Here is a 221,364-nt window from a genome sequence, read left to right as displayed (position 1 = left end):
TGAAGTAGAGCTACGTGAGATAGTCCCAGCATAACTGTAACTTTATGGATATTAATGTTGCTTAGGAAACCTTTTCGGTCCAAGGGACTTTAGCGCTTTAATGTTAAATAGTTTATTTTCGTACAAAACAGCCTCAAATGCAGGTTCTATGAAGGAGCGCTTATGGATTTGGTCGCAACATGCCGTTTGTTTTGCGAGAGTGGGGTAGTATCTCGAATGTTATCATACAAGGTTTAATAGTTTTTTTGTAAATTTTAGTACGAAGAAGAAGGCCATGATCGATATCTATAGTAAAATAAAAATAGTATCGTGTGATTTTCGATGATTCGGAGGAAGGCGAAATGGCTGATATACGGCATGACTTCTTGGCTACAGAGGTTCCAATAGGTACGAAATTGCATATTCCCGAAAGCGTCCCCTCGAGTGTCTATCGTTCACGTTTATTCGAGAGGTTGAACGAGGGGCGCAAGGGCAAACTTACGCTCATCTGCGCCCCGGCGGGATTCGGGAAGACGACATTGGTGAGCGATTGGATTCGCAGTTCGCGCGTGCAAGCAGCATGGATTTCATTGGATGAAGGGGACAATCAACCGATCCGCTTCTGGCGATACATGGCTGCTGCCTTCAAATCGGTCGATCGGGGGATTGCCGATAATGTGCTTCAAGCGTCTGCTCAACTCGCTTCCATGGATTTCGAACAGGCGATTCGCCTGTTTCTCAGCGATTTGCAACGGTTGGCGAAACCGATTACGGTTGTTCTCGATGATTTTCATGTCATCCGGGATCAGGGGATTGTCCAAGGACTGGCGTATTTGCTGGCTCATTTGCCGGACTCGGTCCATTTTTGCATCATGAGCCGTACAAATCCCGGGTTCGACTTGTCCCGGCTGGAAATCGACGGGAAGGCCACCTGTTTCACTTTGGAGGAGCTTCGGTTCAGTGAACGGGAAGGAACATTGTTTTACCGGAATTGTATGCGGTTGGAATGGGACGATGCGACGACTGCAGCGCTGGTGCGCAAAACGGAAGGTTGGATTGCCGGGCTGAAGCTGTCCGCACTTTCGTTTCGTGACAAGGAGGATGCCGTTGGGGAGGCGCTGCGTGAATTTTCCGGAGATTTGCGGCAGGTGGAACGTTACTTGCTGCAGGAGGTATTCCGGCATTTGAGCGAGCCGATGCGGCAATTTTTGATGAAATGCTCGATATTGTCCCGGTGGAACGCTCCGCTCTGCCAGGCGGTAACCGGTTGGGACAGCCGGCCTTACATCGAAGCGTTGGAGGATGGGCAACTATTCATCGTGCCGTTGGATGCGAAAGGAGATTGGTACCGATTTCACCATCTGTTCGCCGAATTTTTGCGCAAACAGCTGGAGAAGCATGATCCCGCATCCGTTCCCGAACTTTATTTGAGAGCGGGAGACTGCTGCAGAGAGCGGCAGCTGGACGAAGAAGCGATTGAATATTATTTGCTCGGACGGCATTACGACCAAGCGGTCGAGCTGCTTGAGGAGACGGCGGCAAACGTGGTGAACCGGGGGTGGTCCGTCCTGCGTGGGTGGCTCTCCTCGATCCCCAACGCAATCTTGCTGAAGCATCCGATGTTGTACTTCTCTTATGCGCTCTCGCTCAGCAACAGCGGGCAAGGGCATCTGGCGGAACGCAAGTTGCAGGAAGCGCAACGCTGGTACGAGGAAGCGTCCCCGGAATGGAGCGAGGCGGAGCGCAGCCGGTATTTGGGCTGGATACATTATGTAAGAGGCAACACGATGGTTTTTCTCCATCACGATCTGAACCGGGCCAGAGAGCATTTTCGGCTCTCAGAGTTTTACGCTCCACATGGAATCGCTCTGATCTACGGAAAGGAAGATGCGCCTCTGCAAGCGATCGACGTAAGATCATACGCCATCGAGAACGGACATGCGTCCCCGGAAGTGGCCACTCCCTATACGATGCAGATGGCCGACATTTTTCGAAAGGCGAACCCGTCTTTTTTAGGCAGACTTTATTCCCATCACGGCGAATTGAGGTATTTATGGAACGATTTGCAGCAATCGGAGCACTATGCGGGAAAGGCGCTGAAATGGATCGAGCAGCTTCCGGCGCGTTCGGAATTCGAACGGATTCCAAATTGTATTCTGCGGGCGCGGCTTAAGGCGGCCGAGGGGAAGAGCGAGGCGGCCAAAGATATACTGCACGCCGGCATCGATTGGATGAAGCGGATGAATATACGGCGGGGTATTCTGCTGCTGGAAACGGAACGAGCTCGGCTTGCCCTGATGGAAGGCGATGCGGCTATGGCGGCGGCTTGGATTGAACGTTACCAATTGTCCGCCTCGGATATGATATCCGTCTTTCAGCTTTATGAATACGAATTTCTCGCCAGGGCTCTGATTGCCCATGATCGGCTCGATGAAGCGGGAAGACTGCTGGAGCGGCTGCAGGGGCTGGCGGAAAGCGAGTTGCGCCCGATTGACGAGGCGGAGGTGCTGGCGATGCATTCGCTTCTGCTGAAGCGCCAAGGGTTTCAGGAACCGGCGCTGCTGAAGCTGGATCAGGCGCTTTCCAAGGCGGAGGCCAATGCGATAGTGCGGATATTTATAGACGAAGGTCCCGATATGTCCGGACTTCTCATCGAACTGATTGCAACGCGGCAGCAAGGGAAGCTTCGTGGACGATGGCTGTCTTCTTTGGAATTTGCGCGGAAAATATTGTCCGGTTTCGGCATCGATGAAACGTTCGCGGGAACGGAGACGCCGTTAGCCGCTCTCCTTACGCCAAGAGAGTTGGACGTCCTTCATTGCATGCGCGAAGATTTAAGCGCGAGACAAATCGCCGAACGGCTGCAAATCGGCTATGAAACCGTCAAGACGCATCGCTCGCGCATATACGGCAAGCTGGGAGTCGCCAGCCGGATGAAAGCGATCGAGTGAGCCAAGGAGCTCGGTTTACCTGAATAAGCGAAGTTTAGGGCTAGTCCAGACATCCCCCGATTGGGGGATTTTTTTCGTTATGTTCTGCTTTAAAATCGTATTGTTGCCATCTATTTCGATTGGGACAAGAAGAATAGGATCGCCGCTGTCCGCTCGTACCAATTGGCGGGTAAAGATCGTTGCTATTTTTTCAAGACTGGAGAGGGGAAAATGGATAGAAAAACAATGCGAAGAGCGCTTCATGCTGCCTTGTTGGCGGTCATGCTGACCGCCGTCCTGCAACCGTTTGTTTTCCAACCGGCATATGCGATTGCAGCACAGAATGGAGACGGCAGCCGGGCAGTGATGACAATCGCGGCGGGACAAAACCATTCGCTGGCGTTGAAGCCGGACGGCACGGTCGTCGCTTGGGGACAGAACGATTCCGGCCAGGCGAACGTTCCGGCGGGACTGAGCGGAGTGGTGTCGATCGCCGCGGGAATCAACCATTCGCTCGCGTTGAAATCGGACGGCACCGTCGTGGTTTGGGGAAACAATGAATTGGGTCAAACGAACGTTCCGGCGGATTTGAATGGGGTCGTATCGATCGCTGCGGGAAATAGCCATTCGCTGGCATTGAAGTCGGACGGCACGGTCGTCGCCTGGGGCAGTAACGGCTACTCGCAAACGGATGTGCCTTCCGATTTGAATGGAGTGGTATCGATCGCCGCAGGATGGGGCCATTCGCTGGCGTTAAAATCGGACGGCACCGTTGTGGCTTGGGGGAACAATGATTTCCGGCAATCGAGCGTTCCGCCCGGTTTGAATGGAGTCGTGGCCGTTGACGCGGGAATATACCATTCGCTCGCATTGAAATCGGACGGCACCGTCGTCTCTTGGGGAGCCGCGGCGACCGCGCCTTCCGGTCTGAATGGGGTGGTATCCGTCGCCACAGGATGGACCCACTCGCTCGCGTTGAAATCGGACGGGACCGTTATCGGATGGGGGAATAACGGTGCGGGTCAATCGAACGCGCCTGCGGCTCTGAACGGGGTCATATCGATTGCCGCAGGATCAGGCCATTCTTTGGCTTTGAAATCGGACGGGACTGTCGTCGCCTGGGGGGGCAACAGCGAAGGCCAGACGAATGTGCCTGCGGATTTGACCGCACCGGTCAAAGGGATCGCGGTTGCCGCGGGAGAGCATCATTCCTTGGCATTGAAATCCGACGGCACGGTCGTTGCTTGGGGATTGAACAGCCTCGGTCAGACGGACGTACCCGCGGGGTTGAACGGGGTCGTTTCGATCGCTGCGGGAGCGCATTTCTCGCTCGCGCTCGAAGCGGGCGGCACGATCGTGGCTTGGGGAGACAACCAATTCGGTCAGACCGACGTGCCGGCAGGGTTGAACGGAGTGACGGCGATCGCTGCGGGAAACAATCATTCGCTGGCGCTCAAGTCGGGAGGTACTGTAGTGGCCTGGGGGAAGAATGACCTCGGTCAAACGAACGTACCGGCAGGTCTGAACGGAGTAGTGGCGATCGCTGCGGGAAACGACCATTCGCTTGCCCTTAAAGCGGACGGCACGGTCGTTGCTTGGGGATGGAACAGCCTCGGTCAGACGAATGTACCGGCAGGATTGAACGGAGTGAAGTCGATCGGAGCGGGGGCGGACTATTCTCTGGCGCTGAAAACGGACGGTACCGTCATCGCTTGGGGGGGTAACGCCTATGGCCAAACGAGTGCCCCCCCAGGTCTAAACGGAGTCGCGGCGATCGCCGCGAGAAGTTTCCACTCGTTGGCGCTGAAAGCAGACGGCACACTCGTCGCCTGGGGATATAATGACGCCGGGCAGAATGAAATACCGTCCGATTTGGACCAAGTGGCGGCGATCGCTACGGGCACGTATCACACTCTGGCACTGAAATCGGACGGAAGCGTCGCCGCTTGGGGGAATGTTGCTTTTGGCAAGACGTACGTACCGGAAAGCGATTTGCGCGATATACAGATGCAAGACAACGAAGGAACGGAATTGCCCTTCATTTTTAACCCGAATGGAACAGAATATATCGTAGCTGTCGACGGTTCGGCAACCGAAGTGCGCATACAAGCCGGCTTGGATCGGCCGGAGTATGCGGATGTTTATACGGGCGGCAAAAAACAATTATCCGCCTCGGAGGGAATAGTCATACCGCTCACCGGAGATTCAACCGTCATTCCGGTGCGAGTATCTCCCTATTTACGAGCCGATAAAACCTATACTATTACCGTGATCAGGGCGCCGGAAATTACATTCGACCCCGATGGCGGCGAAGAATGGAAGCAAACCGCTGTGACAAAGGTATCCGTTGAACATCCGGGAAATTTCGCTTTAAACTACGCATGGTCGGCAACCGATCAGATACCGGGGGCACAAGCGGAGTGGAAGACGTTTCACAGCGGCGAAACATTGAGTATGGCGGAAGGCGAGGGCGACTGGTACTTGCATATACGCGCGGTCCATTCGGAAGCGGGAACCGTCGACAAGCGGACTGAGCGGTTCCGGCTGGATTATACGCCTCCTCAAGTAACGGTGCGAATGACGCTTGAAGACGGATCCCCATACGCCGATGGGATGTGGATCAACCAAGCCGTTCATGTGACTGCGGAAGCAAGCGACGCACTGAGCGGATTGGCTTCCTTGCAAGTATCGTCGGATGGCGGTCAAACATGGCAAGAGGATATATCCGGGAGCGGGATCATCATCCGGTCGGACGGCGTCCATCATCTGCAGTTCCGGGCGATCGACCGGGCGGGGAACGAAAAGGTGGAACGACGAACGGTCAAGATCAGCGCGAACGGACTTGCGATGACAACAGTGTTGCAGCAAGCCGACGGGACGCCATACATAAGCGGGGAGTGGACTCGCGAACCGGTAATCGCCAATGTAGAGGCTTATAACTCAGATGGAGCGGCCGTTACATCCGTGACCTATTCATTCGATTTCGGTGTAACATGGAACACGTATACAGAGCCTGTATTCTTTACCGCCGATGGACAATACGATGTATGGTTTCAAGCGGAAGATGAAGCGGATAACCGCTTGACGGAGAAGGTCAGCATTCGATTGGATCAAGCGGCCCCTCATGCGGACTTTTCTCCGGACGGAAATGATACGTTGTCGTCTGCCGCCTCTACGATCGTTACGGTGAATGATGCCGGTGCCGGCGTGGACGAATCTTCCTTGCGCTATATATGGTCAGCAAGCGAAGCAACTCCGGAAGAAGAGGAAGAATGGAAGCTTTTTCGCAGCGGCGATACGTTGACCATGACCAATGCCGAAGGGAGATGGTACTTGCATATTCGCGCCTCCGACCGGGCAGGCAATCGGATCGAAACGCATTCCCGTCCGTTTCGGTTAGACAATCCCGCCAATCATAACGCCCGGTTAAGCAAGCTTCTTATAGACGGAACGCCTGTGCAAGGGTTTGACCCGAACGTCGCCGTTTATACGGTTTATGTCGGAAATACAACATCGAGCGTTACGATATCGCCTATGGCAGAAGTTCAAACGGCTGCGGTAAGCATGCGTATCAACGATGGAGAGTATGCGGCTGTGCCCGGCGGAACAGGCAAGAGCCTGGCGTTGCGCCAGGGGATGAATGTCGCAGAGATCCAAGTGCTGGCTCGAGACGGAGTGACGCAGAACAAATACATCTTGAATATTATTAGAGCGGAGCCCCCAAGTTATGGCGGCGGAAGCGGCGGAGTCTATCATGCCGCTCAACCCGCCAAGTCGGGCGACGCCGGCTTAAGCGGGCTGATACTATCCCATGGTCGACTGGCTCCAGAGTTTTCGCCCAATATACTGCAATATACCGTTCGGGTAGAAAATCAGATCGATCGTCTCACCGTCAAAGCAATGCCGGCGCATTCCAAAGCAACGATCCAATTGAATGGGACAACGACGGATGGGGGCAAAGAAAGCGATCCGATTATGTTGCATGTTGGCGATAATCGGATTGAAATCGCGGTCACTGCGGAGGATGGCACGAAGAAAACTTATGTTGTCACCGTTATCCGAACTGACCCGGAGAAACCGGGTTGTCATCCGGAGAGTCATCGATTGGCCGATCTTGTCGGCCACTGGGCGGATTCAACCATGCGGAAGGCGGCATGCGCCGGCATGGTGAAAGGTTATCCCGACGGTTCGTTCAAACCCGACCAGCCCGTCACACGCGCGGAATTTACCTTGATGCTGATGGATGCGTTGACGCAGCAAGGGCGGATTGCGGAATTAGGAGTAGGGGCACCAAGCAATCCAGGTTCATTCAAGGATCAGGAGAAAATTGGCGCTTGGGCGCAACAAGAGATCGCCCAAGCGGTCGCGAGCGGCATCGTCCAAGGGTACGATGATGGCACGTTTCGGCCGGACGCGCCGATCATCCGTGCGGAAATGGCGTCGATGATCGCCAGAGCGCTTCAGTTCACCGTTGAGACCGACGCATTAACCGGTTTCGCGGATGATCATGTAATTCCAGAGTGGGCGAAAGGTGCGGCGGAAGCATTGAGACAGATCGGCATAGTAGAAGGACGCGGCGGCAACAAATTCGTTCCGGACGGCATGGCCACACGTGCGGAAGCGGTGGTCATGCTATGGCGTATGGTTGATCGGGAATGACATATTGAGGAAATTCGATATGAATGAACGAGCAAGGGATCGTCGAGCAGTTGGAGCAGAAGGAATACAAGGCGGAGAGGCGGGGCCGGCTAGCGGCAACGAATCTAACAACGCGGTGCGTTCTTGGAACGCGGACCGCGTTGTTTTTTTACAGATATTTACTTCTATACCGGATATGCCGAAGATATAAATAGACAACGAATATCGGGGAAAACCCATATGGAGGGCTATTTCATGAGCAATAGAGGTATATTTGAAAATAGATCCCGATCGTTACTTGGATTACAATGAAGAAATTTCGAAGAGATATAAAAGAACAGATGAGGAATTTCAACTCTCTCTTTTAAGAGGGATAAATAACAAATTTGATTTAATGACTAGATTTCATAAGCGAAATCTGGTTGCCGAGAATATAACCGTTTATTGTTATTGGGGCGAATCTTTGCTGGGAAAAACAAATTTTACTCGTGACAAGGATGAATATAAAATGGTCGAGCCTTATCCTGATCTTTCACTGTTAGGGGAGGATAACAAATGGTATTTGAAATATGATGTGAATGGGAAGGAAGAAAGAGTATTTCTCAAGGAACGCCAAGGACGTGATTTCGGGATTCGATGGGATGAAATGGGACCATGACAAGAACAACGCGGTCAACGAATTCAAACTAACTGCGAAATTCAGACTGTTGAGAAACCCGAACGCGCCTTGCTCTATGATTGGGAACGATAGTGCCTTCCTAAGCACTAGCGTTGCATTAAATCTTCTGGCTGGGATGCGGTACCATGGAAATATAACGGATTTCCGAGGTCTTATTTTTTGAATTCCAGTCGAATATTGGAATTAACGGATTTTCGAACCGTTAACATGTCGCGATCGGGTGAGAATCCTTGGTTTTGTGAAGTTTCGACAAAAATAGAGCCCTCAAAATCCGCTAACTCCGCCAAAATTGCGTTATTGGATCAAATAAGGCCTCCAAAATCCGTTAACCTTGTTCATCTTCATCCCTATCGCAATCATCGGCTTGAAACGCAGTAAAACATTCGGTGCAACGCTAGTGCCTTCTTAAGCCCCATTTGTTCGCTAATTCTTCCGGATTTCGCCGTACCCTAAAACCACACCAATCGCGGAAAATAAGGAATTTCGAGTCCCCAATAGGGCATTTTGATAATCAATCTGCTTCACAACGATTTTCACAGACACGCCATATCTCAACAGTCTGATAATTGCATTTACATGGCCGCCAAACCGGAGAGCCGCCCCCCAATGTATCTGGATTTCTGCGTTCGTAGCGGCAAATCTCCGGCAACCAACGGAAAGAATGCGGGCAGCCCCGGCACCTCAACGGGTCCGTAACGGCAGCCAAGCGAGCACGTCTTTTATTTTGGCGTCCCAATAGCCCCAATCGTGATTGCCGGGGCCTTCTTCGTAGGTCAGCGCCAAGCTCGTGCGCCGGCAGGCGTCGCGGAAAGCCGCGTTGTCCTCGTAGAGGAAATCCTCCGTACCGCAGCATTGATACAGCATCGGCTTCGGACCGTCCGCCCGGTCGAGCCGGTCAAGAAGGCACAGCAAATCGTTGTCTGTTCCTGTTACTTTTTCCTCGCCGAATATTAGCTTGAACGGACGCCGGAGCGCGTACTCGTCGCCGTCCGGCGCCGCATCCGCCCGGCGGGCGACATGCAGCACCCCGGACAGGCTGGCTGCCGCCGCGAACGCATCCGGCCGCCGCAGCGCCCATTTGAAGGCGCCGTATCCGCCCATGGACAAGCCTGCGACGAAGTTGTCCTCCCGCGCGGCGGACAAGGGGAAGAACGAGCGGGCGATCTGCGGCAGCTCTTCGCTTAGAAACGTCCAGTACTTCTTGCCGTAAGCCATATCGGTATAGAAGCTGTGATCGACTTGCGGCATCACGACAGCCAAGCCCAGCGGCGCCGCATAGCGTTCGATCGACGTCCGCCGCAGCCAGATCGTATGGTCGTCGCTATACCCGTGCAGCAAATACAATGTCGGATGAAGCTCTCCGAATTGGGTGTTCGTCATGCCGATTTGCGTCGCCGTCCGCTGCGGCAAAATCACGGTCATCGCCGTGCTCAAGCCTAATACTTCCGAGTAAAAACGGCAATCGATCAAAGCCATTCAATCAAGCTCCTTTGCGCATCGAATTTTGGGCCAGGTACGACTTATTGGCATACCCGGACTACATCATTATATCAAGCTACAACTTTTTCAACACCTCGAAAATTCTCAGTTCGTTCACCGTTTTCACGACGTCGGCGGCGCTGCTCATATGAAACTTTTTCAAGATGCTGCTAATTTGTTTTTTCACCGTTTCATATTCCACGATTCGTTCCTCCGCGATTTGCCTTCTCGTCTTGTACTCGCATAATAGCTTAAGCACTTGCAATTCGCTTGGCGTCAGTTCGGAAATAATGCGGATGATGTAAAGCAGACTGTTCTCCGTCTTCTTGATCCGCGCGAATTCTTCGCGAATTTTATGGGCGATCATCGGACGGATCGGGGAACGATCGGCGTATGCGAGCCGGATCGCTTCCGTAATTTCTTCCTTCGGCGCCGATTTCAGCACATAATCGATAATCCCCGTCTGAAACGCGGCGAAAATAATATTGTCGTCCTTATGTACGGTGACGACGATAATTTTCATCTCGGGGAATTGCTCGTTGATTCGTTTGGCGGCTTGAACGCCTGCCAGCTTGTCCTCCATTTCAATGTCCATCAGCACGATATCGGGCTGCAGTTTCTCCGCCACGGCGACAGCCTCCTCGCCCGATTCGGCCGACCCGACGCATGTCATGTCCGCACAATCGGCGATCATCCTCTCCAGCCTGCGGCGATGCGCTTCCATGTCGTCGACGACAACGATGCGTATATTGCGCTCCATATCGAATATTCCACCTCCTAGAATCCTTGCGATCAAACGAGGGGCAAATAAATTTTGAAGGTCGTTCCTTGTCCCGGCTCGCTTTCGGCCGTTATTTTGCCGTCATGTCCTTCCACGATTTTATGACAGAACGAAAGTCCGATTCCCCAGTTCGTTACCGAAGATTTCGTCGTGAAAAACGGCGAAAAAATCAATTCCAACTGTTCCGCCGGTATGCCCGGACCGTTGTCGGCGATCGATATCGTTCCCCACCCGTTTTGCCGTTTCGTTTCGACCGTAATTTGCAGCCTCTGTTTGTCCTCCGCCGCTTCGGCCGCATTCGTGAAGATGTTGTAAACGACTTCTCCCATATGCTTCTCGTCCAGGTAGGCGAGCGCGCTCTCGGCTTCCGAACGGTAGAAGATGCGGATATGTTCGTGCTCCGCTCGCATTCTCGCCATGGCGGGACCGATCGGGGCGCTTAAAGAGAGCGGCTGCAAATTCAATTCGATCGATCCTAATTGGCGGGCGGCGAAATCGATGCTGTCCAGCGCTTGGCCGACCGAATCGTCGATCAGTTTGAGACTGTATGTCGTCTCCCCATCGCCGGAATGCTTGTCCTTAAGATATTCCGTTTCCGCGCGGACGGCCAGCAAATGGTTTTTCAACGCGTGCGTAAAGGCGCGGGTGCCCAGCGACGCGGTATCGATGCTTTTATTGATTTGCATGCTGTGGTTTTTATGATACGCTTCGATCGAATTGTACCGGTATATGATATAAGCCAGCAGCGCGAGCGCCATAAAGACGACGTACGGAAAGATTGACAAAATTAACGGGTACGCTCCGATCGGCGGCTGCAAATAATTATAAAACCCTCGCAAAAAGGTTGCCCGCACTAAATTTTTCGGCGCCCACGGAAACAGCATGCTGTGCACGACGGCCACGAAAACCAAAATATAGATATGGTATAGGGCGTAATTTTTCAAAAAACGAATTTTAGGATAGGTCAAGTAATCATGGATCATTAATGCGAACGTTAGCAGGATATAGATATATTTCATGTATTGAAACACGTTGTTCGCGGCGTTTACGGCGGAATTGGACCAGGCGGCGGCATGCTCCGGCAGACCCCCGATCGCATTTTGCATCCAGACGTTGACGGCCGGATCGTAGAAAACGATTTGCGCCAACGAAATGACGGTAATGACTGGATATATCGCTTTGTTGTTCCACTTCTTCCGGGTGCCCGCAAAGGATACCGCAAAGCACAGCAACGAATAATGAAACAGGATGACCCCGCCGTTCAACAGCCGGATCAGCAGATCCGTATTAAAATTGGTTAGTACGAGATAGTTCCACGTTCCCGGGCTAAAGTTGAAAATAGAATTGATTATGTTGTGATAATAATTGAATTTGCTTAAATATAAAATGAGACAGAAAAAAGAGACGGTCCAGCCGACGATGATGCCGTACATGAAACGGATCGATTGATTGTTCAATCTCCGATAGGTGAATAACAGCGAGAAAATAAGAAATATAAGCGTCAAGTAAATCATCGGATGTCCCTGCCTTTAGAAGGTGGACGAGCGGAGAGGGAGGGGGTATAAAACTTTCACCTTCTTCCCGGCGTGCGCCACCATTATAATAAACACAGGAAAAAGAAAGCGTATACAAATCATACTGAACTTCAGGGGGAATGTAAATGAAAAAAATATGGTCTGCGATGATCGCTGCTGTGCTGTTGATCGGACTCCTGTCGGCCTGCGGCTCCGGCTCCGGCTCGAATTCCGCTTCCGGCGGAAACGGCGAGCCCGGATCGGGCGAACAGACGGCGCAAACCGGCGGCGAAAAAGTAACGTTGAAAATGACGGTGCTGCCGGACGATCTGGAAACGTTCAAATTGGCGTACGAAAGTTTCAAGCAAGAAAACCCGAACATTGAAGTGGAATTCGACACGATCCCGCAAAAGCAATATTACGAAAAACTGCGGCTGCAGCTTTCTTCCGGCGAACCGATCGACTTGTTCGGGGGCAATATGGATGTCTTTCTCGACACGGGAATTGTCGAGCCGTTGGACGATTTGATCAAGAACCATAACGTCGACGTGTCCGGCTTCGGTCCGCTGTACGACGAAATGAAGGTAGGCGGCAAAACGTACAGTTTGCCGTACCGCAAATCGAACTGGATTCTATATTACAATAAAACGTTGTTCGATCAACTGAATGTCCCGTATCCGAAAGACGATATGACATGGGACGAGTTCCGCGAACTGGCCAAACAAGTAACGAAAGGCGAAGGGGCGGATAAAATATACGGCGCGTTCCTGCATCCTTGGGCGCAAACATGGTATATGCAAGCCGTTCAAACCGGCGCCTCCATCATCGATAAAGATCTGACTCCGTTCAAGGATGCGCTCCAATTCCGGATGGATATGGAGAAGGACGGTTCAATCATGCCTTGGAGCGAACAAATAACGACTTCCGCTCATTATAACGCCGCATTCCAGAAAGGCAACGTCGCTATGAACCTGATCGGCGATTGGCATGTGGCCCAGCTACGAACGGCGGAAGAGGAGAAGAAGATCGATTTCGATTGGGATATCGTCCCGGTTCCGCATCCCGAAGGGGTGCCTGCCAACACCAGTATGGCGACGCCCGTGTCGATTATGATCAACAAAGATTCGAAACATAAAGAAGAAGCTTTTAAAGTGCTCGAATATATGACGGGAGCGAAGGGAGCGGCCATCTTCGCAGCCAAAGGATTCCTCACCGGCTATTCCAACGATGAGATCAAGAAAGCGTACGTCGGCGACGGAAGCAAAAAACCGGCGAATATTCATTATTTGGTGGAGCAAAGGGAATATCCCGAATATCCGCTGTTACCCGGCGTGAAAAGCGCCGTTGTCGGAGCGATTTACTTGCAGGAAGGCGAAGTAGCGTTAACCGGCGGACAAACGGCGGAGCAGGCGATCCAAAAAATCGCCGAGCGCGTGCAAAAGGAATGGGCCGACAATTACAACGAATACGCAAACGCCAACCAATAAATCGAACGCCAACAAGATAGGAAACGTATCGAACTTCACTTCCGCGGTGAAGTTCGATACGTCAGAGGAGGGAAACGGCATTGAAGCATACATCCAGTAAAGCGTCCAGCGCATATGTGAGAAGAAACAGGCTCGTCGGTTACGGCTTCCTGCTGCCGAATTTGATCGGTTTTGCCGTCTTTATTTTATTTCCGGTATTAGCGTCCTTTTTCATGAGTTTCACGGATTGGAACGGTTTCGGACAGATGAAATTTACGGGATTCGCCAATTACATCCGCTTGTGGTCGGACGAGACGTTTCGCATTTCGTTTGTGAATAGCTTGATCATGACGTTCGTTACCGTTCCGGTCACGCTGTTCCTCGCCATTCTTGCGGCCGTAGCTCTGAACAAGGGCGTTAAAGGGTTAAAACTGTTCCGTACGGCCATGTTTCTCCCGCATATTACGGCCACGATCGCCGTCGCTGTCATTTGGCAGCTGCTGTTCAATCCGACGATGGGGCCGATCAACAGCTTTCTGCGCGCCGTCGGGATCGAGCAGCCGCCGGGATGGTTCGCTTCCGCCGATTGGGCGCTCGTTTCCGTCATTATCGTCAATATTTGGCATTCGGTCGGGTATTATATGGTTTTGTATTTAGCCGGACTGCAAGGCATTCCAAGCGACTTGTACGAAGCGGCGGAAATTGACGGCGCGGGCAAAGCGTCCCAATTTCGCAACATTACGCTGCCCATGCTGTCGCCGGTCATTTTTTTCACGGTCATTATCGGCATTATCAATTCCTTTAAAGTATTCGATATGGTATTCGTCTTGACGCAGGGCGGCCCGGGCCGCGCGACGCATGTGCTCGTATTCGACATTTACAATACGGCATTCCAACGCTATCAATACGGATACGCTTCGGCAATGGCCTATGTTCTGTTCATTCTGATCTTGATCATCACATGGATCCAATTTCGAGGCCAGAAAAAATGGGTGAATTATTAACGGATAGAAACAGGAGGGTTCGAGATGCAGACGACCGTTAAAGCGGAAATTCCCCGCGCGTACCGCAAATCGTTGAAACGAAGCGTGAAGTTGTCCAAGGCGTTGCTCTATGCCGTGTTGATTGTGGTGTCGTTGTCCATGATACTGCCGTTTCTGTGGATGATCTCCGCATCGTTCAAATCGGAAGGGGAAATCTTCGGCTTCCCGATTCAATGGATTCCGAGCACATTCTATTGGTCCAACTATGAGAAGGTGTGGACGAAGCTTCCTTTCGGCACCTATTACATGAATACGGTGAAAATATCGGTCATTACGACATTGATTCAAATTTTCACCTGTTCCATGGCGGCGTATGCGTTCGGAAAGGTCAAGTTTCCGGAGCGGGACAAATTATTTTTCGTATATGTCGCGACGATGATGATTCCGTACCAAGTCATGATGATCCCGCAATTTATGCTAATGAAAGAAATCGGATTGGTGAATTCGCATTGGGCTTTAATTTTGCTTGGCGCTTTCAGCCCTTTCGGCGTGTTTCTGTTCCGCCAGTTCTATATGACGATTCCGGAAGAACTGTCGGAGGCGGCGCGGATCGACGGTCTGGGCGAATTCGGAATCTATTGGCGCATCATTCTGCCGCTTACCCGTCCGGCGATCGCCAGTCTCGTCATTTTCACTTTCATGCATTCGTGGAACGATTTCCTCGCTCCGCTTATTTATTTGAACTCCGACAAGCTGTTTACATTGCAGCTCGGCATGCAGCATTTCCAGTCCGAGCACAGCACCGAATACGGTCCGTTGATGGCCGCCGCGGTGTCTGCCGTGATCCCGACGATTATTCTGTACTTTCTTGCGCAAGATCAATTCGTGAAGGGCATTACCGCGGGCGCGGTCAAAGGTTGAAGGCCGGCTGGGTCGGCCGAATCAACCTTAATTCAATCACTGCGGGATGAACGTGTGTTGGCATACCGTGCCATCCGCGTATTTTGTTCAACAGGAGGGAGATTGTCGATGAGCGCAGAGCGACCGAATTTAATCTATATTTTTGCCGATCAATGGCGCCGGCAGGCTGTCGGCTACCGCAACGAGGACCCGGTCATTACGCCCCATATGGACGAGTTCGCCCGCAACAATCTGGTATTCGACCATGCGATCAGCTGCACGCCGCTTTGTTCCCCGCATCGGGCGGCGCTGCTGACAGGGCGTTATCCCCAATCGACCGGCGTCTATACGAACTGCAAAATAGGAGCCGACGTCATGCTAAGCCCGGACGAAACCGCGATCGGGGATGTGTTGAAGGAGGCCGGGTACGACACCGGTTATATCGGCAAATGGCATCTTGACTTGCCGGAGATGAACTTGTCCGAGGCGCCTGAATCGGGCGCGCGGGATTGGGATGCCTATACGCCGCCGGGACCGAAGCGGCACGGCTTCGATTTCTGGTATTCCTACGGCGCGGACGACCATCATTTGACGCCGCATTATTGGCGGGACGATCCGCGGATGATCGAGGTCGATCAATGGTCCGCGGAACACGAAACCGACGTTGCGCTCGAATATATGCGAAACCGGAATCAAGACAAGCCGTTTGCGCTCTTCCTTTCCTGGAATCCGCCGCATAGCCCGTTCGAGCTCGTACCGGACAAGTACAAGAAATGGTACGAGGGGCGGGAGCTGCCTTTTTATCCGAATGTGCGGTTCGAAAGGCTGCAAGCTCATACCGGCGAACCCGTAGCGGGAGGGAAAGAGAATCTCGAACGGTACATGCGCGATTACTATGCCGCGATTACAGGCTTGGACGAACAGTTTGGACGAATTCTTGCCGGTTTGCGGGATATGGGATTGGAGGACGACACCATCGTCGTTTTGTCGGCCGATCATGGCGAACTGCTGGGAGCGCATGGCTTGATGGCCAAGCATGCGTGGTACGAGGAATCGATTGGCATCCCGTGCCTGATGCGATGGCCGCACCGCATACCGCAAGGCCGCACCGACATCCTTTTCAACAGCGTGGATATTATGCCGACATTGCTGGGCCTCATGAGCTTGCCGATTCCAGCAAAGGTAGAGGGCCGCGATTATTCGGGCGATTTGCTCGGGCGAACGCGATCGGAAGTTTCCTCCGCCTTTATCTCCGCTTTTCCCGGACGCAAGGAAGCGATCGAGGCATTCGCCCGTTGCGGCCTGGATAACAGGCGATACGGTTGGAGAGGCGTTCGAACGCTGCGCCATACGTATGTCGTTCATCGCGGATATGCCCCGAACGAGCCGTTGCGGCGCTATTTGTACGACAATGTCGAGGATCCGTTCCAAATGAATCCGGTCTGCCTCGATTCATGCGCGGATCATCCGTTGGCGCGGGAATTGGAGGAAGAGTTGAGAGGGTGGCTGAGCAAGACGAACGACCTTTTTGCAATCGATTGATTGGGGGAGATCTATGATATGAATAAGAAGAGGAATGCGTTGATTGCCGGCATGCTTATTATTGCATTATTGATAAACGTCTTTCCGCCCCATACGGCGGAAGCGAAAATAGCGGAGGGACAGACGTTCGCGAAGGTTACGTTCGACAATTATCCTGCGGAGCCTTCCTCTTCCGCACCCGCCGCCGAGATCGGGGGCACTTGGGGAGTGTATAACTATAACGTTACGGGCGATGTCTATGGCCATTATTTGCAAGGGGAGACGGTAGAACCGCGCACCGACCGCAGCTTAAAGATGGTTTCCGGCTTGAGCGGCCAGACGATGTATATCGCCAAAAATAATATGGGACTGAACGGCATCGTCGTGCTGGAAGCAAGCGTCCGGTTCAACGATACGCTCCATGACCGGCAGGCATTCCAATTGAAAAGCTTGAGCGGCAAATTTGCCAATATGGTCGTGTTCGGCGGCAACGGACGGGCGAAGTTGTTAGGGGGAACGATGTTCGATTACGAACCGCATAGTTGGTATTTCATTCGAATCGTTATCGACAACCCCGGCCGGACGGCGGATATTTATGTGAACGAAGAATTGAAAGAGGCGGGCGTTCCCGTCGATGCCGCCTGGGACAAGCTGAATAACGTCAAGTTCCAGCAAACCGGTACGGAAAGCGCCGTAGGCGAAATGTGGATTGACGATATTAGAATATACGAGCAATTGGAGCAAATCGATCCCGTAGAGAATATCGTCTTGCCTTCCGCCGCGAAGGTGGCCGAAGGAGACACGGTTTCATTGCGGCCTAGATCGATTGCCGTTCCTCCGGACAATGCCGGCTTTGCCTGGTCGTCAAGCGATCCGGACATCGCTTCGGTGGACGAGAACGGAATCGTCTACGGCCGCCGGAGCGGGCAAGCGACGATTACAACGGTTTGGGCTCACGGGGAGCAATCGGCGCATACGGAAATAACCGTATTCCGGGACGAGTCGGCGGAATGGGACGATTATCGGCGGCTGCGCCAGAAATGGACGGTCATTCTGCTTAACGGGGTCCCGTATACGGGAAGCGATCCCGAAACGGCCCGTCTGACGAAGGAGAAAATCGAATCTGTCAACCGGGAAGCGGTTCAGTGGTGGGAATCCATGAACGTGTACGAACAACGTAGTACATTGTGGGACGACGCTCGAATTCCCGCCGATTTGAAGACGTCGGATTTTCTTGCCCAATGGTCGAACCGGTTAAGAACGATGGCGACCGCTTATGCCATGCAAGGCGGCGTATTATACCATAACGCCGTCTTGCGGGACGATATGATAGCGGCGCTCGACTGGATGCATGACAACGTGTACCGCGATTCCGGAGAAATATACGGCAACTGGTGGAACTGGGAAATCGGCGCTCCGCTCAGGCTGGCGGACATGTACATTTTGCTGGCCGACGAGCTTGACGCCGAACGAATCGGGAAGTATGCCCGTTCGATCGATCATTATATCGGAGACGTTACCTCCCCGTCATTCCGTCATGTAGGCGCGAACCGCTCCGACATATTGCTGATCGAGTTGCTCCTGGGGCTCGTGGAACGCAACGGCAAGCGCTTATCCGTCGTACGCGAGCAAATGAGTCCGTTATTCGAGTACGTGACAAGCGGCGACGGCTTCTACGAGGACGGTTCCTTCATTCAACATAAGACGATCGCTTACACGGGCAGTTACGGCGAGGTGCTCATTCGCGGCGTCGGCAATTTGCTGTATTTGTTGAACGACTCCCCATGGGAGATTGTCGACCCGAATGCAGACAATGTGTATCGCTGGATATACGAATCATTCGCTCCGATTATTTATAAGGGCGAAGTGATGGACATGGTTCGCGGCCGGGCGATTGCCCGCGATTTTCTGGACGGATATAAAGCCGCATCGGGCATGATGTCCGGCATCGTGCAACTGGCCCGAATCGCGCCCGATCATCATGCGCAACGACTGAAAGGATTGGTCAAGTACTGGATTGCGAGCAATCCCGGCATTCACGATGTCAATCGCATATTCGACAATACGGAGCAGATCGAAACGGTCAAAGGCTGGCTGGCCGATTCCACCGTCGTGCCGCAGGGCGATGAGCCGGGGCATTTCGAGCTGAACGCGATGAATCGAAGCGTGCATAAGGGAGAGGGTTACGCCTTCGGGGTCAGCAAAAGCTCGAAGCGCATCTGGACCTACGAACTGACGAACGGAGAAAACCGCAAGGGCTGGTATACCGGCGACGGTATGACGTATTTGTATAATGGAGACGCGATGCATTACAGCGACGATTATTGGTCGACCGTCGACTACTATCGATTGCCCGGCGTTACCTTGAATACGCGCGAACGCGATTCAAGCCAATATCAGTACGGGGACGGCGAAGGGGCTCCCGCCAACAACTGGGCGGGGGGCGTTACACTGGACAAATATGGAACTTCCGGCATGAACTTGCGGCAGATCGGAACGACGCTGACGGCGAACAAATCGTGGTTTATGTTCGACGATGAAATTGTCGCGCTCGGTTCGGGCATTACAAGCGAGGATCGGGAAAATATCGAAACGATCGTGGAGCAGCGCAAACTTTTCGCCGAGGGAACGAACGTTGTGACGGCTGACGGCGTTCCGCAACCGGTTGCGCCCGGCCGGAGCGACGGCCAAGCGGCAAACTGGGCGCATTTGGCGGGCCATATGCCGAATTCGGACATTGGATATTACTTTCCCGAGCGGCAGACGCTGCATATGTTGCGCGAACGGCGCAGCGGAACATGGTTCGATATTAACCGCAACGAGAACGGGGATGCGGGAGGGCCTCAAGACGTTAGAACGCGTGATTACATGACGATGTGGTTCGATCACGGGGTTCGTCCCCGCAATCAAACATACAGTTATGTCTTGTTGCCCAACAAGACGGCGGAAGAAACGGAGCGGTACGCCGCCAATCCGGATATCGAGATCGTGGCGAATACGGCGGATGTCCATGCCGTGCGCGAACGAAAGCTCGGTTTGACGGGCGTGAATTTCTGGAGCGCTGCCGGCGGTAAAGCCGATTTTGCGGCAAGCAACCGTCAAGCGTCCTTAATGATCGGGGAGCATGACGACGATACCCTCGCGGTCGCGGTTGCCGATCCCACGCTGGAGAATACGGGCGTCATCGAAATCGAATTGGATCGATCCGCCGCGGGCGTTGTAAGCGCCGATCCGGAAATCTTCGTGACGCAATTGTCTCCGACGATTCGATTTCAGGCGAATGTAAACGGCTCGCTCGGACGGTCGTTCAATGCCGTGTTCGATCTCGATCCGGACAAGCCGCGTCCGGAACCGGAGCGGCCGTTGCCGGAGCCGGGGAACGAGCCCGAACCGTTGCCGGATCCGCCGCCGATCGCATATATATACGATCATTTCGACGATCAGACGGAAGGGAATATTCCTGAAGGGTGGAAAGCGTCGATCGCCCCGGATACGACCGCAAGCCTGCAGCAACCGGCCGGGCGGGACGGGTTGTATTTCCGCCTGCTGGACCGGAACGCGAGCGGCGGTTCCGTTTCCGCCGAGCGCAATTTCGAGCCGCAATCCGGCAAGCTCGAAGTGGAATGGAAGTTCGCCGAACCTGAAGGCGCGGCATCCTCCACGTTCGAATTGCTGGACGGAAACAACGTTGCCGTGCAACTGGTCAGCGACGAAGAGGGACTGCAATGGGTCGGCCCGGACGGATGCAAACATCCGATTCGCGCACTGGCCCCCGCAACATGGTACAAGGTGAAATTAAGGCTGGATCCGGCCCGCGGTTCGTTCGATGTATACGTTGACAACGAATTGGCTGCGACAGACGCGCAATTCAGGAACGGGACCAATTCGATCGGCGCGATTCGTTTCGCGACGACCCCCGCGGCGAGCAGGGCCTCCTTATACGTCGACGATGTCATTGTATATGTAACCGGTGCGAAATCCTTTGTCTACGAGACGTTTAACGGATACGAGACCGGAACCAAACCGGCAAGTTGGACGATTGCCGAGCAAACCGACGCGACGGTAGCGATCGCGGACGAACCGTCGGCAGCGAACCGAAGCTTGCTGCTCGACGATAATAACGCCAAATTCAGCGCGAAAGCGAGCAAATCTTTCCCTTCGCAGAACGACCGCATTGTTGCCGAGTGGAAATTCAAGGAGGGGACGAGCGGCAAATGGCCGGTGTTCGAACTGACGAACGGCAAAGATCCGGTCATCACACTCAAGTCGAACGGACAGTACTTGAAATATATCGATCCGGACGGCGGAATCGCCGATTTGATCAAATTTGCCCATAATGTGTGGTATTCCGTCAAACTGGATGCGAATATTGCGGAGAATACGTTCGATCTTTATTTGGACGGTGCGCTGCTGGAGCGTTCTTTGCCTTTTACGCAACCGTCCGCTGCGATCGACGGGATTGCCTTTACTACGAGCTATGGCGCCGTGAATGCGCCGCTATATATTGACGATGTCAAGATTTACGGATTCGAGCGGCAGGTCGAGCGTATAACGGTGGTCCCGTCGAACGCGAACCTGCGCGTGGGAGATACATTAGCGCTGAAGGCGGAGGCTGATCCCGCGGATGCGGTCAACGCGCAGTACGTCTGGGAATCGCTTCAACCCGCAATCGCAAATGTCGACGATCAAGGATTGGTAACCGCTCTTGCGCCCGGAACCGCAAAAATCATTGTACGGACAGAGGATCGGCGCGAACGCGCCGAGAGCGTCATTACGGTTACGGGCAATGAGAAACCGGGGGATGGCGGCGGCAACGGAGAAGGCGGCAGCGGCGGAGGAAGCGGCGGCAATAGCCGGAATGACGATAAACCGGACAACATGTCTGCCAATATCGACCAACAGGCCGGGAAGAGTGAAGAGGACGAAGACGGTAACGCCGATAGCGGAGAGCGCGGAACAGACAATTCCGGAGAAGAGGAGTCGGCAACGAAGGGCGATCAAGATGCGGCAATTCGCGATATCGCCGGCCATTGGGCGGAAGAGACGATTCGCAGAAGCATTGAAGCGGGGTGGATGAACGGCTATCCGGACGGAAGCTTTCGCCCCGATCGGGCGATGACCCGCGCGGAATTTGCCGTTTTGATCGTACGCGTTCTTGGTCTTGCGCCTCGATCCGGACCGGCATTCGCCGACCTGAACGGGCACTGGTCCGCGGAACTCGTAGGAACGGCGGCGGCGCACGGCATCGTTAACGGCGTATCGGATACGTCGTTCGCGCCGGACGAGCCGGTTACGCGGGAACAAATGGCGTTAATGGCGTTCAGAGCGTTTCCGATCGAATCGGCGTCCGGCATGAGGCCGTTCCAAGATAGCGGACAAATTGCGGAATGGGCAGGCGAGGCGGTCGCTTCTTTGACTGCGGCAGACGTGCTGCAAGGTTTTGAAGATGGTACCTTCCGGCCGAAACGGCGTGGTACAAGAGCGGAAGCGGTCGTCCTGACGGAACGGATCTTCAAGGCAGTGCCGGCCGGATCGTAACGGCCTGTGCGACTTCGAATCATAAACTATACGCTGGAAAAGGAGAACAGAACGATGTGGGAGCGGGCGATTGAAGATGCAATGACCAAAATAAAACGGAATATCGAACGTTATCCCGGCCTCTTCCCCCATATTGCGGGGAAAGAAGCCGCGGGGGAGAAACGTTACGAATGGGGAGCGAACGAAGATTGGATTGAAGGCTTTTATACCGGCATGATGTGGCTTGGTTTCGAATATGGGGGAGACGCCTCGCTCCGCGAAGCGGCCGCGTCGCAATTGGACAGTTATCGGGAGCGGTTGGAAAAGCATATTTGTTTGGATCACCATGACATCGGATTTCTATACTCGCTTTCCGCCGTCGCCCAGTGGCGCGTGCTGAAGGACGAAGGGGCGCGGGAATTGGCGCTGCGGGCTGCGGACAAGCTGCTCCAGCGTTGGCGTCCGCGAATCGGCGCGATTCAGGCGTGGGGCGTTAGGGACGATCCGGAGAACGGAGGGCGCATTATTATCGATTGCCTCATGAACTTGCCGCTCTTGTTCTGGGCATACGAGCAGACCGGAGAGCGGCGGTATTACGACGTTGCGTACCGGCATGCTCATATCAGCCGCCGATATCTGGTGCGGGGCGACGATTCGTCGTACCATACCTTCTACTTCGACCCGCAGAACGGCAACGCTCTCCGCGGCGGTACGCATCAAGGCTATCGGGACGGGTCCACCTGGACGCGCGGACAGGCATGGGGCATTTACGGGTTTGCATTATGCTTCCGCTATACGAAGGATGTGCAGTTTCTGGAAACGTCGAAACGAATGGCGCGTTATTTCATCGAGCGTTTGCCGGAAGACGGCGTCGTCTATTGGGATTTCGACGTGCCGATCGAACCGGATACGCCTCGCGACAGTTCCGCCTCGGCCATCGTCGCATGCGGCTTGCTGGAACTGCTCGATCTGCTGGAAGGGGGCGACCCGGATCGCGCTCTGTTCGCGGACGCCGTCCAGCGCAAGATGAAATCGCTTGTCGACCATTACTCGACCGTCCGCCTTCCCGACGCGGAAGGATTGCTGCAGCACGGATCTTATCATGTCCGCGGCGGGCGCGGCCCGGACGATTACATGATCTGGGGCGATTATTACTATCTGGAGGCGCTGGTCCGGTTGTCCAAAGGCATCAAGGGGTACTGGTACGAATAAGCGGCGGTTCGGGACGAAACGTTAGGGAGTTCCGACAGGCCGAACGGCGGCATTGCTGCCCATTGCATCGCTTTGATGTTGCGATTGCGTTTGTTAAAACTTGTATATTACAATAGTTAGGTCGAGTGCGAAGAACGCTCGGCCTATTCGCACTTATTCGTCCGGAAACGCGGAATGCCCGGTGGTCTATCGCGGATACCGATGCCGGATACGAGGGAGGATGAATGATGAAAGAGCAGGTCCCGCCTGGGATAAAATGGAAAAGATTGGAGTTTCTGAATAAAAGGGTGTGCGGCGCGTGGCTGATCTGGGTGGCGTTGGTCATCTTCGCAGGGCTCATGGCAGGAGGAAAGGAGCTAATCATGATGCCTGTCTTTTCATTTGGCTACGTCATCGGCATCGTCGGCATTCTAGGCAATAAAACGGTGAACCGCAAACTGTCCTACGGCAAACCGACCGTTCTGCAGAAACGGATGCTTATTTTTTCCATTGTATTGATGATTGGTTTGATGGTACTGATTGGCGGTCCGCATTTCGCGGACGGGAATTACCGCTTGATCTGGCTCGGCGCCTTTCTTGCCATCGGCATTCATTTTATACCAATGGCTTGGGTTCACGGCCCATCCATGATAGCGCTCGCCGTCCTGCTTTCTGCGAACGCCTTGTTCGGTATGTTGGACGAGAATGCCAGCTTTCAATTGGTCGCGTATATCGATATCGGCCTGAAATTGATTTTCGGCCTTTACCTGCTGCTCGCCGGCAAACCGGCATTTCAAAGAACGAATCATATTCAAGGGTAAGGCGATGATTAAGGTATGTTGGGAACGAAGCCCCTTATTTGACGAACGTTAATTCGTGAATGAGGGATACTTTGTTCCCATTTTCGTGTTTCATTACTGACCGCAAGAGCCTGGGTAGCCGTCATTCTTTTTGAATTCTTCAAGCTGCTCCCGCATTTCTTCGTCCTCAGGCATTTCGGCAACGACTTTCACCTTTTGAGCAGGTTTTTGCCGAAACTCGTCTTGATCGCTCCCCCAGATATAATCATATCCCGGCTTTATGTCGGGGGTATTTTGAAGTTCTGTGTTGTTTCTTTCATCTTTGTGCGTCAATGAAGATAGCTCCTTTCAGCCGTAAATTTGGAATCATCCATATCATTCGCAGCTTTAGGGGGGAGTATGCGGAACAAAGCGCGGTCGAAACAAGGGGGCGAGCGGTGTCCGATTGTGATCCCGCTGCCATTGCTTTCAGTGAACGGCATTATATATTTATATGTTTAAATATTTTGCCGGAGTGGACAGCAAGCAATATGATATAATTCGATTATAGAATTCAATATTTTGAAATGGGAAGGCGGTGCTCTGAAACTCTATGGAGCATATCGTATCGAAACAATGGCTGCTGGCGAGGCTCTATGAACCCGATCTTGTTATTGTGGACTGCCGCTTTGCTCTGGGTAAGCCGGAATCCGGCAGAACTGATTATGAAGAAGCGCATATTCCGCGGGCAATCTATCTAGACCTGGAGAAGGACCTCTCCGCTCCTGTGGCAAGACATGGGGGACGCCACCCCCTTCCGGACATGGAGCAGCTTGCCTTGGCACTCGGCAAAGCCGGCATCCATCGAGGCGTGCGCGTCGTCATCTATGACGACCAAGGCGGCGCGATGGCCAGCCGGTTATGGTGGCTGCTGCAGTACACGGGGCATCGGCAGGCTTATGTCTTGGATGAAGGCTTTACGGCCTGGAAGAATGCTTCCTATCCCGTCACGGACGAACAGCCTGTTGTCATTCCGGTTACGTACGAACTGTCGCTTAAGCCGGCCATGCTGGCCTCGATGGAGGACGTCCGCGCCGCTTCGAAGGATGGGTCGAACATCATTATCGATTCCCGCGAGCCGCGCCGCTATGCCGGTATCGAAGAGCCGCTCGACGCGAAGGCCGGCCATATCCCGGGCGCGGTCAATTACTTCTGGAAGGGCGTTCAGGATTCCTCCGGGCATTGGAAGAATGCCGATGCGCTTCGCGAGCATTTTGCAGAGCTTCCGAAGGATGCCGGAATCATCGTCTATTGCGGGTCCGGCGTTACCGCATGCCCGAATGTGCTCGCCCTGAAGGAAGCCGGCTTTACGAACGTGAAGTTGTACGCGGGCAGTTGGAGCGATTGGATTTCGTACGCGGAGAACCCGATCGCGACGGGAGAGAAGTAAGAGGCGGGTGGCCGCGTCGGACGCGGGCTGGAGGGCTGTGGCAGGTTGCCGGTTGACGACCTGTTGCGGCCCTCTTTTGGTTTCTCGTTCAACAGCTTGCAAACAAGAGGTCGAAGAAAGCAGTTTCAGGAGGCCCGGAGCCAGCCAATGGTCCGGCAGTCGAGACTAGATCGACCACAGTAAACTGAACAGATAAATAAAGGGCTAGTTGAATGAGCAAAACAGATAAGGAGCGAAACTACAATGCCTCAAGCTAGTTGAAGTAATGTAGTCATGGTGATAGCCTAACATTTAGAATATTATTTCTTAACTATGATGGATGTACTTTCGTTTCAATGGGTCAGAGATAGAAAGGAGATGGTGTATTGTGCTGAATGAAAAGTTTGTTATCGAAAATTTGGTGCAGCAAAAGCGTTCGAGCGAGGCTCCCGTCGTGGTGATGATGTGCGGCGTGGCAGGATCGGGTAAAACAACCTTTGCTCAAAAGCTGGAGAAAGAGGGATTCGTCCGGCTCTCGATAGATGAGGATATCTGGGCCACACACGGCCGTTATGGAGTGGATTATCCGGAGCGGAATTATGAGTCCTATAAAGAAGAATCGGAAATAAAGTTGCGTGGCGTGCTGATTAATCTGATTCAGGCTAAACACCCTGTCGTCATCGATTTCAGCTTTTGGCAGCGTCAAAGACGAAACGAATACAAGCAACTGATCGAGCGGCATGGTGGCGTATGGAAACTGATTTACTTAAAGGTTCAACCGGATGAATTGCGTCGGAGGCTTCTCGTCCGGAGTGAACGTTTTGATGCCAATGCGGCGTTTCCAATCACTGAAGATACCCTAACCCGGTTTTTAAGTGGTTTTGAGACCCCTACTGGAGAAGGGGAAATGGTGATCAAAGCATAGATAACCCTCGCACAACCTGTTACTTGGGACACCACCCCGTTGAAGGCCAAACTAACGGGATCGATAGTGCTATTTGAGGTTGGTTAGTAAAATTGCAAACAACTGTCAACAGGTTGCAAACAACAGCGTTCCAGCCCTCCCCGGCCCATCCACCCTTCGGGTATTACCTTGCTTCACTTGGCCTTTTGTTGGCGTTCCGTTCGGCTTGACCCAGCCACAGGTGGATGACTTGCTCCGGCTCAAACCGGATTGTCGCCCCTTCCAAGCTGAAAAGGACAAAACCCACCTTTGGCCGCTAAACCTTGGGGTGGGTTTTTACTTTCTCTTGTAGTTATTCGCGATGTATGTTAAAAGAGCAATGATAAAGGTTGAAAAAGCAATCATGATGAGGATTGCATCTTTTAATTCCACGGCTTCACCTCCTTTCGAAGGGAAACCATGCCCACCCAAGGTTCAATTGTACAAGAATATCTTATCGTATACCCAAGATGCGAGCAAGTGTTCCTGCTCGAAACGGATAAGATAAGTTTAATTGACCTCTTTCATGAGATTTTCTAGATCATTCATCAAATCAGGTATCCAAGCCTCAGAACCTGGAATGGTGTCCGTTCCCCCGTATACTAGCCATTTCAACGTTTTGACAAGCCAACATATCCCGCCTACGCTTACTTGCCAGTTAAGCTGTTCTATAGATAAATCGGAGTGAACCTCATCACGAAACGCTGATAAAATATCCTTCTTTGACACGTTGCTAAAAGAGCGGGCTTCAGCAATTAAACAATATAAATCTCCTAGATGGGGACTTAAATAAGCAAGTGACCAGTCAATCGGCAAAATGCCATTCTTCTGAATTACCAGGTTCTTAGCATGATAATCATGATGGACGAGGGTAAATGGGATTGTCTGATATAATTTCTGAAGTTCATGTGGGAATGTGGTTTGCAGACTTAAAAGAGTTTCGTTTCTTGCAAGATGGCGCGACCTAAGCAGATCGTCCAAAAGTGCAAGGAAGTCTGCAGCGGACGCCGAGTAGGAACGAATGACTTCGCTGCGAAGATTCTTCCCTAGATTAGCCGATGCCGTTTCTCGCAATCTCGCCAATACCCTTGCCGCCTCCAGAAAATGAGCAGGGTTAGGCTGCTGTTCCAAATTATACCTTCCGCAATCCTCCATGATTATAACTGCGCTATTTTCCAGTTGAAAAAAGCCATAAATATGGGGAGATGGTACCTTTAAGGAACTCACGAGCTGTTGGTACATGGTTGCTTCCCCAGCCATCTCTTTTCCGCCCCATTTCATAATACGAGTTTGGCCCGATTTCAAAGTTACCCTGTATACTTCAGAAAGAGACCATTTCCGCAAGAGCGACCATTCAATGACTTCATCAAGCAATGGTATAATTGCATCATAAGCAGATAAACGTTCTGGAATCATAGACATCCTCCTGTGTTGTTTTTATTTATACAGCGGGAATTTTACATGAATATCCAGAAAAGTATAGACTTATAATTTCCTGTTTGATATGATGTTGAATGAGGTCTTGAAGAAATTCAGGACTCTTTTGGAAAAATAAAACAGGCTGCGCCATTACGGGCAGCCTGTTTCTTTATTTATGAACAGAGAGAATGAACTTCTCCAGTGGTCCTGTATCGGTAATGCTCTGATTGCATAGATGATGATCCATACATACGTACTGGCCAATAGCAAAATAATTATCCGGCGAAGCGTTCGCAGACTTGGTCTTGACCGAGAAGAAGGCAAGTTCTTGATGCCGGTTGCAGAACAGGCAGTACCCTTTCTTGTTGATCGGCATAATCCTTCCCTCGATCCCGGCGAATTGTCCTTCGAACGGGTAGACAATGAACAGCCTGCCCGTGGCAATATCGACCCAGCTCAAGTATGTCAAATATCGGAAGTCGATGGTTTGCAGATCCGGAACTTTCAACTTCTTATTTTTAGGGAATAACTTCTGAAGCTGTTTCGGCGTAATCGGCGGATACGGCTCTAAGTATGGTTCTAATTCGCCAAGATATCTCTGGAAATCATTGTCCGTCTCCAAGGCGGATACTTGTTCCAGCATCTGCCGCTGATCCTCTGTCAATTGAGGAAACGCTTCAATAATGTTCGCCGCAGTACGATATCTTACGGATTCAATAACCCTCCGATCCGCGACGGTTTGCAATGTCTTCTGAAGAAATTCCGCTTGCTTTTTAATGACATTGTATTGGTGGTTTCTAATAAATGTTGTACTCATAGCTTTTCAGCCCCTTATTTTTTGTTCAAAAGCAATAAGGTGCAAAGCCCATTATTAGAAACGATATAGTTGTTTGGGCGATGGAATCTATTCTATCGCACCCCACGCAAAGTATCGCCCTAGATTAGGCTTTGCATGAGGACTTCCTAGCTAATGAGCAATTCAGCATTGCCATATCTATACAACCCCCGTTTCGCTAACATACGAAAAGTATAGCAGAAGATCACTGAGTGACGCAATTGACCCCAGTGGGTAGATCATCAGATCCTTAATTTTGGCAATTTCATCATCCGACATTTGCAACATCGCGGCCTCTCCTGCCGTCTCAAGTGTGAAGATTATTTTTCCAGTTGGGGTTGATGTAGATGAAAATCGGGATGGCATTCATTATGATACTCATTGTATTGCTTACGGCATGTTCAACCGAAGTTGCGGAAAAAAGCATGAGCGGGACTAGCGGGATAGACGCAATATCTAAAACAAACAGCGGCACGGAACCGTTGCATCGGGAAGAGTCCGCTTCAAAACAAGATATGGGGGAAGCGTATAGTCTCGTTTTCGACGAGTTCATGCAACATGGAGGCGGGCTTGCGCGCGATATGCAGTATCTAGCCATCGAATTAAGCAAAATAGAGAATATTACCGCAGAAGACAAAGAGAAGGTACAAAACGATTTGAGCAAATATGGTGTGGATGTGCTGGATACGACATTGGATGAATTGGAACAAGAGGGGCGCTTGGGAGAGGCACGTTATATTGAAGGGGTGCTGCTTACTGTGGAGAGCGCGGAAGTTTCGGACAATAAAGTGATCGTTAAGGGTTCTGTCTATAAATCCGCCAAAGGCGCGATCGGTATTGAAGTCGTTGTCGAATATCGGGATGGGAAATGGGAAGTTGCCAAATCCGCAGAAACTTGGATCAGTTAATGTATACTGCAAACTTAGAATGTAGTTATTGACTTATTTTGGAGCGCGGGTTCGAAACATTAAAGACGCTTCTCGTCAAAATGGTTGGCATTGCGCAATAAATTGAACGACCAAGGGGTTGTAATGACGGATATATACGATCAAGGAAGCATACGCAATTTTATTTTTATCGATAATAACGGAATTCAGTTGGAAGCCGCTTGGCCCAAAAAGGGAGAATGAGACATATCATACGAAAATTCAAGGAACAAGCCTCATAGTGCCGATCGTACCGGCGATGAAGGCTTGTTTCTTAATTATGGGAAAAATTTGTTTACTTTACATTACGATTATATTATCATTAACAATATTATCAATGATAATATAACATGGATTGCAAAATAGGTGGGAGCAAATTGAACATTCAAAACGTCATTCTAGGTTTTCTATTGGACGGTCCGATGGCCGGATATGATTTGAAAGGCAAGTTCGACGAGTCGGTTTCTTATTTTTTTGAGGCCACCTTCAGCGGCATTTATCCGGCCCTCAGAAAAATGGAGGGAGAAGGGCTGGTAATCAAGGAAGTGATGTTTCAAGAGGGGAAACCGAATAAAAATGTATACGCCATTACGAACAAAGGCCGCGAAGCGTTCGCGGAATATTTGGCGTCGCCGGTAGCGCAGAGCGTTCAGCGTTCCGATCTGCTCTTGCGCATCTACTTCGGCTCCCATTGCTCGGACGAGCAAATCGTGAAGTGGCTCGCGCAAGAACGAGCGCGGCTTCAAGACGGTCTTGCCCATCTATCGGCGATGCGGGAGGCGTTGCTTGCGAATCCGGCAACGGATCCGTTTCGGATGAAGACGTTGTCGTTCGGCATCGAGCAGCTTCAGTTAAGCTTGCAATGGGTCGATAACGAATTGGCAAATTACTCCGAAGGGGGTCGCCGTCATGAGCGATAAACGGTTATTACACTTAAGCGCGGCGGAAATGGCCAGAGGAATTCGACAGGGGCAATGGACTTCGGAAGCATTGGTGGAAGCTCACATCGGACGAATAACGGAGATCAATCCGCTCCTCAATGCAGTCATTTTTCCGATGTTCGAAGAGGCCCGGCAACTAGCGAAGGAAGCGGACCGCAAGATGAAGAGCGGAGAAGCGCCGGGGCCGTTGCACGGCGTGCCGATCACGGTGAAAGAATCGATCGAGGTTGCCGGAACGCCAAGCACATGGGGACTTGCGAGCCGCCGCGGACAAAGGGCGCAAGAGGACGATCCAAGCGTAGCTTTATTAAAGGATGCGGGCGCCATCGTGCTAGGCAAAACGAATGTCATGCAGCTATTGATGGGAAGCGAGTCCGTCAATCCGTTGTACGGTCGGACTTGCAATCCTTGGCGCCCGGGGGAGCGTTCTTCCGGCGGAAGCAGCGGGGGCGAAGCCGCTGTGATCGCGGCGGGCGGTTCCCCGCTCGGACTTGGCACCGATGTCGGAGGAAGCGTTCGAACTCCGGCCCATTACTGCGGGATTCATGCGCTCAAGCCAACGCCTGGGCGGGTGCCTGCGAAGAAACCGGAGGGAATTGCGCACGTTGTACCGGAGGCTGCGTCAATGTCAAGCATAGGCCCAATGGCGCGGCATGTCGAAGATCTCGCTTTGGCGATGCAGGTTATTTCCACGGCAGAGTCGCTGAGCCGGGCCCCTATTCGGATGAACGCTAACGGAGTGAAGGGCTTGCGCATAGCGTTTTACACGAGCGATGGCATGCTTGCTCCTTCTCCTGCGATCCAACGGGCGGTGCGCGACGCTGCCGGCGTTTTGCAACGATATGGGGCCGAGGTGCGGGAATTCGCGCTGCCGGATCCGGAGATTGCGCTGCATTCTTTTTACGCATTGCTATCGGCGGGAGGAGCGGAAGGAATCGAGAAGACCGTCGGAACGGATGAAATAGCGGAGCAAATCGCCGGCATTCGCCGGTCGTTCGGTATGTCCGCCGGCAAGAAGCGCATAGGTTCCCTGATCCTTCGCTTGCTTGGACAAAATCTGGCGGGAACGCATCTCATTCCATACATGGGGAAAAAGTCGGCGAAGGAACTGCAACGATTGATATCGCAACGGGAAGAGTACCGTCAAAGATTTCTTCGGCAATTGGAACGGCAGCAAATCGATGCGCTCATTGGCCCGCCTTTCCCGGTTCCCGCTATACCGCATGACCTATCGTTGGAAATGAGCTTCGAAGGCGCGTATGCTCTGTTGTATAACTATTTGGGCCTGCCTGCCGGCGTTATCAGCACGACTGCCGTTCGTCCCGAAGAGGAGGCGGGCGCTGCAGGAGTTGTCGGCAAGGATCGAATGGCGCAAGCCGCGGCGAAGGCGAATGTGCGCAGCGCGGGACTGCCGGTAGGCGTACAGGTGGCCGGACGGCCGTGGCGCGAAGATTTGGTACTGACGGTGATGGAATGTTTGGAAAGAGAAAGTTCCGCAGCGCAGGATTATCCGGTTGGAAAGCCGGTTCGTCGGTTGCCGGCTGGATACACCATCGACGAATAGCGGACTAATATGAAAAGCTTTCACGAATATCGAAATATTGCACAAACATATTCAAATATTGCACACCGTGGAAGCGCTCTCCCTACTACAATCGAAATCGAAGGAACTTTATGAAAGGTAGGGGGATACCAAATGACAAGGTTCAAAATGTTATTGATAAGCTTCCTTGCGATCGCATTGGTTGCGGGATGCGGATCAACCGGGGGCAATACGCCGGCAAACGAACAGGCTGCGGGAGGCGAGCCGGCCGCAACTCAGCCGAAAGAGGAAGAGAAACAGGATATGGTTACGATCAAATACTATACTTGGTACAATGGTTCGCAATTTGAGGATATCAAGAAGATTGCCGACAATTTCGAGAAGGACAATCCCGATATTCATGTAGAACCGGTACAACTTGTAGATAACGCAAACAGCACCGACTTCTACAAGAAGTTGGATATTATGAGCGCGGCGGACGATCCGATCGACGTCATTCAATTCTCACATGTCGACTTTATTATCGAGCGGGCGGCCCGAGGCGTTCTGGCCCCGATCGACGAGTATCTGGAGAAGAATAACATCGATCCCGGTAACGACTTTTACGTCAATCCGGTATATCAGGGTAAAGTGTACGGTCTTCAAGATATGGCCAGCCCTTGGGTGGTTATGATTAACAAACAAGCGCTGGATGAAGCGAATCTTCCGATTCCGGAGTGGGGCTGGACATGGGACGATTTCCGCGATTATGCGAAAAAGTTGAATAAGGGCGAAGGAGCGGATAAACAATTCGGAGCTTATTTCCATACTTGGGGAGAGTACGTGAACTTCCCGGCATACTCCGAAAAGCCGCATCCGTATTTGTCCCAAGATCAGCAGCCGATTTTCGACGACGCATCCTACAAGCAATTTTTCGAGCTGCGCCGCGCGATGGAGAAGGAAGACAAATCGGTCAAGTCGTTCTCTGAGATCGTCGGCGCCAAGCTTCATTACGCGTCGGAATTCTTCAGCGGGAAAGCGGCCATGGTGCCTACGGCAACATTCATTGTGGGAATGATCAAGGATAAAGAGAAATATCCTCATGATTTTCAGACCGTGTTTGCGCCGCTTCCCCGTTCGTCCGCCAGCGCGGAAATCGGATCTTCTTATATCGGCGGGAACTATTTATCGGTGGGGGCCACTTCCAAGCACAAAGAAGAAGCTTATAAATTCATTCAATACGTAGCTCAGCAGACCGATGTGATTCGGGATTTCCCGGGCTACAAGAAGGCGGATGCCAACAAAGTCATACAAGCTCTGGTCGGCCCGGACGCCGCATTGATCGACGAGGAATCCTTGAAAGCGACTGTCTTTGACAGCAGAGCGAAGACAGTTTACGACGCGAACTGGACAACCGATTATGCAGGGCAGATGAAGAAGGTGATCGAGGACGGTTTTAGCACTTATATGCTCGACAACCTCACGTTTGAAGCCGCACAGAAACAGATGATGGAAGATGCCAATAAAATCATCAGCCAAGCGAAAAAATAAATAGATCGACCGATTGAGAGATTGGTATAATGAGAAGGCGGCCGCCAAATGGCGGCCTTTTCAGGCTTTCGATTGAATCGGACTTCAGAGCGGAGTGAGGCGAAAGACGCATGTACAAACTGTTTAAACGATCGTTCTATATGCGGAATCAGCTAACCATGTTTATATTTATCCTGCTTCCGCTGTCCATCGTTTCGTTCATGGCCTTTTTCCTGATCAAGGATGTGGTGATCGACAAGGTACAAAGCTCGCGTCAGAATGTAGTCAATGTGATAGCCGGAGATATGGAAAAGAGTGTGGAGGACATTATATACGCCTCCAATTTATTCCGATACAACGCGCTGTATGACGACTTGAAGGCGTTCAAGAATGTGAACCGGATTGCTTCTTCGGAAGATTATAAGAGATACGGGCGCATTTCCGAAATGCTGGACCTGGCCTTCTCCAAGACTTCCGGCTTGAAAGCGCGCGTATTCTATGTGAATAAAGCCCGGTTCCAGATAGGAACGGCCGGTGCCGATTACGCTGCCAATAACAGGATCGAAGCGGTATCATCCGAACGGATCACCGAACGGTGGAAGAAGGAAGCGAATCCGGAGCGGATTTATTGGTTAAACGCGCCTGTACGACAAGGAGAATTCTACGATATTGGCGAATCGAATTATCTTTTCGTGAAAGTGATCAAAGATCATAGCGGCAATGATTATTTAGGGGTGTTGTATGTAGCCGTTTCCTACCGGTACTTCCATCAGTTGTTCGAAGGCATCGGAGCGGGACAGATCGGCTTGTATGAAGCGGACGGGACCCCGATTCTCTTATACCCGCAACAATCGGGGCTTGAATCCGTCCCTGAAGTGATCGAATTGCAGTCAACGGTCGCGAGAACGGGCTGGCAAGTGCTATATAGGTTCTCGCCTCAGGAGATTACGGACGAAATCACGAATATATTTTTTCTGTACGGGCTAATTCTTGGCGTATCGGTCCTTATTTTTATCGCGATTTCCATCGTCTTGGCGAAACGGATTCATCGGCCGTTATTCAAGCTGCAGAGAACGGCGGAGCAATTCGGAGGCGGGAATCGGCTCGTTCGATTTCCTGTAACAGGCACCGACGAATTCGGAGTTCTGGGCAGCGCCTTTAACAAAATGCTGGACCAGATCAACCGGTTGATCTCCGACGTCGAACAAGAGCAGGAGGAGAAGCGGATTATTGAACTGCAGGCTTTATTCTCCCAAATTCGGCCTCATTTCTTGATTAACACGTTGAATTCCATCAAGTGCGAATTGCTGCTTGCCGGAGATTCCGTTCGCGGCCGGCAGGTTGAAGCTTTAATGAGTCTCTTGAGAGCGTACATGCGGGTCAACGATATGAGTACGTTAAGGCAGGAATGCAAGCTGCTCCAGGATTATGTCGATATCATGAAGGTCAGAAGCCGGTTGCGCCTTTATCTCATCGTAGAGCTTCCGAAAAATCTGGAGTCATTCGAAGTTCCCCGCCTTATTCTGCAGCCATTGGTGGAGAACGCGATCGTCCACGGTTTTGCGGATCCCCCCGATTATGCGGAGATTGAGGTACAAATCGGCGAAACGGAGTCAGGGGTGGCCGTACAGGTGAAAGATAACGGGACTGGCATGGAAGAAGCGCAGATCGACGGACTCAGGACAATGCTTAGGGAGGAAGCGCATGTTGAGGAAAATCGCGGAGTCGGGTTGTTAAACACGCTCAGGCGCTTGCGTCTAACTTACGGAGAGAAGGCAGCAATAGACGTGCGGCGAAATGAGGATGCCGGAACCACATTTATTATGTTTCTTCCCAAACCGGAGGAAAGCAGCCGCCAACAAGCGCAGGGCGAATGACTGCAGCCGATGAGCGGTGAGCAGCCAAGGTAACAATATTTCACATATGAGTATAAATCGTTTGCGCCGGTCTTCCCTCAATCCATTATATTACTCTCATAGATACATATAGATTGAGGTGAGAGAGATGGCATTGATTTCCACGAAGACGGATGGGGAGAGAGGCAGGAAGGTTTTTTGGACGAACTCCCGCAGGGAATCGTTGGTCGGATTTTTATTTGTCGTCCCGGAGATTACGGGCATCCTGTTATTCGGCGTTTTCTCGTTATTCTTTTCGCTTTATTTGAGCTTTACGGAATGGAACCTGGTAGGAGGATTCGATGCGATCCATTGGATCGGTCTCGATAACTACAAGGCGATTCTCTCCGATGCGAAATTTCTTAAAGCATTGAAGAACAATTTGCTCTATTCGGTCATTCTCGTTCCGGTCAGCATGGCGCTCGGATTGATTCTGGCTGCAGTCATCCATTCCAAGGTATACCTGAAAGAACTGTTCAAGGTGGTTTTCTTTATCCCGTATATTGCTACCACCGTAGCGATTGCAACCGTGTTCAGCGTATTGTTCCACCCTACGCAAGGCGTAATCAACAACATCTTGATGTCGTTAGGGATGAGCGAGCCTCCGGGGTGGCTGGGCAGCACCAATTACGCTCTTTGGGCGATTATTATTATCGCGGTGTGGCAGGTTCTCGGCTACAATATGATCATTTATCTGGCCGGATTAACGAACATACCCGATGAGCTATACGAAGCGGCGGAAATCGACGGCGCCGGATCTTTACACAAATTTTTCAAGATAACCGTTCCTTTGCTCGGGCCGACCACTTTTTTCTTGAGTATTACCGGCATCGTCTCTTCCTTTAAGGTGTTCGATTTGATCGCATTTCTGACTTCGGGAGGTCCGAATAACGCGACCAACGTATTGGTTTATTACCTTTACGAGGAAGGCTTCCAAAATTTCCGTATGGGCTACGCTTCGGCATTGTCTATGGTGCTGTTTCTGATAATCGCTATGATTACGATAGCCACATCGCGTATGCAGAAGAACGAGTTCTAGGAGGTACAACCGGTGAAAAAATTGCGTTTAGGTAAATGGATCGCTACCGTCATAATCGGCCTTTTCTCCTTGTTGTTCATTTCTCCATTGGTTTGGATGCTCTCCGCAGCCGCCAAGTATGAAGTGGATGTGATGAAATTTCCAATCGAATGGATTCCGGCCCAGTGGAACATGATCGAGAATTTCAAAACCGTATGGCTCGGACATGTGCCGTTCGGCTTGTACTATATGAACTCGCTGAAACTTGCGATCCTAATGACATTGCTGACGCTGCTCTTCTCATCCATGGCCGGCTATTCGTTCGCCAAATTGAATTTTCCGTTCAAAAATGCGTTGTTCGTGCTTGTGCTCTCGTTCTTTCTTATCCCGCAGGAATCGACGTTGGTCCCAAGATATATCCTTGTCAAATGGTTCGGGCTTTACGATACGCACTCCGCACTGGTATTGATGGGAGCGTTTTCGATCCCGCTGACCTTTCTGGCGCGCCAATTTATTAGGGATATTCATACGGAGTATATCGAAGCGGCCAAGATTGACGGCGCCGGCCATTTGCGAATTTATTGGCAGATCGTTCTGCCGATGGCCAAACCGATCTTGGCTACCGTAGGCATTCTGAAGTTTCTCTGGACATGGAACGATTACCAGAACCCGTTGATTTTCCTGATCAGTAAAAGCAAGTATACCGTTACGCTCGGCATACAGTCGTTTGCTTCCCAATACGGTACGAGTTATGCGGTGATTATGATGGCTGCCGTCTCGACGATTTTGCCTATTCTTATCGTTTTCGTGCTTCTTCAGAAACAAGTGATTAAAGGAATAACTGTGGGAGGAGTCAAAGGATAGACAGACCTGCCTGCAGATGCGGAGGGAAGCTGCATGACTTATCGGATGATGCTGGTTGACGACGACGTTCCCATGCTAAGTTATTTGGAGCAGCTGCTGCCATGGGATGAGCTCGGCCTAAGAATAACCGCTTCAGCTTGCTCCAGCGTTCAGGCATTGCGCCTGTTCAAAGAGAAGGACCCGCAATTGGTTATTACGGATATAGGTCTTCCGCAGATGGATGGGGTCGAACTGGCTATGGAGATGAAGAAAATCAATCCGGATGTCCGGATTATTTTCCTCACCTGTCACGAGGATTTCTATTACGCCCGCAAGGCGGTACAGATCAGCGCGGACGATTATTTGATCAAGGATGAACTCGATTCCGACAAATTGAAGGAAAGCGTTCTTAAGGCGGTTTCGCATCTCGACGAAATAACAAGCCGCCTGGAGCAATTATCGAATCGAATCGAAATTCAACGGCACAAAAACTTGCTTAAACAGTCGTTCATGAAGCAGATTTTGTCCGGAGACGACTCGGATTCGGTGAAGCAATTGGGTTTAAGAATAGGAGTCGTGTGGAAAAAAAACGACTTCCTGATGGCGCTCGGCATGTTCGATTACGCTTCATTCGCGGCGCGCTACAGCTTCAAGGATCTTCCGTTGATCCGGTTCGCCCTCTATAATATTGCGGAAAATGTGGCTTTGGGTATGGATGGAATATCGGTGTTTCAAGACGAAGAAGGGACGATTCTGCTGATCTATAATTACGAGAAGAATCTTGCCGTCAATGCGCATGAACGATTCGGCCGATATATGGACCAAGTTCATAGCGCGGTGCAGGAGTATATCAAGGTGCGAATGCGAGTCGTCGTCAGCAATCCGTTTCGGGACGTCCAATCGATCGGTTCCGTCCATTCCCGCCTGAAGCAGTATGATTCCGACCTGTATTACGATTCGGTTTCCTATGCCGTCCTGCAGGAATGGAAGCCGGCCGAGTGGCTGAGAACCCCCCATATGACGACAGGCGTAAGAGCGGCATTCTTGTCTGCCGCACGCGAAGGGAACCCGGAATCGATACTGGAATTGTTCGATCAATCGTTGGCAGAAATGAAGGAAAGCGCGGTCTACCCCTCCAGAGGGCTATCGGAATGCTCGCAAATGATCCGTATGATCGAGTTTGAGCTCGGTTATCAGGTGGAATCGGAGTCCTTTCATTACTATCTCTTGCATTCGGGGAGAATCGAAGAGACGTTGGAACTGATCCGTATGCGGATTCGGCATGTCATGGGTCCGGCGGCAAATTCCGGCATCATGTTCTCGAAAACGCCCAGGCTGAAAATTATTGAGGATTATGTGAGAGAGCACTTGTCGGAGAATATTACAGCCGTCACGATGGCGAATCGCCTGTTTCTGAATCCTAATTACTTCTCCCGCTACTTTAAGAAATTAACCGGCATGAATTTCACGGATTATGTTCATCGGCTGAAGATGGATATAGCGGCGCAGATGATCAAGAACGATGCGGGCAAGATCGAAGTCATATCCATGAAATTAGGCTATTCGGATCGAACTTATTTCTCGAAGGTGTTCAAAAAGTATAACGGCGTAACTCCAAGCGAATATAGGTAAGGCCGAGAAAAGAAAGGGCTCATCCGCATGACGGCGGGTGGGCCTTTCGTTTGTTTGCAATCGCAACTGTGCCGCACACATCCCCGTACAAAAATTGCACATATTAGTAAATTTCGTGCACGCTCCGGAAGAATCGTTTCCCTATTATAGTATTAAAACAAAAGCCGGCATGAAGCCGTTCAGGAGGTGAATTTTTTTGACGGACCGCCCGTTTTTTCATGGCAAAGCGAAGAGAGTTGCACTGGTTTCATTGGTTGCCGCCGTTGCCGCAAGCTTTATTTTCGTCGCTTTCTTCTTAATCAAGCCGGTAAGCGGATCGTTTCAACAGGGGGATGAAGGCGACTTGTTGACCATTGACGGATTTGGGGTGTCCGAACAAGAATTTCTGCTGTTTTTATACGATGAACGAGCATTGACCGCCAATACTTTTTATCAGCAATACGGCGCGGATGCCGACTCCGATTTTTGGGATCGTAAGTTTGACGGGCAAACCCCCTTGGAATACGCCCGCAACAGCGCGCTTGACAAGCTGCTGACAGCCAAAATGGAAGCGATCGTTGCCGTGGAACAGGGACTGATCGGCAAGGACATCCGCTTTTCCTCCATCATGAACGAACGGGAAAGGACGAATGCCGAGCGTGAGCGCATGCTGAAGGACGGCGAGGTGTTTTACGGTTTGTCCTCCTTTGACGAGTATCAATATTACAACTATATCAGAAACCATGTTTGGTCCGAACTTGTCAAGTGGTACTCGAATAAAACGAAGGTGACGGATGAAGAGTTGTATCCCGTTTACGAAGCGAACAAAGATTTGTTTACGTTGGGTGTAGAACTTACCTACATGATGTTGCGCCAAGACGGCTCCACCGAAATATTGACGCAGACGGAGAACGATATCCCCAAAGGAGATACGCAAGCGCTTGACATATGGTATGAACTGAAGGAACTGGAGCCGGGTCAGAAACGGAGTGAAGTCGAATACAAAGGCGAGGTCGTCGATGTATTGTTGATGTCTAAGAAGGAAATGGGTGATAAGCCATTTTCGGAGGCGAAACCGCTTTTGCTCCAAATCTATGCGGAGGATCAGCTTCGATTGTTGGTGAAGGAACGAGTTGAAAGCGCAAACATAAGCATTGACCGGCAAAAATTTAACGCTATCCGATTCTAATTTGAGGGGGGAAATATATGTCTCATTTTCGACAGTTCAAAAAGATTGTATCGCTTGTTCTCATCTTCTCGCTTGTAGGAGCGAACTTGGCGCAAGCTAATGTACAAGCCGATCATTCAGAGGCGGGGTCGCTTACGCCGAATGCTGCCTATGACAAGCCGGAAAGAACCGGGAAGGGGGAAAGCGAACGGATCGTTCTTGACGCGAATGATGTTCCGGCAACTGCGGACACGGTGACGGTTACCGCGGAAGTGTACTACTCCATCTCGCCTGAAAGCGCTGTCTATCATCGTGGATCCGCACAGGATCTGACGGTGACCGTTTCGCCTCATCTGGATGGTTTTGCGGATGTAAAGTGGAACGGCGCGTCGATCGGCAGCGAAAATTACAGCGTGAATACGCCGGGACATACTGTTGCGATTGCAAATCAATTTTTAGACAGTTTGCCGCCGGGAAGCTATACGTTTCAATTGAGCTTTGGGGATGTTGCGCGCGAATTGCAGCTGACGATAAGCGGCGAATCGAATGCGGCGACAGGCCTGGCATGGTCCGGCGCCAAGGCGATATGGGACGAGATGCCAGGTGCGGCCGGCTATGTGGTTGAATTGTTTAAGAGCGGAACGTCACTGGGTTCGGAAGCCTCTTTGACGAACCAATATGATTGGACTGGCCTGATTAGCCAACACGGCCCGGGAGACTACGCATTCAAGGTGAAAGGCGTAACAGCCGATAATCGGCATACCCCGGATTCCGCATTAAGCGATCCCAAAGGCTTCGGCCTGTCGATTACGCAACACCCCCGTTTTCAAATCCTGTCGAATCCGGGAACTGTGACGTTGTCCGCAGCTGCCGATTCGGTTAACGGCGATCCGTCGGAGTACCAATGGTATGTTGTAGACAAGGAGCCGGATGCGGAGCCTGTAAGAATAGAAGGCGCGACCGGCAGCAGCTATACGTTTGCGGCCGGCTTGGCGGATAATGCCAAGAGCTATTACTGCGTCATCACGAATGGAGTATCCGTCGCGTCTGCCAGAGCGCTGCTCTTGGTAGGGGACAGTCAAGCCCCTGACCGATTTATTGCGCCTGCAGCCGTTACATTGGGCGAAGCGAGCGGCAAGGATGCGGTTGTCGGTTTTAGCTCAAATCTGGCAAACTACGATTTTTGGCATGCTTTTATATTGTATAAGGACAATATGGCCGTCGATGCGTTCGTCTTTAACGCGCAGTCGAACCGGCAAAGCCTGATTTCACAGATGAGAGCAGCCGGTTCGGGCGACTACCGGGTATCGATGGTTACGCTCGGCACAATGTATGACGGTAAATCTTACGCGAACAGTCCGGAATCGGATTTGTCAAACGCGATTGCAATCCAATCTCTCGGCAAGCCCGAAGCGACAGGGTGGAAGGGGAGAACGGCGAACTGGAGCTCTGTTGACTATGCCTGGAAGTATGAATTGCAGCTCTGCCTGAACGATGTTCCCGTTCATCAACCCGTACTGATCGATGCGCCGGCGACACAGTATACATTCGCTTTGCCCGATGCGCAGGCATACACATATACGGTAAGGGCGTTAGGCAATCCGGATACGCGATATACGGATTCGGAACCGTCTGACCAAAGCGCAAGTTACAGCGGGAAAGATTTGGCGTTGAGCTTTGATTCAACCGTGTTGAGCAAGGGCTCCGGCGACAGGCTGTTCATTGACGGCGGATTCGATTACGTCATCGATCATGTCGCCTATAGTCTTAACGATGAAGACAAGGATAAGGTTGAAGTGGACCGGGACGGCAACATCCAAGTCAAGCCCTCTTACAATCCGGACGAGTCGGGAGATGACCAGGTAACTGTATACGCGACGGTCTCTTATTATGAGGGAGACGACATCCTCTTCGTGGATCATTTTGAGGACGACAAGAAGTTTACTGTCGGAATTCCCGGCTCCTATATTCATTCCACGGTGAAGCCGCATTATGGGCGAAGCGCCGCTACGGCCGTGTCCGGTACGACGGGACCTGCCAGAGCGGTGGTGAATTCAAGAGCGGACAGCCCGGTTCATGGCACGGTAACGGCTTGGTTTTACGATCCCGGCGATATGGACCAACTGATCAAATTGGCGTTCAGCGTCCAGAATGCCGCCAATAACAACAGCACCAGCAATTATTATGCGCTAGGCGTAGTGCAGGATAAAAGCGATACAAACCGGTACGGTTATTATATCTGGCGCGCCGGCAGCGCATGGAACCCTACGGACGGCTCGACCGGCGATAAAATCGAACGTTCCGCAGGATGGCATAAATTCGAGTGGGTCGTTAACGGCGACGGCATGACCGCCAAAATTGACGGGCAAACCGCATATAGAACGACTGCCGTCAAGGACATCGGCGCTCTTGTTCTGATGACGAACTGGAACGCTAACGCCGGAAATATCGAAAATCGCTGCTTTTTTGACGATGTTTCCGTCGTCTCGGAGTCGGCGGCTCTGAAGACCGCCACGGTCTCCGCGCAGGTCAAGTTAGCCGGCAAACAATATACGGTGACGCCCGATGTTGTTGAATTTGACCTGGCGAACAAGAAAAATATCGCCCTGCGCGTGACGCCGGACCTGGCTGACCTGACCGGAGTGTTGTACAACGGCCGGAAACTTGTCGAAGACGTCGATTACCGCCTCATAGACGCCACGGACCTAATGTTGCTCAAGGACGGCTTCTTAAGCTCGCTTCCCGTGGGCAAGGCAACCGTCGCGCTTGAATTTGAAGGCGGAAAGACGCTGGATATTACGGTCGACATTGCGAATCACGAACCGAGAGCGTATTATGTTTCGAATCAAACCGGAAATGATGCCAATGACGGCTTGACGCCGGAGACTGCCTGGAAATCGTTGGACAAGATCAATCAGACCGGATTCAATCCCGGGGACCGAATCTTCCTGGATGCCGAGTCGATTTGGAACGGGCAACTGAAGCTGCGAGGCTCCGGCACGGAGGGCAAGGCGATCAAGCTTGGCAAATACAACGACGGAGGGCACAAGTACAAGAGACCTGTTATTAACGGCGGCGGCACCATAAGCAAGGACCCGTACTATATTTTTGACACCAATCCGGTAGAAAAACGTTTAGCTTCCGGCGCTGTTGAGCTCGTCAATGAGGAATATTGGGAAATCGACGGGCTTGAAGTGACAAATCTCGGTCCCCAATGGGAGATAGGGCGCAACGGCATTATGATTATGAATAATTACGCCGGGACGCTGGAGGAGCGCACTCCCGAAAACTTTATGGCCAGCAAAAAAAGCCATATATACGTGACCAATTCTTACGTACACGACGTCAATGCCCTTCATCAGAGCTATGGCGGCGCCAAGGTGGCCGGCGGCATTATATTTTACGGCTATATCGACGATATTTTGGCTGAAGGCAATACCGCCATCCGCTGCGACAACGAAGGAATTCGCAATACGGGATTCCATCCGGACGGTTGGACGAAAAGCGGATATCCCGCCATTATGAAGGTTCGTTACTTCAACAACTACATGGCGAACGGCTCGGGCGACGCCATGGTTCTATCCAACGCGCTTGAGGGAGAAGTCCGTTACAACTATATTACGGGGTTTGGGAAAACGTATTTGACCGACGCGAAGCCGAACGGGGAAGGTCCGAACATCACCGACGGGATCGGCAAATATATCAGTGTGGCCAATTACGCCGCTCTCTGGTTCATGGGCGCCAAGGATTCCGTGATGGAATATAACGAAGTGGTGGACAACCCGTACAATTGCGCCGACGGCGAAGCATTTGACATCGACAGTTTCAATGACGGGGCAGTTTATCAATATAACTACAGCCGAAACAATTATGGCGGTTTCATGTTGTTCATGCCCGCTTCGAAGAACAGCGTTGTGCGTTACAACATTAGTATTGACGACGGCAGTCCCCAAGAAGGATCCGCGGCATCCTCGCATTTGTTTTATTATGCGGTTGGCGGCAGTTCAAGCAGCGCGGATTATCCGTTGATACACAACAATATTTTCAAGCTTGGCGCAAATACGACGCGAATATTCGGTACAGGCAGCACAGGCTCGATCTGGACCCATTTTTACAACAATATTGTGTACGGCAAAGACACGATCAGCGTTTTCGACATAGGTTCAAAGAGCGTCATGACGCATGGGAGCTTCGATTACAATATCATTTATCCGGAAACCTTGATCGATCGAAGCAAATTTGCCGCAGGCGTGTATGGATCGCATAATATGTATGCGGATCCGGCCACGATCTTGGCAAATATAGAGCAGTCTCTCGATATTGACGTCATTCCTAAAGACGATATTCCAACCAACGGAACGATTGTTGAGAACGGAGATAAGAATACGGTTCTGTCCAACTCTAGAAATACAGGGACCGGTAAAGCGATCGCCCGTTCCGAGTTTGACGCGTCCAAGCTGGCGGGCTTCAAGCTCAAGTCGGCGGATAGCAATGCCGCGGTAGGCGCCGGATTTCGAGCGGATCAAACGCTTGCAGGCTGGCGGGACGTAAGCCAAATTTTCCCGTTGACACGCGACTTCTTCGGAAACGCCATTCGACCTGACGATGCGCTTGACATCGGCGTGCATCAAATCGGGAACGAAGGCCTGAAAGCGGTCGAGTTTGAAACGGGTCGGGGAGGAAGCTATATTCCGCATCAGGTTGTACCTGTCGGCGGCCATGCAGCCAAACCGTCAACGGACCCAACGAGGGAAGGTTACAAATTCGGCGGCTGGTATACGGACGAAAGCTATGCGACGGCGTGGAACTTTGAAACCGGCACGGTCTTCGATAATACGGTTCTTCATGCCAAGTGGATCGCGCCTACGGATGCGTCTCCTGCCGAGAAGGCGGCAGCGGACATGGAGGCGCTCGAAATAGGCTTTGCCGTTGGCGATACGGCCGATGGGGTAACCGGGAACCTTATCTTGCCGAAGACAGGCGCGGTATATGGATCCACGATTGTTTGGACGACGGATCGACCGTCCGTTATCGACAATAACGGAAATGTGAAGCGCCCTGCCTATACCGAAGGGGATGCTCGCGTGACGATAACCGCTCTCATCATTAACGAAGAAGCGAAAATAACGAAAACATTCGCAGTAACGGTACGCAAGCTCGACAATACGGCCGGCAATGAGTTTACCATAGCTCCGATCATCAACCAGACAGCGGCGCCGTTAACGGAAGGTTACGCGTCCGGTTCGCAGGAGACGAAGACGATTGTCGTCAAGCGAACGGGTACGGGCGATTTGACGAATCTGGCCGTAGCTTTAGGCGGAGCGGATGCAGACAAATTCACGATCACGCAGCCGGCGGCAACGACGCTCAATGCCGCAACGCCTGCCACGACCTTCACTGTGACAGCGAAGAACGGTCTGGCGGCAGGAACGTATACGGCAAAGGTAACGGTATCCGCGGCCGAGATGGAGGACGTAACGTTTACCGTGACGCAAGCGGTGACGAAATCCACTGCGCTTGAGGCTCCGCAGCAACTTGCCGCAGCGGGAGGGGATCGTCGGGTAACGTTGAGTTGGAAGATAGCGGCCGGAGCCGTTACCTACGCCGTATACAAATACGAAGGAACGGCTGCGCCAATGGACCCTAACCAGTGGGATCTCGTAACAAGCAATGTAACGACGAACTCTTATACCGTTCCCGGATTAACGAACGGAACGAGCTATGCGTTCGTTGTAAAGGCCATCTATGCGGAAGGCGCCAGCGATTTCTCGAATACGGCGACAGCGGTCCCAAGAGCGGCCGGAGGGAATAGCGGTTCCGGCAGCGACGGCGATTCGAGCGGGCGGTACGGCGGCGGTCCCGGAATCGTCGCATCGGCCAACGGCTTCGTTTCCATTCCGGTTGGAAGAAGCGGAGAAGTCAGCCTGGGCGGGGAAATCATCATTAAAGTTCCCGCTGGGGCGGCAGGGCAGGAACTGCGCATCGCGATCGAGAAGCTGTCCGATCCTTCGCGCCTCTTGACGGATCGGGAAACGCCGGTCAGTTCAATGTTCCAAGTGTCGAAGAATATCGGAGGCAACCTTAAGAAGCCGGTCACGTTGTCGATCAAGTTCGATGCGGCGAACGTCGGCAAGGATCGGAAAGCCGCCATCTTCTATTACGACGATGAGAAGAACATGTGGATTGAAATAGGCGGCAAAGTTGACGGCGAATGGATCACTGTCGAGGCAGAGCGCTTTGCCAAGTTTGCCGTGATGGCGGCGGAAAAGGAGGAGGACGGAGAAGAAGCGGAGCAGCCGGACCCGATGTTCACCGACATGGCCGGTCATTGGAGCGAGCGTTCCGTCAACCGCGCGGCGTCGCAACAGATCGTAAGCGGCTACCCGGATGGAACGTTCAAGCCGGACAGCCCGGTCACCCGCGCCGAATTTACGGTCATGCTTGCGCGTGCGCTGAAGTTGGATGGCGCAGGATCGGCGCCTGCGCTCACGGATTGGTCCAAGATTGGCGCCTGGGCTGAGCAAGCAGTCGCACTCGCCGTGCAAGCGGGCATTGTGAACGGGTACGAAGACGGAAGCTTCCGGCCGGAAGCGCATATTACCCGGGCGGAAATGGCATCGATGATTGCTAGAGCGCTAGGGGGGCTTCTGGACGAGAATGCGACAACGGGCTTCGCCGATGACGAAGACATTCCAAAGTGGTCGAAAGGCGCGGTGGAAGCAATCCGTCAGTTGGACATCGTCATCGGACGCGGCGGCGGCCGATTCGTTGCGAACGATGCCGCAACGAGGGCGGAAGCGGTCGCGATGCTGCTCAGAATGCTGGAATATCAAACCCATTCATAGATTGTAGAGGGCGGATAAGGGGTTCATCTTGAATGAATCCCTTATCCCGTTTTCCCCCGGTTTGTTGATTATCCTTACGGGGGCCCTTTTTTTCTAAGGAACGGTCAAAATATTGCACGCTTCAGGTCGCGCTTGTTCATTGGATTTATATGAATTTGTTTTTATTATGGTATTATTATCGAAATTTGAATTAAACGATCGGGAGTGACGATATGGGTAACAAAAGCTGCAAATTAACGGAGCGGCGGCCTGCCGGAGTATGGACCGAGGCCTTCCCCGTCGGCAACGGCCGGTTGGGCGGCATGATCTTCGGGGGAATCGGCGGCGAGCGGATACAGCTGAATGAAGATTCCATTTGGTACGGGGGACCGAATCGGGGCGGCAGTCCGGATGGCGCCGGAAAGCTCGCGGAAATCAGGGAGTTGCTTCGGCTGGGCAAACCGCGGGAAGCGGAGAAGCTGGCTCTATTGCATTTGGCCAATGCGCCGCATTATTTCGGGCCATATCAGCCGCTTGGCGATTTATTGCTGAATCTGGAGGGGCAAGCCGCGGCGACGGACTATCGGCGGGAACTGGATCTTCAGACAGGCATCGCTTCCGTTGAATATAGGGCGGGAGATACAACGTACCGCAGGGAAATATTTGCGAGCGCCGTCGCACAGGCGATCGTTGTTCGTATCTCGGCTTCGCGGCCGGGGGCTCTCTCTATGACGGCCAGGCTGAGCCGCAGACCGTTCGAGGGCGAGATCGGGAGAGAAGCGGACAATATCCTGACGATGCAAGGGCAATGCGGGCCGGACGGCGTGCATTACGCGGCCGTGCTGCGGGCGGTTGCCGCCGGAGGCGAAACGGAGGCGGCGGGCAACTATATCGACATTCGCCATGCCGATTCGGTGATGTTGGTCATCGCGGCGCAGACCTCGTTTCGATGCGGCGACCCTTGCGCTGAAGCGATGGTTCAGGCGGAGCGGGCGGCCTCGACCCCATATGCGGAGCTCAAGGCTTCGCATATCCGGGACCACGGCCGCTTGTTCGACAGAGTCGCGCTGGAACTTGAGGCCGGTGACGATGCGGAGGTTGAGCGGTTGCCGACTTCGGAACGGCTGCTAAGATATCGGGAGGGCTTGGCGGATAACGGGCTTGAAGCGCTGTTTTACCAGTACGGACGCTATTTGCTCATCGCCAGTTCGCGTCCCGGAAGCCTGCCGGCCAATCTGCAGGGGATATGGAACGAGAGCTTCACCCCGCCGTGGGAATCGGATTTCCATCTTAATATCAATCTGCAGATGAACTATTGGATCGCGGAGGGAGGGCATCTGCCGGAATGCCACGAACCGCTGTTCGACCTGATCGACCGGCTCGTTGCGACCGGCCGCGAAACGGCCCGCCAATTATACGGGGCCAGAGGCTTCGCTGTTCATTCCGTAACGAATCTGTGGGCGGAAAGCGGCATATTCACCGCCTGGACGCCCGCCGCTTTCTGGCCGACGGGCGGCGCCTGGCTGGTCCTTCACCTCTGGGAACATTACCGGTATAACGGTTCCGAAGCGTTTCTGCGCGATCGGGCGTACCCGGTGCTGAAAGAGGCGGCGCTCTTCTTGCTGGATTTTTTGATCGAAGATGAGAGGGGATGGCTGGCAACCGCGCCTTCGCTTTCGCCCGAGAACCGTTATATTACGGAGGCAGGGGAGGTCGGAGCGCTCTGCATCGGTCCCTCGATGGATTCGCAAATTGCGTTCGCTTTATTTGGCGCCTGCATGGAGGCGGCGGAGCGTCTCAATCTGGACCGGCCGCTTCGGGAGGAGTGGTCGGCCGCCCGAGACCGGCTTCCCCGGCCCGAAATCGGACGGCACGGCCAGATCATGGAATGGTCCGTCGATTACGAGGAAGCCGAGCCCGGTCATCGCCACATCTCGCATTTGTTCGCTCTGTACCCCGGAGAACAAATTGATCCTAGCACGATGCCCGAATTGGGGACCGCCGCCCGACGTACGCTGGAGCGCAGGCTGGAGAATGGAGGGGGCCATACCGGCTGGAGCCAGGCTTGGATTGCGAATTTCTGGGCAAGGCTGGAGGACGGGCAACACGCCCATGCCAGCATTCGCGACTTGCTGCGCAAAGCTGTGCACCCGAATCTATTCGGCGATCATCCGCCGTTTCAGATCGATGCCAACTTCGGAGGCGCGGCCGCGATCCAAGAAATGCTGCTGCAATCGCACAGGGGCGAAATTCGCTTGCTGCCGGCGCTCCCTCCCGCATGGCCCTCAGGCCGGGTGAAAGGTCTTCGGGCTCGCGGAGGATATGTATTCGATATCGAATGGGCGAATGGACGACTGCGGCAAGCCGACGTTCGAACCGAGGCCGGGGGAGCGATAGCGGTCCGCAGCGCGGAGCCGATAGAGGCGTACGGACCGGATGGCAAGGCGGTTTCGGTGGAAACGGTCGAAGACCTTCATCGCTTTTTTATTCCGCCCGGGGCGACGTATCGGATAGAGTTAAATTGAAAGGTACGTCCCGATTCGTCCTAAGCGTCTTTTTAACGGTAAATCACTGGAGTTGTTTTGCGCTCTTGGAGTAAAAATTGAATGTTAGCGGTATTTTGTGGAGATAGTTGCAGGCGGGTTTGACGAATATGCCACCGGCGTTGCATCGAAAAGGCTGCGGACTCAGGTTCGTGTGGATTGTCATGCGTGATTGACCCGCAACTGACCGCGACAAATATGCCGTTGGCGGCTGACGACCCATCGAGCGGTCTAACGAAACGTAAACACGCTAATAGCCTTGTAAATCACCTTGTTGGTCGTGTAACGAAACTGAAACACGCTAATGAGGGGAAAATGGCCGTAAAACCGCCGATTTTCAATGAATAACGATGCGTACTTTCGTTAGGATGGGAACGTCTTCATTTTGAGCCCAGTAAGGATTGCCAGTTTCGTTAGCGCCAAATGCGCAATAAAAGCAAGTTACATCAACGGTAGCAAATTATGAAGTTGACTCAAAATGCAGGTAATTCCCCATCGAAACAGGAAAAGAGGGAAAAAGTCTTCGATTATGCAGGAGTTCCGCATCAAACCATCCCATTTCCATCGAAGAGAGATGCATTTTCACAGGCTTTGCCTTAGCATCCGATCGAAACGGGTAAAAAGATGCACAATTGCAGATCTCTGAATGAAAGATCCTAGCCTGTAGGCCTGTCCTATGAATAGGAGGGCTGTGCAATGAATGAACGCCGGCTTAGCGTACATCTTGCACAGTCCTTATTTCCGCACTAATGTTTTTCCCTCTCCTTTGGTCGACATCCCATTCGTTCAGAAAACCGGGTTCTTTCGCATCAAAGGACCTTTTGTTCCACAACGATTTCCCGCTCCGGATTTCGTCGGTCTTGCCCCCGATTCCGGTACGAATCTTTGCCTGAACAAGAGGGATACCGACAAAAGGAAATTCAAAGGACATGCCGTCATACATAACTCCGCCGCGCTTCCCCGAAGGCAAGTCAGAACCAAATGCTCTCCCTCATTTTCCCGCAAATAAAGTCAAAATTTTGCACATCCCAGCTAAAATTTGACCCCTTTAGGAGACCGTTTTTTCACTATATTAATAGTAAGCAATGTTAACAATGCGAAGGGAGCTTGCTATTGTGTGGAAAAACGCGATTGACGACGCTGTTGCCAAGACGTTACAAAATATAGACCGATTCGGGGATCGCTTCCCCCATGTCAGCCGGAACGGCAAGTACCAGCAAATCGATAATAACGATTGGACCAACGGATTTTGGTCCGGCATGCTGTGGCTTTGCTACGAATATACGCGCGACGAACGCTTTCGGGCGGCCGCTTCGCGGACGGTTGAGAGCTTTCGCGAACGGCTGGACGCCGGCGTCGTGCTCGATCATCACGACATCGGATTCCTGTATTCCCTGTCGGCGAAAGCGAAGTGGATTGTGGAGAAGGACGAGGCAGCGCGGCAGTTGACGCTGCAAGCCGCCGATACGCTGATGAAGCGCTGGCGCGAGCCGGGCCGCTACATTCAAGCGTGGGGGCCGGCGAACGACCCGAAGGAAGGCGGGCGCATCATTATCGATTGCCTGTTGAACTTGCCGCTGCTGTATTGGGCGAGCGAGCAGACCGGCAATCCAACCTATAAGGAAGCTGCGGCGATCCAGGCGGACAAAAGCCGGCGCTACCTCGTAAGAGGAGACGACAGTTCTTACCATACCTTCTTCTTCCATCAGGAAACGGGAGAACCGATCGGCGGTGCGACGCATCAAGGCTATACGAACGGCTCGACCTGGACGCGCGGCCAAGCATGGGGCATATACGGCTTCGCATTATCGTACCGATATACGAAAGATCCGCTCTACCTGGAAACAGCCAAACGTATGGCAAAATATTTTTTCGAGCGTTTGCCGGAAGACCATGTCGCTTATTGGGATTTCAACGTTCCCGTAACGCCCGATACTTATCGCGACAGTTCGGCATCCGCAATTGCGGCCGCGGGATTGCAGGAACTGATCGCGCAATTGGACGAGTGTGATCCCGAGCGGGCTTATTATCAGGAATGGCTCGTCAAGTCAATGACATCGCTGGTGCAGCATTATGCGACGATCGGGGAGGAAGCGGAAGGGCTGCTCAAGCGAGGTTCCTATCATGTTCGCGGCGATCTGTCGCCGGACGATTTCATGATCTGGGGCGATTACTTCTATTTGGAGTCGCTGATGCGGTTGGAACGGGGAATCGGAGGATACTGGTATGAACGCTAGACACGAGGCCGGCCGCGAATTCGGCCTGTTTGCCTTGCTCGACCTGGACGCTCCGGGGCTGGAACGGGCGAAGGAAGCGGTTCGGTCGGAGCGTTACGACGACGCCTATGAGGCGCTGCATCGGCATATGGCGAACAGAACGTCGCCGACATTCTCTATTCGCGACGAGGACAAGGCGGAGATTGCCGCCTATGTGAAACAGCGCTGTACAAGCGAGTTGGACGAAGTGATGCGAACGGCCGACGAAGTCGTGCGGCAAACGTTCGTTTTCCGTTTTCCATGGGATATGGAGCGCACCCATATTCCGGTTTCCTTCGACGGCTCGATCGATTGGGAACATGTTCCCTTTCAGGACGTCGAATGGGCTTATATGCTCAACCGGCACCGCTATTGGATCGCGCTCGGACAAGCGTATGCATTGACGGGCGACGAGCGCTACGCCGAAACGTTCTGCCGCCAGCTCGAGCATTGGATCGACCGCAATCCCGTTCCCGCCGCGCCGACGAACGAGACGAAGACATGGCGCTCGATCGAAGCGGGGCTGCGCTGCTCCAATTGGATCAAGGCGTTCCGGTATGTGAAAGACAGTCCGCACATGACGCCGCGGCTTGCGGCCCGAATGCTGCTGTCGCTGCACGAACATGCGCAATATATCGCTGCCGCCTATTCGGGCTGGAAGCGGATCAGCAATTGGGGCGTGCTGGAGAACAGCGGATTATTCGAGCTCTCCTTGTTCGTCCCGGAGTTCGCGGAAGCGGCGCAGTGGCGGAGGCTGAGCATGGACAGGCTCCGGGAAACGGCGCTCGTCCAAGTGATGGAGGATGGCGTTCATTGGGAGCAATCGCCAACGTATCATCACGAAGTGCTTCTCTGCTATCTGGACGTTCTCCTGGCAGCCCGCAACAACGGGATTGAAGCCGATCCGGCCGTAACGGAGACGGTGCGGCGCATGTGCGAAGCTTCGCTCTATTGGGCCAAGCCCAACCATAGGCAGCCGATGTTGGGAGACAGCGACAATAGCGATGTCAGATCGATCCTGACGGCTGCGGCGATTTTCTTCCGGGATTCGGCGTTCCGTTTCGGAGGAAACGACGAGGTCGATTTCGACAATGCCTGGCAGTTTGGAACGGAAGGCATTCGGATTTACGAAAGTATGCCTGCACGGACGCCTTCGCAAACGTCGTATCCGTTCGAATATTCCGGCAACTACGTAATGCGTTCGGGGTGGAGCGAACAAGACGCATACCTCCACTTCCACTGCGGCCATCTCGGCGGCGGACATGGACATGCCGATATGCTGCATATCGATATTCATGCATACGGCCGGGATTTGCTTACCGATCTGGGCCGGTACAGCTATAGCGACCATACCCCGCTGCGCCGGGAGTTGAAACGGTGCGGCGCGCATAATACGACCGTCGTCGACGGAATCGACTTTACGGAAATCGTCGACACATGGCAATTCGGGCGAATCGCCAAGCCGGCAGGAAGAAGATGGATTTCCACGCCCGGCTTCGATTACGCCGAGGCGAGCCACGACGGTTACCGGCATCTGGACGACCCGGTATATCCGCTCCGAAGAATTCTGTTCGTGAAGCCCCATTATTGGGTGTTGATCGACAGTTTTGCCGCCAAAGGAGAGCATACGTATACGCAATACTTCCATTTTGCGCCCGGCTCGGTTCGTATAGACCCTGAGACGCAAATATGCCAAACCGAACACGCGAGCGGAGCGAATCTATGCGTCATTCCGGTCCCAAGCCAAGAGCTGCAAGCGGATATTGGCGAAGGAGTCGTCTCGTACGAATATAACCGGACGGAACCGAACCGGTATGCAAGCTACTCGCGCACAGGAACAGGCCCTGTTTCGATCATGCAGGTGCTGTATCCGCAGCGTCCCGGCGAGACGGGATTTCCCGAAGTGGAGAAAGTTCCGGTAACCCGATATACCGGCGAGCCGGCGGACGACGCGTACGCGGAAGCGTGCAAGATTCGCATGCCGGGATCGGATGAGGAACATATTGTCGTCGTATGCCATCAAACGCCTTCCAGGCATATCGATTCGGTTGTTGTCGAGGGCGTGCAAATATTCGGCGAAGTCGTCCTTGTAACCGTCTCGGAGGGAAGGAAAAGGGCGACGGTTGTAAAGTAAATGTGCATAAAAAGGAAATGCGGGCAATCCGCCGTCCTGATACAATAAAAGTAAAGTATCATGAAAGAGGCGCGAGTACATGTTCAAGATGACCTATTATCGTAGAATGCAGTTGTCGTTCCTTCTCTTCATTTTTTTGCCTATTATTGCCGTATCGGTCATTTCTTTTGGCCTGATTAAAGAAACGATGGTAGAGAAGCTGCAATTAACTAACGATAACTTTCTCAATGTGATGATCGATGAAATAGGTAAAACGATTGACGATGTTTCGTTTGCCTCGCACTTTATTGTCAACGATACGAGCTTCAGGAAATATTTGAAGAGCTTTGCGGATACGGGCCGCATTCGTTCTTATGACGATTACACGAATTTTACGCAGATTAAGGAAATCTTCTCCCTAATCACATCCAAACCGTTGAACAATAATATTCGCATGTATCTGGTAAACCGGGAGCGGTTTATTATTTCTTCCAGTACGGAAGAGTTGACGCCCGTCACGCAGAATCTGGACATGTTGCTGAGCAAAGTGGATTTGAACCGGCCGGAGACGCTGCAATGGCTGGGCATGGCCACCGATCGTACGACGAAGAAGAGCAGTTATTATATCGCCAGAGTCATCCGTGACAGCAGCGAAGGGAAGTATCTTTCCGTGCTCCTTATCGGCATATCCGAATCTTATTTTGAAGGGTTGCTGAAGCCGGTGGAGTTCGGGAAGGTAGCCTTGTTCGACGCGGAAGGGCAGCGGATTGCCGGCAACGCCGGGCTTTCGCCGCATGAATCGGCGGCCCAAAGCCCGAAACTCCGCTCCGAAGTCACGCTGGACAAAACGAACTGGACGCTCGTATACGAAGCGTCTCAGGAAGCGTTCACGGGCCAAATCTCAAGAACGTTCTATACCGGTATTGCGGGGGTTTCCTTATTTTTTATCATATTTTCCATATCGTCAATGTTCATCGCCAGAAGACTGCACCGGCCTATCCAAAAGCTGCAGCGCGTCGTCCGCCAATTCGGAACGGGCAATCTCGACGCAAGGCTGGAAGTGAAAGGCAAGGACGACATCGCCGAGTTGGGGCAGACATTGAATACGATGCTGGATCAACTCCAAGGATTAATTCACGATATCGAGCAGGAACAGGAACAGAAGAGGGTGATGGAGCTCGAGGCGTTGTTCATGCAAATCCGGCCCCACTTCCTGATCAATACGCTCAATTCGATCAAATGCAGCCTGATCTTGCAGCAGGATCGGCTGCACAGCGGCATCATCGACTCGCTCATGAGCTTGCTGCGGGCGTATCTCAAGGTCAACGAACCGGCCACCTTGCAGGAAGAATGCAAGCTGCTCGGGCATTATGTCGATATTATGAAGATTCGCAACGAAATTCCGCTGGAACTGACGATTGACCTGGAGCCGGGATTGGAACAGACGGTCATCCCCAAATTGGTTCTGCAGCCGCTTATTGAGAACGCCATCGTACACGGGCTGGTGGACAAGCCCGACGCCGGCATTGCGGTGCGCGCCGCAAGCGGGCCCCACGGCATAACCATTGAAATCGAGGATAACGGCTGCGGTATGGAGGAAGAGCTTAGAACGGAACTGAACCGCCGCCTGTCGTCCGATGGTGCGGAGCAGTATTCTTCCTATAAAAGAGTAGGTCTGATTAACGTTATCCAAAGGCTGAGACTGACATTCGGTCCGTCCGCCTCTTTGACGCTTTGCCAAAATGCGCTTGGAGGGACCAGCGCTGTCCTTTATCTTCCTGTGGAAGATCGAAACGTGTTCTTGTCGGGAGGGACGAAACAATGATGCATAAAGTCATGTTAATCGACGACGATGTGCCTATGCTGAAAGTGCTGCGGCAAATGATCGATTGGGAATCGCTCAACCTCCACATCGTCGGCACGACGTATTCGAGCGCCAAGGCGCTGCATATGTTCAAAGAAACGGCGCCGGACATTGTCATTACCGACATCGGCTTGCCGCAGACCAACGGGTTGGAGCTTGCCGCCGAGTTCGCCAAGATACAGCCCCAAATCCGCGTCATCTTTCTTACTTGCCACGAGGATTTCCATTACGCCCAGAGTGCGGTAAGATTGAATGCGGACGATTACCTGCTCAAGGATCAGTTAACGGCGGAGCAGTTGGAGCAAAGCTTGCGCAAATCGATCCGTCTGCTGAAGGCGAAAGCGACGAGAATGGATCACGAGGTATCCAATTATAACAGCGAACTATTCAAACAAGGCCTGTTTCAACGCGTCATCGACGGCGTACACCCCGAGACGACGCTCGGGTATGCGGCTCAACTGGGCATCTCCTGGGGCTATCCTTGGTTTATGCTGGGAATTGTCACTCTCCAGTATTCGTCTTACGAACAATTATATGACCGCAGCGATTTTTCGCTCATTTTATACGCAATCTACAATATTGCCGTCGAGTTATCCGAATCCTACGAGGGCATTACGCCGTTCATGGAACAAGAACATCTCGCCATTTTATATAATTATCGGCTGAATTTGGCGAGTAACGCGAATGAACATTTCCGCAATTATTTGCAGGATTTGCAATGGCGATGCTCCCAATTCATTAGAGTGCAGTTGAGCGTCGCCGCCGTAACGGACAAAATGACGCTGCAGTCGATCGGGCCTGTGTACCATCAGATCATTCAGCGCAAACACGAGTTCTACGAGAGCGACGAACTGGCTGTCCTGGATCTCGGGCGCTATGCGCAGCATCTGTTCCTGCCGTCTCCTCAAGGCTTCCTCGATTCGTATAAATCCGAGCTGGAACGGGCCATGCTGCATAACGACGCGGACGCCATTCGGCGCGTTGCAACCGATATCGGCCAAGCGGCGCAGGAGCAAAGAATCGAGCCGGGCGAACTTGTTAGAGACGTATCGTTCCTGCTGCGCAGCATGGAAATGATGTTCGCCGGCCGGAACTCGGACGAGGAATTCTATGTCTATCTCGCTTCCGCGAGAACATTGCGGGATGTAACGGAACTGGCGGCGAATAAGCTGGCGCAAATCGCGCAAGCAAGGCAAGGCGCAAGCCAGGCGGTGCGGGAACCGAAGCTCCAGGTCATTCAGCAATTTATCGACAGGCATTTATCGGAGAATATTACCTCTATCGATATGGCCCGGTATTTATTTCTGAATCCGAGTTATTTCTCGCGCTATTTCAAGCGAATGACCGGCGTCAATTTCACGGATTACGTCCACCAATACAAGATGAAGATTGCCGCGAAAATGTTGACGACGTCGAGCCAGACCCTCGAATCGCTGGCGATGGGCCTCGGATACTCGGACCGAACCTATTTTTCGAAAGTATTCAAGAAATATACGGGCATGACGCCCAGCGAGTATAAAACGCGGCACGCCGCAAGCAGATACGCCAAATAAGCCGAACGCCGGCCAACGACCTGTCCAGGGAAGCGAATGGACAGGTTGTTTTCTTTTTCCGCAAATAAAAAGTCAAAATCTTTCACATAGCTGGTCAGAATCCATCCTTCGAGCCGGGGGGGCGATTGTTTATGATTAGTGGCAACGAACAAAATGTTGAGGTGATACGACGTGGATGTTGCTAAACAAACGACGCCCGAAAGTTTTCCCAAACCCCGGAAATTCTGGACTCCGCAGCGTAAGGAAGCGCTGGTCGGTTGGCTCTTTCTTGTGCCGGAGATCGTTGGCATGTTGCTGCTCAACGTATTTGCGCTTGGTTTCTCGCTGTACTTGAGCCTCTCCTCCTGGGATCTGTTGTCGGGAGTGAAAGGGATCAAATTTATCGGGCTCGACAACTATATTCGCATGTTTCAGGACCCGACCATCTTGCAAGCGTTGAAAAATAATTTGCTTTACACCGTTCTTACGGTCCCGGTGCCGATCGCCATCGCCCTGGTGCTGGCCGTGCTGATCCAAAGCAAAGTGTATTTGAAGGATTATTTCAAGGTGGCGTTTTTCATCCCTTATATTTCGTCCATTATTGCGGTAGCTGCCGTATGGAGCGCCTTGTTCCATCCTTCCCTCGGTCCGATCAACCAGTTTCTGTTAGACATTGGCATTTCCAATCCGCCGAAATGGCTGGCCGATCCGAAGACGTCGCTGATCGCCATTGCGATTATCAGCTCCTGGGCGGGGCTCGGGTATACGATCATTATTTATTTGGCGGGACTGACGAATATATCGGATGAATTGTACGAGGCAGCGGAGATCGACGGAGCGACCGGATTGCAGAAATTTTTCAAAATTACCGTGCCTTTGCTGCGTCCGACGACGTTTTTCCTGTTTATTACCATGTTGATCGGATCGTTCAAAGTGTTTGACATTATTTCGTTCCTGACCGAAGGCGGCCCGAACAATTCCTCGACCGTGCTTGTTTACCGCATATACGAGGAAGGCTTCCAATTTTACAACATGGGTTACGCGTCCGCGATTTCCTGGCTGTTGTTCGCGATTATCGGACTTGTGACGGCGCTCACCTGGAAGATGAGACAAGAGGATACGCTATAAGCGGTTGAACACGCATTTTATTTGAGGAGGGATCGTCTTGCTGCTTATTCGCAAAAATTTTGCAAAAATCGTTACGACCGTCGTTATGGCAGGGGTATCCGTCATCTTCCTGATTCCGTTAATTTGGATGGTGTCGGCGGCCTTCAAGTTTGAAAAAGACGTGATGCGCTTCCCGATCCAATGGATTCCCGAGAAGATCAACGTGTTATACAACTTCAAAACCGTCTGGATGGGGAAAGTGCCATTCTATCACTTTTACGGCAACTCGCTGAAAGTGGCGGTCATTACGACGATCATTGCCTTGATTATTTCGTCGATGTCGGCTTACGCCTTGACCAAACTGCGGTTCCGGGGAAGAAATCTGGTGTTTCTGGCCCTCATATCGTTTATGATTATACCGGATCAGGCGACGCTGATTCCGCGGTTCCTGTTAATTCGCTGGTTCGGCCTTTACGATACGCATGCCGCGCTGATTCTGATGAGCATGTTCTCCATCTATTTCACCTTTCTGCTGCGCCAATTTATGGCGGGCATCAGCGACGAATTTATCGAAGCGGCGAAGATTGACGGAGCGGGGCACATCCGCACGTTCGCGTCCATCATGCTCCCGCTGTGCAAGCCGGTGCTAGCTACGGTGGCGATCATTAAATTTATTTGGACCTGGAACGATTACCAGAATCCGCTTATTTTTCTGCTTAGCAAGAAGCTGTACACGATTCCGCTCGGAATGACATTGTTCCGCGACGATTATACGAACAATTATGCTATTATGATGATGGCAGCGTTGTCGGCGATCGTTCCGCTGGTGATCGTCTTTATTACGATGCAAAGACAGGTGATTAACGGGATTGCGCTCGGCGGAGTGAAAGGTTAGTTCGGCGGAAAAGGTCAAAATCGTCTGCCTAGGACCTCAAAATTTTGCACTTGACCGCGTGAGCCCGTGTTTATACTGATGTTGAAAGGAATTCGAACCATTTATCATAACGGGGGTTGAAGCAAAATGAATCAAAAAAGCAAACGAAGAATTTCATTATTGCTTAGTCTGTCGCTGGTGCTTATATTGTTGTTGAGCGCTTGCGGCAAATCCGGTTCCGAGCCGGAGGCAAGCGGCGGTTCCTCATCCGATGGCGGAGGGAAACAGGAACAAGTGACTATCAAGTATTACAACTGGGATAACGAGGCGCAGTCGGTCAGCACCGACGCTATGCTGGAAGAGTTCATGCAGGCGAATCCGAATATCAAGGTCGAGCATGTTGTGCTCGTTCCCGGCGATTCCGTAGAAATGTTGAAAAAGCTTGATTTTCTCATTTCTTCCGGCGAAGCGGTCGACGTGGTGCAACTGCCTAGTCTTAACGACGTCCTCCTGCGGGGAAGCCGGGGCGCGCTCGCTCCATTGAACGAGTTCTATGAGAAAAACGGCTTGGTGCCGGAAGACGAATATTACGTCAATCCAAAAATCGACGACAAATATTACGGCATGCAGTACACGAAAAGCGTCAATTACGTCATGCTGAACAAAGACGCGCTGGACGAAGCGGGGCTGCCGGTGCCTACCTACGGCTGGACATGGGACGATTTCCGCGATTACGCCAAGAAGTTGACCAAAGGCGAAGGGGTGGACAAGCGTTACGGCACGTATTTCCACACTTGGGAGTTGTACATGAACGCGCCGGCGCAAACGGTCATGAGGGATCCTTTCCTTTACAGCGACGGGACGACGATTTTGGCGGACCCGACATACAAGTACTTCTTCCAATTGCGCAAAGACATGGAGGAAGTAGACAAAACCGCGAAGCCGTATGCGGACGTGCTTGCCGCCAAGCTGAATTACCGGACGGAGTTTTTCAACGAAGAAGCGGCAATGATTCTCACCGGTAACTTTACGATTCCGGATGCGGGCAATCAGGAGCAATATCCGCACCAGTTCAAAACGGCGTTCGCTCCGGTTCCGTTGCCGCCGCAAGGGGCCGAGCCTAAAGAATACGAGGGCGGCAAATATTTCACCAGCGGTTCCCAAGTGGCGATGGGCGCGACTTCCAAACATAAAGACGCCGCGTTCGAATTGATGAGATTTATGACGACGGCAGATTCGACGGCGAGAGCCGAATTCTCGGGCTGGAAGAAAGCGAACAACGACGCGATTCTCGACCGCTTGATCGCCGGCAAGGAAGAATGGTACGACGTAGAATCCTTGAGATATTCGGTAGCCAGCAATGAGATTCAATTCTTGGACGCTTCCCCTGTCATGACGACGGCTTCGCCGGAGTTGACGAAGGTGATTAACGACGGATTCAGCAAATTTATGCTGAGCAACGAGCCGATCGACGAAGTGCAGAAATGGATGGTCGATGAAGCGACGAAAATTATAAACGAAAAAGGAACCATTAAATAAAAAAGTACTGAATGCATTGAGCTTTGAGGAATCCGGCTGCGGCCGTCTCAAAGCTCTCTTTGCAATAAGGGAGAGGATTATGAAGTGAGCCGGTTAACGTGGCAAGAAGAACAATATCTATTGGATGGGGAGCCGTTCCGCATTGTATCTGGCGCCATTCACTACTTCCGGGTCGTTCCGGAGTATTGGGAGGATCGTTTGCGAAAATTGATGGCATGCGGGTTCAACACGGTGGAAACATACATTGCCTGGAACGTGCATGAGCCGAAAGAAGGCGAATTCCGTTTCGAAGGGATAGCGGATGTGGTCCGATTTATCGAGTTGGCGGGCCGGCTGGGTCTGCACGTGATTGTCAGACCGAGCCCGTTCATCTGCGCGGAGTGGGAGTTCGGGGGATTGCCGGCCTGGCTTTTGCAAGACACCGACATGCAGCTCCGCTGCTTCGACCGGGCTTATCTGGAGAAGGTGGACCGTTACTACGACCGTTTGATTCCGCTCCTTGTTCCGCTGCTTTCGACGAACGGGGGGCCGATAATCGCCGTTCAGGTGGAGAATGAATACGGCAGTTACGGCAACGATACGGCGTATTTGGAATATTTGCGCGACGGGCTGGTACGGAGAGGAATCGATGTGCTGCTCTTTACTTCGGACGGACCTACGGACGAAATGCTGCTGGGCGGCACGATCGAAGATGTGCACGCCACGGTCAATTTCGGTTCGCGCGTGGCCGAATCGTTCGGTAAATTCCGGGAACATCGGCAGACGGAACCGCTTATGGTGATGGAATATTGGAACGGCTGGTTCGACCATTGGATGGAGCCGCATCACGTCCGCGACGCCGACGATGTGGCGAACGTATTGGACGAAATGCTGGAGAGCGGCGCTTCGATCAACATGTATATGTTCCACGGCGGAACGAACTTCGGCTTCTATAGCGGCGCCAATCATATTCGGACGTACGAGCCGACGGTGACCAGCTACGATTACGATGCGCCGCTGACGGAGTGGGGCGATGTTACGCCCAAATACGAAGCGGTCCGGCGCGTTCTGGCCAAGCACGGTTTCGAGCCCGGCTGCCCGCTGCCGGAACCGGTGCCCAAGCTTTCGTACGGAAACGTTACGCTGGCTGAGCGGGCGGATCTGTTCGGGCAACTGGAACGGTTGTCCAAGCCGGAAGAACGGGTTGCGATTCAGCCGATGGAGAAGTTCGGGCAGGCCTATGGGTTTATCCTGTATTCAACCTGGGTCAAGGGGCCGCGCTCCGGACAGAAGCTGTATATCCAGGACGTTCGCGACCGGGCGCAAGTGTTTCTGGACGGGAAGCTGCTCGGGGTCATAGAGCGCTGGAATCCGCAGCCATTGGACATTTCCGTGCCTGCAGAGGGAGCGAAGCTCGATATTCTGGTCGAAAATATGGGCCGGGTCAATTACGGGCCGCTGCTGCGCGATCCGAAAGGCATCACGGAAGGGGTGCGCATCGACAACCAGTTCCAATATCATTGGACGGTTCGGACGCTGCCGTTTGAAGCGGAGGCGTTGGCTTCCATTCGTTATGAGGAGCATGCGGGCGGCGATGGGAACAAGGAGGTACCCGCATTGTACCGCGGCTATTTCGAAGCGGACCGGATCGGCGACACGTTCTTGCGATTCGACGGCTGGAAGAAGGGCGTCGCATGGGTGAACGGCTTTCTTCTCGGCCGGTATTGGGAGGCCGGACCGCAGCGGGCTTTATATGTCCCGGGTCCGCTGCTGCGGAAGGGGCGCAACGAAATCGTGCTGTTCGAGCTGCATGGCTGTTCGAACGGGCCAGTCATTACGCTCACTGACCAACCCGATCTAGGGACGGTCGAAACGATGGACGAAAGCGTCTTGAATTTCGTACAGGATGATCCGGAATCATAGCCGGCACGATTCGCGATAACGGGCGAAGGGCTTGCGCTTCAGGTATCATATGACCTGCGGCATTCAGCCTTTCGTCCGTTCTTAATCCTGTTCATTATTAAGGACAGTAACTATTCGTAGGGACATGGGCAGGCCATGATTTGTGATTTAAATCACATATCTTGCCCTGCCCAAAGGTTACAATGGAAGCAGATAGAGAGTATAAGAAACGCATCCTAGAAGCGGTGAAGGAGTGGGGAGAACATGAAAGAAGTGTTCGTATTAGGCGGAACAGGCTTTTTAGGATATTATACGACGAAAGAATTGCTGAAGCGGGGTTACGCCGTATCGACGGTAGCGTTGCCGCCGATGCCGGCCGAAGATTTGCTTCCCACGGAAGTGAATTGCACGCTCGGAGACATGAATCGCATGAGCGATGAAGAAATTATGCGGATGCTGCAAGGAAAGTACGCTTTCGTCTACGCGGCCGGAGCGGACGAGCGGATCGTGCCTCAAGCGCCTGCGTTGAAATTTTTCTATGAAGCGAACGTGCTGCCGACACAGCGGATGGCGCGGCTTGCCAAGCAAGCGGGCGTGAAAAAGTTCGTGCTGTTCGGTTCGTATTTCGCCCATTTCGCCGAAGTGTGGACCGACCTCGATTTGAAGCGGGATAACGCTTATCCCCGTACGCGGCTGCTCCAAGAAGAAGTCGCCTATATGGAAGGGGAGGGGGCCATGGACGTCATGACGCTTCGTCTGCCATACATTTTCGGCGTTATGCCGGGACGGACGCCGTTATGGACGATGTTCGTCGATCAAGTGCGGGGCAAAGACACGGTGCCCGTGCTTGGAGGCGGTACGGCGATGGTTACGGCCAGACAGGTGGCGGAGGCTGCCGTAGGGGCGATTGAGCACGGAACGCACCGGACCGGCTATGCGATCTGCGATACGAATATGAAGCATAGCGAATTTATGCAAATGATCGCCGATATGCTGGGCCAAACCGAGACGAAAATTACGGTTGTTCCGCTTGAACAAATGAAACCGGTCATGGAACAATACGATGCCTACGATCGGCAGGCGGGCAAGGAGCACGGCATTCACTTGGGATATACGGCAGAGATTCAAAACCGGGACGCTTATCTCAATCCGGACGATACGATGCCGATTCTGCAATACCGGCCGGACGATGTTCGGGCATCGATAAGAGAAACGCTGCAAAGATGCATGGAGGCGGGTAACTAAACAAAGGGAACGGACGGGGCATATAGCCCCGTCCTGTCTCGTTATACGCCGGAAAGCGCGTTTATACGGCTCCAGTTCCATCCTCGTTTTGCTGGCTTCGCAAATATAGCTCGTATTCTATCGTGAATTCGAGCGCTTGCTTAAAGTCCGGCGACAGAAGCGACAGCGCCTCGACGACATCGTCCTTCCTCGTCTCGTTTAAGGCGATAATTCCAGGCTGGCGAGGGATGCGAAACCGGGTATGGTCGTGATGCGTAATCGTCACGATCGTGCCTAACGGTTCCTCGTCCGAACCGTATATCGTACTCCACATCCAACGCTGCTGATTGTTCTCTTCCTCGTTGCCCCATTCCCTTGAAAAGTCAAAGTCTCCCGGCAGCCGGGGCTCGGGACGCAAACCGGCTTCCTTAAACTGCCTATGAATAGGCAGCAGCAGCAGGTTCAAATACGTTCCGTACGCCGCATCGCCCGCCTCGAGATAAGCCTTCTCCAGCTTCTCCCGCTCGTCTAGAAGTACGGATTGCCAATGCTTGCCGATATGATTCTTCATAAATTCGGCGATGGCGTCAATAGGCCCTCCCTTATTATCCTCCAGAAAATCTTTGAGCGTCTTTTCTTGGTTCATACGCAATCTCCTTTCCAGCTTCTTTAATTTTGGAATGACACTTCAATCTTACAACATTCAAGCAAATGATAAGGTTGGCAGTATTTCTCTTTGATATCAAGCGGGTTACAATCATTGAATCATCATGTAGTTCAATCTTTTTTTACCGTGTTTTATCAAAACCGCTCTATGTTGTAAAATATACAACAATATTGTCGGTTTTTCACACGAAGAAGCCATTTTCACTCCATTATGCTGTACAGAATACAACATAGCAACGGCTTGTCCGCAGTTTGACCTCGCTATGCTGTACAAAGTACAACATAGGCAAAACAGGGCAGCTATTTAAGCGGCTAACAGTGGCTTGAAGCAGCTAAAAATGGCTTAAAGCAGCTTAAAGTGTGGCTTGAAGCAGCTAAAAATGGCTTAAAGCGCTTAAAGTGTGGCTTGAAGCAGCTTGAAATGGCTTAAAGCAACTAAAGTGGCTTGAAGCAGCAAGATAGGTAGTCATATGCAGCCATAAACTGGCATAAACACCAGGCAGTCATAGTTTCATAGCGATGTACCTCTCCATATCGAAACAGGCGCGGCGGCGGACGGGCGTCGAAGATACTGCGAAACCAAATCCTCTTACCGTAACTGCTCGAAATATCCCTTGCTCAATTCATAGCTGCGAACATACTTGCCGCGAACGAGCGGGTGCAGCAACCCTTTATCGGCGAGACCCTGCAGCCATTTCCGCGCCGTACGGAAATTAACTTCATAATATTGGCTAACATCCATCGGACGGATCGGCCTCCCCAAGCTCCATGCCAATCGAATGACATCCTTCTCGACCGGTGAAACGGATGCGGCGGATTGGCTGCGGATCAGATAAGGGCCCACCACTAATTGCAGCAGCATGCGGCATACATCGGGACGTTTCTGTACATCGTCAAAAGAAAAATGAATCATCTTCCAGCCCATTCCCGTAAGAAAGGTTTCCCGATTCAAGGAATAGCTGAAGCTCTCCCGATCCATATCTTTCACATGGCTTTGGAACCCGTCGCATTCAATGCCGAAACGGCCGAATGGCGGCAGAAAAGCGAAATCGAGGAATTGCGACTTTCGATTCCAATCGTATATCTCATATTCCGGATGCAGATGATCGAAGTTCCCGAACAACGGCCACCATACGTTTTGAAGCAGCAGCTTTTCCGCGTACAGATGCCCTCTTAGCAAACGTCCTTTTCGCTCCCCGCTCCTAACGGCAAGGTGACCGTCGATCCATTCGCGATGCGCTTGTTCAAAATCCATAACATTCATCTCCTTCATCTTATCAATAAAAAAAGAACGCCCTATGCCGATTGGCTATGAGGACGTTCTTCGTCTGAACTATATTATACTATTGGAAAAGTCTGTATGCTAACTGTTTTTGAGATTTCCGGACAAAGGTAACATAAATCAGCGATTCGCCGCGCTTGATTTCAACCGAAATTTTATCAATAATGGAACTAATCGATGGACAAAGGAGCGAAAGCCGACTATGGAATGGAATTATTACAATACATTCATCACCGTCGCCCCGGATTGTCCGGCAACGAAAGGAACGGTGCCGCCGGACAAAAAATCGGGAAAATCGAAAGCCGGGATCGAGTTTGAGTTGATTTCCTCCCATCCTTACGAGTACACCCAGGAAGATATTCTATACGAGGTGCATGTCCGGCATAAGGGGATACCGCAGGAGGAATTGGAAGAGCGCGGCACGCAAATAAGAGACGAATTTTTCCAGAAGCCGACAGCTTGCATGAGAGCGTCGATGCTGCCGAAGAAATTCGGCTGGGGCCTTCATTTCGATACGGAAGGCAAAGTCGCCCTCGTTCCGATGGAATCGGATCTGTACCGGGAATTCGCCGGCGGCGAGCGGGAAGGCGTCAAGGTGCTTGCCGCAATGCGCAACGCAAGGAAGAAATAACTAGCCGTCCTACGGTTCGCGAATGCGAAACCGTCAGGGCGCTTTTTTAGATCAGCAAAAAATATCAAAACCCGCATCCCGCGATTTGCTATGCTGATATCAAAGGAGGGCAGGGGATGAACGTTCAAGCGATCATACGCCGAAGCATCGATTACATCGAACATCATTTGGAAGAACCGATCGATCCGGAGCAGGTGGCTTCTTACGCCGGATTTTCCATGTACCACTTTCACCGGTTGTTCAGCAAGGAAGTGGGCACGTCCGTCGCCGATTACATTCGGACCCGTCGCCTCTGTCATGCGGCGCAGCTTTTACTTTACTCGGAGGAGCCTATTATTGAGATCGCCCTCCAATACGGGTTCGAAAGCCAGGAGGCGTTCACGCGGGCGTTCAAAAAAATGTACGGATTGCCGCCCGGCCAATACCGTAAAACGATCGCAAGCGTCGGGCATCAACAACATAAACGAGGAGGCAATATAATGGAGCAAACGGCTAATGCAAATGTACAAGGTTGGTTTCTGACCGGAAGTCATCCGCAACATTATGAAATCGGCGTCGATCGCCAAATCGTGCACCAGGGCAGGGCATCAGGCTATCTTAAGTCGATCGCGGCGAATGGCAACGGAGAATTCGGCACGATGATGCAGCAATTTAAAGCGGACCAATATGCCGGCAAGCGGATGAAATTTTCCGGTTTTGTCAAGACGGAAGGGGTTAGCGGCTTTTGCGGACTATGGATGAGAGTCGACAACAAAGCGCAGGATGCGTTGGAGTTCGACAATATGAATAGGCGTCCCATTAAGGGCGACACGAATTGGAACCATTATAGCGTTGTACTTGATGTGCCGGATAACAGCGCCGCCATAAGTTTCGGCGTATTGCTGACAGGACAGGGGCATGTGTGGGTTGACGGGTTTCAGTTCGAGGAAGTCGACCGCAGCGTCCCGACAACGAACCAAGACGACTACGACGATTTGCCCGACGAGCCCGCCAACCTGTCTTTTGAAGCGGAAATCGAATGATCCAAGTACCTGAAGAACCTGGCTTTGATCAACCAAGCCCAGGTTCTTTACGTTTATTCGCTTGTGCAAATCATCCCGGAGCGCTAATCATTGACAAATTTTTTTGTATCTAATACAATTATTTTGTATAAAATATAATCCGCGGAACAATGCATTCTCATATGTTATATTGCAACGCGTCCCGAGAGAGAAATAGGTGGTTTCGAATGATCAAAAACTTAGAGGATATTTACGATGTGCTAAAGCCGTTGATCAAGGCGATCGCACATGCGTTAGGTCCGAATTGCGAAGTGGTATTGCACGATATGAGCAAACTCGAACAATCCATCGTGGCAATTGAAAACGGTCACATTACGGGGAGAAAGGTGGGAGACTCCAGCACGAATCTCGGACTGGAGGTGTACCGTAAACCGCCGGAGGAAGGCAATCTCCTGAATTACATGTCGACGACCAAAGACGGTAAGGTGTTAAGATCTTCTTCGATCTATTTGCGCGACGAAGCCGGGCAAATACTAGGCTCTATCTGCATAAATTATAATATTACCGACTTCATGCTAGTATCCAATGTGATTAACGATTTCATCAAGACGGATAAAAAAGTGGAAGAGACGTTCGCCGGCGACATTAACGAGGTGATCGAGAAGCTGCTGGAAGACGCCGTATCGATGGCAGGCAAGCCCGTTCCGTTTATGCAGAAGGAAGACAAGATGAAAGTGTTGAAATTTTTGGATGAAAAGGGGGTATTCACCGTAAAAAGGTCCATGGACCGCGTCGCTATGTTTCTGGATATGTCCAAATTTACGATTTACAATTACTTGGAGGAAATTCGGTTAGGGAAAGAAAGTAACTTGCTGTAAAGTTTTCGCGCATGAATCATTTTTTCCGTTGAGGGAGGATGCGTTGTATGAATGGACAGGAAATTCGGCATGAGGCGGCAAAAGATTATCTGATGTATATTGACGGCAAGTGGGTTGAGGCTGAAGGCGGGAAATATTTCAGCACGTACAGTCCCGCAAGCGGAGAAACGATCGGAAGAATTCCCGAAGGTTCGAGAAACGACGCGGTTAAGGCGATCCATGCGGCTCGGCGGGCCGCGGAAAGCTTCAGGGACGTATCCGTTTGGGAGCGGTCGGAGCTGTTGAAGCGGGTCGCCGCCGTCATTGAGAAAAGGAAAGATGAGCTTGCGTATATTTTGACATTGGATCAAGGCAAGCCATATTATTCCGAATCTGTTTATGAAATCGCTAACATGGCAAAAACCTATCTGGAAGCCGCCGAACAGATCAAATGGCTGGAAACGCCGGTCATACCGGTTGAGGACAGAAACAAACGCGTATTTAGCATCAGACAGCCGAAAGGCGTATATGCCGTCATCACGCCATGGAATTTTCCGTTTATGATTCCTACCGAATATTTGTCGGCCGGACTGGCCGCAGGCAACACGATCGTTTGGGTGCCCGCGCCGACGACTTCGATCTGCGCCGTGAAGCTGATGGAATGCTTCGAGGAAGCGGGGATGCCGAGGGGCGTCGTCAATTTGGTAACCGGCAGGGGGGACGTTGTCGGGGATGAGATTGTGTCCAATCCTGGAACCGATGCGATCGGTTTTACGGGCAGTTCGGCAACCGGCAAGCAAATCGCGATCCGGGGAGCGGGCAAACCGTTGCTGCTGGAGCTTGGCGGCAACGGCCCGACCATCGTATTGAAGGATGCGGATATCGACTATGCGGCGAAGTCGATCGCGGCCGCTTGTTTCTCCAATGCCGGCCAGGTCTGTTCTTCGACGGAAAGAATTTTAGCGCATCGGGACGTCTACGATTCGTTTGTGGGCAAAATGGTGGAACAGGCGCGGCAAATTAAGCTGGGAGACCCGTTCGAGCGGGCTACAACGATGGGACCGTTAAACAATTATCCGGTTGTGGAGAAAAACGTTCTCCATGCGGAGGACGGACGCAAGCGAGGGGCGAATATCCTTACCGGCGGAGCGGTTGCGCAGGAATTTCCCGGCGGATTGTATTTTCAACCGACCGTCGTCGCCGATGTAACGCCGGAATGCCTATATAACGCGGAGGAGACCTTCGGTCCCGTCGCGCCGATCATGCCGTTCGATTCGCATGAAGAAGCGCTGGATATTGCGGGGCGCAATCAATGGGGGCTAGTGAACGCCGTCTATACGAACAGTCTGAGGGATTCCATGTATTTTGCGGAAAAACTGCGCGCAGGCATTGTCAATATTAATGAAAACAGCAATTATTGGGAGCCCCATATTCCATTCGGCGGAGTGGCCGGGAAATCGAGCGGACTCGGCAGAGTAGGCGGAAAGTATTCGATTATGGAAATGTCCGATTTGAAAACGATATGCATGAATATACGTTAAAACGATTGGCGAAGGGAGCGCGCTTATGCGAATTGCAGACCGTATCATGCTCATAGGCAGCGGAGAGACGGGGACGATGTTGAGTCATGCGCTGGATTGCAATATGTATTTGATCGATTGTCACACCGAGTTTGTTATGATCGACGCCGGTTCGGGGGTGGAGCCGGAACGCATCGTCCGCAACATCGAATCGGCGGGCGTCGATATGAAGAAAGTATCCCATCTGCTGTTGACTCACGCTCACGGAGACCACGCCGCGGGAGCGGCGTTTTTCCGCGATGCGTTCGGGATGCGCGTCGTATGTCCGCAAGAGGCGAAGGCATGGCTTGAGAACGCCGACGAGGACAAGCTCAGCATTGGCCCGGCGAAGCGTGCCGGCATCTATCCCGAACATTTTCGGTTTCCGCCTTGCACGGTCGACGATGCCGTAGGCGATAACGATAAGTTGAACATTGGGGACGCAGTCTTTCAAGTCATTGAAACGCCCGGGCATTCCCGGGGCCATGTTTCTTATTTATGGATTGATGGCGGTACGGTCCGCTTATTTTCCGGCGATTCCGTCTTTTCCGGCGGAAAAATCAGTTTGCAAAATATTTGGGACTGCTCGATCCAGGCATATGCCCAAACCGTCGCGAAACTGCATGCCCTGCGCGTCGATCAATTGTTTCCCGGCCATGGCCCGTTCTTGCTGCGCGAAAGCTGGAAACATATCGAGAAAGCGCATATGGCTTTTGAACGGTTGGCTTTGCCGGCAAATATATAAAAAGAATTTACAAATTTTTTTTGGTATATTGACAAATTTTTTTGTATTAATTAAAATAAATTTGCAATGAAAGCGCATACGAAGGAAGATACATCTTAGAAACGGAGTGAATAACATGTCAAGCATTGAAGCAAGATTGTTGGAGTTGGGTGTCGTACTGCCCGAAGCTCCGAAACCCCGGTTCAAATATGTTCCGGCGAAAACCGTAGGAACGCTCGTCTATACGTCCGGACAAGACTGCCGGATTGACGGAGTACTGAAATATGAAGGCAAAGTAGGGAAAGAGTTAACGATCGAACAAGCTCAAGATGCGGCGAGAATAACCGCCATCAATTGTTTAGCCGTCCTCAAACAACATATCGGCAATCTGGATAAAATCAAACAAGTCGTGAAATTGTTAGGTTTCGTCAATTCGGCAGAAGAATTCGCCGATCAACCGTATGTCATCAACGGCGCCTCCGAGTTTCTGGAAGAAGTATTCGGGGAGAAGGGCAAGCATGCAAGATCCGCGGTATCCAGCAACGAACTTCCGTTCAATACGCCGGTAGAGATCGAAATGATCGTAGAAATTGAAAGCGATTAATTCATTTCGGCGAAGCCAAGGAAGCGATCTTCATTTTGATCGGGGGTGATGTATGAATAATATTCAGAATATTCAGAATATTCGATGGTTATTGTGAAATCAGGAGGGGACATAAAAATGAAAAAGAGAACAACGAAAATGATAGGTTCAATCATGATTGCAATCGTCCTTATCGTCTTGTCGGCTTGCGGATCGAGCGGCTCCGGCAATACAACGCAAGGAAGCGGCGGCTCCGCTCCCGCGTCGAACGAGTCGAATAAACCGAAATTAGGAATTGCCGTTATCGATTTGAAAAATGCGTTTTTCGTACGGATGAAAGAAGGCGGAGATGCGGCCGCTAAAGATTACGGCGTAGAAGCGATCTGGCAAAGCGCCGACGGCTCGTTGGAAAAGCAAATCTCGATTATTGAAAATTTCATTCAACAAAAAGTCGATGTGATCTTAATTGATCCGATGGATGCCAAAGGATTGATTCCGGTCATCGACAAAGCGGGAGAAGCCGGCATTCCGGTTATTACAATGGGAAATAAAGTAGAGGGCAAACAAAATCATAACACATTATATCCCGATTACGAGAATATGGGCATGATTGCCAGAGCGATGGCGACCGCCATGGACGGCAAAGGGCAAATCGCCTTGTTAACCGGGGCGGCGGGCAATTTCGTATCCGATACGCGGGAGAAAGGCTTTAAAGATGTCATTGAGAAAGAATTTCCGGATGTTGAAATTGTAGGCGTGCAGCCGACTAGCTTCGATCCTGCGCAAGCGCAGCGCATTACGGAAACATGGCTGAACAACTATCCGGATTTGAAGGGCATTGCGGTCATCACCGATCCGCTTGCGCTTGGGGCGATGTCAGCTGCCGAAGCGAAAGGGAAGCAGCTGATTTACGGAGGAATTGACGGCGATGTCGAGATGCATCCGTTTTTTGAGAACGGTTCCATGATTATCGACGTGCTTACCGGATCCGCGCGCGTAGGGTACTGGAACGTTGCGGCAGGAGCGCGCATTGCCAAAGGCTCGAAATTCCCAACCGACCTTTTCATGCCGACCCACTTTATTATGACGGACGACATGGCGTTGAATTTGAAGAGCAAAGGGATGGAATTCCGTCACATTACTCCGCAGACGGCGACCGTTATTGCAACCGGATACACCGAAGAATTAGGCCCGAACCAACCCGATGAGAGGATTAGCGGCCAATGACTCCGGCAAAGGCTAGTTTGAACGGGAACAATTCGGTCCATCGAATCGCGCTGCTGTTCAGGAACCGTTCCGGCAGAATTAATATTACGTTAATCGGAACGAGTGTGTTGCTCCTTATATTATTCGGCAGTACGCTGCCCCATTTCATCTCCTTCGGGAATTTCATCAATATGGGGCATCAAATGGCAATCACGGCTTTAATCGCGTTTGCCATGACCGCTGTTATTCTAGCCAGAGGAATCGACCTGTCGGTCGGTTCATCTCTGGCTTTAGCGGGAATTGTCGGCGGAATCGCCCTTCAAAGCGGGCTGCCGTCGTTTCTTAGCCTTCTGATCACAATCGCGGTTGGAATCGGCGTCGGCATATTGAACGGCTTTTTGGTCACAGGCTTGAACATTAGCCCGTTTATCGCCACATTCGGGACGATGGCGATGTGCCGCGGGGCGGCGCTCAGCCTGTCGAACGCTTCCAGCATTCAGATCAACGATCCCGTCATGATTTGGCTCGGCTCGGCTACCGTCGGACCTGTGCCTGTATCGATCTTTCTGATTATTCTGTTCTTGATCGTTTGGTGGCTCGTATTTAACCGTACGATCCTCGGCCGCTATATTTATGCGGTCGGCGGCAATGCCGAAGCGACCCGCGCCTCGGCGGTGAACGGCAAACGGATCCAGTTTCTCACCTATGCGATGGCCGGCGGGTTCAGCGGTTTGGCGGCGATCCTGCTGATCGGGCGGGTACAGTCGGCCCAGCCGTTAGGCGGATTCGGCCTGGAGTTTGACGTCATTACCGCGGTGGTCATCGGCGGGACGCTATTGAGCGGCGGAGTGGGCAGCGTGCTGGGGACGTTTTTCGGAACGATCTTAGTGACAATCATCCGAACAGGCCTGTCCTTTTTCGGAATTGCGCAGGAGATTACCTATATCGTAACCGGCGGAATGATCTTGCTGTCCGTTCTCTTATACCAACCGGATCTGCTGAAGTCGTTCCGAATATCCGGCGGGAGAATCCACAGGCTGCAGCCGATCTCCCATGCGGCGGGGGATGAAGGACAACGCGCGCGCAGGGAGAACCATACGCTGCGCTTGAACAATATCGGCAAGCTATATTCCGGCGTTCGCGCATTGCAGCAAGTCAATTTCGAGGTATCGTCCGGAGAAGTGGTATCGCTTGTCGGCGAGAACGGTGCCGGCAAATCGACGTTGGTGAAAATTTTGTCCGGCGTCATTACACCGGAAGAAGGGACGCTGGAATTGGACGGCGAGCCGATCGAACTGCGTAATCCGAAGGAGGCGAGAGATGCCGGCATCGGCGTTATTCATCAGCATTACAGCCTTGTTCCGGAATTGACGATCTATGAAAATCTGTTCATCGGCCGCGAAGAAACGGTCACCGGCTTCCTGCGCAGAAAGCGCATGAAACGATTAACAAAGAAACTGTTGGACGAGTTTCGCATCGGCCTAAAGCCGGAAACGAAAATCGGACAATTGACGGTAGGGCAATGCCAGCTCATTGAAGTGGTGAAGGCGACACTGGGCAACCCGTGGCTGATTATTATGGATGAACCGACGTCTTCCCTTTCCCGGAGCGAAAGCGAGAAGTTGTATGAATTAATCCGGGAACTGACGGCCAAGAATGTGGCGATTCTTTATATATCCCATAAAATGGAAGAGTTGTATCAACTTTGCAATCGTGCCGTCGTGCTGCGCGACGGGAAGCATGTGGGGAATGCGGAGCTTCCGGAAACGGAAGAAAATGCGCTGATCAATATGATGGTAGGGCGCAACATTGAAAGCATCTTCCCTTATCGCGAAGCGAAGCCGGGAGACATTGCGATTCAGGTTGACGGTTTATCCGACGGCGGTTTGTTAAAAAATGCGTCTTTCCAAGTGCGGCAGGGCGAAGTCGTCGTGCTGGCAGGGTTGATCGGCGCGGGAAGAAGCGAGGTGCTGGAAGCGATATTCGGATTATCGCCCATCAAGCACGGCAAACTTGCCGTATTCGGACAAGAAGTGAAGCGGCCGACTCCGCAAACGATGAGCGGCATGGGGCTTGCCTTCGTACCGGAAGACCGCCATGAAGCCGGCTTTGTGCCGATGCTCTCCGTTCGTCATAATATAAGCTTGTCATGGCTTAGAAGAAACAATAAGTTCGGCTTTATTCCGATGAAAGAAGAAATATCGCTCGTCCATAACATGATGGACAAGTTGAATGTGAGACCGGCCGACCCGGACAAGAACACGATATTCCTTTCCGGCGGCAATCAGCAAAAGGTCGTGTTGGGCAAGTGGCTGGTGACGCAGCCGAAGATTTTACTGCTTGACGATCCGACCAGGGGCGTTGACGTTGGGGCGAAATCGGAAATTCATCAGATCATCGCCGAGCTCAAAGCGCAAGGCGTCGCGATCTTAATGGTATCTTCCGAACTGCCGGAGGCGTTGAACGTCGCCGATCGCATTATCGTGATGCATGAAGGACGAACGGTTGGCGAATTGGCGCATGGAGCTGCCGAGAACGAAGTGATGAACTATGCGCTGGGCATGAATCGTACGGGATAACGCAAAATGAGCGAACACAATAGACAAAAGGAGTGTTTTGAAATGAGAAGATTGAAAATGGCGATTGTCGGAGCGGGAGTTATGGGACAAATGCATGCGCGTACGGTGGCGGAATGCGATTCGGCCGAACTGGTTGCGATTGTCGATTTGAATAAAGCGGCGGGCGAAGCGGTTGCCGGCCAATACGGGGTTCGATATATATCGAGCGTGGAGGAAGCGTTAAAGGACGAATCGATCGAAGCTTATACCGTTGCACTGCCGGACAGGCTGCACGTGGAAGCCGCCTCGAAACTTTTAATGGCGGGCAAAGCCGTATTGCTGGAAAAACCGATGGCCGACACGCTCGAAGGGGCGAGACAAATCGCCGAAGCGGCGGAAAAAGGCGGCGGCCGGTTAATGGTGGCGCATATTATGCGTTTCGACCCTCGTTACGCGACGGCGGCCGAGGCGGTAAGAAGCGGAAAAATCGGCGATTTGGTTCATGCCCACGCCAAACGTTTTTCCTTTCAGGAAGTGGGCATTCGCATGAGAGGCACGAGCTCCGTTTGTTTTTACCTGGGGATTCACGATGTGGATGCCATGCAGTGGGTAACAGGCAAAAAGGTAAAGAGCGTCTTCGCCAGATCCGTCTCCAAAATTATGCCTTCGCACGGCGTCTCCTCCGAGGATGCCATCTTCGCGAATTTCCTGTATGAGGACGGAGCGATCGGCAATATCGGCATCAGTTGGGCGATGCCCGAATACATGCCTTCCGGCATTAACGCTTCGCTGGAAATTGTCGGAACGAAAGGCGTGCTGCAAATCGATACGTCCGATCACGGCTTAACCGTCATTAACCGCGATGCGGTCGTCATTCCGGACGGTCTGCACTGGCCGGAGGTGCATGGCAGAATTACCGGCGATCTCAAGGATGAAGTGCTCCATTTCGTAACTTCCGTCCGCGACGGCAAAGATTTTATCATTTCCGTGCGGGAAGCGATGCAAGCGGTCGCCGTGAACGATGCGATTCTCAAATCGGTGGAAACCGGGAAAATCGTGGATGTGGAGGCACTATAACATAAGGAGGGCGACATCATGATGTATCCGATGTACATCGACGGAGCATGGTACTCCGGCGATGGCAAACATGTGAAAGATGTGATTAGCCCGGCGACGGGCGAGACAATCGGCACGATTCCGACGGGAACGAGAGAAGATGCGGACCGGGCCGTTCGCGCCGCGCACCGCGCGGCCCCTTCCTTGGCCGCCATGACGGTATTTGAGCGGGCGGAATTATGCCAGCGGATCGCGGATGCAATTGCCGCTAACAAAGAGGAATTGGCGAAAGTGCTGAGCATGGAGCACGGCAAGCCGTATCATACCGAGGCGCTTGGCGAAGTGGAAGCTTGCATCACCTCTTTCCGGGAAGCCGCGGAACAAATCAAATGGATGAACTCGGAGATTATTCCGCTCCGCGACCCGAACAAACGGGCGTTTGCCTATCGCCGCCCCAGAGGAGTATACGGCGTCATTACGCCTTGGAATTTCCCCATCGGCTGCGCGAGCGCTTATTATCTCGCTCCCGGCTTGGCGGCCGGGAACACGATCGTATGGATTCCGGCCCCTTCGACGGCGGCTGTGGCAAGCCGGTTCATGCGGTGCCTGGAAGAAGCGGGCGTGCCGAAAGGGTATGTCAACCTTGTCATCGGGGAAGGAGCCGTTGTCGGAGATGCGGTCGTCGTGCATGAATTAACGAGCGCCGTCGCTTTTACCGGAAGCACGCCTACCGGCAATACGATCGCTTCGAGAGCCAAGGCGAAGCCATGCTTGTTGGAGCTTGGCGGAAACGGGCCTTCCATCGTACTGGCGGACGCCGATTTGGAGAAGGCATCGGATGCGTTAATTCGCGGCAGCTTTGCCAATGCGGGGCAGATTTGCACTTCCACGGAACGGGTGCTCGTACATGAGGCGGTCGCCGACAAGCTTGCCGAATTGCTTAAAGCGAAAACGGCCGCCGTGACGCTGGGCGATCCGTTCGATCCCGGCACGACGATGGGACCGGTCCATAATCGAATCGTGGCGGAGAAGGTAGTCGCTCAAGTGGAGGATGCCGTTCGCAAAGGCGCGAAGGTGATCGCCGGCGGGAACATCCAAGCGGACCGGCCTACCGCGCTGTATGTGGAGCCGACCGTAGTGGACCATGTGTCCGTCGACGCTCTTATCAACACCGATGAGACGTTCGGCCCGGTCATTCCGCTCATCCGCTTTCAGGATGAATCCGAACTCCCCAGCTTGATTGCTTCCAGCCCTTACCGTCTCTCTGCCGCCATATTTTCCGACAATGTGGGCAGGGCGATGAGCATGGCGGAGGAATTGAATTTCGGTTTCGTTCATGTCAACGAAGCGGGCAACTACTGGGAGACGCAAATACCGGCGGGCGGCACGTCCGGAAGCCCGAGCGGGTACGGCCGCAGCGGCGGGAAATGGTCCATTGAAGAGATGAGCGAAATACGAACCGTCATCGTTACGCTCTCGGGAGAAGGAAACCGATGAACGCGAAGAAGCATCTCTCATGGAGCCGTATATTGCAATTTGCCCCGGTCATTCTGCTGATTGTATTGTTATGCGTTTTTGCGTTCGTAGACGACCGAATTATTACCGGTCCGAATCTGCTGCAAATATTGGTCCAGGCCGCGCCGATCGCGATTTTGGCTTTAGGCGCCATGATCGTATTGATCTCGGGCGGCATTGACCTGTCGGCGGGTTACGGCGTCGGGTTATGCGCCGTCGTTGTCGGATTGGTGCTGACGAACGGCGGATCCTTGTTCAGCGCGATCATCATCACGTTGATGGTGGGAGTCGTCATCGGATTGTTCAACGGTTTTTTCGTCGGAATGTTGAAGATACAAGCGTTTATTGTCACGCTCGGTTCCATGACGTTAGTGCAGGGCGCCACCTTATTGCTCGCTACCGGCGGCGTCTTGATCGTCACCGATCCCGTGCTGAAGAAAATAGGGGTCGGGGCGACGGCGGGACTGCCGAATATTGCGATTGTGACGGCGGTGTTAATTGTGGCCGCGGCTTTGCTCATTAAACAAACGAGTTTCGGATTAAGAACGTACGGCATCGGCAGCAGCTTGGAGTCTTCCAGATCGTCCGGCGTTCCCATTGTCAGACAGCAATTGTTCGTTTACATCTTCAGCGGCGTCTGTACGGCGATCACCGCGATTCTGCTCGTATCCCGCGCATCCATCGTCTCGCCTAACATCGGGGGCGTCAATTTGATGCTGGATGCCATTACGGCGACCGTTATCGGAGGAACAAGCATATTCGGCGGCCGAGGGTCCATTGCCAGCACGTTGGTAGGGGCGATCATTATTAGCCTTATTACGCACGCCATGTCCGTCTTTGGCATCGGCGCCTCCAGCCTGGATTTTTTCAAAGGAATGATCATCGTCATTGCCTTGGCCATGGACTCGTTGTTAAGAGCAGCGCAGCATAAACTGGGCGCCAGACAAGCTTAATATCGTTGTTGACCGTAAACATGCCCGTCGGGGCATGTTTACGGCAATTTGGAGAGAGGGGAACGGAAATGGACGAGCGGGCGGCATCTTATTTCAATTCCGGCGAACTGCTGCGAATCGCGCAGCGTCTCATACAAATGCCAAGCGAGAATCCTTCCGGTACGGAAGAAAGCGTCGCTCGATGTATCAAGAGCATTCTGGAGGAAAACGGAATTTCCGCCGAATTGTCGTGGGCGGCTGCGGGAAGGCCCAATCTTATGGCTGCCATAGAAGGGGAATTGCCCGGACCTGTATTGGTATACAACGGTCACTTGGACGTCGTTCCCGCCGGTCCGTATTGGATCAAGCCGCCGTTTGACGGGTTGGTGGAAGACGGGAAGCTGTACGGCAGAGGCGCCTCGGACATGAAATCGGGCGTGGCTGCGATGCTGTATGCGGCGATCGTATTGAAACGTTCGGGCGTTTCGTTTCATGGGAAGCTGATCTTATTTTTTAACGTCGATGAAGAACGTTCCAATCTGGGCATGAAACATTTCATGCGGGAGGAATTTACGGCCGATTATGCGGTGATCGGCGAACCGACCGATCTGGACGCATGTATTTGTCATAAAGGGGACGGAAGATACCGGCTTGATACGTACGGCATATCCGGACATACGTCTGTGGTGGAACGTCCGGATAATGCCATTTATAAAATGGCCAAGCTGATTATCGGCTTGGAACGGCTGGGAAATGAAGTGAAGCGGCGCAAGCATGAAATGCTCGGTTCCGCTTCCTTGACGGTGGCGCAGATCCATGGAGGGACCGCGCCGAATATCGTACCGAGCCACGCGCAGATCGAAATCGACCGCCGTGTGCTGCCTGGGGAATCCGAGGAAGAAATATACGGGGAAATCGAACGTACGGCGAGGGAAATTTCCGCCCGGGAAGGATTCGACGTGCGCTTGGAACAGTATTTGTATTTGCCTCCTCATTCGCTTGAGGAGCATCATCCGCTCGCGCAAACCGCGCTTCGAATCGCAACGGAAATTACGAACGAGCGCAAGCGGATCAAACCCTTCCTGGCGACGACGGAAGCACCTTTTTTCTCCGTGGCCAGAGGAATCCCGACGCTCGTTATGGGGCCGGGCAGTTTGCATCGGGCGCATACGGAAGACGAATGGGTCGACATACAGGAATTGACCGATGCTTCCCAAATCTATATCGCGCTGGCGTTGGAACTTTTACAACATTGCGAATCTAATGAAGGAGGGCGTTTATGATTCGAGGATTGCGTTGCACGTCTTGTGAAACAGCCTATCCGTTGGAGCCGCTATACGAGTGCAACCAATGCGGTTCCATCTTGAAAGCGGATTACGATTATGAACGAATCGGCATCAAGTGGGCGGAAAGCGGCGTAGACACGGAAGACTTGCTGCCGCTGCCCGCAGCGGAGAGAGTGTCGATCGGAGAAGGCAACACGCCTTTAGTGAAATCCGATCGCCTGGCCAAGCGGCTTGGCCTGCGGCATCTATACCTTAAATGCGAGTTCGCCAATCCGAGCGGGGCATTCAAGGATCGCCCGGTCTCGATGGGCGTCTCGATGGCCGTGAAGTTCGGCTACGGCCGCATCATCGTCGCATCCAGCGGCAACGGCGCGGCGGCGACATCCGCCTTTGCCGCCAGAGCCGGCTTGGAGGCCGTCGTGCTCGTTCCCGAACCCACGCCGCAAGAGAAAGTAAAGCAATCTTTAGCTTACGGCGCCCGCGTCGTCAAAGTTGAAGGTCCGTACAGCAATTCCTTTGCGGTGGCGAAGGAAATCGGCGAGAAATATAACATGTTTAACGTGACTTCTACCTTTATTAATCCTTATACGGTGGAAGGGGACAAGAACGTCGCCTTCGAATTGCACCGCCAATTGAAGAACGTGCCGGATGTCATTTATGTTCCGATCGGAGCAGGACCGCTCCTTGTCGGCATATTCAACGGCTATGAAGAATTGAAGAGGTTGGGCGTAACCGGAGCGTTGCCGCGAATGGCGGGAATTCAAGCCGAGGGCTGCAGTCCGATCGCCCGCGCCTATTTGGAAGGAAGAGACCAGGTGCAATCCGATCCGTCCCCGCGGACGATTGCCGGAGGAATTTGCGACGGCCTCCACGGATATGCCAAGGACGGGACGTACACGTTGGAAACGATTCTTCGTTCGGGCGGGTTCGCTAACTACGTTGCGGACGAAGAGATACGCGCCGCCCAGAGCTGGCTTGCTCAAGACGAGGGGATGTTCGTGGAGCCTTCTTCCGCCGTCAGCATCGCCGAGCTTGTCCATAGCGTGAAAGCCGGCAGAGTCAAGCCGGATTCCGTCGTCGTTGCCGTTCTGACCGGGCACGGCCTGAAAGACATGACGCAGGTGCAAACGGAAATGAACGCCCCGCTCATTCCGAATCGGGCTCAAGCTTTGGCGGATTTGTTAGGCGTGTAAGATGGGAACGGATGGCAGAGTGGAACATATAGACCAGAGAAATGGAGGAAGGGCAGACATGGATAAAATTCGCATCGGAATATTGGGAGTCGGCCGCTTCGGCAGGCTGCATCTGCACGTATTGCAGCAGCTGCCGAATTGCGAGGTCGTCGCGATCTCCGACTTAAACGAAGATTTATTGCAGCAGGTGTCCGAGAAATACGGCATTCCCCATACCTATCGAAATCCGGAAGAGATGATGAAATCCGACCTCGATGTGATCGACATCGTGTCCGACGAAAGCACGCATGGCACCTTTGCCATTCAAGCGTTGGAACACGGCAAACATGTCTTTATCGAGAAGCCGATCGCTACCACCGTACGGGATGCCGAACGAATTTATCAATTGTCCCGCGAGCGCGGCAAGCAAGTCATGGTAGGCAATATTAGCCGCTTTGCGCAGCCGTACTACATGATGAAAAAATCGATTGAGGCGGGCGCTCTGGGAGAGATCGGGCATATTCGCGCCAAACGGGATTTTAGCCGGGACTGGTTTCAAAGCTTCGGGAAAAGAGTTCATCCCGTCTACGAATCGGGCATTCACGATCTCGATTTGATTTTATGGTTCGCGGACAGCGCTTGCCAAGAGGTTTACGCCGTGGAGCGAAGCTTGAGCGGGAATCGATACCCGGATCTGTTCACGGCAACGTTGACGTTTGCCAACGGCATTGTCGCTACGCTCGAATCGGCATGGCTTGTCCCGCGCAAAGGTCCGCGCAACTTGACGGAAACGCTGGAATTGGACGGCACGATCGACGCCCACATGGAGATCGTGGGTACGAAGGGATCGACGCAATTCGGGACGCTTAACACGGGGCTATCCTTATGGTCCGACGAGGAGATTCAAGTGCCGGACTATGTGCTTTGGCCGACCGAGCATGACGGAATCGGCGGAGCGATTCGGGCCGAATTGCAGCATTTTACGTATCAGGTGCGGAAGGGGGAAGAATCCCGGGTCGCGCCCTTGCTTCATTCGGTGGAAGCTTTGAAAATCGCCGATGCGATCGTTCGTTCCGGCCAAGACAAAACGATCGTTCGTTTGTAATGGGAGGACAAGATGCATACCAATCCGATTCAACTAATTCGTCCGCAAGAAACGATAGATTTGCTTGAACGGCTCATTCGCATTCCCGGCCACGAAGATTGTCCCGGGCAGGAAAAAGCGATCGGGGAATTTTTATATAGGTTATTTCGCGAGGAAGGGATCGATGTCGAGCTTCAGGAAGTGTCGGACGGCCGCTCGAACGTAATCGCGCGCTTGCAGGGGACGGGGGGCGGCAAAAGTTTAATGTTGAACGGCCATATCGACACGATCCCTCCTTACGATATGCCGGACGCCTTGCGGCCGGCCGTTCGGAACGGCAAGCTGTACGGCAGAGGAGCCGTCGATATGCTCGGCGCGATCGCCGCGATGGCCAGCGCGTTGATCGCTGTGCGGCGTTCGCAAATCCGGCTGCGCGGCGATCTTATCTTTACCGGCGTGATCGGGGAGGAAAGCGGCAGCGCCGGCGCATGGCATATGGTGAACCAAGGCGTCGGAGCCGATTATGCCGTCGTCGGCGAACCTACAATGATGGATATCGCCGTGGCTCATAAAGGCGTCGAGTGGTTCGAGATTCAATTCGAAGGCTTGGCTGCGCACGGCAGCAATCCGGATGCGGGAATCAATGCCATTTATCATGCCAACCGGTTCATCCAGAAGGTCAGGGAAACCTATATTCCGGAATTGGCAAGACGCGCGCACCCTTTGCTTGGACATTCTACCGTGAATATCGGTGAAATACACGGCGGCAAACGGCCCACGATCGTGCCGGATTGCTGCGTAGTCAGATTGGAGCGGAGGTATATCCCGGGCGAAAACAGAGAGCAAGTCTTTCAAGAGATGCTGTCGCTGCTGGAAGAGGTCAAACAGGCGGAGGATCATGTAAAGGTGTCGATCCGCCGAATGCCGATCACGAAGGATGTGCCTCACGATGCGTTGGAGAGTAATCCGGACTCCCCGCTCGTTCAAGCGTTATCCGACGCTTGCCGGGAAGAGACGGGACGGAACCATGCCGCGATCGGGGTTCATTTCTGGACGGACGCGGCGATTCTGTCGAATTACGGGCAAATGGAAAGCGTCGTGTGCGGTCCGGGCAATGTCGCGCAAGCTCATTCCAATGACGAATATATCGAGTTGTCGCAATTGGAAGCGGCGACGCGCGTCTATATCAAGACGGCGCTGCAAATTTGCGGAAATTGAGGACTTCGAAGGCCTTTGCACGGCAACGAGCGGTTGCTGGTTACGAACGGACCGTACGTCCCTTATTGCGCTCCGAACCCTCTGATTCGCCGTTTTCGCGGACCGTAGATCCTTTATTCGTTCGATGGAGTGCTTAATTTTGCATGTGTAACGCGAATAGCGTACTGTGTATCCGCGAACGGTCCCAAATCGGGCCAATTGCAGCAAATAGCGTCTCGTGTGTCCGCGAACCTGTGAAATATAATTCGGTATAAGACGTTTTATTGACTAGCGTTGCATTGAGCGATTTTGCTGCCCTTTACACTTAGCGGCAAGATGGTTGCGGACACATTCAACGATTCGTTCACAGATCTACGGACAGCACTCCCTTTTGTCGAAATCCCCTTCGCTCAGCAGACTTAAATGGTGTGTCCAACACGACAAATCTAGTCTCATAAAGGCGTTTAGGACGTGATATTCTCAAGAGGCATAATGGTGTCGAATAACCGATAGTGTCCCCGGACAAGTTCAATTTTTCTGAACTTCTGAACGAGGGGGATTTTCACAGAGGGCCCAAAAAACGCTTGATCTGCGCGAAAGGATGAAAAAGTTTAACGGAACGCTAATAGGGCTGCGCCGGTTCATTGGATTTTATCCAATGAATTCCCCGTTCTGCACCGGAATGAAACCTCTTCATTGGAAATGATCCAATGAAATCTTCGAAAAACGGCTAAAACATGAAAAATGAGGGGAATCCGCTGGACAATTTCCAATAGAAGGCCGCTTGGAACGAAAATCGGCAATTTCCGTTGGACATTTTCCAATGGGAGTTGGAGCAGAGGCACTATAATAGCTGCATGTGAAACCCCTATGCGCATGGGTAAGGTGCATGGAAATTCATTGTTAAGTCCGAAAATTCCCGTTTTTCCCTTCAAAACAGTCGTTTTGAAGGGAAATTCATTTTTACACAGTCTAACTTAATAAAGGAATCTATTATTCCAAATTAAAGGAGACGTGTAAAGGAATGTCCGTGACATTTGGCAAGAAGCTGATTCAATCCGGCTGGATCGTTTGGGAGAAGGGGTTTGGGCTTATATCGCGTTTGCGCAGCTCGCATATGTCGCAATACGGGATTTGCAAAGTGTTTGTAAGAAGGCATCAAGGGAAGAGTCTCGAGTGCGGGGACGGCACTTTTGTCCGCAGAGGAGATTGGATCGGAGAGCTTCATCTGGACAACGAAAAAGTGTTGCAGCTGCTGCGGACGGTCGGCGCGCGGCGCGCGGCGTTAATTACGGCGCGTATGACGAAGGAATCGTTGCGGGAAATTAGCGCCGCGCTCGAGACGATGCCGGAAATGGTGAAGGTGAAAGCCTTGACCGGCGTGACGCTGCTTCACCGCGGCATTACCCATGGGCTAGGTTTTGAAATACGGGCCATGGAGTCGAATTTATTCTATCGATTGTCTACCGTATATCTTCGTTTTTTATTGAAAGTGCTGCATCCGGACGGACAAAGCAGAATCGATGCCAAAGCGGAAAAACTCGTGCCGCTGATGCTCATTCACTCCAGAGCTTCCTTGTTACAGCATTTCTCTTCCAAAGGGACGGTATCCGTCCGTTCTTCCCGCGATCAGCCGCTTGTCGTTTCGGGGTAAACGACGGCGGCTTGTTCCGCAGGCGCTGCCGCATCGCCGCCAGACAATATGCCGTACCTTCTAACAATAGGAGAAAAGTAATGCTAGATATCGTGCCGTTAGAGGGTTACAATATAACTATCGGCAAACGCTTACATACCCGTATTTCATCATCTCGGAAGAAGAGAGCCGAAGATTGAGGCAAATTTTACAATCGGAGGTGATTCGTTAACATTCCTTTAATACTAGCCTGGTAGAATGAGTAAGAAAACTATTAAATCGTGGGGTGTAGTGTGTTGAAAAAGTTGATGAAAGTTAGTGCAACGTTTTTCTTAGCCTTCGGACTTGTTTTCTCGACGTTCTCCGCTTTCGCATTTGCGGAAACAACGGGCGCAGCAACGAAAAAGATTACGATTCTGCATACAAACGACACGCATTCGAGAGTGGAAGAATCGGAGCAAGACGGCATGGGTTTTGCGAAAATCTCTACACTGGTCCAAAAGCATAAAAAGGAAAATCCGAATACGCTGCTGCTGGATGCCGGCGACACGTTGCACGGAACGAACTTCGCAACGCTTGTCAAAGGGGAGAGCGTAGCGCAAGTTTTGAATAAAGTCGGCTACGATTCGATGGCACCGGGCAACCATGACTTCAACTACGGGTACGAAAGACTGCTAGAGTTGGAGAAAATGATCGTTTTCCCTCTCGTCAGCGCGAACGTGAAGTACGAGAACGGCGAGCGATTGTTCAAGCCGTATATTATTAAAGAAGTCGACGGCATCAAGCTCGGCATCTTCGGCTTGACGACGCCGGAAACGACATACAAGACGCATCCTAAGAACGTGGAAGGCTTGACGTTCACGGATCCTGCCGAAGAGGCCAAGGCGATGGTTAGCGAGCTCAAAGGCAAAGTGGATATGATCATCGCGGTCACGCATTTGGGAATCGACGAATCGAGCACGGACACAAGCATTAAAGTTGCGAAGGAAGCGCCGGGCATCGATTTGATCGTGGACGGGCACAGCCATTCGACGCTCGTGGAAGGCTTGGAGGCCGATCATAGCACGTTAATCGTCAGTTCAGGGGAATATACGAAAAATCTCGGCGTCGTAGAGCTTACCTTCGAAGGCAATAAGTTGAAGGATAAGAAAGCGAAGCTGATATCGAAACAGGAAGTAGCGGACGTCGAGCCGGATCCGGCAATCGTTGAGACGATCGCTTCGATCAAGAAAGCGCAAGAGAAAGTTCTTGCCGAAGTGATCGGCAAAACGGCGGTGAAGCTGGACGGCGAGCGGGAGCAAGTCCGGGCCGGAGAAACGAACTTGGGCAACCTCATTACGGATGCGATGATCGACATTACCGGCGCGGAATTGTCCATGACGAACGGCGGCGGTATCCGCGCTTCGATTCCGGAAGGCGACATTACGAAAGGGCATGTAACGACCGTATTGCCGTTCGGCAACTATATTATTACGAAGAAGGTCAAAGGAGCGGATATTAAGGCCGCGTTGGAAGTCGGAACGTCCGCTTATCCCGATGTGAAAGGCGCGTTCCCGCATGTCGGGGGAATGACGTACAAGATTGATGTCGATCAGCCGGAAGGACAGCGCGTCCATTCGGTTACGATCCAAGGCAAACCGCTCGATCCGAATCGCGAATATTTGCTGGCGACGAACGACTTTATGGCTGCCGGCGGCGATGAATATACGATGTTTAAAGATTATCCGATCGCCAACGAATATCCGGCATTGGATGAAGCGCTGATCGGCTATATTCAAAAATTGGGAGATGTGAAAATTAAAGCGGAGGGCAGAATTAAGGCCGAGCCGCAAGTGCAGGAGGCGGCACAACCGGCAACGGAAGAGAAGGCGAAGGAAGAGGTTCATCCTAAGCCTGTCGAAGAATCGAAGTCGCAACCGGCAGAAGAGCCGAAAGCGGAAGCGAAACCGATTGGAAATCAGCCTGTTGCGGAAGAAAAAGCGGAGCGGGCTCCGGAAGTATACATCGTCAAATCCGGGGACAATCTTACGAAAATCGCCAAAATCTATGGCACGACATGGCGCAAGCTGCAAGAGTTGAATCAGCTTCGCAATCCGAATTTGATTTACCCCGGCCAAAAAATTATAATTAGCAAGTAATGTAAAAGAGAGCGGTCCGGCACAATAAATTGTGCTCGGACCGCTTGTCACTTTCATTCGATTCTCCGGGAACGTCCTTGTTATTCCTCCCGCGCCGCGGCCGCCTGCTTCTGCGCCTTGCCCGCAGCGTCCGCTTCGCCGCCGGGTGCGGACATTTTGCTTTCGCCGACGAAGAGGGCGCCTTCGTGGATAATGACCGACGCACTGGTGAAGTTGCCGTGCAAGCGGCCCGTAGGCGTAATCGTCAGCTTGCCTTTTGCGTGAATATTGCCATGAACCAATCCGGCGATAACGATGTCGGCGGCAGAAATATTGGAATGGGCGGAGCCGTTCTCTCCAATCGTCACATCGCGGGCGCATTCGATTTCTCCGGTAAAATTGCCTTCGATGCGCAAATTCGTTTCGCACACGATTTTCCCTTCGATTTGCGTGCCGTAACCGATGAGCGTATCGGTCTGCTGCGCTTGAGGCTTCGAACTTTTAAACACGGAAGCGTCCTCCTTCAATTTCAATAGAATTTATTCTAGTATCCGTCTCAACTCATTCATGTTCCATATGCGTATCGGCCGTTGCCGCAATATCCGCAAGCCTCTCCAGAAACGGCAGCGGATCGATAGGGGTATCCTGCTCCAACACTTCGAAATGAAGATGCGTGCCGGTGCTGCGGCCGGAACTGCCCATTTGCCCGATCCGGTCTCCCTTCGAGACTTTCGCGTTCGCTTCGGTTTCGATCTGGTATAGATGGAAGTACCGGGTGCTTAAGCCGGATGGATGCTTGATGACAATATACCGTCCGCGCGAGTTGCTGAATCCGGTTTCGGTAACCGTACCGTCAGCCGCTGCGTATATCGGGTCTCCGGTGGTTCCGCCGATGTCGATGCCGGAATGGTATGCCGCTTTTTTCTTGAACGGGTCTTTGCGGTAACCGAACAAGGACGTCAGCCGGGTCGATTCGGTCGGCCATTGCGTTGGAATTCCTTTGAGCAGGCTTTCCATATTGAGCACCTTCTGCAGCGTGACGGGAACTTTCTCGTCCAGCGAGGAAAGGGCCGTTTGCAAATTCCGCAAACGTTCGCCCGTTTCCTTGGCGACGCCGACGATTTCGGCGCTGGTCGCTTCGCGGAATTCCCCGCCGACGTTGTCCGTCGCGTCCCAAGGGGAGGCAAGCGGAGATAGACCGGGCAACGGCGATTCTCCGGCCGCCGAAGACGATGCGCCCGATAACGCCGAAACGTTCGGCGACGAAGTCGACGTCCGGACTGTGCCGGACGACTTGGCGTACTCTTTCGGATTCCCGTATTCGTTCACGAACTGCTGCAGTTGGGATTCCATCTGCGCAATCCGGTTCATGCGATGCTCCACCTCGTCGGTCAGCGCCGTCAATTGCAATACTTCGTTTTGCAGCCGGTCGATCTCCTCTTCCTTCTGCGCCAGCGTCGTATCGAACGCCGATTTTTCCGCGGTCAGCGCCGTGAGCGACACTGTGCGCACATACAGCATGGAGGCGAGCAGCGCGAGAGCGGCCGCCAGCAGGAGCGGCACCGCGACAAGCAGCAGCTTATGCAGATGGATTTGTTTGACCGATTGATGCGCGCCCCGCATGACGACGATCGTTATTTTATTTGAAATCCATTGTTTTTTCATGAATGTCGAATCCTTTCTGCGCCAGCGTAAGCAAGTACGCATAAATTGGCGCAATCTAACCAAATTTCACCGTTTATTGTCGATTTTTGCCCACTATAATAACATATCATTTTCCCTATTTTTTTTCTATGATTTGGCAACAAAATTTTCATATTTTCATATGTTCAGCGCGGAGCGTCACACAAAAGTATGCTTCAATCGCTATTACCCATATTTTTCCTTGAACAAATAACGGAAAGCGCATACAATCTTCGCATATCGATTAATCTGTTATTCCATCATAGAAGAGGAGGAGCGCGCGAATGGAAGAAGCTTGGGTGTCATCGGTATGGGAGCGGTTATTGAGCAAGATCGACGGGATGAAAAACGAGTTGCAGCATAAATCGCCGCATACGACCGTTAACGGCGTTTATGACGATATGCGGCTGGATTGGTGGACTTCCGGATTTTGGCCGGGCATATTGTGGATCGTCTACGATATGACGAAAGACGAGTCGTACCGGGAAGCGGCGTGGGGCTGGGACGAACGAATCGAGCAATGCTTTGTCAAGCCGTCGAATTTGCATCATGATGTCGGCTTTCAATTTCTGCCGACCGCAGTAATCAAATATAAACTGACGAACGACGAGGACGGCTGCAGAAGGGGACTTGCCGCCGCCAATTTTCTGGCGGGCCGTTTCAATCCGGCGGGTAAGTTTCTGCGGGCGTGGAATCAGGAGATGCGCGGGTGGTCCATCATCGATTCGATGATGAATTTATCGATCCTTTTCTGGGCGGCCGAGCAGACCGGGGATCCTAGATTCCGGCATATTGCCACGGCTCACGCCGATACCGTTCTGCGCTGTTTCGCGCGCGGGGACGGCACCGTATGCCATATCGCCAGTTTCGATCCGGAAACCGGCGCGTTCATCGAGGCGCTCGGAGGGCAAGGCTACGCTCCCGATTCCGCATGGAGCCGCGGCCAGGCATGGGCGCTATACGGACTGGCCAACGCTTACCGCTATACGGGAGAACAGCGCTATTTGCGCGCCGCGCAGCTCGTCGCCCATTATTTTCTCGCGGCATTGCCGGAAGACGGGGTTCCGCCGTGGGATTTTCGCGTCCCTGCTGCGGAGACGGAGCCGAAGGACACTTCGGCGGCGGCATGCGCCGCTTCGGGAATGCTGGAAATCGCCGCTAGCTTGCCCGAACAGGAGGCTTGCCTGTACCGGAACGGAGCCGTGCGGATGCTGCGTGCCTTGGCGGACGGCTACGCGACATGGGACGAGCCGGAACAGCAAGGCATTCTTCGGGGCGGTACGGGCAATAAACCGGCAGGACAAAATGTGAATGTGTCGCTCATTTATGGAGATTATTTTTTCACGGAAGCGATCGCCAAGCTGAAAGGCTGGGAGAATCGAATCTTCTAATTTGGCGCGACATCGCACTTGACAGCAGTGTCAGAAGGGCTTCTAGAGCGTCATTCGTTCAAGCGCAAGTAGAAGGAGATGCCTTCCTACATTTCAAAGGCGATTCGCGCGGCGATCTTGTTTGGCGCTAACGAAACTGACAATCCTTAATGCGCTCAAAATGAAGACATTCCCATCCTAACGAAAGTACGGATCGTTATTCATTGGAAATCGGCGGTTTTACCGCCTTTTTCCCCTCATTAGCGTGTTGTAGTTTCGTTACACCAGCAACAAGGCAATTGACACTCTATTAGCGTGTATATGTTTCGTTTAGTCCGCCCGACGGGGCGTCAGCCGCTGCGGTATGATGAAAATAGACTCCAATCTCCATTTACAGGTCGAGAAGATCTCCCTTGTCCGTTTTTTATAATACCGCTTTCATAAGCAATATAGTAAAATACAAGCATCGATATTTCATTACGTTGGAATGGAGAAGGATGCTGGATGGGACAATTTCTTCAACAAAATGACGTCATTTTATTTCAAGGCGACAGTATTACGGATGCCGGCCGAAACAGAGACAGCGGAGACGATCTTGGCAGAGGCTACGCCTATATGATTGCCGGCCGGTTGTCGTTCCTGCATGCCGAGAAGCGGTTGCGGTTCGTCAATCGCGGCATTAGCGGCAATCGGGCAAGTGATTTGCAGGAACGTTGGGAAGCGGATTGCCTCGACATCAAACCGACGGTCGTCTCTATTTATGTCGGCATTAACGATACGTGGCGCCGTTATGACCAGAACAACCCTACGTCGGCCGAACAGTTCGAACAAGGCTATCGCGATCTGTTGATGCGGACGAAGGAAAGGTTGGACGCCCGTCTCATTATGGTCGAGCCGTTCGTCGTGCCGTATCCGGAAGACCGCAAGCAGTGGAGGGAAGATTTGGACCCGAAAATCGCCGTCGTCCGCGAGCTTGCCCGGGAATTCGGAGCGCTGCTCGTGCCGCTGGACGGCTTGTTCGCCCAAGCGTGCACCCGGGCGGAGCCAAGCTTTTGGGCGCCGGACGGGGTGCATCCGTCTCCGGCGGGACACGCGCTCATTGCGGATGCATGGATACGGACCGTCGGCGCGTAGATTGACGCGAAGCCGGGCGGGAGCCCTGAGGCCGCGAACGAATATGGCTAATGCCAAAACTTCGACTGAGAGGTCGGAGTTTTTTGCGTTCTCATTAACCATATTAACGATTAAGGAAGCGAATTGACATTGACAGTAGGATGGACTTATGGGCATAAATAAATGATAGAAACAGCAACATTTCGGGAAGGATGGAGACGAAGCTTTGATAGAGAAGGTGCAGACGCCGTTTTATTATTATACTTACGCATGCCACGAGGATGAAGTGGAGCTATGTGCGCTGGAATTGCGTTCGCTGTTTGGAGTGGAGCCGGCCGGGGGCGGCTTGGCAAGCGAAATCCCGATCGATCCGAGCCGTAGTCCGTTTATACGGCAACGGATTTCCGTCCTGTGCGAGGGGGCGTCCGTCCGGGAAATTGCCGAGCAAGCTTCGTCGCTGCAACTGGAGGGTGCAACGTTTAAAGTCGAATATATGAAGGGGGACACTGTCGCGGATTACACTGAACGGCGTGCGATCGAACGCGAAATCGGGGCCCGCATTCGCGGCACGGCGGATATGCGCCGGCCGGAGCGGGTATTTGGCGTCATACATGCGGAAGGTCGATGGTTATTTGGCGAATGCCGCGGCAATGAAGCGATTTGGCTCGCCCATAACCGCAAACCTCGCCAATATTCCACAGCGCTTAGTACGCGCGTGGCCCGGGCCGTGGCCAATATCGCCGTACCGAACCCGCTAGGCGTGAGAGCAATCGATCCGTGCTGCGGAATCGGCACCGTCGTCATCGAAGCTTTATCGATGGGAATCGACATCGTCGGGTTTGATATCAATCCATTGGCCGTGCGGGGAGCCCGGGAGAATCTGGCCCATTTCGGAATGCCGCCAGCGGTGAAGCTCGGCGATATACGCGATCTTGCCGGCGAATACGATGCGGCGATTCTCGATTTGCCGTACAATTTATGCTCCCGATTGACATCGGAAGAACGCTTGTCGATGCTTCACAGCGCTCGCAGACTGGCGCGTAAAGTCGTCGTTATTGCGACAGAACGAATCGACGGCGATTTGGAGCATATCGGTTTTTCCATTGTAGATCGATGTGTCGTCAAAAAAGGGAACTTTTCCCGGGAAATTGTCATCTGTGTGTGAATTCCCGATTTTAGACGATTAAAGTAAACGAATAGTCCTAGCTTGATATAAGAAATTACAAAATATTACAAGACTAAAGTACCGTTTTTTGAAATTTTATTAAATTTTACCTACTGACCGTGTTATGATACTACTTATGATTTCAAAAAAAGATAAGGGAGAAATTGTAAGGTGAGTAAAAACGGTTTTAGGTGGATTGCAAAATGTTTGTTGAGTGCGGTATTGTTGTGCGTTTTTGCAATGCCTGCGGCTGCGGCATCGGAAGAAACGACGGATGTTGCCGAGACGGATTTCGGGCCGGAGCTTCATTGGATTGAGGGAGGCGGAACCGTCGACTTGGGAAGCGACTTGGCCGAATTGAAATTGGGTTCTGAATTCGTTTTTTTGGACGGAGCGGATAGCAGGCAATTTCAAATGTGGGTAAGCGGAAGTTCTTCTTCCCGAGAGATCGGAACGGTATTTCCGGCAGACGAAAACGAAGCGTGGTATGTATTATTCGAGTATGACCATGTCGGCCACATTAAAGATAAGGAAAAAAACAAAATCGACGCCGATGCGATCCTTGACAGCTACAAACAAGGAACGGAAGAGAGGAATAAAGAGGTAGATTCGGAGCGGCAATTGTTCATCGACGGTTGGCATATTCCTCCTTCCTATGACGATAAGACTCATCAACTGTCCTGGGCTTTGCTGGCGCATGATATACATAACGAGAAACTGATCAACTATAATGTTCGTTTACTGACGCGAGAAGGATACATATCGGCGATTCTCGTAACCGATCCGGACCAATTGGATCATGACCGCACAACGATGGAAAAATCGATCTTGCCGAACTTCCAGATGAAAACGGGACAACGTTACGAAGATTTCGACCAGAAAACGGATAAAGTGTCCGAGTATGGGCTCAGCGGGCTGATCCTGGGAGGCGCCGGTCTGGCGGTTGCCAAAAAAGTAGGGCTATTGGGCATTATCGTCCCGTTGTTGAAAAAGGGTTGGATCCTTATAGTCGCTGCCATTGCAGGGGTGTTCGGTTTCATAAAACGCAAAATAACCGGCAGAAGAAAGGAAGACGAGACGGTTAGCGAATACCATACGCAGCCGGAAGCTCCGTCGGAAGACAGTTCGACGACGCTTGACGCCCAGCGCGATCCGGCGCAGGACCAATCGAAAACATTATAATCCGCAGCAAGGGGCTCCCCGGACGTCAATCTACCCGGTGGCTGCCCCTTTGTTTTCTTCGTTACAAGCCCCGATTTTCGTCAAAATGAGCGTGCAAAAGCGCGTATAAACGTTTTAATTTTTTATTCAATTCAGGGGCGTGGATTTGCCGGAGATGGGAAACCATGCCTTGTACAATAATTGTTTTCGGTTCGGTTTTCAGCAATTCTTCCTCAATGACTTGAAGCGAAGATACGATATCCTTGGCAGTTCGGCCGCTTATCCGAAGTTGTTCTACGCGTTCCTTCAATGCGACGATTTCATCCAGCAAATATTCGGTGTTGTCGAAATCAACAATATTCTCGGTATCCAGAAAATGCTGCATTTCGTTTGCCGTAAGGAAAGGCTTCGGTTGTTTCGACAGCAAGCCGGATACGATATCGTCGAGACGATCGACGAGATATACGGCCAATTCGCGGGTATCGAAGCTTTTTTTATAGAAAATTATTAATCCTATATAGCTTGTCACCATCGATTTGAACATATTCGTGCAATCCAGCGCCCAAGGTTCGAACGGTTGTCCGTACACTTCAAGCAACTGCTTGTGCAGCAAAAGAAAAAGCCGCGCTTGTCCGTGCAAGGCGTATTTTTTAATTTCATCGTTATTTTCAAAAAATTGTTCTTTCAGTTGCATCGTAATAAAATCCCGGAATTCCGTCGTTTTCTCGAAATGGGTATGCAAGTGTGCGATTAATCTTTTCCTTGGAGATAAATCGTCTTGCTGTCCCGCGACGACAAGCGCATGATGCATTAAACCGAAGTAATATTTGTAAATGGAGAACAGAAGATCGTCTTTCGATTTGAAGTACAGGTACATGGATCCCTTGGCAATGCCGGCGGCATCGGCGATTTCCTGGATGGACGTAAGATGAAAGCCTTTCTGGGCGAAAAGCTTGATTGCCGTCTCGATGATGCGAATTTTTTTGTCTGTCATCCATAATCACCTCCTTTATGAATCGGATCCGGACATCCAATACGCTCATTCTAGCGAAGAACGCGCTTGAAAGCTGCGTTGACTGAGCGGTCATTATTTATTATAATAAACTGACCGTGCAGTTTTATCAAGCGATTCAGTCACCCCATTGTAAAAAGGAGCAAAGAAATGATCGAAATTAGGCTAACCGATGCCAATCAATGGAAAGCGTTTATTATCCCGTATAAATTCGCTCTCGATAAGTTAACGATAATGATAAATCACATCAATCAAGAAGCGGCCGCATTGTACGATTACAATCCGATCGAGCATATTAAATCGAGGCTGAAATCGCCCGAAAGCATCCTGAATAAATTGGAACGCAAGGGGCTTCCCGTCACGTTTCAATCGGTAACCAACGATTTGTTCGATATTGTCGGCATCCGCATCATCTGTTCTTTCGTCAGCGATATTTACGATTTGTACGAGCTGCTCCGGAAGCGGCAAGATTTGAAAATCGTCGAATGCAAAGATTATATCCGCAACCCGAAACCGAACGGATACCAAAGCTTGCATCTTATCGTTCAAATTCCGGTAACGCTGGCTTCGGAGACGAAGCAAGTATATGCGGAAATTCAGCTGCGGACGATGGGCATGGATTTCTGGGCTAGTCTCGAGCACAAAATATTTTACAAATACAATAGAGATATTCCCGACAGGCTGAAACGGGAGCTGCGCGACGCGGCGGATATGACGGTGAAGCTGGATGAGAAAATGAAGGCGATTAGCGACGAAATCGGCCGAATCGAGTCACCATACGCGCAATTGACGAACCGGGCGCAACTGCAGACATAAAGGAATGACCGGTGGGTCATATATACCGAGAGGAATGGAGTGAAGAAGTGTATGGTTGCAACGGCACCGCAAAAAGGAATTAACACCAAGCTAGTATTAATCGGTCTTATTATCGGTATGTTTTTCAGCGCATTGGAACAAACCATTGTCGGGACGGCGATGCCGACGATTATCGGGGAATTGAACGGTTTCAGCATCTTCGCTTGGGTGACGACCGCTTATATGATCACTTCCACCACGATCGTTCCGATCGTCGGGAAGTTGTCGGATTTATACGGCAGACGGTTTCTATATTTAATAGGGACCATTATATTCATCATCGGTTCGGCTTTATGCGCCACGGCGAATTCGATGGAAATGCTTATTTTGTACCGGGGATTGCAAGGGATCGGCGGCGGGATGATTATGCCGCTCTCGCAAACGATCATCGGGGATATCTTTACGGCCGAACAGCGGGCGAAATGGCAAGGCGTATTCGGCGCTTTGTTCGGACTTAGCTCCGTTGTCGGGCCTTTTATCGGCGGATTTCTGGTCGACACGATCAGTTGGCATTGGATCTTTTTGATTAACGTGCCGTTCGGATTGATATCCGCGATCACGATCTTTATCGGGTTAAAAAGGGAGAATGTGGACAGAAGCAAGAAAGTCAACATCGACTATTTGGGGATCGCCACCTTCGTGCCGGCCCTTGTCTTATTGCTGCTCGGATTGACGTTCGGCGGGGACAAATTTGCGTGGAATTCTCCCGCAAGCTATGCGATCTTCGGCGGAGCGGTTCTGTTGTTCGTCATCTTCGCTCTGGTCGAGCGGAAAGCCGCCGATCCGATACTGGATCTTTCGTTGTTTAAAAACCGCGTATTCGCGGTGACGAACGGACTAGGGTTTCTGCTCGGTCTGGGCATGTTCGGCGCGATCATGTTCGTGCCGCTGTTCATGCAAGGAATACTCGGCGTATCGCCGACGAAGGCCGGCTCCACAATGACGCCGATGATGATCGCGCTCATCGTGGCCAGCGTGCTCGGCGGCCAATTGCTCTTGCGCGTCCGCTTTCGTTTCGTGCTCGTGCTCGGGATGGCCGTTACGACGTTAGGCTTTTATTTAATGAGCACGATGGGCGTAGATACGACGATGATGACGACGTATACGTATATGGTTATTCTGGGATTAGGCATGGGTCTTGTCATGCCGACGCTTATGATTGCGGTCCAGAACGAATTTCCGAAGAATCGTCTCGGTACTGTGACGTCCGCATCGACATTCTTCCGCTCGATCGGCGGAACGATGGGAGTGACGATTCTTAATGTGGTTATGAATCATAATATTGCAGCAAACATGCGGGATGTTGCGGCCAGCGAGCCGGTCGCGACCGACCCGGTATTGGGGCAAATAATGGGCAAGCTGGCCGAGAACACGGATGCGTTGTTCAGCATTATGCTCAATCCGGCCGTACTGCAACTGCCTGAAGAGATTTCGCGCCAGGTCGTCGGCTGGATTCAAGGCGCCTGGACGCAAGCCTTCAGCACCGTATTCACGGTCGGCCTGACTTTTGTGGCATTAGGCGTTATCGTTGCCGCATTTGTCGGCAAAGGCAAAATCAAGCGGGACAAAGACAAGGAGAAAGAGATGGCCGAGATGGCGCAGCCCGCAACGGAATAATATTGAACGCTGTACTTCAAGCCGCTGGGGAGGAATATAATTTCCTTCTCGGCGGCTTTTCGTTGTTGCTATTTTACGTTCACGCCTCTATAATACGTTATATGTAATTGATAATCATTATCACTGAGAAAAAGATCATGAACGTGATCGGTCCATCATATGTTGAATCGAACATTGTTCGAACGTCGACCGTACGCCGGCCGAATGCCGACGACGGGACAACAGGAGGTATGCGTCATGCAATTGGAAGAAGCGATCCGGGGACGAAGAAGCGTAGGCAAAGTCAAGCCGGACGACGTAGATAAAGCGATGATCGAGAAGCTGCTGGAGGCCGCAATATGGGCTCCGAGCCATCATTGTACCGAGCCGTGGCGTTTTATCGTCATGACGGGGGAGGGACGCAAACGGTTGGGACGCGCCTATGCGGAAATCGCGAAGGAGTCGTTGAACGGGGATCGTGACGATCCGGCGAATCGGGAACTGCTGCGCAAGCAGGAAGCGAAGGCGTTCCGCGCGCCTGTCGTGATCGCGGTTGCCGCGACTCCGTCGACGGCACCGAATGTCGAGCGGATCGAGGAGTTGGCCGCGGCCCACGCCGCCGTGCAGAACATGCTGCTGACCGCCCATGCGCTTGGGCTCGGCGCCATCTGGCGTTCGGGAAGCCCGATGTACCATCCGATCATGAAGCGGGCCTTCGAATTGGATGACAAGGACGCTTTGGTCGGGCTCGTCTATGTCGGCTATCCGCAGGACGAGCCGAAAGGGAAGGCGGCGCGCGTTCCGTATGCCGAGAAAACGGTCTGGATCGAGCAGGATAAATAACGGCTATTGGATTTTGTCCAATGGATTACCCGTTTAGACGCCGTTTTCCAGCTTCCATTGGATTCTGTCCAATGGATTTTTCGATATTGCGGGTAAATGAGCGAAAATCGAGGAATCTGTTAGATGATTTCCATTAGAACCCCGTCTCGTGCCACGAATTCGGCCGTTTTTATTGGATGAATTCCAATGGAGAGTACGGCGGAGAGCAGTACGAATGCAAGCCCGAGCTTACTTTTAATCGATTCATTCATTGCATCCTCAATCGAACGGTGCCCGTTTCTCGCACCTATATCATCATCATCGTATCGTCTGTATCGGCCGGAAACCGTATGAAGGTTGCCGGCCGATTTTTTATTAGAAGGTACCATTTTGAAATAAATTAAACATTTGTGAACTTTTTTGAACGTATTGAACCTAAATGAACATTTATGTTATAGTGGGGGTACAGTAAACAATGACATGGGAGGTTTATACACATGAGTCAAATGGAAATCCGCTATGCTACCAATCCGCAAGCGACGAAGCAATATGACACGGAGCAACTGAGAAACGAGTACTTGATCCAAAACTTGTTCGAAACAGGCAAATTGAATATGGTATACAGCCATGTGGACCGCATCATTACCGGCGGTGTCGTACCGGGAGCGGAAGCGATTAAGCTGGAAGCGGACAAAAAGGAAATGGGCTCCGACTATTTCCTCGAGCGCCGCGAAATCGGCATCATCAATATCGGCCCGAAAGGTACGGTCGTCGTAGACGGCGAAGAGTACGGCTTGGAAACGAAGGACTGCATCTATATCGGACTCGGCGCGAAGGAAGTTGTGTTCAAAAGCGAGAATCCGCAGCAGCCGGCACGATTCTATTTCAACTCGACGCCTGCGCACAAGACGTATCCGACCGTGAAAATGCCGATTAGCGAAGCGACGCCGAACCATCTGGGAAGCATTACGAACTCGAACGAACGTACCATCTACAAGTATATCCACACGGGCGGCATTCAAAGCTGCCAGCTCGTCATGGGCATGACGCTGCTGAAGCCGGGCAATATGTGGAATACGATGCCTTGCCATACGCATAATCGCCGTTCCGAAGTTTACTTGTATTTCGATATGCCGGAAGACGGCGTTGTTTTCCACTTTATGGGCGAACCGACGGAAACCCGTCACTTGGTGGTTCGCAACGAGCAAGCGATCATCTCGCCTAGCTGGTCGATTCATAGCGGCGTAGGCACGAGCAATTATACTTTCATTTGGGGCATGGCCGGCGAAAACCAAACGTTCGAAGATATGGACGCCGTTGCAATGCAGGAGTTGAAATAAGTTTATGACGACAGTCAAGCGCCACGAAAAAATTATGTCCCTCTTACTGCAGGAACGATCCGTAACCGTATCCGAATTGAGCGAACGGCTCCAAGTAACGGGGAAAACGATCCGCGAGGATCTGGAGAAACTCGAGGAGAAGGGGTTGCTCGTACGGGTGCGGGGCGGAGCCGTTCTGGCCGACGAGGACGATTTCGGTTTGCTGCCCGTCAAAACGCCGAACGTGAAGAATGTGAAGGAGAAGACCCAGGCGGCAAAACAGGCGCTGACGCATATCGCCGAAGGGGACATTATCGCCCTCGACGGCGGAAGCACGACGCTCGAAATCGCCAAGCTGCTGCCTAATCAGCCGCTTACGGTGATTGCGAACGATATTTTCATTATTTCGGAATTGGCTTATAAAGATCGCATCCGTCTCGTCGTTCCGGGCGGCGTGCGCGAACGGAACTTGCTGATCGGCCAGGACGCGGTCCAGGTCGTCGCGCAATTGAACATTGCCAAAGCGTTTATCTCGGCGACGGCTATTCATCCGGAGTACGGATTGACGACATATACGAGCACGGCGACGGAGATGAAGCAGGCGATGATCCGGCAGGCGACAGATGTGTATTGCGTGGCCGATCATACCAAATTCGGCAAATACGCTTTAATGACGTTCGCGTCGGTCTCGGAAATCGGCACGTTCATTACGGATAGCGGACTGAGCGAAGAGATACGTAAGCAATATGCCGCGCTCGGGATGACGATCGAAACGCAACTAACGTAAAGGAGAGGCGAAACATGGGCTTGTTCGATTTAACGGGTAAAACCGCATTAGTTACCGGCGGAGGCGTCGGATTGGGATACGGGATGGCAAAAGGATTGGCCCAAGCGGGGGCCGATATTTGCCTGGTCACGTTCCGGGATACCGGCGCTGCGGCCAAATCGGAATTGGAAGCGATGGGCCGCAAGGTTCATGTAATCAATGCGAATTTAGGCGATGAGAACGTTTTGCCTGGCGTGATGCGGGAAATGCTTGATGTATTCGGCCAAATCGACATTCTCGTCAACAATGCCGGCATCATCCGCCGCACGCCGTCCGCCGAGCATTCGGCGCAGGACTGGCACGATGTGATTAATCTGAACTTGAACTCTGTCTATTTCCTGTGCCAGTTGGCAGGCAAGGAAATGATCAAGCAAGGGTCGGGCAAAATTATTAACATCGCCTCCATGCTGTCGTTCCAAGGCGGTATTAATGTGCCCGGATATACGGCAAGCAAACACGGGGTTGCCGGCTTGACCAAAATTTTCGCCAACGAATGGGCGAGCAAAGGAATCAACGTAAACGCGATCGCCCCAGGTTACATGGCGACGGATAATACAAAGCAACTTCGCGAAGACGAAGTCCGCCAGAAACAAATTTTGGAGCGGATTCCGGCGGGACGATGGGGCACGCCGGAAGATTTGGCCGGTCCGGTCGTTTTCCTCGCGTCTCAAGCCTCCGATTATATGAACGGGCATGTATTATGTGTCGACGGCGGTTGGATGAACCGGTAATACGGTCGTCGATTATGCGCAGCGCAAATAGCGTCTGCGCTTTTTTGCGTCGATAAGGGGAGGCTGCCCGACGCGGCAGGCGCATATCCGCCGGATAAGGCTGCGCCTGTAAAGGGCGAACGTTTGAAATCGGCTGCCCGCTATGGACGCCTCCGCTAGACGTTTTCCTCATTCCTCCCCCAACCCCCTCATCCATCGCATAGCATATCAACGCATCCTATTTTCTACGGAAATGTCCGAATTGCTGAAAAAAAGACGGTTTATTGTAAATACATCGCTCACCTCTCTTTTCTACAATTAAGATTGATGAATTTGATAAAGAGGTGAACGAATGAACGCTGACTATATTTTGCAGATGAGAGCCATTTCCAAATCGTTCCCTGGCGTCCAAGCGTTGTCCAATGTCGATTTTAATTTGCGCAAAGGGGAAATTCACGCCTTAATGGGCGAGAACGGAGCCGGAAAATCGACATTGATCAAAGTATTGACCGGCGTCTATAAGCGGGAATCGGGCGAAACGACGTTGAACGGCAAGCCAATCGCCCCTAGATCCCCGGAGGAAGCTCAACAGATTGGCATCAGCACTGTGTATCAGGAAGTCAATCTGTGTCCGAATTTGACCGTGGCGGAAAATATATTTATCGGCCGTTATCCGCGAAAGAGAGGATTCATAGATTGGGCAGCGATGAATCGGCGCAGCGAACAATTGCTTGCTCGGCTCGAACTGCATGTGGACGTTACGGAGCCTTTGTCGCATTATTCGGTCGCCGTACAGCAAATGGTGGCAATCGCCAGAGCCGTCGATATTTCGAGCGGCGTTCTTATTCTGGATGAACCTACATCCAGTTTGGATACGAATGAAGTCAGGCAATTGTTTGCCGTTATGCGTAAATTGCGGGACGAAGGGATGGGGATTATATTCGTCACCCATTTTCTAGACCAAGTATATGAGATTACGGATAGGATTACGGTGCTGCGTAACGGAGAGCTTGTGGGCGAGTATGAGACGAGCGAGCTGCCGAGAACCGAACTCGTTTCCCGCATGATCGGCAAAGAGTGGAATCCGGATGATCATATCGGCGACAAGAAGGATGACGGCAACAAGGGTGAAGTATTCCTCCATACAACGGATCTTGGGAAGAAAGGAAGCATGGAATCGGTGAACCTTAGCGTTCATAAAGGAGAAGTGCTGGGATTAGCCGGGCTGCTAGGGTCGGGAAGAACGGAGATTGCCAAGCTTATCTTCGGCATCGATAAAGCCGATAGCGGGGTGCTGACGATCGATAACGATATGATTTCCTCGATGTATCCCCAGAAAGCGGTACAACAAGGGCTTGGATTCACCCCGGAAGACCGGAAAATTGCGGGCATTGTGGGGGAACTGACGATACGGGAAAATATTGTGCTCGCCTTGCAGGCCCGGCAAGGGCTGTTCTCCTTTATTCCGGTTCGAAAACAGAGGGAAATCGCGCAAAAATATATCGATCTATTGCAAATCAAGACGCCCGGCACGGAACAAAAAATCGAAAACTTAAGCGGCGGCAACCAGCAGAAAGTCATTCTGGCCCGTTGGCTGACGACGCAGCCCAGACTGCTCATATTGGACGAACCGACCCGCGGCATCGACGTAGGTTCCAAGCTGGAGATCAGAAAGCTGATTCTGGAGCTCGCGGCTTCCGGCATCTCCATTCTGTTCATTTCGGCCGAATTGGAAGAGATGGTGCAATGCTGCGACCGTGTTATCGTTCTTAGAGATCGGAATCAAATCGGAGAGCTGCAAGGATCGGAAATGACAGAACAGCGGATCATGCAAATGATTGCGGAAGGAGCGGAACAACATGGCGAGACTAGCGGCATCGGCGCGTAAACTTTCACAACATCATATCATATGGCCTATTCTTGCCTTAACGGTATTGCTTATTTTTAACCTGATTGCCATTCCCGGTTTTTTTAAGCTGGAGATTCATGACGGGCATCTGTACGGCAATCTCATCGATATTTTGAAGAACGGTACTCCGCTTATTATTATCGCCCTTGGGATGACGCTTGTTATCGCAGCAGAAGGCATCGATATATCCGTAGGCTCCGTTCTGGCGATTGCAGGTGCAATGGCGATCTTCCTGCTTGGCGGATATCCCGTCTGGGTTGCTGTGCTCGCAGCGGTTGGAACCGGATTGCTGTGCGGCTTGTGGAACGGAATGCTCGTGACGATGCTCGGAATTCAACCGATGGTGGCTACGCTCATATTGCTTACGGTCGGGCGCGGAATTGCGCAACTGATTACGAACGGGCAGATTATCGCCACCACGGAGAAGACGTATACGTTTATAGGAAAAGGGTATTTGCTCGGTTTGCCGTTCCAGGTGTTCATTGCCCTTGGAGTCTTCCTTCTGTTATATGTACTGAAAACGAAGACCGCGTTCGGACTGTTCCTGGAAGCGGCCGGCGGCAGCAAGACGGCGAGCGCTTACGCGGGCATCCAGCCGCGGCTCATTCTGATGATCGCCTACTCGATTGCGGGGGTGTGCGCGGCGATCGCCGGATTGATCGTAAGCGCGAACCTTGGCAGCGCGGATGCGAACAACGCCGGGCTATGGTATGAACTCGATGCCATTCTTGCTGTCGTTATTGGCGGAACCTCCATGCGGGGCGGCCGATTTTATCTGGGAGGCACGGTTGTAGGAGCAATATTTATTCAGTCGCTTACGACGACGATTTATTCGCTGGGAGTTCCGGCGGAAAGCATTCTGCTCGTGAAAGCGATCGTGGTCGTTATTGTGTGCTTGATTCAATCTGAAGTATTTCGCAAGATGCTCATTCCGACTCGAAAGAAGGTGCTCGCCGAATGAAACTGTTGCGTATCAATCATAACAATATCATTGTTTTGGCGACTATATTGCTTCTATTTCTTTTATACGCCGTCGGTTCCATTAGGTACACCGGATTTTTTTCCATGCAAGTATTTTTGAATCTGTTTATCGATAATGCGTATCTCATCATTGTGGCGACCGGGATGGCCTTCGTCATCATATCGGGGGGCATCGATTTATCCGTAGCTTCCGTCGTAGCGCTCATTACGATGGTGTCGGGAATGCTCTTCCACCAAGGGGCCCATCCCTACACGGTCATCGCCGTCTCGCTGGCGATCGGCGTTATGTTCGGGGCATCCCAAGGTTACCTGATCAGCAGGTTCAAGCTTCACCCTTGGATCGTTACGCTCGCAGGCATGTTTCTGGCGCGCGGCATCAGCTATTTAATCAGTACGGAAAGCATCGTCATCACAGATCCGACTTATAACCTCATCTCGCAATACAAAATTCGGTTAGGGGGAGGCAATTTTATTTCGATCAGCGTCGTCATCGCGATATGCGTCGTCGTCTTGGCGCTGTTCGTCGGGAAGTATACCGCGTTCGGAAGGGCGGTGTATGCGCTTGGAGGCAGCGAGAAATCCGCCGTGCTGATGGGGCTCCCGGTCGCGCGCACGACAGTGCTCGTCTATACGTTATGCGGTTTTTGCTCCGCTCTTGGAGGCATCGTGTTTACGTTTTATACGCTTTCCGGCTATTCGCTCCATTTGATGGGCATGGAGATGGACGCAATCGCTGCCTGCGTTATCGGCGGGATCTTACTTACAGGAGGTTTTGGTTATTTCATCGGGCCGATGCTGGGCGTGCTTTGCACCGGAATCATTCAAACGATCATTATGTTCCAGGGAACGCTTAGTTCATGGTGGACGAAGATTGCAATCGGTTTTCTCCTCTTTCTCTTCATGGCATTGCAGCGGATGATCGTCATGAGGAAAGAAAAGGAAAAAACAGCCGTGGCTAAAAGTCAAACGCAAGCTGCTCAACATGCCGGTAATTTGTAAAAACAAAATGGAGGCGATACTAGCATGAAGAAAACGATCTCTTTACTTGTAACAGCAGTGATGCTGCTTGCGCTTTGGACAGGAAGTCCTGTCGAAGCAGCGGCGGCCAATGAACCCGATCTTACCGGTTATAGTGTGGATTCATTTGATACCGGCTCGTTGGATGCCGCTTGGACGATTGTCAATAGAAATGACAACAATTGGAGTCTTTCGCGCAATCCCGGATTTATGACGATTCATACAACGAATACGGATGTATACCAAGAGAACAACTCGCAGGAAAACGTCTTTTTAAGGACCCCTGACACCGAAGATTTTGAAATCGTTGCAAAGGTAACGGCGCCGATTGCCAGAAATCATCAGCAAGCGGGTCTGTTTATATGGCAGGACGCGGACAATTTCGTCAAACTTGCTCATGTATGGGATAACGGCCGATCTATTGAAACCGCATATGAGCTTGGCAGAAAGTATCAAAAACCGGGAAACCCTGCTGCCCATCCAGGGGGCGACACGATCATTCTGAAAGTGAGAAAAACCAAAAATATTTACACGACTTACTATTGGAACGGGGAAGACTGGATCCGGGCGTCCGATCCGGTTACGGCGAATCTTTACAATATTAGAGTGGGGTTTTTCGCCAACAATATCGCATCGCAAGATAGAATCGATGCGCAATTCGATTATTTTGCGATAAAGTCCATCGAGGGCGGCGTCCAATTTGACAAGGACAAGCTTACTTTGCAGGTAGGCGGTCAAGAACAGATCACAAACAAAGGGCAAAGCGGCAATGACGTAATCTGGTCTTCCATTAATACGAATATCGCGACTGTAGATAACACAGGCTTGGTTGAAGCGATCGCACCGGGAAGAACCATCGTGAAGGCTGAATCGAGAGACGGCTCTTACAGCGCGCAAGCCTTGGTTACGGTAGTAGGCGATCAGGTTTCAAACTTCGAAGAAACCTTTGCGGATGGCTCTGACGGTTGGACCGCATATGGCGGCGCGTGGGTGGTCAAGGATGGCGCGTATAACGTAAACAGCGGACAGGGCTTCAAGTCGGTATATGACGGGGAAAGCTTTACCGATTTCATTTACGAGGCGGACGTGAAAATCAATGCAGGAGAGGAAGCCGGCCTTATTTTTAGGGTATCCAACCCTGCCGTTGGGCCGGATGCCTTGGACGGATATTTTCTAGGAATTAACGCAGCGCGGAAAACGGCGGTGATTGGCAAAATGGCCGACGGGGGCTGGACGGAAATCGCGTCGAAGAACCTGCCCGTTCATCGCAACGAGTGGTACCGTTTGAAGGTTGTCGTTTACGAGAATCATATACAGGCATATATCAATGATAATCCGCTTAACGAGAACGGATATCCCAAATTCGATGTGTTGGATGCCGTTCATCTGACGACGGCAAAAATCGGTTTTCGGACATGGAATGCCGATGCGAGTTTCGACAATGTAAAAGTAACTTCCTACGAAGAAACGGTAACCGGACCGACGTATACCAATTCCATTTTGCCGGGCATTGCGGATCCCCACGTTCTTTACTATGAGGGAACCTATTATTTATACGGTACGAACACTGAGGATTGGCCGATGATGCCAAATGGAATTAAAGTGTATGCTTCAACGGATCTTGTGAACTGGACCGACCATGGATGGGCGCTGCGCAGGGAAGACTCCTGGGGCGAAAACCGGTTCTGGGCGCCGGAAGTCATTGAAAAGGACGGAACCTTCTACATGTATTACGCGGTACAGGAAAGGCTTGCCGTAGCGACGAGCCAATCGCCGCTCGGGCCGTTCATCCAGGAAGTGAAGGAACCGCTGCATCGGGATATTCCGGAGATCGATGCGCATATTCTAATGGACGACGATGGGAAAAATTATATCTACTTCGTTCGATTTACGAATGGTAACGAGATGTATGTGGCCGAATTGAACGAAGATATGAAGAGCATTAAAGAGGAAACGGTAACATATGTGTTCGGGCCGACACAACCGTGGGAATTAAGCCCGAAACGTCCGGCCGCTAGAGTCAACGAAGGGCCGTTTGTCATTAAGCATAATGGACTTTATTATATGACCTACTCCGGCAATCATTTTGAAAGCCCTGATTACGGCGTAGGCTATGCAACGGCGCCCACTCCTTACGGCCCATGGGAAAAATACGAGTACAACCCGATCATGAAGGCGAACACACTGGTTCCGGGGGCCGGACATCACTCGTTGATTCAATCTCCTGACGGCTCCGAGTTGTTTATGGTTTATCATACCCATAACAAGGCGGGCACTACCGAACCGCGGAAGCTGGCAATCGATCGCGTACAGTTCGTGCCTCAGGAGAACGGGCCGGATGTGATGGAAGTGAACGGGCCTACCATCACGCCGCAATTGATGCCTTCCAACCAACCGGTCGATGTGCCGGTAACAAGCATTATTGTGAGCGGACAAGACGGCATGGACAAGATCGACGCTGACGGCGGGACATTGCAAATGACAGCTGAAGTTAGACCAAGGAATGCAACGGATCGATCGATGACATGGTCGGTATACGAATCCGATGGATTAACGGTTACCGATAAAGCGGTCATTGACGCCTCAGGACTGTTGAAAGCGGCGAAAAACGGTGTCGTCCAGGTTGTTGCTGCGGCAAACGACGGATCGGGAGTGAGAGGCAGTTTCGATGTGACGATCAGCGGACAAACGGAACCGGGACATGGCGAGATTCTCGTCACAAGCATTGAAGTTAGCGGAGAAAACAACGCTTCGGCAATTAAGGAGAAAGGCGGCACATTGCTTATGAATGCCTTGGTGCTGCCGGCAGATGCAACGAACAAGTCCGTAACATGGTCGGTGTATGAATCCGACGGCGTCACTGTAACCGATAAGGCAAGCATCGACAAATCGGGATGGTTGACGGCCGCGAGAGACGGCGAAGTACGGGTAGTCGCTGCGGCAAACGACGGGTCCGGCGTCACAGGAACGCTCCTTGTATCGATCAGCGGCCAGGATGAGTCAACGGATCCTGTTCCGCATTGGCCGTTCGATAAACGCGTTGCGGCAACGGAAGTCGGCGAGAATGATGTTAAGCTTCGTTGGACAGCTGCGGAGGATGAAACCGGAATTGCGGAGTACAAAATTGAATGGGGCCGCGGCCAATCTACAACGGTAACCGGTTCGGTATATTCGGCTGTCATTTCAGGATTGAACGCCGATACAATGTACCAATTCTCGGTACAAGCGAAGAATACGATGGGCAATTGGAGTACGGATGGGCCGAGTGTCGCCGTCAAAACGCGGGCTGTTCCTTGCGGCAGCTGCGGCGGAAGCGGCGGGGGAACAAGCGGTACGCCGTCTGCGCCGCCAACTGCGGCCAAACCGGAACAAAGCAAGGAAGAACGTCCGGAGCTGCAGATCGTAAGCGAGGAAGCATTCAAGCAAGCACAAGACGGCAACGTTGTCATTACGCTCGAACGGAACAAGACAGCGGCCGTATTGCCGGCAGGAACGGCGGAACTTCTGGGAGATCGTCTCTTGGCCATTCAAGCCGGAAAGGCAAGTCTGACGCTTGATGCGACAATTTTACAGGATTTGCTGCGCGAGCGAACGGATGCGAAAGACGGTCGGATCATCGTGTCTGTCAAACCTGCGGGCGCACCGATGAACGGGACGCTGGCAGGACAAGCATATGAATTTTCGATCATGTTCCGGACGAAAGACGGTCAAGTCGTCGAGCTGAAAGATACGACAAAACCGATTCGAATCGCGCTTCCTTACGATACAAGCATCGTGGATGAACGATTGCTGGGCATCTATTACTACAACGAGAGCAAACGGGCATGGGTATACGCAGGCAGCGGCAGCATTGAAGACGGCCAAGCCGTTTACTCCATCACTGAACTCGGGAAATACGCTGCGCTCTCTTATCACAAAACGTTTGTCGACGTTCCTTCGGAGCATTGGGCCTATCGAGCTTTACAAATAGTAACGGCAAAACATATCGTCAATGGGGTTAGCGAAACGATGTTTATGCCGAAAGGCGAAACAACGCGCGCCGAATTTGTTTCAATGCTTGTTCGGATGCTTGGTTTGCAGAAGAACAGCGAGTTGTTGCCGTTTACGGACGTCCAGGCGGACGCCTGGTATGCGGAAGCGGTAGCGGCAGCCTATGAGACCGGGTTGATTGATGGCGTAACAGCGACTCAATTCGAGCCGGGCAGGACGATTACGCGTGAAGAAATGGCGATATTGATTGTCCGGGCGCATGAATGGAAGCAAGGAACAACGCCTGCAGAAGCTGGGCCGATCACATTCGGCGATAGCAGAGACGTATCCGCCTGGGCGGCGGAAGCGGTGAGCAAAGCGGCGCAATACGGGCTCATGCAAGGCCAATCCGCGGATACGTTCGCGCCGGGAGGGAAAGCAACACGGATCGAAGCCGTGCAGGCGATTTACAATTTGCTGCAAAAGTTGAGGTAGAGATTCAACGGAAAAGTGCAAAAGAAGTCGGTAATTTGTAAATACAGTTTTCATTAATATTTGTATAGTTGATGAAGCGGGAATCAATACTCTAGGGAGGTTATAAACAATGAAAAGACAGAAACCTTATTGGTTGGCTCTCATTGCGATCATGATGATCGCAATGATGGCGGGCTGCGGCAACAGCGGCAATAATGGAGCCGGCAACACGGAAGCGCCGCCAGCAACCGGCACGGCAAACGAAGACAATACACCGGATGCAAGTGCCAAGAAAATCGTCGTAGGGTTTGCGCAAATCGGCCAAGAGAGCGGTTGGCGCGACGCGGAAACGGCCTCGATCAAGGAAACCTTTACGAACGACCCGCAATTTGAATTGAAGTTTTCCGACGCTCAACAAAAGCAGGAAAACCAGATTAAAGCCATTCGTACGTTCATCGCCCAAAAAGTGGACGTGATCGGCCTTGCCCCGGTTGTCGAGTCGGGTTGGGAGACGGTGCTGAAAGAAGCGAAGGACGCCGGCATCCCGGTGTTTCTGTTAGACCGCGGCATAACGAAAGGCAATGAAGATTTATACACTTCCTTCATCGGTTCCGATTTCATTCTCGAAGGGGAGAACGCCGCGAAATGGATGATCGACGAATTCGGGGCCGACGCGACCGTGAATATCGTGCAGTTGGAAGGAACGGTCGGCGCCAGCGCAGCCAATGATCGTAAAAAAGGATTCGAAGACGGGATCAAGGACAAACCTGGTTACAAAATCGTCTACTCTCAAACGGGAGATTTTACCCGCGCTAAGGGCAAAGAAGTGATGGAAGCTTACCTGAAAAAGGATAAAAACATTCAAGTCGTCTACGCGCATAACGACGACATGGCTCTCGGAGCGATCCAAGCGATCGAGGAGGCCGGACTGAAGCCGGGAACGGACATTAAAATTATCGGCGTTGACGGCATTAAGGCTGCCTTCGAAGCGATCAAAGAAGGCAAGATGAACGTTACGGTGGAATGCAATCCATTGCTCGGGCCTCAACTAAAGCAAGCAATCCTTGATTTAAAAGCAGGTAAAGAATTGGAGAAATGGATCAAGTCGGAGGAAGATGTGTACTTCGGTCAAAAAGCGATCGACGCTCTTCCGAACCGGAAATATTAATATTCGCTTAACGGAACACCCCCCGGCTATCAGCTTTAGCCGGGGGATATTTGTTTACTTCAATACGTATTTGGAAGTGCTACCACGAACTGCAAAGGTAATGTATAATAGGCTTGTAGCATGGTTTACCAAGATGTAACATCCGAGACGCGAAAGGAGTTGAAACCGTTATTCTCTAAAATTAAAGCGTTTTAATATTTTAAAAAACTTCAGAGGTGAGAATATGAACATATCAATCGGCGGATATTCTTTTTTCAACACCTTTAAGGAAGGCAAAATGGATGTTTTCGGTTACTTGGAAACGGTGAAATATCGTTACCGCCTGGATACGGTCGATTTGTGGAACGGTTTTTTCGTAGACCGCAGCGGGCCGATTCCGAAACTGGCGGACGAAGACTATATCCGAAAAATAAAAGAGGCGCTTGACGAAAAAGAGATGACGGTCGTCAACTTTGCGATTGACGGCGCCCATCTGTGGGATCCCGATCCGGACATGCGCGCCCGTCTGTACGATAATGCGCTGGAGCATTTGAGAGCGGCCGAGACGCTTGGAGCGCGGACGGTTCGCATCGATACCGGCGGCAGTTACGAGCATGTGGAGACGTTGACGGACGAGCAATTTGAACATATCGTCGCGCGTTACCGCGAATATGCGCGGCGCGCCGCGGACTTCGGTTATAAGATCGGCCCGGAGAACCATATGGGGGCATCGTTGATTCCGGCCGAGATGAAACGGATCGCGGAAGCGGTGGATCACCCTTCCTTCGGCATCTTGCTGCATATCGGACGCTGGCGGGAGGATCCGGAACATGGGGATGCCATCGTGGCGCCGTGGACGGTTCATACGCATTTCGACGCGAAAACGCTCACATCGCCCGATGCGATAGACAAAGTGAGAATGCTGCTTCAACAGGGCTATACGGGTTATTGGGGAATCGAACAAAATTCGCCGGACAATCAATATGCGGAAATCGAGTGGATGGTGGCAGGCGTGAAAAAGGTAGTACATGACGCTGCCCGGCAGCAGACGGAAGAGGGATCGGAATGAGCGGACGGCAAATACGTATCGGATTGATCGGCTCGGGACAAATCGGCAAAATTCATTTGGAACAGTACGGACAAATTGCGGATGCGGAAATCGTGGCCGTCTGCGACGTTCATGAAGAAACGGCACGGAATGCGGCCGAGCAATACCATGTTCCCCATATCTATACCGATTATCGGGAGATGTTGAAGCGCGACGATATCGACGCCGTCGATGTGTGCCTGCATAATCATTTCCATGCGCCGGTAACGGTAGAGGCTTTGCGCGCGGGCAAGCATGTTTATTGCGAGAAGCCGATCGCCGGAACGTATGCGGACGGGGAAGCGATGGTCGCCGCGGCCGCGGAAACGGGAAAGAAGCTGCATATTCAATTAGGCACTTTATACCGCAACGATACGAAGGCGGCTAAAACGTTGATCGACGGCGGCATGCTGGGCCGTATTTACCATGTCCGCTCGAACGGTTTCCGCAGAAGAAACCGTCCGTTCGTGGACGGTTACGGCACCGCCGCTTTTACCCGCAAGGAAGTGGCCGGCGGCGGAGCGCTGCTGGACATGGGCGTCTATCATATCGCGCAACTGCTGTATTTGATAGGTTTGCCCGAGATTGTTAGCATGACAGGCAAGATGTATCAGGAGATGGATATGCCGGAGGAGCGCCGGGCGGAAAGCGGCTTTAACGTGGAAGAGCTTGCGGCCGGTTTCGTAAGAATGGCCGGCAACGTCACACTGGACATTATCGAGGCTTGGTCCGTGCATTTGGGCGGATTCGAAGGGAGCGCCATATTGGGAAGCAAGGGCGGCATTCGCCTGCCGTCGGGCCATCCCCCGGACGGCAAGCATCCGTTTTCCTTCCACAGCACCGTTTGCGATCTCGATCTGGACAGCAGCATCGACTTGGACATGATGGATGTCCGCCGGCATCGCCTGAACGCCGACGAGGACGCGTACGACTCGTCGCAGCGGCATTGGGTGGCGGCGCTCCAAGGGCGCGTTCCGCTCATGCCGACCGCCGAAGCGGCGCTCAAAACGATGCTCGTCAGCGAAGGGCTGTATTTGTCGGATCGCGAAGGGCGCGAAGTGACGGCGGAAGAAGTCAAGGAGCGGTCCCAACCGGCATCGGTTGAAATCTAAACATTTGTACCGCGCGAAAAGGAGAACATTGCCTCATGCCAACATCGGTCAACTCGAAACGGTCCTTTACCGTGATCAAATGTTTTCAATTTTTTATGTACGGCGCGATCGCGATTTTCGGAACCTATTTTCCGCTATATTTGCAGCAGGCGGGAATGAGCAAATTGCAGATCGGCGCTCTGCTCGCAGGGGGGCCGTTCATCTCGATTATCGCCAATCCGTTCTGGGGATTTTGGAGCGATAAGCTGCACAATATCCGGCGTATCTTGATCTTGATGCTGACGGCCAATTTGCTTGTCATGCTCGTCGTCTTTCAGGTGCACGCTTATTCGGTCATCTATGCCGGTATGATCGTCTATTTTTTCTTCCAATCGCCGCTATTTTCGCAAACGAACAGTCTGGTGCTCAACGCGATCGAAGGAACCGGGCATCGTTTCGGAGCGTTCCGGCTATGGGGATCGCTCGGCTGGGCCGTGCTTGCGTTAGCGACAGGGCCTGTCATTGCGGCATTGGGCACCGGCAAGCTTTGGATCATTTACAGCGCGATGATGGTCGTTACAATTGCTCTCGCTTTCGGATTGCCGAGGGGCGGAAGCGGGAAGACGAATAAGTTCTCGCTTCAAGGCTATAGGAAGGTGTTCGTTCATAAACCGTTTCTGCTCTTCGTTATCATCGGAATTCTGATATCGGTCCCCAATTCGATTAACTCGACGTTCGTATCCATCTATATTGCCGATATGGGGGGAGCGGAGGCGCTAATTGGCTGGTCCGCGTTTTTATCGTCGATTTTCGAAATACCGGTATTTTTGCTGTTGGACCGTTTTCTGAAGAGAAATGTGGGCGTCATGGTAGCCTGCCTTGCCGCGGTCAGCTTGCTGTTTGCGCTGCGCTGGTTTTTCATGTCGGTTGCGAGCGATCCGTACCAGATTATTTTCATTCAAATATTGCATTGCATTACGTTCGGTGGATATTACTATATCGGCACCCAATTGACGGCCATCTTCGTCCCCGCGGAATACCGGGCATCAGGCCAAGCTGTCTATGCGTTGACATGGGGCGGACTGTCCGGCATCGTCGCCGGCTTTGCCGGCGGCTGGCTGTTCCAGGAACTCGGGGGACCAAGCGTTTACTTGATCTGTACCGTCATGGCGCTGCTCGGCATTGCCGGCTTCGCGCTTCTTTACATGTTCGTCCGGCGCGAGGATAGCGGTCGAAGGGCGCATGACGCAGCGTTATAAACCGGGTTCGTTATGAATCGCGGCCTTTGAATGGAATGTTTTTTACGCACCGTTTGTCGATATCCCCCTCGTTCAGAGAGCAGCTTTCGTAAAGGCATTCTTCCGCCTGAACGAAGGGGATTTCGCCGATGCGTTCCATCGCCCTGAGCGGGTGGGGATTTCGCCAATGCGTTCAATGGGATTTCGGCAATGCGTTCCCCCCCCCCCCTGAGCGAATGGGATTTCGGCAAAAGGGTTTTCGTAAAGATTACATTTTTCCGGAAAAAGGTACTATTAGCGGTAAATTGCGGAGTTAATTTATTGGTATCGACTGAAGAGAGAGAATTAGCGCCATTTTGCGGAGTTAATTATGGCATGTCCGGCGAAAATGTAGATTTGGCAACAGATTAGAGGTAGTTTTTACTGGTAATGAGATGGTTTGGTCGTCAAGGTACCGAGTAACGCCACATTTTGGAGCTAATCAAGACCGGAAATCGCCTTTTTGGTGCAGTTAAGGAACGAAAATACCCTATTAGCGAATTTACATTCGTTCATAGGGTATAACCGTTCCTTATTTTCCCTTTCAGCGCGAAATCCGGCATAGATAGGGACTTTTGATGTTTTATTAAGGTACAATGGTTCCCGATCGATCCCACTGCGTGAAGCGCATGATTGCCAGGAAAGCCTATCCTTTCGAATGGAAGGGGAACTACCGGACGAGCGCTCTACGCCTCCATGCGGGCGAGATCGGCTTCCTCGCATTTCGCGGAGCAATAACCGCGGTGCTCCTCTTCGCACTCCTCGCAGCAAATATGCTGGCGGTGGCAGTAATCGTCGGCGCAGTTAATGTAGCGGTCGGAAGGCTTGCCGCAATGATAGCATTTCCCAACGACGACATCCTCTTCCGTCCGGTTGATCGGCACCGAGATGCGCTCGTCGAAGACATAGCATTTGCCGTCGAACAGGCGGCCGCGCACTTCCGGATCTTTGCCGTAGGTTACAATACCGCCTTCCAATTGCGCGACGTCTTTGAATCCCTCTTGCAGCATAAAGCCTGTTAACTTCTCGCAGCGGATGCCGCCCGTGCAATAGGTTAAGATCGTTTTATCTTTATGCTCCGCCAAGTTGGCGCGAATCCATGCCGGGAAATCGCGGAACGCCTCGACGTCCGGACGGATCGCATTGCGGAAATGGCCGATATCGTATTCGTAATCGTTTCTGCCGTCGAGCACGATGACGTCGTCCTGCTGCAGCTTCTCGTAGAACTCTTTGGGGGACAGCCGCTTGCCGCTCAGCTTGTTCGGATCGAGCGGTTTGTCGTAGCGGAAGGTGACGAGCTCCTTTTTCAAACGAACGAACATTTTTTTGAATGCATGTCCGCCGGCTTCGTCGATTTTGAAGACGATGTCTTCGAACAGCGGATTGCTGCGCAGCTCGTCCATATACCGGTCGGTTTGTTCCACCGTGCCGGACACCGTGCCGTTAATTCCTTCTTCGGATACGAGAATGCGGCCCTTCAAGCCAAGATTTTTGCAAAATTCCAAATGTTCCGCGGCAAACTGTTCCGCGTTATCAATCTTTACAAATTTATAATATAGCAAAATGCGGTAATTTTTCTCGTTGCTGTTCATCATTCATACCACCCGTAATCAATTCGTTTACTTTATATTATAGGCAACCCGCGATAATTTACGCCTACTTCGCTTGTTTTGCCTGTTCTTTGATAATGTATACGCATTTGTTGTCGCCTTTCGCCAAACATTCCGTACGCTTCACATCCGCCTTTAGCAGCGATTCGAACAGCTTCAGCTCGCAGTTGCACGCCTGGTTGTATTGGTTCGCGATTTGCGAGATCGGACAATTATGTTCCTTGAACACATACTGGCCGTCTTCGCCGGTCTCCCATTCCACCATATAGCCGTTCTCGTTCTGCATGTCGGCAAGCGCCGTAATGCGTTCGGTCAGCGGCTTCCCTTCCATATTCGCCTCGTATTTTTGCTGCAGCCGTTTTTTGCGGCGCTCGAATAACAGATCGATCATATCATCGCCCGCCTCGTCGGCAAGCTCTTCGAGCAAATCGAGCGTTAGATGGTGATACTTTTTGGGGAAAATATCATCCGCCGTTTCCGTCAACGAATAAATATAGGTCGGTCTGCCCATCGCTTGCCGGATCATGCTCGCTTCGATCAACTCGTCGCGTTCGAGCGAACCGAGATGACGGCGGACGGCCATTTCCGTAATGCCTAAATGCTTCGTAATCTCTTTCGTGCTTAGCGGCCCTTTCGTTTTTAAGATAAGAAGTATATTTTTACGCGTGGAAAGTTCCTTTTTGTCCAACGTCATCACCGCCTAACAAATAATGATCGATATCGACATTGTAACTCATTTCCGATGATCAGTAAATTATTTAAACTAAAAAGTATGGAAAATAGACGTTTAAAGGATAAATGCGATCGTTTTATTGCCAAAATGTAGTTGTTTTGACGTTGACAAAAAGGTGTTCATTTATCATAATTACTAAACAAAGAACTATAAAAAGTTTATAAACATACAGAAGGAGCAAGTGAATATCATGAGACTGCTGGGAATTTCGGGGACATTGGCCGGAAGCAAAACGTTGATTGCCGTGGAAAAAGTGCTCGACGCCGTCAAACGGCATGATCCGGACGTGGAAATCCAATTGCTCGATTTGAAAAAATATAACATTCAGTTTTGCGACGGGCGCCGTCCCGACGATTATACAGGGGATACGAAAGACGTGATCGATCTTGTCTCTTCCGCCGACTTCTATATCATCGGTACGCCGATTTATCAGGCGTCCATGACGGGCGCGCTCAAAAATGTATTCGATTTGGTGCCCGTATCCGCGCTCCAAAACAAAGTGATCGGTTTTGTCGCAACAGGCGGAACGTACCAGCATTATCTCGTGATCGAGAATCAGTTGAAGCCTATCGCGGGCTTCTTCAGAGCGTTCGTCGCTCCCAGCTACGTATATTTGCATAACGACCATTTCGGCGAAAATAATGAGATTCAAGATCCTGACGTGCTGGAGCGTATCGAACGGCTGGCTAAGGAAACCGTATTTATGCAAAAAAGATTGAAAATGTAATTCTAGGAATTGCAAATAATGGTCATAATTTTATTAGCAAGTAATAGGTATAAAACGAGACGGTTGGCCTTGCCTAAAAATTTTTTGTATAATTTATTAAGGTGTGGAAGGAAATCCGTTGTTCACATTGAATTACTTATAGAAAACGTAAGAGAGGAGCAGAGACAATGGCCTATGTAATTGCATCACCATGTGTTGGAGAGAAAGCTGCCGATTGCGTCAGCGTATGTCCCGTCGATTGCATCCACGAAGGCGAAGATCAGTACTTCATCGATGCCGATACTTGCATCGATTGCGGTGCATGCGAAGCGGAATGCCCGGTGTCGGCCATCTACTACGAAGATGACTTGCCGGAGAACGAGCAAATCTTCAAACAAAAAGCTATTGATTTTTTCAAAAATAATTAAGAACGGTTCAATGACCCGCCCTTACTTGATGGTAAGGAGCGGGTCATTTGCGTTACTTATGCCTCGACGCGGGGATGCGTCGGATCGCAGTTCGGGTTTTTCGTCCCTGCCACTTGCGCAAGCTTGATTAAGTAATAGCATTCCTCGCGGGCCATATGATCGGCCATAAGCGGCGATAGAGTGCCTAGCAATTCGTCGTTGATCCTGAGCTCCTCCAGCTCGTTCAGAAAGTGGCGGAACAATGTAATCTCAAGCTCGACATCCGTATTGAAACGGCCAAGCGCCGGAAATTGCTTGAGATTGGTCCGCATATATTTGGCCAGTTCTATTGCTTTCAAATAGAAGTTCTCGAATTTTTTCTCAAACTTGTTGCTCCGCTTGATCATGTCCTTCTCAACCATGTCCAGATTGCTCGTAATCGAAGCGGCGTGTCCCGCCGCGTCCGACAGCCATAATAGATGGTGGTGAACCGGATCGAATACGGGAACTTGATTTTGCTCAAGACATTTCAACACCAATACATACTCTTCGAGTTCATTGACCATATGATTCAAAAAAGTAGGCGGCAGGTGAATATCGATTTTGCCGACGAGATGCCGTTCCAACAGTTGCAGCTTGAATCGTCTCAACCGAAGCGCCGCTTGTTTGGCCTGTTTGGTCAATTCTGCCGTTTCGCTCGCGGACAGCGCGCCGCGCGCCCGGTTCAGCAGCGTATCAAACATATGAATGAATTCATTGGCCTGCTCGATGGCCGTCTTTTCTTTAGGAGCCAGTCCGTCGCGGATGAATCGGGAATGGTCGCCCAATACTTGCAGCCAGAAGCGATGCTCGAAAATGGCGGATGACAAAACATGATTGTTCAATGCGATTCCTCCAATATTTTCATTGGTTTCAATTTATGTGACATTCGCCTAAAATGTGCAAACGAAAGCATGAATTAGGAACCACGCAAAAAAATTGCGGAAATTTGCAGACAAGTTTTCGGTGCGAAGCGGCCGAAAATTTTTTATTCTTATAGTAATAGGCATGGATTAATAAATAAGGGGGTTGTTCGGTGATGAAACAGCTTGCAGAACCGACACGGATCGATTTTTCGACAGAAATATTAAACGTATATGAAGACGTACCCCGCAATTGGTTGCAAGAAAGAGACCGTTTCGACAAATTGATTGTCGAGCGGATCCCGCAAGGCGTTATTGGCTCCGTTTGCTATCTGGTTATTTGCAACGGAGAAGGCATGATTATTGATCCAGGGTCCCGATTTCGAAAAATTTGGGCCTATGTCGAGAAGTATGGAGTACCGATTAAATATATTATGATTACGCATGGACATGTAAACCATATGATAGGGATGGACGAATTGAAGGCGGCGACAGGCGCCGAGGTCATTATGCACGAAGGCGACCGCTATACATCGTTCGACCAAGTATACAACGGCGCTTTCTGTTTATCCTACAAGCAAACGTTCCACGGTGTGGACCGGTACGCCAAAGACGGAGACGCGTTCGAGATAGGGGGACAGACGGTCGAATTGGTGCACACGCCGGGACATACGCCGGGAAGCATGTGCATTCGGATGGGCAACCGGCTCTTTACCGGGGACATTCTATTCGATTGCTTCGAACCGTTCGGCGAACCTTGCAAAGATAATCCGCTTCAACTGAAGCAATCTTATAACAAAATTTATAGAATCATGAAGAACGAATTTACGGTGTACCCGGGCCACGGACACCCGGTACGCATCAAGACCGGCGCGGGAGACGGAAAGAGCCGCAAAGAGTTCATACTGGCGAAAAGATAAGCGCAGGGATAAAATATGGGAGAGGAGATGGAAGCGAAGGAGCTGCAGCGAATGGAGAAACTGTATGTAAAGGATGCGATGCTGAACGGTATAAATCGATATTTTCCCGACGAACGGTTGAACCGAATGATGCGTTCGTTCGCGGAGCATAAATTGGCGGAATCGATGTTATTCGGCCAATTGACGGAGCTGCATTACAGAATGTTCGGCGGTTCGTCCGAACAAATCCATCAAGCCGTCGCCGCGATGGAATTATTGATCTTGTCGTTGGATATATTCGACGATCTGCAAGATAAGGATAACGATTGGGTTCCGTGGTCTAAGTCCGATCCGGCCTTGGCGATGAATGTCGCAATCGGACTGCTTCCGCTTTGTTTCAATATGATTCAAGACAGCATGTTCCCTTCGGAAGCGAAATCGCGGGCGATCGCGGTCGCGAACCGGTTATTATGCGGTTCGGTGACCGGCCAATATGCCGACATCGTAGGCGACTTGCAAGACGAAGAGGCCTGTCTTAACATGATCCGCCGCAAATCGGGATCGCTTGCGGCATGCGCTTGCCTGTTGGGGACTGCGCTCGCAACCGAATCGCATCACGAAACGGTCGAATCGCTGGGATATTGTTTCGGCATGATCGGGCAAATTCGCAACGATATCGATGGCATTCGCCGGATCGACCGCAAGAACGATTTGCTTCAACGCAAGCGAACGCTGCCCGTTATCTATATACTGGAAGTCGACGACCCGCGGGCGGAGATGCTGCGCGGTTACTATGCGGGGGAAGCGCCGCAGGAACAGCTTTATCCTTATAAGATGGATATTCTTGACTTGGTCGAAACGTCGGGCTGCGTCCAGTTTGCCGAAGTACATATGAAGCTGTTGCAGCATGAGGCCGCGGAACTAATCGAAGGGCTGCCTGTCGATACGGTATGGAAGCAAGAATTGAGTAAATTTGCTTAATTTACCGACACCGCAAACCCCGCAAAGTGCATTGCGGAAAACCGCAATACGATTTGCGAGGAATTGTTGCGATACATTATGGTATATTAGATGTAAGCGGTATTATTCATATTTTATTGGAGGGGATCGCAATGATTCAAAAGATGATGAGTTACCTGATGAACAATCGGGAGGTAGCGACCTTAGTCGCAGACGGCCGCGCCAGCTTGGTCGGCGTAACGCCGGCCCAACAAAAAGCGATGGTTGACGTGCTGTTCAGCAAGAAGAAAGAAGAGCCGAAACAAGATTATTATTGGTGCTAGGACTATTAAATCCGGAGAACTCGTTCTCCGGATCATTCCATTCATTACCGTATAATTGGAGTTTTTCATGAAAATTCTGAAGCATTCCCGGATGATACTGATACTAGTCGCAGCTTTTGTTCTCGCAAGCTATTTATTTTATACACAAATTCAAATCAGATACCTGGGGGTCATTGTCGAGAAGGAATCGACCGGCGAGTGGGTGGTCACGAAAGTCGATTCTAAAGGAGGCGCCCAGATAAAAGGAATCAAACCGGGAGACCGCGTCATTTCGATCGACCGGAAACCGCCGGAAAATCATTATGCTTTAAAGTGGAATGCATTAGGCAATATTGGACAAATCGTTTTGGAACGCGATGGCGAACAATTTGTTATAAATGTTCCTACGGGGCTGCAATTGCCGGATCCCCTGAAGTATTTGATAGCTCCCGCGTTTATGTTCTTACTGTTGTTTTCCTTGTCGGTATTTCTATTGATCAAAAAACCGGGAGATCCGGTTGCTTCGCTGCTGATCTTCTTTTTCCTCGATATTGCGCTAGGTTATTTAAGCAGTTTTTCATCCAGTCGTAGAGATATTGTCGGCATGATGGTAGTGGGCGGGGGAGTTATATACTGCCCGGTTTTATTTTTGCATTTTTTACATCGTTTCTTTAAACAAAAGAGGCTTAAAATTGTTAATTTGAATGTCATCATCGGTTTATATATTATAGGCTCGATTTTATTTTTCATAGATATTTTTTTCCTGCTTACGGAGATAGGTTTTTATATCCCTTTCGCCTTTATAACCAATTCAATGTTATTGTTCTTCGCCATCGGTATTGTAATAAGTCTCTATATATTAATAGTGGGGTATTTTCGTTACAGTAAAACGAACTACAAACCGCTATTGAAATATTTGTTTTTTGGAAATATCGTTTCTTTTACACCTTTTATTTGTTTTTATGTTTTGCCGCTCGTTTTTTTCGGGAAAGTGCTGATTGAGCCGAGCAATGCGGGCTTATTCCTGTTGCTGCTTCCGTTATTTTACGTTTATCTCATTGCAGCCAATCATTTAATGGATATTGATTTTGTGATCCATCGTTTGCGGTACTTCTGCCTTTTGGCGATTGTTCCTTCGATTTTGATTGCGGGAGGCAACGAGTACTTTATTCATCCTCAAGAGAGTGAACCGATTAGATGGTTCCAATCTCTCTTACTGGTTTATTTCAGCATTATCTTGTTGCTCTATATGAAAGATTGGCTCGATTTTCGATTCCGTAACCGGCTTTTTAAAGGCAAGTATAACTTTCAAGCCAGTTTGGACAGGTTCTCCAATCAAATTACGAAAATTATGAAAGTAAGCGATTTGGAAGAATGGTTGCTGCGGGAAGTATTGGACGTGCTGCCGACTAAGGCGGTCGCATTGTTGGAGATGAACCATACGGATCATGCGGTGACGGTGAAAAGAACGATCGGATCGTTCCCGAAGCGAGAAATTATTCACGAACTGGAGCTGGATAATCGGGAGTACAAGATCGGCGACTTCATACCGGTAACAACAGGCATGTGCTGTATCGTCGGCAATAACCAAAATTCGCAAACGTTAATATGGGTCAGAGGCAAAGAAAACCGCGTCAAATTTAATCATGAAGAACTCATTTGGCTGCAGACCATGTCTAACTATGTAAGTATCGTCTATGAGAATTTACAATTAGTTGAAGGTGTGATTATGGATTTGGAAGTGCGCTCGAACGGGAAGGCACCCTCTTGGATTTTACGTCTATTGTTTCGTTTAACGGAAAATGAAAGACGCCGCTTGGCAGCGGATTTGCACGATTCCGCCTTGCAGGACCAACTGCTTTGGTACCGCAAGCTGGAAATGGTTCTGGACGAATACGAACTGTCGGATGAAGCCAGAGCGAACTTGAATCAAATTAAAGAGGGGCTGCTCGATGTCGTTCACCAAATCCGGGAAACATGCAACGAATTGCGTCCGCCGTTCCTGAAAGAGATGGGCGTCATCGAGGCGATTGAAAATCTGTGCCAATATGCGCAATTGAATTCCAATTACAGCGTCGATTTCAACCATGACGGGTTCGACCTGGTATTGGATGACGAGTACGTATTGACGATTTACCGGATCACCCAGGAATTGTTGCGCAATACGATGAAACATGGCCAAGCGACGAACGTGGAAATCATTTTGCGCAAAAACGAGCAGCACATCGTCTATGTCTATAAAGATAACGGGATTGGAATGGATTTGCAGCATTTGCAATCGTCATTCAAACATATGGGCCTATCCGGAATCCGCGAGCGGGTGTCCGGGCTGGAAGGCGAGACGAAATTTTCGTCCGCCAAAGGCGAAGGCTTTGAAGTCATCATTACATTGCCTTACATCATTGAGTCGAGTTCTTCCTATTATGTCATGGCTGGAGGGGGCATTCATGATTGAAATTTTGCTGGTAGACGACCATCCTTCGGTCGGCGAAGGAACGAAAATGCTAATCGAGAAGGAACAGGATATGAACGTCACAGTGGCGTCTACGGGGCTGGAAGCGCTAGAGATGATCAAGCAGCGGCAGTTTGACATCATGCTGTTCGATTTGAATATGCCCGTCATTAACGGATTGGAGATGACGCGCAGAGTCATGTCGATCAATTCGGATGCGATTATTCTCATCTACTCGGGCTACGATATTAGCGCTCATTTCAATTATTTGATCGAATCCGGCGTTTCCGGATTTCTAAGCAAAACGTCGTCGCGGGAACAGATTGTAGCGGCGCTGCGTTGCGCGTTAAGAGGCGAGGCGGTTATTCCGGTAACCCTGCTCAAGCAATTGAGACGCAGCGAAGTGCGATTTGGAGCAAGCAGCGGGCAAAACCTTCAAGACGTGTCCATTAATGAAAGGGAACAGGAAATTTTACAGGAAGTCGCGAACGGGTTGAGCAACAAGGAAATCGCAAGCGTACTGCTGTCAAGTCAACGTTCCGTCGAATACAACTTGACGCGCATATTCGAGAAACTCAATGTCCGTTCCCGCTCGGAAGCGATCGTCGTCGCCAAACGATTGGGACTCATTCATATTGAAGATTTTACATAAAGTTGTGCCTCGTACGTATGCTCGAGGGGTCAATCAGGAAATATCATCGCTGCGGCGCAACCGACACTCTGAGAGAGAAAAGAGAAAAGGGTGAAGATCATGGTTCTGGCAGTCGAACATTTATATAAACGTTATGGCGACAAGCTGGCGGTCAATAATTTATACCTAAAAGTCGAATCGGGAAAAACATTGGGACTGATCGGCAACAGCGGTGCGGGAAAGACGACAATTATCCGCTCCATTCTCGGGTTGATCGATTACGACAAAGGGTATATCTCATGGAATAACCGGCAAATCGGCAACAATCGGCCGAAAGTCGGTTATTTGCCGGAAGAGAAATGCATGTACCCGAATGCGAAAGTGCAGGATCTGCTCATTTATTTGGGACGGCTGGAAGGCATGTCCAAGTTCGATGCCAAGCAATCGGCGAAACGTTGGCTCGAGCGGCTCCGCATTCCCGAACATTTCGATAAAGAACTGCATCGCTTATCCAGATGCAATCAGGAGAAGGTGAAGATCGCGTCCGCTTTAATTCACAATCCCGATCTGATCGTGTTCGACGAACCTTTCGGCGAGCTTTATTCCGACGATGCCGGATTGCTGGCATCGATCCTGAAAGAATTGGCGTACGAAGGGAAAATGATCGTTTTCTCAAGCAGGCTGCTTCGCCGCGTTGAATCGTTTTGCGAAGAAGTATGCGTTATCCGTCAAGGGGAGAAGGTTGTTTCCGGCAATTTGCAAACATTGAAGCACTCCGTTTTGGACGAAATGGAAACGTGCCGGATCCATGCCGATGAAGCGGGAGCTGTCACATGAGGTCGTTCTGGATCGTAGCTTTATATTCGTGCAAAGAGCTGGTTCGATCGAAAGGTTTTCGCATTACGACCGTATTGTCCCTCGTGTTGATTGCCGCATTAATCGCGGTTCCGGGTTTAGGGGTTGAAGAGACGGAACTGCTTCATGTCAGCGCGAAAGCTTATATTTTATCGTTTATTTTATACATAACGACCGGGCATTATTGCTATTTGATCGGCAAGTCTTTCGTTCGCGACCGGCAGTCGCGGATGACCGATATTTTAATGACGCGGATCCATTCGCCCTATTTAATGTTCGGTAAAGTGGCGGGGATCGGCGCCTGCGGCGTCCTGCAACTTGTACTGATCACGCTCGGCCTGCTGTTTAACTGGAATTTCTCGAATTTAAACGGACTGGACATGCTGTTTCTGTTCTTGTTCGCATTGCTGGGATTTGCTTTTTACGCCGTATTGTATGCGGGAATAAGCTCGATGTTGTTTTTGGGCGGCAATATTAAAACGGCGGTTCTTCCCGTTTTCCTGTTTCTTACCGTCGGTTTTTTGCTTTCCTTATTCGCAGCTTGCGGCACGAATATGAATACGATCAAAATTATTTCTTTTATTCCGTTTATGACGCCGTTTATGATGATTGTCCGTATCATCCAATTCAAATTGACGTTGTTTCAAATGCTCATTCCTCTATGCATATTGGCGGGGGCGATGTCGATCGTCTGCAGCATTTCGTTCAAAATATACCAATTCGGCCATCGAACGGACGGGAGAAGGCCTACGCTCAAGGAAATATTATAGCGCCAGGAAGTAAAACACACTAATTTGAAAAGTGTGTTTTAATTTTACGATTTTGCTCCCATATTAACCGAATCAAACATAATATATATTAAATTGTACATCATATATATTGTAAATAAGCGAGAAATAATATATGATGAAACATAGGATAATAAAACCGTGGAAACATCGTTCATAAAACTTAAGGAGGCAAGCGGCATGAAGTTTTTCCTGGATACGGGAAATATCGATGAGATTAAGAGAATTCATAAGCTGGGATTGGTGGACGGCGTAACGACCAACCCGTCTTTGATCGCGAAGGAAGGACGCGTTTTTAAAGAAGTGATACAAGAAATTACGAGCCTCGTGAAAGGGCCGGTCAGCGCCGAAGTAATTAGCCTGGATGCGGACGGCATGATCGCCGAAGCGCGGGAAATCGCCACTTGGGCCGACAATGTCGTCATCAAGCTGCCGATGACCGAAGCCGGTTTGGAAGCGACGTACCGTCTATCCCAAGAAGGGATCAAAACGAATGTAACGTTGATCTTCAACGTAGCGCAAGGCTTAATGGCCGCCAAAGCGGGTGCGACATTTATAAGCCCGTTCATCGGCCGCCTGGACGATATCGGAACGGACGGCATGGAATTGATCCGCGGCTTGAACGAAGTGATCCGCAATTACGGCTACGACAGCGAAATTATCGTTGCCAGCGTTCGCTCGTTGAAGCATGTGGAGGATGCGGCCATTGCGGGCGCCCACATTGCCACCATCCCGGGATCGCTGCTGCCAAGCTTATGGAAGCATCCGCTGACCGACATCGGAATCGAACGATTCTTGAAAGACTGGGAGACCGTCCCGAAAAGTTAATCCGGCTCTACACGAAGAAGATTGCCCGATCGCGCTTTAAGATCGTCGGCGATCTTTTTTTAGGTTGCGGGGTTGCACGGCAGGGGGCAGGCAGGCGCCTCGTTACCCGGTTTTGGCATCCAATAGCGGTAAAATCCGCATCTAATTTGCTGGTTTTCAGGGATATGCCTTCATTAGCTCCAATTTCTGCCTCTATTTTGATGCGATTTCGATTAACGTTGTGTTTTCTGTGAAATTAACGTTAGAAATTGCATCTAATGTAAAGCACGGGAGCGTTACGGTTCAATTAACGCCAGTTTTTGCCGTTCATGCGACACCATCTTCGAAAAACCGCCATCCACGAATTGCAGCATTGAAGCTTTTGATTCGAAATATAGCAATTGTCACCCGGAATCGGCTGTATAATAGGTAGACAATTCTCGTAATTTACGCCATACTAATATCAATATGAACATAGAATACAATAGACAAGACTGATAGAGTTGGTGCAAAGTCCCAGACTCTAAGTTCGGTTCGAGGCGATTCAATGACATTTCAGTTCCAACCCGGAAATTCGCCGTTTCATCGGCTAGACCCGCTTACCAAGATCATTTGGGTATTATGCGTATCGGTTCTGACTTTGCGGTACACAACCGCATTGCCGCAAGCGATTCTATTGGCGGCGGTGCTGCTTGCCGCGATCGCGCTTGCGGGCTTGCGCGTTCGCGTTCTGATGAGAAGCATTCGCGTCGTGCTATGGCTCAGCATTCCTTATTTTGTGCTGCAATTGTTGTGGATACCCGGCTCGACCGCGCTGCTGCGCCTCGGACCGCTGGAAATTACGGCCGAAGCGCTGGATTATTCGCTCGGCATTACGCTGCGCCTGCTAATTCTATTTGCTTCGTCCTTGATCTACATCGCTACGACCGATCCGCAAGATGTCGTATTGATGCTGGCGCAGAAGCTCAAGCTGCCTTATCGTTTCGCCTTCGGCATATCGATTGCGCTTCGTTTCGTCCCTTTCCTCGAGGAGGAAGCGGCAACGATCAGAGCGGCGCAAGCGATCCGGGGACTGCGGCCTGCCGCCGGTTGGCGGGAACGATGGCAGCGTTGGAAAATATTCGTCGCCGCCGTCTTTACGAATGCCGTACGGCGCATTCAGACGACAGCGAATGCGATGGACATGAAGGGATTCGGAGCCCATGAGAGCCGCACCTATATGCGCTCGATTGCCGTTCGGCGTTCCTCCGTACTATTCGCCGCGGCTACGATTGCGGCGACAATCGCCATACTGGCGGTTTATTAGCAAATTTACGACATTGAAGGAGTTTTTCATTCTTATGGCTGGATTGACAATGAAATTTCAGAAATTTACGACGCTTGAAATTGTGCTAATGGCCGTATTGGCCGTGGCGAATGCGGTTATTACGATGTATCTATCCCTCGCCAACAAGGCGTTGACGGCGCTGGGGGGGCCGATCGCGACGTCGACCATCGTCGGGCTTTACATGATATACGGTCTGCTCGCCGTCTATATTATTCGCAAGCCGGGTACGGCGCTGCTTACTTATTTAATGGGCGGCATCATTCAGAGCTTGCTCGGGAACGCTTACGGAATCGCCGCTTCCATCGTCGCCGCTTTGTCGTACGCGGCTGCATTGGAACTTGTCTTCGCTTTGACGCGCTATAAGCGGTGGGACCGTTTCACGATGGCGATCGCCGGCTGCGCCATGGTACCGTTATGGTTCGTGTTTGCCGCTTACATGTTCGGTTATATCGAATGGGGTGCCAAACTATTAATCGTCACGTTCGTCGTGAGATGCGTCAGCGGCACGCTGTTATGCGGCTTGCTGTGCAAATGGCTGGGAGATATGATGGCGCGGACCGGCTTGTTGCGGTCTTTCGCCGTGTCCAAAGACGGAAAATAGGAACAAGGGCGACAATTGTACGATCGAGGGATAAAATTATCGAATCTAATGTACGCATCCCCTATATATTTAATATAATAGATGTTAAATATAGTAAGTCCAACAAGGAGGCGCTTACGAAGCGACTGTTGTTCGTCCTCTAATCGATGAAGCGTCGCTCACAAACTTTGAGGAGGATTCATATGTCAGCAGCCCTATTTATTAAAAACGCGGCAACGGATCGCAAGCAGATTGCACTCACTTTTGACGACGGCCCGCACCCGGTATTTACCCCGCAGATAATGGATTTGTTCAAAAAGTACGGTGCCAAAGGGACTTTCTTCGTTACCGGACAGCATGTGGAGCAATATCCCGAGATCGCAAGCCGATTGTTGGAAGAGGGGCATGAGGTTGGCAACCATACATACAGCCATCCGCGATTGAAGGAGACGGATCCCGAATCGACGAAAGAAGAGATCGAACGTACCGAAGCGATTATCCTTGACGCGACAGGCTTTAAGACAACATTGTTTCGACCCCCGTTCGGAAGCTATAATGAGAAGACGCTGGAAATTATCGCGGATGCGGGATATCAATGCATACTATGGTCGGAGAAGCAGGATACGAAAGACTTCAGCATGCCCGGGACGGATCGCATCGTCGATCAGGTCATTGGCAACCTGCAAAACGGCGATATCATATTAATGCATGACAGCAGCGAAGATCCGGTATGCAACAGGGAACAGACCGTCGAGGCGTTAACCATACTGCTTCCTTGGTTTGAAGAACATGGTTACGAATGCGTAACCGTATCGAAATTGTTGGACAAATGAAATAACATGTTGTAAATTGAGAAAATAATCGCCAAAGTTACACGGGTGATTATTTTTTGTTGGACACCAGGGGGGAGACGGTGAAATGAAGACAAATAGAAAAAATGTAACCGCCGCGTTATTATTATCGACTTTTTTGGCTTCCATCGAAGGGACGGTCGTCAGTACCGCCATGCCGACCATCGTGGGCGAATTGGGCGGACTGAAATTGATGAGCTGGGTATTCGCCGTTTATTTGTTGACGACTGCCGTGGCTACTCCGATCTTTGGGAAAATGGCGGACTTGTATGGCCGCAAAGTCATTTTCATATCGGGATCGTTGTTGTTTCTGTTAGGAACGACGCTATGCGGATTGTCGCAGACGATGGAGCAGATGATCGTATACCGCGCCATTCAAGGAATTGGCGCCGGGGCCGTGCTTCCGGTTACGTTTACGATTATCGGCGATATCTACACCTTGGAGGAGCGCGGCAAAGTTCAAGGATTGATCAGCTCGGTATGGGGGATATCCAGTTTGGTCGGACCGCTGGTCGGCGGCTTTTTCGTCGATTCCTTGTCCTGGCATTGGATTTTTTATTTCAATATACCGTTCGGCTTAATCTCTGTTTTGATGATTGCGAAATATTTGAAGGAAGAGGCAAACAAACAGAAGAAAGTGATCGACATTCCCGGCGCGATTACCTTTACGGTCGGGATTACGGCTTTATTGTTCGCCTTAATTACGGGAGGGCAGCAATTTCCCTGGGGATCGCCGCTCATACTCGGATTGTTCGCCGTCGCGGCGTTGTTCCTGGCTTTGTTCTTCTATATCGAAGTGAAGGCGAAAGAACCGATGGTTCCGCTCAAGCTATTCGGCATCCGCGATATTGCGGTATCCAATGTCGTCAGCTTTGTCATTAATTTCGTCATGATTGGGCTGACGACATATTTGCCGCTATGGGTGCAAGGAGTCATGGGGTACGGGGCGACGAGCGCGGGTCTTGCGCTTACGCCCATGTCGGTCGCCTGGACGGTCGGAGCGATCATTGTCGGGCGTCTTGTTCTGCGCGCCGGTCCGCGGTTATCGACGATGATCGGCGTTTCGTCGGTATTGGTCAGCGCGCTCGGAATGGCGACGATTACCGCTTCCACCCCGTACTGGATCATCGTGGTATATATGCTGGTATGCGGGCTTGGATTCGGTTTCTCCTTCACCGTGTTTACCATTATCGTGCAGTCTTCGGTCGATTGGAATTTGCGCGGCGCTTCGACCGCCTTAAATACGTTTATGCGAACGCTCGGACAGACGGTCGGCATCGCCATTCTCGGGACTTGGCTGAACGGGCGGATATCGAGGGAAATTGCGGCCGGGCCGCCGGTCGAAGGGGTAAACGAAGATACGCTAAACCAGATGCTCAACCCGGAACTAGCGCATACGCTTGGGCAGGAAGTGCTCGGGCAAATGAAGATCTTTTTGGAGCATGGGCTGCATAGCGTGTTTCTCATCATGGCCGTTTTTGCCGGGATCAGTTTTCTCGTCGCCTTGGTCATGCCGCGGCAAATCGCGGGCAGTGACGAACCGGAACAAGCGAACAACATTGCGTAAAAAACTTGATTTAGGGAAATGTCGGGACAAGTAGGAAAAATTGGATTGATGTCGAAGTAAATCTGAAATAGATCATGGAAAGAGAGTAGGATTTTCGGATGAATCGTTTAAAACCGTTCGCTTCTGTCCGTTCCCTCGTAATTTTCGTCTTGTTTGTTGCCGCCGCCTTGCTGGGAACAAGATTTGCGATCCATTTTTCGTTTGGCGCCTATTTTTTAATTTGCAGCGCGTTCCTGTTCGTCGTACTTCGTTTGTTCGGGTTGATGTGGTCCGGTCTCGCGGCACTGTTCATCAGCGTTTTCGCCTACTACGCATTGGACGGTTCGTTTCTGCTGCTGCTGATCGGGCTTGAAATCATTCTCGTCGGCTCTGTCTACGAGAAGAAGCAGAAATATTTATTCATATGGGACGGTTTATATTGGGTATTGATCGGCGCACCCTTGGCTGCTGTACTATTTTACTTGCAATCTTCCGTCCTTTCTTCCGAAGTATATCTGCAAATCTTAATGCTCACGATGAACGGGTTGTTAAACGGCCTGCTGGGAGACGTTCTGAACACATACCTTCCTTGGAAACGGCTCTTCCCGCACATGGAGGAACGGCGAATCCATCTCAGTCAATTGCTCACTCATCTGTCGATCGTTGCGGTCACCGGACCTTTTTTGCTCAATATGGTGCTCGACAGCTTTCAACTCAATGAAAAAATACAGTCCGATTCCTATCAATTCGCTATGACGCAATCGCTTCATGCCGTCGGCGGATTAAGGTCTATGAACGATTCCGAATGGCAAGGGCTGCGATCGAAATCGCCGGAACAAGTCGACCGGCTGAGCGGCGATTTGGCCGAGCTTTCGGCGAACGGCGTTGTGAAGCTGGCGGTTTTCTATAACGGGGAACTGGCTGCTGCGTCGGACGAACATTGGTTTGCGGAAGAGAATGCGTCCAAACGGTTGGAGGGCAGCTTCACGCAAATCGGCGATCTCCCGGATTGGCCGGAGGAGCAAGCGGGGGAACCGTCGGACGCCCGCAGCGCCCAATTTTACCGCTGGATTCCGGCAAGCGGACAGTACGACTATGAAACGACCCGATGGAACAACGGATTCTACATATTGACGACCGAGTGGCAAGACCGCGAATCCTTCCAAATTGTCGCCGCCATCCCCATATCTTACTTCCAGAGCAGTACGGTTACCGCCTATTTGAACAAATATATCGTTATGTTTCTATTCTGCGTGATCGCCACGATTACTTCCTTGTTCTTCAATTATTTTATGATGAGGCCGATGAATCAATTGGCCCGGATGACGACGGGGCTGCCGCAAAAGCTGAAGGACCCGCAAGTAATAGAATGGCCGCGTACGGCGCTGCATGAGATCGCTTCGCTCGTGACGAATTTCCGCTTGATGGCGCAGCGGCTGCTCGACATGTTCGGGGAAATGAAGCGGATGAACGATCGTTTGCTGGAACAAACGAAAATGCTGGAGACGTCCGAGGAACGATTGCAAAAGCTAGCCTATTACGATACGCTGACCGGATTGCCGAATCGCCATCATTTTACGCTATATATGGAAAGAGCGTTGGAAGAGGCCAAGATGGACGGGCATATGCTTGCGCTGCTGTTTATCGATCTGGATCGGTTTAAGCATATTAACGATACGCTGGGCCATGACATCGGCGACATGTTCCTCGTTGAAGTGGCGAAGCGTTTGACCGTGCTGTTCAACCGCAGCAATAACAGTATTTTCGCCCGCTTGGGCGGAGACGAATTCGTCGTTGTACTTCAGGATACGAACCGGCGGGAGATCGAGAAGCAGGCGGGAAGAATCGTCCGGCATTTGGCGGATCCGTTCCAGGTCAAATCGTACGAGCTGTTCGTCGCCGCCAGCGTCGGAATCAGCGTATATCCGACCGATGCGGACGCGTTTACGGCCATGCTCAAAAATGCGGATACGGCGATGTACATCGCCAAAGACAACGGCGGCAATCACTATCAATTCTACGATCTAGTCAAGCCGGACCGCTATCCGGAGCGAATGCTGCTTGAGAACCGTTTGCGCAAAGCGCTGGAGCGCCATGAGCTGCTCTTGTACTATCAGCCGCTTCTGGATGAAACCGGGACGATCATTGCGGCGGAAGCGCTGATTCGTTGGGAGCATCCGGAGGAAGGGTTCATTCCTCCCGCCAAATTTATTCCGCTCGCCGAAGAAACGGGCTTAATCATTCCGATCGGGGAATGGGTGCTTAGAACGGCTTGTTTGCAGCATCAAATTTGGCATAAAGCCGGGCTGCCGAAAATTCCGATGAGCGTCAACGTTTCGCTCCGGCAGTTTCTGAATCAGGATTTCGTGGAAACGGTCGACCGGATTTTGCAGGAAACGGAGTATGAAGCCAGCGATTTGATTCTTGAGATTACGGAAGGCTATGTGAACGAAAATGCGGAGCAGGCGGTTCAAGTGCTGCGGCGGCTGCGGAAGCGCGGCATCCAAATCGCGATCGACGATTTCGGGACAGGCTATTCGTCGTTAAGCCGGTTGAAAAGGCTGCCGATTCATATTCTCAAAATCGATCAATCTTTCGTCCGCCGCTTGCCGTCCGATCGGACGAATGCCGCCATTGTGCAGGCTGTCATTCAACTTGGGCAAAGTTTAAACGTCAAGGTCGCGGCGGAAGGAATCGAATCCGAGAAGGAACTCGAATTTCTGAAATCGCATGGTTGCGACCGGTACCAGGGCTTTTTGATCAGCGAACCGCTCTCCGCCCACCAATTCGCCTTAACGTATCCGAACTTCGCGGCGGAGAACATTCGCGGGATGTTCGAACAAGGGGGAAACGCAACCGCCTGACTTGGTAGAACGACGGTTTGAAGCGGATAATGATCCACGCTTTTGTGTGTCCATTGGATAATGTCCAACGGATAGTATCAATTTTCCGGTCGAAACGGGAATCCATTGGAAAATCTCCAATGGATTCTTGCTTTTTCGCTGTTTAGCTCGATTTTTGAACATTCTGTTGGATGAAATCCAATGAAAGGTCGTTGGTCGAGCATGAAACGGCGGAACATTGGACAAAATCCAACAGGCTTCATCAGCGGCCCTAACTTATTGGTCAAAGCAAAGGCGTTTCCATTGTTCATCCGATGTGTAGTATTTTAGAATTATAGATACACTTAAAGAAAACAGTGAGGTGATTCAGTATGATGAAAGCGCTGCTGGTCGATCAAGAGACGAAACGGCTGAGTGTGGGAGAATGGGAGACACCCGTTCCCGGGCCGGACGAATTATTGGTAGAAGTGAAAGCGACTGCGCTCAATCGCGCCGATTTGGTGCAGAAGCGGGGAGGCTATCCGCCGCCGCCCGGCGCTTCCCCGATTCTCGGCCTGGAGATTGCCGGAATCGTGGAGCGGACGGGAGACGACATCACCGATTGGCAGCCGGGAGACCGCGTATTCGCTTTGCTGCCCGGCGGAGGTTACGCGGAGAAGGCGGTCGTTCCCGCCGGCATGGCGATGCGCATTCCCGCCGGCTGGACGTTCGAGCAAGCGGCGGCCGTTCCCGAAGTGTTCCTGACGGCATATTTGAACTTGTTTCAATTAGGGAATGTAAAGGCCGGCCAAACGGTATTGATTCATGCCGGAGCCAGCGGCGTCGGAACGGCGGCGATCCAATTGGCGCGCGAAGCGGGAGCGCGTATCTTCGCCACGGCGGGAACGGCGGAGAAGCGAGCGGCTTGCGCCGCTCTGGGAGCGGATGCGACTTTCGATTACCGGTCGGGGCCGTTTGCCGACGCGGTGTTGGAGTGGACCGGCGGCAATGGAGCCGATCTTATTCTCGACTTTGTGGGCGCCGCCTATTGGAAGCAGAATATGAAGGCGCTGGCGCTTGAAGGCGCCCTGGTGCTGATCGGAACGATGGGGGGCGGCAAAGTCGAGGAAGTCGACCTGCTGCAGCTGATGATGCGCCGCCAGCGGGTCATCGGCAGTACGCTTCGGTCGCAGACGGTCGCCCAGAAGACCGAACTGACGCGCAAATTCGCGGAATTTGCCATGCCGAGGCTGCTGGACGGCCGCCTGAAGCCGGTGATCGATTCGGTCTGGGACGCCGCTAACGTCAACGAAGCGCATGAACGGATGGAAAAGAACGAAAATACCGGCAAGATCGTCCTGCGGATGAATCTCTCGTAGCAAGAACCTCCCATAGCATCAACCTCCCAGCAACGAATCGCACGGCGGCCTTGCAACGAATGCCCTTATGTTGCGATCCGCAATCCGACTCACGTCATGTTCTTCTTGCAATTTCTGTCCGTCAGCATCGCTGCGGTCGCAGTTACGCCGGCGGGAGCGTTGAAACTGGCTATAGCGGCGGCGCTTATCGTTTTGTTTTCCTATTGGGTTTTGTTAATATGGCGTGCTTTCATAGGTTCGTCTTATGTAAAAATGTTTCCTTGGCGCGACACCGACCTGCGTTCGGCTGCGGCTGCGGCGCTGTTTATGATATGCCTGCCTTACATGCTGCCTTTGTGCGCGATTGCCGGGGCGTTCGCGTTTTCATGGTGGGGCCTGTTCATCGTTCCGGCGGCCGCTTTGCCGGTGCAGCGGTTTATCGCGAATCAATTTGCCGTATTGGCCGCAGGAAGTCATACATCCTCCGATGTTGGGCATAGTAACGGATAAAGATTGAAACCAAAGAGGAAGGATGAACGTTGTGCAAGATACGGCGATCGTGTTTCGATTTACCGATGCTGGAAGTTGCGCGAAAGCTTTCGATTTGTTGGAAGAGCTTGGATACGAGCCGGCGTTTCTTGGGGAGGAGGGAAGTCGGCTTCATATTCATGTCGACGAAACCGATCTAACATCCGCTATCGAGATCGCTCAAGCGTACGGGGGCAGTTTGGAAGAGCGGGCGCTGATTAGCGAAGCGGAATTAACGAATTTGGCGTACCGCCTGGACATGATTCCGATTCCCGCCCATATCGTCAACGAGGATTGGGCGGCGGAATCGTATTCGAACGCACGGCACGAACCGGGGGAAGGCGACGATCTTGCCTTGCGGGACGAGGAGATGCGGGGTTGGTACGATGAGCCGTACGATCACTTCTCGGGCGAAGTGAAGACGTAGACCGATTTGCACTCTCCTTTATCGATCTAACAACAAACAGCCGCCTGCATGGGATGCCGGCGGCTTCATTCGTTATTTGCCGCTACTCCGTTTCCTCCGCCTGCAACGCCGCGCTGCGGCCTGCGGCATACCCCGTCGAGAAAGCTGCCGTAATATTGTAGCCGCCGGTGTATCCGTGAATGTCCAATATTTCTCCGCAGAAATACAATCCTTTCTTCCATTTGGACTGCATCGTTTTCGGATCGATTTCCTTCAGATGAACGCCGCCGCCGGTAACGAAGGCCTCTTCTATGGATAATGTTCCGTTTGCCTTGACGGGAAACGACTTCATCGTTTGACATAAGCCGCGCCATTCTTGCCGGGGAATATTGTCATAAGTAATATGCGTATGAAGCGGTACGCTTTGGAACAGGATCGGCAGCATCCTTTCGGGCAAATATCCTTTGAGCACATTGATGACGGCTTTCTTCGCCTCCGCTTTCGCCATTTGAAGCGTTTCGTCGTATATCTCTTCCGTCGTTTTGTCCGGAAACAAATCAACGGTCAGTTTGACGTCGGGTTGCCCTTTGGCTAACTGTTTCACGACGAACTGGCTGCATCTGAGCGCAATGGGGCCCGACATCCCGAAGTGCGTAAACAGCATGTCTCCGCGGTGGGTTACAATCGCTCTTCCTTTCTCATTCCATACGGTCAGAGCGACATCCCGAAGCGCCAATCCTTGCAATTCCCGATTTTGAATAAAACGTTCCGCAGAGGTAAGCGGGACTTCGGTAGGGAAAAGCGTCGTAATCGTATGACCCGCCTCTTCGGCCCAAGCATAGCCGTCGCCCGTGGAGCCTGTGGCCGGCACCGACTTGCCCTCGACCGCCACGATGACGCATTTGCTTTTGATCGTTTGCCCGTTCTTTAACCGGACTCCCGCCACTTTTTCTTCATCATATAATACTTGCTGTACGGGGGAATTCAGCATCATTTCGATGCCGTAGCTCCGCACTTGATTGATTAATGCGTCGACAACCGTCTTCGCTTTGTCGGAGACAGGAAAGACGCGCCCGTTGTCTTCTTCCTTCAGCGCGATCCCCAGACTCTCGAAGAACTCGATAATGTCCCGACTTGAAAACTGGCTCAGCGCGCTATAGAGGAATCGCCCGTTGCCGGGGATGTTTTTGATAAGCTCGTCCATTTCTTTATTGTTGGTCACATTGCAGCGTCCGCCGCCGGAAATGCCAAGCTTTCTTCCGAGTTTATCGCCTTTATCGATCAGCAGCACTTTCTTCCCATGCTTGCCTGCCGCGACACCCGCCATTAGTCCTGCCGAACCTCCGCCGATAATAATAATGTCAACCTGTTTCGCATTATGTAAGTTCATTTCATATAACCTCGCTCATTCGTACGTTACTTTCCATTGTACCGCGATCCGATCCATATTAAAAATTTTTGCCTAAAAGGTAAACTGGGTATATTGTAAAAAATTGTCGGTTGTGGAATAATCGATGTAACTAATCATTGCCAATTTGGAGGGAAACCGTGATTATAACCCCATTAAAAGAAACGTTCTTACAGGTTTTAATCACATTAATGCCTGTGTTTCTGTTTTTGCTGTGCGCCGATAAAACCGTGCGAGGGGCGAGGCGGTACACGGTACTCGGATTATTTTGTTCGATATCGCTCATTCTTTCCATGGGATTGTCTTACCGTTATTTAAACATGGCGTTCGACTTTCGGATTCTCCCTATTGTACTTGGAATCATGTATGGGGGCTACCGGATCGGATTATTGACGACATTTTTATACATAGCCTCCTATGTTCTGTTTTTTCCCGAATCGATGCCTTGGGGAATATTTTCGGATGTTGCCTTCTATTTAATACCGCTAGCTTTTCTGTTTATGAAAAAGTTTCAACTTGCGCAGCCGCGAATGAAAATGTACATCGCCTCCAACTTGATTATGTGCGGAATAGCGACTTACACCATGTTGTATTGCTACGATTTATGGACCGGCGCAGCGGTCGTTCAATTCGACGCCCTGCTCTTTATGGCTGTCTATGGAATTTTTTTTATGTTAACATCATACTTGGTCGTCTTTCTCATCGAAAATATATTGGAGAAACTGTCCTTGCAGGAACAATTGCAAGCGATGTCAAGCCAATACGATCAAGAAGCGCAAAAGCTCAAGCAGTTGATCGACGCTACGCCGCTTTGCGTCGTATCCGTAGACCGGGACGGCTACATTACGGCAATTAACGGGATGATGCTGAAAACGATGAAGGACGGCGGCATGTTCAAGGAGGAGGATTTGCTCGGCAAGCCTTGCGAAGTGTTGTCCCATTTGCAAAATACCGATGTGAACTTGTCCCAGATCAGGCGTTGTCTGAACGGGGAAGGGGCGGGCACGGAATTGATCAATATGAACGGTCGCCTGTTTATTTCGTCGGCGTACGGCATTCGCAATCATGAGACGGGCGAAGTGGTAGGAGCCGTCAATATGGCTCATGACATTACGGAGCTGCAAATGCTGCGGACGGAGCTCGGCAATATGGAGCGATTAAGCCTCGTCGGGCGGATGGCGGCCAGCATCACGCACGAGATTCGCAATCCGATGGCGGTCGTGCGCGGGTTCGTACAGCTTATTAAAGAGAAAAGTCCTGCGACCTTGCATGAATATTACCGTATTATTATGGAAGAACTGGACCGCGCCAATTCGATCATTAACGATTTTCTGTCCTTGGCGCAGAACCGGATCGTCGAGAAGGAGAGAGGGCATCTCCACGATATTATTAACGATTTGTCTCCGCTTCTGTGGGCGGATGCGAACTTGCGCGGACAGTCGATCGAACTGAAACTGGATCCTGACATTCCGCAATTGCTGCTCAACTCCAAGGAAATAAAGCAGCTAATTCTCAATTTGGCCCGCAACGGAATGGAGGCGATGGAGAGCAAAGGGGTGCTGACGATCGAGACGCGCCGGGAGAACGAGACGGTTTATCTGCTGGTGCGGGATACAGGCGAAGGCATCGCGAAAGACAAGCTCGATAAAATGTTCGAACCGTTCTATACGACGAAGGCGAAAGGAACCGGTCTCGGGCTCTCGCTATGCTTAAGCATCGTCGAGCGCCATCAAGGCAAAATTGTTGTAGAGTCCGAGGAAGGGAAGGGGACGACATTCATCGTCTCGTTCCATCAACAGGAGGCGGGCCAGAAAACGGAGATTTATGAATTTGAAGGGAGTTCGGCATGAATGAAGTCGTGCAGCTTGGTCCGTTCATATTAAAAGGCAGCCTGCTCACGGCGGTCGTATCGTTTGCGGCTGCTCTGGCCATGATCGGAATACGCTTACATTTTTCGGAAGAACATAAGAAGGGTTGGTTGGATTTATTCGTAACGAATGCGGTCGTTATTGCCATATGCTATAAATTCGGTTTTTTGCTCGAAGATCCCCGCATATTGTGGCAAAATCCGCAGGCATTGCTGCTGACAAGCGGAGGCTCGACCGCGGGATGGCTGTTGTGCGCCGTTTTGGCCGCTTCCTACACGTCTTATTGCATGCGCAAACGAGCGCTTCGCTTCACCGTTCTGCTCGATTTGCTGCCATACGGTTTGTCCGCCGGCAGCGCCGCGTTTTTCGCGCTTAGCGGAGCTTGGAGCTTCTGGTATGCGGGCGCCGCCGCTTGCGTAGCCGCTGTCTTATGGATATGGAGAAGCCCGCCGGGGGAAGGGAAAGCGCTGCTCCTGTTCCTCGTTTGGGGCGGAATCGGCGGGATGGCGTGCACGCTGCTCGTTCCGCAGCCCGGCGCATCGATCCGGTTCGGATTGTCGCCGCTGCAATGGCTGTTCGTGGGAATGGCGCTGGCGGGGGCCGCATGTTCGATGCTGGGCGGAAGAGGGGCTCGAGGATAGCGCTTCCGGTTATGGCGCATAATATAAGCGAATATTCGCTTATTGCGCAAAGGAGGATTCGCACGTGTCAGAAGACTCGAAAGCTCAGCAACGGCAGAAGAAAGCCAATGAAAGCAAGAACAAGAACGAGCAGCCCGGCATCGACCGCCGACTGAACGGACCGAACCGTCCGGCGGAATGACGGGTTGCTGTCCGAGGACCGATATCATACGGTAGGGGCCGCGGTTCGAAGCCGGTTTGCCCCGCATTGAATGAACGCAAGGGGTTTTTCCCTTGCTTTCGCTCGTTATGAATGCAATAATAAGTGTACAATATCATTTATATATGCTTTCGTAAGGAGAGTGGGAATAAGATGTCCATGTTTTTTAATCAATATATGAAAGATATGGTTCAACCGATGCGCGACGAATTGACGAGCATCGGCGTGCAAGAACTGTTGACGCCCGAAGAAGTGGAAGAGAAGCTGCCGAACGCCAAAGGTACGGCGCTTGTCGTCGTCAATTCGGTTTGCGGTTGCGCGGCGGGCCAATGCAGACCGGGAGTCAAGCTTGCGCTTGAGCATGACGCGAAGCCGGATCATTTGTTCACGGTGTTTGCCGGCCAAGATAAGGAAGCGACGGCGAAAGCGCGCGAATATTTCGCTCCGTATCCGCCTTCTTCGCCATCGATCGCTTTGATGAAAGACGGCGAACTGGTGCACTTTATCGAACGCCACAGCATCGAGAACCGTTCGGCGGAAGAGATTGCCGCAGAGCTGACGGCTGCCTTCGACCGGTTTTGCAAGTAACCAGCATATGAAATTTCGGCCCCGTTCACTTCGTAGCTGCGAGCGAGCGGGGTGTTTGTTGTATTGACAAGCGGAAGAGGTGTAATCATGAGCGGTTTACAACAAGAAATTATTGCCCGATTGGGCGTTAAACCGGAGATTCGCCCGGAGGAGGAAGTTCGCCGGCGGGTCGACTTTTTGAAGGATTATGTGCGATCATCGGGCACAACGGGACTTTTGATTGCTATTAGCGGCGGATTGGACAGCGCGGTTGCGGCCGGATTATGCAAGCTGGCGACGGACGAGCTGAGCGCCGAGACCGGCCGCGATTATATGACGCTTGGCGTCTTTCAACCGTATGGAACGCAGTCCGATATTGCCGACAGCTATGCGGTCGCCAAAGCGTTCGACTTGAAACATACGGTGGAAACGAATATCGAAGACGCCGTGAACGAAATCGCGCTGGAGACCGAATATGCGTTCAAATCGATGAACATCCACCGTCACTTAAGCGTTGCCGGCAAAGGGAACGTCAAGGCCCGGGTGCGAATGGTCGTCCAGTACGCGCTTGCCTTCGATTTGAATTTGCTCGTCGTCGGGACGGATCACGCTTCGGAGGCGCTGACCGGTTTCTACACGAAGTGGGGCGACGGAGCCGTCGATATTACGCCGCTCAGTTCGCTCAATAAACGGCAGGTCAAGCAATTGGCCGAGCATTTGGGCGTACCGCGCTCCGTAATCGACAAAGCGCCGACCGCCGGCTTATGGGAAGGGCAAACGGACGAAGGAGAACTTGGCGTTACGTACGAGGACAACAGCGACTACCTGGAAGGCAAAGAAATTAGCCCGGAAGCGCGCGAGAAAATTGAGAAGCATTATTTGAAAACCGAACATAAACGATCCCCAATCCCGGGGATTTGACGGGAAGCGTTGTAATCCCGGCTTCGTTCGACAGCATGGCGGCATCCTACGAGATCGAGGATGGCGCCATTTTGCTTAAGTCGCTTCGGCTGCGGGGGCTATGCTGTATAACATACAACATTTCCTCCCCTTTTCGTGCTTATCATGTGCGCATGTTGTACTTTATACAACATTTTTGGGGTAGATGAGCGGATTTCGCCTATCAACTGCGGATTATGCTGTACAAAATGCAACATAGCAACTTGATCCGCGCTTTCAGCACTTCGTAGGTTGTACTTTATACAACTTATTTAACCAATTATGCGGGAACTACCGAGTAAAGATTCATTTGCAATCCGCCGCTGCCTGACGATCTTTCCGGCATGGAGTTCGTCTTCAAACAGTTCAGGAAACCTTTCAAGAACCAACCGACAGGTACGGACATCAAGATTCGCATGTAATGATGTCGGTTTAACGAATGCCGTGAGAACCGATGCAACTTTTATTAGAAAATAACGTCTACATTGAAGGATTGAATTCCAAAAAAATACAAGGAGTTACAAAATGAAAAATTCAACTAGGCGCAAAATCTCCAGTATATGCGCAGCTGCTTTACTCATGGTGACCGTTTGTTCGCCGGCATCGGCTGCGAAGCCGGATCAAACCTCTTCGATCTCTCTGTATGTGAACGATAAGGAGGTCGAATCGGAACAACGGCCGATGATTGTCGAGCAGAAGGTGCTTGTTCCATTAAGGCTTGTCTCCGAGCGATTCGATCAAACATCCGTCAATTGGGATGCAAGCAAACAAAGGGTTACGATCATCAATCAGAACAGGTCGATCGAATTGACGGTAGGGGATCGTCAAGCCGTTATCGACGGTCACAATACCAAGCTTGATGTGCCTCCTCTTGTCAAAGACGGAACGACTTACGTCCCGATCCGGTTTATTGCGGAATCTCTTCAAGCGGCTGTCACCTGGAAGCCTTCGGCCAAAGCAGTGCTCATTGTAGAACCTTCATTTGCCGATCGGCAAAACGACACGTTTATCGTTCTGATCGACAAAATGATCGAAGAGGGGAAAGAGCCGTATGAAATTCACACAACGATCTATAAAAATTTTACGGCTTTGCAATATATGTTCGATCAACATCCATATCTTATTGAATCGTTCGACCGATACCGAGTATATGACGTCTGGTTTGCCGATGATGATCCGCATCAATTCGCGGTGAGAATGATTAATCGGGCCAAGAGCGGGGACATCCCGGTATACAGCCGGGAATGGATCGGCTTCAGCGAGATGCCCTTATCCGATATTGTTCTATATGTCGAACCGGTAGACGGTAAGATGAAGGTGACCTGGGGAGCGGAAATATCTTCGACTGATTCGGCTGTTCCGTTCGGAGACAGCAAACTGGAGACGGGGCTAAAGCAAGCTACGGACATGGATTGGGGCTACCAAAAACAGACGGGTAAACTCCCGCCGTCCGATCCGGCTTTTACACGTTACTTCCTCGATTACTTTAACGACCTTGTCCCTATGCAATAAATGATTGAAATCTGTCCATTGAAGGGCTCCAACCTTTCGATCGGGCAGATTTTTTTTCAAAAAAAAAGAGACTGTATAAATTAAATAGAATATACAATCTCAATATATTTTGGTAAAATAATGTAATATGTAGTTTGTTTTATTTAGTCTGGTAGATAGATTTTATACCCATCCGTTGTATTTTACATTGCTGTCTTTTGCCGCATTCTTTTCAGCCCAAATTGTTTCAATTGCCGATTTTTCCATACGAGGTAAATCTAAGGAAGCCAGAAATCCTTGGGTATTGTTAGAAGCGTTACCATGCTGCTCGAACTTTTTGAGGTTTCTTACCACTTGATTCAGTTCTGAAGACCATGCCAATGTTTGCATTTTTACACGCCTCGCTTTCCACTTTTTAATAGATTTACAGTTTTATTTTACACTAATTCCAATAAAATGTTAAGGTGATTAATGAATGAAAAAGAATATTTTTACATATTTAATATTAACTATATTAATTGGGAGCGCACTATGGAGCGTATATATTACATTTTCATTCCCGGTCACCGGCATTCATGTGGAATTAGATCGGAATAACCAGTGGATTATTAATAAATTCGATAGTATAAATGTTGCTTTGGAAGCCGATTTGAAGATCGGGGATCGCATCATCGAGATTGACGGAGTCGATGCGAACCGTTATTTTTCTGTTGAAAAATGGGGGTCGGTCGATCAGGCCGAAAAGGTGAAAGTATCGCGTGCGGGAAAAGAACTCGTAATTTTGATTGGAGAGGATCACCTCTCGATGATCTTTAATATCGTTCCATTAGTAATTTCGTTTTTTTCTTTTTGTATGGGGATGTTATTATTTCGTAAGTTGAGAGGTTCGCATACGGCCTGCTATCTGGCGTACACATTTTTTAATATTGGATTTATCTTTATTAGTCTAGGCGCATCGATTCGCGGAGACGCCTTAGGGAAAATAATGATTAGCACCTTTGTCATGCTGTTGCCGGTCGTATTTCTCCAATTTTTAACTATATTTATGAGGGAAAAGGGCTACATTCATCGGTTTGAGAGAATACCCGCCTATTTATATGGCGCTTTGATTTTTCCATTACTGGCGTTGCCCGGTTATTTCAGTACAGGGGCGTTTGCATATTATACCTATATAACCTTTACTGCAATTACGATTTTGTTCACGCTATTTGCATCTATACTTAACTTCGTCTATTTATCAAAAATCTACCTCAAGTACAAAGCACAGCAATCGTACATGTCTGTTGTTATCAAAACGATCTGGGCCGGTTTGTTTATATCGTTCACGCCGATGATTTTATTTATTTTTATTCCGCGTTTGTTGTATGGCGTGGAGTTGATCAATTCGATCTATATTAGCTGGTGCGTGCTGATTATTCCTCTTACGTTCACTTATTTGCTCATTACGAAGAGATTGTTCGATATCGATTTTATTTTGCGCCGTATTTTGATGACGGTAACGATTGCTTTCATTCCTAGCCTGATTATTGTGGCGCTTATCGGAATCTTTTTTGCGGATCAAACAAACATCAGTGATTTGCTGCTTATTTTCATAGGCATTCTTATTTTGATAACTTTTGTTCTTTATTCGTTGGAACGTTTCGGGAAAATGTTGGAGTCCGTCATTTTTCCGCGCAAATATTATTTTAACAAATCGCTCCGAAAAATCTCGCAACACCTGGTGTCTCTCTCCAACGTCCAGGAAATGAAAGGCATAATATTATTGGATTTGATCAACACGTTGGAAGTGTTCGGCGCGGCGATCGTCTTTACGAACGGGGAATGGGTGGAGGAGATTTGCGAAGGAGACATCGATGCGGAGAAAGTGAAAAAAATGGTGATATCGGGTTCGTGCGATCATTCGGATTATACCTGTTTTCCGGTAAACAGGCATGAAGAGTATTCAAGTTATTTGATTTTCACCCGGAAAAAGAACGATACATTGTTCAGCGCCGAGGAGAAGCAATGGCTGCATTTGATTATCTCGTATTTGGCGGTCAGCCTGGAGAACGTATTTCTGATCCGCAAATTAACGATGAAACTGGAACAGTTAGCCGCCCGTTTTCCGAACGAAGAAGTAGCGAATGAATTCGTTTGGTTCCGCAAGCTCATGTTTGAACTGCAAGAGAAGGAACGCTTGCGTATCGCCGCAGACCTGCATAATTCGACGATGCCGGAAATGGCCCGTCTCAAAGGGGAACTGGAAATAATGCAGCAATACGCGGTGTCCGAGGAAGCGGCATGCGATATGCGGAGCGTTATTTTGAAGATAGACGATATCCATAGCCAGTTGTCCCAAAGTTTCTCGCAGTTGCATCCTCAACTGACGGATGGGGCGGGTCTCGTGCAAACATTGCAGCAATATATCGACAAGGAGCGCGCCTCCGCGGCCTTTGAGCTCGCATACAGCGCGGAACAACCGGCGATTATCGACAAATGCTGCTTGGAAACGAAAAAACATATTTTTCGAATGGTTCAAGAAATGATAGGCAATGCCAAAGAGCACTCGCGAGCGTCCAAAGTCGGCATTCAATTGATTGCCATCGACCAATATATCGTGCTTTTGTATGAGGACGACGGTGTCGGGTTCGAGCAGAAACGGATGCTGGAAGAAGAGGCCGGTTCGCCATTCAAGGGAATGAAGCAAATTCGGACTCGGGTGTTGCATTTGAACGGGGATATGAAGCTGGAAACGAGCGCAGGAGCGGGTGTGAAAATTCGCATCACGCTTCCCGGCGCTGCGACATAGCGATAAAGTCGGGGTGAGATGCAGATGCGGCGTTTATTTACGGACACAGATTTCATATACCGGCAACATCAAGCGGGGATCGCCGTTCTCGGGGATTGCTTGCACGTGCTGCGGCACATGAAGCCGGAATCGGTACATTTAATCTTCGCGGACCCGCCGTATAATTTGGGGAAAAATTTCGGCAACGGCAGCGATAATTGGAACGACCGGCACGAATATTTCGATTGGTGCCGATCGTGGATCGAGGAATGCTTCCGGGTTCTTAAGCCGAACGGCACCGTCTACCTGATGAATGCGACGCAAAACATGCCTTATATCGATATTTTTGTAGCGGAGCGCTATCATGTTCTCTCCCGCATCGTCTGGGCGTACGACAGTTCCGGCGTTCAATCGAAGAGGCTGTACGGTTCGCTGTATGAACCGATTATTATGGCGACCAAAACGAAAACCGACGATTATACGTTTAACGGCGAAGACATTATGGTTGAAGCGAAAACGGGGGCGCAGCGCGGGCTCATCGATTACCGGAAAACGCCGCCCCGGCCTTACAATTCGCGGAAAGTGCCGGGGAACGTATGGCATTTCCCGCGCGTCCGGTACAAGATGGAGGAATACGAGAATCATCCGTCGCAGAAGCCCGAAGCGCTGCTCGAACGGATCGTGCTCGCTTCGAGCCATCCCGGGGATGTGGTGCTCGACCCGTTCGCGGGGACGTTCACGACTTGCGCCGTCGCGCTCAAGCACGGCCGCCGGGCGATCGGCATCGAATTGAGCGAAACGTACTTCGGCATCGGGCTGCGGCGCATGGGCATAACCGACACGTACAATGGACGGGCGCTGCAAAAGGACAAGAGCCGCAAAACGAACCATAAATCGAAAAAAGACCATGACGCTGACGCGACCGGCATGGCTTGAATGTGCTGCAAGCTCCTGAGGGTCGGGCGGATTGCGCGGACTGTTCAGCCCTTGTTCGCCGCGCGTACATCCGGTTCGAACGATACAGGCGCCCTGGCCTTGGCTCCCTTGATGGAGCAACTGCAAAAATCGCTAGTTTGCCCGATCGAGCGAGCGCAGTACCTTCACCGTGCGGGCGACGATGTCCCGAATTTGATCCTTCGCGACGCAGAGCGGCAGCCAATAATACAGCGTGTCGCCGAGCGGGCGGAGGATGAGTCCGTGTTCGAGTCCGGCGAGATAAGCCTGATAACCGATGCGCCGCTCCGGCGGGAACGGCGTTCGGGACGCCGCATCGCGGTACAGGTCGAAGGCGGCGATATGGCCGAGCTGGCGCACATTCGCCACATGCGGCTGGACTGCGATGGAGCGAAGCTCCTCCGCCAGCGCGGCGGACGCTTCCCTAGCGCGTTCGAGCACGCGCTCTTCCTCGAACACGCGCAGGCTGGCGAGCGCCACGGACGCGGCAACGGGGTTGCCGGTGAAACTATGTCCGTGGAAGAATGTTTTCTGTGTCGCGTAATCGTCGTAGAACGCCTCGTAGATGCCGTCGCGACACAGCGTCGCCGCCAGCGGCATCACCCCCGCGGTCAATCCTTTGCTCACACAAAGGATGTCCGGGGAGATGCCCGCATGCTCGCAGGCGAACATCGTGCCGGTTCGCCCGAAGCCTGTCGCCACCTCATCCGCGATGAGGTGGACGTCGTACTGCGCGCACAGCTCGCGCAGTCCCGCAAGATAGGCGGCAGGGTACATCACCATGCCGCCAGCCGCTTGAATCATCGGTTCGACGATGATTCCGGCGATTTCTTCCGCGCGCTCCGCCAGCAGCGCGCGCACCGCTTCGAGCGCGTCGGCCGCAAGGGCGGCCTCGCGCTCCGGAGTCCGCTCGCGGCCGAGCGCGCGAGCGTCCGGCGACGGCACGCGATAAGCGCGGAACAGCATCGGCTTGAACAGGGCGTGGTACAACTCCACGCCGCCGACGCTGACCGCACCGATCGTATCGCCGTGATAACTGTTGTCCATGAAGACGAAACGCGTCTTCGTCTTCCGGCCGATCTGCTGCCAATATTGAAACGACATCTTCAGCGCCACTTCCACCGCCGTTGAGCCGTTATCCGAATAGAACACTTTATGTAAGCCTTGCGGCGCAATCTCCACCAGCTTCTCCGCCAGCTCGATGCCCGGACGATGCGTAAGCCCGCTGAACATGACATGATCGGTCTGCTCCAATTGCCGCGCAATCGCTTCTTTAATCCGCGGATGCCCGTGCCCGTGCACATTGCTCCACCAGGAAGAAACGGTATCGTAATACGCTTTGCCGTCCGCATCGTAGAGGAACATGCCCTCCGCCCTTTCGATCAGCACATGATCCTGCGTCTCGTAATCCTTCATTTGCGTGAACGGATGCCATACGTACTGCCGGTCTTTGCGCAGCAGCTCCTCTTTTAATTGTGCGTCCAAATGTCTCACTCTCCTGACCTTGTTCATCTATTGCGAACCCAAAAAGAACCGTTAGGGTAAACCGCCCGTTCTACTGCCTTTCTCTTTCCTTTTGTCAAAATCCCTCTCGTTCAGAAACGGGGGGCTGTCGCTTCACTTCGTATTAGATTAGCTGATTAAGCGAAACATAGCGCACCTGTATCCCTGTCCTGAGCAAGCGGGATTTCCACAGAAGGCGGAAAAAAAGATGCCTGCGTCGTTTTTTTTCATGATTGTAAACCTAAAATTTATTATATAAGGTTAACAATGATGATTTTAAGATAACATATTTCTCAAAACATGACAAACCGGGGAGTATGGCGAATCAGAACAGGAATAGAAGGAATGACCAGGGCATGTGGAGGATGGAAGGCGCAGCCGCAATGTTTTTGCTATAATAATGGCATATTCCTAAGAACGGAAAGGCGAGAGCGCGGAACGGATCTATCACGGAACAAAGGAGAGTATTACTATGATCTACGGTATCGGGCATGATTTGCTGGAAATCGGCAGGATCCAGCGTATATTGAGTCAGCCGGCGGGACAACGGTTTCTGGACAGGGTGCTGACAGAGGCGGAGCGGGCGTTAGCGGCGGAGCGCGGGGCCAGATTGGCGGAATTCGCGGCCGGTCGGTTCGCGGCAAAGGAAGCGGTCGTCAAAGCGTTCGGATGCGGGATCGGCGAAGTCATCGGATTTCGCGATATCGAAATATTGCCGGATTCGCTTGGCAAACCGCAATGCGCCCTGGCGCCGGAGGCGTGGCAACGCCTCAATATTCCGGAGCAAGAGCGCATCGGGTTTACGATTCATATCAGCATTACGCATCAGCCCAACTTGGCGTCGGCCTTTGCGGTTATTGAGAAGCGGTAGCGCCCTTCGTTGCGAGCCAATCCGCCAAGCCGGCGATTTCGTCTTCCTTCAGCATTTTGCCGAAGCCGGGCATTTTCGCGCTGCCGTCTTTAATTTGCTTCTCGATTTCATCTCGCGTCATTTTCGCACCGACAGCCGTCAGGTCGCTGTCGGGACCCATTTTCCCTTTGAGATCGGTTCCGTGGCAGCTGATGCAATTGCTTTTGAACACCGCTACCGTTGCTTCCGGGCCGTCCAAGGCCGCGCCTTGGCTTTCGCCTCCTCCACCGCTTCCGCCGCTGCTGCCGCATGCCGCTACAAGGCTAACGGCGCCGAATAAAGCGGCGATCAACAAAGCTTTTTTCATGCTACTTCACTCCAATCGCATTTTCCTTCAGTATATGGCAAATATTTCAAAGGTACAAGGGAAGTCACATATTCGTCAAGAAGCGCCCATAAGGCCGGAAAATTCATGTATAATGGGGATATTGCGCGATTATGCGATGCATCTTAGCATGGAAAAGAAAGGATTCGTTCACGATATGGACACACTTGAACATAAACGTTATTTCAGTACAAATTTGCTTCTTTGGTACAACAGGCATAAACGGGATTTGCCGTGGCGCCGCAGTAAAAATCCCTACTACATTTGGGTATCTGAAATTATGCTGCAGCAGACAAGAGTCGAGACGGTGAAGCCGTATTTCGAGCGATTCGTCGGCAAGTTTCCGACCGTGGACGCTTTGGCGGACGCGCCGGAAGAGGAAGTGCTGAAGAGTTGGGAAGGACTCGGCTACTATTCGCGCGCCCGCAACTTGCAATCGGCTGCGCGGGAAGTGAAAGAGCAGTATGGGGGACAAGTGCCCGATACGAAACCGGAGATTTCCGCGCTGAAAGGGATCGGCCCCTATACGGCCGGGGCGATACTCAGCATCGCTTACAATAAACCTGAGCCCGCGGTGGACGGCAATGTGATGCGCGTATTGTCGCGCTATTTTCTAATCGAAGAAGATATTATGAAGAACAGCACGCGCGCGCAGATGGAACGGCTCGTCGTAGAATTGATCCCCGAAGGGGAAGCTTCGAACTTTAACCAGGCGTTGATGGAGCTCGGAGCGCTCGTATGTACGCCGAAATCGCCGCAATGCTTGACTTGTCCTGTCATGGAACATTGCGCCGCCCGTTTCGCCGGGCTGGAGGACGCGCTGCCCGTCAAGACGAAGGCAAAGCCGCCGAAGCCGGAAAATCGGCTGGCCGCCTTGATGGAAGGAAGCGGGGCGAATGCGGGCAAAGTGCTCGTCCGTCAGCGTCCGGCCACGGGGCTGCTTGCGCGGATGTGGGAATTGCCGCATATATTGGCGACATCCGAAGGGGGCGCCGATGATGGACAAGACGCGGCGAACCAACTTCAACTGCGCGGCGCATTGGCGCAGGACGGTTGGGACGCCCGGCCGGAAGAATTGTTCATGACGGCGGAGCATACGTTCAGCCATATTCATTGGAATATGAGCGTGTACCGCTGCGCTTTCCTCGGCGAGGCCGTCCCGGAAATCGCCGCCGGCGCGGCTGCGGAAGCGGCCGGAAGTGCGGCCGGAAGCGCGGGCGGTCAAGCGCCATCGCCGCCCCACTATCGCTGGATCGATCGAGCCGACATGGAGCAGCTTGCGTTTCCGAACGTTTTTTTGCGCATATTGAACCGGTATTTCGGCTAACTGAACGGATCGTTTTGAACTCGAACCGCTCGGCGATGTCGCTTAGGGGATGATCCTTATATTGCACGAATTCCTTCGCTTTCTCGATGCGGGATTGAAGCGGAACGGGCATTATTACTTTTTCGGCTCGATGTGAACATGCTGCGACGGCGCCGACAGTACGTACCGCGTGGCGGTCAGCAGAGCGGAATCGTTGAAGGGGCCTTATTTGAACCGCGAGGGCGGAGATCTGCTCTATAACGAGGGAAATGTCATTTTGACCGGATATTTCCCGCCTGAACCGGAGGGCGCACCGTTCGTCGGCCCGGGACACAATGCCGTCATAACGGACGACCGCGGGTCGGATTGGATCGTATATCATGCGATCGACGTCAACGCTCCCAAAGTGGGAAGCGGCGCTGCGCGCAGCCGCTCATGATCGATCCGATCGCATGGGAGGACGGCTGGCCTGCCGTGGCCGATGCCAAGCCGAGCGCCGGGGAAAGGAAAGGGCCGGTATTTCATCGGAAATGAGCTCGATCGCGGCATGTTAACGGTTCGAAAGAGACTGTCGCCGAACTGTCCTTCGCCGTTCACAACTGTAACGGAACTGGAAGATCTTAATGTGGCAAAAAACAATCTTTTTGGATTCTAACGGAACCCAGCGCTCTTATTCGTTGTTTTTGGAGGGGGAATTGAACGAATGACGGAAAATAAGGTCTGTCACATCCGTTAGATTTTAAAAAGTGCCGATTTTGATCAAATAGAGTCTCCTGGTTCCGTTAGCCGTGCCAACGAAAAGGCTGCATCCGGTAGAGTCACTCTACTCGCGATGCAGCCTTGTTTTCGCCGAAACGTCTTATTTTTTTGCCGCTTCGTAACGTTTGCCCACTTCGTCCCAGTTGACTACGTTCCAGAACGCAGCAATGTAGTCAGGGCGTTTGTTTTGATATTTCAAGTAATATGCATGCTCCCAAACGTCAAGCCCGAGAATCGGCGTGTCGCCTTCCATGATCGGATTGTCTTGGTTCGGCAAGGAATATACTTTCAATTTGCCGGAAGGGTCAACGGCAAGCCATGCCCAACCGCTGCCGAAACGGGTTGCAGCCGCTTTGGCGAAATCTTCTTTAAACTTATCGAAGCCGCCAAGCTCGTTGTTGATCGCATCGGCCAATGCGCCTGTCGGAGCGCCGCCGGCGTTCGGGCCGATCGTCGTCCAGAACAAGGAGTGGTTCGCATGGCCGCCGCCGTTGTTGCGAACGGCAGTGCGGATGCTCTCCGGCACGCTGTTCAGATCTGCAATCAGATCTTCAACGCTCTTGCTTTGCAATTCCGGAGCGGACTCCAGCGCCGCGTTCAAGTTGGTTACATAAGTGTTGTGGTGACGATCGTGGTGAATCATCATCGTCGTTTCGTCAATGTGCGGTTCGAGCGCGTTGTTTGCATAAGGTAACGGTGGTAATTGATGTGCCATAATTGAATACCTCCCAAAATATGTAGTCTTCACTATTTTATTAAACCTTATTTTTCATAATAAATCAATATAAATGTTTAAAAAGTCGAACCCTTTTCATCACTCGACTAGGATTGCCGTGTTATCGCCGATTTATACAATGAAAACCGCGCTCGCCGCTTCCCGGACAGGCGTTGCAAATACAATATAGCGATGTCGGAACTTCGCCTTCGTGTCATCCATGTATAAGGAAGAGAATGGCCAAGTCGAAGGGCGATGTTCTTCAAGATACATGTAAGCGCTTAAAATAAAGCGTTTTCAAGAGAAAAAGCGAGGAAATTAATGTTTTTTTAAGATTAAAGGAGGATTTCATCGTTTTTTGTCGTATTTTATAAAGATCGCTGAAAAAAAGCATACGACAGTCAGGACAGTCAGTTCAGTTTTTGAAAATCACATAAGATAAACATAAGGGGAGTAGAACATGCGTATTCGTTCCTTTCAATTATCGGATTACATTCAAGTGACGGAGCTGTTGCAAGAATCGTTGTCGGAGGAGTGCTACGAGCAGACGATGGAGGCATTTGCCAGACAATTATCGCTCGATAGCGATCTCGTGTTGGTGCATGAACGGGATGGCGCTCTCGTTGGCGTTATTATCGGAACGATTGAGAACAGCCAGGGTTGTTATTACCGATTGGCGGTTCATCCGAAGTATCGCGGCCAAGGCAGCGGCAAGGCGTTAATTTCCGCATTGCAGCAAAGATTCTTGCAACGCAAAGTAACGCGCATTTGCATTGCGGGCGACGAACATAACGAACCGGTATTGCCGTTATATGCCGCGATGGGATACGGGGCGGCGCATGTTTTACGATCTTTTCAAAAATTAAGAATCGTGGCTGGATAATATTTCTGCACTTATAGGATTGGCAAGGAGACGAAGCATATCTTTTCATCTATTGCAAACGATGGGGAGATATGTTTTTCTATTGATATGAAAACAAACAACCGATACCAACCGTTAACGATTAAAAGCTTTAAGCATGACGGCCGTTTGCACCGGATGTGGCTGGAAAACTGGCTCGTCCCGGAAGAAGAGCTCGGACCGGACCATACGGAACAGTCGATGACCGTCGCCATCAATTCCCAAACGCCGATCGTCGAAGCGGACGGCAAGCGCTGGTTCAGCAAAGTGCCTGCGGTAACCTTTTTTATTCCGCAAATGTGGTTTAATGTCGTCGTGCTCGTTGAAGATACGGGAATCCGATATTATTGCAATATCGCTTCCCCGCCCTATAAAAGCGATGCCGATCATGTCATTACATATATCGATTACGATCTGGATGTCGTGCTTCATCCGGATGGACAAGTTCAACTGCTGGATTGGAACGAATATGAAAAGAACCGGGCCAATTACCGGTATCCCGAACTTGTGGTGCGGAAATTGATGAATGGGCTCGAACAATTGAAACTGCGAATGGAGGGCGGCTTGGCGCCGTTTCAGGATGAGGCCGTGCTGCGTTATTATTCGGCTTGGAGGGAATCGCAATGAAAGAAATTACGTTATATACGGACGGCGCTTGCTCCGGAAATCCCGGCCCCGGGGGATGGGGCGCTATTCTCATGTACGGCGGTCACCGCAAAGAGCTGTCCGGCGGGGAGCGGGATACGACGAACAATCGGATGGAAATTAAAGCCGTCATCGAAGCGTTGAAGCTGTTGAAGGAGCCGTGCAAGGTCAAAGTTTACAGCGACTCGGCCTATGTCGTGAACTGCTTCAAGCAGGGATGGATCCGGGGCTGGCTGCGCAACGGTTGGAAGAACAGCAAAAACCAGCCTGTCGAAAATCAGGATCTATGGAAGGAGCTATGGGCTTTAATGGGAACCCATGAGGTGGAATATATTAAAGTGAAGGGCCATAGCGACAATGAATTGAACAATCGCTGCGACTTGCTGGCGCGGGAAGCGATCAAGCGGTTGTCGTGAGATCCGGCAGCCGGTTTCCCGGTGCGAGTCGGATTAGGGGATTAGGGCGGTAATAGGTACGATTGTACCTTATTAGCGACCCAATAGGAGTCTAAGTTTGGGGGAAGTTGGGGTGAATTTAAGCTTTTGAGAACGAATATACCTTATTAACGAATGAAAATTCTTAAATATGCTTCGCGAATCGAAAGCATATCTTTCCACCCATTGCAAATGGAGGGGAGATATGCTTTCCTATTATTATGTAAAAAAACGAAGCGCAACAAGGTGGCGCGAACGGAAAAGGGGTGGGTGGAATGACGAAGCCGGAGAAGATGGAAGCGGGAACGGAGAGCGGGTACTGGGGACAATTGAAGGAAGAAATCAAGCGAGCCGCGCCGCAGCTTGGCATCGATCAAATCGGATTCGCCTCGGCCGCCCCGTTTGAGACGTTGAGACAAAGGCTGCTCGCACACCGGGCCAAAGGGCATGAATCCGGATTCGAGGAGAAGGATATCGAGAAAAGAGTGCGTCCCGAACTAAGCTTGAGCGAACCGCAATCGATGATCGCCATCGCGATCGCCTACCCGTCGAAGATGGCGAATCCGCCGAAGTCGGAGCCCGGAGCGTATCGCGGCATATTGGCCCGGTCCGCATGGGGGGAAGATTATCACCATGTATTGCGCAATCGGCTGGCCCGATTGGAGACGTTTATACGCGATCGGGTCGAAGGCGCACGGATGGAGAGCATGGTCGATACCGGGGCGCTGGTCGATCGGGCGGTTGCCGAGCGGGCCGGCATCGGCTGGAGCGGCAAGAACTGTTCGATTATATCGCCGGAATGGGGCTCGTGGATTTATATCGGCGAGATGATCACGAATATTCCTTTTCCGCCGGACGAGCCGGTCACCGACGATTGCGGGGACTGTACCGCATGCATCGACGCCTGTCCGACAGGCGCGCTTGTCGGCCCGGGCCAATTGAACGCGCAGCGATGCATCTCGTTCTTGACGCAAACGAAGCATACGCTGAGCGACGAATTTATGCGCAAAATCGGCAACCGGCTATACGGCTGCGACACTTGCCAGATCGTGTGCCCGAAGAATCGCGGTAAGAACTGGACGCATCAGCCGGAACTGCAGCCTGATCCGGAATTGGCCAAACCGCTTCTTATCCCGCTGCTCTCCATGAGCAACAAGGAATTCAAGGAACGATTCGGCAGCAGCGCCGCCGCGTGGCGGGGGAAGAAGCCGATCCAGCGCAATGCGGTGATCGCCCTGGGCAATTTCAAAGACCGCAGCGCCGTTCCGCATTTGCGGACGGTGATTATGGAAGACCCGCGGCCGGAATTGCGGGCAACCGCCGCATGGGCGCTCGGGAAAATTGGAGGAGATGAGTCGATGCGGGCATTGACGGATAGCTTGGGACAGGAAAAGAACGAAGAAGTGCTCGAGGCGGTGCAAGAAGCACGAGCGAAACTGGGGGCCGCCGGGAAAACGTTATTTTACGGCGAGATGGATTCCCCCATCGGCACGCTTACGTTATGCGCGACCGACAAAGGGTTATGCCATATCGAATTCGGCGCCATGTCCGAACGGAAGCAAGAGCTCGAACGCTGGGCGCAGCGTTGGTGGGGCGAGGCGGAATTTATAATGAATCAGGGGAAATTGAGCGGCGTTATCGAGCAATTGGAACAATATTTTGCGGGAAGCCGGCATTCGTTCGATTTGCCGTTCGAGACGCTCGACTTGCAAGGGACGGAATTTCAACGCAAAGTTTGGCGGGCGTTGACGGAAATTCCGTACGGCGAGGTATGTTCGTATAAAAACATCGCCGAGCTGATCGGCAATCCGAAGGCGGTGCGCGCCGTCGGCGGAGCCAACAACAAAAATCCGATTCCCATTATTATTCCATGCCATCGCGTCATCGGCGCGGGAGGCCAAATGGTCGGATACGGCGGAGGTTTGGATAAGAAAGAAACATTGCTGGCGCTCGAACGGCTGTGATGTTTGTCATAGGCGAACGGACGTGCTATGATAGTTTTTATCGAATGGAACAATTATCAAGTGAACAAAGGGTGACGCATAATGAATTATATTATTCCGATTATCACGCTGGTTGTCGGTTTAGTGCTCGGGTTTATTATTGGCGTATTCTATTTGCGCAGGCAGTTGACCAAAATGCAAAGCGATCCGGACATGCTTGCCAAAATGGCGAAGCAAATGGGTTACAACTTGAACAACAAGCAAATGCAGCGCGCTCAGCAAATGATGAAGAACAAAAAATTCAAATAACGCGAATTGTTAGGAGGGGAGCCAGTGGCAGGAGTTAAAGATTACAAAAACTTGCACGCAGCGGAAAATCATGAACAAATCGAATATCACGTGAGGGAAATTTTGCGGTTGATCGGCGAGAACCCGGATCGTGAAGGTTTGTTGGAAACCCCGGAACGCGTAGCCAGAATGTACGAGGAGATTTACGCAGGATACAGCGTCGATCCGCGCGAAGTGCTCGGCGTCACGTTCGACGAACAGCATGAAGAACTCGTTATCGTCAAGGACATCGTATATTACAGCCAGTGCGAGCATCATACGGCGCCGTTCTTCGGCAAAGTGCATATCGGATATATTCCGAGCGGGAAAATAGCCGGTTTGAGCAAATTGGCGCGATTGGTCGAAGCGGTTACGCGCCGCCTCCAGGTGCAGGAACGGATTACATCGCAAATTGCGGATACGATGGAGGAAGTGCTTCAGCCGCACGGCGTTATGGTTGTGGTGGAAGGAGAGCATTTATGCATGTGCGCCCGCGGCGTGAAGAAACCGGGCAGCAAAACGGTTACGTCCGGAATTCGCGGCCGTTTCCGCGAAGACTCCGCGCTCCGCGCCGAATTTTTATCGTTGATCAAGCAATGAAACAGTTAGGGACGGTGCGGCGCGCCGTCCCTTTTGCCTTAGATTCCTTACTTATCAATACGGAATCCACTTCAGTTTCTTGGCTTTGCTGAACCGGTCGGCAACGTACGGCCAGTAGACGACGTTCCACCAGTCTTGAATATAGGCGGCCCGGTTGTTCTGATGCTTCAAGTAATAAGAGTGCTCCCATACATCGAGCGGAAGCAGCGGGATGACGTCCCATTGCGTCCGGTTCTGATGTTTTTCGGCTTGCAAAATTTCCAAGCGCCAACTGCGCGGGCTCCAGACGAGGATCGCCCATCCTCCGCCCTCGGTCTTATCGGCCGCTTCGGTAAATTGCGCCTTGAACTGTTCGTAGCTGCCGAAATCCTGCTTGATTTGCGCAGCCAAAGGCCCGGATGGCGTGCCGCCGCCTTTCGGGCTCATCACATTCCAGAAGATCGTATGTAAATAATGCCCCGCCCCATGGAAAGCCAGCTCGCCTTCCCAATGTTTAATCAGATCGAAGTTGCCGCTCCTTCTCGCTTCCAGCAGCGCCCGTTCGGCTTTGTTCAGTCCGTCGACATAGCTTTTGTGATGCTTGTCGTGGTGGATGCGCATCGTCGCTTCATCGATATACGGCTCCAAGGCGTTATACGGATACGGCAAAGGCGGCAATTGATGTCCGCCGATCGGTACCGGCTTGCCGTTCATATCCAAGGCGTCCGTCCAGCTGAGCAAATCGCCGCGTTCCACCTCATTGACCGGCGCCCCGTCCCCCGTTGCCTCATTTCCGCCCGGTTCGTCTTGGGATGAAGAAGGGTTGTTGTCGGCTCTGCTCTCCTCCGGCGCCCGTTCGTTCCAAGGCATGCCGTCTTCCTGCCGCTCGCCGCGCAGATCGCCTTCCCTGGCGTCGAGATGAGTGAGCGTCTGCAGCACGTTCAAGAAGTATTCCGATTCCCGGATAATATGTTCCAATACCGTCGGAGCGAGAGGGACTTGTTTGACCGCCTGGCTGGTGCGCTCGATATGTCGCAGGTGGGCGATAAATCGATTCGATTGCTCGCAGGAAACGCGCAGCAGATCGTTGATTTGCGCTTTAAACTGCGGGCCGATCTGTGCGGGCGCCTGTAGGGCGGCGTCAAGATAGGCTTGCGCAGCTTGTTCGGTTTTGTCGAACACGTTTTCCCACTCGCGCATCAGGTTCACAAACGGTTGTTCCAGATTAGGGATAATGGCGGTAATGACGGATGTATGCTCTTTTTCCTGCGTCTTCCAAAACCGGATCTCTTCCAGCAAGCGCACGGGCATCAATGCGCCATATACTTGCAGCATAGGCACGAACCTCCTCTACGTAACGTTTCTACTTACTACTATATTCAAGGAGGTCCATGTCCTATGTCCTAATCCATGTCGTTTCTTATGCGCGCACGCGAATGAGATCGCGGAGCCGCTTATTCGAAGTGCGTTAATGGATGCTGCTCAAGAAGCTGGCCGTTCTGCTCAAATATTGCCGGGCGTTTTGCTGGAAAATCATTTCATGCAGCGCATCCTCGGCAATCCATACGCCGGAGGAAGGATTCGTTTGATTGGCGGCGATTTGCTCGGCGATCGTGTACGGCGCCTTATCGTCTCTCGTGCTGTGAATGAACAAAATCGGCATCGGGTAGTCGGTATGTTTCACTTGCTCGTAAGGAATTTGCTGCAGTCCGGTTCCGCTGAGCAACGGGAAAAACAAGCGCAGCATCGTTATCGAAAGGTCGCGGGGCAAATCGATATATTGCTCAATGTTATGATAGATCGTATCCGGTTCGGGCAAGAACATGCTGTCCAATATCATCGCGTCGATCTCGTCCGTTTGCAGGGCGGCTTGCAGCGCAGTGCCGGCGCCCATGGAGAAGCCCCATACGAGAACTTGCTCGGCTCCTCGCTGCTTCGCGTAATGAACGGCGCCGAGCAATTGCCGGCTTTCCGTCTTGCCGCCGGTGGCCGCCGTTTTATGCGTAGCGGAAGCGAAGCCGTAATCGAACAGGATGACGTTGTAATTCAAGCGATGGGCGAATTGGGCCAGATCGTAGACTTTGACCCACGGTTCCTCGCGGTTCGTGCCGTATCCGTGGCTGAATACAATGGTTCGTTTCGATTGATCCGCAGGAATATACCATCCGTTCAAATCGGTGCTATGATCGATAGCGGGAAAAACGATATTTTCATACTGCAGGCCTTTTTCCTGATAAGGATTCGAGACGATCGCAGCGGTGTGCGGATTGGAGAGCAGCAGAACGATAAATCCGTGCAGCGCCATAAAACAGAAGATGATGAAAAACAACATCGATAGAAGCAGAGCGACAAGCAAATGTTTCAAAGGCTTTCTGCGTTTGGCGACAACAGGCAAATTGCCGAGGAGATTGCCTTGCAGCGGTACGTTTGTCAATGTCGATGTGCTCATAACCGTTTCCCCCGATTCTATGATGATGGTTCGCTAAACTGCGTTCATTTGAAAGCGCTGCAGATGATAGTAGTACTATAGTATGATGCTCCAACGTCCCGGTCAACGGAAATTGTCGAATTGTAAGGTGTTTGTAATCTACTTGTAATATAGAAAAATTGGTGCAATATTTCGCTGCGGCAAGCCGGTTATTTGGTCTTCGCACTTTACGCGGGATTCGAAATTAGGTTATACTGTACGTAACGAGGTTTCATTCTATGAAACTATTTGCATAGAGTGAATTTGGAATTTTACCCGATCTTATAGATGGGAAACGGAGGTATCGCCGATGGAGGATCGTAAGCTAACGGTTCGTGCGGTCGAACGGGCTTTGGATATATTAATGTGCTTTACGTCGGGCAAAGATTTGAGCCTAACGGAAATCTCCGGCAAGATCGGATTGCATAAAAGTACGGCGCATCGCCTGCTGACGACGCTGGAGGAGAAAGGATTCGTCATTCGCGACGGGGCGACGGACAAATACCGGCTCGGTTTTCGCATTTGGGAACTGTCGGCGGGCTTGTCGCAAGCCGGCGATCCCGCGGTGCTGCTGCTGCCTGAGATGGAGCGGCTGCGCGATCTGCTGGGCGAAACGGTCAGTTTATATTTGCGGGACGGCAAAGAACGGATCCGCATTCAAGCCGTACAGAGCAATCAGGCGATACGCCGCGTTGCGCCGGTAGGGGTAAGGCTGCCTTTGAACGTCGGCGCGTCGAGCAAAGTGTTGGTCGCTTTCGCGGAGCCGGAGGAGCGGCAGGAACTTATCGACGAATTCCCATGGACATCGGCCGCGGAGAGGGACCACTATACGGAGCAATTGTCCGGCATCCGGTCGGCAGGCTATGCCACAAGCATCGAGGAGCGCGAAACGGGGGCCGCCGCCGTCTCGACGCCGATCTTCGACCGTTCGGGCCGATTGTACGGCGCGTTATCCGTATCCGGACCGGTAAACAGGCTGTCTCTCGAGACATTGCGGCAGCATGCCCCGATCGTGATCGAAGCGGCGGACCGGATGGGCAAAATGTTGAGCCGGAACGCTTAAAAAATAATAAAAAAGGGTTAAAAACGTTCAACGGAACGAAATAGCTGTCAAACGATAAGAAAAGCCGATGCGCTCGATTTGTTCGAGCTGCACCGGCTTTTTGTTGTAGGCGCTGTTACATCCATTTATCGCCCCATGCTTGAATTTTCTCGATAATCGGCTCCAAGGCTTGCCCTTTCTCGGTTAATTCGTATTCGATCCGAACGGGAGTCTCGGGGTAGACGTTCCGTTGAAGAATTCCGCCTGCTTCCAGCTCTTTAATGCGGTCCGTCAACATTTTATCGCTCATTTCCGGGATTTGATGTTTAATGTCTTTGAAACGCTTCGGTCCGTCAAGCAGCACACGCACGATTAAACCTGTCCATTTCTTGCCGAGCACATCCATGGCAGATTCGTATTTCGGGCACATTTTTGAGTAATCCATTTCCAATCACACCTTTCGGGACTTTTCGAAGCAACGATTTTACATCTTGTTTTTTATTTTATCATAGTAGAGTAAAAAAAGTAAGTGAATATCAACTTATTATAAGTTACTTTAATTATATTAGTATACTTGGCTGTTCTAAATTTCCATTCTCAAAATATTCATATTAATAGTTACTTGACATAAGTGAGTTGATTAAGTATATTATAAAAAGTAAGTAACATATTAAATTAAAGTAAAATAGATGAAAGGATGGTCAAGATGGCGGATATAGGTTTGTTGATTGTTCGGGTAGTAATCGGTCTGTTGTTTATCGGTCATGGGACGCAAAAATTGTTCGGATGGTTTGGCGGATACGGCGTGAAAGGGACGGCGGGCTGGTTCGAATCGATCGGCATCAAGCCGGGCGTACCGATGGTGGTGTTCGTCGGGCTTGCGGAATTAGTGGGAGGCTTGCTGTTTGGAGCGGGGTTATGGCTTCCGGTCGGTTCGGCGTTGATCGTCATCGTCATGCTGGGGGCGATTTTCAAGTCGAACGGCGCGAAAGGCTTGTGGATCACGCAAGGCGGTTTCGAATACGATCTCGTCCTGCTCGTTGTCGCTGTCGGCATTGCGCTGACCGGCGCAGGAGCGTACTCGATCGATGCTCTGTTGAAATAAGGGGAGAGGGTCGTCCGCGGAAACGGGCGGCCTTTTTTCTTGGAGTATGGGATCGCTCGCCCTCTTCTACAGCAGTTGCAAAAATCCGGCCATGCAAGTTTGTTTTTCTCGTTTTGCGACTAACGTTGCATCGGGAAATTGGTATCCGGACCGCAGGGCCGTTATTTCGCGTCAAAACCGCATATTCGCTGTTTAGGCGGACACTGGTTCCGTTATTCCTTCGTTGAAGGGCTTATTTTTACGCTTTTACCGCGAATAAAGGATCGTATGTCCGCAAACTGTCCCAAATCGGGCCTTTTGTCACAATTAGCGTCTCCTGTGTCCGAGATCCTGTTTTGGAGCCGTGAAAACGCGCCGGATAAGCGGATAGCTTCATCGTTTGCGGAGGGCGGACAAAACAAAACCCGGGAGGCTGATCACCCCCCGGGTATTATGCGTTATTGTGCGATCATTTGGCGCAACACGGTTTGCAGAATGCCGCCGTTATGGTAGTAATCCACGTCGACCATGCTGTCAAGCCGCGCAGTTACGTTGAACTCGAAGCTGCTGCCGTCTTCGCGGGTAGCGATGACTTTCAACGTTTGACCAGGCTGTACGTCGTTGTTCAAACCGAGAATATCGAACGTTTCGCGGCCGGTAATGCCGAGCGATTTCCAGCTTTGGCCGTCCTGGAATTGCAGCGGCAGTACGCCCATGCCGACCAGGTTGCTGCGGTGAATACGCTCGAAGCTTTCGGCGATAACCGCTTTGATGCCGAGCAAGAACGTTCCTTTCGCCGCCCAGTCGCGCGAGCTGCCCGTTCCGTACTCTTTGCCGGCGATAACGACAAGATCGGTGTTCCGATCTTGATATTTCATCGAAGCGTCGTAAATCGACATCACTTCATCGGCAGGCAGATAGGTCGTTACGCCGCCTTCCGTACCCGGAGCCACTTGGTTGCGGATCCGGATATTCGCGAATGTTCCGCGCATCATGACTTCATGGTTGCCGCGGCGGGAGCCGTAGGAGTTGAAGTCCTGTCTCTTCACGCCATGCTCGATCAAATACGAACCGGCCGGGCTGTCGACTTTAATGTTGCCTGCAGGCGAGATATGGTCGGTCGTAACCGAATCGCCGAGCAAGGCCAATACTTTGGCGTTGCGAATTTCTTGAATATCGTTCAAGTTCGTGCCCAAGTTTTCGAAGAACGGCGGATTTTGAATGTACGTCGACTTCGCATCCCATTCGTACAACTCGCCTTGCGGCACATCGATTTGGTTCCATCGTTCGTTTTGCGTAAACACGTTTTCGTACTTCGCGCGGAACATATCCGGGCTTACGGCCGTTTGAATCGCTTCTTGAATCTCTTGCGAAGTCGGCCAAATATCTTTCAAGAAGACCGGTTGGTCGTTCTGATCGTAGCCGATCGGCTCGTTGGCAAGGTCGATATTGACCGTTCCCGCAAGCGCGTAAGCGACGACGAGCGGAGGCGAGGCGAGATAGTTCGCTTTCACCTGCGCGTGAACGCGGCCTTCGAAGTTCCGGTTGCCGGACAGAACGGCAGCAACCGTCATATCGTTGTCGGCGATCGCTTGGCCGACTTCATCCGGCAACGGACCGGAGTTGCCGATGCAAGTCGCGCAGCCGTATCCGGCCACGTGGAAACCGAGCGCTTCGAGCGGCTCGAGCAGGCCGGCTTTGATCAAGTATTCGGTAACGACGAGCGATCCCGGCGTCAAGCTGCTTTTGACGTATCCCGGTTTTTTCAAACCGCGCTCGACCGCCTTTTTCGCCACCAAGCCTGCGCCAAGCATAACGCTTGGGTTGGACGTATTGGTGCAGCTCGTAATCGCTGCGATGACGACGGCGCCGGTGCCAAGGCGGCTCGTTTCGCCGTTCGGATGCTTCACTTCGACCGTTTGCGCGATGTTGTCTTCGCTTAAGCCGTATCCGCCCTTATCGATCGGGGTACGGATGATGCTGTTGAACGATTCTTTCATCGCCGTCAATTCCACGCGGTCTTGCGGACGTTTCGGACCGGCGAGGCTCGGTACGATCGATCCGAGATCAAGCTCGATGACGTCGGTGAAGACAGGGTCCGGCGTATCGTCCGTACGGAACATGTTCTGCGCTTTGTAATATTGCTCTACAAGCGCGATTTGCTCTTCGGAGCGGCCCGTGCTGCGCAAATAGTTCAACGTCTCGCTGTCGACCGGGAAGAACCCGATCGTCGCGCCGTATTCCGGAGCCATATTGGCAACCGTTGCGCGGTCCGCCAAGCTGATATTGCTGAGGCCAGGGCCGTAAAATTCTACGAATTTGCCGACGACGCCTTTCTTGCGCAGCAATTCCGTTACGGTCAGGGCAAGGTCGGTTGCCGTCGAGCCTTCGGCCAGGCGGCCCGTCAATTTGAAGCCGATGACTTCCGGCGTCACGAAATAGAGCGGCTGCCCGAGCATGCCGGCTTCCGCCTCGATGCCGCCGACGCCCCAACCTACGACGCCAAGGCCGTTGATCATCGTCGTATGCGAGTCCGTGCCGACGAGCGAATCCGGATATACTTCCGTCACGCCGTCAACCGATTTCGTCGCGGCGACCGATGCGAGGTATTCCAAGTTTACTTGGTGCACGATTCCCGTCGCCGGAGGAACGGCGCGGAAATTGTTGAACGCCGTTTGCGCCCAGCGGAGAAAACGATAACGCTCTTCGTTGCGCTCGAACTCAACGTTCATATTGTATTCCAGCGCTTCCTTGGAACCGAACGCGTCAACCATGACCGAGTGGTCGATGACGAGGTCGACCGGTACGAGCGGGTTGATTTGTTTCGGGTCGCCGCCCGCTTTTTTGACCGTATCGCGCATTGCCGCCAGGTCTACGACAACCGGCACGCCGGTGAAGTCCTGCAGCACGATGCGTGCGGGAATAAACGGAATTTCTTTGTTATCGTCGCGGCCTTCCGCCCAGCCGGCGATCTGTTTCACATGCTCGTTCGTAATCGCTCTGCCGTCGAATTGACGAACCGCCGCTTCCAATAACACTTTAATGGAGAACGGAAGTTTGGAAATGTTGCCTAATCCTTGTTCTTCGAGGCTTTGCAGACTGTAGTAGCGGTACGATTTGCCGCCGACCTGCAGTTCCTTTGCCGCGGAGAAGTGGTCTTTCTTAGACATGTTGATGCGCCTCCTTCTGTATCATGGTTTTGCTTTGGAATCGTTTTTGTTTCACTAGATGAAACTCGATTTCAAAATAATAACTACTTTTATTATAGCGTCTTTCCTCGGAGGGGTAAAGATTTTTTTGCGGAAAGGCAATCGGTTAATGGGAGTAGCTGCGCCCGGCTATTTTTTGTTCATGGAAACGCCTCTTCTTTCATATATTTCATATATTGAACAAAGTCGTTTTTAGCTTGTCTAGAAGGAGGGGGAGCGATGCAGCGGGAATGGAAAAACACATTATATATGTACGTTAATCAATACAATCGCTCGGAGGTCGATTATCGGCCGCAAGCAGTAAACCCGATCGTCACCGACCTGGATCATGTGATGCGCAAAAGCGAACGGATGCAATTGCTTGAGAGATGGTACAGGGAGCGGGCATCGGTGCCGCTGCGCAGCGAAACGCGCACGAAGCTGCTGCGGACGAGGGAAGGGGACGGGGAGGTTGTCGTCGATCTTGAATTTCATATCCGGCGGTATTATGAGAAACGTAATATAACCCATATGGAGGAACGATTGGAACGGGAACGCCTCACGTTAAGCCGCGACGGGCAAGCCTGGCTCGTCACCCGGGTCGAAACGGCCGTGCCGGAGAGGCATCCCGTGATGGTTCACGCTCCGTCGATTGCCGAACCGGCCGCAGCCGAACTGCAGGAAGAACCCCTAAAAGCCCAGTCCGTGCCTTATTTAAATATGGATGTATTAGGTTTTGCCAAATCGTCCCGGGCTATACCTTATTACCGGCAGCGGGCCGTGCAATATGCGGACCAATGGTGGAACGAGCCGAATCCGGATTTTCTTACGTTTGAAGTCGATTGCACCAATTTTGTTTCACAATGTCTCTTTGCAGGCGGGGCCCCAATCTACTATACTGGTAGAAGGGAATCGGGCTGGTGGTATAAAGGCCGGATCAACGGGCGCGAAGAATGGAGCTTTAGCTGGGCGGTCTCGAACAGCTTGCAAGCGTATCTCAGCACAAGCCGAACCCATTTGCGCGCGGAAGCCGTAAGCGGCCCGGAAGAGCTGCAGCTTGGCGACGTCATCCTCTATGATTGGGACGGCAACGGCCACTATCAGCATAGCGTCATCGTAACCGCGTTCGACGCGGGGGGCATGCCGCTAGTGAACGCGCGAACGACCAGCAGCCGGCATCGATATTGGGATTACCGCGATTCCTACGCTTGGACGGATCAAACGAAATACCGTTTTTTTCATATTGCAGATCAGTTTTGACAAATTCGATATCAAATAATTACGCATTGCGGAGGTTGTCATGGGAGACAAGGGGAAGATACGCGTAGGTCTCATCTACGGAGGCAAATCAGGCGAGCATGAGGTGTCCTTATCGACGGCGCTTGCGGTGATGAAAGCATTCGATTACGGCAAATACGATATCGTGCCGTTTTATATAACGAAAGAAGGGGAATGGCGCACAGGGCCGCAGCTGATGTCCCCGCCGGATGATTTGGAATTTCTGCAGTTCGGGCCGGCAGAGGACGGGAATGCGCGGGAAGCGGCGCTCCTGCCGATATTGTCCGGACTGAGCGCTCCGCAGGAGAAGCCTTTGCAAGGCAATGACAGGATGCTTGACGTCATGTTTCCGCTGCTGCACGGAACGTTCGGGGAGGACGGAACCATTCAAGGGCTGTTCGAAATCGCCAATATCCCTTATGTCGGGGCGGGCGTCCTGGCATCGGCCGTCGGCATGGATAAGGTGATCATGAAGAAAGTGTTCGCCCAGGCGGACTTGCCGCAATGCATGTACCGTTATTTTACCCGGAAAGAGTGGGAGAAGGATTCTTCCTATCATATTATGGAGATCGAAGTATCGCTCGGCTATCCGTGCTTCGTGAAGCCGGCCAATCTCGGATCAAGCGTCGGCATCAGCAAAGCGCGCAACCGCGAGCAGTTGATTGCGGCGGTGGAAACGGCGCTCCGTTACGACCGGAAAGTCATCGTCGAAGAGTATGTCGAAGCGCGTGAAATCGAAGTAAGCGTGCTCGGCAACGACGAGCCGAAAGCGTCCGTTCCCGGCGAGATTATGTCTTCCAACGATTTTTACGATTATAAGGCCAAGTATACCGACGGCAAATCCGTTATGACGATACCGGCCGAGATTTCCCCCGAATTAATGGAAGAAATTCGAGAAATGGCGGTGCGCGCTTTTCAGGCGATCGACGGTTCGGGATTGGCGCGGGTCGACTTCTTCGTCCGCAAATCGGACGGCCGCCCGTTAATCAACGAAGTGAATACGATGCCGGGATTTACCCCGTTCAGCATGTATCCTCTTCTATGGCGCGAATCCGGCGTATCGTACCGGGAATTGCTCGATACCCTCATCTCGCTTGCTTTCGAGCGGCATAACGATAAACAGCAATTATTGTTCGGGGACGAGGCCAAATTGATGACCAACGTTACACCGGGAGAGTAGATGCTTGCCAATAGATGGAGCAATAAATCGAATCTTAACGACGTTTAAGGAGGGGTTCCGATGGGATTTCAAACGGAATTTAATTCGGTCTGCAAGTTTAAATCGGAGCAGGAACTGTACGAATTGCTGGAATACGGCCGCGGCAAAATGGTCAAGAACGGATTTCGCGTTTATCCGACGGGGCAGAAAGTGATCGCTTATACGCCGGACAATCGAGCCATCGCTATCGTCAAAATCGTCGCTTCGATCGCCGAAATCAATTTTCAAGGCCAGGAAGTGACCGAAGTAGAGATGGAATTGGTGCGCAAGCTGACCGACGAGGAGTCGCGAATTCAGACCGATTTGGCGTATGAAATGTTTTTCGGAGAGCAGGAAGGCAAATAAACGGCCTAGTGCTTGGCGCAAGCGCAGTGATTGGCGCTAGCGGCGGATCGGCTTAACGGGCAATAGGCAAGCGCGAGGGGCGCGGCTTCGTTTGCGGCGAAAACGGACAGGCTGTCGGTTTGATGGTTTTTACTTGAAATTCAACCGGAAATAGGGTACTTTTTACAAAGAGCCGCTATCATGCGGCGAGAGGAGGATATTGGAATGAGTCAATTATTGAACGGCAAAAATATCGTCATCATGGGAGTTGCGAACGATCGCAGCATCGCATGGGCGATTGCGCAATCATTGGCAGCCCAAGGAGCCAGATTAGCATTTACATATGAGAGCGAACGGGTACAGGAACGTGTGCGCAAACTGGCGGACACGATTCCGAATTCGATCATACTCCCTTGCAACGTGACCGTTGACGAGGAAATCGACGCGCTGGCGGCGCAGTTGAAGGAGCATTTCGGCGTGCTTCACGGCGTCGTGCACAGCATCGCGTTTGCCAAAACGGAAGAATTGGAAGGACAGTACGTCAACACTTCCCGCGACGGATTCGCCTTGGCGCACGATATTAGCGCTTATTCGCTGACCGCGGTGGCTCAGCGGCTTCATCCGCTGATGACGGAGGGCGGCAGCATCATGACGATGACCTATCTCGGCGCCGAGCGCGTGCTGCGCAACTACAACGTCATGGGCGTGGCGAAAGCCGCATTAGAAGCTTCCGTTCGCTATCTTGCGAACGATTTGGGTCCTGCGAACATTCGCGTCAACGCGATATCGGCAGGTCCGATCCGCACTCTTGCGGCCAAAGGGATTAAAGACTTCAACTCCATCCTGCACGAAGTGGAGCAGAAGGCGCCGCTGCGCCGAACGACGGAAACGGCGGAAGTGGGAGACACAGCGATGTTCCTGATGAGCCATCTTTCCCGCGGCATCACCGGCGAAGTCATCTATGTCGACAACGGCTATCATATCGTCGGCGTGTAGCATTGCATATCAGGGAGTTCGTTTCTATGCGTTGGCCCGAAGGCTCGTATTGAAACGGACTTTTTCTTTCATTTGCAACTTTTTGGCAGAAAGAAGGCGGAAGAGAGCCATATGCTCATCGTTACCATTATCGTTCTTGTTATCATCGGTCTTGTTTCATCCACGTTCGGCGCGATCGTAGGCCTCGGCGGAGGCATTATCATTGTGCCTGCGCTTATTTACTTCGGTCCGTCGCTTATGGGCGAGGAGATATCGACTGCCACGGCGGTCGGGACTTCGTTGGCGGTGCTGATTTTCACGGCATTATCTTCCACAATTTCTTACTCCAAAAAGAAACTTGTCGATTTTCGAAGCAGCTGGCTGTTTTTCGCGACGAGCGGTCCGGCTTCGATGATCGGCGCCGCTTTGACGGGAAAACTGCAAGATCAATTATTTCAGCTTGTGTTCGGTTTTTTTATGCTTTTCATGGCGATTCTAATGATAGTGAAAGAAAAAATGAAGCCGCGTTCGATCGCGTGGAGAACGGAACGAACCTATACGGACAGCGACGGGAACGTTACGACATACGGCTATCATTGGATCCCCGTTTTATTGATCGGTTTTGCGGTGGGCTTCATTTCCGGATTGTTCGGAATCGGGGGCGGCTCTTTATTCGTTCCGCTCATGGTGTTATTGTTTCGTTATCCGCCGCATGTCGCTACGGCAACGTCGATGTTCGTCATCTTCTTGTCCTCCATTCTCGGCAGCGGGATGCATGCCTATTATGGCGAGATCGATTGGCTGCCGGTGGCCGTCCTCGCGCCAAGCGCTTACATCGGCGGCAGAATCGGCGCGTATATTGCGGGGCGAATGAGCGGCAAAGGCTTGCTGTGGCTGTTGCGGATTACGCTGCTCGTATTGGCCGTACGCATGATTATCGGCGGGATGACGTCCGCTTGATTTGGTTTCATCTCGGAATTAGGGCGAAACTTCGCTACCCCAGCAACGTATATTTAAGGGAGAAAAGAATCGATAGAAAGTAGAGTGAAAATCTTGAACCAGCCGAAAGAGCAACCGTATGTCGTTACCAGTAAAAGTTTTACGGCCGTAGCGATCAATTGTGCGGCCAAAGCGGGGGAATGGATCAAAAGCAAACTCGGAACATATCAACAATTAGATATAAAATATTCTTCGCATGACTTGGTTACGGAAGTGGATAAAGGGGCGGAAAAGATGATCCGCAATTTGATTGCGACGCATTTCCCGAACCATTCCTTCCTGGGAGAGGAGGGCTCGGGCATCGGAGCGGCGGCTTCCGTTAAAGCGCTTCAAGAGGCGAGCGATGCGGAATATTTATGGATCGTCGATCCGATCGACGGGACGACCAACTACGTGCACGGATATCCGTATTATTCGGTGTCGATTGCGCTTGCCCATCAAGGCGAAGTGATCGTCGGCGTCGTCTACGACCCGTCGCGCGACGAATTGTTCGTCGCCGAGAAGGGGAAAGGGGCGTACGTTCACGGCGTGCCGATGAAAGTGTCGGGGGAATCGACGCTGCAAGAAAGTCTCATCTCCAGCGGTTTTCCCACAGACCGGGAGAATATGCTGCCTTTAAATTTGGCGGGAATCGGCGCGCTTGCCCCGCGCGTCCGCAACATTCGCGCTTCCGGATCGGCGGCGCTCCAGCTTGCCTATGTGGCCGCGGGCCGATTGAGCGGCTTCTGGGAGTTGAACTTGAATGCGTGGGATGTAGCAGCCGGCGCGCTGCTCGTTGCGGAATCGGGCGGGCGCGTGACGGATACGGTAGGAAAGCCGTATCATTTGGGCGTGCGCCATTTTGTCGCGACAAACGGGCATATTCATGACGAATTGATGAGCGTGTTGGCCGAGGCGAACGCCACGGGATATGAGAGCAGATAACGCTCTTTGCCCGATCGTCCCGAGGCTTTGTTCATAAAGCGGGCGAATTAAGCCCAAACTACCTTTGACGCGGACGCGAATTTGCGTTCCCAATGAAGGAGGTTACGGACATGAATGAACACGAAATGGAGCGGAAAATAACGGAAATATTAACCGACGGCGAGATGAAGGAATCGGATCGGGAACAAGAGCAGCGCAAACGGATCGTCCCCAAGTACGAAATCCGGATTCAAACGCAGCTCGATCCGATCGTGGAAGAAACGCGGAAATACCGTATGATGGCCCAAGAAATCGACGATCGGTACGACCGGTATATGTCCCGGGTGAAAGACCGGGTGAAGGATCGGGGCGATAAGGAAGAGGCCGGCGAATAACCGGCGTTCTCGCGGATTGAGTGTGCGGATGAAGAGCGTGTGGAAGCGTAGGAATAAGAGGCTTCAAGGCATAACGGCGGGGGCGCTGGTTGCCGTTATGATTCTCGGCCTCTCCGCGATTGTGGCGGCGACTGTTCATGCGCCTTGTGGCCGCAGCAAACGCCACTAGCGTCGTTTTCGGGGATTCGGTGGCAGCCGGTTTCGAACCGTACATGGCGGACGAACCCGATCGAACGATCGAAGGCTTACGGTTTCGCGGAGCGCATCTATGAACAGGCGTTGTTTCGCGGCCGCGCCGCATTGCGAAATTACGGGATTTTAGGACTTACAAGCGAAGGCTTCAAAAATTACATAGCAGCGATTAAGGAACAACGCCGAATTGCGATGGACGATATTCAGGCGAAGCTGCCCGATCCGCGCACCGAACTGTTTACGGGAACGGCAGCGCAAGCGCGGTGCGATATCGAATCGGCGACGCTCATTGCAATTATGGTTGGCGGCAACCGCCGCAACGATTGCTTACCGGGACAGGGAATTAGTCCTGACCGTCGGTTCCGCTGCGATGACATTGAACGGCAGCCCGATCGCAATCGATGCGCCGCCGTTTGTGCAGCAAACAGGCAATGAACTTAAAACGTACGTGCCGCTCCGCGTCCTGGCCGACGGGCTCGGGTTCAGCGTCGAGAGCGGCGGCCAATCGAAAATCGTTTTCATTAATCAATAATGCAGCGCATATTTGCCTTGACCGGTTATTCTCGAATAGCCGGTTTTTTTGTTTTTTAGGCATATAGGGACGATTTCGCGGCTAACGGAAACAAATTGCGATACGTGTATGAAATTTCGAATAAAATCGACTGATTCGAAGCGCGTGCAGCTCAAAACTCGACCTATCCTGATAACTAATAGACCTAGCATAAGGATCGCTGGAACGATTTGTTTCCGCGGTCTTTTTATAATCTATTACTTTTTACCAATATTGCCAATGTTTAATGATGGATTAATGGGACTTAGGTCCTTTTTTTGTCGAATTTTGCGAAAAAGGTCGCATGGAAACGAAAAGGTTACAAAATTATAATAATTTACGAGACAGAAATGTGAGGTGATAACATACATAGCATATTTTGGTAGTTTGATAGGATGAGACAGGTTAGCTTTCACTAAAAAACATCTAAGAGGATGCATCAATCAGGAGGTTCGTATGAAAAAACTGTTAATGGGGTTACTTCTCGTATCTTTGGTGGGACAAGCTTACGCAGCGACGGCGGCGGCTGCGACGCAGCCGGCAGCGCAATCGGCGGCAATCGCTGCAAGCAGCGCACAAACGGGAACGGTAAAAGCATCGGTTAATCTACGAAACAAACCGTCACTGTCAGGATCCGTTGTTCGTCTGATGAAAAAGGGAGAACAGGTTACAATTCTCGGTCAGGAGAACAGCGCTTGGTATAAAGTACGCGATGGACTCGGGAATGTCGGTTACATGAGCACAAGCTCGAAATATATGACGGTAGCCGGCGGCTCCGTAACGCCTGAGCAACCGTCGGACAAGCCGGCGGAAAAACCGGCGGCGGGAACGGCTTCCGAGAAAATAGAGAAAGTCATCTCGACAGGCATGAAATATTTAGGCACGCCGTACGAATTCGGATCGAACCGGAATTCCACGAAAACGTTCGATTGCTCCGCTTTTGTCCGGCAAGCGTTTAAAGAAGCGATCGGGATTACGCTGCCTACCGATTCCCGCAAGCAAGGAAATTGGATTCGTCAGAACAGCACGGTGAAAAAGAGCATCAGCGAATTAAAGCGCGGAGACTTAATGTTCTTCTCGTCCTATAAAGGAACGAAAGCTTCTTCCTATGCGAATATGCAATGGGATAAAGAACGCATTACTCACGTAGGCATTTATTTAGGGGAAGGAAAGATACTGCATACCTATTCCAAGACATCCGGCGGCGTTCGCACGGATACGATTAAGGGCAAACATTGGGAGTATCGGTTCTTGTACGGGGGAAGCGTCGTAAAATAGAGTTTCTTCGGACTATATAATGTAAAACATAAGCGTGTAACCGAAAATGGGCACGAGCTTAACGAGGCGACTCGGTAAGTTCGTGCTTTTTCTATTGAACTCATTTTCGAAGTAGAAAAGGAACGTTCTAATGTAGTAAAATGGTACGCACATATTGTTAACCAAAAATACAATTAAAATGGTTGACAATAAATTATGATTAAGACAAAATAATGAGGTGTTAACGGATGAACAAAAGACGGCGTGGCATTTTTGTAACCGGGACCGATACCGATGTCGGCAAGACGCAGGTCGCTTCGGGATTGGCTGCGGCGCTGCGTTTGACCGCCTCCCGGCATTGGCCGGAAATCCGGTTATGGAAACCGGTGCAGAGCGGGGTGCGGATGGGCAGTCCCGATGCGGACAGCAGCCGTTTGTTATTCGGAGGCGGGAGCGGGTACGGACAGAAGGAAGAAGATATCGCGTCCGTCACTTTGCCGGAGCCGCTGGCTCCCTGGATGGCGGCCCGCCGTGCGGGCAAGGAGATCGATTTCGAGCGGCTGGCGCGCGAAGGATCGGACCGGCTGGAGGACGGCTGTTTCTGGATTGTCGAGGGAGCCGGAGGTTTGGCGGTCCCGCTGACGGAGCGTCATCTGGTCGCCGATTTGGCTGCGGCGCTCGGGCTGCCGCTGTTGATCGTCGCCCGCCCGGGACTGGGCACGGTGAACCATACGCTGTTGACCGTTGACTATGCGCGACGGCAGGGGCTGGCGATGGCAGGCGTCATTCTGAACGGCTGCCGGGCCGGAGAGGAACGCGGCATAACGGAAAATGCCATGATGATCGAAACGTTCTCGCAAGTTCCGGTCATCGGAATGCTGCCTTGGCTGGAGCCATCGGATTCGGAAGCTCCGCGCGCGGCGGAACGATACGAACGGGGCGGCGTAAGCGAGACAGGGAAATCGCCCGCATGGCAACGATGGGTAACTTGCATAACGGAACGAGTCGATATGAATGCAATCATAAACGGATGGGAGAATGAACGATGATCAAACTGGAACCGAACTGGAATCATTATGCCGACAAAGCTTTGCAAGGCGAACGGTTAACGAAAGAGGAAGCGCTTAGCGTGCTTGAAGCCGACGACGACGAACTGCTTCCTTTGATGCATGCCGCATTTCGAGTCCGCAAACATTATTTCGGCAAAAAAGTAAAATTGAATTTGATTGTCAATGCGAAAAGCGGACTCTGTCCCGAGGATTGCGGTTATTGTTCCCAATCGATCGTCTCTTCGGCCCCCGTGTCGAAATATCCGCTGCTCGAGAAAGACGTGCTGGTGGATGGGGCGCGCAAAGCGATGGAGTGGAAAGCGGGAACCTACTGCATCGTGGCGAGCGGCAGAGGACCGACGAAGCGGGAAGTGGAGCAAGTGGTGGAGGCCGTCAAGGAGATCAAGGCGACGATGCCGCTGAAAATATGCGCATGTCTCGGCATTTTATCCGACGATCAGGCGGCGCGATTGAAGGAAGCGGGAGTAGACCGTTACAATCACAATTTGAATACGAGCGCAAGCCATTTTGCGAACATCACGACGACACATACATATGACGATCGCGTGCGTACGGTAGAGCAAGCGAAGACGGCGGGGATGTCTCCATGCTCGGGCTGCATCGTCGGCATGGGAGAATCGGACGAGCAAATTGCGGATGTCGCTTTTGCGCTGCGCGAATTGGATGCGGACTCGATCCCGGTCAATTTTCTCATCCCGATTCCGGGGACGCCGCTGGAAAAAGACAGCCATTTGAACCCGCGGAAATGCTTAAAGGTGCTTGCCTTATTCAGATTCATTTATCCGGATAAGGAGATACGGGCTTCAGGCGGCCGCGAAGTGAATCTTCGTTCCTTGCAGGCGCTGGCGCTGTATGCGGCCAATTCGGTATTCGTCGGCGATTATTTAACGACGGAAGGGCAAGAGGCGACCGCCGATCATCGCATGATCGAGGACCTCGGCTTTGAAATCGAGCTATGCGCGCTATAGGCATATGGGGTCGGCCGGGAAGGAGAGCATCGCATGGAAGGAACGGATCGATGGCAATGGATGAGGGATGAGCTGCGGCAATTGTCGGAGCGCAATCAATACCGGCGCTTGGAGCCGACCGGATGGTTGGAAGGGGGCTGGATCGAACGATCGGGCCGCCGCATGTTGAATTTGGCGTCCAATCATTATTTGGGCCTTTCCAATCCATTGCCGAACGGCACGGACGGAGCGGAAGAGGGAGATGCCGGTATGAGGCTCGGAGCCGGCGCATCCCGTCTCATTACGGGCAACGATCCGGTATACGACCGGTTTGAACGTGAATTTGCGGCTTACAAAGGAACGGAGAGCAGCCTCGTCTTCAGCAGCGGATATATGGCGAATGTGGGCGTCATCAGCGCTCTGGCCGGTCGGGGAGACTATGTGTTCAGCGACCGCTTGAACCACGCAAGCATAGTGGACGGGATTGCGCTCAGCCGCGCGAAATGCAGCCGTTATCGCCATCGCGATATCGGCCAGTTGGAGCGGATGCTGCGCAGCGTTCCGGCCGGAGCGAAGAAATTGATCGTTACGGATGCGGTATTCAGTATGGACGGAACGACGGCTCCATTGCCGGAGTTGGTTGAACTCAAGGAACGATACGGGGCGATTTTGATGGTTGACGAGGCGCATAGCGGGGGCGTTTACGGCGAAGAAGGGCAAGGGCTCGCGCATGCGCTCGGTTTGCAGCGGAGGGTGGACGTGCAGATGGGCACGTTCAGCAAAGCGTACGGCGCATGCGGTGCTTATGTGGCGGGCGATGCGGTGCTCATACAATATTTGATCAATAAGGCTCGCACATTGATATACAATACCGCCCTGCCGCCGATTGTGATGTCCGCCGTCCGCGCCAACTGGCTGACGATCCGCAGCGAGCCGTGGCGGCGCGAAGCGCTGTTTCAACGTGCGGCCTGGTTTCGCCGCGCGTTGAACGAATGCGGATTCGATACGGGGGATAGCGAATCCCATATTATACCGCTGCTGCTGGGCGATAACGCGCGGGCCGTCGATTTTGGCGCCGCATTGCAAGCGGAAGGCATCGCAGCCGTGGCGATTCGGCCGCCGACCGTTCCGGAAGGGGCGGCGCGCATCCGTTTTACCGTCATGGCGACGCATCGGTTGCAAGATTTGCAATGGGCGGTCGAACGGATCGCGGCCGTCGGCCGCAGAATGGGGATCGTGCCATGAACCGACGCTTTGCGCCGCCAAGCCGTCATATCTTATGGATTCACGGCTGGGGATCGAGCTCGAAAATATGGGCCGATCTCGCGAAAGAAATGCCGGAGTATCGGCATCACTATATACACTTTGGCAAATGTCGGACCGTTGACGACTTGCGCGGGACGATCCGCTCGGCCATGCTGGAGTTGCCCCGGCAACAGCCGGGAGATTGGCATATCGTCGCATGGTCGATGGGCGGCATGCTCGTATTGGAGCAATTGCTCGAGCGGGCCGCCGAACAGCGCGAGACGACGCTTCATATCAGGTCCGTCGCTCTCGTCTCGACAACGCTGCGCTTTTCCCATCCGGATCGCGCCAAAGGCTGGCCTGCACGGGTACTGGAACGAATGAGGAGCGGGCTTCGTACCGATCGGGAAGGGACGCTGCGGCAATTTGCTTCGTTTATGTTGTCGGCGGAAGAACGGGAAGCCGGGCATCGCATCGATGACGACGCAGAATTCAGCGACGAGGGCCTGGATGCCGGGTTGCGCTATTTGCTGGAAACCGACTTGACGGCCCGATGGGGGGCGTGGGAGTCGAAGCTGCGCCCGATTCGCCTCATCCGGATGCATGGAACCGACGATGCGGTTTGCTTGCCGGGCGCGCTGCCGGCGGCTTGCGGAGAGACTCCGGTACTTCTGTTTCCGGGGGCGGGACATGCGCCGTTCCTGACACAGCGGGACAAGTTTATCGGGAAGATCAGGGGAGGATTTGCGCATGAACATCATCGATAAGCGGCTCGTTCGCAAACATTTCAACAGGCATGCGCATGAATACGACCGGTATGCGCTCGTGCAACGAATAATGGCGGAACGGCTTCTTGCGGACACGGCGAAGCTGGCGAGCGGGACGACGACGCGCCGCATTCTGGAAATCGGCTGCGGTACGGGATTGCTCACGGAACGAATCGTCCGGCAATATCCCGATGCGCGGCTCGTTGCCATCGATTTATGCGAAGAAATGGCGGAGCGCACGAGATGGAAGCTGGACGCTGCAGGAATCGGACGCCATACGGAACTGATCGTGGCCGATGCGGAAGAATGGGCGGCGGCGTACGCGGGACAGCCGTTCGATCTTATTATTTCCAACGCCGTCTTTCAATGGTTCAACGCGCCAGCGGCAACTTGCGCCGCCCTGCGAAGCATGCTGAATCTCAAGGGGATTCTCGCCTTCGCTACCTTTGCTCCGGGCACTTTCGCAGAACTGCACGAAGCGTTCGCCGCCGCGGAGCGCCGGCTTGGCTTGCCGCACATCGCTCATGGCCAAACCTTTCGCGGCGGGGAGCAATGGAGAGAGGCGCTGGCGCTCAAGACCGGTGAAAACGTTCCGGAACGGACATTCGATTGGCGCTTGCAGCGGCATACTTGCCAATATCCGAGCGTTCGGGATTTTATGTACAGCGTGAAGCGGGTCGGGGCGGGCAATGCGCTTCAAGGGCAAGCGAAACCGGCCGCCGTGAAAGCTTTGTTTCAAGCGATGGAGGAGGAGTATGCGAGGCTGTATCCTGCGGTACCGGCAGGGCGGCATAGCGGCGGAGCTGTTCGGGCGACGTATTGGATCGGATACGGCTTTCTCCGATAAAATAAAAACCTTTATTCACATGAAAAGTACTAACGTGAATAAAGGTTTTTTCGTTCGTCGGCTTAGCTGTTCATGCGCGCGAAAGCTTTGTCCGCCGCCGCGATCGTTTGCGCGATATCGTCTTCCGTATGCTCGGTGGTTAGAAACCACGCCTCGTATTTGGACGGGGCGAGGCAAATGCCTTGATCGAGCATATGGCGGAAGAATGCGGCGAATCGCTCGCCGTCCGTATTTTGCGCTTCCTCGTAATTGGTGACCGGATGATCGCAGAAGTGGGTCGACAACGACCCGCGAATCCGGTTAATCGTCAGCGGGATGCCATGTTTATCGGCAGCCGCTTGGAGACCGTCGGCAAGGGCTGCCGCAAGCAGGTCCATTCGCTCGTATACGCCCGGCGTCTGCAGCACCTCCAGACAGGCGATGCCGGCTTGGATCGAGGCGGGATTGCCCGCCATCGTGCCTGCCTGATACGCCGGACCGAGCGGAGCGACCTGCTCCATGACTTGCTTGCGGCCGCCGTAGGCGCCGATCGGCAAGCCGCCGCCGATAATTTTGCCGAGCGCGGTCAAGTCCGGCTCGATCGCGGCATGGTCGGCGAAGGCGCCGTACGTTTGCGCGGCGCCGTAATGGAAACGGAAGGCGCAGATGACCTCGTCGTAAATGACAAGGGCGCCATGTTCACGGGCCAGCCGGCATACGCCTTCGAGGAAGCCTTGATGCGGCATCACCATGCCGAAATTGCCGACAATCGGTTCCACCATGACCGCGGCCACATCGTCGCCCCAACGTTCCAGCGCGGCGTGCAGCGCGTCCAGATCGTTGAAAGGCACGGTGATGACTTCCTGCGCAATGCTTACCGGGATGCCGGCGCTGTCCGGAATGCCGAGCGTGGACGGGCCGGAGCCGGCCGCGACAAGCACCAGATCGGAATGCCCGTGATAGCAGCCGGCAAATTTAATGATTTTGGCGCGCTTCGTATAAGCGCGCGCCACGCGGATCGTCGTCATGACCGCTTCCGTGCCGGAGTTGACGAAGCGGACTTTGTCCAGCGACGGAATCGCTGCCTTGATCATCTGCGCGAATTGGTTCTCCCATTCGGTCGGCGTGCCGTACAGCGTGCCGTTCTCGGCGGCGCGCACGATCGCCGCCGTGACATGCGGGTGCGCATGGCCGGTTATGATCGGCCCGTACGCCGCCAAGTAGTCGATATACTTGTTGCCGTCGACGTCCCAGAAATAGGCGCCTTGCCCGCGCTTCATGAATACCGGCGCGCCGCCGCCCACAGCCTTGAAAGAGCGCGACGGACTGTTTACGCCGCCGACAATATGACGGAGGGCCGTCTCATAATGCTGTTCCGATTTGGTTCGATTCATGTCACTTTCTCCTTATTTTCAATATCGATTTTGTCTGCCCTCTGTGAAAATCCCCCTCGTTCAGATGCTGGAAAGTCAGGGTTTAATACATTCGAAGCGGGATTGGATTGCTGCATGCAGTCCTGAACGATCATTTGCCGCAGAGGTGATGGAAGCTGTATAGCGTGCTGGCAAGATTCCCATGAGGTAAAAAAGGTAAAGCCTGCGATCAGAGTCCACTTCATCATACCGCTGGCGGCTGACGATTGGCCCGAGCGGGCTAACGAAACTGATACACGCTAATAGCCTGTAAATCATCATGTTGCAATGTCTAACGAAACTCAAACACGCTAATGTGGGGAAAAAGGCGGTAAAACCGCCGATTTCCAATGAATAACGATGCGTACTTTCGCTAGAATGGGGACGTCTTCATTTTGAGCCTAATAAGAATTGCCAGTTTCGTTAGCGCCAAATGCGCAATAAAGCCAGTACCATCAACGGTGGCGAATGATGAAGCAGACTCCAATTGCGGGTTTTCGAAGCTATCAACTTCTCGATGCAACGCTAGTGGCTATTTGCGCAAATACGGCATGAAGTTACCTTATTAGCGAATTGGAATTCGTTAATAAGGTAACTTCGTTCTTTAGCAGCTGTATTTAATGGATGAGTGCTCAATAATTGACTCCAACATAACGCTAATAAGGTACAATCGTTCCTTCATGGCTGGTGCAGCGTCGCCTAAGCGCATCGCGCCGTTAGCTTCGTCCCGCTTTCGCGAGGCCGCTCGTGGCGCTAGCTCCGTCGCATCTTGCCGGGGTCAGCGCATTGCAGCCGTCCTAGCGCCGGCCTCCCGCCGTACCGCCGTCGCTGTCTTTGCTCGCATTGCTGCCGTCGCCGCCGTCAGCGCCGACCGTTTCGGCATCCGTATTCGAAGCCGGTTCGTCCGCTTTCGCAAACAACTCTTGCACATACTCCTTCAGCTTGTCTTCGTCCCGTACCGCCAATACCGACGCCCCGCCGACTTTCATGTCGGAGATCATATTCATCGGGGGGATTTGCTCGCTCGCGACGAACTTGCTGTCATAGCCGACGCCGGCCAGCTTCCACATGTCGTCAAGCGTCATATTCGTCTCGATGTAAGGATTGACTTCCTTCAAAATATCGGGAAGTTTAATGATCGACCAGGTGGACAGCATTTTATCCGCCACAGCCTTCAAAAATTCCCGCTGCCGCTCCGACCGCGCGAAATCGGACATGGCGTCATGCCGGAAACGAACGTATTGCAGCGCGGCGTTGCCGTCCAAATGCTGCATCCCTTTTTTCAGGTTGATATCGTATTCGTGTTTGTCCGCTTTGCTCGTATATCTCATATTCTTCTCGACTTCGAAATCGATGCCGCCGATCGCGTCGATCAAGGCGATGAACCCTTTAAAATCGACGTAAACATAATATTGAACAGGCACGCCGAGCAAATCGCTGACCGTCTTCATGGCCAGATCAGGCCCTCCCAAAGCGAGGGCTGCGTTAATGCGGTCTTTGCCATGGCCGGGAATCGACACGTACGTATCGCGCAGCACCGATAACAATTGCGCTTTTTTCGTGACCGGATCGACCGATGCGACGAGCATCGAGTCCGAGCGGGGCACCTCGTTTTTGGACAGGCCGCGCGAATCGCCGCCCAGCAGCAGGACGTTGACGCGTTCCGTTCCTTCCCATTTCGGAGGACCGACCTCTTCGGCCGGTTTCGGGGCGTTCTTGAAGATCGATTCCCCGTCCGCTTTGTTCATTCCTTTAAGACCGTTTACTATATCAATTGTATAAAGACCGACTAAAATCAAAATAATTGCGAATACTGCGATCACCGATGTCCATATCCACTTTTTCGCGCTAGGTTTCTTTTTCACTTTCGATTTTCTGCTCATACAATTTTCTCTTCCATTCCTTTCTTTTGCAATAAAATGGTTTTCATGTATCATTAAATTATAGTTTCTTTTCGGCATACAATCAAATAAAGGTTGTCGAATCAGGTCACATACACGCAGGAGGGGCAGAATGCTTGCAATAGATGTCGAAAATCTACGCAAAAATTTTAAGGTGCAAAAGAACAGAGAAGGATTGAAAGGCGCGCTTCTCGATCTCTTTAAACGAGAATATAGGGAGGTCGCCGCCGTTAACGACATATCTTTCCAAATTCCGCGCGGGGAAATATGCGGATATATCGGCGAGAACGGGGCGGGCAAGTCGACGACGATCAAAATGCTGACAGGCATTCTCGTGCCGACCTCGGGCCATATTCGCGTGAACGGTTACGTTCCGTACCAGGACCGGGAAAAATTCGTGCGCGGCATCGGCGTCGTCTTCGGCCAGCGCAGTCAGCTATGGTGGGACATCGGCGTCATCGAATCGTTCCAATTGCTGCGCAAAGTGTACCGCGTTCCCGAACAGGAGTTCAAGCAAAGGCTGGACGAGTTGGTGGAACGTCTCCAACTGCAAGATTTGCTGACCCGGCCGGTGCGGAAGCTGAGCCTCGGCCAGCGGATGCGCTGCGAATTGGTCGCTTCGCTCTTGCATAATCCTTCGATTTTATTTCTGGACGAGCCGACGATCGGCCTTGATATTGTCGTCAAAACGGAAATTCGCGATTTTCTGAAATCGTTGAACCAGCGTTACGAGACGACGATTTTGCTCACGACGCATGATTTGCAGGATATTGAAGCGCTTTGTTCGCGCGTTATCATGCTCGATGACGGGAACATAATTTACGACGGAGGCTTGGAGCAATTAAAGGCGAAATGGGGCAAAGGAAGAGAGGTTCATTTCCAATTCGCCGCTCCGTTCCGCCTGGAACAATTGCAGAAGCTTACGCAAGGCTATGAGGTCGCCTGGTCTGCCGAGAATGAGTATGTTGCGAAAATATGGATTCCGCTGCACGTGAACGTTTCCGATGTGCTTAGCCGGATCGTTGGCACGGCGGACATTCGGGATCTGAAAATCGTCGAGACGAACACGGACGATATCGTACGTGAAATATACAAATCGGGCAACGCCGATGCGGGCGATTCCAACGCAAACGGAGAGACATTATCGCAAACGGAAGAAAAGGAAGGAAGCGTCGCCCATGTTTAGCGCTTATCTCGATTTTATTCGAATTCGATTTTTAATGATGCTTGCTTATCGCGTGAACTATTATACCGGCATTTTAATTTATACATTGAACATCGGCGTTTACTACTTTACATGGCAAGCGATTTACGGCGGGCAAGGGCAGCTCGGCGGCTTCACGGCCGACCAGATGACGACCTATGTCGCCGTCTCCTGGATGGCGCGCGCATTCTATTTCAACAATTTGGACCGGGAAATCGCGAACGATATTCGCGACGGCAGCGTGGCGATTCAGTTCATTCGTCCGTACAATTATATTTTGGTGAAAATGATGCAAGGGCTCGGCGAAGGATTGTTCCGGCTGCTGTTGTTTATGGTGCCTGGCATGATCATCGCTTGCCTGCTCTTTCCGGTACGTTTGCCCACCGACGTTACGGCATGGACTTCGTTTATGTTTATGTTATTGCTCAGCTTTCTAATTAATTCGCAAATCAACATTTTTACCGGCTTGCTCGCGTTCTTCGTGGAGAACAACGAAGGGATGATGCGGATGAAGCGCGTCCTGGTCGACTTGTTCTCCGGCGTCATCGTGCCGATCTCGCTCTTTCCCGGCTGGCTGGAAGCGATCATGAAATTTTTGCCGTTTCAGGCGATCACTTATTTGCCAAGCTCGGTTTTTACCGGAAGAGTGCAAGGGACGGACATTTGGAGCGTCATCGGCATTCAGCTCGTTTGGTTCGCGGTGTTGATCTTGCCGATTATTTGGATTTGGCGCCGGGCGCGGAAGCGTTTGTTTGTGCAGGGAGGTTGAAGTCATGTTTTATATCGGACTCGTATGGGAATACATGAAAAATTACATGAAAACAAGGCTTACCTACCGCGCCGACTTCTGGGTGGAAGTCATTTCCGATCTTCTGTTCCAAGCGACGAATCTGATTTTCATCTTTGTCGTCTTCATGCATACCGATACGCTCGGAGGCTGGACGGAGCTGGAAGTTGTGTTCGTTTACGGTTATTTTATGGTGCCTTACGGCGTGTTCAGCTGTTTCGTCAACTTATGGGCGTTCTCGGAACGGTATATTACGAAAGGCGAGATGGACCGCATTTTAACCCGTCCCGCCTACAACTTGTTTCAAATTTTTCTGGAAAATATCGATCCCCCGGCCATTATCGGCTCTTTTGTCGGCTTGGGCATTATGGGCGTGTGCTGGGCTCAACTCGGCTTGCCGTTCCATTGGTACGACCCGCTGGTGCTGCTCGTCATGGTCATCGGTTCCGTCATGATCTATATGGGCATTAATACGGGACTGACGGCGATTTCATTTTTCTCGGACGCGCCGACGGGCATATTGCCGCTCATGTTTAACATTCAATCTTACGGGCGCTATCCGATTACGATCTATAACCGGGTCATCCAGATCGTTTTGACGTGGATTTTGCCGTTTGCGTTTGTCGGCGTTTATCCCGCCGCGTTTTTCCTCGACCGGGAAGTGACGAAATCGTTCGCGTTGCTTACGCCGGCGATGGGAGTCTTGTTCCTGGCGCTCGGCTTAACGGCATGGAATATCGGCGTGCGGCGTTACCGCGGCGCAGGATCATAATAGCATTAATAGGGATCGACTAAGCATAAGGAGTGGTTACGATGTCACAAGTGCAAATCGGAGAACGGATCCCCGATTTCAAGCTTCCGGCTTCGAACGGAGAAGAGGTAGCGCTAAGCGATTACCGCGGCAAGAAGGTCGTCCTTTACTTTTATCCGCAGGACATGACGCCGACTTGTACGCAGGAGTCTTGCGATTTCCGCGATTTCAACGGGGAATTCGCGCGGCACGATGCGGTCGTCCTCGGCATCAGCCCCGACGACATCGAGAAGCATCGGAAATTTATCGGCAAATACGAGCTTCCTTTTTTGCTGCTGTCGGATACGGATCATCGCGTATGCGAACTGTTCGGCGTGTGGCAGCGGAAAAAAATGTTCGGCCGCGAGTACATGGGCGTCGTTCGCTCCACCTTTCTCATTGACGAGGAAGGGAAGCTGGCGCAGGAATGGCGCAACATTCGAGTGAAGGGCCATATCGAACGGGTGCTTGAAGCGGTCGGAGAGCTTGGGGAGGATTAACTTTACGCTAAACGAATATATTACTAAGCCCAAGGATAACAATACATTGTAGAGGTTGTTCAAAAAGTCCCCTTTTGATCACGATGCAAGTCTCGGTGCAGATTCGACATCGAATCTTGCGTTCACCCTCGAAGAGCGTATGCTTACGAAGGATGTTTCCTCCGGAAACATTGCAGGTGCTCATGTAGGTTTTGCCTACACTCCGCTCCTCCTGAAAGTTTTTCGTAGCAAAACTCGCTTCGGAAGCATGGGCCAAGGGTTCTCGCAACCTTCTCGGTGCTGTAAAGCCAACTTTTTGAACGCGCATTTGTAGGTTTTCTCGATCAAAATCCAAGTAGAGGAGTCGATGGAAGATGGCACAGGCGCAAGCGCAAGTAGCGGTGGGACAGCCGGTCCCCGATTTCCGGCTGCCGGCGTCGAACGGCAAGACGGTGGCGTTAAGCGATTATCGCGGGAAGAAAGTCGTTGTCTATTTTTATCCGAAAGACATGACGCCGGGTTGTACGATCGAAGCGGGAGATTTCCGCGACGCGCATGAAGAGTTTACGAACAGCAATACCGTTGTGCTGGGCATCAGCCCGGACGACTTGCCGTCCCATGAGAAATTTATCGAAACGTACAATTTGCCGTTTCTGCTTCTGGCGGACACGAATCACGAAGTTTGCGACATGTTCGGCGTATGGCGGGCGAAAGACGGCTCCGAAGGCGTAGAGAGATCTACCTTTCTCATCGACGAGCAAGGCAAGCTGCTGAAGGAATGGCGCGACGTGAAAGTGGAAGGACATACGAAGATGGTGCTGGAAGCGGCGAAATAACGCGCCGAAAGCAGAAGGCGATCTACGCGTGCGGCCGGCGGCGGGAGGACCGGCGGACAGGCGGCTGCCGGATCGTTACCGGACGATCCATACATGCGGCCGCACGACCGGCGGTGGGCGGGCCGTTGCCGGACGCTCCATGCGGGCGATTCGGCTTCCGAGGGCAGAGCGGTAGACGTTTTTTCCGGGATCGAAGGCAGACTCGTTATCCATTAGCGGGAAATGCTACCGTTAATTTGTCCTAATTGAGTGGAAGGACCAGGCTAACGGTATTTCGTGGAGCTAATTTCCGGCAAGCTCGGTGAAAATGCCGATCTGCGGGAAATTAACGGTAGTTTTTACCGTTCATGAGGATTTAATCGAGGCAAACGTACAAATTAACGGTACGATTTGGAGCTAAACAAACCGCTGGAGCTAACTGCCCCAGCGGTTTTCTCGTACCTTATAAATTCAATCCAAGCGTGAACTTCCAACCGTCGGCGCCGAAATCTACGCTTTTCACCTTGACCCAAGCGGGAAGTTCCGACGCGAGCGGAATTTCGATCGGCTTCAACGCGAACCAGTCTTGCGGAACGGTAAGATCTTTAATTTTCGTCAATTCCGGAACCGCGCGGATCAACTGCTCGTCTTCATGCCATTCCAACCGATACGTAACCTTGGCTACGGCCTGCACCATCAAGACCGGTTCGATCTTGACGGAAGCTTCTATCGTATCCTGATCCAGACGCATGCGCAATCCGGTTATTTTGCCTTCGCCGATGTAAGAGCGGTACGGCTCCGTCTCCTGCATATAGGCAGCCGCCAACGAATTGATCTCTTCCTCCTTCAGATGCAAGACCGGCGCCCGGTCTTGAACCATTCCTTTCACGCGGTCCATGAGGGAGACTTCGATTTGCTGCGGCCAGCCGACAGCCTCGGTCGGGCGAATATAGAAGTATGCCGCAATGGCGATAATGATGATGATACTAATCATAAAGGCCAACAATTTGCCAAAAAATCTAACTAATGTTCGCATTTCTATCATTCCTTTCCGGAGTGAGTCCGATGAAGGGAAATTGCCTATGAAGGACGGACGACTCCAAGTTGCTAGTTTTGTTTCCGATTGCCTATCCGTTTATTCCACAGCTTCATTATCGGCTTCCGAAAACGAAAAATCAAATAGACTGCGAGAAGAATGCACGCGGCAACGATCGTTTTCATCGCATATTTCTCGAATACTTGAAAAGCAACCGCCCAATGCGGTCCGAACAGCTTGCCGATTGAAATGAAAATAATGACCCAAAATAACGCCCCCGAATAAGCGTACATCGCGAATTTGCGGAACGGAAGACGGATAATGCCGGAGAAATAGCCGGTGAAATGGCGGATGCCCGGAATAAAATAACCGATGAAAATAAGGCTGTTCCCGTATTTTTCGAACCATTTTTCCGTTTTCTCCATTTTGGCCGGACTTAGCAGCACCCACTTGCCATAACGCCGGATAAACGGCATCCCCAACTTATAGCCGACATAATACGTAATGGTCATGCCGATCGTCGTTCCTATAAATGCGACTGCCATGAGCGCCGGCCACAGCAGATGCCCTTCGTAGGACAAATACCCCGCATATGCCATCGTCGTTTCTCCAGGGAAGGGGAGGGCGATAAATTCCAACAGCAATCCGAAAAAAAGCACATAATACCCGTAATCGTGAAACAATTGCTCAATATGATGCAAGAAATCCATCTCCCCACCCAAAATCTATTTCTAATATTATATTTCCTTAGTCATAGTCTTTCATGCTCCTCCATATACTCTAGCAAATAACATTTCATAGAGAAAATTGGAGGTAGCAAAATATGGCGCTTCGTTTCGTTCTTCCAAAATGGATTTATTTTATTTTTTGTTTTGCGCTTTTGTCAGGAGCGGGATTCGGATCGTTCGTTCCCGTTTCTTATGCAGGATCCGCCGAGCAGCAGCAAGAGGATCAGCCGACCGTTTATTTAACTTTTGACGACGGACCGAGCAAAAACACTTCAACGGTGCTCGATATTTTGGCCAAGGAAAATGTTTTGGCGACCTTTTTCGTGCTTGGCGAGCAAGCCGAAGCGCGGCCTGAGCTTATTACACGTATCGTTAACGAGGGACACAGCATCGGTAACCATACGTATAATCATAACTACAAACAGCTTTATTCCGATTTTCGCGAGTTTTGGCGGCAAATAAAAAAGACGGAAGACATTCTCGATTCGATCGCGGGCATCAGGCCGTCGATGATTCGCGCGCCGGGAGGGACGTACACCAATTTTGACGAAGGCTATTTCTCCTACTTGGAGCAAGGCGGTTACCTCGTCTACGACTGGAACGTCGACAGCGGCGACTCGAAACGCAGAAACGTACCCGCATCCGAGATCAAGAAGGGCGCCAAAGCCGAAAACATCAAAGGGGATGTCATCGTCCTGATGCATGACGGCGGCGGACATGAGGAAACGGTGAAGGCCTTGCCGGACATTATCCGTTATTACAAGGACAAAGGATATCAATTTGCGCCGCTCACGCCCGACGTGAAGCCAATTCAGTTCGGCGTCGCTTCGAAAATCAAATGGAACCGCGCGCAGCCTTCCGAAGCTTGGCTGAAGGAACACGTCTCCGCCAACGCCGCCGTGCTGACATCGACCCAGAAGCAGCCGGAATTGCCGCTCCATATTATTAACGGGAAAGATACGGTCTCGTTGCAAAATAACGAATACAAACAGTTTGAACGAAGCTATTACGTACAACTGAGGGCGGCCGTAGAACGGTTCGGCGGAACGGTACGCTGGAGCCCGGAGTCCAAAAAAGCGGAAATCAGGCTCGGCGGATCGAGCATCGTGCTGGAGTCGGCTTCGGGAAAAGTGACGGTATCCGAGCCGCGCAAGGAGCCGCGAAGCTTCCAATCATCCATGTGGCTGACGGACGGAACGACGTATATTTCGGTGCGGAATTTGGCGGAAATGATGAACCGGCAAGTCGCGGACTATACATTGACGGAAACGAAGCGGGAAGTCGTTTTGAAATGACCGTCTAAATCTCGCTAGCTTTGCAAACAAATGGAACAAACCATATTTTTTAAAATGTTATTTAATAACGTTGAGTTGCATTTTAATAAGTGTTGTGATTTTCTTACTCGCTTTCTTAATGACGTCTTCAAGGATTTCAATGATTAGTTGGCAATATTTCTTGTAATTTTCAAAGGTTGTTTCTACTGCTTTTAATAATGAGCTTTTTGCGGACGGCTTCATTATGAAGCCGTCCGCGCTTGCCGCTCGGCGTCTTGCCGCCGCTCGGCCACTCGAATCCCCACTCCGTCGCTCGTTGCTTCACCGCTCGCTGATGAAATCTCAACTTTTTGAATGCGATCGGCAATCATTTTTGCTTAATCCATTACGATTGTGTGACGTTTAACGGAAAGTTCGGATTTTAGTCACCGCGGTATTTTAAAACGTGATAAATATCACAATCCCATATTGATCTATCTGACATAATGTTTGACAGAAACAACGAGAGAAAGGTGGAAGAATAAACCAATGGATACGGTTATACTGTCACGCATCCAGTTCGCGTCGACGACGATTTTTCACTTCTTCTTCGTGCCATTGTCAATCGGGTTGGCGCTGCTTATCGCGATAATGGAAACGATGTATGTCGTCAAAGGCAAAGAAGAATATAAGAAAATGGCGAAGTTTTGGGGAAAGCTATTTTTAATTAACTTTGCCGTAGGGGTTGTGACGGGGATTATCCAGGAATTTCAGTTCGGCATGAACTGGTCCGACTATTCCCGGTTCGTCGGGGACGTGTTCGGCGCGCCGCTGGCGATCGAGGCTTTGTTGGCCTTCTTTATGGAATCGACCTTTATCGGGTTGTGGATCTTCGGTTGGGACCGTTTGTCCAAGAAGGTTCATTTGGCCTGCATTTGGCTCGTAGCCGCCGGAACGACCATATCCGCTTTCTGGATCTTGGTGGCGAACTCGTTTATGCAAAGACCGGTCGGTTTTGCGGTCAATAACGGCCGAGCGGAAATGAACGACTTTTTCGCGTTAATTACGAACGGTCAAGTGCTTGTCGAGTTTCCGCATACGGTCTTTGGCGCATTTGCGACAGGCGCATTCCTGATCACGGGGGTTAGCGCTTGGAAGATTTTGAAAAAGCAAGATGTCGAATTTTTCAAAAAATCGTTTAAACTCGGCGTTATTGTCGCTTTAATATCCTCTTTCTTAGTCGCTATTTACGGACACCAACAAGCGCAATATTTGGTTCATACGCAACCGATGAAGATGGCGGCGGCCGAGAGCTTGTGGGACAATAGCGAAGACCCGGCCCCTTGGACCGTCATTGCGGCCATCGATCCGGATAAGCAAGAGAATAAGATGGAACTCAAAATCCCTTACCTGCTCAGCTTCTTGTCTTATAGTAAGTTCTCGGGAGAGGTGCGCGGCATGAAGGAGCTGCAAGCGGAATACGAGCAAACGTACGGACAGGGCAACTATATTCCTCCGGTACGGACGACATTTTGGAGTTTCCGCATAATGGTGGCGGCCGGATCGCTTATGATATTGCTCGGCATGTACGGTTTATATTTGGCGATGAAGAAAAAACTGGACAGGCCCAACAAGTGGTTTATGAGACTTATGGTCTTCGGCATTTTCCTGCCGCATATCGCCAATGCATCCGGTTGGATTATGACCGAGATCGGTCGACAACCTTGGACCGTCTTCGGGCTCATGCGCACGGAGGACAGCATTTCGCCTAGCGTCACTTCCGGAGAAGTTCTATTCTCGTTACTGTCGTTTTCCACAATTTATACGATTTTATTAATCGTAATGATATCCTTGTTTGTACGTGTCATCAAGAAGGGTCCGAATGCGGTGGATAAGAACGAAGCGCATTCTATCGATCCGTTCGATGGGGAGGTAAACCATGCTTTCTCTAAATGAGCTTTGGTTCATACTTGTCGCGGTATTGTTTATCGGCTTTTTCTTCCTGGAAGGATTTGATTTCGGCGTTGGGATGTCAACGAGACTGCTCGCGAAAACCGACGGAGAACGCCGCGTATTGATTAATTCGATCGGTCCGTTCTGGGATGCCAACGAAGTTTGGCTGCTGACGGCGGGCGGTGCGATGTTCGCGGCCTTCCCGCACTGGTACGCTACGTTGTTCAGCGGCTTCTACGCTCCGCTTGTCGTCGTGCTGCTTGCCTTGATCGGCCGCGGGGTGGCCTTTGAATTCAGGGGCAAAGTGGAGAACGAACGTTGGAAGAAGACGTGGGATATCGTTATATTCCTTGGCAGCTTGCTGCCGCCGTTCCTGTTCGGCGTCGTATTTGCCGGATTGCTCAAAGGCTTGCCAATCGACCAGCAGATGGAGATGAAAGCCGGGCTGTTCGATATGGTCAATCTCTATACGCTCGTCGGCGGCATTGCCGTTGCGCTGCTGTGCCTGGTGCACGGATTGATGTTCACGACGCTGCGTACGGTCGGAAGCTTGCAAGAACGCGCGCGCAGCATGGCCAGACGGTTGTTGATTCCGCTTGCCGCTTTGCTTGTCGTGTTCGGGGCAATGACTTACTTTATGACGGATGTGTTTAAAGTACGGGGAGCCATTCTGGTTGTCATTGCCGTCTGCGGCGTGGCGGCCTATATTATGGCGGGAGCGTTCAACTCCAAGAAAAGAGACGGTTGGGCTTTCGCCATGACGGGCACCGTCATCGCGTTGGCCGTCGCCTCCGTGTTCGTCGGTTTGTTCCCGCGGGTCATGATCAGTTCGATCGACAGCGCGTTCAACTTGACGATACACAATGCGGCGTCGGGTGCTTATTCGCTTAAAGTCATGACCATTGTGGCCTTAACTTTGCTTCCTTTCGTCTTGGGTTATCAAATTTGGAGTTATTTTGTTTTCCATAAACGTGTACATGAGAAGGGACATCTTGAATACTAATGGATAAAAATTTGCTTGGATACAAAGGGGTAAAGCAGGTTCTGGCGATATTAGCCTTGATTGCCCTGGTACAGAGCGTTTCCATTATATTTCTGGCGAAGTGGTTGGCGGAAGTCATTTCCGCCCTTTTTGCCGGAGAACCCCTACAGGAACAAACCGGCAAAATGGTGCTGTTCCTGTTTGCATTTCTCGTCCGTCAAATCTCGGCCTTGATTCAACAGAAAGTGGCGTACCGCTTCGCGGAAGCGACAGGTACCGGTTTGCGCAAGCAAATGATGAATAAGCTATTCGAATTGGGGCCGAGATTCGCCAAATCGGAGGGAACCGGGAATTTGGTGACGCTTGTGCTCGAAGGCATATCCCAGTTCCGCACGTATTTGGAATTGTTTCTCCCTCGCATGCTCGGAACGGCGATTACGCCGATCCTCCTGGCGATTTATATCTTTACGCTAGACGTCGCTTCGGGCGTCATTCTCGTCGTGACGATGCCGATCCTCATCGCCTTTCTCATTCTGGTCGGTCTGGCCGCGCGCAAGCAGATGGATCGGCAGTGGGAATCCTACCGAGTGCTATCGAATCATTTCGTCGATTCGCTGCGCGGATTGGAAACGCTGAAGTTTCTCGGACGGAGCCGCGCACATAGCGGCACGATCGGCCGAGTGAGCGACAAGTACCGTTCGGCGACTATGCGCACGCTTCGCGTCGCCTTCCTGTCTTCCTTCTCGCTCGATTTCTTCACGATGCTTTCCGTCGCTTCGGTAGCCGTTAGTTTGGGTCTTCGTTTAGTAAACGGCAACATGGAACTGGTTACGGGATTGACCGTGCTTATTTTGGCGCCGGAATACTTCCTGCCCGTCCGTATGGTGGGAGCGGATTATCACGCTACGTTAAACGGCAAAGAGGCCGGGAAAGCGATCCGTGCCGTCATCGACCGGGACGCCGCTCCGTCGGCGCCTATTGCGCCTTTGTCGGCGTTGCCGCCGTCCTTTGTCCGGACAAAGGAAAGCTCGCTTGTGCTGTCTGGCGTTTCGGTTTGCCATGAGCAAGAGGGTACGGCTTCTCTGCAAGACGTATCGTTTGACATTAACGGTCGGCAGAAAATTGGGATCATCGGAGAAAGCGGCGCCGGCAAGTCGACATTGATCGATGTGTTGGCCGGCTTCCTGCACCCGACGTCCGGTGAATTCGTATTGAACGGACAAGCGATGGAGGCGTTAACCGCTGAGGAGTGGCGGAAACAAACGACTTATATCCCGCAGCATCCTTACATTTTTAGCTGTTCGTTGAAGGATAATATCCGTTTCTACTATCCGGATGCGCCGGACGAAGCGGTGAAGCGGGCGCTCGACGCCGCCGGCTTGTCCGCATTGGTCGGCAATTTACCGCGCGGCGTCGATGAAACGATCGGCAGCGGCGGACGCCGGCTGAGCGGCGGCCAAGAGCAGCGGGTCGCGCTCGCTCGCGCATTTTTAAGCGACCGTCCGATCATTCTGCTGGATGAGCCGACCGCTCACCTGGACATAGAAACGGAGTACGAGTTGAAGGAAACGATGCTGTCTTTGTTCGAGAATAAACTGGTCTTCCTGGCTACCCACCGCTTGCACTGGATGCGCGACATGGATTGGATTATCGTGTTGGACAAGGGGAAGGTGGCGGAGACCGGCACGCATGAGCAGTTGCTTGCGCATAAAGGCATCTATTACGACATGATTGCGTCGCAACGGGAGGGAATCGAGTGAAACGGGAAGAATGGCTTCGCCCTTATATAAGGACTCATTACGGACGCTTTGCGGTCATAGCGGCACTGGGCGTGCTGACCGTTCTGTGCGCCGGTTCGCTGATGTTCACTTCCGGCTATCTGATTTCCAAATCCGCGATGCGTCCGGAAAATATTTTAATGGTCTACGTGCCGATCGTCCTGGTGCGAACCTTCGGGATCGGCCGGGCGGCTGTGCATTACATCGAGCGGCTTGTGGGTCACGATGCGGTGCTGCGTATTCTCTCCAAGATGCGCGTGCGGTTGTACCGTATTTTGGAGCCGCAGGCGCTGTTCGTTCGCTCGCGCTTTCGTACGGGCGATATTCTGGGTGTGTTGGCCGACGATATCGAACATTTGCAAAACGTATACTTGCGTACCGTGTTTCCGAGCGTTGTGGCTGTCGTTTCGTATGTAATCGTGATTGCCGCTTTAGGTTGGTTCGATTGGGCGTTTGCGCTTCTGATGGCGCTGTACGTTTCTGTTCTCGTTTTTATGATGCCGGTTATTTCGCTATGGTTTACACAAGCGAAGCAGCGTCAGATGAATAGAGGCAGAAACGGTCTTTATCGGAAGCTGACCGATGCCGTGCTTGGCATGAGCGACTGGGTCATTAGCGGCCGTTCTTCGCAGTTCGTTCAATCGTACGAGAGGGATGAAGCCGAGGTGTTGGCGATCGACGGCGCTTTGAAAAGCTTCGCCAGATGGAGATTCCTTATCTCCCAATGTGTGGTCGGCATCGCTGTGCTTTCTGTCGTATATTGGGCGGGAGGGCGATACGCCGAAGGGGAGATCGCGGCAACGCTGATCGCCGCGTTCACTCTCGTCGTGTTCCCGGTCATGGACGCTTTCCTGCCCGTTTCGGAGGCGATCGAGAAAATTCCGCAATATCAAGAATCGCTGCAGCGGCTGGCGAATATAAGCGATGCGGGGGATCGGGCGTCGACGGCTGGGGCTGAGGAGCGGCAAATTGCCGGCCAGCCGGCGGCGGCAGAGGAAACGGTCCGGTTGGCGTCCGAGTTCGCGCATATTCGGTTGGATCGGGTGCGCTACCGGTATGATGCCGGGGGGCCATGGACCGTCGACGATCTGTCCCTGGAACTGCCGCAGGGCAAGAAGGTTGCGGTAATCGGCCGCAGCGGCGCCGGCAAATCGACACTTCTTCGTCTGATTCAGGGAGCTGTCGTTCCCGAGCAAGGCTCTGTTACAATTAACGGCGTCAATGCGGTCGCCTATGGCAATTATATTCCGCGCGTGATTAGCGTGTTGAACCAAAGCCCGCACCTGTTCGATACGACGGTCGCGAATAATATCCGGCTCGGCAAAGGGGACGCTTCGGACGAAGATATTCGCCGGGTGGCGAAGCAAGTCCGGCTGGATGCGCTGATTGAATCGTTGCCGGACGGTTACCGGACGCCGATGCAAGAAACGGGGCAGCGCTTCTCCGGCGGCGAACGGCAGCGGATTGCGTTGGCTCGTGTGCTATTGCAGGATACGCCCGTCGTCATTTTGGACGAGCCGACGGTCGGACTCGACCCGCGTACGGAAAAAGAGCTGCTCGCCACCATTTTTGAGACAATTGAAGGCAAGTCGCTGATCTGGATTACCCATCATCTGGTCGGGGCGGAGCGAATGGATGAAGTCATTTTTGTCGAGGGCGGCAAGATTGAAATGAGAGGAACGCATGCCGAACTTATGGAGCGGTATCCGCGTTATCGAAACCTGTACCATCTTGATCGCCCGGTTTGATCGGCTAAGCGGATGACATCGATCCGGATCGGCTGGTTTGATTCGTTAACATGATGCATCGATCTCGAATATTGGATTTGACCGGTAACCGATGCATCGATCGCAAACGGCTGTTTGGTCTTAAACAGCTGCGTCGGCGTAAGTGATGAGTCGAGGATTTGTCTGCCCCGCCAATCGCTCGGCTCGATAGGTTGTCGGCTACGTTGCTCGGTGGAATCGGTCGGTCTGTCGGATGTTTCCGCGAGCGTCTGCTGCTTCCTCTCCCTACGCTTAAAATGTTATAAAGAGCAACATAATCACTGATATTTGCTCTAGAACGCTTTTTTAGTGTGAATTGTTCTAAATCTCTCGGTTTCTGGCGAAACTATAATGATAGATTCATCTATCAAACATTTCTTGTTATGGGAATGGAGGTTTCGCTATATGATTTCTCAAACTTCGTTATCATTTTACGAACGGCCTATTGAATTGATTGAAAGAGCGGTATCGCGCGTTGAAAGAGTCATAGTAGGAAAAAGAGAGAACATCGTGCAGACGGTCGTGGCCATGCTGTGCGGCGGCCATGTGCTCATTGAAGACGTGCCGGGAGTCGGCAAAACGATGCTGGCCCGCGCGCTGGCGCAAACGATGGGCTGTACGTTTCAACGGATCCAGTTTACGTCCGACGTGATGCCGACCGATATTACCGGGGTGTCGGTGTATAATCCGCAAACGCTTGAATTTGAATTTCGCCAAGGCCCGATTATGGCCAATCTGGTGTTGGCCGACGAAATCAACCGGGCGACGGCGCGGACGCAATCGGCGCTGCTTGAAGCGATGGAGGAACGGCGCGTGACGGTGGACGGAGTAACGCGGCCGTTGCCGGAGCCGTTCGTGCTGCTCGCTACGCAAAATCCGTTCGATTTCGAAGGGACGTATCGTTTGCCTGAGGCGCAGCTCGACCGGTTTATGCTGCGAATTTCGCTCGGTTACCCGAGCGCGGAGCAGGAAACGGAAATATTGACCCGTTTGCAGGAACAGCATCCGCTCGAAACGATTAAGCCGGTGCTGCTGGCGGACGAGCTTGCGCGCATGCAGCGTGAAGTGCGATCAGTACATGTGGATGAAGCGATCAAGCAATATATCGTAACGGCCGCCCAAACGACGCGCACGCATCCCGATTTGGCGCTCGGGGCCAGTCCCCGCGCTTCGCTCGCTTGGATGCGGGTCGCGCAAGCGCAAGCTTACGCACGGGGACGCACTTATGTCGTGCCTGACGATGTGAAGGCCATGGCCGTCCCGGTGCTGGCGCATCGCCTGGTACTGAAGCCGCAAGCGAGAATGGCGGGCAAGCGGTCCGAGGAAATTGTGCGCCAATTGATGAATACGCTCCCTGTTCCGATGTTTCGCGGCGAAGCGGGTGCGAGGCATCGATGAGACGGATCGGCAAATGGGCGGTTGGCTTCGGCGTATTGGGTTTATGCTTCGCGGCGGCCTCGTGGCGAGGCGGGACGGCGGAATGGTTCTTGTTTTTCATCGTTTGCTGCGTCATTGTCAGCGGGGCGCTTATTCAAGGTTTTGCGCTGAAACGGGTGCGTTTCGAGCGTGTTTTCGATCGGGAAAGCTATCGATCCGGCGACGATGTCGTCGTAACGTTGAACGTCGCATTCGGACTTTCGTGGATTCCGGTCCTTTGGCTGGCTGTAACGGATCGCTGGTCGAGCGGGGACGACGCGAGGGAACGATTCGGCGGACAATTTCGCACCGTCTTGTTTCCATGGTTTCAATCGCAAATCACAATGAGTTACCGGATCCATGGGATTGACAGGGGGCTGTATCAATTCGGGAAGCTTGAATTGGAAACGGGAGATGTATTCGGATTCGTTACGAAAAAAAGGACAGTCGAAACCGGCGGGCAGATGATCGTTTACCCTTCGCTGCTTCCGTTAGTCCGGCAACAGTCGGGCGGGACGCAGACAGATCAGGTTCGTTTCGCCTCGGTCAAGCCGAACGCGGAACCGCAAGGCTATGGCGCGCTAATTCGGGACTATGTGCCCGGGGATCCGTGGAAACAAATCCATTGGAAAAATTCCGCCAAACTCCAGCGTTGGCAAACTCGTTTGCCGGAAACAGAAACGGCGGAAACCGTGTGCGTCGTGCTTGACGCGTCCGAGGATGGTGGCTTGGAACGCCGGCGTTTCGAAACGGCGGTATCGTGTGCGGCGACATTGCTGCACCAATTGTCGGCCGCCGGCGCCCAATACAGTTTCGTATGCCATCATCGGGGACAATATACGCTGCGCAACGTAAGGGGCGAGCTTGCTCCCGAAACGTTGAATTGTTTGGCGGAAGTGGAGGCGGACGGCCGCGGCCATGTTGCCGGCTTGTTGGAGCGGGAATGCGAGTTGAACCGGAGAGGCGCGAACATTGCGATCGTTACTTCGCATATGGACGAGACGACCTGCATCGCGGTCCAAAGCATGCTGCGGAAAGGCCTTCAGCCGGAACTGTTCTGGATCGCAGGAGAACGGAAGGAACAGGCGGATCGCGACGATTGGCTCCGGCATCACGAATGGGCCGGGAAGCTGTTGGAGCTTGGCGTGAAAGTTCGGGTGGTAACCGAAGCGTATGCAAGTATGCAGGCGAGAGGCGGGATGAGCGATGTCAGCGCCTAGCCGGTTCGCAAGAAACGCTTTGCTGTCGCTTCTGTTGTTTTTATTGTTCGCGGAATGGCTGTATCCGTTGTACCGGATGGTTGAGGCGACCGAATTATATGAAGTGAAGCCGATTTTTATCGCGATCGCTAGCTTCTTGATCATCGGATTGCTGCCTCTTCGCTGGTATTCGGCATTGCTGCTGCATAGCGCAGTATGTGTGGCGATGCTTCTGCTGTTTTTTCACAGAGATATGGCGTCGTGGCCGCAAGGGTTGATCCAGATCGCGGATACGTTGATACAGGATGGGCGGCGATTGATCGTTTCGTTCCGGATGGAACGCATAAGCTCGGAAGGGCGGACATTACTCCTATTGATCGGTTGGGCGATGGTGGCCTCTTCCGTGCAATCGTTAGCGCTCTCGAGGCAACGGGGATTGTTCTTTGTCGCGGCAACGGCCGTTTATTTGGTGGCGCTGCAATGGTGGCTCGGATTGGACACGAATAACGGGCTCGTGCGCACGGCGGCAATCGGGTTGTCTCTGCTTGCGCTGCTGCGTTACGTGAAATTGGAACAAATGCCGGTCGCGGCGTTTGCCGAACGATCCTTCCGGCACGGCGAAGCAGTATCCGGGATGGGAGCTTTCACGCGGGGAACGACACCGTACTCGCTGGGGCAAGGCAATGGATGGCCCGTCTCCTGGATCGCCGGCAGTTTTGCCGTCATCGCATTATTCGTAGGAATCGGTCTGTCGGCAGCGTCGCAGGCCAATTCCGGGATTCACCCGGTTTCGTGGCAAGTCGAGAAAGCGAGCTTCGGAGATTGGGTAAGCCGGACGTTTGGTTCTCAGGCGGCCGAATGGCTGGGAGCGAGAGAATGGGCGGCCTCTCCCGGTTCATCCGTAGGCGCGACAGGATACAGCAAGGACGACAGCGAACTTGGGGCGCGTATCGCACCGGTCGATACGGTGCTGTTTACGGCGGAATCGCCGGTACCCGCGTACTGGCGCGGCGAAAGCAAAAGCGTCTATAACGGACGCGGCTGGTCGCAGCCGCGAACCCATTGGACAGGTACCGATTGGCGCGGAACGATATTCGGCGAACGGCTTGCTGACAGCGAGCGGCAGGGAGATACGATTTCCCAAAAGGTGACGCTGTCGGATGAGGCGGCCAAGAGCGGCATGCCTTTGCTTGCCGGAGGTACGATCGAGCGGATCAAGCGGCTGCAATATGCGAATCCATCCGCCGACATTCCGGACTTGGTTCAAATCGACGCTGCTGCGATAACGGCACGAATGCCCGCCAATGCAAGAACGGGCGATTTGTTGCAATACGAGCTGGAAGTACGTATGCCGAACGTTCCGGCCGATCGGCTTCGTTTGATGGACGGAGACGATCCGAGCGAGATTCGCGAGACGTATTTGCAGTTGCCGCCGGAACTGCCGGCGAGGGTAGCGGAGCTTGCGGAACGAATTACAGCCGAGGCGGGAGCGAGCAGAATCGAGCAAGTCGAAGCGATCGAGCGATATTTGCGGGAACATTACGAATATTCGATGAACGACACGAAAGTGCCGCCCAAAGGGGCTGACTTTGTCGACCATTTTTTGTTCGAGCAACAACGGGGGTATTGCAACCACTTCTCGACCGCAATGGTCGTCATGCTGCGGACGCAAGGGATTCCGGCCCGTTGGGTTAAAGGGTTTGCGCCGGGCGAACGAAGCGGGGACAACGCTAACTTATATACCGTTCGCGCCCGGGACGCGCATGCTTGGGTAGAAGTATATTTCGATGGAGTCGGCTGGCTTCCGTTCGAACCGACGCCGGGATTCGGCGTTCAAGCCGGCGAGCCTTCCGGCGCCGTAACCGCTTCGGCTCCGTCCGTCGTCTCGGCGCCGAACCGGACAGTTTCCGCTGCGCAAGACGGATCGCATTGGCGGAGCGCGGAATGGATTCGCAGCCTGGCGCGAACGGGATACGCCTCGTTGCTCCAAGCGGCCGAATGGTCGCGACCGATATGGGACGGCGGCGTACGGGCAAGCGGACCGATTGCGGCGATTGTCCTTGCGGTCATTCTAACCGTCGGAATCGTCTGGTTTGTCATGTCGCATTATCGAATCGATTGGCAGTTGAAATGGGCAATGCGGCAGTATGGCCGAACCGGAGGAGATCCGAATCGATTGCGCCGAGTCGCGCTGCTCATCTGGGCCCGGATGGCCCGGCAATACGGAGATAAGGGCCCTCATATGACGATGCGCGAATACGTGGAGCGTCTAACGCTCGAAGATGAACGCGAGAAGGGACGATTGGTGCGGCTCGTTTACGATATGGAAAAAATCGCTTTCGATTTCGCGGGCTGCGATCGTGCGACAAGACGGCGCCTCCTGGATGTTCCGCGCCGTACGTCGGCATCAAGACGTAAACAAACCGAATTAATTCAGCAAAATTTGAACGATATTCAGTGATATGCTTTCCCAAGTATCGCATCTTCCGTTTTGTCGAATAATAGACGGAAAAGATTGGCCGCGCGCGGCGGCGACCGGTCGGACCGAACTTGCCTTGACGTTGGGTTTTGTCGTTTCGTATAATTAACTTCATGAATTGAGGGAGGCGCACGGATAATGAACAAGCCAAATGAAATCATCGTTGTTCTCGATTTCGGGGGACAATATAACCAACTCATCGCAAGAAGGATTCGGGATTTAGGGGTATATAGCGAGCTGTTGCCGTACAATACGCCGGTGGAACGCATTCGCGAGCTTGCGCCGAAAGGGATCGTATTCTCCGGAGGCCCTTCCAGCGTATATGAAGAGAATGCGCCGCATGTCGATCCGGCCGTATACGATTTGGGCGTGCCGATTCTCGGCATTTGTTACGGGATGCAGTTGATGTCCCACCAATTGCAGGGCAAAGTCGAACGGGCGAATAAACGCGAATACGGAAAAGCGGAGGTGGAATTCACCGCCGACTGCCATCTCGCGCGCGGGCTGGAAGGCAAGCAAACCGTATGGATGAGCCATAGCGATCTCGTCGTGGATCCGCCGTCCGGATTTGAAATCGACGCCAGTACGGAACATGCGCCTGTTGCGGCCATGAGCCATCGGGAGAAAAAACTGTACGCGGTGCAGTTCCATCCCGAAGTGCGCCATTCCGTCAAAGGCAATGAAATGATCCGCAATTTCCTGTACGAAATTTGCGGTTGTGCGGGCAACTGGAGCATGGAAACGTTCATCGAGGATACCATACGCGAGATTCGCGAACAGGTCGGCGACAGCAAAGTGCTGTGCGCGTTAAGCGGCGGCGTCGATTCTTCCGTAGTGGCCATGCTCGTCCATAGAGCGATCGGCGACCAATTGACTTGCATGTTCATCGATCACGGCTTGCTGCGCAAAGGGGAAGCCGAGGGCGTCATGGACACGTTCGTCGGCAAATTCGACATGAAAGTCGTCAAAATCGATGCGCGCGATCGCTTCCTGTCCAAATTGGCGGGCGTATCCGATCCGGAACAAAAACGGAAAATTATCGGCAACGAATTTATATACTGTTTCGACGACGAATCGAAAAAATTGGGCAAATTCGACTTCTTGGCGCAAGGGACGTTGTATACCGATATCGTTGAGAGCGGCACGGCAACGGCTCATACGATCAAGTCGCATCATAACGTCGGCGGACTGCCGGAAGATATGGAATTCAAGCTGGTCGAACCGCTGAGCGCCTTGTTTAAAGACGAAGTGCGCAAGGTAGGCGAAGAGCTCGGCTTGCCGCGTGCGATCGTTTGGCGCCAGCCGTTCCCGGGACCGGGACTTGCGATTCGCGTATTGGGCGAAGTAACGGAGGACAAGCTGCAAATTGTGCGCGATTCGGATGCGATTTTGCGCGAAGAGATCGCGAACGCCGGATTGGATCAGGAAATCTGGCAATATTTCACCGCCTTGCCGAACATGAAGAGCGTCGGCGTAATGGGCGATGTGCGCACCTATTCTTATACCGTCGGCATCCGCGCCGTTACTTCGATCGACGGTATGACCGCCGATTGGGCGCGCATTCCATGGGATGTGCTCGAGAAAATTTCAGTGCGTATCGTAAATGAAGTCGACAACGTCAATCGCGTCGTTTACGACATTACGTCGAAACCGCCTGCGACGATTGAGTGGGAGTAGTTGTCGGAGAGCTGAAACCCCTTTGTTTATAAGGGTTTCGGCTCTTTACTCTATTTTCATTGCATTGTTATTGCATTATTTGTTTTTAAACCTTTACGCAGGTAACGAGCAGTGAATTGATTCTTGGGTGAAGTATCTTCATTTTCTGTTGCTGTTTGGTAAGACATAATACCTTCTAATTTATGGGCTACTTCAAAGTTACTGTTAGGATACAAATGTCCGTAGGTGCCAAGTGTCGTTTCAATATCTTCATGTCCTAGGCGGTCTTTAATGATTAATGGGTTTTCGCCCATACTAATAAGCAAAGAAGCGTGAGAATGTCTTAAAGCATGTAATCTAATTCGATGAACCCCAGCTTTTTTTGAAAAACGTGTAATGGCATTCGCTAACGTATGCTTTTGTGTGGGGATACCATTATAGCTCATTACAAAATTGGTTTGAACGACAGATTGCTGCACGTCCTTCCATTCGCTGAGTAACGTTAGTGTATCTCCATCTAATGCAATATGACGAACACTAGCCTTTGTTTTTGGTTCTACAAAAGAATAGTTATCCAAATTCTTATAGTAAAGTGTTTTATCGATAGATAACAGACCTTTGTCAAAGTCAATATCTTCCCATTGAATCGCAGTGGCTTCTCCAATTCGCATGCCTGTCATAAATAAAAACCACAATGAAATAAATAAAAAATGTTGATAATAATCTTCTTTATAGAAAAGAGAGATGACCTTTTCAAATTCTGCTTTTGTCCAAAAGTCTATTTTGGTCTTTGTTTTCTTCACATTACCTACAATTTTCGATGGATTATTTTCAGCTAGTCCTAAAACAACAGCTCGATCCATTGCCATAGAAAACAACCCTTGAACATTTCTAATATAAGAAGAACGATACTTCTTTTTAGATAATGCTAATTGCCATTTTTGAACATGGATCGGGGTAATTTCCGTTGTGATTAAGTTATTAAAAAAAGTGAAATGTTTTCTTACAGTCGGTAATCGATTATCGTACGTTCTTCTTTTTACTTGTGTTTTGTACCAAGGTAAGAAAATATCTTCAATAAAATGTTGGAATAAAACGTCATCTTGCTTTTCTTCTAGTGCATCTGGTTTTGTAAGTAGTAACCTTGAATATTCTTCCCTTGCTTCTTTTTTAGTTTTAAAACCACTGCGGTACTTCTGAATTTGCTTGCCAGTGATGGGGTGATATCCTAAATTTGCCCTAAAATAATAAGTTCCGTTCTTTGCTTTTTTGACGATATCTTTAGTCATGATTTCACTCCTTACGCAATTAGTGCAAGAAGTACAAATCACACATCTAAAGTTATCCCTAATACTTCCTCTACAGCTTCTTTAGGAACACGATCTAACTTTTTAGATTGATAATACGTGTGCCCTTTTGATATCATTAATTTTTTACACTCTCTAATAATATCAGCTGAAAAAGAGGGACCATAACCTAGCGCTATCAAGTCTTTTTTAGTGACGGTAACCATATGAACTCCTTTCCATAGACTAGGATATGCTATTTGATATCTGTCTATTATTATATCGCGTCTATAAAACTAATTCTAATACGTTGCGTGAATTTGACCCTTGCACTAAAATAAAAAGGTTCTATTGTCATAACTTGATGGTTACTGTAATTTGTCTTGCTAAATTGAAAGTCAAAAATCAGACGGCTGTTGGTACAGCTCCACGGGAATTTCACCCCTGCAAGTATTTCTTCCAGCCCTACTCATAGCTTGCGACGCTTTGAACGCTCGAGCCATGACGATAGGGGAGTATCATTATCCTGACTGATGGGTTATCGCCAACAATCCACCACGATTGCATTAGATTCATAGATTATCGCTCGTTTCTAACGAAAGTCATGGCGTATGAATCAAGTGGCTCGTCATCAGTAAAATGTATCTGATTTTTTAGTTTATACTGCAAAGCGTTATCTTCTGTGCTTTCTTTGTCAAAGAACAATATATGTGAAAGGGAAAACTTAACCATGTAATCAAATCTTGAAAGCTAAAATGCCCTGCATAAGCTTCGAACGTAAACGATCATGTGTGTCTACATCAATGCCCCAATACGTATTACCACGCTCATCATAAAGTTTACGCATAGACAAACTTGCGATATAGCTTCCATAATGCAAAATAACGTAATTCATCGCTTCTGGATCACCCTTATTTGCAGCTAAAATAATTGGATACGGTAATAAGCCACATTCGTTGTCTTTTGTGTTAGCATCAATCATCCCAGTCATCTGCATGTTCCTCCAAAAATCGCTTTAACCTTTTAAAAGAGCTTGTCCGTCTATACTGAACCGTACTACGAGGAATCTCTAGTAGTTCGGCTATTTCTACATCTGATTTATCAAAAAAATAGTATAGTAGGACTGTCTTACGCTTTTCTATTGGCAAAGTACGCAACGCTTCAGCGAGTAATTTCGGAGTTATTTTCTTTCCAACCACTTGAAAACTTTGTCCTTCTTCTCCTTCATATTGCTGATCTAAGGTATAGAGTTGATTTTCTTCTTGTGGTGTGAGATCAGAAAATGTCATCTCCTTTGCTTGTCGTTGTTGTCTTTCGTTGAAAATATTAATTGCTTCATTCTTCAATACACGTTTACAAAAAGCATTAAATGCACAGCGAACTTGCCACTCGGTACGATCTGGTTCTATCATGCATTTCCTCTCCCTTCGCAACTGCAAAGGTGGGTGATGATTTCCCCTTTCATAACCTTCAACAAGATTTTTTATGAAATGCCAAAAATAAGAGCAATATTTTAAAAAATATTCATTAAATACAAAAAAGCCCAACTGAACATAAGCCAGGTGGGAGTAAAAATTTATACATATTATTAAATGGAAAATTCTATTTGAAAAAGTTGAAAGCCTTAGTTCAAGAAGAAAACAAAATACGACAAAAAGTAAAAGTAGTATATGAGCTAAGGCACGATTATCCTGTGAAGGCATTACTCAAAATTGCCGGTATTCCACGTAACACTTATTATTATAAAATTAATACTTTTAAGCACTCAGATAAAAATCCAAAGTAGAAAAGGCTCATTAGTTCTATTTTTGAGAAGCATAAGGGCAGATATGGTTATCGTCGTATCCTCTTTTTTCTTTAAAACTCACCATCCCTAAAGAATCTTTGACACAAAGGGAATCTGTCGAATTATATAACCTAACAAGAAGCAAAGTGGAATCGTGATCAGAATCATAGCTAGAAACATGAAAGATGGTGGAAAGTGGATGACCTTCAATCCAGCCATAACAATAGCGATAATCGGTATATGAATGATGTAAATCACGAAGGAATGGGTTGACAAGAAGCTCCAACCTTTTCCTTGATGAAAAACTCTTTTGCGAAAGAATATGATTAATCCGAGAATGATGCCAACACAAAATAGAGCTTCCCAAAGAGAATAAACCAAAGATGTCCAGTTCCAGCCGCCTGAAAACTGTAATCCGTCTACCCCAAATATCAAGACTAAGGGAAGGAGAAGAATCGATGCTCCAATTGCAATTCCAAAACCCGCTCTACCCATAGAATCAGGAGTATTTCGAAACCAATTGCGTTGGTAAGCGATGATGCCCAAAATGAATAGCCCGACATATTGTGGGAGATCATAGCCGCTTGCTGTAAAAAGTCCAACAAATGATTGAACCCCGGGAGATCCACCGGGTAAATCAAGAGCAGGGACCCACAGTCTTATGATGAAGTATCCTACTGCTAATATCATGACAAAGAAGGTAAACATCTTGTAGGTGGGTGGCGTACTCTGACGAACTACTGATAGCTTATTTTTACTCATAAACTTCGCCCAGACTGCGTATAAACAAACGAATACGAAAAGTAGCTCGACGTACCACATCGGGCCATAGGTTAAATGTGAAAAATAGGTTTGCCATGTAAATGGCTCCTGGTTAAGTATATAGGCTTCAATTGATTGAAATTGGCTAAGAATGAGAACGTAGAAGATAAACGGGACTAGGAACCGGATGAATCTATCTTTGATAAATCGGGTCGCTCCATTACGTTCAAAAGATGAAGGAACAAAATATCCGGAAATAAGAAAAAACGTCCCCATGAAAAAAGTCTGATTAAAAGCAAGGAATAGAAGGCCCATAACAACCCCAATAGACCCTTGTGATAATACTTCGTTATAGATGGAAAAATACACTAAATGATGTAGCACTACTAACATTGTAAGAGCTGCCCTTAGGTTATCAATAAAGTATAACCGACCTTCCTTTTGGAGAGACGAGCTCCCTATATGTCTTGAATTCATCATAATTCTTATGTTCCCCCTATTAATATTTAAAAATATATCTCAACGGAGCATCCGCCAAGCTGGACGGCTATGTATAATCCGTCCTATTTGCTCTATATTTTAATTTTCACTTTTAGTTGATCCGCCTATTTTCCAAGAGGCTAAACTTATGATCCCGCCAACTACAATAAATATAATGTCCATAACAATTTCAAATCCCTGAAACGCATCAATATAATTTACCAAAAACCAACTTTTTCCACCATTAGTCAAATGATTGATTAATCCGCCTACTCCCTGTATAACGAAAAGTAGACCAAGTCCACTGATAATTTCTTTCATGATGAACACCTCATTAATAATTTTTTAATTTAATATGCCTCTAAGACCGATGTTGAAAAAAACCGCACCTACTACTCCTATCGCTACCAAGAGTGAGGAAATCGGAGCTTCATTTAATTTTGATCTAATTTTATTTAGAAATTGTTGCAGTCTCTCTTTAAACATAATATTAACCCCTAACAAAAGAAGAGAAGGAAGCACCATTACAAGATTGTAGCCAATTATAATAAAGATAGAAGAGGAAGGCTCAATTGTTAGGTGATTCATTAACAAAATGGAATAAAAGTAAGGCAAAGCAGTTACAAATTCAATTAGAAAAACAATGATACCTAACATGATCATCCCTTTCATCGTTGTTTTTTGGGGTATAAATGAAATTAAACGTTTTTTTGTATTATCATTTGGTTTACAGAAGCTAATTAGAGCCATAACTGCTCCAAAAAGGAGATAAAACCAATTGATAAAGTCAAATTCAGATAATTTTCCAATTCCTTTCAATAGTGAATCTCCACCAAAGTATAGGAATAAGCCCACTACGAAGTAGCCAAACTGCGTAATAAATAAAAAAACAAGCAAGCGAGAAGATAATTGATTAGGCTGTGTCAATAATAAATAAGCTGTTACAGCAAGTACACCAGGACTTAATATATCAATTAATGCGCAAATAGAAATAATTAGCAAAGCTATCGATGTGTCTATTGATGAAGAAGGCATCAATGCTTCAATACTTTCAATCAAATGTAGAGTCCCCCCTTTTTATATGTTATAATTTAAATAACACACTGTGTTAAAAATATAATAACACACTGTGTTAATAAAAGGAAGTGATTTTTATGCCAAGGATTGTTAATCATGAAAAAAAGAGAAAGTCAATTGCTGAAGCCGCTTGGAATATAATTAAGAAAGAGGGAACAGAAAAAGCCTCCATAAGAAGAGTTGCGATTGAAGCAGGCATGTCTGCTGGAGCGTTAAGACATTATTTTTCAACTAAGGATGAAATGTTATTATTTATCATGGATTATTATCTGGAAGAAGGTAAAAAACGATCTCAAAGTAAAAGTTGGTCAGAAAATCCATTGCAGGCTGTCGAAGAGGTTTTATTGGAGCTTGTACCAATTGATGAAGAAAAGAAAATCGAAACGAGTGTTTGGTGGATTCTTGCACTTCAGTCACTTACAAGTGATACATTAAAAGAAAAGAAAGATGAAATGACTAACGGTACATATGAATTAGCAAATTCAATGATTGAGATATTAGTCCTAAAAGGGATTTTATCTGATTCAACTAATGTAAAATTAGAAAAAAGTAGGCTAGCGGCATTAATTGATGGATTGTCCATTCATGCTCTGTTAAGACCTGATGTCTACTCTCCAGAAAAGGTGAAGGAAGTAATCCGTTATCATTTAGAAACACTCTGTAATGAAAGTCAATTGAATTGATTTTGCAACCGTTAATCTTCATTTGTTTGCCGATTACATACAGTGATGGCATTGGCGTCAATATTCTTTGATGAGCCATTTACAATAACTATAGATTATTTTATACTTCTCTTTACTTTTGGAATTGCTCTACAGCTATATAAAAAGTATACAGGAACATTATGGATGAGCATTATCTACCATATTGTTTATCTTGAAGTGGCTAGATATATTTCCATGGGTGGTATGTTGAAAAGTGCGGTACGTTTGAATGCTATTGGAGGGAGATTTAATTGACTTTGATGCACGATAATTTAAAATCTAAAAATGAAGAAAAACTGCAAGAAGTAATGGTTGGAGAGCTAAAATCTCACAATGCACAAATTACGCTCCTTGACTATGATCCGAAATGGCCGAAGTTATTTGACCGAGAGGCTAAAAGAATTTATTCCATACTTGGTAAAAAAGTACTTCAATTGGAGCACGTTGGATCAACTTCAGTGCCAGGTTTATGTGCTAAGCCAATTATTGATATTCTATTGGTTGTGAAGGATTCTGCTGACGAAAGTGCTTATGTTCCTGACTTGGAGGAAGCCGGCTACACTTTACGTATTCGAGAACCAGATTGGTTTCAACACCGACTTTTTAAAGGCCCCGATACAGATATTAATTTACACGTATTTAGTAAAGGCTCATCTGAGATAGACCGAATGTTGCGGTTTCGCAATTGGCTAAGAATTAACCATTCCGATCGAGATAAGTATGCAAACGTAAAGCGTAACTTAGCTCACCGTAAATGGAAACACGTCCAAGACTATGCGGATGCAAAAGGTTCAATAGTACAGGAAATTATGGAGAGAGCAAATGTGGTCGATGAGAAGAAGGGTTGAAACTTACAAATTCCTTTTATAAGGGTGAAGGTATTTAATAATATTATTTATCAGTAAGATAAGTTTGTAAAATAAAAAGTCCTGTTATCACGTCATAACAGGCAACTTGATTTTTCTACACTTATTAAGAAAATGGAAAAGGGTTAATTATAAGTCCTTTTCTACCAAATAATCCGAATACCCTAAAAAATAAGGATTTAAATGACATTGTTGATCGAAATTTTATTTCAAGCCAACAATAATGGTGCTTTTTAGAATAAATTAAAGGTAGTGATTGCTATGGTTGTTTTTCAAACCTACCACCCCCCGCCTCCCTTGTCGAATTTTATAAATATTTTTTGGTATTACAAAAGTTATAAGCCGCCTCATGAAATGGAACGCGTCCTTCCAGACGGCTCTATGGAATTAGTTATCAATCTAGAAGAGGACTTGATAAAGGTATACGATCAAAAGAATCAGGACCGATTCAAAAGTTTTCGTGGGAGCGTGATTTCTGGACCGCATTCAGATTTTACTGTTATCGACACAGCATGTCAAGCTTCCACAATAGGGATTCACTTTAAGCCAGGTGGTGCTTTTCCATTTCTTAATATATCAGCCAATGAATTATATAATAGGCACGTATCTCTAGAAACACTTTGGGGGGCAAAAGCGGTCGAAATGCGAGATCAGCTTCTTGAAGTTGAAATGCCAGCTGCCAAATTTAGAGTTCTTGAACATTACTTATTGGAGATGATAAATCAAGCCTCAGCTCTTCATCCAGCAGTTGTCTTCGCGTTAAAGAAATTTCAGGATTTCCCTTATCAGTTAAAAATTGCTGATGTGACTGATCAAATTAGTTTGAGTTCACGCCGTTTTATTCAGGTATTCAAGGAAGAAGTGGGAATGACACCCAAACAATTTTACCGCATCCAACGTTTTCAGAATGTACTTCAGCTCATTAATGATGGAGAGCAAATTGATTGGACAACATTTGCGTTAACTTGCGGTTATTATGATCAGGCCCATTTCATCCACGATTTTCATGCATTTTCTGGTCTTAGCCCAACAGTCTACCACATGAATCAAGAGAAACAACAAAATCACGTTCCACTTAAATAGGGTCATTTTTTTACAATACAATTCATTCCACCGTAATTTAGAATAAATTTGATGCAATCATTCCCAATATCTGACCTGTTTCTTTGGAATAATTGCATCCAAATTTAAATTCATTGGAGGAATATTTCATGACATCGAATACAAAAGGCATTCCAGCAGGATACCACACAGTGACACCGTACATGATTATCAAAGATGCAACAGCTGCCATTTCATTTTATAAAAAGGCATTTGGAGCTACTGAACAGATGCGTGTTACAGATAACAGCGGTAAAGTTCAGCATGCAGAAATCAAAATCGGTGATTCACCAATCATGATTGCTGATGAGTTTCCAGCATACCCGATTATGCAGAGCCCCCAGTCTCTTAAAGGAGCTGGGATGCATATTTTTCTCTATGTTGAGGACGCAGATGCACTTTTTGCACAAGCTATTGATGCAGGAGCAAAGGAACTGGAGCCCGTAGAAGATCATATTGAAGGCGATCGACGTGGAGGTGTAATGGATCCCTTTGGGCACATTTGGTGGATTGCAACACATATAAAGAATGTGCCAATTGAGGAAATACAATAGCACTTTGTAGGTTTTGTTAATCCTATTTGATGGGAATAAAACTACAACTTAATTTGAAGTGGGAATGCTGTTTTAACAGCATTTACCCTAATTTAAAACGGACATATTGATTAAAAATAATATAGTTCCCTGCCAAAAACCCTGTCAATAAAAAATTTTGGCAGGGAACATTTTTAGTAGGAAAAATAGGGTATCGACTTATAAGAAATACAGCTTACTGTTTCTAGTGTTCAATTTCCTGACACAAAAATAAGATTCCCTTGGCCAGGAGAATCTTGCGGTATGAACGTACTTCATGAAAACTAGAAGTCTATATAAAATTAGCTATATGACTCGTTTATTGAAAAAATTTTAGAATATGTAAAGGTATCCTGTAAGGGGGATGAGAATTGATGGAGTTTATGTTTATGATTGCTCGGTGGTCTCATGTTTTAGGGGGATTTTTAGCATTATGTGTGTTTTGGGTTCCAATAGTTACGAAGAAAGGGAGAAAGACGCACGACGTAGTGGTTGGGTATATGTGGTTGCCATGAGCATTGTATCCATTTCAGCATTATATATGGGGATTTACCGCCTTGCTTGGGATCCGTCATTTCACGCAGAGGATGTTCCATTTTCTTGGTTTCTGATTTTTATTGCTATTTTAAGTGGAGGAGCAGCATGGTATGGCATACGAGTCCTTCGATATAAAAGACGCCGAAATACTCACAAGCATGTGATTGATTTGTTTTTTCCGATACTATTACTTACCTTTGGTATCGCAATTAGCATATACGGTTGGAAGATTGATTTTCCGTTATTGAAGTTTTTCCCTATTATAGGTGTGTTTTTGGGAGGAATCCAACTGCAATATTGGCTGTCTGCTCCAACCAGAAGATCTCATTGGATAGTGGAACATATAATAGGTATGCTATCATGCTGTATCGCAACCGTTACTGCATTTGCCGTCTTTGGTGCACCAAGACTTCTTCAAATTGAATCTGTCAGTTTAATTGTATGGGGCATTCCAATCCTTGTGTTTGCTCCGCTTATTTTTGGATTCACCAACTATTATACTAACAAAATGGATGGAAAACGTTCTGCATCTTGAACGTGTGAAAAGAATACCTGCACTAATCAATGAATAAAATCTTTTATGTTCCTGCGGAAAATAGGTGCAATTTTCCAGATCTCATTTTTTAAAAAAATAAGGTATGGGGGAGAAACAAATGAATAATAATTAAGTTACCTATAAATTAGCAAATTCAATGATTGAGATATTAGTTCTACAAGGAATTTTATCTGATTCAATTAATGTACAATTAGAGATAAGTAGGCTATCGGCATTAATTGATGGCTTGTTCATTCATGCCCTGTTAAGACCTGATGTTTACTCTCCAGAAAAGGTAAAAGAAGTAATCTGTTATCATTTAGAAACAATCATCTAGGTTACCTTGCCTACCTTATTCCCTTTTAATAGGATCGCCAAATTATTGGCATTGGTCTACAGTATCCTGAAATTAGCTGAACCTCGCAGGCTACTTTTCGAAGATTTTTTAGAAACGAAAAACAAGAGGAAGAAAGATATTTTCCCCTCTTGTTTTATTTTCGAGACTTATTAGACAGCCCTTTGTGAGTGTTTTGTCAAAAATCATATTAAATGATCAAAGCTTTATTCTCTAATTTAATCTCTCTACCAGTACATCTAAATTATTCCACGTTTGTGTGATTCCTTCCAACAATCCCATGTCCAAAACAGCTTGCAGGGAATCCGCAGAATCGAATTCAGAACGGCTGACCAATTTTGTTTGACTGCCTAAATCGATGAATTCCATCGTGACCTCTGGAGAAGGCATGGACTCATTGATATTACCTTCTGCATCCGAAAAATAATCGTTATAAACAATCTTTTCTGGCTCAATAATGTCTTTATAAATGGTTTTGTTCCAAGATTCCATTCCATATTCTTCTTGATTCTTATCAACACATTTCATGCAATAGTGCCATACGCCTCCTGGGCGAAAGTCCATGTTGCAAACGGGCAGTTCCCAACCATCCGTACTCCACCAGCGCTTTAAATGCTCTGGTTCCTTAAATAGTTGAAATAGTTGATCACGTGGCATATCATAAACTCGTTCTAAAACAAGAAACCTTTCATTCTCTACTCTTGAAACCATTTTGTTATTTGGCATAATTTTTCCTCCTTACTTTTCACTTGTTCCTTTTTTGTTTGTTTTGCAATTCTTGTACATAATCGTCCAAGTTGTCGAGTTTCCTTTCCATATTCTTTTGAAAGGAAGTCGCCCAATATTCTATTACTCGGAAGGGCTCAGACCGTAGCTTGTAATATCGACGATTAGCTTCTGGCTTCACTTTTACAATTCCATTGTCACTCAGCACCTTTAAATGCTTTGAAACATGCGGCTGGCTCAATTCCAACCGATTAGCAATTTCTCCTACTGTTAAAGGCCCATTACGCAGCAATTCAATGATTGCCATCCGATTAGGTTCAGCCAATGCCCCCATCATAGATGCATTCATGCCTGGAATTTTACCTGACATGTCGCTCACCTCATTAAAAAAATATCTATTTTTATCATCGCATCCCCTCTCTGACACTTGACTTAATTCTTGTGATTTGAATATAACACAAACGGAATATAACTGTAAAGGCATATTTAATGTATTTCATCTATCCCAAGTCATTTAGGAGTCTCAAATTGGTATTCTCACTCTTTGAATGATACGTAGTCAAAATCCATAATCAATTGCTTTCGTAAGCTATGCTTATATACTTGTCAAAACCACATTCAGGACAACGTTCTGGTGGGATTGCTTCCATTTGCGATTTTCCCGAACTGGAACTGATCCCTTATCTGTGTTTTCGTGATATTACCATTCTAGTAAGCTCAAAAAATGACTGATGTGGTCGGAAACGTCCTTAGGATGGGTCAAAGTGATGATGTGATTAGCGCCAGGTATACGCACAAAGTTAATATTGGGAATTTCCTTATATAATTGTGCGATTTTAAAGAGATCTTCTGAGTCCTCCTCGCCTATGATAAAAAGTGTCTTCGTTTTAATTTCTCCCAATCTTTCCATCGCTGAATTGGAGGAAACAGTTTCGAATGTTTTCCAATCAAAGGTCTTTTGAATATTATGTATCATCATTTCGCGCAATAAATCGTATGCTTTTCCGATAGAAACGCTCCAGGAAGGCTCACTTAATGTTATATTAGTCATTTTCTCGACATCTGGTGCAGCTTTAGAAACTCGGCTCTCTAATTCCGCATGTTCGGAAGAAAATTTAAACCCCGACAGGCCTGGAGCGACCAATACCAGTTGAGAAACCCTTTTCGGATAGGTCAGAGTAAAATCAGTTGCAATTTGTCCGCCTAGGGAATGTCCAACGAGAGCACCTTTCTTAATTTTAAGATGGTCCAAAAGTTTTCTAAGATCCTCAACATAATCAATGGGTTCATTCGGAATGGGTGACCTTCCTGCACCCCGGACATCAAGAGTGATTACTTTGAACGACTTTGAAAGATGTGGTGTGATGAATTCCCAGTCACGTGAATCCATAGCTCCACTATGAAGGAGTATAACCGGCTTTCCGTTTCCTTTAATTTCGTAATGAAGATCCATCTATTTCAATCTCCTTTCCCTGAAAAAAGTAGGCACTGCTCATGACTATCTTCGTTTCATTTCTAAGATTCCTTTTCATATCCCCCAAACAGTTCATAAAACCATTTATTAAACTTGTTCGGTTAAAGGAAGTTTAATGTACCTTACAAATGATTTAATTGTTTAAGAAGGTCCTATTTCACCACTTTATTAATGTCCATCCGCTTTAATGTTCCAATGAGTGATTTTAGAACCTAAACATCCCCCTTATTTATTTCACACACTGTGATGAAACGATAATAACACAGTGTGCGAAATAAAAGCAAGAGGTGATTTGAGTGCCGAAAATAGTTGATCATGATCACAAAAGAAAAATGATCGCTGAAACACATTGGAAAATTATTGAAACGGAAGGCATTGAAAAAGCATCTATCCGAAGAATTGCATCTGAAGCTGGAATGCCTACCAGAGCACTAAGACATTATTTCTCAAACAAGATGAATTACTATTATTTATTATGGAAAATTTTCTTGCTCATGAGAAAGAACGGTCGGAGAATACTGCACGGCGATATCTTCCGTGCTATTTTTGTTAAAGAACAAAATTAAAATCAAAAAATTAATTTATTATTAAAAGGGGAGTAATTGTAGGAGAGCTAGAAACGCCTTTGTATATCAAGGGTTTGGCTCTTTTTTTATTTTCCATTGCACTTTTTGTTTTTCTATCGATAGTCTACGTTAAAAGACGGTATCCATTTGAGCACGAAAATCATCAAGAGATCCATCTTCAATGGATGCGATATTTCCGTATCCAGCGTTATTAACCACTACATCAAGTCTTCCAAAAATTCGGTGGGCTTGTTCAACTACTTCGAATACGGCATGTTCGTTTGTAACATCTAAATCCAGCGGATGAATTTGATCGCCATATTGTTGTACTAAATCAGCCAACTTTTGAGGATTGCGCGCAGTGGCAATGACTTTGTCCCCTTTTTTGAGTGCGGCTTCTGTTATACTGCGCCCTAATCCTCTGGAACTACCAGTTATAAACCAAACTTTTAACATAAAAATCCTTCCTTTCTTGTTTAGTATAGGAAATCATGTAGTATAAAATAAAAAAGCATCTTTTTGGATTGAATGTTCAATCCAAAAAAGATTATAATTCTAAATTTCTCCTTTGTCAATGTTATTGATTTGATTGACAAACCCTAATGATTTATCTTACAATATGGAATGTATATTCCATGAGGTGAAGACGATGAGTAAGAAAGATGATATATTTGATGCTACATTAGCACTAATGATTGAACATGGTATGCAGTCTGTTACACTTTCAAAGATTCTTGAACGGGCGGGAGTTGGATCAGGGACTCTTTATAATTATTTCTCCAGCAAAGATGAATTGCTTTACGAGTTGTTTCAACAGATTATGCAGAGAATGTCTGACGAAATTATTGCCGGATATGATAATAATGCGGACGTTAGACTAAGGTTTAACCATTTACTGAGCGGATATTTGGATTATATAATCCGAAATTATGATGAAAACAACTTTGTTTCTCAGTATTCACATTTGCTCCATAAGATTAAACCAGAGGATTGCTCTACAAATGATTTTACAACTGCATTGGGAGAAACTTTTAAAGCAGGGAAAGAACAAAAAATCATTTTGGATATGGAAGTCCCCATCCTGATACAAATTGTTACAGGTATTTTGATTTCTGTTATCAACGGATATAAAAGCAATAAATATGAATTGGACGACCAGAAAAAGAAGAATATACTCAATATCTGCTGGAATTCAGTTCGTGCGTAAAATCTCAGTCACTTAGTTACCTTTTTTGATTCATCAAGACTTTTGATAGTGTAGGTCTTCTCCTTAACGGAGAAGGTCACTTTATTACATAGAATTTTTAGTGTTACAAAACAGTAAGCAATATGACTGTTAGTATTCAATTTATGATTGTATTTTTAAATTACATATATAGATAGCAGGAGTTATCTATTTAAAGCTCTAGGTCTGTTTGTTGCAAATTAAATGTGCCTAATTGAGCATTGTTGCATTGCCCAAAACATAGGTCCCCTTTGACGATTGTAATAGCCCCAATAGGTTTGAAAATAATGAGTTTAGCTTCTTCTCTATATCAAAATTGATAAAAGTTAGTACATTCACACTTTAAACAACTTAAGAAGTTTTCAGCACAGGCATTATCATAGTGGCTATCCTCCCCTACGACACGTATACTCTGCCTTTTATTATTGTCTAATTAGCAAGATCGTGACAAATATGGACAAGTCAAACGAACTCTTGCTAAGAAGAAAAGGCGTCATGTTCAGCATTACGCGGATGCTAAAACATCAATCGTTCAAGAAATCATGGAACGAGCGATTACAGAAGAATAAGTGCAGTTTATAGGACCATTTGTAATTTGAACTTTAAAGAAGATGATCTTGTCTACGAGATAGGTACTGGAAAAGGTCATTTAACGGAATCTTTAGCAAAACGAACGAAAAAAGTTATCTCTATAGAGAAAGATAAGTATTTAACTGAAAAAGCGAAAAAGAAGTTAAAAACGTACGCCAATGTGCGAGTATACCACGTGGATGTTTTGAAATACTCGTTTCCCAATAAAGATATACAATATCGGGTGTTTGGAAATATTCCATTTAACATTAGTACCGACATAGTGAGGAAAGTTGTTTTTCATAGTCGTGCATATCAAATTGATTTGATTGTTGAGTATGGTTTTGCTTTGCGACTGATGGATTCATCAAGATTACTTGGGGCTCTTTTGTTGCCAGAGGTAGAAGTCCATATACTAAAAAAGATTCCGAATTATTATTTTCATCCTAAACCAAATGTTCAATGTGCATTGGTTCGTTTGGTACGGAGATCAAATCGTTTCAGTAAAAAAGAAAGAGAGGAATATAAAAAATTTATTGAAGCGTGGATATCGGGAGATATTCATTTGATATTTACAAAAAATCAATTGAGAAGATCGTTAGCGAAAGCTGGAATTACTATAGAAAAGCAAATAAATTATTCTCAAGCTCTCTCTCTTTTTAAAAGCTATAGATTATTTAATGGATGATGTAGTCGTCAAACCATATTAAAGAAATAAAAACTAAAGATTAAAGGTAGAATGAAAAATTTATTTAGGAAACTATACGTTTAAAAGAGTGAGTTCATTGTTAAGGAATGCTGATGAATCAAAAATCAGCATTTCATGTCAAGAGGATAATAGGGATAGGGGATATCTATACTCTATCCCTATTTTAATGTTTCAGAAAATTACATTGTTGAGAATGGTTTATCAGTTTTAAAAGTGATAGAATCAAAAAAGGCAATGTCTAGTGTTAAAGCTAGTTTCATTCATTAACCAAATGAGAATTTCTTGCCTTTATATATTATCTGTCTGTTTTCTATAAAATAAGATTGGTCTGTTACTATCTGTTATTCTTGATGTAAATTTTACCACATTTTTCCAACGTTTGTTGAGTCATAAAAAATAATTAAAAGCTAGTGAATGTGTTCCCTCTTATCGATAATATCAAGAAATAAATTAAATTATAGTTTACTGAAAATTAATGCCAACTGGGGTTTGAAGTAACGTATCTCCCTTAGTCGGCTATTTTTTACGATTAATTAGCTCAGAAATCAATTGGAGAGCGTAAATGTAAAAATAATGGATGAATAGGTCTCAGTCTCGTCAAAAAATATTGTTGACAATAAGTCTAATTAGACTATAATGCTTATATGATATTCGTCTAATTAGACTATGATCATTTTTATAACTCAAGAAAATTGAACGAAGCAGTCAATTAACTGAGTATCTCCACAATATTTATTGAAGCTTGGAAGTATTTCTTCGTAAATAGCAAATAGAAAGAAAGGATGAAGAAAATGATGAAATCATTTTTAATGATAGGACAATCTAATATGGCAGGGCGAGGGTTCATCCAGGATGTACCTCCCATTTATAATGAAAAAATTAAAATGTTGCGTAATGGAAGATGGCAAATGATGACGGAACCCATTAATTATGATCGCCCTGTTTCTGGAATCAGTCTAGCTGGTTCCTTTGCAGATGCATGGTGTCATGAAAATCCAGAAGAGACGATTGGCTTAATTCCTTGTGCGGAAGGTGGCAGTACACTGGATGAGTGGCATGTAGATCAGGCTCTTTTTAGACATGCTATAACAGAAGCAAAATTTGCTATGGAGAATAGTGAATTAACAGGAATTCTTTGGCACCAAGGAGAAAGCGATAGTATGAATGGGAAGTATAAAGTCTATTACCAAAAATTACTTTCTATTATGAAGGCTTTTAGAGAGGAATTAAATGCCCCCAATATACCGATCATTATTGGTGGCTTAGGAGATTTTCTAGGTAAAGAGGGGTTCGGGAAAAATTGTACAGAATATAATTTCATCAATCAAGAATTGCAAAAATTTGCTTTCGAACAAGATAATTGTTACTTTGTCACAGCAGAAGGTTTAACATCTAATCCTGATGGTATTCACATCGATGCAATTTCACAAAGAAAATTTGGCTTACGATATTTTGTAGCTTTCTCTAATAGGCAGCATATATTAAATCCATTAAATAATGAAAATGAATGGATCAAGCTTCATGATGAGCGACCACATACCCAAACAGAAAAGATATATATGGCAAGTCTGGAATTGGCGTTAGGTAAAATTTCCTATTCTCATTTTGAAACACATCTGAAACAAATCTCTAAGGGGTAAGGTGTAGCATAACAGTATATGAGTTCGAGGTGTAAGGAGGGCGTTTTTTTGATTCCACTACTAATTTTAGGTCTATTAAAGCAAAAACCGGGTTCCTATGGGTACGAATTATTAGCCTTAATGGAGGAGCGTCATTATAAATATATCGTAAACTATACAAAAGGATCCTTCTATTATAATCTGCAACAATTAGAAGAAAAGCAATATATTAAAAAAATTGATCAACTGGATGACACGAGAGAAAAGCATAATTATATCATTACAGAACAAGGAAACAAAGAATTCGAAAAATTAATGGTAAAGTATGGATCTAAGACCGATTATATCAATTTCTCTTTTTATGCAGCGATGTTATTTGCTAACGAATATAAAAAAGAAGAATTTATAAAGCTAATAAAAATACAAATTGAACAAACGAAAAAGAAATTTTTTTTATTAGATCAAACACTTCAACATAATGAAGCTATCCCTACTTATTTTAAAAAGATGTTGGAAAATTCCCGTTCTCATCATGTCGTAAACGTTCAATGGTTTGAAGAATTATTAAAGGATACTACTAGTGAAAGCACATCTAAATAACCGAACACACCTCAGAAAGAAGACATCTAGCTATTATGAAGCTTGAGGAGGATTTGTTTTGCTGAGGTCTATCGTTATCAAAAAAATTGAAAGCAAATGGACAGAATCTATCTTTCTAAAGAGACTGAAGGGAAAAGGGATAGTTGGTATATAGCTTTTTTTAATATCAAAAGGGAAGATGCCATGAGGATATTAGAGCGTCCATTCGAGAAAACGGATTTTTATCAGAGCGAAAAGAATGTTATATATATTTATGGATCTGCTCCAACGGACGACGCTCTCCTAAAAAAGCCATCGTATACTGCTATGTTTCCTAGGATGTAAAGAATAAATCTTCTTCTTTTTTGGACTGCAGAGAAATAAAAAGGCTACTCGGCATTCTGGCTGAAAGCTTCGGTAGAAATATGGGAAATTAAATCAGTTTGAAACTTTGCAACAAAATCTTATAAAAATTTGAAAGCGGGAGTACACATGATTACCTTAAAATCTAAAAGAGAAATTGAGTTGATGGCTGAATCTGGATCGTTATTAGCCGATGTTCATATCCATCTACGAGATTTTATCAAGCCGGGAATTACCAGCTGGGACATTGAAGTTTTTGTGCGTCAATACATCGAAAGTCATGGAGGTATTGCTGCCCAAATTGGATTTGAAGGTTATAAGTATGCTACATGTATCAGTGTGAACGACGAAATTTGTCATGGATTCCCTAAAAAACAAGTCTTAAAGTCAGGTGATTTGGTTAAAGTTGACACGTGTGTCAATTTAAATGGCGCGATCTCGGACTCTTGTTGGGCTTATGTAGTAGGTGCAAGCACACCGGAAGTTGACAATTTGATGGCGGTAACTAAAAAAGCTCTTTATCTTGGAATCGAGCAAGCACAGGTTGGTAATCGGACTGGAGATATTGGTCATGCGATACAAGCTTATGTAGAAGCACAAGGGTACAGCGTCGTACGAGATTTTATTGCTCATGGAATTGGACCTAGTATCCATGAGGAACCTTTCTTTGCTCATTATGGGACACCTGGGAAAGGGGTTCGTCTGAGAGAGGGAATGGTCATCACGATTGAACCCATGGTGAATGTGGGTGATGGGCAAGTAAAGATGATGTCTAATGGATGGGAAGCAAGAACTCTAGATGGCAGTTTAAGTTGTCAATATGAGCATAGCTTGGCAATCACTAAAGCTGGGCCGTTAATTCTAACATCTCAAGGAGAAGAAGGAACTTATTAAACGAAATATATGATTTATAAATCGGCATTAATGGATAAGGATAGAAAAGTATTTCTATTTTAGCGGCAACCAGTGCTCCTTTTCTTTTATCCAATAAATCGCATGAAAAGAACGATTTTTCGTAATTTCATACGACCTTTTCTAGGGACTTATGTCCCCGCTCCTTTGCGCAGACAGTACGATTGGTAGATATGTTCCCGAGAACAGACATACTCAAAAGACATCAATACTATCCTCTCGAGCCACCCTCCTTGAGGAGTATGATGAGCAACTAGTAAGGAGACTTATAGAGAAAATAACGGTTTATGATGACAAACTAACTATTGAATTTAAATCTGGTGTAGAAGTAGATGTATAAACATAACCTTCATGAATGACCACCATTCAGGAGATATATTCTCTTGATTGGTGGTTTTCTTTCATTGATTGGAATTGGTAAAAGGCATATAATCTTAATAACAATGTTGTTGATATTGTTATTGATAAGGAGATGACAACATGAGTGATGTTAATGAGCTACTAGAAGAAGCTATTAAGGAAACTGAAAACTTGAATGCAGGTGAAGTCTTTCTTGTTAAAGATCTGTTCAAGGGTTATGTATGGAATAGAATACCCAGAAAGGATCGACTTCTGCTTGGGACTTTATTTTTAAACTACGTAAATAAAACGGAAGGTAATATAAAAGCTATTGAAAAGACTTCATCTAATCAACAGAGGTATAAAAAGACAATTGGCAAGTAGAAAGAAGGGAAAAAATTTATGAGTATCAATATTTTAGTTGTCGACGATGAACAAGCTATAGCAGATCTAATTGAAGTTTATCTAAAAAATGAAGGTTTTACAGTTTACAAATTTTATAACGGTCAAGATGCGTTACGATGTGTTGATTCAAAACAGTTGGAGCTTGCGATACTTGATGTTATGCTACCAGATATTGACGGTTTTACTGTCTGTCGGAAAATTAGGGAAAAGCATAATTTTCCAATTATCATGCTGACAGCCAAAGAAGAAGAAATCGATAAGATTACCGGGCTGACATTAGGTGCTGATGACTATATCACTAAACCATTCCGTCCTTTAGAACTAGTTGCTCGTGTAAAGGCGCAGTGTTATTGCTAACGCATAATGTCCGGAGATTGATGGTGTAAGTTATCCTGCTATTGACGGTTAATCTGACCGCATCCGGATATACGAGAGGGGGAATTATGATAATTCTCCCTGAATGACGCGTTTAACCATATGATCATCGATGATGCGGTGTTTGTTCTGGGCCCCATAGATTAAACAATGGGTGCATACTTTGTTGATTAGCCTAGCTGCTCCACTAGAAAAGCGATAGATGTCATCAATGGCTCCGTCGGTGAATATGTCCCGTTCCGCACCGGCATAGGTCATGTGTCTCTCGATGTAAGCTCCTGTTTGGGCCCGGTCGTAATGCGGAAGTTTGCATTGCAGATCGATGCGTTGACGAATTGCAGCGTAAGCTTGTAGGTTAATGCGATCCCAGAGTTCGCTTTGCCCGACAAGGATAAGAGCCATTGGGCTTTGTGCATCCATCTTAAAATTCAGAAGAAAGCGAACCTCTTCCAGCATCTCACGATCCAAAAGATGACTTTCATCCACGACCACGACGGGCTGCAATCCATGAATTCCTCGCATGAGCTCAATCTCCCGATGCAACTGACGCTTCGCATCCCCGCGATAAAACTTCGACTCACAACCGAGTTGT

186 protein-coding genes and 4 pseudogenes are annotated in these 221,364 nt (G+C 50.5%); 149 read left to right on the top strand and 41 right to left on the bottom strand.

Annotated elements, in window-relative coordinates:
- Positions 1–341: 341 nt before the first annotated feature.
- The 3 genes from LQ229_RS07255 to LQ229_RS07245 all read left to right on the top strand — a co-directional run bounded on the left by LQ229_RS07255 (position 342) and on the right by LQ229_RS07245 (position 8,205).
- Positions 342–2,930: a LuxR C-terminal-related transcriptional regulator gene (locus LQ229_RS07255; protein ID WP_230191304.1), complete on the top strand. Its 2,589-nt coding sequence runs from the start codon at positions 342–344 to the stop codon at positions 2,928–2,930.
- Positions 2,931–3,140: 210 nt separating this feature from the next.
- Positions 3,141–7,568: a cadherin-like beta sandwich domain-containing protein gene (locus LQ229_RS07250; RefSeq protein ID WP_230191303.1), complete on the top strand. Its 4,428-nt coding sequence runs from the start codon at positions 3,141–3,143 to the stop codon at positions 7,566–7,568.
- A 277-nt stretch (positions 7,569–7,845) separates the two neighbouring features.
- Positions 7,846–8,205, top strand: a complete 360-nt coding sequence (locus LQ229_RS07245) for a hypothetical protein (protein ID WP_230191302.1) — start codon at positions 7,846–7,848, stop codon at positions 8,203–8,205.
- A gap of 702 nt (positions 8,206–8,907) precedes the next feature.
- On the opposite strand, the gene LQ229_RS07240 is transcribed toward LQ229_RS07245, so the two are convergent.
- From LQ229_RS07240 to LQ229_RS07230, 3 genes are all read right to left on the bottom strand, one after another.
- Positions 8,908–9,702, bottom strand: coding sequence for an alpha/beta hydrolase family protein (locus LQ229_RS07240; RefSeq protein ID WP_216537973.1), 795 nt, complete (start codon positions 9,700–9,702; stop codon positions 8,908–8,910).
- Positions 9,703–9,781: 79 nt separating this feature from the next.
- Positions 9,782–10,465 (bottom strand): response regulator transcription factor, encoded by a 684-nt coding sequence (locus LQ229_RS07235; protein WP_216537972.1) that lies wholly within the window; start codon positions 10,463–10,465, stop codon positions 9,782–9,784.
- Between the two features lie 32 nt (positions 10,466–10,497).
- Complete coding sequence (locus LQ229_RS07230; RefSeq protein WP_230191301.1) at positions 10,498–12,000, bottom strand: HAMP domain-containing sensor histidine kinase; 1,503 nt, start codon at positions 11,998–12,000, stop codon at positions 10,498–10,500.
- A gap of 146 nt (positions 12,001–12,146) precedes the next feature.
- Here LQ229_RS07230 and LQ229_RS07225 point away from each other — a divergent pair, with 146 nt between their 5' ends.
- The 7 genes from LQ229_RS07225 (at position 12,147) to LQ229_RS07195 (ending at position 24,399) form a co-directional block, all read left to right on the top strand.
- Complete coding sequence (locus tag LQ229_RS07225) at positions 12,147–13,487, top strand: sugar ABC transporter substrate-binding protein (RefSeq protein ID WP_230191300.1); 1,341 nt, start codon at positions 12,147–12,149, stop codon at positions 13,485–13,487.
- 80 nt (positions 13,488–13,567) lie between these two features.
- Complete coding sequence (locus LQ229_RS07220) at positions 13,568–14,470, top strand: sugar ABC transporter permease (RefSeq protein WP_230191299.1); 903 nt, start codon at positions 13,568–13,570, stop codon at positions 14,468–14,470.
- Between the two features lie 24 nt (positions 14,471–14,494).
- A complete protein-coding gene (locus tag LQ229_RS07215) occupies positions 14,495–15,370 on the top strand; it encodes a carbohydrate ABC transporter permease (RefSeq protein ID WP_216537969.1) in 876 nt (291 codons plus the stop codon).
- A 108-nt stretch (positions 15,371–15,478) separates the two neighbouring features.
- Complete coding sequence (locus LQ229_RS07210) at positions 15,479–16,891, top strand: sulfatase (protein ID WP_230191298.1); 1,413 nt, start codon at positions 15,479–15,481, stop codon at positions 16,889–16,891.
- Between the two features lie 18 nt (positions 16,892–16,909).
- Complete coding sequence (locus tag LQ229_RS07205; protein ID WP_230191297.1) at positions 16,910–22,408, top strand: polysaccharide lyase family 8 super-sandwich domain-containing protein; 5,499 nt, start codon at positions 16,910–16,912, stop codon at positions 22,406–22,408.
- Between the two features lie 54 nt (positions 22,409–22,462).
- Positions 22,463–23,599, top strand: a complete 1,137-nt coding sequence (locus LQ229_RS07200) for a glycoside hydrolase family 88 protein (RefSeq protein ID WP_230191296.1) — start codon at positions 22,463–22,465, stop codon at positions 23,597–23,599.
- A 227-nt stretch (positions 23,600–23,826) separates the two neighbouring features.
- Positions 23,827–24,399 carry a DUF6609 family protein gene (locus LQ229_RS07195; RefSeq protein WP_230191295.1) on the top strand — a complete coding sequence of 191 codons (573 nt, stop codon included), beginning with the start codon at positions 23,827–23,829 and terminating at the stop codon, positions 24,397–24,399.
- Positions 24,400–24,492: 93 nt separating this feature from the next.
- Here LQ229_RS07195 and LQ229_RS07190 read toward each other — a convergent pair whose 3' ends face one another.
- Positions 24,493–24,711 carry a hypothetical protein gene (locus LQ229_RS07190; protein ID WP_216537984.1) on the bottom strand — a complete coding sequence of 73 codons (219 nt, stop codon included), beginning with the start codon at positions 24,709–24,711 and terminating at the stop codon, positions 24,493–24,495.
- A gap of 259 nt (positions 24,712–24,970) precedes the next feature.
- Here LQ229_RS07190 and LQ229_RS07185 point away from each other — a divergent pair, with 259 nt between their 5' ends.
- Both LQ229_RS07185 and LQ229_RS07180 read left to right on the top strand, forming a co-directional pair.
- The gene (locus LQ229_RS07185; RefSeq protein WP_230191294.1) at positions 24,971–25,807 is read left to right on the top strand and encodes a sulfurtransferase; all 837 of its coding nucleotides are present in this window, start codon (positions 24,971–24,973) and stop codon (positions 25,805–25,807) included.
- Between the two features lie 367 nt (positions 25,808–26,174).
- A complete protein-coding gene (locus LQ229_RS07180) occupies positions 26,175–26,711 on the top strand; it encodes an ATP-binding protein (RefSeq protein ID WP_356709919.1) in 537 nt (178 codons plus the stop codon).
- A gap of 315 nt (positions 26,712–27,026) precedes the next feature.
- Here LQ229_RS07180 and LQ229_RS07175 read toward each other — a convergent pair whose 3' ends face one another.
- From LQ229_RS07175 to LQ229_RS07165, 3 genes are all read right to left on the bottom strand, one after another.
- Positions 27,027–27,095, bottom strand: coding sequence for a putative holin-like toxin (locus LQ229_RS07175; RefSeq protein ID WP_230191315.1), 69 nt, complete (start codon positions 27,093–27,095; stop codon positions 27,027–27,029).
- Positions 27,096–27,239: 144 nt separating this feature from the next.
- Positions 27,240–28,145 (bottom strand): phosphotransferase, encoded by a 906-nt coding sequence (locus LQ229_RS07170; RefSeq protein ID WP_230191293.1) that lies wholly within the window; start codon positions 28,143–28,145, stop codon positions 27,240–27,242.
- Positions 28,146–28,317: 172 nt separating this feature from the next.
- The gene (locus tag LQ229_RS07165) at positions 28,318–28,965 is read right to left on the bottom strand and encodes a FusB/FusC family EF-G-binding protein (RefSeq protein WP_216537961.1); all 648 of its coding nucleotides are present in this window, start codon (positions 28,963–28,965) and stop codon (positions 28,318–28,320) included.
- Between the two features lie 365 nt (positions 28,966–29,330).
- Here LQ229_RS07165 and LQ229_RS07160 point away from each other — a divergent pair, with 365 nt between their 5' ends.
- The 20 genes from LQ229_RS07160 to LQ229_RS07065 all read left to right on the top strand — a co-directional run bounded on the left by LQ229_RS07160 (position 29,331) and on the right by LQ229_RS07065 (position 64,214).
- Positions 29,331–29,891, top strand: a complete 561-nt coding sequence (locus LQ229_RS07160; RefSeq protein ID WP_230191292.1) for a hypothetical protein — start codon at positions 29,331–29,333, stop codon at positions 29,889–29,891.
- Between the two features lie 395 nt (positions 29,892–30,286).
- On the top strand, positions 30,287–30,829 hold the full coding sequence (locus tag LQ229_RS07155; RefSeq protein ID WP_230191291.1) for a PadR family transcriptional regulator: 543 nt from the start codon (positions 30,287–30,289) through the stop codon (positions 30,827–30,829).
- Positions 30,819–32,414 (top strand): amidase family protein, encoded by a 1,596-nt coding sequence (locus LQ229_RS07150; RefSeq protein ID WP_216537958.1) that lies wholly within the window; start codon positions 30,819–30,821, stop codon positions 32,412–32,414. Before LQ229_RS07155 ends, LQ229_RS07150 begins: the two co-directional genes overlap by 11 nt.
- 132 nt (positions 32,415–32,546) lie before the next feature.
- Entirely contained in the window at positions 32,547–33,923 is a 1,377-nt protein-coding gene (locus LQ229_RS07145; RefSeq protein WP_216537957.1) for an extracellular solute-binding protein, read from the top strand.
- A 140-nt stretch (positions 33,924–34,063) separates the two neighbouring features.
- Entirely contained in the window at positions 34,064–35,779 is a 1,716-nt protein-coding gene (locus LQ229_RS07140) for a histidine kinase (RefSeq protein WP_230191290.1), read from the top strand.
- A gap of 127 nt (positions 35,780–35,906) precedes the next feature.
- Entirely contained in the window at positions 35,907–36,836 is a 930-nt protein-coding gene (locus LQ229_RS07135; RefSeq protein ID WP_216537955.1) for a sugar ABC transporter permease, read from the top strand.
- Between the two features lie 12 nt (positions 36,837–36,848).
- Positions 36,849–37,679 (top strand): carbohydrate ABC transporter permease, encoded by an 831-nt coding sequence (locus LQ229_RS07130; RefSeq protein WP_230191289.1) that lies wholly within the window; start codon positions 36,849–36,851, stop codon positions 37,677–37,679.
- A gap of 33 nt (positions 37,680–37,712) precedes the next feature.
- Complete coding sequence (locus LQ229_RS07125) at positions 37,713–39,290, top strand: response regulator (RefSeq protein WP_230191288.1); 1,578 nt, start codon at positions 37,713–37,715, stop codon at positions 39,288–39,290.
- Between the two features lie 196 nt (positions 39,291–39,486).
- The gene (locus LQ229_RS07120; RefSeq protein WP_230191287.1) at positions 39,487–40,458 is read left to right on the top strand and encodes a hypothetical protein; all 972 of its coding nucleotides are present in this window, start codon (positions 39,487–39,489) and stop codon (positions 40,456–40,458) included.
- A 17-nt stretch (positions 40,459–40,475) separates the two neighbouring features.
- A complete protein-coding gene (locus LQ229_RS07115) occupies positions 40,476–47,282 on the top strand; it encodes an S-layer homology domain-containing protein (RefSeq protein ID WP_230191286.1) in 6,807 nt (2,268 codons plus the stop codon).
- Positions 47,283–47,494: 212 nt separating this feature from the next.
- The gene (locus tag LQ229_RS07110; protein WP_230191285.1) at positions 47,495–49,786 is read left to right on the top strand and encodes a glycoside hydrolase family 95 protein; all 2,292 of its coding nucleotides are present in this window, start codon (positions 47,495–47,497) and stop codon (positions 49,784–49,786) included.
- 1,133 nt (positions 49,787–50,919) lie between these two features.
- Positions 50,920–52,041, top strand: a complete 1,122-nt coding sequence (locus LQ229_RS07105) for a glycoside hydrolase family 88 protein (RefSeq protein ID WP_230191284.1) — start codon at positions 50,920–50,922, stop codon at positions 52,039–52,041.
- Positions 52,031–54,193, top strand: coding sequence for a heparinase II/III family protein (locus LQ229_RS07100; RefSeq protein WP_230191283.1), 2,163 nt, complete (start codon positions 52,031–52,033; stop codon positions 54,191–54,193). The genes LQ229_RS07105 and LQ229_RS07100 overlap by 11 nt, the downstream gene beginning before the upstream one ends.
- Positions 54,194–54,272: 79 nt before the next feature.
- Complete coding sequence (locus LQ229_RS07095) at positions 54,273–55,997, top strand: histidine kinase (protein ID WP_230191282.1); 1,725 nt, start codon at positions 54,273–54,275, stop codon at positions 55,995–55,997.
- Positions 55,994–57,589, top strand: coding sequence for a response regulator (locus tag LQ229_RS07090; RefSeq protein ID WP_230191281.1), 1,596 nt, complete (start codon positions 55,994–55,996; stop codon positions 57,587–57,589). The genes LQ229_RS07095 and LQ229_RS07090 overlap by 4 nt, the downstream gene beginning before the upstream one ends.
- Positions 57,590–57,760: 171 nt before the next feature.
- Complete coding sequence (locus LQ229_RS07085) at positions 57,761–58,696, top strand: sugar ABC transporter permease (RefSeq protein ID WP_216537947.1); 936 nt, start codon at positions 57,761–57,763, stop codon at positions 58,694–58,696.
- Between the two features lie 85 nt (positions 58,697–58,781).
- On the top strand, positions 58,782–59,570 hold the full coding sequence (locus tag LQ229_RS07080) for a carbohydrate ABC transporter permease (RefSeq protein WP_216537980.1): 789 nt from the start codon (positions 58,782–58,784) through the stop codon (positions 59,568–59,570).
- 126 nt (positions 59,571–59,696) lie between these two features.
- A complete protein-coding gene (locus LQ229_RS07075; protein ID WP_230191280.1) occupies positions 59,697–61,088 on the top strand; it encodes an extracellular solute-binding protein in 1,392 nt (463 codons plus the stop codon).
- 84 nt (positions 61,089–61,172) lie between these two features.
- Positions 61,173–62,990, top strand: a complete 1,818-nt coding sequence (locus LQ229_RS07070; protein ID WP_230191279.1) for a beta-galactosidase — start codon at positions 61,173–61,175, stop codon at positions 62,988–62,990.
- Between the two features lie 243 nt (positions 62,991–63,233).
- A complete protein-coding gene (locus LQ229_RS07065; RefSeq protein ID WP_230191278.1) occupies positions 63,234–64,214 on the top strand; it encodes an NAD-dependent epimerase/dehydratase family protein in 981 nt (326 codons plus the stop codon).
- A gap of 61 nt (positions 64,215–64,275) precedes the next feature.
- Here the strand turns inward: LQ229_RS07065 and LQ229_RS07060 are convergent, their stop codons facing one another.
- Both LQ229_RS07060 and LQ229_RS07055 read right to left on the bottom strand, forming a co-directional pair.
- Complete coding sequence (locus LQ229_RS07060; RefSeq protein ID WP_230191277.1) at positions 64,276–64,839, bottom strand: DUF6022 family protein; 564 nt, start codon at positions 64,837–64,839, stop codon at positions 64,276–64,278.
- A 609-nt stretch (positions 64,840–65,448) separates the two neighbouring features.
- Entirely contained in the window at positions 65,449–66,114 is a 666-nt protein-coding gene (locus tag LQ229_RS07055) for an endonuclease domain-containing protein (protein ID WP_230191276.1), read from the bottom strand.
- Between the two features lie 229 nt (positions 66,115–66,343).
- Between LQ229_RS07055 and LQ229_RS07050 the strand changes: the two genes are divergently transcribed.
- The 17 genes from LQ229_RS07050 to LQ229_RS06970 all read left to right on the top strand — a co-directional run bounded on the left by LQ229_RS07050 (position 66,344) and on the right by LQ229_RS06970 (position 87,273).
- Positions 66,344–66,772 (top strand): DUF6157 family protein, encoded by a 429-nt coding sequence (locus tag LQ229_RS07050; protein WP_216537939.1) that lies wholly within the window; start codon positions 66,344–66,346, stop codon positions 66,770–66,772.
- A 116-nt stretch (positions 66,773–66,888) separates the two neighbouring features.
- On the top strand, positions 66,889–67,794 hold the full coding sequence (locus LQ229_RS07045) for an AraC family transcriptional regulator (RefSeq protein ID WP_230191275.1): 906 nt from the start codon (positions 66,889–66,891) through the stop codon (positions 67,792–67,794).
- A gap of 206 nt (positions 67,795–68,000) precedes the next feature.
- Complete coding sequence (locus LQ229_RS07040) at positions 68,001–68,651, top strand: helix-turn-helix transcriptional regulator (protein ID WP_216537937.1); 651 nt, start codon at positions 68,001–68,003, stop codon at positions 68,649–68,651.
- A 47-nt stretch (positions 68,652–68,698) separates the two neighbouring features.
- Positions 68,699–70,171 carry an aldehyde dehydrogenase family protein gene (locus LQ229_RS07035; protein WP_230191274.1) on the top strand — a complete coding sequence of 491 codons (1,473 nt, stop codon included), beginning with the start codon at positions 68,699–68,701 and terminating at the stop codon, positions 70,169–70,171.
- 25 nt (positions 70,172–70,196) lie between these two features.
- Positions 70,197–70,934: an MBL fold metallo-hydrolase gene (locus tag LQ229_RS07030; RefSeq protein WP_216537935.1), complete on the top strand. Its 738-nt coding sequence runs from the start codon at positions 70,197–70,199 to the stop codon at positions 70,932–70,934.
- A gap of 115 nt (positions 70,935–71,049) precedes the next feature.
- The gene (locus LQ229_RS07025) at positions 71,050–71,517 is read left to right on the top strand and encodes a RidA family protein (RefSeq protein ID WP_216537934.1); all 468 of its coding nucleotides are present in this window, start codon (positions 71,050–71,052) and stop codon (positions 71,515–71,517) included.
- A gap of 117 nt (positions 71,518–71,634) precedes the next feature.
- Positions 71,635–72,723, top strand: a complete 1,089-nt coding sequence (locus tag LQ229_RS07020; RefSeq protein WP_230191273.1) for a sugar ABC transporter substrate-binding protein — start codon at positions 71,635–71,637, stop codon at positions 72,721–72,723.
- The gene (locus LQ229_RS07015; RefSeq protein WP_230191272.1) at positions 72,720–75,281 is read left to right on the top strand and encodes an ATP-binding cassette domain-containing protein; all 2,562 of its coding nucleotides are present in this window, start codon (positions 72,720–72,722) and stop codon (positions 75,279–75,281) included. The genes LQ229_RS07020 and LQ229_RS07015 overlap by 4 nt, the downstream gene beginning before the upstream one ends.
- A 42-nt stretch (positions 75,282–75,323) precedes the next feature.
- Complete coding sequence (locus LQ229_RS07010) at positions 75,324–76,337, top strand: Gfo/Idh/MocA family oxidoreductase (protein WP_216537931.1); 1,014 nt, start codon at positions 75,324–75,326, stop codon at positions 76,335–76,337.
- 18 nt (positions 76,338–76,355) lie between these two features.
- On the top strand, positions 76,356–77,813 hold the full coding sequence (locus LQ229_RS07005) for an aldehyde dehydrogenase family protein (RefSeq protein WP_230191271.1): 1,458 nt from the start codon (positions 76,356–76,358) through the stop codon (positions 77,811–77,813).
- A complete protein-coding gene (locus LQ229_RS07000) occupies positions 77,810–78,784 on the top strand; it encodes an ABC transporter permease (RefSeq protein ID WP_230191270.1) in 975 nt (324 codons plus the stop codon). The genes LQ229_RS07005 and LQ229_RS07000 overlap by 4 nt, the downstream gene beginning before the upstream one ends.
- Before the next feature lie 68 nt (positions 78,785–78,852).
- Positions 78,853–80,046 (top strand): M20 family metallopeptidase, encoded by a 1,194-nt coding sequence (locus LQ229_RS06995; protein ID WP_230191269.1) that lies wholly within the window; start codon positions 78,853–78,855, stop codon positions 80,044–80,046.
- The gene (gene thrC, locus LQ229_RS06990; protein WP_230191268.1) at positions 80,043–81,242 is read left to right on the top strand and encodes a threonine synthase; all 1,200 of its coding nucleotides are present in this window, start codon (positions 80,043–80,045) and stop codon (positions 81,240–81,242) included. Before LQ229_RS06995 ends, thrC begins: the two co-directional genes overlap by 4 nt.
- A 58-nt stretch (positions 81,243–81,300) precedes the next feature.
- A complete protein-coding gene (locus LQ229_RS06985; RefSeq protein WP_230191267.1) occupies positions 81,301–82,326 on the top strand; it encodes a Gfo/Idh/MocA family oxidoreductase in 1,026 nt (341 codons plus the stop codon).
- A gap of 12 nt (positions 82,327–82,338) precedes the next feature.
- Positions 82,339–83,523, top strand: a complete 1,185-nt coding sequence (locus LQ229_RS06980; RefSeq protein ID WP_230191266.1) for a M20 family metallopeptidase — start codon at positions 82,339–82,341, stop codon at positions 83,521–83,523.
- 1,003 nt (positions 83,524–84,526) lie between these two features.
- A complete protein-coding gene (locus tag LQ229_RS06975) occupies positions 84,527–85,156 on the top strand; it encodes a polysaccharide deacetylase (RefSeq protein ID WP_216537923.1) in 630 nt (209 codons plus the stop codon).
- A 287-nt stretch (positions 85,157–85,443) separates the two neighbouring features.
- Positions 85,444–87,273 carry a 5'-nucleotidase C-terminal domain-containing protein gene (locus tag LQ229_RS06970; protein ID WP_230191314.1) on the top strand — a complete coding sequence of 610 codons (1,830 nt, stop codon included), beginning with the start codon at positions 85,444–85,446 and terminating at the stop codon, positions 87,271–87,273.
- 80 nt (positions 87,274–87,353) lie between these two features.
- Here LQ229_RS06970 and LQ229_RS06965 read toward each other — a convergent pair whose 3' ends face one another.
- Entirely contained in the window at positions 87,354–87,761 is a 408-nt protein-coding gene (locus tag LQ229_RS06965) for a polymer-forming cytoskeletal protein (protein WP_216537922.1), read from the bottom strand.
- Between the two features lie 52 nt (positions 87,762–87,813).
- Positions 87,814–88,917, bottom strand: coding sequence for a M23 family metallopeptidase (locus tag LQ229_RS06960; RefSeq protein WP_216537921.1), 1,104 nt, complete (start codon positions 88,915–88,917; stop codon positions 87,814–87,816).
- Positions 88,918–89,219: 302 nt separating this feature from the next.
- On the opposite strand from LQ229_RS06960, the gene LQ229_RS06955 reads away from it, so the two are divergent.
- The 4 genes from LQ229_RS06955 (at position 89,220) to LQ229_RS06940 (ending at position 93,765) form a co-directional block, all read left to right on the top strand.
- The gene (locus LQ229_RS06955; protein WP_230191265.1) at positions 89,220–90,326 is read left to right on the top strand and encodes a glycoside hydrolase family 88 protein; all 1,107 of its coding nucleotides are present in this window, start codon (positions 89,220–89,222) and stop codon (positions 90,324–90,326) included.
- 483 nt (positions 90,327–90,809) lie between these two features.
- Complete coding sequence (locus LQ229_RS06950) at positions 90,810–91,439, top strand: SGNH/GDSL hydrolase family protein (RefSeq protein WP_230191264.1); 630 nt, start codon at positions 90,810–90,812, stop codon at positions 91,437–91,439.
- A gap of 205 nt (positions 91,440–91,644) precedes the next feature.
- Entirely contained in the window at positions 91,645–92,583 is a 939-nt protein-coding gene (locus LQ229_RS06945; protein ID WP_356709891.1) for a methyltransferase domain-containing protein, read from the top strand.
- Between the two features lie 210 nt (positions 92,584–92,793).
- A complete protein-coding gene (locus LQ229_RS06940) occupies positions 92,794–93,765 on the top strand; it encodes a DUF2167 domain-containing protein (RefSeq protein WP_230191263.1) in 972 nt (323 codons plus the stop codon).
- A 61-nt stretch (positions 93,766–93,826) separates the two neighbouring features.
- Here the strand turns inward: LQ229_RS06940 and LQ229_RS06935 are convergent, their stop codons facing one another.
- A complete protein-coding gene (locus LQ229_RS06935; RefSeq protein WP_230191262.1) occupies positions 93,827–94,738 on the bottom strand; it encodes a TetR/AcrR family transcriptional regulator in 912 nt (303 codons plus the stop codon).
- A 168-nt stretch (positions 94,739–94,906) separates the two neighbouring features.
- On the opposite strand from LQ229_RS06935, the gene LQ229_RS06930 reads away from it, so the two are divergent.
- From LQ229_RS06930 to LQ229_RS06865, 14 genes are all read left to right on the top strand, one after another.
- Positions 94,907–95,572 (top strand): GTP pyrophosphokinase family protein, encoded by a 666-nt coding sequence (locus LQ229_RS06930; protein ID WP_216537916.1) that lies wholly within the window; start codon positions 94,907–94,909, stop codon positions 95,570–95,572.
- 51 nt (positions 95,573–95,623) lie between these two features.
- On the top strand, positions 95,624–97,228 hold the full coding sequence (locus tag LQ229_RS06925) for an MDR family MFS transporter (protein ID WP_230191261.1): 1,605 nt from the start codon (positions 95,624–95,626) through the stop codon (positions 97,226–97,228).
- A 237-nt stretch (positions 97,229–97,465) separates the two neighbouring features.
- On the top strand, positions 97,466–98,050 hold the full coding sequence (locus LQ229_RS06920) for a nitroreductase (protein WP_216537914.1): 585 nt from the start codon (positions 97,466–97,468) through the stop codon (positions 98,048–98,050).
- 485 nt (positions 98,051–98,535) lie between these two features.
- Positions 98,536–99,369, top strand: coding sequence for a 5-dehydro-4-deoxy-D-glucuronate isomerase (kduI, locus tag LQ229_RS06915; protein WP_216537977.1), 834 nt, complete (start codon positions 98,536–98,538; stop codon positions 99,367–99,369).
- Between the two features lie 4 nt (positions 99,370–99,373).
- Positions 99,374–100,135: a DeoR/GlpR family DNA-binding transcription regulator gene (locus LQ229_RS06910; protein WP_216537913.1), complete on the top strand. Its 762-nt coding sequence runs from the start codon at positions 99,374–99,376 to the stop codon at positions 100,133–100,135.
- 14 nt (positions 100,136–100,149) lie between these two features.
- Positions 100,150–100,905 carry a 2-dehydro-3-deoxy-D-gluconate 5-dehydrogenase KduD gene (gene kduD / locus LQ229_RS06905; RefSeq protein WP_230191260.1) on the top strand — a complete coding sequence of 252 codons (756 nt, stop codon included), beginning with the start codon at positions 100,150–100,152 and terminating at the stop codon, positions 100,903–100,905.
- 331 nt (positions 100,906–101,236) lie between these two features.
- Positions 101,237–102,772 (top strand): sugar ABC transporter ATP-binding protein, encoded by a 1,536-nt coding sequence (locus tag LQ229_RS06900; RefSeq protein WP_230191259.1) that lies wholly within the window; start codon positions 101,237–101,239, stop codon positions 102,770–102,772.
- Positions 102,744–103,754, top strand: a complete 1,011-nt coding sequence (locus LQ229_RS06895) for an ABC transporter permease (RefSeq protein ID WP_216537910.1) — start codon at positions 102,744–102,746, stop codon at positions 103,752–103,754. The genes LQ229_RS06900 and LQ229_RS06895 overlap by 29 nt, the downstream gene beginning before the upstream one ends.
- Complete coding sequence (gene yjfF, locus LQ229_RS06890; protein ID WP_216537909.1) at positions 103,751–104,773, top strand: galactofuranose ABC transporter, permease protein YjfF; 1,023 nt, start codon at positions 103,751–103,753, stop codon at positions 104,771–104,773. Before LQ229_RS06895 ends, yjfF begins: the two co-directional genes overlap by 4 nt.
- 24 nt (positions 104,774–104,797) lie before the next feature.
- Positions 104,798–109,255 (top strand): family 43 glycosylhydrolase, encoded by a 4,458-nt coding sequence (locus tag LQ229_RS06885; RefSeq protein ID WP_230191258.1) that lies wholly within the window; start codon positions 104,798–104,800, stop codon positions 109,253–109,255.
- Between the two features lie 109 nt (positions 109,256–109,364).
- The gene (locus tag LQ229_RS06880; RefSeq protein WP_216541305.1) at positions 109,365–110,402 is read left to right on the top strand and encodes an ABC transporter substrate-binding protein; all 1,038 of its coding nucleotides are present in this window, start codon (positions 109,365–109,367) and stop codon (positions 110,400–110,402) included.
- 223 nt (positions 110,403–110,625) lie between these two features.
- A complete protein-coding gene (locus LQ229_RS06875; RefSeq protein WP_216541306.1) occupies positions 110,626–111,450 on the top strand; it encodes a TIM barrel protein in 825 nt (274 codons plus the stop codon).
- The gene (locus tag LQ229_RS06870; RefSeq protein WP_216541307.1) at positions 111,447–112,580 is read left to right on the top strand and encodes a Gfo/Idh/MocA family oxidoreductase; all 1,134 of its coding nucleotides are present in this window, start codon (positions 111,447–111,449) and stop codon (positions 112,578–112,580) included. Before LQ229_RS06875 ends, LQ229_RS06870 begins: the two co-directional genes overlap by 4 nt.
- A 35-nt stretch (positions 112,581–112,615) precedes the next feature.
- Positions 112,616–113,818, top strand: a complete 1,203-nt coding sequence (locus tag LQ229_RS06865; RefSeq protein WP_216541308.1) for an MFS transporter — start codon at positions 112,616–112,618, stop codon at positions 113,816–113,818.
- A 704-nt stretch (positions 113,819–114,522) separates the two neighbouring features.
- Here LQ229_RS06865 and LQ229_RS06860 read toward each other — a convergent pair.
- The gene (locus LQ229_RS06860; RefSeq protein WP_230191257.1) at positions 114,523–115,428 is read right to left on the bottom strand and encodes a rhodanese-related sulfurtransferase; all 906 of its coding nucleotides are present in this window, start codon (positions 115,426–115,428) and stop codon (positions 114,523–114,525) included.
- Between the two features lie 64 nt (positions 115,429–115,492).
- A complete protein-coding gene (locus LQ229_RS06855) occupies positions 115,493–116,140 on the bottom strand; it encodes a metalloregulator ArsR/SmtB family transcription factor (RefSeq protein ID WP_216541309.1) in 648 nt (215 codons plus the stop codon).
- Positions 116,141–116,369: 229 nt separating this feature from the next.
- Here LQ229_RS06855 and LQ229_RS06850 point away from each other — a divergent pair, with 229 nt between their 5' ends.
- Positions 116,370–116,906 carry an NADPH-dependent FMN reductase gene (locus LQ229_RS06850; protein ID WP_230191256.1) on the top strand — a complete coding sequence of 179 codons (537 nt, stop codon included), beginning with the start codon at positions 116,370–116,372 and terminating at the stop codon, positions 116,904–116,906.
- 167 nt (positions 116,907–117,073) lie between these two features.
- Entirely contained in the window at positions 117,074–117,313 is a 240-nt protein-coding gene (locus LQ229_RS06845) for a ferredoxin family protein (RefSeq protein WP_216541311.1), read from the top strand.
- A 56-nt stretch (positions 117,314–117,369) separates the two neighbouring features.
- Here the strand turns inward: LQ229_RS06845 and LQ229_RS06840 are convergent, their stop codons facing one another.
- A complete protein-coding gene (locus LQ229_RS06840) occupies positions 117,370–118,176 on the bottom strand; it encodes a DUF2935 domain-containing protein (RefSeq protein ID WP_230191255.1) in 807 nt (268 codons plus the stop codon).
- A gap of 194 nt (positions 118,177–118,370) precedes the next feature.
- Here LQ229_RS06840 and LQ229_RS06835 point away from each other — a divergent pair, with 194 nt between their 5' ends.
- From LQ229_RS06835 to LQ229_RS06760, 16 genes are all read left to right on the top strand, one after another.
- Positions 118,371–119,114 carry an MBL fold metallo-hydrolase gene (locus LQ229_RS06835; RefSeq protein ID WP_230191312.1) on the top strand — a complete coding sequence of 248 codons (744 nt, stop codon included), beginning with the start codon at positions 118,371–118,373 and terminating at the stop codon, positions 119,112–119,114.
- 15 nt (positions 119,115–119,129) lie between these two features.
- On the top strand, positions 119,130–120,074 hold the full coding sequence (locus LQ229_RS06830) for a polyprenyl synthetase family protein (RefSeq protein ID WP_230191254.1): 945 nt from the start codon (positions 119,130–119,132) through the stop codon (positions 120,072–120,074).
- A gap of 131 nt (positions 120,075–120,205) precedes the next feature.
- Positions 120,206–120,376, top strand: a complete 171-nt coding sequence (comX, locus tag LQ229_RS06825) for a competence pheromone ComX (RefSeq protein WP_230191253.1) — start codon at positions 120,206–120,208, stop codon at positions 120,374–120,376.
- A gap of 67 nt (positions 120,377–120,443) precedes the next feature.
- Positions 120,444–122,810 (top strand): ATP-binding protein, encoded by a 2,367-nt coding sequence (locus LQ229_RS06820; RefSeq protein ID WP_230191252.1) that lies wholly within the window; start codon positions 120,444–120,446, stop codon positions 122,808–122,810.
- Positions 122,803–123,459 (top strand): response regulator transcription factor, encoded by a 657-nt coding sequence (locus LQ229_RS06815; RefSeq protein ID WP_216539069.1) that lies wholly within the window; start codon positions 122,803–122,805, stop codon positions 123,457–123,459. The genes LQ229_RS06820 and LQ229_RS06815 overlap by 8 nt, the downstream gene beginning before the upstream one ends.
- Before the next feature lie 99 nt (positions 123,460–123,558).
- The gene (locus LQ229_RS06810) at positions 123,559–124,275 is read left to right on the top strand and encodes an ATP-binding cassette domain-containing protein (protein ID WP_230191311.1); all 717 of its coding nucleotides are present in this window, start codon (positions 123,559–123,561) and stop codon (positions 124,273–124,275) included.
- Positions 124,272–125,063, top strand: coding sequence for an ABC transporter permease (locus tag LQ229_RS06805; protein ID WP_230191251.1), 792 nt, complete (start codon positions 124,272–124,274; stop codon positions 125,061–125,063). Before LQ229_RS06810 ends, LQ229_RS06805 begins: the two co-directional genes overlap by 4 nt.
- Positions 125,064–125,261: 198 nt before the next feature.
- Entirely contained in the window at positions 125,262–125,909 is a 648-nt protein-coding gene (gene fsa / locus LQ229_RS06800; protein WP_230191250.1) for a fructose-6-phosphate aldolase, read from the top strand.
- 526 nt (positions 125,910–126,435) lie between these two features.
- A complete protein-coding gene (locus LQ229_RS06795; protein WP_216539065.1) occupies positions 126,436–127,194 on the top strand; it encodes an energy-coupling factor transporter transmembrane component T in 759 nt (252 codons plus the stop codon).
- A gap of 34 nt (positions 127,195–127,228) precedes the next feature.
- The gene (locus LQ229_RS06790; RefSeq protein WP_230191249.1) at positions 127,229–127,816 is read left to right on the top strand and encodes an ECF transporter S component; all 588 of its coding nucleotides are present in this window, start codon (positions 127,229–127,231) and stop codon (positions 127,814–127,816) included.
- 182 nt (positions 127,817–127,998) lie between these two features.
- Positions 127,999–128,628: a polysaccharide deacetylase family protein gene (locus tag LQ229_RS06785; protein WP_216539064.1), complete on the top strand. Its 630-nt coding sequence runs from the start codon at positions 127,999–128,001 to the stop codon at positions 128,626–128,628.
- 85 nt (positions 128,629–128,713) lie between these two features.
- A complete protein-coding gene (locus tag LQ229_RS06780; protein WP_216539063.1) occupies positions 128,714–130,213 on the top strand; it encodes an MDR family MFS transporter in 1,500 nt (499 codons plus the stop codon).
- Between the two features lie 98 nt (positions 130,214–130,311).
- Positions 130,312–133,056: an EAL domain-containing protein gene (locus LQ229_RS06775; RefSeq protein WP_216539062.1), complete on the top strand. Its 2,745-nt coding sequence runs from the start codon at positions 130,312–130,314 to the stop codon at positions 133,054–133,056.
- A 350-nt stretch (positions 133,057–133,406) separates the two neighbouring features.
- Positions 133,407–134,393 carry an NAD(P)H-quinone oxidoreductase gene (locus tag LQ229_RS06770; RefSeq protein WP_356709869.1) on the top strand — a complete coding sequence of 329 codons (987 nt, stop codon included), beginning with the start codon at positions 133,407–133,409 and terminating at the stop codon, positions 134,391–134,393.
- 12 nt (positions 134,394–134,405) lie between these two features.
- Positions 134,406–134,882, top strand: a complete 477-nt coding sequence (locus tag LQ229_RS06765) for an ABC transporter permease (protein ID WP_356709935.1) — start codon at positions 134,406–134,408, stop codon at positions 134,880–134,882.
- Positions 134,883–134,904: 22 nt separating this feature from the next.
- Positions 134,905–135,327: a DNA/RNA helicase gene (locus LQ229_RS06760; RefSeq protein WP_230191248.1), complete on the top strand. Its 423-nt coding sequence runs from the start codon at positions 134,905–134,907 to the stop codon at positions 135,325–135,327.
- An 82-nt stretch (positions 135,328–135,409) separates the two neighbouring features.
- Here LQ229_RS06760 and LQ229_RS06755 read toward each other — a convergent pair whose 3' ends face one another.
- Entirely contained in the window at positions 135,410–136,696 is a 1,287-nt protein-coding gene (locus LQ229_RS06755; RefSeq protein ID WP_230191247.1) for an NAD(P)/FAD-dependent oxidoreductase, read from the bottom strand.
- 209 nt (positions 136,697–136,905) lie between these two features.
- Between LQ229_RS06755 and LQ229_RS06750 the strand changes: the two genes are divergently transcribed.
- From LQ229_RS06750 to LQ229_RS06730, 5 genes are all read left to right on the top strand, one after another.
- Positions 136,906–138,564: an ATP-binding protein gene (locus LQ229_RS06750; protein WP_230191246.1), complete on the top strand. Its 1,659-nt coding sequence runs from the start codon at positions 136,906–136,908 to the stop codon at positions 138,562–138,564.
- The gene (locus tag LQ229_RS06745) at positions 138,561–139,223 is read left to right on the top strand and encodes a hypothetical protein (RefSeq protein WP_216539059.1); all 663 of its coding nucleotides are present in this window, start codon (positions 138,561–138,563) and stop codon (positions 139,221–139,223) included. Before LQ229_RS06750 ends, LQ229_RS06745 begins: the two co-directional genes overlap by 4 nt.
- Positions 139,224–139,575: 352 nt before the next feature.
- Entirely contained in the window at positions 139,576–140,010 is a 435-nt protein-coding gene (locus tag LQ229_RS06740; RefSeq protein WP_230191245.1) for a BrxA/BrxB family bacilliredoxin, read from the top strand.
- Between the two features lie 87 nt (positions 140,011–140,097).
- Positions 140,098–140,910, top strand: a complete 813-nt coding sequence (gene nadE / locus LQ229_RS06735) for an ammonia-dependent NAD(+) synthetase (RefSeq protein ID WP_230191244.1) — start codon at positions 140,098–140,100, stop codon at positions 140,908–140,910.
- A 543-nt stretch (positions 140,911–141,453) separates the two neighbouring features.
- A complete protein-coding gene (locus tag LQ229_RS06730) occupies positions 141,454–142,440 on the top strand; it encodes a copper amine oxidase N-terminal domain-containing protein (protein WP_230191243.1) in 987 nt (328 codons plus the stop codon).
- Positions 142,441–142,602: 162 nt separating this feature from the next.
- On the opposite strand, the gene LQ229_RS06725 is transcribed toward LQ229_RS06730, so the two are convergent.
- A complete protein-coding gene (locus tag LQ229_RS06725) occupies positions 142,603–142,809 on the bottom strand; it encodes a hypothetical protein (RefSeq protein WP_216539055.1) in 207 nt (68 codons plus the stop codon).
- A gap of 886 nt (positions 142,810–143,695) precedes the next feature.
- Here LQ229_RS06725 and LQ229_RS06720 point away from each other — a divergent pair.
- Together LQ229_RS06720 and yhdJ are read left to right on the top strand one after the other, a co-directional pair.
- On the top strand, positions 143,696–145,207 hold the full coding sequence (locus tag LQ229_RS06720) for an ATP-binding protein (RefSeq protein ID WP_230191242.1): 1,512 nt from the start codon (positions 143,696–143,698) through the stop codon (positions 145,205–145,207).
- A 24-nt stretch (positions 145,208–145,231) separates the two neighbouring features.
- Positions 145,232–146,122, top strand: coding sequence for an adenine-specific DNA-methyltransferase (gene yhdJ / locus LQ229_RS06715; RefSeq protein ID WP_216539053.1), 891 nt, complete (start codon positions 145,232–145,234; stop codon positions 146,120–146,122).
- 132 nt (positions 146,123–146,254) lie between these two features.
- On the opposite strand, the gene bioA is transcribed toward yhdJ, so the two are convergent.
- On the bottom strand, positions 146,255–147,625 hold the full coding sequence (gene bioA / locus LQ229_RS06710) for an adenosylmethionine--8-amino-7-oxononanoate transaminase (RefSeq protein WP_230191241.1): 1,371 nt from the start codon (positions 147,623–147,625) through the stop codon (positions 146,255–146,257).
- 490 nt (positions 147,626–148,115) lie between these two features.
- Here bioA and acpS point away from each other — a divergent pair, with 490 nt between their 5' ends.
- Positions 148,116–148,514, top strand: a complete 399-nt coding sequence (gene acpS / locus LQ229_RS06705; RefSeq protein ID WP_230191240.1) for a holo-ACP synthase — start codon at positions 148,116–148,118, stop codon at positions 148,512–148,514.
- On the opposite strand, the gene LQ229_RS06700 is transcribed toward acpS, so the two are convergent.
- Positions 148,498–148,860, bottom strand: coding sequence for a cytochrome c (locus tag LQ229_RS06700; RefSeq protein WP_230191239.1), 363 nt, complete (start codon positions 148,858–148,860; stop codon positions 148,498–148,500). The two genes, acpS and LQ229_RS06700, sit on opposite strands and share 17 nt — an antisense overlap.
- A 175-nt stretch (positions 148,861–149,035) precedes the next feature.
- Between LQ229_RS06700 and mutY the strand changes: the two genes are divergently transcribed.
- Entirely contained in the window at positions 149,036–150,205 is a 1,170-nt protein-coding gene (gene mutY / locus LQ229_RS06695; RefSeq protein ID WP_230191309.1) for an A/G-specific adenine glycosylase, read from the top strand.
- Positions 150,206–150,359: 154 nt separating this feature from the next.
- Positions 150,360–150,623: pseudogene (locus LQ229_RS06690) on the top strand (family 43 glycosylhydrolase); the annotation flags it as partial.
- A 420-nt stretch (positions 150,624–151,043) separates the two neighbouring features.
- On the opposite strand, the gene LQ229_RS06685 reads toward LQ229_RS06690, so the two are convergent.
- Positions 151,044–151,658, bottom strand: coding sequence for a superoxide dismutase (locus LQ229_RS06685; RefSeq protein ID WP_230191237.1), 615 nt, complete (start codon positions 151,656–151,658; stop codon positions 151,044–151,046).
- A gap of 460 nt (positions 151,659–152,118) precedes the next feature.
- Between LQ229_RS06685 and LQ229_RS06680 the strand changes: the two genes are divergently transcribed.
- The 6 genes from LQ229_RS06680 to folE all read left to right on the top strand — a co-directional run bounded on the left by LQ229_RS06680 (position 152,119) and on the right by folE (position 156,508).
- On the top strand, positions 152,119–152,541 hold the full coding sequence (locus LQ229_RS06680) for a GNAT family N-acetyltransferase (RefSeq protein ID WP_230191236.1): 423 nt from the start codon (positions 152,119–152,121) through the stop codon (positions 152,539–152,541).
- 87 nt (positions 152,542–152,628) lie between these two features.
- Positions 152,629–153,186: a DUF402 domain-containing protein gene (locus tag LQ229_RS06675; RefSeq protein ID WP_230191235.1), complete on the top strand. Its 558-nt coding sequence runs from the start codon at positions 152,629–152,631 to the stop codon at positions 153,184–153,186.
- The gene (rnhA, locus tag LQ229_RS06670; protein WP_216539041.1) at positions 153,183–153,620 is read left to right on the top strand and encodes a ribonuclease HI; all 438 of its coding nucleotides are present in this window, start codon (positions 153,183–153,185) and stop codon (positions 153,618–153,620) included. Before LQ229_RS06675 ends, rnhA begins: the two co-directional genes overlap by 4 nt.
- Positions 153,621–153,913: 293 nt before the next feature.
- Complete coding sequence (gene queG / locus LQ229_RS06665; protein WP_230191308.1) at positions 153,914–155,602, top strand: tRNA epoxyqueuosine(34) reductase QueG; 1,689 nt, start codon at positions 153,914–153,916, stop codon at positions 155,600–155,602.
- 81 nt (positions 155,603–155,683) lie between these two features.
- Entirely contained in the window at positions 155,684–155,890 is a 207-nt protein-coding gene (locus LQ229_RS06660) for a YneF family protein (protein ID WP_216539039.1), read from the top strand.
- 24 nt (positions 155,891–155,914) lie between these two features.
- Positions 155,915–156,508 (top strand): GTP cyclohydrolase I FolE, encoded by a 594-nt coding sequence (gene folE, locus LQ229_RS06655; protein WP_216539038.1) that lies wholly within the window; start codon positions 155,915–155,917, stop codon positions 156,506–156,508.
- 54 nt (positions 156,509–156,562) lie between these two features.
- Here folE and LQ229_RS06650 read toward each other — a convergent pair whose 3' ends face one another.
- Complete coding sequence (locus LQ229_RS06650) at positions 156,563–157,822, bottom strand: Fe-Mn family superoxide dismutase (protein WP_230191234.1); 1,260 nt, start codon at positions 157,820–157,822, stop codon at positions 156,563–156,565.
- Between the two features lie 133 nt (positions 157,823–157,955).
- The gene (locus LQ229_RS06645) at positions 157,956–158,936 is read right to left on the bottom strand and encodes an alpha/beta fold hydrolase (RefSeq protein ID WP_230191233.1); all 981 of its coding nucleotides are present in this window, start codon (positions 158,934–158,936) and stop codon (positions 157,956–157,958) included.
- A 328-nt stretch (positions 158,937–159,264) separates the two neighbouring features.
- Between LQ229_RS06645 and LQ229_RS06640 the strand changes: the two genes are divergently transcribed.
- Entirely contained in the window at positions 159,265–160,017 is a 753-nt protein-coding gene (locus LQ229_RS06640; protein ID WP_216539035.1) for an IclR family transcriptional regulator, read from the top strand.
- Between the two features lie 115 nt (positions 160,018–160,132).
- On the opposite strand, the gene LQ229_RS06635 is transcribed toward LQ229_RS06640, so the two are convergent.
- Entirely contained in the window at positions 160,133–160,441 is a 309-nt protein-coding gene (locus LQ229_RS06635) for a helix-turn-helix domain-containing protein (protein ID WP_216539034.1), read from the bottom strand.
- 261 nt (positions 160,442–160,702) lie between these two features.
- Between LQ229_RS06635 and LQ229_RS06630 the strand changes: the two genes are divergently transcribed.
- Complete coding sequence (locus tag LQ229_RS06630) at positions 160,703–161,101, top strand: DoxX family protein (RefSeq protein ID WP_216539033.1); 399 nt, start codon at positions 160,703–160,705, stop codon at positions 161,099–161,101.
- A 437-nt stretch (positions 161,102–161,538) separates the two neighbouring features.
- On the opposite strand, the gene acnA is transcribed toward LQ229_RS06630, so the two are convergent.
- Positions 161,539–164,250, bottom strand: coding sequence for an aconitate hydratase AcnA (acnA, locus tag LQ229_RS06625; RefSeq protein ID WP_216539032.1), 2,712 nt, complete (start codon positions 164,248–164,250; stop codon positions 161,539–161,541).
- A 258-nt stretch (positions 164,251–164,508) separates the two neighbouring features.
- Here acnA and LQ229_RS06620 point away from each other — a divergent pair, with 258 nt between their 5' ends.
- From LQ229_RS06620 to LQ229_RS06555, 14 genes are all read left to right on the top strand, one after another.
- The gene (locus LQ229_RS06620; protein WP_230191232.1) at positions 164,509–165,528 is read left to right on the top strand and encodes an amidase domain-containing protein; all 1,020 of its coding nucleotides are present in this window, start codon (positions 164,509–164,511) and stop codon (positions 165,526–165,528) included.
- A gap of 40 nt (positions 165,529–165,568) precedes the next feature.
- Positions 165,569–166,726, top strand: coding sequence for a D-alanine--D-alanine ligase (locus LQ229_RS06615; protein ID WP_230191231.1), 1,158 nt, complete (start codon positions 165,569–165,571; stop codon positions 166,724–166,726).
- Between the two features lie 60 nt (positions 166,727–166,786).
- Positions 166,787–167,110, top strand: a complete 324-nt coding sequence (locus LQ229_RS06610) for a hypothetical protein (protein WP_216539029.1) — start codon at positions 166,787–166,789, stop codon at positions 167,108–167,110.
- Between the two features lie 204 nt (positions 167,111–167,314).
- Positions 167,315–168,085, top strand: coding sequence for an enoyl-ACP reductase FabI (gene fabI, locus LQ229_RS06605; RefSeq protein ID WP_216539028.1), 771 nt, complete (start codon positions 167,315–167,317; stop codon positions 168,083–168,085).
- A gap of 111 nt (positions 168,086–168,196) precedes the next feature.
- The gene (locus tag LQ229_RS06600; protein ID WP_216539027.1) at positions 168,197–169,024 is read left to right on the top strand and encodes a sulfite exporter TauE/SafE family protein; all 828 of its coding nucleotides are present in this window, start codon (positions 168,197–168,199) and stop codon (positions 169,022–169,024) included.
- Between the two features lie 93 nt (positions 169,025–169,117).
- Positions 169,118–169,987, top strand: coding sequence for an inositol monophosphatase family protein (locus LQ229_RS06595; RefSeq protein ID WP_230191230.1), 870 nt, complete (start codon positions 169,118–169,120; stop codon positions 169,985–169,987).
- 110 nt (positions 169,988–170,097) lie between these two features.
- Positions 170,098–170,361 carry a hypothetical protein gene (locus tag LQ229_RS06590; protein WP_216539025.1) on the top strand — a complete coding sequence of 88 codons (264 nt, stop codon included), beginning with the start codon at positions 170,098–170,100 and terminating at the stop codon, positions 170,359–170,361.
- A 481-nt stretch (positions 170,362–170,842) separates the two neighbouring features.
- Positions 170,843–171,085: a copper amine oxidase N-terminal domain-containing protein gene (locus LQ229_RS06585; protein ID WP_216539024.1), complete on the top strand. Its 243-nt coding sequence runs from the start codon at positions 170,843–170,845 to the stop codon at positions 171,083–171,085.
- 474 nt (positions 171,086–171,559) lie between these two features.
- A complete protein-coding gene (locus LQ229_RS06580) occupies positions 171,560–172,381 on the top strand; it encodes an SH3 domain-containing C40 family peptidase (RefSeq protein WP_230191229.1) in 822 nt (273 codons plus the stop codon).
- Between the two features lie 227 nt (positions 172,382–172,608).
- Complete coding sequence (gene bioD / locus LQ229_RS06575) at positions 172,609–173,409, top strand: dethiobiotin synthase (RefSeq protein ID WP_216539022.1); 801 nt, start codon at positions 172,609–172,611, stop codon at positions 173,407–173,409.
- Positions 173,406–174,398, top strand: coding sequence for a biotin synthase BioB (bioB, locus tag LQ229_RS06570; protein ID WP_216539021.1), 993 nt, complete (start codon positions 173,406–173,408; stop codon positions 174,396–174,398). Before bioD ends, bioB begins: the two co-directional genes overlap by 4 nt.
- 33 nt (positions 174,399–174,431) lie before the next feature.
- Entirely contained in the window at positions 174,432–175,622 is a 1,191-nt protein-coding gene (gene bioF / locus LQ229_RS06565) for an 8-amino-7-oxononanoate synthase (protein WP_230191228.1), read from the top strand.
- Positions 175,619–176,389, top strand: coding sequence for an alpha/beta hydrolase (locus LQ229_RS06560; protein WP_230191227.1), 771 nt, complete (start codon positions 175,619–175,621; stop codon positions 176,387–176,389). The genes bioF and LQ229_RS06560 overlap by 4 nt, the downstream gene beginning before the upstream one ends.
- On the top strand, positions 176,373–177,236 hold the full coding sequence (locus tag LQ229_RS06555) for a methyltransferase domain-containing protein (RefSeq protein ID WP_216539019.1): 864 nt from the start codon (positions 176,373–176,375) through the stop codon (positions 177,234–177,236). Before LQ229_RS06560 ends, LQ229_RS06555 begins: the two co-directional genes overlap by 17 nt.
- A gap of 62 nt (positions 177,237–177,298) precedes the next feature.
- Here LQ229_RS06555 and LQ229_RS06550 read toward each other — a convergent pair whose 3' ends face one another.
- Both LQ229_RS06550 and LQ229_RS06545 read right to left on the bottom strand, forming a co-directional pair.
- The gene (locus tag LQ229_RS06550) at positions 177,299–178,609 is read right to left on the bottom strand and encodes a glutamate-1-semialdehyde 2,1-aminomutase (RefSeq protein WP_216539018.1); all 1,311 of its coding nucleotides are present in this window, start codon (positions 178,607–178,609) and stop codon (positions 177,299–177,301) included.
- Between the two features lie 815 nt (positions 178,610–179,424).
- On the bottom strand, positions 179,425–180,510 hold the full coding sequence (locus tag LQ229_RS06545) for an LCP family protein (protein WP_230191226.1): 1,086 nt from the start codon (positions 180,508–180,510) through the stop codon (positions 179,425–179,427).
- Positions 180,511–180,640: 130 nt separating this feature from the next.
- Here LQ229_RS06545 and LQ229_RS06540 point away from each other — a divergent pair, with 130 nt between their 5' ends.
- From LQ229_RS06540 to LQ229_RS06515, 6 genes are all read left to right on the top strand, one after another.
- Positions 180,641–181,714, top strand: a complete 1,074-nt coding sequence (locus tag LQ229_RS06540; protein ID WP_216539016.1) for an ABC transporter ATP-binding protein — start codon at positions 180,641–180,643, stop codon at positions 181,712–181,714.
- A complete protein-coding gene (locus tag LQ229_RS06535) occupies positions 181,707–182,501 on the top strand; it encodes an ABC-2 family transporter protein (protein ID WP_216539015.1) in 795 nt (264 codons plus the stop codon). The genes LQ229_RS06540 and LQ229_RS06535 overlap by 8 nt, the downstream gene beginning before the upstream one ends.
- A gap of 4 nt (positions 182,502–182,505) precedes the next feature.
- Complete coding sequence (locus LQ229_RS06530) at positions 182,506–183,291, top strand: ABC-2 family transporter protein (RefSeq protein WP_216539014.1); 786 nt, start codon at positions 182,506–182,508, stop codon at positions 183,289–183,291.
- Between the two features lie 41 nt (positions 183,292–183,332).
- A complete protein-coding gene (bcp, locus tag LQ229_RS06525; RefSeq protein ID WP_216539013.1) occupies positions 183,333–183,809 on the top strand; it encodes a thioredoxin-dependent thiol peroxidase in 477 nt (158 codons plus the stop codon).
- A 353-nt stretch (positions 183,810–184,162) separates the two neighbouring features.
- Positions 184,163–184,624 carry a thioredoxin-dependent thiol peroxidase gene (gene bcp / locus LQ229_RS06520; RefSeq protein ID WP_230191225.1) on the top strand — a complete coding sequence of 154 codons (462 nt, stop codon included), beginning with the start codon at positions 184,163–184,165 and terminating at the stop codon, positions 184,622–184,624.
- A 28-nt stretch (positions 184,625–184,652) separates the two neighbouring features.
- Positions 184,653–184,799, top strand: a complete 147-nt coding sequence (locus LQ229_RS06515) for a hypothetical protein (RefSeq protein ID WP_230191224.1) — start codon at positions 184,653–184,655, stop codon at positions 184,797–184,799.
- A gap of 267 nt (positions 184,800–185,066) precedes the next feature.
- Here LQ229_RS06515 and LQ229_RS06510 read toward each other — a convergent pair whose 3' ends face one another.
- Both LQ229_RS06510 and LQ229_RS06505 read right to left on the bottom strand, forming a co-directional pair.
- The gene (locus tag LQ229_RS06510) at positions 185,067–185,597 is read right to left on the bottom strand and encodes a hypothetical protein (RefSeq protein WP_230191307.1); all 531 of its coding nucleotides are present in this window, start codon (positions 185,595–185,597) and stop codon (positions 185,067–185,069) included.
- 113 nt (positions 185,598–185,710) lie between these two features.
- The gene (locus LQ229_RS06505) at positions 185,711–186,349 is read right to left on the bottom strand and encodes a DedA family protein (RefSeq protein WP_216539010.1); all 639 of its coding nucleotides are present in this window, start codon (positions 186,347–186,349) and stop codon (positions 185,711–185,713) included.
- A gap of 113 nt (positions 186,350–186,462) precedes the next feature.
- Between LQ229_RS06505 and LQ229_RS06500 the strand changes: the two genes are divergently transcribed.
- Positions 186,463–187,662: a polysaccharide deacetylase gene (locus LQ229_RS06500; RefSeq protein ID WP_230191223.1), complete on the top strand. Its 1,200-nt coding sequence runs from the start codon at positions 186,463–186,465 to the stop codon at positions 187,660–187,662.
- 169 nt (positions 187,663–187,831) lie between these two features.
- Here the strand turns inward: LQ229_RS06500 and LQ229_RS27090 are convergent, their stop codons facing one another.
- Positions 187,832–187,966 carry a hypothetical protein gene (locus LQ229_RS27090; protein ID WP_290370021.1) on the bottom strand — a complete coding sequence of 45 codons (135 nt, stop codon included), beginning with the start codon at positions 187,964–187,966 and terminating at the stop codon, positions 187,832–187,834.
- Between the two features lie 203 nt (positions 187,967–188,169).
- On the opposite strand from LQ229_RS27090, the gene LQ229_RS06495 reads away from it, so the two are divergent.
- The 8 genes from LQ229_RS06495 (at position 188,170) to guaA (ending at position 200,870) form a co-directional block, all read left to right on the top strand.
- Positions 188,170–189,576 carry a cytochrome ubiquinol oxidase subunit I gene (locus LQ229_RS06495; RefSeq protein ID WP_216539008.1) on the top strand — a complete coding sequence of 469 codons (1,407 nt, stop codon included), beginning with the start codon at positions 188,170–188,172 and terminating at the stop codon, positions 189,574–189,576.
- The gene (cydB, locus tag LQ229_RS06490) at positions 189,560–190,576 is read left to right on the top strand and encodes a cytochrome d ubiquinol oxidase subunit II (RefSeq protein ID WP_230191222.1); all 1,017 of its coding nucleotides are present in this window, start codon (positions 189,560–189,562) and stop codon (positions 190,574–190,576) included. Before LQ229_RS06495 ends, cydB begins: the two co-directional genes overlap by 17 nt.
- Positions 190,576–192,315 carry a thiol reductant ABC exporter subunit CydD gene (gene cydD, locus LQ229_RS06485; RefSeq protein ID WP_230191221.1) on the top strand — a complete coding sequence of 580 codons (1,740 nt, stop codon included), beginning with the start codon at positions 190,576–190,578 and terminating at the stop codon, positions 192,313–192,315. Before cydB ends, cydD begins: the two co-directional genes overlap by 1 nt.
- Entirely contained in the window at positions 192,312–194,081 is a 1,770-nt protein-coding gene (cydC, locus tag LQ229_RS06480; protein WP_230191220.1) for a thiol reductant ABC exporter subunit CydC, read from the top strand. The genes cydD and cydC overlap by 4 nt, the downstream gene beginning before the upstream one ends.
- Positions 194,082–194,504: 423 nt before the next feature.
- Positions 194,505–195,497, top strand: coding sequence for a MoxR family ATPase (locus LQ229_RS06475; RefSeq protein ID WP_230191219.1), 993 nt, complete (start codon positions 194,505–194,507; stop codon positions 195,495–195,497).
- Entirely contained in the window at positions 195,494–196,735 is a 1,242-nt protein-coding gene (locus LQ229_RS06470) for a DUF58 domain-containing protein (RefSeq protein WP_230191218.1), read from the top strand. Before LQ229_RS06475 ends, LQ229_RS06470 begins: the two co-directional genes overlap by 4 nt.
- Complete coding sequence (locus LQ229_RS06465) at positions 196,722–199,175, top strand: transglutaminase domain-containing protein (protein WP_230191217.1); 2,454 nt, start codon at positions 196,722–196,724, stop codon at positions 199,173–199,175. The genes LQ229_RS06470 and LQ229_RS06465 overlap by 14 nt, the downstream gene beginning before the upstream one ends.
- A 156-nt stretch (positions 199,176–199,331) precedes the next feature.
- Positions 199,332–200,870 (top strand): glutamine-hydrolyzing GMP synthase, encoded by a 1,539-nt coding sequence (gene guaA, locus LQ229_RS06460; RefSeq protein ID WP_230191216.1) that lies wholly within the window; start codon positions 199,332–199,334, stop codon positions 200,868–200,870.
- Positions 200,871–200,926: 56 nt separating this feature from the next.
- Here guaA and LQ229_RS06455 read toward each other — a convergent pair whose 3' ends face one another.
- The 4 genes from LQ229_RS06455 to LQ229_RS06440 all read right to left on the bottom strand — a co-directional run bounded on the left by LQ229_RS06455 (position 200,927) and on the right by LQ229_RS06440 (position 203,547).
- Positions 200,927–202,138, bottom strand: a complete 1,212-nt coding sequence (locus LQ229_RS06455) for a tyrosine-type recombinase/integrase (protein ID WP_230191215.1) — start codon at positions 202,136–202,138, stop codon at positions 200,927–200,929.
- Positions 202,139–202,176: 38 nt separating this feature from the next.
- On the bottom strand, positions 202,177–202,362 hold the full coding sequence (locus LQ229_RS06450; protein ID WP_018709270.1) for a DUF3173 domain-containing protein: 186 nt from the start codon (positions 202,360–202,362) through the stop codon (positions 202,177–202,179).
- 509 nt (positions 202,363–202,871) lie between these two features.
- Positions 202,872–203,126: a helix-turn-helix domain-containing protein gene (locus LQ229_RS06445; RefSeq protein WP_050349793.1), complete on the bottom strand. Its 255-nt coding sequence runs from the start codon at positions 203,124–203,126 to the stop codon at positions 202,872–202,874.
- Positions 203,110–203,547, bottom strand: coding sequence for a sigma factor-like helix-turn-helix DNA-binding protein (locus tag LQ229_RS06440; RefSeq protein WP_149472855.1), 438 nt, complete (start codon positions 203,545–203,547; stop codon positions 203,110–203,112). The genes LQ229_RS06445 and LQ229_RS06440 overlap by 17 nt, the downstream gene beginning before the upstream one ends.
- Positions 203,548–203,741: 194 nt before the next feature.
- On the opposite strand from LQ229_RS06440, the gene LQ229_RS06435 reads away from it, so the two are divergent.
- Positions 203,742–203,921 carry a hypothetical protein gene (locus LQ229_RS06435; protein ID WP_230191214.1) on the top strand — a complete coding sequence of 60 codons (180 nt, stop codon included), beginning with the start codon at positions 203,742–203,744 and terminating at the stop codon, positions 203,919–203,921.
- A gap of 87 nt (positions 203,922–204,008) precedes the next feature.
- Here LQ229_RS06435 and LQ229_RS06430 read toward each other — a convergent pair whose 3' ends face one another.
- The 3 genes from LQ229_RS06430 to LQ229_RS06420 all read right to left on the bottom strand — a co-directional run bounded on the left by LQ229_RS06430 (position 204,009) and on the right by LQ229_RS06420 (position 206,222).
- A complete protein-coding gene (locus tag LQ229_RS06430; RefSeq protein ID WP_230191213.1) occupies positions 204,009–205,163 on the bottom strand; it encodes an acyltransferase family protein in 1,155 nt (384 codons plus the stop codon).
- Between the two features lie 99 nt (positions 205,164–205,262).
- A complete protein-coding gene (locus LQ229_RS06425; RefSeq protein WP_077735380.1) occupies positions 205,263–205,484 on the bottom strand; it encodes a hypothetical protein in 222 nt (73 codons plus the stop codon).
- 24 nt (positions 205,485–205,508) lie between these two features.
- Positions 205,509–206,222 (bottom strand): GAP family protein, encoded by a 714-nt coding sequence (locus LQ229_RS06420; protein ID WP_164217503.1) that lies wholly within the window; start codon positions 206,220–206,222, stop codon positions 205,509–205,511.
- A 95-nt stretch (positions 206,223–206,317) separates the two neighbouring features.
- On the opposite strand from LQ229_RS06420, the gene LQ229_RS06415 reads away from it, so the two are divergent.
- The 7 genes from LQ229_RS06415 (at position 206,318) to LQ229_RS06385 (ending at position 210,892) form a co-directional block, all read left to right on the top strand.
- Positions 206,318–206,923, top strand: coding sequence for a TetR/AcrR family transcriptional regulator (locus LQ229_RS06415; protein WP_010097529.1), 606 nt, complete (start codon positions 206,318–206,320; stop codon positions 206,921–206,923).
- 42 nt (positions 206,924–206,965) lie between these two features.
- Complete coding sequence (locus LQ229_RS06410; RefSeq protein ID WP_206270236.1) at positions 206,966–207,199, top strand: hypothetical protein; 234 nt, start codon at positions 206,966–206,968, stop codon at positions 207,197–207,199.
- A gap of 5 nt (positions 207,200–207,204) precedes the next feature.
- Positions 207,205–207,792 carry a GrpB family protein gene (locus tag LQ229_RS06405; protein ID WP_230191306.1) on the top strand — a complete coding sequence of 196 codons (588 nt, stop codon included), beginning with the start codon at positions 207,205–207,207 and terminating at the stop codon, positions 207,790–207,792.
- Positions 207,793–208,071: 279 nt separating this feature from the next.
- Positions 208,072–208,893 carry a helix-turn-helix domain-containing protein gene (locus tag LQ229_RS06400; protein ID WP_010097527.1) on the top strand — a complete coding sequence of 274 codons (822 nt, stop codon included), beginning with the start codon at positions 208,072–208,074 and terminating at the stop codon, positions 208,891–208,893.
- Between the two features lie 128 nt (positions 208,894–209,021).
- Positions 209,022–209,465 carry a VOC family protein gene (locus LQ229_RS06395; protein ID WP_010097526.1) on the top strand — a complete coding sequence of 148 codons (444 nt, stop codon included), beginning with the start codon at positions 209,022–209,024 and terminating at the stop codon, positions 209,463–209,465.
- 529 nt (positions 209,466–209,994) lie between these two features.
- A complete protein-coding gene (locus LQ229_RS06390; protein ID WP_230191212.1) occupies positions 209,995–210,555 on the top strand; it encodes a DUF2306 domain-containing protein in 561 nt (186 codons plus the stop codon).
- A 157-nt stretch (positions 210,556–210,712) separates the two neighbouring features.
- On the top strand, positions 210,713–210,892 hold the full coding sequence (locus LQ229_RS06385; protein ID WP_230191211.1) for a TetR family transcriptional regulator C-terminal domain-containing protein: 180 nt from the start codon (positions 210,713–210,715) through the stop codon (positions 210,890–210,892).
- A 231-nt stretch (positions 210,893–211,123) separates the two neighbouring features.
- Here LQ229_RS06385 and LQ229_RS06380 read toward each other — a convergent pair whose 3' ends face one another.
- The 3 genes from LQ229_RS06380 to LQ229_RS06370 all read right to left on the bottom strand — a co-directional run bounded on the left by LQ229_RS06380 (position 211,124) and on the right by LQ229_RS06370 (position 213,089).
- A complete protein-coding gene (locus LQ229_RS06380) occupies positions 211,124–211,636 on the bottom strand; it encodes an SRPBCC domain-containing protein (protein WP_230191210.1) in 513 nt (170 codons plus the stop codon).
- A 19-nt stretch (positions 211,637–211,655) separates the two neighbouring features.
- The gene (locus LQ229_RS06375; protein ID WP_230191209.1) at positions 211,656–212,006 is read right to left on the bottom strand and encodes a metalloregulator ArsR/SmtB family transcription factor; all 351 of its coding nucleotides are present in this window, start codon (positions 212,004–212,006) and stop codon (positions 211,656–211,658) included.
- 330 nt (positions 212,007–212,336) lie between these two features.
- A complete protein-coding gene (locus LQ229_RS06370) occupies positions 212,337–213,089 on the bottom strand; it encodes an alpha/beta hydrolase (RefSeq protein WP_206270229.1) in 753 nt (250 codons plus the stop codon).
- A 317-nt stretch (positions 213,090–213,406) separates the two neighbouring features.
- Here LQ229_RS06370 and LQ229_RS06365 point away from each other — a divergent pair.
- Positions 213,407–213,627: pseudogene (locus LQ229_RS06365) on the top strand (helix-turn-helix domain-containing protein); the annotation flags it as partial.
- A 178-nt stretch (positions 213,628–213,805) separates the two neighbouring features.
- On the opposite strand, the gene LQ229_RS06360 reads toward LQ229_RS06365, so the two are convergent.
- Positions 213,806–214,132, bottom strand: coding sequence for an SDR family NAD(P)-dependent oxidoreductase (locus LQ229_RS06360; protein WP_230191208.1), 327 nt, complete (start codon positions 214,130–214,132; stop codon positions 213,806–213,808).
- Between the two features lie 193 nt (positions 214,133–214,325).
- Here LQ229_RS06360 and LQ229_RS06355 point away from each other — a divergent pair, with 193 nt between their 5' ends.
- The 8 genes and pseudogenes from LQ229_RS06355 to LQ229_RS06320 form a co-directional block, all read left to right on the top strand.
- Positions 214,326–214,883: a TetR/AcrR family transcriptional regulator gene (locus LQ229_RS06355; RefSeq protein ID WP_230191207.1), complete on the top strand. Its 558-nt coding sequence runs from the start codon at positions 214,326–214,328 to the stop codon at positions 214,881–214,883.
- 440 nt (positions 214,884–215,323) lie between these two features.
- Positions 215,324–215,470, top strand: a pseudogene (locus tag LQ229_RS06350) (GrpB family protein); the annotation flags it as partial.
- A gap of 26 nt (positions 215,471–215,496) precedes the next feature.
- Positions 215,497–216,159: an rRNA adenine N(6)-methyltransferase family protein gene (locus LQ229_RS06345; RefSeq protein WP_230191206.1), complete on the top strand. Its 663-nt coding sequence runs from the start codon at positions 215,497–215,499 to the stop codon at positions 216,157–216,159.
- A gap of 812 nt (positions 216,160–216,971) precedes the next feature.
- Positions 216,972–217,820, top strand: coding sequence for a sialate O-acetylesterase (locus LQ229_RS06340; protein ID WP_230191305.1), 849 nt, complete (start codon positions 216,972–216,974; stop codon positions 217,818–217,820).
- 48 nt (positions 217,821–217,868) lie between these two features.
- Positions 217,869–218,399 (top strand): helix-turn-helix transcriptional regulator, encoded by a 531-nt coding sequence (locus LQ229_RS06335; RefSeq protein WP_230191205.1) that lies wholly within the window; start codon positions 217,869–217,871, stop codon positions 218,397–218,399.
- 471 nt (positions 218,400–218,870) lie between these two features.
- Complete coding sequence (map, locus tag LQ229_RS06330) at positions 218,871–219,635, top strand: type I methionyl aminopeptidase (RefSeq protein ID WP_230191204.1); 765 nt, start codon at positions 218,871–218,873, stop codon at positions 219,633–219,635.
- A gap of 498 nt (positions 219,636–220,133) precedes the next feature.
- Positions 220,134–220,376 carry a single-stranded DNA-binding protein gene (locus tag LQ229_RS06325; protein WP_230191203.1) on the top strand — a complete coding sequence of 81 codons (243 nt, stop codon included), beginning with the start codon at positions 220,134–220,136 and terminating at the stop codon, positions 220,374–220,376.
- An 18-nt stretch (positions 220,377–220,394) separates the two neighbouring features.
- Positions 220,395–220,742 (top strand): annotated as a pseudogene (locus tag LQ229_RS06320) (response regulator); the annotation flags it as partial.
- Positions 220,743–220,838: 96 nt separating this feature from the next.
- Here LQ229_RS06320 and LQ229_RS06315 read toward each other — a convergent pair.
- On the bottom strand, positions 220,839–221,364 hold a 526-nt coding region (locus LQ229_RS06315), incomplete at its 5' end, for an AAA family ATPase (RefSeq protein WP_230191202.1).

Origin of the sequence: Paenibacillus sp. CECT 9249 (assembly GCF_918697855.1) — a bacterium.
Lineage (GTDB): Bacteria > Bacillota > Bacilli > Paenibacillales > Paenibacillaceae > MSJ-34.
The sequence above is the reverse complement of the archived record's forward strand: the minus strand, read 5'-3'. Positions and strand labels throughout refer to the sequence as shown.

What these genes read in the sequence shown, in the direction of transcription:
- bioF (WP_230191228.1), top strand. Translation starts at nt 174,432, where the DNA reads ATGGAAGGAACGGATCGATGGCAATGGATGAGGGATGAGCTGCGGCAA.
- guaA (WP_230191216.1), top strand. Translation starts at nt 199,332, where the DNA reads ATGAACAAGCCAAATGAAATCATCGTTGTTCTCGATTTCGGGGGACAA.
- LQ229_RS06850 (WP_230191256.1), top strand. Translation starts at nt 116,370, where the DNA reads ATGAGACTGCTGGGAATTTCGGGGACATTGGCCGGAAGCAAAACGTTG.
- LQ229_RS06550 (WP_216539018.1), bottom strand. Translation starts at nt 178,609, where the DNA reads ATGAATCGAACCAAATCGGAACAGCATTATGAGACGGCCCTCCGTCAT.
- LQ229_RS07135 (WP_216537955.1), top strand. Translation starts at nt 35,907, where the DNA reads ATGGCATTGATTTCCACGAAGACGGATGGGGAGAGAGGCAGGAAGGTT.
- LQ229_RS06960 (WP_216537921.1), bottom strand. Translation starts at nt 88,917, where the DNA reads ATGAAAAAACAATGGATTTCAAATAAAATAACGATCGTCGTCATGCGG.
- LQ229_RS07200 (WP_230191296.1), top strand. Translation starts at nt 22,463, where the DNA reads ATGTGGGAGCGGGCGATTGAAGATGCAATGACCAAAATAAAACGGAAT.
- LQ229_RS07000 (WP_230191270.1), top strand. Translation starts at nt 77,810, where the DNA reads ATGAACGCGAAGAAGCATCTCTCATGGAGCCGTATATTGCAATTTGCC.
- LQ229_RS06620 (WP_230191232.1), top strand. Translation starts at nt 164,509, where the DNA reads ATGCAGCGGGAATGGAAAAACACATTATATATGTACGTTAATCAATAC.
- LQ229_RS07250 (WP_230191303.1), top strand. Translation starts at nt 3,141, where the DNA reads ATGGATAGAAAAACAATGCGAAGAGCGCTTCATGCTGCCTTGTTGGCG.
- bcp (WP_230191225.1), top strand. Translation starts at nt 184,163, where the DNA reads ATGGCACAGGCGCAAGCGCAAGTAGCGGTGGGACAGCCGGTCCCCGAT.
- LQ229_RS06785 (WP_216539064.1), top strand. Translation starts at nt 127,999, where the DNA reads ATGTCAGCAGCCCTATTTATTAAAAACGCGGCAACGGATCGCAAGCAG.
- bioB (WP_216539021.1), top strand. Translation starts at nt 173,406, where the DNA reads ATGATCAAACTGGAACCGAACTGGAATCATTATGCCGACAAAGCTTTG.
- LQ229_RS07075 (WP_230191280.1), top strand. Translation starts at nt 59,697, where the DNA reads ATGAATCAAAAAAGCAAACGAAGAATTTCATTATTGCTTAGTCTGTCG.
- acpS (WP_230191240.1), top strand. Translation starts at nt 148,116, where the DNA reads ATGATCTACGGTATCGGGCATGATTTGCTGGAAATCGGCAGGATCCAG.
- LQ229_RS06835 (WP_230191312.1), top strand. Translation starts at nt 118,371, where the DNA reads ATGAAACAGCTTGCAGAACCGACACGGATCGATTTTTCGACAGAAATA.
- LQ229_RS06455 (WP_230191215.1), bottom strand. Translation starts at nt 202,138, where the DNA reads ATGACTAAAGATATCGTCAAAAAAGCAAAGAACGGAACTTATTATTTT.
- kduD (WP_230191260.1), top strand. Translation starts at nt 100,150, where the DNA reads ATGGGCTTGTTCGATTTAACGGGTAAAACCGCATTAGTTACCGGCGGA.
- LQ229_RS06405 (WP_230191306.1), top strand. Translation starts at nt 207,205, where the DNA reads ATGCACGATAATTTAAAATCTAAAAATGAAGAAAAACTGCAAGAAGTA.
- cydB (WP_230191222.1), top strand. Translation starts at nt 189,560, where the DNA reads ATGCTTTCTCTAAATGAGCTTTGGTTCATACTTGTCGCGGTATTGTTT.
- LQ229_RS06720 (WP_230191242.1), top strand. Translation starts at nt 143,696, where the DNA reads ATGTCTGTTGTTATCAAAACGATCTGGGCCGGTTTGTTTATATCGTTC.
- LQ229_RS06475 (WP_230191219.1), top strand. Translation starts at nt 194,505, where the DNA reads ATGATTTCTCAAACTTCGTTATCATTTTACGAACGGCCTATTGAATTG.
- LQ229_RS06975 (WP_216537923.1), top strand. Translation starts at nt 84,527, where the DNA reads ATGTCCGTGACATTTGGCAAGAAGCTGATTCAATCCGGCTGGATCGTT.
- LQ229_RS07230 (WP_230191301.1), bottom strand. Translation starts at nt 12,000, where the DNA reads ATGATTTACTTGACGCTTATATTTCTTATTTTCTCGCTGTTATTCACC.
- mutY (WP_230191309.1), top strand. Translation starts at nt 149,036, where the DNA reads ATGGACACACTTGAACATAAACGTTATTTCAGTACAAATTTGCTTCTT.
- LQ229_RS06875 (WP_216541306.1), top strand. Translation starts at nt 110,626, where the DNA reads ATGAACATATCAATCGGCGGATATTCTTTTTTCAACACCTTTAAGGAA.
- LQ229_RS07255 (WP_230191304.1), top strand. Translation starts at nt 342, where the DNA reads ATGGCTGATATACGGCATGACTTCTTGGCTACAGAGGTTCCAATAGGT.
- LQ229_RS07160 (WP_230191292.1), top strand. Translation starts at nt 29,331, where the DNA reads ATGAAAATCGGGATGGCATTCATTATGATACTCATTGTATTGCTTACG.
- LQ229_RS07145 (WP_216537957.1), top strand. Translation starts at nt 32,547, where the DNA reads ATGACAAGGTTCAAAATGTTATTGATAAGCTTCCTTGCGATCGCATTG.
- LQ229_RS06790 (WP_230191249.1), top strand. Translation starts at nt 127,229, where the DNA reads ATGGCTGGATTGACAATGAAATTTCAGAAATTTACGACGCTTGAAATT.
- LQ229_RS07170 (WP_230191293.1), bottom strand. Translation starts at nt 28,145, where the DNA reads ATGATTCCAGAACGTTTATCTGCTTATGATGCAATTATACCATTGCTT.
- LQ229_RS06685 (WP_230191237.1), bottom strand. Translation starts at nt 151,658, where the DNA reads ATGGCACATCAATTACCACCGTTACCTTATGCAAACAACGCGCTCGAA.
- queG (WP_230191308.1), top strand. Translation starts at nt 153,914, where the DNA reads ATGACGAAGCCGGAGAAGATGGAAGCGGGAACGGAGAGCGGGTACTGG.
- LQ229_RS06510 (WP_230191307.1), bottom strand. Translation starts at nt 185,597, where the DNA reads ATGATTAGTATCATCATCATTATCGCCATTGCGGCATACTTCTATATT.
- LQ229_RS07115 (WP_230191286.1), top strand. Translation starts at nt 40,476, where the DNA reads ATGTCTCATTTTCGACAGTTCAAAAAGATTGTATCGCTTGTTCTCATC.
- LQ229_RS06545 (WP_230191226.1), bottom strand. Translation starts at nt 180,510, where the DNA reads ATGAGCAGAAAATCGAAAGTGAAAAAGAAACCTAGCGCGAAAAAGTGG.
- LQ229_RS06555 (WP_216539019.1), top strand. Translation starts at nt 176,373, where the DNA reads ATGAACATCATCGATAAGCGGCTCGTTCGCAAACATTTCAACAGGCAT.
- LQ229_RS06885 (WP_230191258.1), top strand. Translation starts at nt 104,798, where the DNA reads ATGAAGAAAACGATCTCTTTACTTGTAACAGCAGTGATGCTGCTTGCG.
- LQ229_RS06380 (WP_230191210.1), bottom strand. Translation starts at nt 211,636, where the DNA reads ATGCCAAATAACAAAATGGTTTCAAGAGTAGAGAATGAAAGGTTTCTT.
- fsa (WP_230191250.1), top strand. Translation starts at nt 125,262, where the DNA reads ATGAAGTTTTTCCTGGATACGGGAAATATCGATGAGATTAAGAGAATT.
- LQ229_RS06505 (WP_216539010.1), bottom strand. Translation starts at nt 186,349, where the DNA reads ATGGATTTCTTGCATCATATTGAGCAATTGTTTCACGATTACGGGTAT.
- LQ229_RS07035 (WP_230191274.1), top strand. Translation starts at nt 68,699, where the DNA reads ATGAATGGACAGGAAATTCGGCATGAGGCGGCAAAAGATTATCTGATG.
- LQ229_RS06450 (WP_018709270.1), bottom strand. Translation starts at nt 202,362, where the DNA reads ATGGTTACCGTCACTAAAAAAGACTTGATAGCGCTAGGTTATGGTCCC.
- LQ229_RS07185 (WP_230191294.1), top strand. Translation starts at nt 24,971, where the DNA reads ATGGAGCATATCGTATCGAAACAATGGCTGCTGGCGAGGCTCTATGAA.
- LQ229_RS06370 (WP_206270229.1), bottom strand. Translation starts at nt 213,089, where the DNA reads ATGGATCTTCATTACGAAATTAAAGGAAACGGAAAGCCGGTTATACTC.
- LQ229_RS06465 (WP_230191217.1), top strand. Translation starts at nt 196,722, where the DNA reads ATGTCAGCGCCTAGCCGGTTCGCAAGAAACGCTTTGCTGTCGCTTCTG.
- yjfF (WP_216537909.1), top strand. Translation starts at nt 103,751, where the DNA reads ATGAAACTGTTGCGTATCAATCATAACAATATCATTGTTTTGGCGACT.
- LQ229_RS06470 (WP_230191218.1), top strand. Translation starts at nt 195,494, where the DNA reads ATGAGACGGATCGGCAAATGGGCGGTTGGCTTCGGCGTATTGGGTTTA.
- LQ229_RS07165 (WP_216537961.1), bottom strand. Translation starts at nt 28,965, where the DNA reads ATGAGTACAACATTTATTAGAAACCACCAATACAATGTCATTAAAAAG.
- LQ229_RS06880 (WP_216541305.1), top strand. Translation starts at nt 109,365, where the DNA reads ATGAAAAGACAGAAACCTTATTGGTTGGCTCTCATTGCGATCATGATG.
- LQ229_RS06535 (WP_216539015.1), top strand. Translation starts at nt 181,707, where the DNA reads ATGTTTAGCGCTTATCTCGATTTTATTCGAATTCGATTTTTAATGATG.
- comX (WP_230191253.1), top strand. Translation starts at nt 120,206, where the DNA reads ATGATTCAAAAGATGATGAGTTACCTGATGAACAATCGGGAGGTAGCG.
- LQ229_RS07040 (WP_216537937.1), top strand. Translation starts at nt 68,001, where the DNA reads ATGATCAAAAACTTAGAGGATATTTACGATGTGCTAAAGCCGTTGATC.
- LQ229_RS06995 (WP_230191269.1), top strand. Translation starts at nt 78,853, where the DNA reads ATGGACGAGCGGGCGGCATCTTATTTCAATTCCGGCGAACTGCTGCGA.
- LQ229_RS06640 (WP_216539035.1), top strand. Translation starts at nt 159,265, where the DNA reads ATGGAGGATCGTAAGCTAACGGTTCGTGCGGTCGAACGGGCTTTGGAT.
- LQ229_RS06760 (WP_230191248.1), top strand. Translation starts at nt 134,905, where the DNA reads ATGAACGTTGTGCAAGATACGGCGATCGTGTTTCGATTTACCGATGCT.
- LQ229_RS06985 (WP_230191267.1), top strand. Translation starts at nt 81,301, where the DNA reads ATGGATAAAATTCGCATCGGAATATTGGGAGTCGGCCGCTTCGGCAGG.
- LQ229_RS06590 (WP_216539025.1), top strand. Translation starts at nt 170,098, where the DNA reads ATGAATGAACACGAAATGGAGCGGAAAATAACGGAAATATTAACCGAC.
- LQ229_RS07080 (WP_216537980.1), top strand. Translation starts at nt 58,782, where the DNA reads ATGGCAGGGGTATCCGTCATCTTCCTGATTCCGTTAATTTGGATGGTG.
- LQ229_RS07010 (WP_216537931.1), top strand. Translation starts at nt 75,324, where the DNA reads ATGAGAAGATTGAAAATGGCGATTGTCGGAGCGGGAGTTATGGGACAA.
- kduI (WP_216537977.1), top strand. Translation starts at nt 98,536, where the DNA reads ATGGAAATCCGCTATGCTACCAATCCGCAAGCGACGAAGCAATATGAC.
- LQ229_RS06740 (WP_230191245.1), top strand. Translation starts at nt 139,576, where the DNA reads ATGTCCATGTTTTTTAATCAATATATGAAAGATATGGTTCAACCGATG.
- LQ229_RS06415 (WP_010097529.1), top strand. Translation starts at nt 206,318, where the DNA reads ATGCCAAGGATTGTTAATCATGAAAAAAAGAGAAAGTCAATTGCTGAA.
- LQ229_RS06425 (WP_077735380.1), bottom strand. Translation starts at nt 205,484, where the DNA reads ATGAAAGAAATTATCAGTGGACTTGGTCTACTTTTCGTTATACAGGGA.
- LQ229_RS07015 (WP_230191272.1), top strand. Translation starts at nt 72,720, where the DNA reads ATGACTCCGGCAAAGGCTAGTTTGAACGGGAACAATTCGGTCCATCGA.
- fabI (WP_216539028.1), top strand. Translation starts at nt 167,315, where the DNA reads ATGAGTCAATTATTGAACGGCAAAAATATCGTCATCATGGGAGTTGCG.
- LQ229_RS06775 (WP_216539062.1), top strand. Translation starts at nt 130,312, where the DNA reads ATGAATCGTTTAAAACCGTTCGCTTCTGTCCGTTCCCTCGTAATTTTC.
- LQ229_RS06930 (WP_216537916.1), top strand. Translation starts at nt 94,907, where the DNA reads ATGATCGAAATTAGGCTAACCGATGCCAATCAATGGAAAGCGTTTATT.
- LQ229_RS07100 (WP_230191283.1), top strand. Translation starts at nt 52,031, where the DNA reads ATGAACGCTAGACACGAGGCCGGCCGCGAATTCGGCCTGTTTGCCTTG.
- LQ229_RS07205 (WP_230191297.1), top strand. Translation starts at nt 16,910, where the DNA reads ATGAATAAGAAGAGGAATGCGTTGATTGCCGGCATGCTTATTATTGCA.
- LQ229_RS06855 (WP_216541309.1), bottom strand. Translation starts at nt 116,140, where the DNA reads ATGACGTTGGACAAAAAGGAACTTTCCACGCGTAAAAATATACTTCTT.
- LQ229_RS06500 (WP_230191223.1), top strand. Translation starts at nt 186,463, where the DNA reads ATGGCGCTTCGTTTCGTTCTTCCAAAATGGATTTATTTTATTTTTTGT.
- LQ229_RS06845 (WP_216541311.1), top strand. Translation starts at nt 117,074, where the DNA reads ATGGCCTATGTAATTGCATCACCATGTGTTGGAGAGAAAGCTGCCGAT.
- LQ229_RS06630 (WP_216539033.1), top strand. Translation starts at nt 160,703, where the DNA reads ATGGCGGATATAGGTTTGTTGATTGTTCGGGTAGTAATCGGTCTGTTG.
- LQ229_RS07240 (WP_216537973.1), bottom strand. Translation starts at nt 9,702, where the DNA reads ATGGCTTTGATCGATTGCCGTTTTTACTCGGAAGTATTAGGCTTGAGC.
- LQ229_RS06385 (WP_230191211.1), top strand. Translation starts at nt 210,713, where the DNA reads ATGATTGAGATATTAGTTCTACAAGGAATTTTATCTGATTCAATTAAT.
- LQ229_RS06810 (WP_230191311.1), top strand. Translation starts at nt 123,559, where the DNA reads ATGGTTCTGGCAGTCGAACATTTATATAAACGTTATGGCGACAAGCTG.
- LQ229_RS07090 (WP_230191281.1), top strand. Translation starts at nt 55,994, where the DNA reads ATGATGCATAAAGTCATGTTAATCGACGACGATGTGCCTATGCTGAAA.
- LQ229_RS06430 (WP_230191213.1), bottom strand. Translation starts at nt 205,163, where the DNA reads ATGATGAATTCAAGACATATAGGGAGCTCGTCTCTCCAAAAGGAAGGT.
- LQ229_RS07210 (WP_230191298.1), top strand. Translation starts at nt 15,479, where the DNA reads ATGAGCGCAGAGCGACCGAATTTAATCTATATTTTTGCCGATCAATGG.
- LQ229_RS07060 (WP_230191277.1), bottom strand. Translation starts at nt 64,839, where the DNA reads ATGAACCAAGAAAAGACGCTCAAAGATTTTCTGGAGGATAATAAGGGA.
- LQ229_RS06870 (WP_216541307.1), top strand. Translation starts at nt 111,447, where the DNA reads ATGAGCGGACGGCAAATACGTATCGGATTGATCGGCTCGGGACAAATC.
- LQ229_RS06745 (WP_216539059.1), top strand. Translation starts at nt 138,561, where the DNA reads ATGAATGAAGTCGTGCAGCTTGGTCCGTTCATATTAAAAGGCAGCCTG.
- LQ229_RS06530 (WP_216539014.1), top strand. Translation starts at nt 182,506, where the DNA reads ATGTTTTATATCGGACTCGTATGGGAATACATGAAAAATTACATGAAA.
- LQ229_RS07020 (WP_230191273.1), top strand. Translation starts at nt 71,635, where the DNA reads ATGAAAAAGAGAACAACGAAAATGATAGGTTCAATCATGATTGCAATC.
- yhdJ (WP_216539053.1), top strand. Translation starts at nt 145,232, where the DNA reads ATGCGGCGTTTATTTACGGACACAGATTTCATATACCGGCAACATCAA.
- LQ229_RS06645 (WP_230191233.1), bottom strand. Translation starts at nt 158,936, where the DNA reads ATGAGCACATCGACATTGACAAACGTACCGCTGCAAGGCAATCTCCTC.
- LQ229_RS06660 (WP_216539039.1), top strand. Translation starts at nt 155,684, where the DNA reads ATGAATTATATTATTCCGATTATCACGCTGGTTGTCGGTTTAGTGCTC.
- LQ229_RS07050 (WP_216537939.1), top strand. Translation starts at nt 66,344, where the DNA reads ATGGAATGGAATTATTACAATACATTCATCACCGTCGCCCCGGATTGT.
- acnA (WP_216539032.1), bottom strand. Translation starts at nt 164,250, where the DNA reads ATGTCTAAGAAAGACCACTTCTCCGCGGCAAAGGAACTGCAGGTCGGC.
- LQ229_RS06830 (WP_230191254.1), top strand. Translation starts at nt 119,130, where the DNA reads ATGGGAGAGGAGATGGAAGCGAAGGAGCTGCAGCGAATGGAGAAACTG.
- LQ229_RS06970 (WP_230191314.1), top strand. Translation starts at nt 85,444, where the DNA reads ATGAAAGTTAGTGCAACGTTTTTCTTAGCCTTCGGACTTGTTTTCTCG.
- LQ229_RS06950 (WP_230191264.1), top strand. Translation starts at nt 90,810, where the DNA reads ATGGGACAATTTCTTCAACAAAATGACGTCATTTTATTTCAAGGCGAC.
- LQ229_RS07055 (WP_230191276.1), bottom strand. Translation starts at nt 66,114, where the DNA reads ATGGATTTTGAACAAGCGCATCGCGAATGGATCGACGGTCACCTTGCC.
- LQ229_RS06580 (WP_230191229.1), top strand. Translation starts at nt 171,560, where the DNA reads ATGAAAAAACTGTTAATGGGGTTACTTCTCGTATCTTTGGTGGGACAA.
- LQ229_RS07225 (WP_230191300.1), top strand. Translation starts at nt 12,147, where the DNA reads ATGAAAAAAATATGGTCTGCGATGATCGCTGCTGTGCTGTTGATCGGA.
- LQ229_RS06340 (WP_230191305.1), top strand. Translation starts at nt 216,972, where the DNA reads ATGATGAAATCATTTTTAATGATAGGACAATCTAATATGGCAGGGCGA.
- LQ229_RS06980 (WP_230191266.1), top strand. Translation starts at nt 82,339, where the DNA reads ATGCATACCAATCCGATTCAACTAATTCGTCCGCAAGAAACGATAGAT.
- LQ229_RS07150 (WP_216537958.1), top strand. Translation starts at nt 30,819, where the DNA reads ATGAGCGATAAACGGTTATTACACTTAAGCGCGGCGGAAATGGCCAGA.
- bioD (WP_216539022.1), top strand. Translation starts at nt 172,609, where the DNA reads ATGAACAAAAGACGGCGTGGCATTTTTGTAACCGGGACCGATACCGAT.
- LQ229_RS06355 (WP_230191207.1), top strand. Translation starts at nt 214,326, where the DNA reads ATGAGTAAGAAAGATGATATATTTGATGCTACATTAGCACTAATGATT.
- LQ229_RS07215 (WP_216537969.1), top strand. Translation starts at nt 14,495, where the DNA reads ATGCAGACGACCGTTAAAGCGGAAATTCCCCGCGCGTACCGCAAATCG.
- LQ229_RS07125 (WP_230191288.1), top strand. Translation starts at nt 37,713, where the DNA reads ATGACTTATCGGATGATGCTGGTTGACGACGACGTTCCCATGCTAAGT.
- LQ229_RS06495 (WP_216539008.1), top strand. Translation starts at nt 188,170, where the DNA reads ATGGATACGGTTATACTGTCACGCATCCAGTTCGCGTCGACGACGATT.
- LQ229_RS06820 (WP_230191252.1), top strand. Translation starts at nt 120,444, where the DNA reads ATGAAAATTCTGAAGCATTCCCGGATGATACTGATACTAGTCGCAGCT.
- LQ229_RS06635 (WP_216539034.1), bottom strand. Translation starts at nt 160,441, where the DNA reads ATGGATTACTCAAAAATGTGCCCGAAATACGAATCTGCCATGGATGTG.
- LQ229_RS06375 (WP_230191209.1), bottom strand. Translation starts at nt 212,006, where the DNA reads ATGTCAGGTAAAATTCCAGGCATGAATGCATCTATGATGGGGGCATTG.
- LQ229_RS06920 (WP_216537914.1), top strand. Translation starts at nt 97,466, where the DNA reads ATGCAATTGGAAGAAGCGATCCGGGGACGAAGAAGCGTAGGCAAAGTC.
- LQ229_RS06390 (WP_230191212.1), top strand. Translation starts at nt 209,995, where the DNA reads ATGAGCATTGTATCCATTTCAGCATTATATATGGGGATTTACCGCCTT.
- LQ229_RS06770 (WP_356709869.1), top strand. Translation starts at nt 133,407, where the DNA reads ATGATGAAAGCGCTGCTGGTCGATCAAGAGACGAAACGGCTGAGTGTG.
- LQ229_RS06395 (WP_010097526.1), top strand. Translation starts at nt 209,022, where the DNA reads ATGACATCGAATACAAAAGGCATTCCAGCAGGATACCACACAGTGACA.
- LQ229_RS07030 (WP_216537935.1), top strand. Translation starts at nt 70,197, where the DNA reads ATGCGAATTGCAGACCGTATCATGCTCATAGGCAGCGGAGAGACGGGG.
- LQ229_RS06445 (WP_050349793.1), bottom strand. Translation starts at nt 203,126, where the DNA reads ATGACTGGGATGATTGATGCTAACACAAAAGACAACGAATGTGGCTTA.
- LQ229_RS07110 (WP_230191285.1), top strand. Translation starts at nt 47,495, where the DNA reads ATGGGTAACAAAAGCTGCAAATTAACGGAGCGGCGGCCTGCCGGAGTA.
- LQ229_RS06725 (WP_216539055.1), bottom strand. Translation starts at nt 142,809, where the DNA reads ATGCAAACATTGGCATGGTCTTCAGAACTGAATCAAGTGGTAAGAAAC.
- bcp (WP_216539013.1), top strand. Translation starts at nt 183,333, where the DNA reads ATGTCACAAGTGCAAATCGGAGAACGGATCCCCGATTTCAAGCTTCCG.
- LQ229_RS06700 (WP_230191239.1), bottom strand. Translation starts at nt 148,860, where the DNA reads ATGAAAAAAGCTTTGTTGATCGCCGCTTTATTCGGCGCCGTTAGCCTT.
- LQ229_RS07025 (WP_216537934.1), top strand. Translation starts at nt 71,050, where the DNA reads ATGTCAAGCATTGAAGCAAGATTGTTGGAGTTGGGTGTCGTACTGCCC.
- LQ229_RS06730 (WP_230191243.1), top strand. Translation starts at nt 141,454, where the DNA reads ATGAAAAATTCAACTAGGCGCAAAATCTCCAGTATATGCGCAGCTGCT.
- cydD (WP_230191221.1), top strand. Translation starts at nt 190,576, where the DNA reads ATGGATAAAAATTTGCTTGGATACAAAGGGGTAAAGCAGGTTCTGGCG.
- LQ229_RS06860 (WP_230191257.1), bottom strand. Translation starts at nt 115,428, where the DNA reads ATGAACAGCAACGAGAAAAATTACCGCATTTTGCTATATTATAAATTT.
- LQ229_RS06805 (WP_230191251.1), top strand. Translation starts at nt 124,272, where the DNA reads ATGAGGTCGTTCTGGATCGTAGCTTTATATTCGTGCAAAGAGCTGGTT.
- LQ229_RS06755 (WP_230191247.1), bottom strand. Translation starts at nt 136,696, where the DNA reads ATGAACTTACATAATGCGAAACAGGTTGACATTATTATTATCGGCGGA.
- LQ229_RS06780 (WP_216539063.1), top strand. Translation starts at nt 128,714, where the DNA reads ATGAAGACAAATAGAAAAAATGTAACCGCCGCGTTATTATTATCGACT.
- LQ229_RS06895 (WP_216537910.1), top strand. Translation starts at nt 102,744, where the DNA reads ATGGCGAGACTAGCGGCATCGGCGCGTAAACTTTCACAACATCATATC.
- LQ229_RS06925 (WP_230191261.1), top strand. Translation starts at nt 95,624, where the DNA reads ATGGTTGCAACGGCACCGCAAAAAGGAATTAACACCAAGCTAGTATTA.
- LQ229_RS06815 (WP_216539069.1), top strand. Translation starts at nt 122,803, where the DNA reads ATGATTGAAATTTTGCTGGTAGACGACCATCCTTCGGTCGGCGAAGGA.
- LQ229_RS06865 (WP_216541308.1), top strand. Translation starts at nt 112,616, where the DNA reads ATGCCAACATCGGTCAACTCGAAACGGTCCTTTACCGTGATCAAATGT.
- LQ229_RS06650 (WP_230191234.1), bottom strand. Translation starts at nt 157,822, where the DNA reads ATGCTGCAAGTATATGGCGCATTGATGCCCGTGCGCTTGCTGGAAGAG.
- nadE (WP_230191244.1), top strand. Translation starts at nt 140,098, where the DNA reads ATGAGCGGTTTACAACAAGAAATTATTGCCCGATTGGGCGTTAAACCG.
- LQ229_RS06935 (WP_230191262.1), bottom strand. Translation starts at nt 94,738, where the DNA reads ATGACAGACAAAAAAATTCGCATCATCGAGACGGCAATCAAGCTTTTC.
- LQ229_RS06440 (WP_149472855.1), bottom strand. Translation starts at nt 203,547, where the DNA reads ATGATAGAACCAGATCGTACCGAGTGGCAAGTTCGCTGTGCATTTAAT.
- LQ229_RS06615 (WP_230191231.1), top strand. Translation starts at nt 165,569, where the DNA reads ATGGGAGACAAGGGGAAGATACGCGTAGGTCTCATCTACGGAGGCAAA.
- LQ229_RS06675 (WP_230191235.1), top strand. Translation starts at nt 152,629, where the DNA reads ATGAAAACAAACAACCGATACCAACCGTTAACGATTAAAAGCTTTAAG.
- LQ229_RS07195 (WP_230191295.1), top strand. Translation starts at nt 23,827, where the DNA reads ATGAAAGAGCAGGTCCCGCCTGGGATAAAATGGAAAAGATTGGAGTTT.
- LQ229_RS06560 (WP_230191227.1), top strand. Translation starts at nt 175,619, where the DNA reads ATGAACCGACGCTTTGCGCCGCCAAGCCGTCATATCTTATGGATTCAC.
- LQ229_RS07235 (WP_216537972.1), bottom strand. Translation starts at nt 10,465, where the DNA reads ATGGAGCGCAATATACGCATCGTTGTCGTCGACGACATGGAAGCGCAT.
- LQ229_RS07045 (WP_230191275.1), top strand. Translation starts at nt 66,889, where the DNA reads ATGAACGTTCAAGCGATCATACGCCGAAGCATCGATTACATCGAACAT.
- LQ229_RS06910 (WP_216537913.1), top strand. Translation starts at nt 99,374, where the DNA reads ATGACGACAGTCAAGCGCCACGAAAAAATTATGTCCCTCTTACTGCAG.
- LQ229_RS07005 (WP_230191271.1), top strand. Translation starts at nt 76,356, where the DNA reads ATGATGTATCCGATGTACATCGACGGAGCATGGTACTCCGGCGATGGC.
- rnhA (WP_216539041.1), top strand. Translation starts at nt 153,183, where the DNA reads ATGAAAGAAATTACGTTATATACGGACGGCGCTTGCTCCGGAAATCCC.
- LQ229_RS06540 (WP_216539016.1), top strand. Translation starts at nt 180,641, where the DNA reads ATGCTTGCAATAGATGTCGAAAATCTACGCAAAAATTTTAAGGTGCAA.
- LQ229_RS06680 (WP_230191236.1), top strand. Translation starts at nt 152,119, where the DNA reads ATGCGTATTCGTTCCTTTCAATTATCGGATTACATTCAAGTGACGGAG.
- LQ229_RS07095 (WP_230191282.1), top strand. Translation starts at nt 54,273, where the DNA reads ATGTTCAAGATGACCTATTATCGTAGAATGCAGTTGTCGTTCCTTCTC.
- LQ229_RS06360 (WP_230191208.1), bottom strand. Translation starts at nt 214,132, where the DNA reads ATGTTAAAAGTTTGGTTTATAACTGGTAGTTCCAGAGGATTAGGGCGC.
- LQ229_RS06750 (WP_230191246.1), top strand. Translation starts at nt 136,906, where the DNA reads ATGCCTGTGTTTCTGTTTTTGCTGTGCGCCGATAAAACCGTGCGAGGG.
- LQ229_RS07065 (WP_230191278.1), top strand. Translation starts at nt 63,234, where the DNA reads ATGAAAGAAGTGTTCGTATTAGGCGGAACAGGCTTTTTAGGATATTAT.
- LQ229_RS06955 (WP_230191265.1), top strand. Translation starts at nt 89,220, where the DNA reads ATGGAAGAAGCTTGGGTGTCATCGGTATGGGAGCGGTTATTGAGCAAG.
- LQ229_RS06610 (WP_216539029.1), top strand. Translation starts at nt 166,787, where the DNA reads ATGGGATTTCAAACGGAATTTAATTCGGTCTGCAAGTTTAAATCGGAG.
- LQ229_RS06795 (WP_216539065.1), top strand. Translation starts at nt 126,436, where the DNA reads ATGACATTTCAGTTCCAACCCGGAAATTCGCCGTTTCATCGGCTAGAC.
- LQ229_RS06400 (WP_010097527.1), top strand. Translation starts at nt 208,072, where the DNA reads ATGGTTGTTTTTCAAACCTACCACCCCCCGCCTCCCTTGTCGAATTTT.
- LQ229_RS06600 (WP_216539027.1), top strand. Translation starts at nt 168,197, where the DNA reads ATGCTCATCGTTACCATTATCGTTCTTGTTATCATCGGTCTTGTTTCA.
- LQ229_RS06900 (WP_230191259.1), top strand. Translation starts at nt 101,237, where the DNA reads ATGAACGCTGACTATATTTTGCAGATGAGAGCCATTTCCAAATCGTTC.
- map (WP_230191204.1), top strand. Translation starts at nt 218,871, where the DNA reads ATGATTACCTTAAAATCTAAAAGAGAAATTGAGTTGATGGCTGAATCT.
- thrC (WP_230191268.1), top strand. Translation starts at nt 80,043, where the DNA reads ATGATTCGAGGATTGCGTTGCACGTCTTGTGAAACAGCCTATCCGTTG.
- LQ229_RS07140 (WP_230191290.1), top strand. Translation starts at nt 34,064, where the DNA reads ATGCGGAATCAGCTAACCATGTTTATATTTATCCTGCTTCCGCTGTCC.
- LQ229_RS06325 (WP_230191203.1), top strand. Translation starts at nt 220,134, where the DNA reads ATGAGTGATGTTAATGAGCTACTAGAAGAAGCTATTAAGGAAACTGAA.